This is a genomic window from Parasphingomonas caseinilytica (genome assembly GCF_036663755.1).
GTDB lineage: Bacteria > Pseudomonadota > Alphaproteobacteria > Sphingomonadales > Sphingomonadaceae > Sphingomonas.
In genome coordinates this window covers 1-230686 of record NZ_JAXOJL010000001.1, presented here as the reverse complement: position 1 = coordinate 230686, position 230686 = coordinate 1, and the positions used below count along the sequence as shown (strand labels likewise).

The window sequence follows — 230686 nt, the reverse complement described above, 5'->3', positions numbered from 1 at the left end:
GGTTGCCGCCCGTCGCCGGCACGAGATTGCCCTGCCCATCGCGCACGATGCTGACATAGCTGCCGACCTTGTCGTCGTAATTGAGGCGGACACCCGGCGAGAGCGTGATCTCGTCGGTGATCTTGTAATTGAGTTTGCCGAAGAGCGCGCCGCTGAAGTTCTTAAGACGGATGTCGTTGTTGGCCGTCAGCCCATCGAGCACGGTCGGATCGAGGTAGAGCAGCGGCGAGCCGGCCACCGTCGTGTCGCGCGCGCTCGGGCTGATCAGCCAGCGACTCGCCGCCGATCCCTGCCGCTGCACGCCGGTGGTGTGGATATCCTGATAGAAAGCGAACGCACCGACGACATAGTCGAAGCGGTTGCCCTCACCGGCATAGCGCAGTTCCTGCGTATACTGGTTCTGCTTGGTCGGGTTCTGCGACAGTGTAGTGATCGGCAGGCCGGTGAAGTCGCGGTCGTTCGCCGGCAGCCAGTCCCAGAAGCGCCACGCCGTGACGGACGTCAGCGTGCCGGAGCCGAGCTGAAGCTCGCCGCGCAGCGACGCGCCGCCGAGAATGTTGCGGGCGTTGAGATCGGCATCGAGATCGGTCAGGCGATCGAACGGGTTCGTGCTCGGCACGGCATAGTTGAATGCGGCGGTCAGCGCGGGATATTGCCGGTTGGCGGCGCGCTGCGTCGGGCCGTAGCGGACATAGATCTGCGCGCAGCATTCCGGGTCCTGCCGGTTGTAATCACCCGACAGCGTGAAATTCAGCGTATCGGTCGCCTTCCACAACACCGCACCGCGAACACCGATATTGTCCTGTTCGTTGACGTAATTGCCGGTCTTTACGTTGAAGATCGTCCCGCGCCGGCTGGTGGTGGACAGGCCGATGCGCGCCGCGACCGTATCGCTGATCGGGCCGGAAACGGACGCCTTGGCCTGTTTGAACGCAAGGTTCCCCGCGGTAACCTCGGCGCGGCCCTCGAAATCGAAGCTCGGCGGCTTGGACGTGATGCTGATCGCGCCGGCGACCGTGTTCTTGCCGTACAGCGTTCCCTGTGGCCCACGCAGCGTCTCGACCTGCTGCACGTCCAGGAAATCGAGCGTGGCGACGGCGACGCGGCTGAAATAGACCTGGTCGATATAGACGCCCACGCCCTGATCGATACCGTCGTTGGTCAGCCCGAGCGGCGCGCCGAGACCACGGATATTGACCGACGAGTTGCGCGGGTTGGACGAATAGAATTGCAGCGTCGGTTGCAATTGCTGAAGCCGCTGGACGTTGAAACTGCCGGTGCTGTCCAGTTCCTTCACGCCGACCACCGAGATCGCGATCGGTACGTTCTGCGCCGCTTCCTGGCGACGGCGGGCGGTGACGACGATGTCGGAGGCGACCGAGCTCTGCTGGACGTTGAGTTCGTCGCGGTCCTGCGTGCCGGGAACCGTGGTTACCACTGGCGGAGGCGGCGGCGGAACGACCGCCTGAGCTGCGGTCGAAGCCATCAGGACGTATGAAGCGTAACCGAGCATGTCTTCCCCCTAGATGCCGTGTCCGGCGAATATGGGAGAAGCAATACCTATCAAACAGGTGGGATATCACTCCGGGTTGTGCTTGGCCCGCACATAGCCAAACTTTATCGTCCGGCCGGGCCCGTCCGGGTCGATCCGCCGATCAGACCAGCCGGCTCTGCTTCACCGCCGCCGCGATGAAGCTCGCGAACAAGGGATGCGGATCGAACGGCTTGCTCTTCAATTCCGGGTGGAATTGCACGCCGACGAACCACGGATGGTCGGGCCGCTCGACGATCTCGGGCAGCATCCCGTCCGGCGACATGCCGCTGAACACCAGCCCGCCCTTCTCCAGCGCTTGCCGGTATCCGGTATTGACCTCGTAACGGTGGCGATGGCGTTCGGAGATGTCGGTGTCGCCATAGATCGAGGAGACGACGCTGTTGCCGTCTAGCTTCGCGGCATAGGCCCCCAGCCGCATCGTGCCGCCCAGATCGCCGCCGGCTTCGCGCTTCTCCACGCCCTCTGCGGTCATCCATTCGGTGATCATGCCGACCACCGGTTCTTCGGTCGCGCCGAATTCGGTCGAGCTGGCATGGGGAATATCGGCGAGATCGCGCGCACCTTCGATGCACGCCATCTGCATCCCGAAACAGATGCCGAAATAGGGAATCTCGCGCTCACGGGCGAAGCGCACGCTGGCGATCTTGCCCTCCGCGCCGCGCGATCCGAACGCGCCGGGCACGAGGATGGCGTGCAGCGGTTCGAGCCGGGCGGCGATATCGTTATCGGCGGATTCGAACAGTTCGGCGTCGATCCACTCGATATTCACCTTCACCTTGTTGGCGATGCCGCCATGGACCAGCGCCTCGTTGAGCGACTTGTAGGCATCCTGCAGGCCGACATATTTGCCAACCACGCCGACGGTCACTTCGCCCTCGGGGTTGGTCAGGCGGTCCATGATATCGGTCCAGCGGGACAGATCGGGTGACCGGCCGGGCAGGATGCCGAACGCGTTGAGCACCGCGTCGTCCAGCCCCTCCTCATGATATTGTACCGGCACGGCATAGATGCTCTTGGCGTCCAGCGCCGGGATCACCGCTTCCTTCGGCACGTTGCAGAACAGGGCGATCTTGGCACGGTCGCTCTCGGGCAACGGATGTTCGCAACGGCACACCAGCACGTCCGGCTGTACGCCCAAAGCCGCCAGTTCGCGCACCGAATGCTGGGTCGGCTTGGTCTTCAACTCGCCAGCCGCCGCGATGTACGGCACGAGCGTCACATGGATGCTGACCGAATTGCCGCGCCCGAGATCGTTGCGCAGTTGCCGGATCGCCTCGATGAACGGCAGCGATTCGATATCGCCGACGGTGCCGCCGATCTCGCACAACACGAAATCCACGTCGTCGCTCTGCGCCTGGGCGAATTCCTTGATGGCGTCGGTCACGTGGGGCACGACCTGCACCGTGGCCCCCAGATAATCGCCACGCCGTTCGCGCGCGATGATCTGTTGATAGATGCGGCCCGACGTCACGTTGTCCGACTGGCGCGAGGGAACGCCGGTAAAGCGTTCGTAATGGCCGAGATCGAGATCGGTCTCCGCTCCGTCGTCGGTAACGTAGACCTCGCCGTGCTGATATGGCGACATCGTGCCGGGATCGACGTTCAGATACGGATCGAACTTGCGGATGCGCACGGTGTAGCCGCGTGCCTGCAGCAACGCCGCGAGGCTCGCCGCCATGAGACCCTTGCCGAGCGAGGAGACCACGCCGCCGGTGATGAAAATAAACCGCGCCATGGGAGAAAACGCCTAACGTCTATCGGTGCCGCGCGGCAAGCGCGCGACTCCGGTTACATGAGAATAAAACGAACGAACGGTGGGCTGGCGCTTACTGCGCGAGCGGCACCGCACTGTTTCCGGCCGGAGCCGCCGCCGGTGCCATCTGGTTCGCCGCGATCGCCGCCGCGCTGCCGGCATCGACCGGAGCCGGTGCCGCGGCCGGGGCCGCCGGAGCGCCCGGCTTGGTCGCGAGCGAGGTATCGACCTTCACCGTCTGGCCGCTCGATGCGAGAACCGCGAGCAGGATCGACATGCCGACGAAAGCAGTCGCCAGCACGGCGGTCGAACGCGTCAGGAAATCCGCTGCGCCGCGTGCCGACATCAGGCCGCCGGGGCTGCCACCGGTGCCCAGACCGCCGCCTTCCGACTTCTGCATCAGGATCACGCCGACCAGAACGGCGGCGATGATGGCGTGAACGACGAGCAGGAAAGTGAACATGGTTGTGCGGGCGATCTATGGTTTGCGAAAGCGGCCACATAGGGGAGCGGACGGCTCCGATCAACCGGGCAGACGATCGGGTAAGCGGAAGCGCCTGCATCGTAACAAAATTAACATTCCGCATCCGCACTGAAACCCTATCGCCGTCGGATCGTTAGGAACCGTGATGCACCCCCCTTGCATCAAGCAACATTGGACGGAGATCGTGGCAACAATCCTCGAACAGACCCTCGGATCGACTCTTGCGACCTGGATGAAGGCGCTGGTCGATTACGTCCGCTCTGGCGAACCCGATCTGACCAACCGCCAGATGGCGCTATTGCTCGTCGTTTATCTCAAACCGGGGCCGCATACGGTACGGGGTCTGGCGCGTGCGCTGAACGTCTCGAAGCCCGTGGTCACGCGCGCCTTGAATAGGCTGGGTGCTCTCGGCTATCTGCGCCGGCAGCGCGACGATACCGACAAGCGGAATATCTTCGTCGCGCGCACGACTGAAGGGGCAGAGTTTCTTGAAGAGTTCGGGCATTTCCTCGGCGAGGCCGAGCAACCCGCCATACGTCGAAACGCCGCGTAGGAGCTTCGCGCTCTCGGGCCGCTCCGTCACGCTCGATCCACGGACGCATGCCGTGCGCGGCGATCTGGCCGACGTTCGCTTGGCCGATCGCGTATTCGCGCCGCATTACGCCGCGCCGATGGCCGTCGAACTCGGCCAGCCTGTCGCATTGCGTGAAGCCGCCGACGCAAACTCGCCTATAATTGTCGAGATTGCGGCGGGTGAGGTGTTCGAAGTGTTCGAATTGGCGGGCAGCAACGCCTGGGGTATCGCCTGCGACAGCGGGCTGGTCGGTTACATCGACGCCGCTGCGATTGGCGGACGGGCGAAATGACCATCAGCGTATTCATCGACGGCGCAGTCGGCACGACGGGGCTCGAAATCGGCGACCGGCTGGCCGGGCGCACCGACATCGCGTTGATCCAATTGCCCGAAGACAAGCGCAAGGATGCTTCGGCGCGCGCCGAGGCGTTGAACGATGCCGATTTCGTCATCCTCTGCCTGCCCGACGATGCCGCGCGCGAGGCGGTATCGCTGATCGCCAATGATCGCACCCGCGTGATCGACGCCTCGACCGCGCATCGTACCGGCGACGGCTGGACCTACGGTTTCCCCGAACTCGAACCCGGACAGCAGGCGGCGATCGCCGAGGCGAAACGGGTCAGCAATCCCGGCTGTTACCCGACCGGTTTCCTCGCGCTCGTTCGTCCGCTGGTCCGCGCCGGGCTGGTGCCGGTCGATTGGCCGCTGACCGTGAATGCCGTGTCGGGCTATTCCGGCGGCGGCAAAGCGATGATCGCGGAGTTCGAGAGCGCCGCTACGCCGCCCGCCTTCCGCGCCTATGCCCTTGGTCTCGCACATAAACATGTGCCGGAAATGCAGAAGCACGCCCGCGTCGAACATGCGCCGATCTTCACGCCGGCGGTGGTGAACACCTATCGCGGCATGGTGGTTCAGCTGCCCCTTCCCCTCCACGCCTTCCCCCGCCGCCCAACTTTGCATGTCTGCGAGGCGGTGCTGGGCGAGGCGTATCGCGATTGCCCGCTGATCACGATCGCCGAGGGCGATGCGGCGATGGTCGCGATCGAGAACGATGCCGGCACCGATCGACTGACGCTCCGCGTATGCGGCAATCCCGATACCGGCCAGGCGCTGCTGATCGCAACGCTCGACAATCTCGGCAAGGGTGCTGGCGGCGCGGCGGTGCAGAATTTGAACGTCATGGCCGGGCTGGATCCGGTGGCGGGGCTGATCCTCTAGCAAACATCCGTTCGGCCTGATCCTGTCGAAGGCCAGGGCGCGCACTTGCCCTTCGACAGGCTCAGGCCGAACGGTGGGTAACGAACCCATATTTCGACCCACCGCACACGTATTCCAATTGTCCCCGCCCCACGCCGCCGCTACGGCACCGGCGACGCAAGAATGAGGTCGACATGACGCGCAATCCGGTGGCCAAGCTGCTTCTGTTCGGTGCAACCGGCGATCTGGCGCAGCGCATGCTGTTGCCGTCGCTTTACGGCCTGCATGCCGACGGATTGCTGCCCGATGGTCTGACGATCACCGGCACCGCGCGCTCCGATCATGACGATGCGAGCTATCGCAAGTTCGCCAAGGCGGCTCTGGATGAGTTCCTGCCGGCCGATCGCAAGGACGAGAAGGCGGTCAAGTCGTTCCTTGAACGGCTCGGTTATCAGGCGCTCGATGCGACCGACATGGCGCATTACAAAGATCTGTCGGCCAAGGTCGGCGATGTCGCGGGCGGACTCGCGATCTTCCTGTCGACCGCGCCGTCGCTGTTCGAACCGGTCATCAAGGGGCTGGAATCCGCTGGGCTCGCCGGGCCGACGGTGCGCATCGGGCTGGAAAAGCCGCTGGGCTACGATCTGGCGAGCAGCCGCGAGATCAACGACACCGTCGCATCCGCCTTCCCTGAAGAGCGGACGTTCCGCATCGATCATTATCTCGGCAAGGAGACGGTGCAGAACATCCTAGCCTTGCGCTTCGGCAACAGCTTCTTCGAACCCGTGTGGAACGCGCGCGGGATCGACAACGTGCAGATTACCATTGCCGAGACGGTCGGGCTGGAGGATCGCGCGGGCTATTACGAGACTGCCGGCGCGCTGCGCGACATGGTGACGAACCATATGCTCCAGCTGCTGGCGCTGATCGCGATGGAGCCTCCTGCCCGCTTCGACGGCACCGCGGTGCGCGACGAGAAGGCCAAGGTGTTCCGTTCGCTGCGCAAGATGACGCCGGAGGAAGTTCCGCATCTGACGGTCACCGGCCAATATGGCGAGGGTGCGGTCGGCGGTGAGATCGTCAAGAGCTATCAGGACGAACTCGGCAAGCCCTCGAACACCGAGACGTTCGTGGCGATCAAGGCGCGTGTCGACAATTGGCGCTGGCAGGGCGTGCCGTTCTACATCCGCACCGGCAAGCGCCTGCCCGTACGCCGCAGCGAGATCGCGATCCAGTTCAAACCGGTGCCGCATTCGATGTTCGCCGGGCGCGGCGGACTGCTGCAGCCCAACGTGCTGATCATCCGCCTGCAGCCGGAGGAATACGTCCAGTTGCTGGTGATGGCCAAGGAGCCGGGTCTCGACCGCGACGGCATCCGCCTGCGCGAAGTGCCGTTGAATTTGAGCATGGACGCGGCCTTTGCGGGCGCGCGGCGACGGATCGCTTATGAGCGGTTGCTGCTGGATCTGATCGAGGGCGACCCCACCTTGTTCGTGCGCCGTGACGAGGTCGAGGCGCAATGGGAATGGACCGACGCGATCCGCGCCGGCTGGGACGCCAATGGCGTGAAGCCGAAAAGCTATGGCTCGGGCACCTGGGGTCCGTCGGCCGCGATCGCCTTGACCGAGCGCGACGGCGTGACCTGGCAGGATGATTGAACGCGAGAAACAATAGTCCCTCATCCGTCACCCCGGACTTGTTCCGGGGTCCACCGTGCCACACGCGCGTTGGAATGGCGGATGAGTGGACCCCGGAACAAGTCCGGGGTGACGAAATGGAGTTATCATGAGCGACGAACACGAAATCGAATGGTGGGATTACGAAGATGCCGAGGAGATGGCCGCGGCCGTCGCCGGTGACATCGCCTTCGTCATCGAAAGCGCGATCGATGCGCGCGGTGCTGCGGTCATCGCGCTGTCGGGCGGCAAGACGCCGATCCCGATCTACGCCAAGCTGGCCGAGACGAAGCTCGACTGGAAGCGCGTCACGATCATCCCGACCGACGAGCGCATCGTGCCGCTCGGCGATCCACTGTCCAACGTAACGATGATCGCCAAGACCTTCCTGCCCAAGGGCGCCCGGGTGATGCCGATCGTCAGCGACAAGGCCGCCGACTACAAGGCCGCCGGTCGTTCCGCTGACGCGCTGATGCAGGATCTGCACTGGCCGCTCGACCTGTGTCTGCTCGGCGTCGGTGCCGACGGCCATACCGCATCGATCTTCCCCGGTGCCGATTTCGAGGAAGCGATTGCCGGCCCGAACGAGCGCCGCGCACTTGGCGTCATGCCCGACCCGTTGCCGCCCGAGGCACCGGTCGCCCGCATCACGCTCAGCCGCGCCGCGATCGTCTCGGCCAAGGCGCTGATGATCGCCGTCACCGGCGACGCCAAGCGCAAGGTGATCGAAGATGCGATCAAACAGGGCCCCTCGTCGAAATACCCGATCGGGCGCGTGCTGGCCGATGCCGAACTGCCCGTGGACATCCACTGGAGCGAATGACGATGACCGCGCTGCATGCCGAAATCGGGGCCGTAACCGATCGCATCGTCACGCGATCGAAGCCGACGCGTGACGCGTATCTGGCGCTGATCCGGCATGAGCGCGATCATGGCCTCGAACGCCCGTCGCTCGGCTGCGCGAACCTGGCGCACGGCTATGCCGGGACGGACGAGGACCGCGACGTCATGAAGCCGGGCCAGGCCATGAACATCGGCATCGTCACCGCGTATAACGACATGCTCTCGGCCCATGCGGTCTATTATCGCTATCCCGAACAAATGAAGGTCTGGGCGCGCGAGGCCGGCGTCACCGCGCAGGTCGCGGGCGGCGTGCCGGCGATGTGCGACGGGGTGACGCAGGGTTATCCCGGCATGGAACTCTCGCTGTTCAGCCGCGACACGATCGCGATGAGCACCGGCATCGCCCTCAGCCACGGCCTGTTCGAGGGCGCGGCGTTGCTCGGCATCTGTGACAAGATCGTGCCGGGCCTGCTGATGGGCGCGCTGCGCTTCGGCCATCTGCCGATGCTGCTGATCCCCGGCGGCCCGATGCGCACCGGCCTCGCCAACAAGGAAAAGGCCGCGGTGCGCGAGCGATACGCGACCGGCGATGCCAGCCGCGAGGAACTGCTCGAGGCGGAGATCGCCGCCTATCACGGCAAGGGCACCTGCACGTTCTTCGGCACGGCCAATTCCAATCAGATGATGATGGAGATGATGGGGCTCCACATCCCCGGCTCGGCCTTCGCCAATCCGGGCACGAAGCTGCGGCAGGAACTTACCCGCGCCGCCGTTCACCGCATCGCCAAAATCGGCGCGGCGGGCGACGATTACCGCCCGATCGGCCAGTGCGTCGACGAACGCGCGATCGTCAATGCCGCGATCGGCCTGCTCGCCACCGGCGGATCGACCAACCACCTGATCCACCTGCCTGCCATCGCCGCCTGTGCCGGGATCGTGATCGACTGGGAGGATTTTGATCGCCTGTCGAAGATCGTGCCGCTGATCGCGCGGGTCTATCCCAACGGATCGGCCGACGTGAACCAGTTCGAGGACGCCGGCGGCATGCCGTACGTGATCCGCGAACTACTCTCCGCCGGGCTGATGCATGGCGACGTGCTGACCGCCGGCGGTGAGACGATGGCCGATTTCGGCACCAAGCCCGAGATGCAGGGCGATACGCTCGCCTGGGCCGATCCCGGCGCGAGCAAGGACGAGAGCATCGTCCGCCCCGCCACCGCGCCCTTCTCGGCCGAGGGCGGCTTCCGCATCCTCGCCGGCAATCTCGGCCGCGCCTGCATCAAGGTCAGCGCCGTGGAGCGCGATCGGTGGACGATCGAGGCCCCGGCGCGCGTATTCTCGACCCAGCAGGAAGTGCAGGATGCGTTTAAGGCCGGCGAACTCGATCGCGACGTCGTGGTCGTCGTCCGCTTCCAGGGGCCACGCGCCAACGGTATGCCGGAATTGCACAAGCTTACGCCGCCGCTGGGCGTCCTCCAGAACAAGGGCTTTCGTGTGGCACTCGTCACCGACGGCCGCATGTCGGGCGCGAGTGGCAAGGTGCCCTGCGCGATCCATTCCAGCCCCGAAGCGCTTGGCGGGGGTCCCCTGGGCAAAGTGCGTGACGGCGACATCATCCGCCTGAGCGCGGAAACCGGCGAACTGGTCGCCCTGGTCGATCCGGCGGAATGGGCGGCACGCGATTTCGCCCCGGCCCCCGCGCCCGCAATCGGCATGGGCCGCGAAATGTTCGCACTGATGCGCACCACCGCAAACGAGGCGGAACGCGGCGGATCGGCGATGCTCGCGGCGATGGGCTGGTAAGGGATGATGATGCAGGTCGTAGCAGTCGATCTCGGCGGAACGCATGCCCGCTTCGCCATCGCCGAGGTCGCGGACGGCCGCGTCGTCTCGCTCGGTGAGCCGGTGACGCTCAAGACTGCCGACTATGCCAGCCTGCAGACCGCGTGGCAGGCTTTCGGCGCGCAAGCCGGGCAGCCCCTGCCCCGCGCCGCCGCCATTGCGGTCGCCTCGCCGATCGGCGGCGAGGTAATCAAGATGACCAACAATCCCTGGATCATCCGCCCGGCGCTGATCCCCGATCGGTTGCAGGTCGATACGTTCAGCCTGATCAACGATTTCGGTGCGGTCGGCCATGCCGTAGCCCAGGCGCGCGCCGAGGATTTCCTGCATCTCGCTGGCCCAGACGAGCCCTTCCCCGACACCGGCGTGCTCACGGTGTGCGGCCCCGGCACCGGCCTCGGCGTCGCACAGGTGCTCAATACCGATCATGGCTATCACGTCCTGCCCACAGAGGGCGGGCACGTGGATTACGCCCCACTCGACGGGATCGAGGACGCCTTCGTCAAGCATCTGCGCAAGACCTACACCCGCGTATCTTCCGAGCGGATCGTCTCCGGCCCCGGCATCGTCGCGATCTATGAAACGCTCGCCGATATCGAGGGCCGCGCGGTGCAGCGGCTCGACGACAAGACGATCTGGGGGCTGGCGTTGGAGGGCAAGGACAGTCTGGCGCTCGCCGCGCTCGACCGTTTCTGCCTCAGCCTGGGCGCGGTGGCAGGCGATCTGGCGCTGGCGCACGGCGCGAACGGCGTGGTGATCGCAGGCGGGCTCGGCCTGCGCCTGAAGGATCATTTCACCCGCTCCGGCTTCGCGCAGCGCTTCGCCGCCAAGGGGCGGTTCCAGACCATGATGGCGGCGATCCCCGTCAAGCTCATCATCCATCCGCAGCCCGGCCTCTACGGTGCCGCCGCTGCCTTCGCGCAGGAGCACAGCCGATGACCGGCATCGAACAGATCATGCGGACCAGCGCCGTCATCCCCATCTTGGTGATCGACGACATCGCCACCGCCCGGCCGCTCGCCGAGGCTTTGGTGGCCGGCGGCCTGCGCGTGCTCGAGGTGACGCTGCGCACCCCCTGCGCGCTGGAGGCGATGCAGGAAATGAAGAAGGTGCCCGGCGCGATCGTCGGTGCGGGCACGGTGGTGGACACCGATCAGTTCGCGCAGGTTATGGAGGCCGGCGCCGAATTCATCGTCTCGCCCGGCCTGACCGAGCGGCTGGCGACGCCGATCATCGACAGCGGCGTGCCGTTCCTGCCCGGCATCGCCAATGCCGGCGACATCATGCGCGGGCTGGATCTCGGGCTGACGCACTTCAAATTCTTCCCGGCCGAAGCGAGCGGCGGGCTGAAAGCGCTCAAGGCGTTGGCCGCGCCCTTCTATCAGGCGAAGTTCTGCCCCACCGGCGGCATCAGCGAAGCGACCGCGCCGGACTGGCTGGCATTCGGCCCCGTCCTGTGCGTCGGCGGAAGCTGGGTGATCGGTGGAACGATGGCCGAGGTCGAGGCCAAGGCGCGCGCGGCGGCGGCACTAGGCGGAAATTAACCGAACGGCGCTAAGCGCCGACGATGTTCGAAATTCGCTTCGACGATCAGGCGGGCATCTTGCACCTGCGGCTGGAAGGCCATTGGACCGCCGCGACGTTCGCGCATTTCACCGCCACCCTGCTGTATCACGTGACGAAATTGCGGCTGGCAAGCCGTCGTTATGCGGTGCTGAGCGATGCGAGCGCTTTCGCGGTTCAGACCCCAGCGATCGCATCGGCCTTCGATCGCGTGATGAGCCACGACAAGGCAAAGCGCGCCCGCGCCGTCGCGATCGTGGTCGGATCGATGCTGAACCGGTTGCAGGTCAAACGCACGATCGACGCGCCGAACCTGCGTGTGTTCGACACGCGCGAAGAGGCGTTAGAGTGGTTGACCGGAATGATGGCGATCCCGGAAGCAGCGTAATCCTCCCCGGCAGGGGGAGGTGGCGCGCGCAGCGCGACGGAGGGGGTGGGCCGGCAACGCAACGCTTGAGGAGAGCCCCTTCCACCACCCGACTGAAGAACCCGGGAGGTCCCCCTCCCCGGCACGGGGAGGAACTAAAGATCACATCTCGCCGCGCGACCGCCTGATCGCATACCATTTCTGCACGTTCGCATTGTGATGTTCCAGCGTATCCGCGAACACATGCCCGCCCGTCCCGTCGGCCACGAAATACAGCGCGTTCGACTGCGCCGGATCGAGCACCGCATCGATGCTCGCCCGCCCTGGATTGGCGATCGGTCCAGCCGGCAGGCCGACCATCGCGTAGGTGTTGTAGCCGTTTACCGCCCTCACTTCGGAGCGCAGGATGCGACGGCCGAGCGGGCGGCCCTTGGTCAGCGGATAGATGATCGTGGGATCGGCCTGCAACATCATCCCGCGCTTCAGCCGGTTGGAATAGACCGCCGCGACGGTGCGTCGCTCCGAAGGCTTGCCGGTTTCCTTTTCGACGATCGAGGCAAGGATCAGCGCCTCGCGCGGAGTTTTCACCGCGATGCCGGGTTTGCGCTTGGCCCATGCCTCGGCGAGATAGTCGGTCATCGCGCGCTGCATGCGATCGATCATGAAAGCGCGCGCATAGCCGCGCTGGAAACTGTAGCTGTCGGGCAGGATCGTTCCCTCTACCGGCACGGCGATCTCGCCGGTCATCCCGTCCGCCTTCATCACCGCGTCGCGCACCATCACCGAAGGATAGCCCTCGGGAATGGTGACGAAGCGCTGCAATGTCTTGCCGCCTTGCAGCAGCTTCAGGATATCCGACTGGCTGAGATGCGCCGGCAAGCGATACTCGCCCGCCTTGATGCCCTGCCCGCCACCAAACACGCGGGCCAGCAGGCGGAAACGGCTGGCAGACGTGATCGCCCCGGCCTTCTCCAGTTGCTCGGCGGCGCCCGCCAGGCTGGTGCCGGGTGCGATCTGGATCGAGATGTTGCGTGTCGACGGTCCGGCATGACCCCATTGCTGCATGACCACGAACCCGCCGGCGAGCGCGGCGAGGACGATGATGAGAATGAGGCAGCCAAACTTTCTCATTATGGCGCGTCCCCGGCGAAGGCCGGGGCCCAGTCGCGAAGGTGGATGTAACGAAGCGCGGCATCAACCAACGAACTGCTCCCGACTGGGCCCCGGCTTACGCCGGGGAAGCAACACAAGAAGATCAAATCGCCTTCATCACCAGCGAAGCATTGGTCCCGCCGAAGCCGAACGAATTGTTCAGCACCGCCTTCACCTTCCGCTCCTTGGCCTTGTGCGGCACGAGATCGACACCGACGCAATTTTCGCTCGGATTGTCGAGGTTGAGCGTCGGCGGAACGATCTGATCGCGCATCGCCAGGATGCAGAAGATGCTTTCCACCGCGCCCGCGCCGCCGAGCAGATGCCCGATCGCCGATTTGGTCGAGGACATCGACAGCGTGCCGATGTTGCTGCCGAACAGGCGGCGCACCGCGTTCAGTTCCAGCTCGTCGCCAAGCGGCGTCGAAGTGCCGTGCGCGTTGATGTAATCGATATCCGACAATTGCAGCCCGGACTTGCGCATCGCCATTTCCATCGACCGGAACGCACCCGATCCTTCCGGATGCGGCGCCGTCACGTGATAGGCATCGCCCGACAGACCGTAACCGATCACCTCGGCATAGATCTTCGCGCCGCGCGCCTTGGCGTGTTCGTATTCCTCGAGGCAGACGACACCCGCGCCCTCACCCATCACGAACCCGTCGCGATCCTTGTCATAGGGGCGACTGCCGCGTTCCGGCGTGTCGTTGAAATTGGTGCTGAGCGCGCGTGCCTGCGCGAAACCGGCGATGCCCAACGGGCAGATCGCGCCTTCGGCACCGCCCGCGAGCATCACATCGGCATCGTCCATCGCGATCATCCGTGCGGCATCTCCGATCGAATGCGCACCGGTCGAACAGGCCGTGACGACCGCATGGTTCGGTCCCATCAGGCCGTATTTGATCTGCACCTGACCGGTGATCAGGTTGATCAGCCGGCCGTGCACGAAATGCGGCGAAACACGGCTCGGCCCCTTTTCGTGCAGCACGATCGATTCGCTGGCGATGCCCGGAAGTCCGCCGATGCCGGCACCGATCGAGCAGCCGGCGCGATATTTCTGCTCTTCGGTCATGTCGAGCAGGCCGGCATCTTCCAGCGCCTGGCCGGCCGCATCGATGCCGTAGATGATGAACGGATCGACCTGCCGCTGAACCTTGTGGTCCACGCGCTTGTTCGGATCGAAGCCATATGCGTGATCCGCCGGCTTCACCTCGCAGGCGATGCGGCACTTATACTCGCTCGCGTCGAAGCGCGTGATCACGTCCGCGCCGGATTTCGCGGCGATGATGTTCTTCCACGCCGTTTCGACATCTGCGCCGAGCGGGGTGACGAGGCCAAGTCCGGTTACGACAACACGGCGCATGGGTTGTTCTCCGTATCTCTTCAAATGCGAACGGCCCCCCGCCCCTGTGCGATATGCCGGGACGGGGAGCCGTTCATGTCTTCTCGGGTATCGAAGGGCGCGGGCCGCGCGATTGCGCGAAACCCATGCCCGCCGATCAGTCCTTATGCTCGTCGATGAAGGTGATCGCGTCCTTGACGGTCGTGATCTTCTCGGCGGCATCGTCGGGGATTTCGACGCCGAATTCTTCCTCGAACGCCATCACCAGCTCGACGATGTCGAGGCTGTCCGCACCGAGATCGTCGATGAAGCTCGCGTCTTCGGTGACCTTGTCTGCTTCGACGCCGAGATGCTCGACGACAATCTTCTTAACGCGGTCTGCGGTCTCGCTCATGGTATCGTCCCTCTATCGCTGGGGGTTTTTGGTAATTGCTGAACGCACGTAGAACGCGCTTGGTGCCTGCGCAAGGGGCTGGCGACCTCAGATCATCGCCATGCCGCCGTTGACGTGCAGCGTCTGCCCGGTGACGTAACCGGCTTCCCGGCTCGCCAGATAGACGACCGCGGCACCGATGTCAGCGCCCTCGCCCATCTTTCCGGCCGGAATGCGCGCGTTGAGCGCCTCCTTCTGCGCGTCTGGCAGCGCATCGGTCATCGGCGAGGTGATGAAGCCCGGCGCAACGCAATTGACGGTGATGCCGCGGCTGGCGAGTTCCTGCGCCAGCGCCTTGGACATGCCGACCAGACCGGCCTTGGAAGCGGCATAGTTCGCCTGCCCCGGATTGCCGGTCGTACCCACCACGGACGTGATCGAAACGATCCGCCCGAACCGCGCCTTCATCATCGGCCGCGCCGCCGCCCGCGCCAACCGGAACGCCGCCTCCAGATTAACGCGGATCACCATGTCCCACTCCTCGTCCTTCATCCGCATGACAAGATTATCGCGCGTAACCCCGGCATTGTTGACGACGATATCCAGCTTACCGAGGGCATCGACCGCCGAAGGCACCAGCGCATCGACGGCAGCGCCGTCGGACAAGTTGCACGGCAACGCGACATGATCCCCGCCCAGACTATCCCTGAACGCTTCCAGCTTGCCGAGATTGGACCCGGACACCACCAGCCGCGCCCCCCGCGCAGCCAACGCCTGCGCAACGGCGGACCCGATGCCGCCCGATGCGCCGGTGACGAGCGCGGTCATGCCTGTAAGGTCGAACATTAATTACTCCTGTTGATTTGGGTCACGCGAAGGCGCGAAGAAGCGATATCGACAACATCGGCAGCGATAGCTTCGATATCCTTCATCGCTTCGCCCCCCCTTTTTTCGCGCCTTCGCGTAAACGACCTGCTTCAGAGGCTCTTAACCAGCCCCTCGATATCGTCCATCGTGATCACACTCGTCGCCTCGACATCGGGCGCGATGCGTTTGACCATTGGGCTCAGCACCTTGCCGCCGAATTCCACGAACCGCTCCACGCCTGTCTCCGCCATCGCCAGCACCGATTCGCGCCAGCGGACCATGCCCGTCACCTGCTCCACCAGCAGCCGGCGGATCGTGTCGGGATCGCTGACCGCCGCCGCCGTGACGTTGGCGAACACCGGCACCAAAGGCGCGTCGATCCGCGCCTCGGCCAGCGCCTTTTCCATCGCATCGGCGGCTGGCTGCATCAGCGGGCAGTGAAATGGGGCTGAAACCGGCAGCAGCACCGCGCGCTTGGCACCCATGTCCTTCGCCATCGCGATCGCCCGCTCGATCGCGCCGCGCGCGCCGGAGATTACCACCTGCGACGGATCGTTGTCGTTCGCCACGGTGCACACCTCCCCCTCTGCAGCGGCCGCAGCGATCGCCTTGGCCTTTTCCACATCGGCACCAAGCAAAGCGGCCATCGCGCCCTCGCCCACCGGCACCGCCGCCTGCATCGCTTGCCCACGATGCTTGAGCAGGATCGCCGTCGTCGCGAGATCCAGCGCACCCGCCGCGCACAACGCCGTATATTCGCCGAGCGAATGTCCCGCGACATAATCAGCCTTGTCGGCCAGCCGCACGCCGCCTTCCTGTTCCAGCACGCGCAACGTGGCGATGGCATTCGCCATAATCGCCGGCTGCGCATTCTCGGTCAGCACCAGTTGATCCTCCGGCCCCTCGGTCATCAGGCGGAAGAGATGCTGGCCCAGCGCATCGTCGACCTCCTGGAACACCGCCTTGGCGACCGGGCTGGCGTCTGACAGTGCCTTGCCCATGCCGACGGCCTGGCTGCCTTGCCCGGGAAAGATGAATGCTCGCATGGGTTTCGCTCCGTGATCAGGCGCGCCGGACTAGCCAAGCGCGATCCCCCCGGCAAGCTTGCGACAATTTGCGACCATTTCGCCGCGAAGTTGGGACGGGGCTGCGACACCTGCCACCCATTTAGGGGAGGACGCCAAAGACGGCGCCGGGTTTTTCGGGAGTTAAAACCATGAAGAAGATGATCCTCGCAGCATTGGCCGCCACGGTCGCATTGTCGCCACTCGCCGCCACGGTCGCCGAAGCGCAGCAATATCAGCAGCGTCGCGACACCACGGTCGTGCGCCGCAACGGCGATGTCGTGCAGCGCACCGTCACCCGCCAGTCCGCCCCTCAGCATCGCAACTGGCGCAAGGGCGAGCGCTTCGACCGCCGCTATGCGCAGAACTATCGCCAGATCGACTATCGCCAGTATCGCGGCCTGCGCGCGCCCCCGCGCGGCTATCACTATGTCCGTTCGGGCAATGATGCGGTGCTCGTCGGCATCACCAGCGGCCTGATCGCCGCGGTCGTCGCCGGCGCGATCCGGTAAATCACCCGAATTGATATCTAACAGGTCACCGGCGACGCTACTCGGCGTTGCCGGTGATCGCATCGTCTTCAAAGTGCTAAAGCAACATCTTGCAAATATTCGATTATTCAATTAATTTCGTTTGAAATAAAAATATAATAATCCATCCATATTCGATGCGAATATATTAATTAAACAATTGACTCTTGTTCGCCGAATGAATTACAAAATAACATCATTCGCAATCATCAGTTAATTTATAGAACTATACGTTCTATGTGATTTAAATTGAGTGCAATTTTTCAGCAATAACAAAACAAGGTCGCCTCAAACAAGAAGAGATTTAAACATGGTTTGCTGTCACATCGTTCCGGAAGACATCCTGCGCAAACTCGCAAAGGATACCGAATTTTCCGATGCCACTCGAAAGGCGCTCGTCGATACCGCCGCCGTCGACAACAAACGCCGTCAGATACGGAGCATGCGGGCGGAAGTGTCGACCATGATCTCACTTCCCATCCCTTTCCCGATCCCGTTTCCCTTCCCGACCAAGCTGGTTCCTGTTTCGGTCTACACCTGCAACCACACCCAATCGCTGCCCGGTGCATTGATCAACAATCCGGGTACGTCGGCAGACCCGACAGCCAAGCACGTCTTCACCGAGACTCGCTCGCTGGCGAAATTCTATCAGTCGGTCTTCAAGCGCTATTCGATCGACAATGCCGGCATGGCGCTGTTGTCCTCGATTCACTACGGAAACCTCTACAACAACGCGTTCTGGAACGGCTCCCAGATGACGTACGGAGATGGCGACGGTCAGATTTTCCTCGACTTTTCGCGGGGTAACGACGTGATCGGACACGAACTGACCCACGGCGTGACCCAGCACACATTGCAGTTGGTCTATTCGAACGAACCAGGCGGCCTGAACGAAAGTCTGTCCGACTGCTTCGGATCGATGTTCCGCCAATGGGAAGCCGGCCAAACGGCAGCTCAGGCCGATTGGTTGATCGGCAAGGACATTATGGGGCCGGCGGCAGTCGCCAAGGGATTGACCTGCCTACGCGACATGGCAAATCCCGCCGCGAAGCATTGTTTGGCACCGCAACCCACGCAATATTCCCAGATCAAACCGGGTATGGATCCGCATTACAGCAGCGGGCCGCCCAATCTCGCTTTCTACACCGCCTGCATGAAGGCCGGGGGGAAAAGCTGGGAGACGATCGGACAGGTCTGGTACAAGTCGATGTCCGGCTTCGGTCCCAGTCCGAACCTCGGGATGAAGGACTTCGCCAATCGCACACGCACTGTTGCCGCGCAGCTATTTCCGGCTAAGCCTGCTGTTGCTGCTGCCGTGGATTACGGCTGGAAGCACGTCGGGCTGTAGCCCCCGGCGGCAATCTGCCGCGCACGACGGCAAGCAACACGACAGGCAAGACGTGCGCGGCCGGAATGGAGAGGCGATGGTGCTGACGATCGAACGCATCGGTGGCCTGGGGGGCTTCGGCCTGCCAGGATCGCGGATCAGAAGTCGCGGCACCATCTCGCTCGATGCGTTGTCGGTCGAAGATCGAGATCGCGTCATGGCGTTATTCGCGTCGCACGCTGCGTCTACGCCCGCCGGGCATCCCGATGGCTTCATATATCGCCTGACGCGGCGGACGGCGGCGGGCGACGAAACGGTCGAAGTGCCTGAATCCGCTGTCCCGCAAGTGTTGATCGCGGGAATCCACGACGAGATCGACTGAAGCGGTTGCGTTTTGCTCGTATGATTGTATGGACACCGTCGATCGGGGTGGAAGGCGCACGCTTTCTGCCCCGATCGTTATTTGAGTACGACAGCCGGAGGGGCGTCTCGCATGGTGCGGGCGTCAGCGATCGGCCAAGACGAAGGACAAGACATGGCTCTTTACGAGCATGTGTTCCTTGCGCGCCAGGATCTGGCACAGGCGCAAGTGGATGCACTGGCGGAAAACGCCACCAAGATCATCAACGATAACAACGGCCGGGTCGTGAAGACCGAGAGCTGGGGCCTGCGCAGCCTGGCGTACAAGATCGCCAAGAATCGCAAGGCGCATTACGTGATGCTCGAAATCGACGCCCCCGGCGACGTGGTCGCCGAGCTGGAGCGCCAGACCCAGATCAACGAAGACATCATTCGCTACATGACCGTCAAGGTCGAGGGCCATGAAGAGGGCCCGAGCGTCATGATGCGCAAGTCCGATCGTGACCGTGAGCGTCGCAGCGACCGTGAAGGCGGCCGTCCCGACCGTGGTGATCGCCCAGAGCGCTCCGAGCGCCCGCGTCGCGACTTCGACGGCGAATAAGGAGCATATAGACAATGGCACGCCCATTTTTCCGCCGCCGCAAGTCCTGCCCGTTTTCGGCCAAGGACGCCCCACGGATCGACTATAAGGATGTCCGGTTGCTGCAGGGCTTCGTGTCCGAGCGTGGCAAGATCGTCCCGAGCCGCATCACTTCGGTGAGCGGCAAGAAGCAGCGCGAACTCGCCCAGGCGATCAAGCGCGCGCGTCATCTGGGCCTGCTGCCCTACATCGTTAAGTAAGGGGGACAGACCCATGCAAGTCATCCTGCTGGAACGCGTCGAGAAGCTTGGGCAGATCGGCGACGTCGTCACCGTGAAGGACGGGTTCGCCCGCAACTTCCTGCTCCCGAACAAGAAGGCGCTACGTTCGAACGCGGCCAACCTCAAGGTGTTCGAGAAGAACCGCGAATCGATCGTGGCCGACAACGCGGCACGCCGCGGCGAGGCCGAGATCGAGGCGAAGTCGATCGACGGCATCACGCTCACGCTGATCCGTCAGTCGTCGAACACCGGCCAGCTGTACGGCTCGGTCGCGGTGCGCGATCTGCTCGAAGCGCTCGAAACCGAAGGCCATAAGGTCGCCAAGTCGGCAATCGTCCTCAACAAGCCGATCAAGGCGATCGGCGTGTACGAGGTGAAGGTCACGCTGCATCCGGAAGTCGCCGTGACCGTCAAGGTCAACGTCGCACGCTCGCCTGAAGAGGCCGAGATGCAGGCGCAGGGCGTCAACGTGATGGAGGCCATGTTCGAGAAGGACGAGGCCGGTTTCGTCGAAGCCTATGATCCCAACGCCGAGCCGGGCGCGACCGCCGAGGTCCAGTCCGACGCGCCAGCAACGGACGAAGCGACCACGACCGAAGGCTGAGGCTTTCGCTCTGTGTACTAGAAAGGCCGTCCGGAGCGATCCGGGCGGCCTTTTTGGTTTGTGGTTCGATCGATAACCGGAAAATAAAAGGGCCGCCCGGCACAAGTCCGGGCGGCCCTTTTCATACAATTTCCGCTTCCTGGAAGACAGAAAGCGGCAAGCTCAGATCACGGCACCGCCACACATGCGCCGACGACGGCGACCAGCGGGATCAGTGCGAAGATCAATGGGGCAATGCTCTTCATGTGGAATTCACTTCGTGATCTGAGGACCTGATCCCTAAATGCGCACCGGACCCAAAGGTTTCCAGTGGATGAACGGAAATATCGCTGCGACGTAGCGAACCTTTTCCAGGATGAACCGAATTGGGACAATATGTGCGGTTGAGCATGCGTCGCGCCAGCCGTCGGTTTCGTAAACATTGCCGCGCTACCATATCCGCCATGACCAGCGACGTGATTCGACAGCGGCCCCTCGATCCCGGCGAATCCGCGCCATGGTTCACGGCCCCCACGATCGGAGGACCGGATCAATGGACGTTCAGCGCGGCTGGCGGCAGGATCTGCCTAATGCTCTTTTACGGTTCCGCGGCCAACCCCGTCGCGCGTGCCGCGATCGACGCGGTGATCGCGCGGCGGGCAATGTTCGACGATATCGCCGCCAGCTTCTTCGGCGTGAGCATGGATGCGTCGGACGCGAGCCAGAACCGCGTCGGACAATCCATACCCGGCATTCGCCACTTCCTCGATATCGACGGCGCCGTGAGCGCTCTTTACGGCGCGCATACCGGCGTCGCGGACGGCACGATCCAGTATCAGCCGCATTTCGTACTCCTGGATCGGGCCATGCACACGATCGCATGTTTCAAGATCACCGAGCCCGAGGCAGCGCTCGACGCGGTCGTGCGCGCGATGGCCGACTTAGGGCAGAATTGGGCGCCGATACTGACCGTACCGCACGTCTTCGAACCCGAAATGTGCCGCCGGCTGATCGACCTCTACGATACAGCGGGCGGCGCACCATCCGGCTTCATGCGCGAGATCGAGGGCAAGACCTCCCTCATCATCGATCCCACCTTCAAGCGCCGTAACGATCACGAACTCGTCGATTCCGCCATGATCGACATCATACAGCAACGCCTTTCAACCCGCCTCGTCCCGGCGATCCGCCGCACCTTCCAGTTCGAGGCGACGCGGATCGAGCGCTATCTCGTTGCGTGCTACGACGCCGCCGATCGCGGCTGCTTCCAGCCACATCGTGACAACACCACGCGCGGCACCGCGCATCGCCGTTTCGCCGTCACGATCAACCTGAACGACGATTACGAGGGCGGCGACCTGCGCTTCCCCGAATTCGGGCCACGCACCTATCGCGCGCCGGTCGGCGGCGCGGTGGTGTTCTCCTGTTCGTTGCTGCACGAGGCGACGCCGGTCACGCGCGGGCGGCGCTACGCCTACCTGCCGTTCCTGTACGATGAAGCGGCCGCCAGGGTTCGCCAGGAGAACAGCCGCTTCCTCGCCGACAATTTGCCGGCCTACACCAACGCAAGGTGACGCAGGCCGCTCACTTCCGCCCGAACAGCTTCTCGATATCGCCATGCGCCAGCTTCACCCAGGTCGGGCGACCGTGATTGCACTGGCCGGAATGCGGGGTGACCTCCATCTCACGGAGCAGGGCATTCATCTCGACAACCGACAGCACGCGACCTGCCCGCACCGACCCATGGCATGCCATCGTGCCCGCGACCGCGTCGAGCCGCTCCCGTAGCGACAATGCCTCGTCGAACGCGGCCAGTTCGTCAGCGAGATCGGTGACGAGGCCGACAACGTCGCTCTGCCCGAGCAAAGCGGGCACGGCGCGAACGAGCATCGCGCGCGGGCCGAAGCGTTCGAGGTCGAGACCGAATTCGCTGAGTTCCGCCGCGCGCGCTTCGAGGCGATCGCAGGCCGGTTCGTCGAGTTCGATCACCTCGGCCAGCAGCAGCGCCTGGCTCGCGACGCCGCCCTCCGCCATCGCCTTGCGCATCCGTTCGAGCACGAGGCGTTCGTGCGCGGCGTGTTGATCGACCAATACGAGGCCGTCCGAGGCTTCGGCGACGATATAGGTCTTGGCGACCTGCCCTCGCGCCACACCGAGCGGGTGGGTGATCGTTTCCGGCGGCGGCGCGTATGAAGGTTCGGCGCGCGCCATCGGCGGCGCGATGAAGGTCGGGCGGCGGTCGCTTACATACATCCCCGCGAAGGCGGGAATCCCGCTGCCTTCCACGGGCGCGAAGAAGGAAGAAGCGGGATCCCCGCCTTCGCGGGGATGACCTTCGCTGGTCCAAGCCGCCATCGCATCCTCGCTCGGGCGCTGCACGCTGCGATGGCCCGCCTCGTCGAGCGCCCGGCGCAGCCCGCTGACGATCAGTCCACGCACCATCGCCGGTTCGCGGAAGCGCACTTCGGTTTTCGCCGGATGCACGTTCACGTCCACTGCGTCGTTCGGCACGTCGAGGAACAGGGCGACCATCGCGTGCCGGTCGCGCGGCATCATCTCGGCATACGCACCGCGGATCGCGCCGATCAGCAGACGATCCTTCACCGGCCGGCCGTTTACGAACAGATATTGGTGATCCGCAATGCCGCGATTAAACGTCGGCAGTCCCGCGATCCCGCCGAGCCGCAACCCCTCGCGCTCCAGATCCACAGGCACGCCGTTGTCGATCATGCCCTTGTCGGTCAGCGCCGCGACGCGCTGCGGCAGGCTATCGCCGCCCGCCACCTGCAGCGCGCGCCGCCCGTCATGCTCGACCGAGAAACCGATATCGGGCCGTGCCATCGCCAGTCGCTTCACCACATCGAGGCACGCGGCATATTCCGAGCGCGCAGACCGCAGGAACTTGCGCCGAGCCGGCACCCGCGCGAACAGTCCTTCGACCCGTACGCGCGTGCCCGGCGGCACCCCCGCCGGCCCTTCCGACACGACCATCCCGTTATCCACCACGCGCGCCCAGCCCCCGGCGGCCCCAGCATCGCCGCGCACCCGACTCTCCAGCGTCATCCGCGCGACGCTGGCGATCGAGGGTAACGCTTCGCCGCGAAAACCGAGCGTTGCGACGTTTTCGATAGCCTCATCCGGCAACTTCGATGTCGCATGGCGCTCCAGCGCCAGCGCCATGTCGGCAGGCGTCATGCCGCACCCGTCGTCGATCACTTCGATGCCGTCGATTCCCCCGCCCGACAGGCGTACATCGACTCGGGTCGCGCCCGCATCCACGGCGTTTTCGACCAGTTCCTTCAACGCGCTGGCTGGCCGTTCGACCACTTCACCGGCAGCGATACGATTGACGAGATGTTCGGGCAGGCGTCGTATTGACATGGGGGTTGCTCTAGACCAAGCGACGGCATCCCGCGACCCGGAACTGAACGGCAAACCTGAGCGTGGCACCCATGCTCAGGCCGCCGTTCCATAAGCCGTTTCGCAACCGATGATGACGCGCACCGCCGGCCCCGTGCACGGGGCGGCCAATAACGGAACGATACATGGCTTTCTTCTCGCGCCTGTTCAGACTGATGTCGCACGACATGGCGATCGATCTCGGCACCGCGAACACCGTGGTCTATCTGCGCGGGCGCGGCATCGTGCTGAACGAGCCGTCGGTCGTCGCGATCGAAACGATCAACGGCGTCAAGAAGGTCAAGGCGGTCGGCGAAGACGCCAAGCTGATGATGGGCAAGACGCCCGACAGCATCCAGGCGATCCGCCCGCTTCGCGACGGCGTGATCGCCGATATCGACGTGGCCGAACAGATGATCGGCCACTTCATCCGCAAGGTGCATGGCGGCAAGAAGCCGTTCCTGCGCTGGCCCCAGATCGTGATCTGCGTGCCTTCCGGCTCCACCTCGGTCGAGCGCCGCGCGATTCGCGATGCCGCGTCCAACGCCGGTGCGTCGCAGGTGTGGCTGATCGAGGAACCGATGGCCGCCGCGATCGGTGCCGACATGCCCGTGACCGAACCGATCGGTTCGATGGTCGTGGATATCGGCGGCGGCACGACCGAAGTCGCCGTCCTGTCGCTGCGTGGTCTTGCCTACACCACGTCGGTACGTGTCGGTGGCGACAAGATGGACGAGGCGATCGTTTCCTATGTCCGCCGCAATCACAATCTGCTGATCGGCGATTCGACTGCCGAGCGGATCAAGCAAGAAGTCGGCGTGGCGAAGCCCCCGGCGGACGGCATCGGCCTGACGATCCACGTCAAGGGTCGCGATCTGGTCAACGGCGTCCCGAAGGAAATCCAGATCAACCAAGGCCAGATCGCCGAAGCGCTGAGCGAGCCGGTCGGCGCGATCGTCGAAGGCGTGCGCATCGCGCTGGAAAACACCGCACCGGAACTGGCTGCCGATATCGTCGATCAGGGCATCGTCCTGACCGGCGGCGGCGCGCTGCTCAGCGGCATCGACGAAGTGTTGCGCGACGAAACCGGGCTGCCGGTGACGATCGCCGACGATCCGTTGATCTGCGTCGCTCTGGGCACCGGTCGCGCGCTCGAGGATCCGATGTTCCGCGGCGTGCTGCACAGCGCCTGAAGCCCCGGTTTCGGCCGCGCCGCGTCGCTGCTAGACTGACACATGGTGCCGAGGCATCGCACCCTGCACGGTCACTGGCGGCCGGGCGGCAGATGAAGGGATAGAATGGCGCCGTCTCGCAACCGGCGCCCGGGGTTTTCGCGGCGGGCGCAATACGGTCTGTTCCTGGGATATGTCATCGCGATCGCCGGGGCGATTGTCGCGGCGGTCCTGCTTGCCCTTGCGACGCTCAACCCGCCGGCCTTCGCCGCGCTGCGCGCGTCGATCGCGGAGATCACTACGCCTATCTCCTCCGGCATCGCCGGCATCGGCCGCGGCATCACCGCGATCCCCGAGGAGATTTCGGAGCATTTCTACACCGTCGACAAGAATGCCGAACTCCGTCGTGAATTGAAGGACGTGCAGGCATTGTTGCTGCGCGCCCGCACGCTATCGCGCGACAATCGCCGCCTGAACGCCCTGTTACAGATCCGCGAGCGCATCGCCGTGCCCGTCGTCGCGGCACGTCTGGTCAGTTCCTCGGCGTCCAGCACGCGGCGCACCGCCACGCTGAACGCCGGATCGTGGCAGGGCGTGAAGGAAGGCCAGCCGGTGCGCGGGCCGGATGGTTTGATCGGTCGTATTCTGGAGACCGGGCCGAATACCGCGCGCGTGCTGCTGATCACAGATGCCGACAGCCGCGTACCGGTGCGCCGTACCCGCGACGGTCTGGTCGCTTTGGCCAACGGGCGCGGCGATGGATTGCTGCAGATCAATGCTGGCACCTTGTCGAACGTCTCGCTCGCGCCTGGCGATGTGTTCGTGACATCGGGCAATGGCGGCATCTACGCCCCCGGCATCCCGGTCGCGAGGGTGATAGAACGCGGGCAGGACAGCGCCCTCGCCCGCAGCTTCGCCCGCCCCGACACACTGGATTTCGCGCTCGTGCAGGAAATTTTCCTGCCCCCACCGCCGCCGGCTCCGGTCCCTGCCCCCAGCCCGACTGCGAAGCCTAAACCCAAACCTGCGGCAGACGAATGAAGCGACCGCAACCACAGCCGCGGCGCGGCCCGTTCGATCCCGCGCCGGCCGGGAAATTGTCGCGCGCCCTGCCCGCCTTGACGGTGATGCTCGGATCGTTGGTGACGATCTGGCCGTTCATCGCCACCGTGCCCGTACTGCCGCCGCTCGGCCTGCTGATGTTGCTCGGCTGGCGTTTGATGCGCTCGGATAATTTCCATATCTGGGCGGCCCTGCCGCTCGGCCTGTTCGACGATCTGCTGAGCGGTCAACCGCTCGGCAGCGCGATGCTGCTCTGGACGCTCTGCTTCTTCGCCATCGACCTGATCGAACAACGCCTGGTGTTCCGCGACTTCTGGCAGGATTGGCTGATCGCGTCGGGCGCGATCGCCTTCTGCCTGATCGCCGGGCGGTTGTTCGCCACGCCGATTGTCGCGCATGTCGACACCGTGCTCTTGATGCAGGCGGTCATCTCGATCATGCTCTTCCCAGTCGTGGCGCGCCTGTGCGCTTGGCTTGATGGGAAGCGCGAGAGCGCATAGACCGGCCCATGCGGAGCGCCACCGAACAATCGCAATCCTACAGCTTCTCGCGCCGCGCGGTCATGCTCGGTGTCGGACAAGGCGCGGTCGGGTTGATGCTGGCCGGGCGCATGGCGTGGCTGTCGATCGCCGAGAACGAACATTATCAGGCGATGTCGGAGAGCAACCGCGTCAACATGACGCTGGTGCCGCCCCGGCGCGGCTGGATCGTTGATCGACACGGTGCGCCGATCGCCAACAACCGCACCGATTTCCGCGTCGACATCATCAAGGATCGGCTGGAGGACAAGGATCGCGTTCTCGCCCTGTTGGGGAAGATCCTCGGTCTGCCGCCGGAAGATATCGAGCGCATCGATACCGACCTGAAGCACGCCGCCGGGTTCCAACCGGTGCAGGTGATCGAAAACCTCGATTGGGAGCGCTTCGCGGCGGTCAGCGTGCGCCTGCCCGAACTGCCCGGCGTCGCGCCGACGCGCGGTTTCTCGCGCAACTATCCCGCCGGCCCGGCCGTCGCGCATCTGACTGGCTATGTCGGCGCGGCGTCCGCCGATCAGTATCGCAAGACCAAGGATCCGCTGATGGTCACGCCGGGCTTCAAGCTCGGCAAGGATGGCCTGGAAAAGACGCTGGAAGCATCGCTGCGCGGCAAGGCCGGGGCGAAGCGCGTCGAGGTCACCGCGCGCGGCAAGCTGGTGAAGGAATTGGAGACGCGCCCCGACGTGCCGGGCAAGACCGCGCGACTGACGATCGACGCGGGTTTGCAGGAATATGCCGCCCGGCGCCTCGGCACCAACAGCGGCTCGGCGGTGATGATCGATTGCGACAGCGGCGACATCCTCGCGATGGTGTCGATGCCCGCCTACGACCCCAACGTATTCTCGGACGGGATCAGCCATCTCGAATGGAAGATGCTCTCCGACAACGATCACGTGCCGTTGATGAACAAAACGCTGCAGGGCCTCTATCCCCCCGGCTCGACGGTCAAGCCGATGAACGCCCTGGCCTTGCTCCATGCCGGGGTCGATCCGCACGCGCGGGTCAATTGCAGCGGCGCGATGCGCTTGGGCACCGGCGTGTTCCATTGCCACAAGCGTGGCGGGCACGGCGCGCTCGATATGAAGAACGCGGTGATGCAGAGCTGCGACATCTATTTCTACGAAATGGCCCGGCGCGTCGGTTACGACACGATCGCGCCGATCGCGCGCACGCTCGGCCTCGGGCAGAAATACGATCTGCCGTTCGGATCTCAGCGTTACGGCACGGTGCCCGATGCCGCGTGGAAGCAGAAGAAATACAAGACGTCCTGGACCGTCGCGGATTCGCTCAACGCCTCGATCGGTCAGGGCTACGTACTCGCCAATCCGTTCCAGCTCGCGATGATGGCGGCGCGGATCGGGTCGGGCAAGAATCTGAAGCCGCGTCTGGTGATCGATGGCCCTGCCCCGGTCGCCGAGCCCCTGCCCTTTTCGGCGGAGCATCTCGCGATCGTGCGCGATGCGATGTTCGGCGTGGTCAATCAGGGTGGCACCGGCGGCCGTGCGCGCCTGCTCGTGCCCGGCGTCGCGATGGCGGCGAAGACCGGTACAGCTCAGGTCCGCCGCATCACCATGGCCGAACGCGCCGGCGGCGTGCTGAAGAACGGCCAATTGCCCTTCAAGATGCGCGATCACGCCTTGCTCGTCTGCTTCGCGCCGGCCGACAAGCCGAAATACGCATTGGGCATCGTGCTGGAGCATAACGGCCATACCGTCGCCAATCTCGATACGCCGCTCACCGGGCGGGACATCATGACCTATATGTTCGATCGCGAGATGGCGCTGAAATCGCTTGCCGAGTTCGAGCCGACCTGGGGCGGAGACATCACTACGCGTAATGCAGCCGAAGCCGCCGCCTACCGCGCCGCCGCCTCCGCGCCGCCGCCAGCGGTCGGCGCCGCGACAGAGCAGGACGCCGCCGCCGCCACCGACGCACCCGCCGTGGAAGCCGCCACCGCGGCTGCCAACGCCACCGCCGAAGCGCAGGCGCACGATACCGCGACCGGCAACGGCGTCGCGCAGACCACCGGATCGCCGGAACCACAATGAGCACCCGCAACTTCGTCCCCGCTCCGCTGGCTCAACTACCCTGGAAGATCATCCTCCTCGTGTGTGCGATCGGCGCCTTCGGCCTCGTCGTGCTGTATTCGGCGGCGGGCGGCAGTTGGCAGCCTTGGGCGCTCAATCAGGGCGTGCGGTTCGCCGTATTGCTTTCGGGCGCGATCCTGCTGTCCCGCGTGCGCGAATCCTTCTGGGGTAGCGCCGCCCTCCCGGTCTACGGCGTCCTGGTCTTTTCGCTCATCGCGGTGGAGCTGCTAGGCGCAGTCAGGGGCGGCAGCCAGCGGTGGCTCGATCTCGGCGTGATCCGCCTGCAGCCGTCCGAATTCATGAAGCCGTTCATCGTGTTGGCCTGCGCCAAATTCTACGATCTGCTGCCACCAGGTGAAACCCGCAAATTCAGCGCGATCTGGCCCGCCGCGTTGCTCATCCTGATCCCGGCAGCATTGATCATCAAGCAGCCAGATCTCGGCACCGCGCTTATGGTCATGGCCGGCGGAGTGACAGTTGTGTTCCTCGCGGGAGTACCGCTACGCCTGTTCGTCGGTGGCGCGCTGGCGCTCGGCGCGCTGGTGCCGGTCGCGTTCAACTACGTGCTGCACGATTATCAACGTCACCGCATCCTGATCTTCATGGATCCGGAAAGCGACCCGCTCGGCACAGGCTATCACATCAGCCAGTCCAAGATCGCGATCGGGTCCGGCGGCATTTTCGGCAAGGGCTTCCTCAACGGCACGCAGAGTCACCTCGATTATCTACCCGAAGGCCACACCGACTTCGCGCTCGCGACGATGATGGAGGAATGGGGCCTGCTCGGTGGCGTGCTCGTGATCGCGGCCTTCCTGACGATCATCTTCTGGGGTGCAAACGTGGCGCTGAATGCCCAGACCCGTTTTGCCCGTCTTGCCGCCGCCGGCCTGTCGGCAACGATCTTTTTCTATGTCGCGATCAACATGTCGATGGTGATGGGCCTCGCGCCGGTGGTCGGCATCCCCCTGCCCTTCATCAGCTATGGCAGCTCCGCGCAGCTCACGGTGCTGCTGTGCCTCGGCATCCTGATGTCGATCGACCGCCAAAATCGCCAGACCAACCGCTGGTAACGAAAAGCGCGGTCAAACCGGCAAAAAGAGGTTGCATTCTCCGCGAGCGATGCTAGTTCGCGCCCTCCCCGAACGCGGTGGTGCCCTCCAAAGCGCCACAAGACACCGCACCGGATACGGACGCATAGCTCAGTTGGTAGAGCAGCTGACTCTTAATCAGCGGGTCCTTGGTTCGAGCCCAAGTGCGTCCACCATCTATTTCACAACAGCTTGCTACATCTTAATCCGTCGTCGTCGGTTGCCAAGTCGATCGCATCCAGCGGCATCTGCTCTCCCCTGAATAGGACCATCCTTCTAGCGGGCGCGCGTCAACTTAGGCCAGCTTCTAAATAAAGCTCCTGCGAAGTTGGTAAATATGGTCTAGCTGCGATGATTAGGGACATACCAAGACAAGAATGGACTGCGGCACGTACGGTATGTCGTGCCATGCGAAGCGGAAGGCTACCGGGCACTCTATAGATGAAAGCGTCCTGGTCCGTCCGACACATGCTCGTTTTGGCGATCCTGGTTCTGCTCGGTCTCGGGATTGGAAGTGTGTTGCGGCGCTCGGTGCCGGTCGGCCGTGATCTGGGTGCGAACGAGACCGTGAAGAGCCTCCTGAACGATCGAGTTTCACCCTCTCGATCGTCGCCCGAACCGACGCTGACGCTTGTGGTTTTCACCGATTATCAATGCCCGGCTTGCAAGCTGGCCGATCCGGCGATGGCCGCCGCCATCGTGGAGGATGGCCATATTCGCGTGGTTTATAAGGATTGGCCTATTTTCGGCGCGCCGTCGGAGCGGGCGGCGCGTGTGGCCATCGCGGCTGACCGGCAGGGCATCTATCCCAGGCTCCATTCTTGCCTGATGTCGGAGCGCCGCCGGCTCGACGATACGATCCTGCGCGAATGCGTAAAGCGATCGGGAGGTGACTGGCTGAAAGTGCAAAGTGATTTGCAAGCACATGCCTTTGAGATCGAACGGCAGCTAAGCTCAACGCGACGTGCAGCCTTCGGTCTGGGCTTTCCCGGAACGCCTGCGTTTCTGGCCGGGACAGTCGTCGCGCTGGGCGCTTTGAATCAGAGCGAGTTCGAGAGGCTCTTCGCGCAGGGGCGCCAGGCAGCTATCCATGAATAGAAATACTGCCAAATGCTGCCAGCATGCTTCGGCGCACCGACATCTTGTTGTCCGTTCAGACAATCCGCACGATAATACTCTCCCCTGCGTCGTCCGTTGGACGACTGCGGACTGCCATGCGCTGTTGCCTGCCAAAGGCGGCTGACCATCTACGGCAAACCCACGAACTCGTTAATAAAAAGTGTAAATATATATTACACTTTTTCGTTAACGCGACTTTTTTTGAGCGTAATCTTAGGAAATCCGCCACTGGCATGCTTATTGCTGAAGTAGCGCTGGGAGCGCGCAAGGGGCGTGCGTAAAACGGGGATCCTGAAATGAAAATGATTACGAAGAGCCTTTTGGCCGCAACTGCGCTTATCACGCTTCCGTCTGTAGCTCAGGCTGCTGTGGTAGTGACGAACGTGAGCATTTCGGTGCCGAACAATATCGACGGTGTGTACATCAACGTCATCACCGGCGCGACCGGCACGTCCTCCACCACCGTTCCGGGCTATGATTTGAACCCGTACAACAACGGCGCTGGCTTGACGTTCTTCTCGGCCGCTTCCCCCGGCGGCACGGTTGCCAACGGAACGACATCGGGCACTTCGGCTGCGCTGGATCTCTCCGCCGGTTTCGTGATCGGCGCAACCAGCACCTTCGTGACTGGCCAGGCAGTCGGGACGGCCTTCCAGGTCGGCGGCAGCCACATCGTAGGTTTCAAGTTCGTCAATGAAGCTACCGGCGCAGTCAATTACGGCTATGCCCGCATCACGACGGCGACCGGCACCGGCACGGGCCTGGGCTTCCCGGCGACGATCACGCAGCTGGTCTATGAGAATACGGGCGCTTCGCTCACCGTGGCTGCCGCCGGTGGCGCGGTTCCCGAGCCGGCAACCTGGGGCATGATGATCCTCGGCTTCGGCATGATCGGTGCGGCTGCGCGCAAGCGTAGCGTCAAGACGACGGTCAAGTTCGCCTAATTTCGCTTCGTCACGCGATCGGAAAGCCGCTGGTCGAAAGGCTGGCGGCTTTTTGCTGTCTATCGTTTAAAGGCCTAGCGCATGGAAAAATCGACCGTTTCAGGCCAGGCGTTGCCACCGCTCGATACGACAGCACACTGGTATCGCCGCGCCACCAAGCTGCTGGCCAAGGGTGATCGCAAGGGCGCTGCCAAGGCGTTCCAGCGTTATTTGTCGGAACCGCTGACGGAGCCTCTGTTGCGCGCCGCGCAGGCGTCGATCGCGCGAAGGGATTTCGCCTCGGCCGAATTCATGCTCGGCCAGCACCTCGCCAGCGATCCGGACGATCCCGCGGCGCTGCACCTGCTGGGCCAGGCGGCCTTGGCGATCGGTAAGTTCGGACCGGCGGAAGTATCGTTACGGCGCCTGCTCGAGATCGTGCCGGCATTTGCGGAAGCACGCTATCGTCTCGCCTCGGCGTGCCTGTCGCAGGGGAAGTACGATCAGGCGCTGACCGAGACGGATCATTTGCTGCGCGCGGCACCGCGCCACTTGGAGTATCTCCGCATGCGCTCGGCCGCATTGGTCGGCCGGGGTGACGTCGCCGACGCCGTAGCGATTAACGCGGCGCTGGTTCGGGCACATCCGGGATGTGCCGATGTGTTGCTGACCTACGGCAATACGCTGCGCCCGCTGCGTCGCGCGGAAGATGCCGCCGCCGCCTATCGTAGAGTCATCGCGCTGACGCCGCATAAGGGCGAGGCGTGGTGGCAGCTCGCCAATCTCAAGATCGGCGCGCTGGATGACCAAGACATCGGGACGATCCGCGCGCTCCTCGCCTCGGATGCGCCTTCGGGCGAAGATCGGTGCAACCTGAATTTCGCGCTGGCGCGGGCGCTTGAGGATCGCGGGGATTATGGAACCGCCATGCAGGCCTATCGCGTCGCGAACAGCGATCGCTTGCGCGTCCAGCCCGAGGTGCCGGACATTACCGGCTCCGAACTGGTCGATCGCGCCATCGCCCTGTTCACGCCCGAGTTTCTGGCGCGGCATGGGGGCGTGGGCGATCCGTCACGCGCGCCGATCTTCATTCTCGGCATGCCGCGCAGCGGATCGACGCTCGTGGAACAGATCCTGTCGGCGCACCCGCTGATTGAGGGTACTCAGGAATTGCCCGAACTCGGCCTGATCGCGCGCAGCCTCGATCCTGTCGGTCAGCCGGGCGCCCCCGCTTATCCCCAAAGCCTTGCCGATTGCGGGCCGGATCGGCTCCGCGCGCTCGGGGCTGACTATCTGACCGGCGTTGCCGCCAAACGCCGCACGGATCGCCCGCATTTCCTCGACAAGCAATGGTCCAACTGGCTGCATATCGGATTGATCCAACTGATTCTGCCCAATGCGCGGATCATCGATACGCGCCGCGATCCGCTGGCCTGCTGCCTGTCGATGTTCCGCCAGCATTTCGCACGGGGTGCGTCGTTCACTTACGCCGTCGACAGCCTCGCCGACGTCTATCGCTCCTATGATCGCATGATCGCGCATTTCGAAGCGCTTCGTCCGGGGCGGATCAAGCGCATCCAACTCGCCGATCTGATCGACGACACTGAAGCGACGGTGCGCGACCTCCTTGATCATTTAGACCTGCCGTTCGCCCCCGAATGCCTGCGCTTTCACGAATCCGATCGGCCGGTGTTCACGCCAAGCGCGGAGCAGGTGCGCAAGCCGATCAATCGCGACGCCGAAACGCTGCTCGCGGGATTCGCCCCGTACGTAGATGATCTGCGCGCTGCGTTGGGGGATCTCGTCGCGGCGTAATTCGTGCAAGTTCTGCGCGAAACGCTGCCGGCTTTAGCCGGGGTCCGAAAGACCAATCTCTTCGGCAGCTTCCGCGATGCCTTCGTAAAGACGATCAAGATCGGCGGCGTCGATGCAATATGGCGGCATGACGTAGATCGTATTGCCGAGTGGACGCAGTAACAGGTCGCGTGCCTGGAATTGCGCCAGCAGACGTGGCCCGAGCTGCGAAAGATAGCCGCTGCCTTTCGGATCGACCAGATTGATCGCGGTGATCGTGCCGATCGCGCGGGGTTGTACGACACCGGGAAGCTTTGCGAGCATCGCCAGCTGTCGCGCCTGTCGCGCCGCCAAATAGGCGATTCGACCCAAAACCGGTTCCTCGCGCCAGATCGCGAGGTTGGCATTGGCCGCGGCGCAGGCGATCGGATTGGCGGTGTAGCTGGATGAGTGGAAGAACATCCGGGCGCGATCGTCGGAAAGATGCGCAGCGTAGATTTCCTCGCTCGCCATCGTCACTGCAAGCGGTACAGCCCCGCCGGTCAACCCTTTCGACAGGCACAGGATGTCCGGCACGATGTCCGCCTGCTCGCATGCCAGCAATGTGCCGGTCCGGCCCCAGCCGGTCATAACCTCGTCGGCGATGAACAGCACGCCGTGGCGCGCACAGATCGCACGCATCTCGGCGAGCACCCAGGCGGGGTAGATCAGCATCCCGCCGGCACCGAGGATCAGCGGCTCGACGATCAACGCCGCCGGCGCATCGCGGCATGCCGCCTCAAGCGCGTCCAGCGTCGCCTGTTCCCGGCCCATCACCGGGAACGGCAAGGTACCGACGTCGAACAGCAATGGTGCATAGCTGGCGTTGAATGCGCCACGCGCGCCGACCGACATCGCGCCGATCGTATCGCCATGATAGCTATGCTCCATCACCAGGATGCGATGGCGCGGTTCGCCGCGATTGGCCCAGAAACCGAGCGCCATCTTCAGCGCGACCTCGACGCTGGTCGATCCCGAATCCGAAAAGAATATGCGGGTGAGCGCGGGTGGCATGATCGCCGCCAGTCCGCGCGCCAGTGTCTCGGCCGGTTCGTGCGTCCATCCGGCGAAGATGATCTGGTCGAGCTTTCCGGCCTGTTCGGCGATCGCGGCCATGATACGCGGATGACAATGGCCGTGCGTCGTGACCCACCAGGACGATATGCCGTCGATGATGCGCCGCCCGTCATCGGTGTAAAGCGCAGCCCCTTCGGCATGCGTAACCAGCGGGATCGGTTCGCCCAGCCCGTGCTGCGTGAAGGGATGCCAGATCGGCGAGTGCGTCATCGGAAATCATCCAGGTCGAAACACGCAACGAACGTCGCGGCGAGCGTATTCGCATCGAGGGGATCGATAAACGGTAAGCGGCCGAGCCGCTTCACGCCCCCTAGCCGAACGATCGTCGCTTCGCTGTCCGGTTGCTTTTCGCCGACGAACGCGATGCCAAGGATCGGCACGGCGCGATGCCGCAGCGCTTCGATCGAAAGCAGACTGTGGTTGATCGTGCCGAGCGACGTGCGCGCGACGAGCACCACCGGGCACGCCCAACGCGCGAACAGATCGGCGAACAGCAGGTCCGGCGTGATCGGCACCAGCACGCCGCCTGCGCCCTCGACGATCAGCGGGCCGTAGACTAGGGGCAGCGCCAGCCGATCCGAATCGATCGTCACGCCGTCGATCTCCGCCGCGCGGTGTGGCGAACATGGCGTGGTCAGGCGATAGGCTTCGGGTAGGATGCGGTCGGCCGGCAAGTCCGAAAGCGAGGCGACGCTGTCGGAATCGCCACGCGGCTCCAACCCCGCCTGAACCGGCTTCCAATATTGTGCGCCAAGCGCTCCGGCGAGCGCGGCGGCGAACACGGTCTTGCCGACATCGGTGTCGGTGCCGGTGACCACGATCGTCGGCGCGCTCATCGCGGCAGCGCCATGATCGCATCGGCAAAGGCGGCGATGTCGGCTTCGGTGACGTTCAACGTCAGGGAGATACGCAACCTCGCGGTGCCGGGCGGCACGGTCGGCGGGCGGATACCGCGCACGTCGAACCCGGCGGCTTGCAGCGCGGCCGCCATGCGCATCGTCGCAGCGTCCTCACCGATCGGCAGCGGGAGGATCTGCGACCCGGTCGGGGCCACGCCGCATGCACCAAGCGCGCGTTCAGCAAAGTCGATCAGTGCTTTCAACCTGATGCGGCGTTCCGGCTCGTCGGCCAGGATGTTCAAGCTCGCGCGTACTGCGCTGGCGATCAGCGGGGACGGCGCGGTCGAGAAGATGAAGCCGCGCCCGCGATTAACGAGAAAGTCCCGAGCCGTGCGCGGCCCGCAGAGGAGGGCCCCTTCACAACCCAACGCCTTGCCGCAGGTACGCAACGTGATCACATCCTCGCGCCCTTCGAAATCGGCCGCAAGACCGCGCCCGCGATCGCCGAACACGCCGGTCGCATGGGCTTCGTCGATCAGCACCATTGCGTCGTGTCGCTCCGCCACCGCCATGACGTCGGCGAGCGGCGCCCGGTCGCCATCCATGCTGTACAGGCTTTCGACCGCGATCCATGACCGCCCGGTGGCTCCACCGTGCCGCCACGTCTTAATCGCATCATCGATTGCATCGGGATCGTTATGCCGCGCTGCCACGTGCGCGGCACGGCCGAGACGCATGCCTTCATGAGCGCTGGCATGGACCAGTTCATCATGGATCACGAGATCGCCACGCTGCGGCAAGGTCGAAAACAGCGCACTGTTGGCGGCATATCCGCTCGAAAAGAACAGCGCCGATTGGCTGCCGAAGAACGTAGCAGCCTCGGTTTCGAGGGCCTCATGCTCCGGATCGTTGCCGCGCAACAAGCGCGACCCGCCGGACCCGATCGGCACGCCGCGCGCCAAAGCTTCTTGGACAGCTACGCGGAGACGCGGCGCATTGGCCAAGCCGAGATAGTCGTTGGAAGCGAAATCCATCCCGCTGCGGGGTTGCAATCGGCGCAGGCGCCCGCTGCCATCCAGCGCATTCAGATCATCGGCATGGGCCTGCAACATCGTCATGGCGCGCCGTATAACGAAGCCGACCAGCAACGCTACGCGCCATAACTCCGATCACATCGCGCGAAATTCGAAATTGGCGAAGCGCGCGGTGCCGGCACCAGCGGAATACAAGCCCGGGCGAAGCATCAGGAAGCCGCCACGAACATTGTGGTGATAACCGGAAACTTCCATCCCGCGATCGAAGCGCTGCCACGTCTTGCCGCCATCGCCGCTGGTGTCGAATGTCACGATATGGCGATCGTTGGTCACGCGGATGCGCATTGCGCTGCCATGGGGATTGGCGGGCCGGCCGCGCTCCATGCCGTATTGGTGCGTGACGAAACGGGTCGCGTCGAAGCCCAGCCCGCAATAAAGTTTGTCGTCATAGAACAGGATCAGCCCGGCGGTGCCGCCGGGGTCGATCTCCACATCGCATTCGAAGCGATAGGCTGGGTCGCCGGCGATCAGCATCAGCGGCGATGAGTCGCATGGCGCGCCGCCGGATGCCTTCAGGTGCAAGCGATTGTCCTGAACGCTGGCACGCGCCGTCTCGGTCGGTCCGGGACGAAAGAAGCTCCATTTTGTGCCCAGCGCTAGCGTGTCGAACCGGTCCGACAGGGCGATGCCGGATGCCCCGCCTGCCCCACCGCGCGGCTTGGGCAGCGGGCGCGACAGGTCTCCGCCCGCCATCCTGAACCAACCGTCCGGCGTCCATTCCACCGGATCGAGCAAGGCTTGTCGCCCGAGCGTCAGGAAGCCCGCTTCGTAGCCATGATACACCGCCCACCAATCGCCCGCCGGCCCCTCGATGAGAGAAGCGTGCCCACGCGACCACCAGCGTTCGTTGGCGTCCTTGGTCCGTACTAGCGGGTTCGCCGGGCAATCCTGCCACGGGCCATGGATCGATCGCGATCGCGCGGCGATCACCATATGGCCGGTTGGCGGCCCGGCTGTCCCACCCACGGCGGTGATAAGATAGAACCAGCCGCCATGCGCGACGATCTTCGGTCCCTCAGGCGAAAAGCCCTCGACCACCCAATCGGCAGGATAGCGCCAAGGCTCGTAGACATGCTCGACCGCGCCGACCGTCGACAGGCCATCGGCGGACAGGCGGATGCGATCGCCGCCCGACAGGAACAGCCAGCGCGATCCATCTTCCCCCACCGCGTGACATGGGTCGATATGCTTGTGCAGCCCCAGATCGACGGGCTCGCTCCACGGCCCCTCGATCCGATCGGCATGAATTACCCAGATCGAATTCGGATCGCTCTTAGTGGGGATGTACAGGAAATATCGCCCGCCATGCTTCGCCAGCGACACGGCCCAGACCGACCCGATGTTCCGCGTGAGCGTCGCGCCGATCGGCCGCCAATTCACCAGATCCCGCGAATGCCAGATGACCAGCCCGGGATAGGAATCGAAGCTGGAGAAGGTCATGTAATAGTCCGCGCCGTCCTTCAGGATGGCCGGATCGGGCCGGTCGCCGGAGACGATCGGATTAAGGAAGCGGCCATCGCCGAGATCGGCGATACGCTGATTGTCCGGCCCGCGCCGCCACGGCGTCTCGACTGGCGGCTGTGGGTCGGCCGTTGCGCCGCCGGGCAACAAGAGCGCCGCACCGCTGCCCGCGACGCCAAAAATCTCGCGTCTCGTGATGCTCATCTCGATGCTTCCTTGTGCATGATGCGGCGTAGTTCGTCGTTGCGCATCCGGCCGTGCGCGAGCGCGATGCGATGCGCCTTGATGCTGTCGATCCGCGCCAGATCGGCGATCGTCAGCCATGCCAGCGCTTCGGCGACGCGCACCGCCGGCTCGGCCGCGATGCGGGCCAGATCGGTATTGAACGGCGCGAAATAAGCCGGCTCTCCCTGCCATGCGACCAGTTGCTCGCGTGCACGTTCGATCGACCAGCCCGACAGGTGGATGCGCAGATCGGCCAGCGCCCTGCCGATCCGGAACAACATCCAGTGGAGATGCCCGATCATGCCCATCGCATCGTCGACAAAGGCTCCGCGATCGGCGGCGAACTGCTCGGCATGGATTGCCCAGCCTTCCGCAAATCCAGGCGCATATTTAAGCCTCAGCGGGTGCGGCGCGGCAATCGCCTCGGTCGGCATCTGCACCATGTGCCCGGGCAGAAGTTCGTGATGCACCACCCCGGTGAGTGTCCAGGACGGGCGGCGGCGAATGTCCTTCAGATCGACCGTGTAGTTGCCCTGCACGCCAGCGGTCGGCAGATCGCGATAGCCGCCCCTTCCCGCTGCCGCATCGGCGGCGGACATCCGATGGACACCCACATTGAGACAGCGTGGGGCTAGGCCGGGGAAAGCGGCGATGGTCAGATGGCGGGCCGACACCAGCGCGCGGTTCATATCGGCGACCGCACGGTTCCGGCCTGCATCGTCGTCGGCGTACAGCCAGCGGGGATCGCGCCACAATGTCGTGAAGCGCGCGCCGACCGTGCCGCTTGCGAGCCCCAGCGTCTTCAGCCGCCGATCGGCCTCCGCCAGAAGCGCGCGACACTCATGCTCCAGCCGTTCCAGCGCCTCGGCCGGATCGGTATCGTCGCCGGTAATCCGTCGCAGCAACAGGCCATAGCGTGCCGGGCTCATGGCCCCTTTCGGGTCGGGAAAACGCCGCGCCAATTCGGCGTCGATGACCAACCCAGCGCGGACGGTGCGCAGGTCAAGCCGGGACGAAGGCGACAGCCCGGACTCGGGAAACCGCCGCACTTCTGCCAGTCGATCCGCCCCACCAGCGACGGCATCCAGCAAGGCCCGCAATGCATCATCGGCACTAGACGCGGCGCGTGCCGGCGCCGCAACGCACAACCTCGCCAGCCCACCGACGATCACCGCGCGACGCGAAAGTCGCGCCGTCATCGCCTCACAGCACCACGACATTGTTGAGCCGCGTCGTCTCCGGCGCGTCGGCTCGCAGAGCCACACGTACCGTTATCCCCTCTAGCGATGTCTTCGGCGGGAGCGTCAGCACGACTGTCGCCGTCTTGGGCAGCAGGTCCAGCGGCGCGGCGAGATCGGGAACGACGCCGCTGGCCAGTACGCGCCCGTCGCGCGCCACCAGATCGACGCGGCCGCCGATCGCCGGCACCGCGCCAAGACTATGCACCGTCACGGTCACGCGCTGCCCGGTCACCTGCACATCCTCGGCCGCTATGCCGAGATCGGGGCGTTGTTCGACCGGCGTCGTCGGCGTGACGAGCGAGAAATCGACGACGGTCGTCGTGCCAGCCGCAAAGGCGAGATCGGTCGCCGCGCTGCGTTCGAGCGTCACGTTGCGCACGGCGCCGATCGGCGCGAGCGTCTTGCCGCCGTCATTGCTCGTGGCGAGGGCCATCGACCAAGTACCGCCGGTCACGTTCCACGCGGTCATCGTCGCGCGCTGATCGGTGGCGCTGGCATTATAGGCGATCACGCGGAACCGATCGCGCGTCGCGGCAGACACGAGGATCGCGACCGCCGTCGCCGCGGCCGGATCGGCGAAGCGCCAGCTCACGGTGTTGCCCGGCCAGCCCTGATTGCGCCGGAGCGCGATCCCGCCGAGCCGTTCGCGCTGCAGGATGTCGCTCGGCTGATCCACACGATCGGACCACCAATGCCCTTCGGTGTACATATATTGGTGCTGCGCCTTGTCGGCGATCGCATCCGCATGCAGCTTTTCCAGCCAACTAAGGTCGCCGCTCGCCGACCAGGCTCCGTAAAGGGTAAATGGGTCATTGGACTTGGCCGCCTGCGCCACCAGTGACGCCTGCGCTGCCTTGCCGCCGGGGAGTAGATCGAACGCATTTTCGTTGAATTCGGACAGGGCCCCCGCCCCCGCTTTCGCCACGCGTGCCGAGATTGGGCGCAAGTAGGTCGCGTCGCCGGTGAAGCGCCACGCCGCCCAAGCGGTCTGCAGCGGCGTGGTCGCCCCGCCGCCGTCGCCCACGCGGGTCGCATCGGTGCGCCAATTGATCTCGTTGGGATAGCTCCACTGCCCATCGGCACCCTGCTTGCCATGCGCCATCCAGCCATCGACCAGCCCGATCACCAGCCCGCGCGCCGCCGGATTGCCGTTGTACAGGCCGACCAACATCGGGCCGTGTGTCACCGTCCAGCTATACGGTTTCTGCCATTCCCACGGCCCCTCGCGGTACATCTTGCGTCCGCCGTACCAATTGCTGGCGAAGTGCATGTGTCCGGCCGGATTGCGCAGGATCACGCCCTGCAACGCCCGCGTCGTCGCCATCAGCCGCTCGACCGCCTTGGGCTCGCCCCAATTGAGATACAGCCGCTCGGCATCCGAATTCAGCCCCTCCTCATACGCATGCAGCTCGTCGGTGGTGATGTAGCCGAGGCCGTTCACCCGCATGCCGTTCTTGTACGATGCGTCTGAAAGCGCACGCAGCGACGCGTTGATCTTGTCCGGCTCGACGCCCATCAGCGCGAGGCCGGGCCATTGCTGCGTCAGATCGACATCGTCGGAGATGCCCCCGCCGAAATCGCCATACGGCACCTGCCGTTCATCGATCCACCAATCGACGAAATGCTGCACCTGCTTCAGGTCCTCGAGCTGGCGGAACGCCCAGAGCGGAACCCCGGCGGGCGCCACCGGCTGCACGAATGGCGGCAGGTTTTCGGGCCGGTAGTTGATATCCGCCCAGTAAGCGCGGGCGCGGGGATTTTCGGGATCGACGCGCAACAGGTCGCCGATATCGGCGAACAGGCGCGCATAGAGCGATGCGCGTTTCGACGCGGTATGCTCCTCGACCAGGAAGCCCCAATTGTCCTTCACCTGATTGAAGCGATCCGCGATATGTTCGGGCAGCGCGGCGGCGCGATCCTTGAACACCAGACGGATCTTCGCGCCGTCCAAAGATGTCGCGCCGAAGTCTGGCGCGGCAGAGGCGACCGTCAGGAACAGGCTGTCGTTGGGCAGGATCCGGTCGCGCAGATCGAGCCACAGGGTCCGCGCCACGCCCGGCTTCACCGATACCGACACGTCGATCATGTCGCGACCGGGCCAGAGCGGGTCCTTCACGCGGATGTTGAGCGGGATCAGGCCATTCCTGTCCGGCGTCGCCTTGATCGCGGGTAGGTCGATCGCGATGCCGTCCAGCCCGTCATGCACATTCTGCCAGCCATAGTCCCAGGCACGGGCAACAGCCTGATCGGGATAAGCATCGCCGAAACTGGCGGGGATCAGGATATGGACGATCGGTGCCGCATCGCGCGGCCGATCGACCGTGCCGGTCGCCCCCGCCGCACCTGCGCCGACCGCCGCCTTGATCCCGGAGGTCGGCGTGGCGAGAACCGTACTGCGCTCGTCGGGAGCATAGCGTCCGGCAATGTAAGCGTTCAGCGGATCGAGCGCGGCCAGCTTCGGCGCGAGTTCGGCATGCACGGTATAGCTGAGCGCAAACGTGCCCGCCGGCACCGCGCCCGCCGACACGTCATACGCCCACAGCTCCTGGATCGGCTGCTCCTGCATCACATTGGTGAAGCTGATCCGGCCACCGGTGCGGGGCGTAAACTGATCGACCGACCGGACCACATTCTGCGGTCGCTTCGCCAGCGATACGGCCTTCCCGCCATCGCTCCAGTCGAGCGCGCCATAGGCCGCGCCGCGGATCTCGATGCGGTTGAAACGCTCGCCCGCCGGCACGGTCAGATCGTAGCGCTTGCCGCCTTCGACATAGGTGTTCCAGTCGGGCAGTTCGAAATAGTCATCGCGGCCGGGCAGTTTCGATCGGTTGTAGACGCCGGGCCAGGTCGTCTCGGCGATGCCGTCCACGCCCTTCCACATCCATTCCTTCAGGTCCTTCGCGTCGGCGAACTCGACCTTGCGGATGCGCGTGACGGGCGCGTCCAACACAGGCGGCGAGACGCGGTCCCAGCCGAAGCGGTGCAGCCATGCCAGCCGCTCGGCGGGCTTGTCGGCGGGCGGCGCTCCGGCGGGTTCGCGCTTCGCCGCCAGCGCTGCGATATCGGCGGCAGGCAGCAGGGATCCGTAGATGCGCAGTTCGTCCACATCGCTGCCGCGCATGAAATTGTACCGGCTCTGCACCTGATGCGGCGATAGGACGCGCCCGGCCAGACCGAACTGGTCGAGGCCGCTATCGAGATCCGCTTTCTGGTCGCGCCGCGCCGCTTCCTTGCCGTCGATGTACAGTCGCAGGCCGACCGTCTCGTCCCACGCGACGGCGATATGGTGCCAGGCATCGGGCGCGGGCAGATCGGCCATGCGATACGACACGCGGACGCGCGACAGATTGGCATCGGTGACGAAGGCGTCGAAGCCGTGGCCATTCCAGTCGATGCGCAGGAACGCCATATCCCAGCTGCTATGATCGGCGAAACCGACGCGGAAGATGTTGAACGGTGCCTCGCCCACCGGCGTCCGGGCGCGCCAGAAGAAGGACAATGTGCCCCGCGCTGCGCGAATGTTGCCGGGTGCCTTCCAAGCGACATAGCCGTCATCGGCCCAGCGCATCGCCCCGCCGATCGCGCCGTCCGGCACGATCGTCACGCCGCTGCGGAAATTTGGCACCGCATCGCCGCCCGCGACCTCGGCGGTCAGGCCGGTATCGGCGGAGGCACGAAACAGCAGGCTGGTCGCGTCCTGCGCTGCGGCGGGGATCGCCGCGCTCGCCAACAGGATCGCCAGGGTCGGGGTAAAAATACGCAAACGCCTAATCCTCAGGAAAAAATTCACCCCGTTTACAGACCGCCACCGTCAGATCGCATCGACCCGCGCCAGTCGCGGACTGAGCAGGTGGATCACCCCCACCGCGATCAGATACACGCTACCAGCCACCGCGAAGATCAACGTGTAGCTGCCCGTCGTCTGCAGGATGTACCCCGTGAACCAGGCCATTCCCATGCCGCCGACTGCGCCGACCGTGCCGCCGATGCCGACCACCGATCCCACTGCGCCGCGCGGGAACATATCCGACGGGATGGTATAGAGATTGGCCGAGAACGCCTGATGCGCGGCCGTCGCCAGCCCGACGATCGCCACCGCGAGCCACAGATTGTCGACATATTGCGCGAAGAAGATCGGCATCACCAGGAACGCGCAGGCCAGCATCGTCAGCTTGCGTGCGGCATTGGCGGAGAAACCGCGCTTCATCATCCGCGAGGACGACCAGCCGCCCGCGACGCTGCCGAGATCGGAGATGATGTAGATCACCACCAAAGGCGGCCCGAACGATTTCAGATCGAGATGATAGGTCTTGGCGAGGAAATCCGGCGTCCAGAACAGGAACAGCCACCAGATCGGATCGATCAGGAACTTGCCCAGCGCATAGGCCCAGGTCTCGCGATAGCCGAGCAGGCGGCCCCACCCGATCTTGACCGCGGGGTCGGCCGGGTCGCTTTCGATATGCGCGAGTTCGGCCGCCGACAGGCGCGGCTGTTCGCGCGGGCGGCGATAGATCGCGATCCACGCCACCAGCCAGACGAGGCTGGCGGCACCGGTGATGATGAACGCCATGCGCCAGCCGAAGGCGATCGTGATGACGGGCACGATCAGCGGCGTGATCACCGCGCCGATATTGGCACCGGCATTGAAAATGCCGGTCGCCAGCGCACGTTCCTTGGCCGGAAACCATTCCGACACCGCCTTGATCCCGGCGGGGAAATTGCCCGCCTCGCCGATGCCGAGCACGAAGCGCGCGGCGGAGAATTGCCCGGCCGTGCCGGCAAAACCGCACAAGGTGTGGCCCAGCGTCCAGATGACGAATGCGATCGAATAACCTATGCGCGCGCCGATCCGGTCGATGATCCAGCCGAAGCTGACATAGCCGATCGCATAGGCCGCCTGGAACCAGATGATGACATAGGAATAGGTGGCGTCGTTCCAGCCGAGTTCGGCCGAGATCGTCGGCTTCAGCACGCCGATCATCTGGCGATCGACGTAGTTGATCGCGGTCGCCGCGAACAACAATGCGCAGATCACCCAGCGATATCGCCCGACGCGCGCCGCCGCGGCGTTCACCTCCGGCATGTCCGCACTCGCCATCTCGTCTCTCCCTTGTCCGGCAGCCCTGTTGAGCCTTGCCGTTATTGAACGCTGATACCGCACTTCACCGACAAGCGCCCATCGAAGCGCGCCTCAATCCGGTCGCCGATCGCCACCGGATGGACGCCGGTCACCGCGCCGCTGGAAATCCATTGCCCCGGCATCAGCGCGATGCCGCGCGCCGCCAGCGCCTCGAACAGGAAGCGTGCGGCACCGAACGGTCCGTCGAGCATGTCCGCCGCCGTTGCCGCGCCGATGCGTGCGCCGTTGATCCAGGTTTCGATCGGCCAGGCATTGAGGTCGGCATCCTGCCAGCCGTGGATGCCTGCACCGACCACCAGGCCATTATTGTTGCCGAAATCGGAAATCGTCACGCCCGGTCCATGGCTGTTGATGCCCTCGAACGGCGAGCTGGCGATCTCGATGCCGACATGCACGGCGTCGATCAGCGCGCGCGCCTCGTCCATCGTATAGTGCCGCTTCGCCGGATCGGGCGCGGTGCCGATGCGGAGCAGGAATTCCGCCTCCGCCGCCGCGAACCCGCCGGCGAATACCGGCATCTCGACCGGCGTCGCGCTTTCGATCTCGATCTGATCGGCAAAGATCGGGCCGGCGAGGCGGTCAACTTCACCCAGCGGCGGGTTGATCCGCCCGACCTTCCAGCCGGCGATGCTGCGCGCGCTGAGCGCGATCGCCGCATCCTGCACGGCATAGGCGTCGCTGAGTTCCGCAGGCAGAGCGCCCGGATACGCCGTCAATGCCGCCCCGGCCCGCCGCGCATCGACGAACGCGCGTGCGATCGCAGCGGTATTGCCAGAAATTTCGTCCGAACCTTGCACCGGCATCCCCCATGAGGCGTTTTTACGCCGTTTGACGATGCGTATGGGAAACCGGTGTCATTGACAAGTCAGGCTGTGAAAACACCATCCCATTCGCCCGCTTCGGTACGCCGCGCTGCTTCGCCGATCGCCGATATCAGCGCCGTGTCGACTTGCCAGGATCGCCGCAGGCCGAGGTCCGAGGCGATCAGGCGATCGATCACCGCCGCCGCGTCGCCGTCTGCCGCGGCATCGGCCAGTGCCCTGGCTGCCGGATCGAGAATCGCCACACCGGCACTCGCCCGGCGCATCAGGAACACCACCCAGCAGGCGATCGCCGCGACGGCACATCGCGGCATCCGCCCGACGCGACGGTTGGCATCGATCGTATCCGCCAACCGGTACGGCAGCTTCTGCGATCCATCCTGCGCGATCTGTTCCAGCAGGTGGACGATCGCCGGATTGGCGAAGCGCGCCAGCACCGCCGCGCGATACTCCTGCAGGTCCAGCCCCGGCACCGGTGGCAGCACCGGAATGATGTCCTCGCGGATCATCGTATCGACGAATGCGGCGAGGGGCGCATCCTGCATCGCGCGATCGACGCTGGCATGGCCGCGCAGCAGCCCGGCATAGGCCAGAGTCGAATGCGCGCCGTTCAGGATCCGCAGCTTGGCGCGCTCGTAACCGCCGACGTCCGACGTCACGATCGCGCCCGCCGCCGCCAGATCGGGCCCTGAGCCCAAATCCAAATCCTCGATCACCCATTGCGTGAACGCCTCGCGCTGCACGGCGGCACGATCCTCGACGCCCAGCATCGCCGTGACATCGGCCTGCAATCGCGCATCGGCGGCGGGCGTGATCGAATCGACCATCGTGCCCGGCACGCGCACTTCGCCCGCGATCCACTCCGCCAGCGCAGCATCGCGTGCGCCGGCGAAGGCGACCAACGCGGCATGCAGCTTCGCACCGTTATCGGCCATGTTGTCGCACGGCATCGGCACGAACGGGGCGATACCCGCGCTGCGTCGCGCGGCCAGTCCGGCCACCAGCCAGCCGATCAGGCTGCGCGGTGTCGCGCCGGCGGCGAGATCGTGGCGGATATCGGCATGCTCCAGATCGAGCATCCCGTCGGCGGCAAGGCAATAGCCCTTTTCGGTTACGGTCGAGGTGACGAGCCGCACCGCCGGATCGCCAAGCAGCGCCAGCGTCTCGCCCGCCGCATCCGGGCCAAGGAAGCGGCTGTGCGCGCCGATCACGCGCCACGCCGGCGTCACATCGCGGATCGCCAGCGTGTACAGCCCGTCCTGCGCCTTCAGCGCATCGGTCGTGCCGGCGCTGCGCAACGATATCGCCGCGATGCCCCAGCGCGGATCGTGATCGAGCAAAGTATCCACATAGGCCGCCTGATGCGCGCGGTGGAACGCGCCCGGCCCGAAATGCACGATGCCCGTGCCGATCGGGCCGCGCCGAGGCCGGGCGACCTGCCCGGGCAGCCCGGCGAGCGTGACGTTCGACAATCGCGTCACAGCGTCACGCCCCGCTTCCAGATCGCGATCTCGCGTTCGCCATTGCGCTCGGCAGCGGTTTCGCGGCCGGATGCGACCGCGCCCAGCAAATCGGCCAGCGCCGTTTCCGCGCCGTCGAACCCTTCGCTCAGCACGCGACCGGCATCGAAATCGATCCAGCCAGACTTGCGTGCCGCCAGCGCGCTGTTCGACGCGATCTTGATCGTCGGCACCGGGAAGCCGAGCGGCGTGCCGCGCCCGGTGGTGAACAGGATCGCCGTCGCCCCCGCCGCCGCCAGCGCGGTGGACGATACCGCATCGTTGCCCGGCGCCTCCAGCAGGGTCAGCCCGGCGCTGCGCACGGTGTGCGCATAACCGATCACGTCGATCACTTCCCCGCGCCCGGCCTTCTGCACCGCGCCGAGCGATTTCTCCTCCAGCGTGGTGATGCCGCCGGCGATGTTGCCGGGCGACGGATTTTCCGACACCGGTTCGCCGTGATCGGTGAAATAGCGTTTGAAGCCATTGACCATCGCGACGATGCCCTCGAACACTTGCGCATCGGCGGCGCGGTTCATCAGCATCTGTTCCGCGCCGAAGATTTCGGGGATTTCGGTGAAGATCACCTTGCCGCCCGCCGCCGTCACGCGGTCGCTCATCCGCCCGACCAACGGATTGGCGGTCAGCCCAGAGAAACCGTCGGACCCACCGCACTTCACCCCCAGCACCAGAGCATCGAGAGAGCAACGCTCGCGCGGGGCCGCGATCAGCGCGGCGAGTTCTCCGACCAGGGCGACACCTTCTGCCACCTCGTCGTCGGCGCGCTGCGCGACCAATGTGCGGACCATGCCTCGCTTGGCCTCGGGAATTTCGGCCAGCAGCGCGTCGATCTGGTTCGATTCGCAGCCCAGCCCGACGATCAGCACGCCACCGGCATTGGGATTGTCGGCCAGCCCGGCAAGGATGCGGCGAGTCGCGGCCAGATCTGCACCGAGTTGCGAACAGCCGAAGGGGTGCGTGAAGGCATGGATGCCGTCGATCGCGCCGCCGTGCTCGCCGCTCGCCCGCGCAGCGATACGCTCCGCCGTTCGCGCAACGCAGCCGACCGTGGGCAGCACCCAGATTTCGTTGCGCGTGCCCACCCGGCCATCGGCGCGACGATAACCCATGAACTCGCCCCCGCCGGATGCGCGCGCAGCCAGCCGCTGCGGGACATATTCGTAAGCCAGTTCGCCACGCAGCGCGGTCACCAGATTGCCGTCATGCACATGATCGCCCGGCGCGATCGGCCGCGTCGCCAGGCCGATCGGGAAGCCGAACTTGATCACCGGCGCACCGGCCTCCACCGCTTGCAGCGCGATCTTGTGGCCGCTTGGAATGGCCGTGCCCGCGACGACGCGCGATCCGCCCGCCACGACCATATCGCCGGGTGCAGCATCCTCGATCAGCGTCGCGACGCTGTCGGCGGGGTCGATCATCAGGGCTTCAGCCATCAGTAATTCTCTTGGAAACCGGTGTCAGACCCAGCCTTTGCCCCAGCATGCGATGCCCGGCAAGGGCCGTCCAGCGCTTGGGCTGGCGAGCCGGGATACTCGCAGCTATGCTGACCCCTATGAAAAAAAGCGGCCAGCCGACGATCAACGATGTGGCGCGTATCGCGGGGGTTTCCAAGAAGACCGTCAGCCGCGTCATCAACCGCTCGCCGCTGCTCAACGACGAAACGCGCCGGCGCGTCGAGGATGTGATCGCGGACCTCAGCTATATTCCCAATCCCCAGGCGCGGGCGCTGGCACTCCGGCGCAATTTCCTCATCGGCCTCGTCCACGATAATCCCAATGCGCAGATGGTGATGAACGTGCAGCAGGGCATATTGGAGGCGCTGCAGGATACCGAATTCGAACTGGTCGTACGCCCGCTCGATCGCGGGTCGGCGACGATGCTCGACGATCTCCGGCATTTCCTGGAACGGCAGCGCCTGTTCGGCGTGGTGCTATTGCCCCCGATCAGCGAGAACGACACCATCGCCAGCCTCTGCGCCGAGATCGGCTGCCATTATGTCCGCATGGGATCGGCCCCGCTCGACGACGACGATCATATGGTCGCCTCCAATGATCGCGAGGCGGTGCGCGGTGCGACCGAATATCTCATCGCGCAGGGGCATCGCCGGATCGGTCTGATTGCCGGACCGCACGGCTTCCGCTCCGCCCGCGAGCGGCGTCTGGGCTTCGAGGAGGCGCTGACCGCCGCCGGCATCCCGATCACGCGCAGCATGATCGCGGACGGCAATTATACATTTGAGTCCGGGATTTCCGCGGCCGGGCGACTGCTCGATCTGATGCCCTGCCCGACCGCGATCTTCTCCTGCAACGACGAGATGGCGGCAGGCGTGATGCATGCGGCGCGCCAGCGCGGCCTTGATATTCCCACCGATCTGTCGATCATCGGCTTCGACGACACGCCCGTCGCCGCGCATGTCTGGCCCCCGCTCACCACGGTCCGCTGGCCCATCGCTTCAATGGCCCGCTCCGCAGCCCTCAAGATCACCGCCTCGCTGGAGGAGCGGACGGTAGAGGAGCCGAGCCTGTTTCTCTCGACGCTGATCCGTCGCGGTTCGGTGACGCCACCGGCCAACTGACGCGAGAGACGGTTGCGCTAAAACCTGACACCGGTTACCAAGCACTGGGCTGTCCGGCAGAGGTGGCAGGAGGGATGACGATGGCACGGCGACTGAAACTGCACCCCGACCGGCTTTTTCCGGCCGATGCGGCAACCCGCGACGTCGCCCGCAGCCTGTACGCAGAGGTCGCGCACCTGCCGATCGTCAGCCCGCACGGCCATACCGATGCCGGCTGGTTTGCCGACAACGAACCGTGGACCGACGCGACGTCTCTGCTGCTCGCGCCGGACCATTATCTCTACCGGATGCTTTACAGCCAGGGGATCGATCTCGATTCGCTCGCGATCCCGCACCGCGACGGGACCCCGGCGACCGATCCGCGCGCGGCCTGGCGGCTGTTCGCGCAGAACTATCACCTGTTCCGCGGCACGCCCTCGCGGCTGTGGCTCGACCATGTCTTCGCCGAGGTGTTCGGATTCGATATCGTTTTGGAGGCAGCGACCGCCGACCGATATTTCGATCGCATCGCGGAGGCGCTGGCGAGCGCGCCGTTCCGCCCGCGCGCTTTGTTCGATCGCTTCGGCATCGATTTCCTCGCCACCACCGAGGGCGCGCAGGACGATCTTTCCGCGCATCACCGCATCCGAGCTTCGGGCTGGTCCGGTCGTGTCGTCACCACCTATCGCCCGGACGGCGTGATCGATGTCGAGCATGAGGCGTTCGCGCCGGCGATGACGCGCTTCGCCGAACTGACCGGTGAGGATGTGTATAGTTGGACCGGCTACCTCGCCGCGCATCGCAAGCGCCGCGCCGATTTCCGCGCAGCAGGCGCAACTGCGACCGACCACGGCCACCCCACCGCTGCCACCGCCAACCTGTCCCCGGTCGAAGCGGAAGCGCTGTTTCGCAAGATCGTCGGTGGCACCTGGGCACCCGCCGATGCCGAACTGTTTCGCGCGCAGATGCTGACCGAAATGGCAGCAATGTCGGTCGAGGACGGCATGGTGATGCAGATCCATCCCGGCTCCTTCCGCAACCACAATGCCGGCCTGTTCGCCAGCCATGGGCGCGACAAGGGCGCGGACATCCCGACTCGCACCGATTACGTCCATGCGCTGAAACCGCTGCTCGACCGCTTCGGTACGAACACGGACCTGTCGATCATCCTCTTCACGCTCGACGAGAGCGCCTATGCCCGCGAACTGGCGCCACTGGCCGGGCATTATCCCTGCCTGAAGCTCGGCCCGAGCTGGTGGTTCCACGATTCGCCGGAGGGCATGCGCCGCTTCCGGGAGATGACGACCGAGACCGCCGGCTTCTACAACAGCGTCGGCTTCAACGACGACACCCGCGCCTTCCTGTCGATCCCGGCGCGACATGATGTCGCGCGACGCGTCGATTGCGGCTTTCTCGCGCGGCTCGTGGTGGAACACCGCCTCGCCGATTGCGAGGCAGCCGAATTGGCGCACGAACTCACCAGCGGCCTCGTCCGCCGCGCCTACAAGATCGATCCATCACAGCCGGCCGCGAAGGCCGCCTGAAAACCCCCAGGAGTTTTCCCATGTTCGACCGTACCTATTACGCCACCCATCCCGACATGATGGAATGCGTCTCCAACGACGAATTGCGCGACCGCTATCTGATCCAGGACCTGTTCCGCGACGGCGAATGCGTGCTGAACTACACCCATGCCGAGCGCTTCGTGATCGGCGGCGTCGCGGTGGCGAGCGGCAGCGTGACCCTGCCGCACCAGAGCGAACCGGCCTCCGCCGCCGGCCATCCCTTCCTCGAACGGCGCGAGATGGCGGTGGTCAATGTCGGCAAGGTCGACGGCACCGTGACGGTCGATGGCGAGACTTTCACGCTCGGCAACAAGGATTGCCTGTACGTCACGATGGGTGCGAAGGACGTGGTGTTCTCGGGCGACGGCGCGCGTTTCTATCTGGCGTCCTGCCCGGCGCACAAAGCATTCACCACGCGCACGGTTTCGGTCGGCGACTCCACCACGCTGGAGCGCGGCAGTCTTGAGGAATCGAACGAGCGCACGATCCACCAGATGGTCATCCCCGGCATCTGCGACAGCGCACAACTCGTCATGGGCCTGACGGTGCTGAAGCCGGGTTCGGTGTGGAACACAATGCCGCCGCACATCCACGAACGTCGCAGCGAAATCTATTTCTACTTCGAACTCGACGGCCCGAGCGACCGCGTGTTCCATTACATGGGCGAAGGCGAGGCCCTGCGCCACATCGTGATGGCAAACGAGGAAGCGGTGATCAGCCCGCCCTGGTCGGTGCATATGGGTTCGGGGACGAAAGCCTATGCCTTCATCTGGGCGATGGCCGGCGAGAATCAGGATTATACCGACATGAATGTGCTCGACATCTGTCAGCTAGCCTGATCCGCGATGACCAACCCCTTCGATCTGACCGGTAAGGTCGCCATCGTCACCGGCGCGAACACCGGCATCGGCCAGGCGATCGCGCTCGCGCTCGCCACGGCCGGCGCGGATGTCGCATGCGTCGGCCGGACGCCCGCCGAGGATACCGTGGCAAAGATACGTGCGCTCGGCCGGCGGGCGGAGATCGTCTCCGCCGACCTGTCCACGATCGAGCCCGTGCAGCGCGTGATCGACGAGACGCTGGCGAAGCTCGGACGGGTCGATATCCTGGTCAACAATGCGGGCATCATCCGCCGCGCGGACTCGGTCGATTTCACCGAAGCCGACTGGGACGCGGTAATCGACACCAATCTGAAATCGGTCTTCTTTCTCTGCCAGGCGGCGGGGCGGCACATGATCGCGAATGGTGGCGGCAAGATCATCAACATCGCCTCGATGCTGACCTTTCAGGGCGGCATCCGCGTGCCGAGCTACACCGCGTCCAAATCGGGCATCGGCGGGCTGACCAAACTGCTCGCCAACGAGTGGGCGGCCAAGGGCGTGAACGTGAACGCGATTGCGCCCGGCTATATCGCGACCAACAACACGACCGCATTGCAGGCGGACGAGGAACGCAACAAATCGATCGTGGACCGCATCCCCGCCGGGCGCTGGGGCGACGCGAGCGATCTGGGCGGCGCGGCGGTGTTCCTCGCATCGTCCGCGGCTGATTACGTGCAGGGTCATGTGCTGGCGGTCGATGGCGGCTGGCTGGCGCGCTGATGGGTAGATTCCTGGCCTTTGGCGAAATCATGCTCCGCCTGTCGCCACCGGGCCGGGAATTGCTGCTGCAGACGCCCAAATTGGTCGTCTGGGTGGCCGGTGCCGAGGCGAACGTCGTCACGCAACTGGCCAGATTGGGTCACGATGTCGGCTTTGCCAGCATGGTGCCGGACAATGATCTCGGGCGCTCGGCGACGGCCACGCTGCGCGGCCACGGTGTCGATATCTCGGCGATCCAGCTCGGCGGCGAACGGATGGGGCTGTATTTCGTCACCTCTGGTGCCGGGATGCGCGCCACCGAAGTGATCTACGATCGCGCCTGGTCGTCCTTCGCGCAGGCTCCGGTGTCGGCATGGGATTGGGATAGCCTGCTCGACGGGGTGGACCGGCTGCATCTGTCGGGCATCACCCCGGCATTAGGCCCCGTGCCGGCGCAAAGCGCGCTGGCGGCGGTGCGTGCGGCGTCGGATCGTGGCATCGCGGTGTCGTTCGACGGCAATTGGCGCGGAAAATTGTGGGAGCGTTGGGATTCGAACCCGCGCGCGATCCTCACCGATCTGGTCGCGCAGGCCGATCTGCTGTTCGGCAACCACCGCGACATCGCGCTGCTACTCGGTCGCGAATTCGCCGCCGATGCCGAAGGCCGCCGGCGCGAAGCCGCCGACGCCGCGTTCGATGCCTTCCCGAAGCTCCAGACGATCGCCTCGACCGCACGGCATGTCGAGCATGTCGATCTGCACCGCCTGTCCGCCCGGATCGACACGCGCGACGGCCATGCCCAGACCGACGAAGTGACGCTGGCCGGCATCGTCGACCGGATCGGCGGGGGCGATGCCTTTGCCAGCGGCGTGCTGCACGCGCTGAGATCGGGCGGAGATATCTCACAAGCGGCGACGACCGGGCTGGCGCTTGCTGCGCTCAAACATTCGCTGCCCGGCGACGCAGCCTTGTTTCGTCAGGCGGATATTGACGCCTATCTCGCCGGCGGCCTCGATGTCCGCCGCTGAGATCAGCCGCCGCGCGCTGATCGGCGCGAGCGGCGCGGCGTTGCTGATCCCGCATCGCGCGCGCAGCGCGACGGCCTCGCCTGTCGTCGCCGCACCGGCCGGGCGGTTCCGCGGTGTGCGCGGATCGGACGGGGTCACCGCCTTTCGCGGCATCCGCTACGGCGTGGCCGAACGCTTCCAGGCACCGCGCCCGCCCGCACGATCCGATGCAATCATCCCTTGCGATGCCTTCGGCCCGGTCGCGCCCCAAAGCGGAGATCGCTACGGCCCGCAATCCGAGGATTGCCTGTTCCTCAACGTCTGGACCACCGATGCACGGCCCACCGCGCGCAAGCCGGTGATGCTGTACATCCACGGCGGTGCCTATTCCGGCGGCAGCGTCACCGATCCGCTGAACGATGGCGTGACGCTGGCAGCACGGGGCGATGTCGTGGTGGTGACCGTGAACCACCGCCTCAATGCGTTCGGCTACCTCTATCTCGCCCGGCTCGATCCGCGTTTCCCGGACAGCGGCAATGCCGGTCAGCTCGACCTGATCCTCGCTCTGCGCTGGGTGCGCGATAATATCGCGGCGTTCGGCGGCGATCCTTCGCGCGTGATGGTGGTCGGGCAATCGGGCGGCGGCGCGAAGATCGCCACGATGATGGGCATGCCGGCCGCGAAGGGCCTGTTCCACCGCGCCGCGACGATGAGCGGACAGCAGGTCACCGCCTCCGGCCCGCTCAACGCCACCCAGCGCACACGTGCCTATCTGGCGAAACTGAGCGTCGGCGAAACCGATCTGTCGCCATTGCTGGCCATGCCGCAGCAAAAGCTCGTCGAAGCACTCGACGCGACCGATCCAATCCTAGGCGGCGGCGTCTATTTCGGCCCGGTGCTCGATATGACATGGCTCACGCGCCACCCCTTCTGGCCCGACGCCAATCCGCAATCGAACGCTATCCCGATGCTGCTCGGCAACACGCATGACGAGACGCGCGGTTTTATCGGCCTCGATTCGCCCCGACTGCGCGGGCTCGACTGGAGCAATCTTGCCGAGCGAATCGCGCCCGAATTGCGCATCGATATCCTACCCGAATGGGTCGTCGCGCAATATCGCGCGCAATTCCCCGCCTGGTCGCCGCTCGACATCTTCTACGGCGCGACAACCGCAGGGCGCAGCTGGCGCGGGCAGGTGATCGAGGCGGAGCGCCGGGTCGAAGCCGGCGCGCCGACCTGGGTCTATCAGGTCGATTTTGCCTCCCGCACCGATCCGCGTCGCGGCGCGTTCCATACGATGGACATCCCCCTGGTGTTCGGCACGCTGGGCGCGACAGGATCGCAGACCGGTACGGCAACGGACGCCCGGATCGCGAGCACGGCGCTGCAGGACAGCTTCGTCGCCTTCGCCAAAACCGGCAATCCCGATCATTCCGGCCTGCCACACTGGCCACGATACGATCTGGCGCACCGATCGACCTTGCTGGTCGATGCGCCGCCGACCATCGTGCAGGATCCCCGCAAATGGGAGCGCGAGCTGTTCGCCCGCGTGCCGTACATCCAGCCGGGGACCTGAAAAGGCACGGCGAAGATCGGCGATCCTCGCTTCTACAGATCGCTTTTCGATGCCGATTCCAAATACCGAACATCACCGTCGCAAAATCGTTGACACCGGTTACCAAAGCGGACACATATCGCTCAGGACAGGCCGTCGAAGAACGGTCGTCGCGGAGAGGATATCGATCGGGCCGGCATAGCCAGCCTCCCCTCTCCGATCTTTGGTAGCGTCTCGCAGCCTCGGCCGCGTGGATCGGCAACCGGTGTCATAAGCGTCGGGAAAGGCGCGAAGAGGGGAATGACGATGAAGGATTCTGTTCAGCGGCTACGGACGACGGCACGGGCCGGCTTCTGGGGCGCATCGATCGGCGCGCTGACCATGGGTCTGTTGCTGCCGGCCACCGCCAACGCAGCCGACCCGGTCGCCACCGCGCCCGCGGCGCTGCCGGTCCAGACGACAACGCCGGCACCCACCGATGCGCAGGATGTCGCGGCGCAACCCGGCGCGGCCGAAGACGAGATCGTCGTCACCGGCTTCCGCCGCTCGCTGCAACAGGCGCTGAACGTGAAGCGCAATTCCGTCGCCGCGGTGGACGTGGTGATCGCCGAAGATATCGCCAAATTCCCCGATCAGAATCTCGCCGAATCGCTGCAGCGTATCCCCGGCATCTCGATCCAGCGCGATGGCGGCGAAGGCCGTTCGATCACCGTGCGCGGGCTCGGCGCGCAATTCACCCGGGTCCGCGTCAATGGCCTGGAAACGGTCGCCACATCGACCGACGGCGCCAGCGCGAACCGGGATCGCGCCTTCGATTTCAACGTCTTCGCCTCGGAACTCTTCACCTCGCTGGTGGTCCACAAAACCGCCGAAGCCTCGCTCGACGAAGGTTCGCTCGGTGCGGTGGTCGATCTGAACACCGGCAATCCGCTGGCGGGCAAGATCGGCCTGTCGGGCGCATTGTCCGGCCAGGCATCGTATAACGATCTGAGCAAGAATGTCGGCCCTCGCGTCGCCGGCCTGCTGTCCTGGCGCAACGAAGCCGGCACGTTCGGTGCCTCGGCGTCGGCGGCCTATTCGAAATCCGATACGCTCGAACTCGGCAATAACAGCGTGCGCTGGGCACAGGCGCAGTTCGACTCGGTCGATGGCACGCCCTGCTATTATAACACCACCGGCACCGGCGCGGCCACCGCCTTCACCACCGCACGCCCGAACAGCGGCGGCGTCTACCGGCAGAGCGCGGCGTGCGACAAGGCGTCGCTCGCCTTCCACCCGCGCATTCCGCGCTATGGCGTGATCGAACACAAGCGCGAGCGGCTGGGTATCACCGGCAGCCTGCAATTCGCCCCCACCGAATCCACCAAGATCTCGATCGACGGCCTCTATTCGCGCTTCAAGGAAACACGCGAAGAAAAGTGGCTCGAAGTGCTACTGCGGTCGAACGAACGCGCGGTCGATCTCGTCAATCCCGTCTACGATGCCAACAACAACATCATCTCGGGCACGCTCAACGACGTCTACAATCGCAACGAACATTATGTGCGTAAATCGAGCACGAAATTCTACCAGCTCGGCGGCACGCTCGATCAGGACGTGACGGACAAGTTCCGCGTCACCGTGCTCGGCGGCTTTTCCAAATCGAACGCCAGCATCCCTGTCGAGACCACCATCCTGCTCGATAACAAGGATGCGCAGGGCTACCAGTATGATTACACCAACATGGCCAGCCCGAAGCTGACCTATGGCACCAGCGTAACCGATCCGAACGAGTTCCAGCTCGCCGAAATCCGCGATCGCCCGTCCAGCACGATTAACAAGTTCCGCACCGGCCAGATCCGCACCGAATGGGATGTGGCCGAAGGTTTCCAGATCAAGGCCGGTGCGGTCTATCGCAAGTTCAGCTTCGAAACGGTCGGCTTCACGCGCGATACCGCCGTCTGCGGCAATGGCGGCCAGGATCTTGTGCTCGGCACGCTGACCTGTTCGCTCTCGTCGGTGTTCGGCCCGACCGCGATCTACGGCTTCCCGGCTGCCGGACTGACCCAGCTGGTCGATCTGGGCAAGGCGGGCCAGCCCAGCGGCACGACGACGCAATATGTCGTGGCGGATATCGACAAGGCCGCTGCCTTCACCAAGCTCTATGGCCGTGCCCTGGTTGTCGATCAGGGCAACACGCGCAGCGTGTCCGAGGCGACCAAGGGCGGCTATCTCGAATTCGACGTGAAGGGCGAATTGCTAGGCCTGCGCTACGCCGCCAATGCCGGCATGCGCTACGTCCGCACCGATCAGACGTCGACGGGCCTCGTCAGTGGCGTATCGGCGACGGTGAAGCGCAACTATGAAGATTGGCTGCCGGCGCTGAACGTCGCTTTGTTCCCGACCGAGAATATCATCATTCGCGGCGCGATCGCAAAAGTGGTTACCCGCCCGACCTTGGGCAATCTCACCCCCGGCGGTTCGGTCGATGGCTTCAACTACCGCATCACCAACGGCAATCCGTTCCTCGATCCATTCCGCGCCACCAGCTACGATTTGGCGCTCGAATGGTATTTCGCACCGCAATCGATCGCCTCGGTCGCGTTCTTCAAGAAATCGATCAGCAGCTTTCCCGTATCGCAGACGATCACCGGCACCTTGGCCTCGGCCGGCCTGACACGCGACGTCTTGCCGCCGAGTTCGCCCGCCGCACTGCAATTCGATCCCAACCAGCTCTACACGATCGCCACGACGGTGAATGGCACGGGCGCGTCGCTGAAGGGCGTCGAACTCTCGGTGCAGGCACCGTTCAAATTCCTGCCCGGCTTCCTGTCGAACTTCGGCGCGATCGCCAACGCCACGTTCATCGGATCGGACGCATCGTACGGCGTGGTCGGCCCGTCGACACTGGTCTGCGCTACGGCGTTCACCTGCCGGCTGACCGCGCCGGCCGCCGTGCCGCGCACCAGCACGTTGTTCGGCCTCTCCAAGGTCGCCTATAACGGCACGCTCTATTACGAGGATACCAAGTTCAGCGCACGCGGATCGATCAGCTATCGTGGCCCCTATGTCGATGCCAACAGCGGCACCGGCAATGTGTTCGAGGGCTATGCCTCGACGATCAACGTCGATGCTTCGGTGCGATATCGCCTGACCAAATGGCTCGAATTCTCGATCGAAGGCGTCAACATCACCGACGAGTATCGCTATCGCTACACCGATCTCGATGCGAACCGGAATTACGAGAACAATCATTTCGGGCGTACGCTGCTGGTCGGCGCACGTTTGAAGATCTGACCTTTTTCATCGTCGGACCACCTTGTCGGACGCTCGCCCAACGGCGGGCGTCCGTCTTTCTTTGCATAGCGAAAGAGGAAAGATGATCGATCGTCGAAAGCTGATCCTGGCGACGCTGGCGGCCGGAATGGCCGGCACGGCTAAGGGGCAGACCGCGCCGCCCGCGCGAAAACCCGGCTACGGCCCGGTGCCGGGCCTGCCCGAACCGAACGAGACGATCGACCTGTGGCCGATGGGCGCACCCGGCGCGCCGGCCGTCCTGCCGGTCGAGACGGTGGACGAACGCAGCAAGGACGATCAGGTCACCGATCGCGCGGTCCACGGCATCTCCCGACCGCGCATGGTCGTCTTCCGTCCGCGCGTGCCGAACGGTTCGGCCGTGCTGGTGATGCCCGGCGGCGGATATCGCTGGGTGGTGATCGACAAGGAAGGGTATGAGATCGGGCGCTGGCTGGCGGCGCGCGGGTTCACCGTGTTCGTGCTGTTCTATCGCTTGCCCGGCGAAGGATGGCTGGCCGGTCCGGATGTCGCTCTGTCCGATGCGCAGCGCGCGATGCGTATCATCCGCGCCCGATCGCGCGATTACGGCATTGTGCCAGAACGGGTGGCCGCGATGGGTTTTTCGGCCGGCGGCCATGTCTGCGGCGATCTCGCCACGCGCTTCGCGACACGCACCTACGCCCCCATCGATGAGGCCGATCGCCTGAGCGCCCGCCCCGACATCGCAGCGCCGATCTATGCCGTGGAATCCATGTCCGCACCCGACGCCCATCCCGGGTCACGTGCGCTGCTGCTCGGTGAGCATCCCACCCCCGCGCGCGAACTCGCCCATTCCACTGCCGAGAATGTGACCTCGGCCACCCCGCCCTGCTTCCTGGTCCATGCCGAAGACGATCCGACCGTGCCGGTCGAGAACACCCTCACCTTTCGCGCCGCGCTCAAGCGACACAAGGTTCCGGTCGAGACTCATCTGTTCACCAACGGCGGCCACGGTTTTGGCCTGCGCCGCGCGATGGGCAAACCGGCCGAGGCGTGGCCCGATCTTTTCGTCGCCTGGGCTCGCGCCCAGGGCCTGTAACGGGAGGCAATGTTCGGCCCTCCGCCGGGGATAACGGAGACCCAGTTCAACTCGCGACGGTGCGGCGTCGGGTGATGGTCATGGCGTTGGTATATTCGAGCAGACCTTCGCGGCCACCTTCGACTCCGACGCCCGACTGCTTCATCCCACCAAAGGCTGCGAATGGGGTGAGATGCTGGGTCTCGTTGACCCACACCGTGCCGCTGGCGATGCGCTGGGCGATCGCATAGGCGCGGTCTTCGTCCTTGCTCCAGACGGAGGCACCAAGGCCGTAATCGGTCGCATTGGCCTTGCCGATCACGTCCTCGATATCGTCGAACCTGATCAACGGCAGGACTGGGCCGAACTGTTCCTCCTGCACGATGCGGCTGTTCTCGGGCGGATTATCGATGATCGTAACCGGGATGAAATAACCGGGCACGTCCGCCGCATCGCCGCCGATCAGGAAATCGTAGCCCTGCTCCTTCGCGTCCCGGATGAGGTCCAGCACGCGATCATATTGCGGCTTGTTGTTGATCGGGCCGATCTGCGTACCCTGCTCCGCACCGTCGCCGATCTTCACCGTCTTCGCATAGGCGACCAGTGCCGCCTTGAGCGGTTCGTAGATGTCCTTGTGGACGTACATCCGCTTCGTCGCGATGCAGATCTGGCCGTTGTTGCGGAACGCCGCCCAGAACAATTCCTCGGCCACCTTCTCGACATCGACGTCGGGCAGCACGATCGCCGGATCGTTCCCGCCGAGTTCCAGCGTGACGCGCTTCAACGTCGCCGAGGCGCTCTGCATCACCCGCCGGCCGGTCGCCGTGGAGCCGGTGAAGCTGACCTTGTCGATGCCGGGATGTTCGGTCATCCACGGCCCCAGCGCATCGCCGCCGCTGATGATGTTGAGGACGCCCGGCGGCAGGATCCCCGCGGCCAGTTCGCCGAACTTCAGCGTCGTCAGCGGCGTGAACGGCGAGGGTTTCAGCACCATAGTGTTGCCGGCGAGCAAGGCGGGACCGACCTTGAACATCGCCAGGATCATCGGGAAATTCCACGGCGCGATCGCGCCGACGACGCCGATCGGCACGTGCCGCGTTTCGCTATAGCGGTCCGCGCTGTCCTCGTTGACGGTGACGGGCAGATCGAGCGTCGCGGCACCCTTCAGCCACATCCCCGCACCGCCGATCTCCATTTCGGCATCGCCGTGCGGCTTGCCCTGTTCGGCGGTGAGCAGACGCTTGAACGGATCGATATTGGCGAGGATCGCATCGCCCAGCGCGTTCAGGGCCGCGCGGCGCTGCTCGATCGGCGTCGCGGCCCAGCCCGGAAAGGCGGCGCGCGCGGCATCGACGGCGGCGTCCAGCTGATCGCGGCCAGCATCCGGTGCCTGCGCGATCACTGCCTCGGTAGCTGGATTGACGACATTGAATGTCGTTCCGCCGCCGACCAGCGCACCATCGATCGTCATCGCATACTCGCCGTCGAAGTTCATCGCCCGCTCCTATCGTTCGTTGCCGCCCTTCTAGCAGGCCGTGCGGCCGATGCTGACGGGTGCGCAAGATTTGTCAAAAAGCATCGCACATCCATGCAAAGCCGCTTGCGGCAATGGCCGCTATCAATCCGAAATCGATAGAAGCCAGCCAGAGCTTCACGATTCATGGAGATGGATATGAAAGCCCAGACATTCGGACTTCTGCTCGCTGGCGTAACGGCGATGCTGCCGATGGCGGCGCAGGCACAATCCGCCGATCCGACCCCGGCGACCAACCCGACCCCCGATGCGACCACCGCCCCCGCCACGGCGACGGAAAGTCCCGCCGCGCAGACCGTGGCCGATGGCGACATCATCGTGACGGCGCAGCGGCGCGAACAGTCGATCCTCTCGGTGCCGATCGCGATCTCGGCGGTCAGCGGCAATGCGCTGGCGACCAAGGGCATCACCAATTCGGCCGCGCTGGCCAGCGCGGTGCCCAATCTGCAGGTCAGCAGCCCCTATGGCACGACGCAGCCGAACTTCTCGCTGCGCGGCATCAGCGTGGCGAACGAATACAATTCGAACCAGGCCTCGCCGATCGGCGTCTATATCGACGACATCTATCTCGCGAGCCGCACCGCCCACGGCATGGGCCTGTTCGATCTCGACCGGGTCGAGGTGCTGCGCGGGCCGCAGGGCACTTTGTTCGGACGCAACACGACCGGCGGCGCGATCAACTTCATCACCAAGGCACCGACGCTGAAAGGTAACGAAGGTTACGCCGAGGCGGGCTACGGCAATTTCAACACCTATACCGCGCAGGCCGCGATCGAGACGACGATGGTCGAGGATCAACTCGGCCTGCGCATCTCGGGCAATTACGCCAAGGGCGACGGGCAGATAAAGAACGTCTTCGTCGGGGGTCGGGACGGCAATTCGCAGGATACGCTGCAAGGTCGCGCGATCCTGCGCATCCGGCCGGGCGACGGGCCGCTCGATATCAAGCTGAAGGTCTATGGCGGGCGCGACAAGGGATCGCAGGCGGCGGTGCATGGCCTGCTTCCGTTCCGCACGGGACTCGGCTTCTTCCAGACGAACGAGAACCGGCTGGGGCTGAACCGCACCGAGGCGTACGGCGCATCGGCCACGATCGCCTACGAACTGTCGCCGGCACTCACCTTCACGTCCATCACCTCGCGCGACGGCGGCAAGCAGAATTTGCAACAGGCAGCGGACGGATCGCCGCTCGACGTGCTGGACATCAACTGGCGCTCCAGCTTCCAGCAGTTCAGCGAAGAGGCGCGGTTCAACTTTAGCAGCGCGGCGCTGAAACTGGTCGCGGGCGGCTTCTATGGCTGGGACAGCACCGTCACCGACAATACGTTCAATATCGGCAGCGCGCTCGGGCCGGGCGTGAATGGCGGCTTCTTCCAGCATTATCGCCAGACGCGCCGGTCCTATGCCGTCTTCGCGCAGGGCGATTACAGCCTGACCGACAAGCTCGTGCTGACACTCGGCGCGCGGTACACTTGGGATCGGGCGCTATACGACGATGGCTTCGCCTATCTCTTCGCCGGCAACATCAACGGCGCGCAGACGCCGCTGGCGACGACCGTGCCGTGTCCCGGCGTGGCGGGCACCTGCGCCTATAATCCCGCGCTGCGTTTCGCCATTCCGGGGCGCAACAATGCGCTGACCGGGCGGGCATCGCTCAGCTACACATTCGATAGCGGTACGCTGGTCTATGCCAGCTACAATCGCGGCTATCGCTCGGGTGCGTTCAACGGCGGCGGCTACACGTCGTCGTCGGGCATCAGCTATATCCAGCCGGAGCGCGTGGATGCGTATGAGGTCGGCGTGAAGGGCCGGTACTTCGACATGCTGACGCTGTCGGCGGCGGGCTTCTACTACAATTACAAGAACCAGCAGGTTCAGGATACGCGGCCCGGCCCGGTCTCGTTCCTGGTCAACGCGCCCAAGGCCGAGGTCTACGGCGCGGAGGGCGAGGCACGGTTGCGCCTGTCCCCCGCGATCACACTGACCGCGGCGGCGGGGTATCTGCATTCGACCTACAAGGAGCTGACGCTGCAATCGACGGTGCTGAACGGCAACGATCTGCCCTTCGCGCCGCGTTTCACCGCACAGGGCGGAGTGGATTTCACGCTGTTGAAGGACGGGGCGAACGGCCTGACGATCTCGCCCAGCGTCGCCTATTTCTCGCGCCAGTATTTCTCGCCCTTCAATGCGAAGAATGCGGTGGGCACGGGCCAGATGAACAGCGAATTGCAGCAGGGTGCATATGCCAAGGTCAATATTACCGCCGCGCTGACGATCGATCGCTTCACCTTCAAGGCGTTCGCGACCAATCTGTTCAACGAAAAGACCTATGCCTACGGGCTGGATCTGCGCGGCGCGGGCTTCCCGTACAACTTCCTCGTGCCGTCCACGCCGCGCACCTATGGCGGCTCGATCCGCGTGGCTTTCTGATGGTCGAGGCACCCGATCTGAAAGACCCGTCGCTCTACGAAACAGGCGTGCCGTGGGCCGCGTTCGACGATCTGCGCCGCAACGATCCGGTCCACTGGAATCCGGAAAGCGACGGTGCCGGGTTCTGGGCGGTCACGCGGCACGCCGATATCGTCGAGGTTTCGCGCCAACCGTTGCTGTTCTCCTCCGCGCACGAAAATGGCGGGCACCGCATCTTCAACGAAAACGAGGTCGGGCTGACGGGCGCGGGGGAATCCGCGATCGGCATTCCCTTCATCTCCCGCGATCCGCCGATCCACACGCGCTATCGCAAGTTCGTGATGCCGGCGCTGTCACCGGTGCGGCTGGGCGATATCGAGGCGCGGATCCGCGCGCGGGTCGAGGCGCTGGTCGCCGAGATTCCGCTGGGCGAGACGATCGACCTGGTGCCGACCCTGGCCGCTCCGCTGCCGTTGATGACGCTGGCCGAACTGCTCGGCGTGCCGGGCGACACCTGGGTGAAGTTGTATCACTGGACCAACGCGTTCGTCGGCGAGGACGATCCCGAATTCCGCCAGAGCCCGGAAGCGATGGGCGAGACGCTGGCGGAATTCTTCGCCTTCAGCCAGGACTTGTTCGAGGCGCGGCGGGCCGAACCGACCGACGATATCGCATCGTTGCTCGCCAATGCCGAGATCGACGGCGTACCGGTGCCGTTCCGCGATTTCGTCGCCAACCTGATCCTCGTGTTGGTCGGCGGCAACGAGACGACGCGCAATTCGCTCAGCCACAGCGTGATCGCGTTCGCGGAAAATCCCGACCAGTGGGATGCGTTGCGCGCCGACCGCGCGCTGCTGAAGACCGCCGCGCCGGAAATGGTGCGCCATGCCAGCCCGGTGATGCATATGCGCCGCACCGCCACCGAAGACACGGTGATTGGCGGGCAGGCGATCAAGAAGGGCGACAAGGTCGTCTTGTGGTACATTTCCGGCAATCGCGACGCCGCCGTCTACGACCGGCCCGACACGTTCGATATCGCGCGCAAGGGCGCCCAGCATGTCGGGTTCGGCGCCGGGCAGCACGTGTGCGTCGGATCGCGGCTGGCCGAGATGCAATTGCGGGTGGCGTTCGACATTCTGGCGGATCGTGTTAGTCGGTTCGAGGTGCAAGCACCGCCGCGACGGTTCCGGTCGAATTTCATCAACGGCCTGAAGAACCTCGACGTCATCCTGCGGGCTGCGTGAGGAGAGCGTGATGACCGAGCGTGCATCGACCAACGAGACGATCATTTCCGAAACGCTGGGCCGCGCGCCCGATCGTTCGGCCAATATCGGCGACTGGCAGTTCGCGCGCTGGCGGCAGTTCATCGGCAGCTACGAATTGCCCGCTTTGGTCGATCCGGTGTTCGTCGTGCATGTCGGCGGCAAGCCCGATACGCGATTGTGGCAGGCGGAGGATTGGAGCAAATCGCGCTCGATCCCGGGCTGCGCGACGATCGTACCGGCCGGGCAGGCGACCGGCTGGCGAATCGATGGCGAACTGGACGTGGTGACGGTGAGCGTGCCGATCGCGTCGCTGACGTGCGCGGATGCGGTCGACCGGTTCAAGCATATGCGCTTCGCCTTCGCCGATCCGCTCGGCATCGCGCTGACCCGGCAGATTCTGGGCGAACTCTACGCGCCGGAAGCGGCCGAGCGGACGGCCTATATCAACGTGCTGCTCGATGCGTTGAAGGCGCATACCCTGCGCGGCCCCGCGATCACCAACCATGCCCCCTTCCCCACCGCCGATTTCTCCGCCCACCGCATCCACCACATCATGAACGCGGTTTTGGCGCATCCCGAGGCTGACCACAGCCTCGAGGCGATGGCGGCCGATGCGGGGCTGACCCCGTCGCATTTCTGCCGCGTGTTCAAGAAGGCGACGGGCATTTCGCCGCACCAGTACGTGATGAAGGCGCGGCTGGAACGCGCACGCGAGATGCTGGGCGAATCCGAACTGTCGATCGCGGCGATCGCGGACAGTATCGGCTTCACCAGCCAGAGCCATTTCACCCGCGCCTTCCGCGCCTTTAGCGGCCAGACGCCGAGCGGCTGGCGCGCCGCCACCTTGCAGTGATTGGAGCTGGTTTCGATGCAGACGATAGCCGCGGTCGCACGTGAACCCCGTGGCGATTTCTCGATCGAGACGCTGGATGTGGAGGCCCCGCGCGCCGGGGAATTGCTCGTGCGCATCGCGGGTGTGGGGCTGTGCCATACCGACCTGATCTTCCGCGACCAGTTCGCACCCTACCCCCTGCCGGCGGTGCTGGGGCACGAGGGCGCGGGCACGATCGAGGCGGTGGGCGAAGGCGTCGCGGGGCTGGCGGTCGGCGACCGGGTTGTGCTGGGTTTCTCCAGTTGCGGTCACTGCGCGCGCTGCGACGAGGGCCTGCCGAGCTATTGCCGGGAGTTTCCGCCGCTCAATTATGCCGGCGTGCGGCTGGAGGACGGATCGACCGCATTGTCCACGGGCGAGGAGCCGGTATCGTCGCATTTCTTCGGGCAATCTTCATTCGCTGCGCACGCGATCGTCCGGGCGCGCAACGTGGTGAAGGTGACGGATGAGTCCGCGCCGCTCGACATCCTCGGACCGCTTGGCTGCGGGTTCCAGACCGGCGCTGGGGGCGTGATGCGATCCATGGCCTGCCCGGCCGGGTCTGCGATCGTGATCGTCGGTGGCGGGCCGGTCGGGCTGGCGGCGGTGATGGGTGCGAAGATCCGGGGCTGCGGCCCGATCGTGCTGGTCGAACCGGTGGCGTCGCGCCGGGCGCTGGGCGAGGAACTTGGCGCGACGCATGCGATCGATCCGGCGGCGGGCGACGTCACCGCGGCGATCCGCGCGATCCTGCCCGAGGGCACGGACTTCGCGTTCGACACCAGCGGACGCGTGGATGCGATCGAAGCTGCATTGGGTGCGCTCGCGCCGCGCGGGATGATCGGGCTGGTCGGCGTGCCGCCCCGCGCCGAGGATGCGCTGAGCATCAACATCGCTGGCATGATCACTTTCGGACAGCGCGTGATCGGCATCATGGAGGGCGACAGCGACCCGCAGGTGTTCATCCCCGAACTGATCGCGCATCATGCGGCGGGACGCTTTCCGTTCGACCGGCTGGTGCACAAATTTCCCCTGACCGAGATCAACCGGGCGATCGCCGCGCAGGCGCGGGGCGACTGCGTCAAGGTGGTATTGATCCCGTAACAGGCGGACGTCGGCCGGGGCGGGCGACCTATCCCTCTCTCCAGTGGCCGTACGATCACGGCGCGGATAGGGCGGCGACGCCTGCGCCTCGGCTGGACAAAATCGGGACCGCGATGTTGAGCAAGACCAGATCATCAGGAGAAACAGAATGAGCGATCAAGCCCCCGGCCCGACCGGCCCGAGCGAGCGCGCCCTGACGATCGGCGCGCGGGTGGAGGCGTTCGTGCGCGACGTGGTTGCGCCGTACGAACGCGATCCCCGCTGCGGCGCGCATGGCCCGTCGGATGCGCTGGTCGGCGAACTGCGGGGGCTGGCGCGGGCGGCGGGCGTGCTGACCCCGCACATCCTGCCCGATGGGAGTCATCTCGATCAACGCGAGACGGCGTTCGTACTCCGCCAGTCAGGCCTCTCGCCACTCGGCCCGATCGCGGTGAACACCGCCGCACCGGACGAGGGCAATATGTTCCTGCTCGGCAAGGTCGGCAGCGCCGAACAGAAGACGCGCTTCCTCGATCCGCTGGTCGCCGGCGAGGCGCGATCGGCCTTCTTCATGACCGAACCTGCCGCAGAAGGCGGCGCGGGATCCGACCCTTCGATGATGAAGACGACCGCCGTGATGGACGGCAATCACTGGGTGGTGAACGGGCGCAAGGCGTTCATCACCGGCGCGGAGGGCGCGAAGGTCGGCATCGTCATGGCCAAATCGGACGATGGCGCATGCATGTTCCTTGTCGATCTGCCCGATCCCGCGATCACGATCGAACGCGTGCTCGACACGATCGATTCGTCGATGCCCGGCGGGCACGCGGTGGTGAAGATCGACAATCTGCGCGTCCCTGCCGACCAGATGCTGGGAAACAGTGGCGAAGGCTTCAAATATGCGCAGATCCGCCTCGCCCCCGCGCGCTTGTCGCATTGCATGCGCTGGCTCGGCGCGTGCATCCGCGCGAACGAGATCGCGACCGATTATGCCTGCCGCCGCCACGCGTTCGGCAAGCCGCTGATCGATCACGAAGGCGTCGGCTTCATGCTGGCGGAAAATCTGATCGACCTGAAACAGGCCGAATTGATGATCGACTGGTGCGCCGGGGTGCTGGATAGCGGCGCCGCCGGCGGAGCGGAAAGCTCGATGGCCAAGGTCGCGGTGTCGGAAGCGCTGATGCGCGTTGCCGACAAATGCGTGCAGGTGATGGGCGGCACGGGCGTGACGGGCGATACGATCGTGGAACAGGTGTTCCGCGAAATCCGCGCGTTCCGCATCTATGACGGGCCGACCGAGGTGCACAAATGGAGCCTCGCCAAGAAGATCAAGCGTGACCGGAAGGACGGCTGACGATGGCGGGCGCTCTGGATCAGGCCGCCAATGCCGGCACCACCGCAGTGCGCGATGCGCATCGTTTCGACGAGGCGGCGCTGGCGGCGTGGATGGCGGCGAACGTCGATGGCTTTGCCGGGCCGCTGACCGTCGAGCAGTTTAAGGGCGGCCAATCGAACCCGACCTATCGGCTCGTCACGCCGACGCGCGCGTACGTGCTGCGTCGCAAGCCGCCGGGCGATCTCGTCAAGGGCGCGCACGATGTGTTGCGCGAGGCGCGCATCCTCTCCGCGCTCGCCAACACAAACGTGCCGGTCGCGCAGATCCATGGCATCTGTGCCGACGATACGGTGATCGGCACGCCGTTCTTCGTTATGGAGATGGTCGAGGGTCGCATCTTCTGGGACGCGACGTTCCCCGGCGTGCCGGATGCCGAGCGGGCATCGTATTTCGACGCGATGAACACGACGATCGCGGCGTTGCACCGCGTCGATCCGGACGTGGTCGGGCTCGGCGATTACGGGCGGCCGGGCAATTATTTCGCGCGGCAGATCGCGCGCTGGTCGAAGCAATATCTGGAGGATGCCGATGCCGGCCGCGATCCGGACATGGACGCATTGCTCGAATGGCTCCCCGCGAACATTCCGGTGGGCGATGAAAGCGCCATCGTCCACGGCGATTTCCGTTGCGACAACATGATCTTCCATCCGCACGAACCCCGCATCCTGGCGGTGCTGGATTGGGAACTCTCGACGCTTGGCCATCCGCTCGCCGATTTCGCCTACCACGCGATGATGTACCGCATGCCGCCGGATATCGTCGCCGGTCTGGCCGGGGCCGATCTTGCCGCGTTGCGGATCCCGAACGAGGCGGATTATGTCGCGGGGTATTGCCGCCGCACCGGGCGCTCTGGCATGCCGGATTACGATTATTACGTGGCGTTCAATTTCTTCCGCCTCGCCGCGATCTTCCACGGCATCAAGGGCCGGGTGATCCGCGGCACCGCCGCCTCGGCCCATGCCCGCGAACGCGCGGCGAGTTTTCCGCGACTGGCACGATTGGGCCGTGAGGCGATGGCCGCGTTACGTCGCTGACGAGGACGCCTTTCAAGACGAACCTTAGGAGCGGCACGTTCGCCGCAATAATACTTTGGCACGGCATCGCAATTGGCGGCATAATGACCGAGTAGATCGGAGACATTTGAACCATGTTCGCCATCCGTATCATCGCACTCGGTCTTGCGCTCGCCTCCAGCATGGTGGCGACGGCGCAGGTGCCCGCCACCGACATCTACGCGCCGGGACGTGAGATCGTCGCCGGCTCCAGAAGATCGTCACGCCAAACAGCGTGGACGAGACGTTCGTGGCGACGCTCGGCGGCGCGCGACAGGTCGTCAACGTGCGGGGTGCGGACCGCGCCAACCCGATCCTGGTGTTCATCCATGGTGGCCCGGCGTCACCCGAAATGCCGCTCGCCTGGAGCTTCCAGCGACCATGGGAAGATTTCTTCACCGTAGTGCAATGGGACCAGCGGGCATCGGGCCGCTCCTATCGACTGGAGGATCCGGCAACGATCGCGCCAACCCTGTCATCCGAGCGCTACAGAGACGATGCCATCGAACTGATCGAATTGCTGCGCAAACGCTACGGCCAGCGCAAAGTCTATGTACTGGGCTTGAGCTATGGCTCGGTTATCGGCCTTTCGGTGGCGATCAAGCGTCCGGATCTGCTGCGGGCCTATATCGGCGTCGGTCAGGTGATCGACGGGCGCGATAACGAGCGGGTCGGTTTCGAATGGACGCTGGCCCAGGCTAAAGCCAACAAGAACGCGGCGGCCGTCGCCGCACTGGAGGCGCTCGAACCCTATCCGGGAGATGGTCCGCTCTCGGTCGCGCGGACGATGATCGAGCGGAACTGGAATATCCATTATGGCGGTCTCGTAGCCTACCGGCCGGAGGCGGACTGGTATTTCCATCTCGGCCGACTTTCGCCGCTCTATACGACGGCGGATCGACAGGCCTGGGATGCCGGCAGCGAACTTACGATGAAGATGGTGTGGCCGGCGCTGATCGACTTCAGCTTCAAGCGGATCGATCGGCTCGATGTACCGATCTATCTGTTCCTTGGCCGGCACGATTACACCACGCCTGCCCCGATCGCGGCCGATTGGCTGGCGCATCTCCACGCCCCGCAAAAGCGCGCGATCTGGTTCGAGCATTCGGCCCATCTTTCGTTCGTGGAAGAACCGGGGCGAATGTTGCAGGCATTGCTGGACGTCCGATCCACGTACGAACCGCGTTCCAAGAACTAGCGCGCGACGACGCTTCCGGCCGTCGAACGCTATTCTTGCCTAAACGTCGACGTGTTGTCAGACTGATCTTCGGGCTTTTGGGGGAGTATCTGATGCTTAGGTTGGTAGTTGGATCATTGCTCGCGGCTTGCGCTCCGATGGCGTTGGCGGCACCCCCGGCACAGGCCCCTGCCCCCGCTTCGGCGACCAAGGAGCAGCTCCTCAAGGCTCCAGCCGGCGCGCGGCACTACACGATCAGCTCGATCGCCGGGAAGCATGGCGACATCTGGTCCTGGACGCTGCCGGACGGCCGCATCGCGTACCGCATGTCGATGTCGCTGCGCGGATGGATCACCGAAACCGACGAGATCATGACGCTCGGGCCGGACAAGCGGCCGACCGGAATCGCGATCCGCGGCTATACCGACAGCGGCGACGCGACGGAGGACTTCACGGTCGATTCCGGCGGCATCGCACGCTGGAAGACTTCGATCGATACCGGCAGCGCGCCGTTCACGGGCCGACGCTACAATACCTATGGCGGCCCCTGGCTCGCCAACGAACACGATATAGAGGCGTTGGTTGCCGCCGGTGAGAAGGGCGTGGATCTCCTGCCGACCGGTCATGCCACGCTGACGATCGGCCCGCCGCAGCGGATCGACGGCCCGGCGGGGCCGAAGACGGTCAAGCTCGCCTTCATCCGCGGCTACGGATTCTCCCCCTCCCCCGTCTGGCTGGACGAGCAGAACCGGTTTTTCGGCAATGCCGGCGGCATGTCGCTTCTGCCCGAGGGGTATGAGAAGGCCGGCCCGATCCTGAAAGACGTGCAGGACAAGGCGACCGCCGCGATGGTGCGCGATGTCGCACACCAGTTCCTGACCCCCGCCAACCGCACCGCCACGCTGATCGATCACGTGTTGATGTTTGATTCGGTCGCCGGCACCTATCTGCCCGATCGGGCGGTGCTGATCGCCGACGGCAAGGTCGTCGCCGTTGGCGCGGGCGGATCGGTCAAGGCCCCGGCGGGCGCGACGGTGATCGACGGGCGCGGCAAGACGCTGTCGCCCGGCCTGTGGGACGCGCACCAGCATGTCGGCGACGATTGGGCGCTCCTGCAGAACGTCGCCACCGGCATGACCAACTATCGCAGCCCGGGTTCCGAAATCGAGGAATCGCTCAGCATCCTCAAGCGCCGCGCTTCGGGCGATCTGCTCGCGCCCGACGGCAAGATCTCGGTGATCATCGATCGCAAGGATCCGCTCGCCGCGCAGGGTGCGCTGACGGTATCGTCGGAAGCGGAAACCATCGCCGCGGTGGACAAGATCAAGGCCGCGGGCCTGTGGGGCGTGAAATTCTACACGTCAATGACGCCGGCCTGGATCGCGCCCGGCGCCGCGGAGGCGCACAAGCTGGGACTGCACGTGCATGGCCACGTAGCCGCCGGCATGCGCCCGCTCGATGCGGTACGCGCGGGCTATGACGAGGTCACGCACATCAACTTCATCATGATGCAGGCGATGCCGCAGGCCGTGGTCGACAAGGCCAATACCGCGGCGCGGCTGGAAGGGCCAGCGAAATACGGCAAGGACGTCGATCTCGATTCGCCCGCGATGAAATCCTTCTATGCCGAACTCGCCAACCGCAAGACGGTCATCGATCCGACCCTGACGGTGTGGGAACCACTGATGACGTCGGACGGCAGCGCGATCTCGCCGGAATACGCGCCGTTCACCGAGGTCGCGCCGCCGGCCGTCGTGCGCGGCTGGAAGATCAGCGGCTATCCGTTGTTCGACGGGCTGACGCGGGACGATTTCCGCAAGAGCTTCACCAAGATGGTCGAGCTGGTCGGGCGGCTGCACAAGGCCGGCGTGCCGATTGTCGCTGGAACCGACGGTTATGGCCTCGAGCTGGTGCGCGAACTCGAACTCTATCAACAGGCCGGGCTGAGCAATGCCGCTGCGCTACAGACCGCGACGATCGTGCCGGCGCGGATGACCGGCATGGCCGACCGGACCGGATCGATCGCCGTCGGCAAGACCGCGGACATCATCCTGGTGGACGGCGACGTATCGAAGGACATCACCAACCTGCGCCATGTCGAGACCGTATTTCTCGATGGCTACCGCCTCGACGGCCAGATGCTGCGGCAGGCGAGCGGTCTTTCGGGCATGCCGAAATGACCGTCATCTAAGGCCACGAGCGGCGGCTTCCGCGTCGGTCCGGGTGGAGCGATCGCACCACCCGGGTCGACGATCACGCCTTGGCGAAGGCGAGCAGATCGGCGTTGATTTGGGCTGCATGCGTGGCGGGCATGCCGTGCGGATAGCCCGGATAGGTCTTGTATTCGGCACCGGGCACCAGCTTCGACGACAGATCGCCGGAGATCGCGATCGGCACGATCTGGTCGTCCTCGCCATGCAGCACCAGAACGGGGACGGTGATCGCCTTGAGGTCGGCCGTGAAATCCGTCTCCGAGAAAGCGGCAATCCCGGCATAATGCGCCAGCGCGCTGCCCATCATGCCCTGACGCCACCAGTTGAGCCGGATGCCTTCCTGCGGCGTCACCCCATCGCGGTTGAAACCGTAGAACGGCAACGTGAAGTCCCAGAAATATTGGGCGCGATTGGCGGCGGTCTGGGCGCGGATATCATCGAACACCGCCATCGGCACGCCGTCTGGGTTGGTCGAAGTCTGCACCATCTGCGGCGGCACCGCGCTAATCAGCACGGCCTTGGCGACCCGGCCGGGTTTCGCCCTGGCGACATAGCGCGCGACCTCACCGCCGCCGGTCGAATGACCGATATGGATCGCATCTTTCAGATCGAGCGCATCGGTCACCGCGATCACGTCGGCGACATAGGTGTCCATGTCGTTGCCCGTCGCGGTCTGCGTCGATCGGCCATGCCCGCGCCGGTCGTGCGCGATCACGCGATACCCCTGTTCGAGAAAGAACAGCATCTGACCGTCCCAATCGTCCCCGCTCAGCGGCCAGCCGTGATGGAACATGATCGGCTGCGCATCCTTCGGGCCCCAATCCTTGTAGAATATCTCGGTACCGTCGGTGGTGGTGATCATGGTCATGGTCTGTCTCCCTCGAGGTCGTCGGTAATGTTCGGACTACGCGGTACGAAAATCGGTCGGGCGGCACCGTCCCGCGCATCGTGGCGGACGCCGTTGACGTATTCATGGGAGAAGCGTGGCAATCCGCGCCAATCGCTTAATCTCCTTTTCGCCGCCTCTCAGCCTGATGCCCAGAATGCGCGCATTGATGCGGATCGGCAATACACCGCCAAGATCGCTTGGGTGACGATCGGCACGTTGGCCGCGTGAGAGGAAAGTATAAGCTGGCTGCGCCTGTTTTAAGCCGCCGCCGACATCTTTCCCGCGAGCATCTCCAGTACGGCGTTGCCTTCGATGGGGCGGCTGAACCAATAGCCCTGGATGCTCGAACAGCCCTGCCCGCGCAGCTCGTTCAGTTGTTCGCGGTCCTCGACGCCCTCGGCGGTGGTTTCCATCTTCAGCGCCCTGGCGAGATCGACGATGGCATGGACGATCGCGGCCGAGCTTTCGTCCTGCGCGACCCGATCGACGAACGATTTGTCGATCTTGATCTTGTCGAAGGGGAAGCTGCGCAGATAGCTGAGCGAGGAATAGCCGGTGCCGAAATCGTCCAGCGCGATGCGCACGCCCATGCCGCGCAATTGGTGCAGCACCTGCAACACGCCGGTTTCACCATCGAGGAAGACGGATTCGGTGATCTCGATCTCCAGCCGGTTCGCCGGCAGGCCGCTGCGGGTCAACGCCTGGAAGATGATGTTCGAGAAGCCGGAATTGCGGAATTGCAGCGGCGAGACGTTGACCGCGACCCGGACATGGGCGGGCCATTCCGCCGCCTGGCGGCAGGCCTCGTGCATCACCCATTCGCCGATCGCGACGATCAGGCCGGTTTCCTCGGCGACGGGAATGAATTCCACCGGAGATACGTCGCCGCGCGTCGGATGCTGCCAGCGGAGCAGCGATTCGAAACAGCCGATGCGATCCTTGGCGAGATCAAAGATCGGCTGATAGTTCAGGCGGAACTGCCCGGTGAGGATCGCCTCACGCAGGTCCAGCTCCAGTTGCCGGCGCTTGCGCGCGGCGGCGTCGAGCGCGGGTTCGAAGAAACGGAATACGCCGCGTCCGTCCTGCTTGGCACGGTACAAGGCGAGGTCGGCGCTTTTCAGCAACAGGTCGGCATCCGCGCCGTCACCCGGCCCGATCGCGATGCCGATGCTGACGCCGGTGGCGATCTGGTGGCCATCGACCAGAATGGGCTTGCGAAACCGGTCGATGATCTCCTGCGACAATGCGCGGGGGCGATCGTCGTCGAGGCGACCGGCAAGGATGATGGCGAATTCGTCGCCGCCCAAGCGCGATACCGTGCCGTCCTGCGCCAGATCGCCGAGCATAAGCCCGACCTGGCGCAGCAGCGCGTCGCCGATCGGGTGGCCGAGCGTATCGTTGACGCCCTTGAACCCGTCGAGATCGAGGCACAGCACCGCCGCCTTCTCGGCCATCTTCGGCGCACGGATCAGCGCGGCTTCCAGTTGCTGGCGGAAATAGGTGCGGTTGGGCAGGCCGGTGAGCGAATCGTGGAACGCAAGATGGGTGATGCGATGTTCGCGCTCCAGGATGCCGGCGGACATCGTGTTGAAGCTTTCGGCGAGGCGGGCAATTTCGTCCGAACCTTCGACCGCGAGTTCGGCGCGCGAGCCTTCCTCCAATGCCTTGGCCGCGGCGTCGAGCGCGGCGATCGGGCGGGCGATGCCGTTCGCGAGGCGGCGGCTACCGAGCAGGACGAGGATCAGGCCCATCACGCCGGCCAGCGCGATGCCGATTTGCAGCGACTGATAGGAAGCGAGCGCCTTTTCGAGCGGATAGCTGAGCAGCAACGCCGCCTCGGGCGTATTGCCGCGCCCCGCGAGCGGAATGGCGAGCGCGAAGGATTTGCCGCCCGGCAGATCGAGCGTCGCCGGGGCCGATCCCGCCGAAACGATCGCGCCGGCCACGAAGCGATCGAGCGCGGTATCGCCGGCGGCGAACCGATCGGTGGCCACCCAATGGCCGTCGGTGCGGCGATGAAGCATCGTCGCGGTGAGCGGAATGGCCGACAGGCGTTCCAGTGCACGCATCTCGTTGGCGTCGAGCGGCACGGCAAAGACGACCTGCCCGATTTCCACCGGGGCCATGATCGGCGCGACGATCAGCCGGTACGTCCCCGCGCCGCTCGCGATAACGGCATTATTGGTGCCGTTGGCGAACCTGGACGGAAGCGAGGTGAGCGCGGCGCGCAAATCGGCCGGGCCATCACCGATCACCTCGCCGCTCATCTCCACGACGAAGGCATTGGCGACGCCGGCGCGGCTGCGCAGATTGGCGACGGCCGAGGCGATCGTCGGGCGGTCTCCGCTCGCCACTGCGGTGCGGAAACCGAAATCGCGAGCGAGCACGTCGGCCGAACCCGTCAACGATTTCGCCCGCAGCGCCCAGATGCGATCATAGACCGTACCGCTGGTGGAAAGCTCCGCGCGCACCGATGCCTGGGCATGGGCACGAATCATCACCTGCGCGACGATCGCGACGACGATCAGCGCGATCGCGAACAGCCCGGCATACAGCACGGCGAGGCGCGTGCGCAGGTGGCGGAAATCGAACAATCGCGCGACGATCGGCGCGACGGCGCGGGCGCGGGTCACTTGCCTTTGATCGTATAGGTATTGGTGAATCCGCCCGCGGCGATCGTCGCCGGTTGCGCCAGGACGTTGTCGGGCGCGCGGATCGAGGGATGCCAGACGCGCACCGTCGCGCCGCCGGCTGGTACGTTGGGGATCGTGGCATGGCCATTGGCATCGGTCTGCACCGCGAACGGCGTATCGACGACGATGATGAACGCGCTCATCTGATCGTGGATGTTGCAGCCTAGCGCCACTGCGCCGGTACGATCGAACACGACGCTGCGCGTATCGTCCTTGCCGTACAGCTTCAGGTCGAACTTCTTCGCCTTGGAGAAGGAATAGACGTGGTGGCGGACCTTATCGAAATTCGGGAAGGTCACGGTCGAGCCGAGCGGCACGATCAGGACATGCGGATCGAACTGGATGTTGCGCTGGGCCATGGCCGTGCCCCAGTCGAAGCGGATCGGCGCGGCGGGCTTTTTCGGCGTGTCGATCATCACGACGGCACCCGCGAGCGGTTTTCCGTCGGCACCTCGCACGTCGATGTTGGCGGTCGCGGCATGAGCGGCGATTGGCGTAGCAGCGGTCGCCAACAGGGCGAGAAAAGCGCGGTAAGGCATGATCGGACCTAGGCATGCGATCCTTTCCGACCGGTAAACCGCACGTTTACGAGACGATAACCATCGGTGGCCATGAGCGGGGCTGATGATCCCCCGGAGCTTCCTGAAATGAGCCTCAAAATCCTGCTTCGGCTGATGACGGCATTGATCGCCTTCGCGTTAGCCGGCCCGGCGATGGCGGGAGAGATGCGCCAGGGCGGCAAGATGCTGCTGACCGGTGGCGTGAGCAGCGTCGAGGGTGCGGCAGGCGGCGGGCTGGCGAGCTGGGCATTGATCGCCGGAAACGAAACGGATGCGGGAATCGGCGGCAAGGTGCATGCGACCTATGTCGCGCTGCCGGACTTCGATCTTGCCAGCGCCGGCGTTGCGGTCGGGATCAAAGACCGGGTCGAGATTTCCTATGCGCGACAGAGCTTCGACACGCGCCAGGCCGGTGCCACCCTGGGCCTCGGCAAGGGCTTCAAGTTCGGCCAGGATATTTACGGCGTGAAAGTCAGAGTGGCCGGTAGTGCATTGTACGATCAGGATAAAATCCTGCCGCAAATCTCGATCGGCGTGCAGCACAAGCGGGCCGACAAGGCGCCGATCATCGCAGCCGTCGGTGGCAAGCAATCGAACGGCACCGATTTCTATGTCGCCGCGACCAAGGTAATCCTGTCGAAATCCTTGGTGGTGAACGCCACGGTGCGGTTCACCAAGGCCAACCAGTTCGGATTGCTGGGTTTCGGCGGGGATTTGAGCAACAAATACAAGCCACAGTTCGAAGGATCGGCCGGCATGCTGGTCAAACGCAACCTGTTGGTCGGTGCGGAGGTGCGTACCCGGCCGAGCAATCTCGACTTCGCGCGCGAACAGCGCGGGCTGGACGTGTTCGCAGCCTGGTCGGTCTCGAACAACGTCGCGTTTACCGCAGCCTATGCCGATCTCGGCGATATCGCTACGGTACGTCGACAGCGCGGCGCGTTCCTGTCGCTACAGGGCAGTTTTTAACCGGAGCCGAAAATCCAGTGATCAGCATCTTCTTTGCCGCCTTGCTCGGCGTGCAGGCCGCGCCCGTGACCCCGCCGGAAGACCCGGTCGATCCCTATACGCAGAGCAACGCCAATGCCGGGGCGACCCCGTTTGCCGGGCCGGGCATGCTCAAGGCGTTCCACGGCAAGGACGGGATCGCGCGAGTCGTCGATGGGCTGGTGACGCGCAGCATGGCCGATCCGCGCATTTCAGATATCTTCAAGGGGCAGGATATGGTCCGCCTGCGCCGCACGCTGAAGGAGCAGTTCTGCTTCATCCTGAATGGCGGGTGCGATTATACCGGGCGGGACATGAAGTCCTCGCATAAAGACCTCGGCATACAAACAGCCGATTTCAATGCCTTGGTGGAGAACCTTCAGGCTGCGATGCGACAGGAGAAGGTGCCGTTCTTCGCGCAGAACCGCCTGCTGGCGAAGCTGGCGCCGATGAAGCGGGACACCGTCGTCCGCTGACATCCCGCTCTTCACCCCTGCCCTGCCGCTGGGCCGCGTTCATCGGCAGTTCGGTCGCTATCGACCATAGGACGTGGGGCTTTGGCGAATCGAATGACTGAGTGAATTTATGTGGATGGTAATGCGCAACGCGGCGTTGCGACTGGCGATGACGGCAACGACGATCGCCTTGTTTCCGACAATCGCGGAGGCCCGGCAAAAGGCCTTGCCGCCGGTGTCTGCGCTGGTGGTGAATGCAGCGACCGGCGCGACACTCTACCGCGATGCGCCCGAGCGGGTTCGGGCACCGGCATCTTTGACCAAGATGATGACGATGTTCCTCACCTTCGAGGCTCTGGCCAAGGGTGACCTGGAGCCGGACGCGTCGATCGCGATCTCCCGTCATGCCGCCAACCAGCCGCCCTCGCGCCTGGGCATCGCCGCGGGCAAGACGCTGTCGGTGCGCAATGCACTCCGCATCATCGCTGTCGATTCGGCCAACGACGTCACCGTTGCGATGGCCGAGGCACTGGCGGGCAGCGAAAAGAATTTCGTCTCGCGCATGAACGCCGCCACCGGACGGCTGGGGCTGCGCAATACCCATTTCGCCAATGCGACCGGGCTGAAAAACCCAGGCAATCGCACAACGGCGCGTGACATGGCCACGCTGTCCCTCGCGCTGATCCACCGCTATCCCGAATATTACAGCTATTTCGCGACGCGCAACGTGCGCTGGAACACGCGGACGATGCGCAACCACAATCATCTGCTCGGCAAGGTCACCGGAGTCGATGGCATCAAGACCGGCTACACGGTCGACGCCGGTTACAATCTCGCGGCATCCGCCAAGCGGAACGGCGTCCGCATCGTCGTAATCGTCCTGGGGGCCCGGACGGCCGCCGACCGGGATCTGCGCGTCGCCAATCTGCTCGAACTTGGCTTCATACCGCCGATCGTCCGTCGGCCTCACCAGCGCGACGATGCAGCAAACCCCGACAGGAAAACCAGGACCGTGAAGTCGAAGGCGAGAGCTTAGCCCGGCCGTTACTTTCGCTCAACAACCTCGGCCGGAGCCTGCTGCTGCGGCTCGCCGCGCGAGGCCCGCGCCGTCATGCCGGACGCGGCCGCATCGTCCAGCATCTGGGCGTCGGGCTCCGGCGGCGCTTCGCTCAGTTCGTCGATCGCGTTGGACTGGATCGTGGCGTCGGGCACGGGGAGTGCGGCCCTTGTCGGGCTGGGCGTGGGGGTCGGCGTCGGCGGCAAATCTTCGATCTGCTGAACGTCGTTCTCCGGCGCACGCTCTGGCTCATCGCGCGAGCAGGCAGCCAGCGCGCCGGCCAGCAGCAAGGTCGCGAACAGCGCAGGCAAAACCTTGGGCGAACGGGTCGGTTTGATCATCGTGTCTCTCACAAAGAAGCGAGCGCCTGGCGCGCCTGTCGGGTTTCGATCTTGGTCGCGAGCGTGCCATCCCAGCGATAGGGATCGTTACGGAAGCTGACCACGCCATTCGCATTGGCGAACGCGGTCCAGTACAGCAGATACACCGCCTCGCGGTCGGCCATGCTCGCGCGCACCGTCTTGCCGCCATCCACGGTCGCATCGATCGCGTCGGGCGTCCATTCGGGCGTGTTCTTGAGCAGCAGTTTCGCGAGATCGGCGGGTTTTTCAAGCCGTACGCAGCCGTGGCTCGACAGCCGGTCGAATTTGGCGAAGCCGGATTGGGCTGGCGTATCATGTAGATACACCGCGAACCTGTTGTCAAAATCGAACTTGAACTTGCCAAGCGCGCTCCGCTCCGAGGATTGCTGCAGCCGCTTGCCGCCATCCCCGGTGTCGATGATGCGGAAGCCGTTGCGCTTCAGGTAACCGGGCTTGGCCTTTTCCTTCGGCCACAATTCGCGGTTGGCGATCGTGGACGGCACGTTCCAGGGCGGATTGAGCACCACGCTGTGAATCTGCGACACGAGCATCGGCGTTTCCGCACCCGGGCGTCCGGTCACCGCCTTCATCGACATCACCGGCGTGTCGCCCTCGAACACGGTCAGCACCGCCGCGGCGATGTTCACCTGGATGCGGTTCTTGGGCAGTTCGCCCGGTAGCCAGCGCCAGCGCTCCATATTGGCCATGATCTGCCGAATGCGCGCCTCGACCGGCACGTTCAGTGCGGCGATCGTCTGGGCACCCGCCGCCCCGGTGGGGTTGAGCCCGTAGCGCTGCTGTGCGCGGCGCACCGCTTCGGTCAGCGCCGCATCATAGCGATCGCCACTGGCATCCAGCGTCGCATCCTCGATCGCGATCCGCTTCCGCAACGCCGCGACCGCGGGGCCGCTGGCATCGGGTTTCAGGTCGGTCCCGGCGAGCGCCGTCCAACCGCCCGCGGCGGCAAGGGCGCGATAGCGCGCGAGCCCGGCAACGAGCGTATCGTAACCGGCATAAGGCGGCGGCAGCGACGCGATCCAGCTCGCCAGCCGATCGCTGGCCACGGCGGCGGCGAAAGCGGGCAGCGGATCGTAAGCCGGGGGCCTGATGCCCCATTCGAGCTGGAAATCGTCCTCGATCAAGCGCCCGGCATGGACCGCACTGGCATGATCCAGCGCAGCGCGAACCAGCGCGTCGCGGCCGAGCGGCACGGCGCGCGGCGTCGCACTCTCCTGTAACCCTTGCGCGATCGAATCGCGATCGATCAGCGTGGCGAGCAGGGCGGCCTGGGCGTCGGTCAGCGTCGGGAGCGCGACGACCGGGCTGAGCAGCGGCCGGGGCACCACCACCGCCTGCTGCGCAAAACCGGGCATCGTGGCGGCCAAAGCGGCGAACATCAGTGCGGGGGCGATCCGGCGGGTGAAAGGGCGTCGGTCGTTCATCAATCTGTCCATCTGCAAAGGTCGAAACACCGCCCGTTCATGCTGTGGCTCATAGAGCCTCAAGCTGAACGGGTCACGGCGAACTTTGCGTGATGGTCCGGAAAAGATTGCTATTTATGCGCCGTCAGAAGGCCCGTTCACCAATATAGTTTCCCGCGCTGCTATAACGGCAGACGAACACATCCTCCCGATCCCCGGTCGCCTGCGCGCACCCGACCTCGTGCGTTTCGCGCCACATAAGCTGCGTGTAATGCCCCACATCGGCCACCTTGCCGGTGACGCTGTTGTCGGGGAACGTCCCCTGCTTGAAATAGCGCTTCTCGCGGATCCACGCCTCGATCCTCGCCTCGAGCGGATAATAGCCCTTGGTCCCCGCCCACAGGTTTTCGCCCTGCGGATTGGTCGGCAGTTCGGGTGCGTGTTCGAACGCTCCGGTCGCGGCGAGGTGATCGGCCCAGCGTTGCGCGGATACCGCGAGATCGGCATTCCACCGCAGCGGCGCGATCCCCAAGGTCGCGCGTTCGCGATTATGGACCGCCAGGATCCGGGCGTCGAACAACGGTGCCAGGCTGGTTGCGCCCATCAGCGCCGGTGCCGCCAGACACAGGAACGCGAAAGTCGCCAGCCTTCGTCGCGCGTTTCCACCGTGCATCAGTCCATCTCCCGTGAAGCACGGAAGATTTGACACGGGTCCCCTCTCGGCGAGGTTTCAGGCCATGGTTAGAAGGACGTTAGGCAGGTTTTTCGCCGGCGGCCTCAGTTCGGGCGCGGCGAGCCGCTTCCGCCTCCGGTATGATGACGACTTCGTCACCGCGCTGCATTTCCGCGAAGACCAGCTTGGCGAAACCCTCCGGGATGCCGACGCACCCATGCGTGGCCGATCCCTGCCGCACATTGCTCGCGTGGATGGCGACTCCGTCGCTGGTCAGCCGAAGCATGAACGGCATATCCGCATCGTATAACGACGAGCGATGCGTTTCCGCCTTGGCCAGGATCGGGAAGACGCCGGACGGCGTTGGTTTGCCATCGGTGCCGAACAGAATGACCGCCGATCCGATTTCATGGCCAGCACGAAAGATCGACATCGTCTGCCGCGCGAGATCGACCCTGATCCAGGATGGTCCCTGCGGCACGCCGCCATCGTTCCAGACGTAATCGCCGAACCGGATCGGTTTGCGCTCGTTAAGGATGCTGCGCACCTCATGCACGCTGCCATCGGGCGACACGAGCTTGGGATAATTTCCGACAGCATAGCTTATCCGCGCCCCCGCTGGGCTGGGTTGTGGCGGGAGCGGCTGAGCCGGCTGGCGTTCGACGGCAACCGACCATGCCACGATCACGCAGACGCAAAGGCCGATGGCAGCGACGATGTAAGGCCAGATCGAGGACGATCGCCGCCGATCGCTGCCGGTCATCCCGAAACCCGCTCACGCTCCCCGAAAAAGCCCTTGGGCCGGGATCGCAGCGACCAGCCGATCGCGAAGAAACCGACGATCAGCATCAACCAGGTCGAGGTTTCCGGCACGCCCGCCACCGGCGCGCCCGGCTCGACGGGCACTACTCCGCCGCCACCGCCACCACCACCACCGGGCAGGAAACCAACGCCGCCCGGCGCGAAGCCCGGTATCGATCCGATGCCGGTGGGTGCCACCGCTGCCGGCGGAAGGATGCCGATATCGGGAACGACCGCCGCGCCATCGCTCGCCAACGGCGTCGTCAGCAGCGCGTCGGTATATTGCGAAGCGTCCGGCACAGCGACGGGCGGCCGCGTCCGGACATTGGTCAGCACGCGTTCGCTCGGGGGATTCGCTGCGACTGCGCGCGACCCATCCTTGCTATGCGCGCGCGCCTTCTTGGTCTGGTTGAGCGCCGCCGTCGTCCTGGTACCGGGCGACCGATCTGCGAATACGGATAGCGGATCGGCAAGCGCTGCCGCGATCAGCGAGCCGCTGGTCGGCGAGGACAGGCTATAGGACAGGCCGGCAGTGAGCAAAGCGGCCGGGACCAACACCAGAATCTTGCGGAGATCCAATCGTCCGAAGCGCCCCATCCTCAAGCCTGAATTTGTTTTTATCCCCATCAGCCGAAAACCACTCACCTAACAAAAAGTTTCATTGGCCGGCCTCCCACTTGCCTGCCACCCGATCGAAACGAAAGGAGTTCCGGATCGTCGGCGGCTCCGCTACCCGATCGTGATGACCAAGAACACCCCTCCGGGCGGGCGCACGCTCGCCGTCGTGTTCGGGGCCGCCGTCCGCCCCGATGGCAGCGCAAGCCCTGCCTTGGCGCGTCGCGTCGGATATGCCGCCGCCATCGCCGAAGCGGATCCGGCGGTGGATCTGTTCCTGTCGGGCGGCGTCGGAACCCATCCGCCATCGGAAGCCGCTGTAATGGCCGGAATGCTGGACGGTGCCGTTTCCGCCGACCGGCTCATTCTCGACGACGTCAGCGCCGACACGCTTCAAACGGTTCGCGCCGCTTCGGCTTATGCGCGCGCTCATGATTATGCCGCGATCCTGACCTGTACCGATGCCTATCATCAGCCGCGTGTCCGCATGCTCTTTCTTCTCATGGGTCTTGCGAGCCGACCCGTTCGGCTCGCCGCACGCGGCTCGCGACAATTGCAAATGAAGATGTGGTTGCGCGAAGGTGCTGCGATCCCATACGATCTCGTGGCCGGGATCGGTGCCGCCTGGCGCGACCGTCGCCTATAGATCTTCTACGCCGCCGCGATACCGGCGACTGCCCCGGAACTCCGCTCCGTCCTGCAACGTCACGACGAAATCGCCCGATTTGTCCGTCGCGATGCGGCGGATGGCCTCTCGCCGGACCAGTTGCGCGCGGTGGATCCGGGCGAAGGCGTCACCGAGTTCGGCCTCGGTCGCGGTGAGCGTCGCTCTGTGCAGCAACGTGCGGCCTGCCCACATCACCTCGACATAGTTTCCGGCCGCGCGGATCGCGTCGATTTCATCGATCGGGATGGCGTGGCGAATGGTCCCGTCCTGAATGGTCAGGATACGCGCCGCCGTGACCGCCGGCTGTTCGGCGGCGCGAGCGATCAGCCACTGCACCAGCGCCGCCATCGCCACGAACTGGACGTAGGTCGAAACGTCCTTGCGGAATTCGTAGAGCAGGCGGTCGCCGATCACGCCGAAGAACCGGTACGGCCCGTGGCCTGTGGCGTCGTAATAGACGTGCCGGATCGCGACCATCACCGCGATGTGCCAGCCCGACACCAGGATGCTTCCGCCGATCAGCAGCACGATCGCCAGCGGCCAGGACGATCGCGGCGGTTTGAACCGCGCCACCGCCCACCACAAAAATGGATAAAGGCTCAGCCACCCGATCATGCTGCTCCATTCCCACGACCAGACCAGATGGGCCGGAATACGCGCGCCGGAAGCAGCCAGATCGCTGATCGTCGATTCGGCGTTCGCGACGAGGATCAGCGCCACGACCGTAAGGAAGCCGGCGACGAACAAGGCCATGATCCGGCGTTGCGCGCCGTTCATCCCGCGCCAGCCGCCGCTCGTCCCCGGTTGCCCCGCCGCCATCCCTGCCGATCCGCCTGCCATCCCTCGGTGATAGTGCCCGTTCCCATCCCCCGCCACCCTTGCCTGATCACAGGATTTCGGAGGCGAATATGGAACGGCATTACGGAATGGATTGGCTGAGGATCGGGGCGTTCGGCCTGCTGATCCTCTATCATGTCGGCATGGTGTTCGTGCCGTGGGGCTTCCAGGTGAAGACCGCGCAGCCGATCATTTGGGCCGAGATCCCGATGTTCCTGACCAGCCCGTGGCGGCTCACCCTGCTTTTCGTCGTATCCGGCTATGCCAGCCGGGCGCTGGCGGCGAAGTCGCGGGGCGTCGGCGCGTTCTTCCGCAATCGCTCCGCACGCCTGCTCGTGCCGCTCGCGTTCGGCATCGCGGTGATCGTTCCGCCCCAGGCCTGGGTCGAATTGTCCACACAGCACGGCTATGCGGCCGGCTTCCTCCATTTCTGGACGCAGGATTATTTCCGCTTCGGCACGCTCGACGGCATCATGCTGCCGACCTGGAACCACCTCTGGTTCGTGCTGTACCTCTGGGTCTACACCGCGGCGCTTGCCGTGGCCGTGTGGCTGAACCGGTCCTCGCGCGGGCAGAAGATGTTCGACCGGGTCTTCGCGGGGTGGCGCGCGATCGCGGTGCCGGCGGCGTATCTGCTGCTGATCGAAACCGTATTGTTCCACCGGCCGGAGGATACGCACGATCTGATCAACGATGGCGTCGCCCATCTGCGCTATGTCCCGGCCTTCCTGTTCGGCTTCGGCCTTGCCGGATCACCCGCCGTGCTGGCGGCGTTCGCCCGGCATTGGCGGACGGCGGCAGCCATCGCGGGCCTGTGCTTCGCCACGATTGCCGCGCTGCTGCTGCGCTGGCCCGACTTCACCTTCCCGGACAGCGCGCCGGTGCTCTGGACCTATCGGATCGTCCGTCATCTGGAGACCTGGACGGCGATCGCCGCCTTGATCGGTATAGCCGAGCGCTTCTGGAACAGCGACCATCGATGGCGCGCGACGCTCGCCGAGGCGACCTTCCCCTTCTATATCATCCACCAGACGATCATCGTCGTGGTCGAAGCCTGGCTGAAGCCATTGCACGTCGGGGCGGCGGCCGAGTTCGCGATCCTCGTCCCCGCCACGGCGATCGGCTGCTGGGTGTTTTACGATGCCGGACGACGGATCGGCTGGCTGCGACCGTTCATCGGGCTGCGTCCGGTTACGGATCTCAGCGCCGCGCTCAGCCGATCATCAGACGCGCCCCGAGCGCCGCGGCCAGCGCCGGGATCATCGTCACCGTCCCGACCTTGAGGAAGCGCCAGAAGCCGACATCCTCGCCTTCGCGGCGAATGGCCTGAAGCCAGAGGATGGTGGCGAGCGACCCGGTGATCGACAAATTGGGGCCCAGATCGACGCCGATCAACAGGGCGTCTACGACCAGACGGGGCGGATGGGCCTGTGCCACGGCGGTGCTGGCGACAAGCCCGGCGGGCAGGTTGTTCATCAGGTTCGATGCGAAAGCGAGGATCGTGCCGGACACTGCGGCGGCGCGGACGGGATCGGCCGACGCTCGCTGCAGCGCCTGCGCGACGCTACCGATCACACCCGTCCGATCCAGCGCCTCGACCAGTACGAACAGCCCGGCGACCAGCGGCAACACGCTCCACGACACCGAACCCGCCACCTTGATCGGCGAACGCCCGGCCAGCATGCAGACGCCCAGCATCGTCGCGACGCCGGCGATGCACGTCGGCAGGCCCAACGGCAGATCGAAGGCCGACATGACGATCAGCAGCACTGCGGTCGCTGCGATCCCTCCGAATGCCGCCTTGCCGCCGGTCGATAGCGGATCGCGATCGACATCGCATTCGCATGCGCCGATCAGCCGCTTCCGCTCCACCCAGCGCAGCGCCAGATAGGTGACGAGGATCGCCGCCAACGATGGCAGCGCGAACGATCCGAACCATTGCCCTAGCGGCGGCATCTTTCCGCCGTAGAGGACGAGGTTCGCGGGATTAGAGATCGGCAGCACGAAGCTGGCGGCATTGGCGATCAGCGCGCAGGCGAACAGCAAAGGCAGCGGCTCGGCTTTGGCCTTTCGGGCGGCGGCATACACTGCCGGGGTCAGCACGACGGCAGTCGCGTCGTTGGAGAGGAACGTCGTCGTGATAATCCCCGTCACATAGACCAGAGTGAACAGCCGGACCGTCGATCCGCGCGCCCTGATCGCGGCGGTCGCGGCCACCCAGTCGAACAGCCCCTGTTCGCGCGCCGTTTCGCTGAGCAGCATCATGCCGATCAGGAACAGATAGACGTCCATCCCCTTGCCGACCGCACCTAGCGCGGCGGCGGGCGGCATCAGCCCGAGGATCGACAGCAAAACGGCACCGGCGACCGCCCAGATCGCCTCCGGCCAGCGGAACGGGCGCGAGATCACGCCGGCCGTCGCGGCGGCGCAAATCCCCCAGGTCACACCAGACGCCAGGATCACCAATGCCGCCCGTTCTTGTTGGGGCCGAGTTGCGTGCCCTCGATGCCGTGATCGGGCCAGGCACCGATCGCATGCACGTCGCGACCCGGTGCGATCGGAACGCTGCGGCGTGGAATATCGTCTTCCGCACGGACGAGCACCCGGATCGTGTCGCGATCCTCGCCCGAGGCGACGACGAGCGTGTGCAGGCCAGCCTCCAGCGCCACCGTGACGCTCATCAGCCCAGTATCGGTCGAGCGGATCATAGCATGCTCTTCGTCCCCGATCCGCAACGTCACGGGTTCGCCGGACCATCCGTATACCTTGGCGATCACCTCGAACTCACCCGGACGCGGTACTTGCCGGCTGTCGGCCGGACGGGTAACCATCCGGTAATCGGCCGGCGCCACGAACTGCACGAAGGGCCAAGGCGTACCCAGCCGCTTGAACCGCCAGCTCGGAACGCGATCATGGACCGTGACGATCGCATAGCCCGGCCGCCCGTCATCCTCCTCGATCTGTGCGGTCGAGCGCGTCGCGCCATAGACGACGCGGCCGTCGTTGAGCAGTTCGTTGTAATGCGTGTGGCCGGTGTCGACGAAGGCGACGCGCGCATCGGCGAAGGTTCGCGCGATCGTCTCGCCATCGGCAGCGAGATCGCCGGGATAAGCGTGCATGAAAACGATCGGCGTCTGCTGCTCGGCCTCGGCCCGCGCCAGTTCCTCCAGCAAGCGGTTGCGGTGATGCATCGTCAGTCGGAAATCCGGGCCACCGGCGCCGGCCGAGATCATGTCGAGAAAGATGCAGCGATGCCCCGCGATCACTTCGGACTCCGGCCGACATGCCTCCGGAAAGGCCGCCTCGTAACTGGCGAGATCGCCATTTTCGAAATCGTGATCGCCCGGAATAACCCGCCAGGGCAAACCGAGTGGGGCCAGTGCATCTACGATATGCCGATATTGCTCGGGGGTGGCGTGGTTCGCATTGTCGCCCGGCAGGAACACGAAATCCGCCGACGCCCCGATATGGGTTCCAATCTCGGCGACGATGGCCTGAAGACGCTGCCTGCTGATCAGCCCGTCCGCCTCGTCCATATGCAGATCGCCAATATGGACCCACGTGATCGACGCGGTCACGCGTCGTTCTCCGCCCCGTCATCACCGCTACCCGCACAGGCCGGTCGCAGCGTGCCGGCGAACCCGACCCACAGGCCGACGCTGACCAGGGCGAAACTGCCAAGGATGTAGAAGGCGACGTGATAGCCCAGTTCCTGCGCGAGCCAGCCGCCGATAGCGGGGCTTAGGCACGCGCCGAGGCCCTGAATCGTCATCACCGCGCCCTGTCCGACATTCACGCGCCCAGTGCCGTTGAGCAGGCACGCGACCAGCCCCGGCACCGCAACGCTTTGTAATCCCGCACCGATTCCGTCCAAGGCCTGTACCGGCCACACGCCCCAATGTTCGATGAACGTGCCCGCCAACATTCCCCGCAACGGCAAAGCCGCGAACGATATCAGCATGACGAGCCAATAGCCCCTGCCCGCCGCCATCCGCATCGCGATCAGGGCGGTGACGATCATCACCGCCTGCGCGACCATCACCGTCTCGGCGACGAACAAAGCGGCGTTGCCCTTGCCCGCACCGACGACGGCGAGCCCGTAGAGCGGCAGCATCGCGCCGTTACCGAGATGGAAGCAAGCAAGCGACGCGGCGAGGATCAAAATCGGCTTGTTACGCAACAGCGTCTTGAACCCCTCGGCCTGACCTCCGCCTGCTTCGTCGGTCTCGCCATCCTTGGCTTTCCCTTCCAGGCCCCGCGCCGCGCGGTGGTCGATCGCCTTTTCCGGGATCGTCAGTACTGCGGTGATCGCGAGTACGCCGAACACCGCGGCCAGATAGAAGATCGCCGGCATGCCGAACTTCCAGCCGAGATAGCCGGACAGGCCGGCCCCCACCATATTGCCGGCATGGTTCCAGGCCTGGTTACGCCCGTTCTGGGCGTTGAACCCCTTTTGCCGCACGATCCCCAGCGTCATGCCGGTTACGGCCGGCCCGATCGCGGCTCCCGCGATCGCGGTCGCGACCTGACTCACGGTGACGACCAGCCCCGATTGCGACAGCAGGATCAGGAACGACGCCATGACCGTACAGATGCCGGTGACGATGACGACGAGCCGTTTCTTCTCGGTATGGTCGATGAACGCGCCGGCCGGCACCGTCATGATCATACCGGCCACCCCACCGGCCGTCATCACGGTACCGATCGGGCCTGCGGTCCAGCCCTTTTGCTGGAGGAACACGCCGAGGAACGGGCCGATCCCGGCCTGCATATCGGCCATGAAGAAATTGAGCGCCTGAAGCGCGCCCTTTGCCCGCTTCGTTTCATCGGGGCCGGCGGGTAAGGGCATCGCGCGTGTCGCCATCGAACTCTCTCACTTACCTTCGGGTTGAAGCAAACCGGTGACCCGGCTGCCTTTGGGCCGCACTCTAGGCACGTGCCGATATCCCGGCCTGAACGGCTTCGTTCATATTCGGTTCACCCGATCGACACGGTTTCGAGAAATATTTTGTTACAATGCCGAGCAGCGAAGCACCGAGCGGCGGCTCCCGATATCTTGATGCTCCGTCCGAGGATTACATCCGCTAAAAGTGATGCTATGGCCGGGCCGTGCGCAAGCTGGTTATATTCCTCTCCCTCATCATGCTGGTCACCGCGTGGACCGGCATGGCGCAGGCTGTGGAGGTAAGCCCCTGCCCCGAAATGTCGGCGGCGGCGCATGAGCCGGTCTATTGCGACGGCGATCAGGTCCCGGCCGATTGCGACAAGGATTGTCCGCGTCACCTGAGCTGCCACGGCCATCACGTCGGCACGCCGGTATCCAGCGACATCGCCGCCGCACCCGTCGCCGTTTTGCGCGTGTTCGCAACGCAGCGCGGCGAGGCGCTGGCCGGCCGCGAGCTCGAACAGGCCCTGCGCCCACCCAAAGCCTGACACGTCACGCGGGCGCGCAATCGCGCCCGAACATGACCCTGTCAGGAGCATTCCATGTATCGCATCATCGCGGCCTTATCGGTCGCTGGCGCCTGCGCATCGTCGCTGCAGGCGCAAAATCCGGCATCGGCATCGACCGAACCGGCGCTGACGCTGGACGACGCGCTCGCCGCGGCCGGCGTTTCTTCTCCGGCGATCGAAGCCTCGCAATCCGGCGTCCAGGCGGCGCAGGCACAGCGCAGGATCGCAGGCCTGCGGCCAAATCCGTCGTTCGACGCCATGACGGAGAACGTCGCCGGCTCTGGAGCCTATCGCGGCCTGCGTTCGTCGGAGACCACGGCGGGAATGTCGCTGCCGATCGAACTCGGCGGGAAGCGTTCGGCACGGATCGCCCTTGCCGACGCACAACTCGGGCGAGCGGAGCTGGACACCGTTATCGCCAATGCCGACCTTCGGTTGCGCGTGACACAGGCTTACGGTGCCGCAATCGCCAGCCAGCGCCGCGCCGCCAATGCGCGTGATCAGGTCGACATCGCAACTGAAGTGCTGCGCGCCGCTCGAATCCGGGTAGCCGCAGGTCGCGCATCGCCGTTCGAGGAGCAGCGCGCGGATGTCGCGCGCCTGAACGCGCAAGGTGCCGCCGAGCGGGCCGAACGCTCCGCGCAGGTGGCAATCGACAATCTCGCCTTGCTGACGGGACGGATCACGACCCAATTGGACGTCGGATGGTTCGATCGCGTCGATGCGGCAGGGCCGGGACGCCCGGCGGAGATCGGCGATACGCTCGCTGCTGTCGCCGCGCGGGCGGATCTCTCCACGGCAACCGCTCAGGTCCGGCTCGCGCGCAGCCAGCGCGTGCCCAACATCACGATCGGCGCGGCGGCGCGGCGGATCCAGGCGAGCAAGGATGTGGCCGGCGTGTTCAGCGTGTCGGTGCCGCTGCCCTTCTTCAACAATGGCCAGGCCGCGATCGACATGGCGTCCGCCCAGCGCCAGCAAGCGGATGCCAACCGGCGCGTCGCTTTACTCGATGCGGCACAGGCCATCGCCAACGCCCGCACCGATGCCGCCAACGCCGCGACGACGGCCCGTAACATGACCGGACCGACGTTAGCCGCCGCGCAAGAGGCCGCCCGAATCGCGCGCATCGGCTACCGCGAAGGCAAATTCGGTCAGCTCGATCTGCTCGAGGCCGAACGCACGCTGGCCGAAACCCGCTCGGCCGCGATCGATGCGCTGGCCGCCTATCACGATGCCGAAGCGCGGCTCGAACGCCTCGTCGCCCCGGCACCCCAAATCACGAAGGACGCACGATGAACCGGACGATCAAGGCGACACTCGCCTCTACGCTGATCCCGCTGGCGCTCGGTGCCTGTGGCGGCAAGACCGACGACAAGCCCGACACGATGGCGGGAATGGAAAAAAGCGAAGCCGCCAAGGCTGACAAGGATGCCGTCACCCTCTCCGCACGTCAGATCGCTGACGCAGGAATCGAGGTGGCAATCCCGACGGTGGGCGGCGTTGCCGGTGCGCTTGAAGTGCCGGCGCTCGTCCAGGCCGATCCGCAAGGGTTGCAGATCGTCTCCGCGACGATCGGCGGTCGCCTCGTCGCGCTGAGCCGCAATCTCGGCCAGACCATTCGTCAGGGCGATACGCTCGCCGTGATCGAAAGCCGCGAGGCCGCATCGCTCAACGCCGAGGTGCAGGCGGCACGGGCGCGCCTCTCGCTCGCCCAGTCCAATCTCCGGCGCGAACAACGGCTGTTCACCGAACGGGTCTCGCCGGAACAGGATCTGGTCGCGGCCCGCACCGCGGCGACCGAGGCTGGCATCTCGCTTCGTCTGGCGCAACAGCAACTGGGTGCGACGGGCGGCAGCGGCGGAGCGCTCAATCGCATCGCGATGCGCTCGCCGATTTCGGGACAGGTGATCGCCCGCCCCGCGACGCTCGGCCAGACGGTGGATGCCAATGCCGAACTCTACCGCGTCGCCAATCTGGCGCGCGTCACGATCACAGCATCGGTGTCGCCGGCCGATGCAGGTCGGGTTCGCCCCGGTATACCCGTCGAGGTCACCGCCACGGGCCGGCGGCAGCAAGGCCGCGTTACCTTCGTCTCGCCGGTGCTCGATGATGGCACGCGCCTCGTCCAGATTATCGCCGCGTTGGACAATCTAACGGGAGAGTGGCGCGTCGGCGAACCGGTGAAGGCAGCGTTCCTGCTGCCGGCAACAGGCGACGGCAGCATCGCTGTGCCGTCCACCGCCGTGCAATCGGTCGAGAACCGCACGATCGTGTTCGCCCGCACGCCGACCGGCTTCCGCGCCTTGCCCGTCACCACCGGCCGCCGCCACGGCGATCAGGTGATCGTCACCTCGGGCCTGACCGGCCGTGAGCGGATCGCCACGACCAACTCGTTCACGCTCAAGGCCGAACTCGGCAAGAGCGGCGAAATGGAGATGTGATCCAATGATCTCCCGTCTCGTCACCTTCTCCGTCGAGCGCCGCTGGCTGGTCCTGCTGCTCTCCGTCATCGCCGCTTTGACCGGCATCTTCGCTCTGCAAGGTCTGCCGATCGATGCCGTGCCGGACATCACCAACAATCAGGTGCAGGTGAACGTCCTCGCGCCGTCGCTATCGCCCGACCAGATCGAACGGCAGGTGTCGTTTACGATCGAAACCTCGCTCGCCGGTATTCCGGGCCTGGAATTCACCCGCTCGCTCAACCGCAACGGCTTCGCCCAGATCACGGCGGTGTTCTCCGATTCCACCGATATCTATTTCGCCCGCGCTCAGGTCGCCGAGCGGATGCGCATGGCCGAACGACGACTTCCCGCTGGCGTCATGCCCGAGATGGGGCCGATCGCCACCGGTCTCGGCGATATCTTCATGTGGACGGTCGAATATCGCGAACTCGATCAGGTGAAGCATCGCGACGGCGAACCCGGCCTGCAACGCGACGGGAGCTACATCACGCCGGAGGGCGAGCATCTCGTCAGCGAAGCGGACAAGGCGACCTATCTCCACACCGTGCAGGAATGGATCGTCGCGCCGCAATTGCGCGGCACCGAGGGCGTGGCCGGCGTGGATTCGCTCGGCGGCTACGACCGCGAATATCTCGTGATCCCGGACATGCAGCGGCTCGCAGCGATGCGCCTCACCGTCAGCGACCTGGCAACGGCGCTTGAACGCAGCAACACCAGCGTCGGCGCGGGCACCGTCGATCTGAACGGTGCCGGCCTGTTCGTCCGATCGGACGCCCGCGTCCGCACCGCCGACGAACTCGCGCGCACCGTCGTCACCTCGCATGAGGGCGTTCCCGTGTTGCTCAGCCAGGTGGCGCAGGTGCGCGGCGGGCAAGGAATCCGCACCGGCTCCGCATCGGAAAACGGACGCGAAGTGGTCGTCGGCACTGCCGTGATGCGCATCCGCGAGAACAGCCGTACCGTCGCGACGGCAGTGGCGGATCGGCTTAAAGTGATCGGCCGTTCGCTGCCGACCGATATCGTCGCCAAGCCGGTGCTGGACCGAACCGAACTCGTCAACGCGACGATCTCCACCGTCGCCCGCAACCTCGCCGAGGGCGCGCTGTTGGTGATCGTCGTCCTGTTCGCCCTGCTCGGCAATTTCCGCGCCGCCCTCATCGCCGCTCTGATCATCCCGATCACGATGATGCTGACCGCGACAGGCATGCTCCGCGCCGGCGTATCGGCCAATCTGATGAGTCTGGGCGCGCTCGATTTCGGCCTCATCGTCGATGGCGCGGTGATCATCGTCGAGAACGCGCTCCGGCGTTTGGGCGAACGACAGCATGAGGCGGGCGGCGCCTTGCCGCTAAACGAACGTCTCGCCGTGGTCGCGGCATCGGCCCGCGAGATGATCCGCCCCTCGCTATACGGGCAGGCGATCATCGTTCTGGTCTACACCCCGTTGCTCACCTTTTCGGGCGTCGAGGGCAAGATGTTCGAACCGATGGCGCTAACCGTCATCATCGCCCTGCTGTTCGCCTTCGTCCTCTCGGTCACCTTCGTGCCGGCCGCGATCGCCGCGTTCCTGGGCGGCCGCGTCGATGAGAAGGAAAGCCGGATTATCGCTGCGATCAAGCGCCGCTACGAACCCGGCCTCGACGTCGCGATGCGCCGCCCGAGCCTCACGATCGGCGGCGCGCTCGCCGGAATCGTGCTCGCGGCTCTGGCCTTCTCCACGCTGGGGCAGGAATTCCTGCCGCAACTCGATGAGGGCGATATCCTCGTCCAGGCGTGGCGGCCGCCCGGCACATCGGTGCAGCAAAGCCAGCAGATGCAGTTCGCGGTCGAGAAGATCATCTCGCGCGAACCGGAGGTCAAATACGCCTTCTCGCGCACCGGCACGTCGGAAATCGCGTCCGACCCGATGCCGCCCAACGCCACCGATACGTTCGTCATGCTCAAGCCACGGGCGCAGTGGCCCGATCCTTCCCTGCCCAAAGCAAACCTAGTCGCCCGGATCGAGAAGAAGGTCTCGGCCATCCCCGGCAACGCCTATGAGATCACCCAGCCGATCCAGATGCGTTTCAACGAACTGATCGCGGGCGTGCGCGGCGATATCGCGGTGAAGGTGTTCGGCGACGACTTCGCGCAGATGAACGCCACCGCCGTCCGCATCGCGGAGGTGTTGCGCAAGGTGCGCGGCGCCGCCGACGTGCGCGTGGAACAGACCGAGGGCCTTCCGCTGCTCGACATCCGCCCGAACCGGGATGCGATGGCCCGGGTCGGCGTCACCGCCGGCGACGTGCAGGATCTCGTCTCCGCCACGATCGGCGGGCGACAGGCCGGCATGATCTTCGAAGGAGACCGGCGCTTTCCGGTGGTGATCCGGCTGGCGGAGGCCTCCCGCTCGGATCTGCCGACGCTCGGGCAATTGCCGGTGCCCACCGCGAGCGGCGGCTTCGTGCCGCTCGCCAGCGTCGCGGACATCGCGATCGGCGACGGGCCGAACCAGATCAGCCGCGAGAACGGCAAGCGCCGGGTGGTCGTGCAGGCCAACGTGCGCGGGCGCGACGTGGCCGGTGTCGTCGCCGATGCACAAGCGGCGATCGACGCACAGGTCGTCCTGTCGCCCGGCACCTATCTGCAATGGGGCGGACAGTTCGAAAATCTCGCCGCTGCCCGGGCGAGATTGTCGATCGTCGTACCGATCTGCTTCGCCGTGATCATGCTGCTCCTTTATGGTGCGCTCGGTTCGATCCGCGACGCAGCCTTGGTGTTCACCGGCGTTCCGCTCGCGCTCGTCGGCGGGATCTTCGCGCTCGTGCTGCGCGGCATGCCGTTCTCGGTCTCCGCTGCGGTCGGGTTCATCGCGCTTTCGGGCGTCGCGGTCCTCAACGGTCTGGTAATGGTCAGTTCGATCCAGGACCTGATCCGGCAGGGGATGGATCGTGCGCAGGCGGCGCGCGAAGGTGCGCTGCTCCGCCTGCGACCGGTGATGATGACTGCGCTCGTCGCGTCGCTCGGGTTCGTGCCGATGGCGCTGGGCCATGGTGCCGGTGCGGAGGTTCAGAAGCCGCTCGCCACCGTCGTCATCGGCGGTCTGATCTCGGCGACGTTGCTGACATTGTTCGTCCTGCCCACCTTGTACGCCCGGTTCGGAGGAGCCTCGGCAAGACGCGACGGAACGGAATCCGGCACGTGATTTCCGCTCGGCGCAGCGGCGCGGCGATCCGGCGCAAGCCTATTGTCCTCCACGGCGGTAGGAATAGCCTCTGGTCCGGGGGCGTCGTCGGAGTCGGCGCCCCTGTAATGGCACCGGAACCACGCGCCCGAACAGGGAGAGCCGTCATGGATTTTGCGTCCGAACTCGCGTCCGCTCATGTCCAGCCGATCCTGGTGACGGCCAAGGGCGACCCGCGCCTGCCCGTGTCGATCGCGCAGGTCGAACTGGACCTGTCCAAATTCCATAACGGCCGCTGGGCGTTGCAGCTCGATGCCGCCTTTGCCCGCCGCACCGTACCGGCGGTGATCGTGGCGCGTGGCGTCGCCTGTCTGGCGGTGGCGTGGTGGGCACAGCTCTCGCCCCGCAGCTATCTCGATGCGGTGCGCGGTGCGGTGTTCCGTTCTCCGTTGCATGTCGAACTCGGCCAGGCGCCGATCGCGGCGAACGCCAGCACCGGCCCCACGCACCGCCTGCCCTTCCCGTCGATCGTGGCGAACGACGTCACTTTGTATGTCGAGCAGGTGCTGGGACTGGCCGATCGCTGGGGCAGCCGATTCGTCGATCTGGGTGCGCCATCATCGGATCGGCCGAGCAATCGATCGAGCACCGGCACCGAGGCGGAAGATCGCCTGCTGGCCTATCTCGCCTTGCTCGATCCGCGCGCCATATCCGACGATGATCGGGCGGTTGCGAACGCGGCCCCGCTCGCTCCCATCCATTCTATCTAGAGCGGATCGCCATCCAGTTATTCTCCGTCACCCCGGACTTGTTCCGGGGTCCACCGGGCCGGAAGCTTACTGATCAAATTACACTTTCGTTGGAACGCCGCTTGGTGGACCCCAGAACAGGTCGGTGCTTATCCCATTCAGACAAGTACATTCAGCACTTCCCCGGCGAAGGCCGGGGCCCAGTCGGGACACAGAAGTGATCGGGCGCTGCGCGACGTAACTCCGACCTTCGCGACTGGACCCCGGCCTTGGCCGGGGAAGCGTGCTTGTTTGAATGGGATGATCACCGAACCAGTCCGGGGTGACGGGTGTTAGATAGCAAGTTGCCCACAAGCGAGCGTCAGTTGGCTCTTGGACTAGACAGCGCCACCGTCCTGAATCCCAGATGCGAAGCCGCCAGCGTCTCTTCCTGGGCGTGACGCGCGGCGGGGCGGTAGCGCGCGCAATAATTGTTCGCGCACAGGAACGATCCACCCTTGATCACGCGCGCCCGGACACCGGGCTGGCGCGGGTCGAAGCTCGGGTTGCCGGGCGTGCCGTCCCCGGTCGCGAATGCTCCGTGTCCGGGCAGATACCAGCTCTTGGTCCATTCCCAGACATTGCCGATCAGATCGTACGCCCCCACCCCATTGGGCTCGAAACAGCCGACCGGGGCGGGGCCGACATAGCCGTCCTCGCCGCTGTTCCTGTCCGGGAAGCTGCCCTGCCAGGTGTTGGCATGGCGCGCATCGGGCCGGGCATCGGGATCGCGCAAGCCATATCGGGCGGCGGCCTCGAACTGCTCTTCGCTCGGCAAGGCGCGCCCGGCCCAACGCGCGTAAGCGGCGGCGTCGGCATAGGTGACATCGACCACCGGCTGCTCCGCGCGCCCCTTCAGGTCGGTGTGAGGCCCATGCGGATGCCGCCAGTTCGCACCGCGCACGAAGCGCCACCAGAGCGCCGGGTCGGGCGTATCGCCCGGCCGGCGCGGCGGCACGAAGACGAATGCGCCGCCGCCCGGCTTCTCGGCTTCGGTGACATGGCCGGTCGCCGCGACGAAGGCGGCGAACTGGCGATTGGTCACCTCATGCGCGTCGATGCGAAAGGCGTCGACCTCGGTCTGCGTCGGTGGCCCCTCCTCCGGGTAGAAACGATCGCTGCCCATCGCGAACCGGCTGGCGGGAACGCGCACGCTGCCGTCGCTGCGATCCCCGCCGCAGCGTTGCGCGAAGACGGCATGGGCCGGCACAGGCGGCGCATCCGCCCCCAGCAACGCCAGCGTGGCCCCGACCAGCAGCAGCGGTCGGATCACGGGAAGGTCGCCGGCGTCGAAGGCAGGATCACGCCGACCTGCTTGCCATAAACATCCCAGGCGGCGGCGAGCGTCGCCAGTCGCTTCGGTTCGCGTTTCGCCAGATCGCGCGTCTCGCCGGGATCGTCGGCAAGGTTGAACAGCTTCCATCCGTCACCCAGATGCACCGCCTTCCAGTCGCCCTGCCGGATCGCGCGGCGACCGAACAATTCGCTGCCGACCTGCTCGTCCGGCGCGTGAACGCGGGTCGCCGCGCCGGTCAGATACGGTTTCCAGCTCGATCCGCGCACCGGCTGCACGGTGCGTCCGGCATAGCTGTTGCCGCGCCACTCGCCGCCCGCCGCCTCGACCAGTGTTGGCACCACGTCCATCACCGTGCCGTAAACGCCCGAGACGCCGCTGCGCTTGCCCCCGGGCCAGTTGATAAACGCCGCGACTCGTGTGCCGCCCTCGGTGGTGAAGCCCTTGTAGAGCCAGGACGGCGCGGTCGCCGCCTGCGCCCATCCGGGGCCATAGCCGATATAGGAGGTGGCCTTGCCCCAATTCTCCAGCCGGTTGTCGGCGGCCTTCACGCGCAGCGACAGGCCGGGAATTTCGGCATTTGCGACATCCAGCCCTTCCGCCCCGTTATCGGCGGTGAACAGGATGATCGTGTTGTCATACCGCCCGGTCGCCTTCAGATGCGCGATCACGCGGCCGACATTCTGGTCCATCCGATCGACCATCGCGGCATAGATTTCCATCGCGCGCGATTGCTCGGCCCTTTCCTTCGCGGAGAGATCCGCCCAGCGCTTGCTGCCCTTGAGGAACTCCAACGGATGCGCGGCGACGGTCTTCGGGATCAGCCCGAGCGCTTTCAGCCGCGCCAGCCTTTGCTCGCGCAGCACCTCGAACCCGGCATCGTATTTGCCCTTGTAGCGCGCGACGTCCTCGTCCGGCGCCTGAAGCGGCCAGTGCGGCGCGGTGAAGGTGAGATAGGCGAAGAACGGCTTGGCCTTGTCCGCCTTGCCTAACTGTTCGATCAACTTCGTGGCGAACGTGTCCGACGAATAGAAATCGGCCGGCAAAGCGGCGAGTTGCTGGCCATTTTCCCAATAGGTCGTCCCGAAATCGCCCGGCTTCTTGGAGATATCCAGCCCGTAATGATTGCCGCCGCCCTGCGCGAGATCGAAGCTCTGGTCGAACCCATGCCGCGCCGGACTGTCCTCGGCCCGCGTGCCGAGATGCCATTTGCCCGACATCAATGTGGCGTAGCTCAGATCGTGCAGCCGATCCGCCAGCGATACGATATCGCTAGGCAGATACCCCTCATAGCCACGCTTGCCGCGCTGGTTGGGGGCGAGCAGTTCGCTCATATTGCCGAGGCCGGCGAGATGGTTGTCGGTGCCCGACAGCAGCATCGACCGGGTCGGCGAACAGGTCGGCGCGGTATGGAAGCCGGTCAGCTTCAGCCCGCGCGCGGCGAGCGCATCGAGGTTCGGCGTGCGGATCTCGCCACCGAACGCACCGATATCGGAATAACCGAGATCGTCCGCGACGATGATGAGGATGTTCGGCCTGCGCGCCGGCTCCGCCGCCTTGGCTGGCGCGGCGGGTGCCGCCCCTTGCAGCAGAGCAAGGGGAGCCAGCACGGTGGCGGCGGAGAGTAATATGTAGCGCTTCTTCATCATCGCCCTTCGAAATTGATAGCCCCTCCCCTTCAGGGGAGGGGTTGGGGTGGGGAAGTCACGCGGATGTCAGCGTTCTGCACTGCCCCTCCCCCAACCCCTCCCCGATGGGGAGGGGAGTTTAAATGCACATCACTCCGCCGCGACGAGTTCCCGCTGCGGCTCGGGCTTCACCACCCGGCTGCCGGAACCATCCACCCCCACCGGCACCTGCCCGGCGATCGTCGCGCGACGCAGCCAGCGGCGCTGCTTCCCGAAATCGGCGATCGCACGGTGCTGGGTCGCGCGATTGTCCCAGATCGCCACGTCGCCCGGGTTCCAGCGCCAGCGCACCGTATTCTCGGGCTTGGTGATGTGATCCTGCAACAGGCTGAAGATCCTCGCCGAATCCTCGCGGTTCAGGCCGACGAACGACTTCACGAAATTGCCCAGCAACAGCACGCGCTCCTGCGTTTCGGGGTGAACATGCACCACCGGATGGTCGGTCTCGTACACCGTCGAGGCGAAGATCTCGCGGTGCCGTTTGATCTGGTCTTCGGACGCTTCGGGCCGCGATGCGGCATAATCATAGGCGTTGGTGTGGATCGCGCGCAGCCGATCGGCAAGCGCCTTCAGCGGCGCGGGCAGATCGGCATAGGCCGCCGCACCGTTCGCCCACAATGTATCGCCCCCGGCCGGCGGGATGATCAGCGAGCGCAGGATCGACGCGGATGGAAACGCCGGCAGGAAGGTGATGTCGGTATGCCAGGCCGAGGCCGCCTCGCCTTCCTTAGAATTCAGTTCGAGCAGGAAGCGCGATCCTTCTGCCACCGGCACCGTTGGATGCGCCAGCGGCTCGCCGAGCAGAGCCGCGAACGCCTCGTGGCTGTCGTCGGTCAGATGATCCTGTTCGCGAAAGAAGATCACCTTGTGGCGCAACAGCGTCGCGCGGATCGCCGCGATCGTCGTTTCATCGAGATCGCCGCTCAGCTTCACATCGCGGATTTCGGCACCGATGCGCCCGCCCACGGGCACGACGTGCAGCGGATTGTCGGCGTCTTTCACATTGTCGAAATGGTGGATCAAGGCAGTCATGGCACTTCTCCTTCTTCGAAAACTTCAGGTGGCGGCACGGGCATCCAGCGCCCGGCGGATATCGGTGTGCGCGGCTTCGTCGAGCGGGAAGCGCCAGATCAGCGATGCCGCGATGATGTGGGCGAGCGCGGGGCCGAGCGCGAAGACGTATTTCAACGCCTCCAGCGCCTCGGCCGTGCTGTGGCCCTTGGGCTGGAACCCGAACCACGCGACCAGCGGCAGCGCGAGGCCGATGCCGATCGCCGGCCCCAGCTTCATCGTCAGGCTGAATACCGAGAAGAACAGGCCGGTGCGGTTGTGCCCGGTCTCCAGTTCGTGCGCGTCGGCCACATCGGCGACCATCGCGCGCAGCATCAGATTGCCCGAGCCCTGCGTCAGCCCCTGCGCGACGGCGAGCGCGATCAGCAGCCACAGCATGCCGGGGAACACCGCGATCAGGCCGATGTTGATCGCCGCCTGCGCCAGTTCGCCGGCGATCGCCGTGCGCCGTTTGCCGTGCCGCTTTCCGATCGCGAGCCAGATCGGCCCGGCCAGGATGCCGAAGGTGAACTGCAGCAGATACAGCCCGCTCGCCCAGGCGGGCAGGCCCATATAATTCACCGCGAAGAACACGATCAACCCGGCGCGGATCGATTGGCCCGCGGTCACCACCGTGTCCGAAGCAAGCACGCGCAGCAGCAGCCGGTCGCGCAGGATCAGCGTCGTCGTCTGCCAGAAACGCGCGCGGGGCAGGCGCTCGACCGGCCGGGGCGGTTCGGGCAGCACGAACAATGTCAGCAACAGGGTCGGCACCAGCGTGATCAGGATGAACCCGCCGACGACGTGCAGCTTCAGCGCGATATCGGCCGGACGGACCTGTTCGAGGAGAGTCGGCAGGATCAGCGTCAGCACCAGCCCGATCGCCCGCATCGTCGCTTGATAGGTCACCACGCGCGTGCGTTCGTGATATTCGCCGGACAATTCCCCCGCCCAAGCCGAGAACGGAATCTCGATCATCGTCCATCCGCTGTAGAACACGAACAGGACGACCCCGAGATAGAGCGGCGAGACGATGTCCGGCGGGAAGAACAACAGCGTCGAACCGACGCCGAACAGCACGCCGCCCGCCGCGATCCACGGCCGCCGCCGCCCGAACCGGCTCCGCGTCCGATCGCTCAGCGCGCCGACGAGCGGATCGCTGACGACATCCCAGAAACGGCCGATGAAGAATACCAATCCGATCGCCGCGAGCGACAGGCCGTAATGCGTCGCGTACAATTGCGGCACAAACAATACGAGCGGCAGGCCCGCCCCCGCGATCGGGATCGCGAGCGACCCGAACCCGAGCAGCCGCAACCCGTCCGCGCGGTCGCTGCGAACCTTCTCCGGGCGGGGCGTGTCCGCAACGTGCGCGAAATAGGGAATGCTGGCCATCTGCCGCTCCTGCCTAGAACTTGACGCGCAATGTGCCGCCGAAGGTGCGCGGATCGCCCAGTGTCGCGGTGACGAGGCCGTAATTGAGCACGCTCAACGTCTGGAAATAGTCGTTGTTGAGCAGGTTTCGCGCCCACAGCGACAGATCGTATTTGCCGTCCGCTAGGCGTACCCCGACCCGCGCATTTACCACGTCGTACCCCGGCACCAGCCCGTACCGGCTGTTGCTTGCAACGGTGTAATAGGAGGATCGGTAGGACCAGTCGGCATGGCCGTAGAGGTCCACGCCCTCGCGCAACGGCACCGTGCCGTCACCGCCCAGCGCCGCAGACCATTTCGGCACGCCGGCCAGCGGCTGCCCGGTCATGCTGCGCACCTGGCCCAGGTTCAGTTGCTCGACCGGCGCGGGGCCGTTCGGATAATCGACATAGGTCGCATCGGTATAGGCGATCGATCCGGTTACGCCGAAATGGCGGTCGATCTGCCACACGGCATCGCCCTCGAACCCGCGCGATCGGACCTTGGGGATGTTCGCAATGTAATTGATATAGGTCGTCGTGCCGATGATCTGCTGCACGATCGTCGTCTGATATTGCGTCACGTCGGTCTGATACGCGGCAAGGTTGAGCGTCACCGCGCGATCGAAGAATTGCGACTTCAGGCCGATCTCGTAATTGTTGACCTTCTCCGGCTCGACCAGCGGCGAGACGCCGGCGGGCAGGTTGGTCAGGTTGAGCCCCTGCGATTTCGAGCCGCGCGAATAGGTTGCGTACAGCAGCACGTCGTCGGTCGGTTTCCAGCCCAGGGTCGCCAGTCCGGACAGACTGTCGTTCTTCGCCGAAACGCTGAAGGCGGCGATCGGGCTGAGCGTGTTGCGGATCGTCGTTACCTGAGCGATCTGTGCCGCGGTCAAGCCTGTGGTCGGCTGTTCGAACACTCGGGTGCTGCTGTACGAGCCCCATTTATCCTCGTGGGTGAAGCGCAAGCCCGCCGTCAGGCTGAGCGACGGGCTGATATGCCACACGCCTTGCCCGAACGCGGCGAAGCTGCGGGTGTGCGGGTCGGATCGCGAATTGGTCAGCAGGCCGTTCGCGGCGATCGTAGAAACAGCCGCCGGGACCGCCGGGTACAAGGCCCGCCCGGCATCCACACCGGTCTCGGTCGTGCCGCGCCCGATGACGTTTTGATAGAAATAATAGAGCCCGCCGACATAATCGATCGTGTTCGTGCCGTTGGAGGCGATGCGCACTTCCTGGCTGAACTGACGCTGGAAATTCTGCTGCTGACTCTGCAGGTTGATCGACAGAGCGGTGTAATCGCCGTCATTGCCGGGATACCAGTTCCAGCGCCGGCCGGCGGTGATCGAGGTGATCGTCGCCGGGCCGATATCGTAGTTGATCTCGCCCGACAGCCCCCAGGTGTTCATGTTCGCCTGAAAGCGGGAATTGGCATCGGTGCGTCGCGCGAACGGATCGAACGGCGGCGGCGCATAGCCCAGCCGCGTCGTGCGATCGGTGAAGTTGTTCGCGATCGCCGCGCCGTTGTCATATGTGCCGAAACTGCCGACCAGCACGTTGATGCAGCAATTCTGGTCCTGCTTGCCCCAGTCTCCGATCAGCCGCACGGTCAGGTTCGGCGCGGGGGTCAGCAACACTTGCCCGCGGATCGTCGCGTTGCGGTAATCGTGGACGTCGCGCTTCGTCGTCGTATCATAGAGGAAGCCGCCGCGATCCGTATAAGCCCCGCTCAGCCGGAACGCGGCGAGGCCGTCGATCAGCGGCCCGGTGAGCGATCCGCGCAACTGATAGAAATCGTAATTGCCGACATCCGCCTGGCCGTCGAAGCCCCAGTTGAACTTAGGCAGTTTCGAACTGATGTTGATCGCGCCCGCCGTGGTGTTCTTGCCGAACAACGTGCCCTGCGGCCCGCGCAGCACCTCGACATGATCGAGATCGACAAGATCGAACTGGCTCTGCCCGACGCGTCCGTAATAGACGTTGTCGACATAGACGCCGACGCCGTTCTCCAGCCCGTCATTGGTCAGCGCGACGTTCGATCCGAGGCCACGAATGTTGATGTTTGTATTGCGCGGATTGAAGCTGAACACCTGTAGCGACGGCACCAATTGCTGCACCTGATCGAGCCGGAAATCGCCCCGCGCCGCCAATTGCTCGCTGCCCACAACGCTGAGCGCGATCGGCACATCCTGCGCGCGCTCCTCGCGGCGGCGGGCGGTGACGATCACTTCGCTGGAAGGCTCAGCCTCCACGGCCTCCGGCCCGCTGGCGGACGCGATCGGATCAAGGCTCGCAATCTTGATCGGTGCCACGGTCTGCGCCGCCGCATGCTGCGCAGCAAAAGCCAATGGTGCCGCGCCGGCAATCAGTTTCAGTCGTCGATAGGCATGCGTCATCGCTGCCCTTCCCCTTATGTTTTTGGAAGAGTTTCTGGTGATCGTCGTGTGTCGTCGGCCATCGATCGGACGCGCCTATCCCATTCCGCAAGCCTGATCGGCGAGCGGAGCGGACACAGCTTCACCCTCGCGCCGCGAAGGCGCTCAGGCTGCTACGATGGGGAAATGGCCGTCAGGGGCTTAGGGGCGACAGCGTGTCCCGGGGGGCCGGTGGAGACAATGGCAACGCATCATCGAGAACTCCTCGCATGGTTGAACCGTACCGGCGCGGAACCAATCCCGCGCCGTAACGACTCTATTCCTATCGAACGCATAGGAATTAGCGAGCATAGTTCGACTTGCCGTTCGCAAAGCCCGGCTACCTGCCCCCGACAAGGATCAAAGCCGGATCTTGGCACCCACCTGCACCCAGCGCGGCGCACCCGGTGCGTAAAAGGTCGAACCGAGCAGCGGCCGCTCGCCACCGATCACCGGGCCGGCAAACGGACGGGCAACGAAATTGCCGCTCGCGTCGAAGCCAGTCGTACCGAGTTGCGCGGCGGTGGCGTATTGCTTGTCGAACAGATTGTTGACCTGAACATAGAGCGAAACGCGCGCGATCGGGCGCACCTCCGCGCCGAAATTGACCACCGCGTACGCACGCGTCCGGCCCTCGCCGAGATAATAGATGCCGTCCGGCCGATGCGCGCCATTTTCGTTGCCACGCGCATTCGCGCCGGACACCGCAATCATGTCGAGATCGAAGGACAAGGCCTTGATCGGATCCCAGCCGATCGCCGCCTTGAACACGTTGCGCGGGATCAGCGGGATGCGGTTGCCCTTGGCGATGGCGATCTCGCCCTCGAACCCCGGCGCGGGGCCATTGTTCGAACTGTTGCCGCCGCCGTTTACCACCTCCGGGCTGCGATAGGTCGCATCGAGCCAGGTGTAATGCCCGGACAGCCGAAACTGGCCGAGCGTGTAGCTGGCATCGACATCCACGCCCTGCCGCCGCGTCCGCCCGAAATTGCGGAAATAGCCGAAGCCCGCCGTGTCGTCCGCCACAAACAGGATATCATCGCGCGCATCGGTGCGAAAAGCACCGACCCGCCAGGTGAGTCCCTTACCACCGCCATGCACGCCGCCTTCGAACGTGGTGGCCACCACCTGCTTCAGCGGGGGATCGCCGGCCAGGGCGTTGGGCAGGCGGCACGGACTCGCCGGATCGGAACAGCCGAGTTCGATCGCCGATGGCGCACGACTGGTCTGCGCGACGGCGGCGTCCACCCCGATCGCCTTGTTCGGGTTCCAGGCGACCGAGATCGCCGGATTGAGCTTGCTGAACTTATGATCGCCATCGAGCGATCCGGTGCCGCCGCCCGGCGTGATCCGGTCGCGGTTGCGCACCGAACTGTGATCATAGCGCGCCGACAGATCGATTTGCAGGGTGCGCGTCAAATGCAGCGTGTCCAAACCGTACAACGAGAAACTCGTCGTGCGCCCGCGCAGATCGACGCGGGCATCGAACGCATTCTCCGAATTCTGCGTGCCATCGGCAAACGCCCCCGGCCCGGTGACGCCGACGATGCCGCGATCGGGCGTCAGATACCCGAATTGCGACGATTGCGTGAACTTCGCCGTGCTGCGCACGAACGATGCGCCGATCGTCAGGCGATTGTCCATGCTCCCCACCGGGGATGTCAGCGTCAGTTCGCCGGTCGCGCCGAATTCACCCTGATCGGTGGCGGAGCGATTGATCAGGCCGTTGCACTTCTCATTCGGCTCGGTGTTGAGCAAGGCATTGGCGATGCAGCGGAACCTGGGGAACGGCGTGTTGGCCTGCGTCTCGCCGCTGGTCGGGAAACCGGTGACCCCAGCGGCGGTCAGCGCCGCGCGTTCGGCCGCATTCGGCTGATAGAGATTCTCGCCCAGCGACCCTTCGTTGATGTCGCCGTTGAACGTCCGCGTTCGGATATGGCGGTAGAAGGCGTTACCCGAAAACGACAGGCTGTCGGAGAAGGTATGCTCGCCGGTCAGGTTGATCAGATAGGCGCGGTTCTTCGTGTTGTCCGGCTTGGTGTACACGCTCGACCGACTTGCCGCGAGCAGCCGCTGTTCCTGCAAGCCATTGCCGTTGAGATCGGTGTTCGCATAGCTGCCCGACAGCGCGATCCGCGTCGCCGCGTCCGACCAGCCGAGCTTGCCGAACCCCTGATACGCTTCCGACGGCGAGAAATCGCGCCAGCCGCGCTCGGCGAAATAGTCGCCACTCAGGAACCAGTCGAACCCGCTATCGGTCTTGCCGCCGGCCTGAACCTCCGCCGTACGGCGATGATACGAGCCATAGCTGCCCTCGACCTCGAAACCCGGATCGGAAAGCCCGTCCTTGGTCCGCACCGAGATCGCGCCGCCCAGCGAGTTGCGCCCGAACAGCGGGTTCGATCCCGGCACCAGACTGACCGAGCGGATCGCTGATTTCGGGATCAGGTCCCAGCTTACCACATCGCCGAACGGCTGGTTCACGCGCACGCCATCGACATAGACCGAAAGGCCCTGCGGCGTACCGAGCAAGGGCGATGCGGTGAAGCCGCGATAATTGATATCGGGTTGCAGCGGGTTGTTCTGCACATCGTTGACGAACACGCCGCCGGCCATCCGCTTGAGATAATCGGTCAGGTCGATCGCATGCGCCGCCTCGATCTGTTCGTCGCTCGCGGTCTGCGCGGGCAGCGGCAACGCGCCTTCGCCGACATCGTTCAGCGGCGTGGCGGTGACGACGATCTCCGCGCGATCGCTTTGATCCTGTGCCTGCGCTCCACCTGCGAACAGCAACGCGGCGCTGGCCACGCCGGCCTTCAGGAAATGTCTCGTCATGCATCGTCCCCCAAACTCGTCCGGTGATCCGGTCCGTTCGGAGTAATATTGCGCCGACCGAAGGAGAGCCTGAGAAAGCCCTCAGATTGCCTAGTCCTTTGGGTCGGACATCAGCTCAGGCGGTATCCGCGCCCGCGCAACGTCTCGACCTTGGGTGCTGCGGCATGGTCCGCAAAGCGGCGGCGGAGATAGCCGATATAGACGTCCAGCGTATTGTCGTTGATCGTCGTCTGGTCGCCCCACACGGTCGCGATCAGGGTCGGGCGATCGATCACCCCGCCCTCCGCCGCAACCAGAGCCGCCAGCAGATCGAACTCACGCGGCCCCAGCGTGATCGGCACCCCCGCAACCTCGACCTTGCGCGCCACCGGATCGAGCGTCAGCGCGCCATAGCGCACCGGATCGACCGCGCGCTCCTTATGCCGCCGCACCAGCACCGCCAGCCGCGCGAGCAGTTCGGCAAAGGCGAACGGCTTGGGCAGATAATCGTCCGCCCCGCTGGCGAAGCCGTCGAGCCGATCGCCAAGCTCGCCGCGCGCGGTGAGCATCAGCACCGGTGTGGTCGCACCGCCCTCCCGCAAGGACCGACACAGGTCCAGCCCATCCATGTCCGGCAATCCGAGATCGAGCAGGAGCGCAGCAAAATTCCGCCCGCGCATCGCCGCCGGCACCGTCGCCGCCTGCCGCTCCCACGCGACGCGATATCCCTCGCGTTCCAGACCGCGACACACGAAGCGCCCGATACCGGGATCGTCCTCGACCAGCAGCACATCGGTCATGACAACGGCAACCTCATCGTGATGGTACAGCCGGGCGTGACACCCGATGCCGCAGCGATCGTGCCCCCGTGCTGATCCACCACCCAGCGGGCAAGGGCAAGGCCAAGCCCGGTGCCGCCCCGCAGCCGCCCGGCATCGCTCTGGTAATAGGCATCGAACAGACGCGGCAAATCGCCCGCCATTACCCCTGGCCCGGTATCGCTCACCACGATCACCGCCTCCCCGCCGTCGCGCTCAGCCGCCAGCGTCAGCACGCCGTGCGACGGCGAGAACTTCACGCCATTGTCGAGGATCGCCACCAAAGCCTGGGTCAGCCATTTCGCATCGCCCAGCACCGGCAGTGCTTCCGATGCCGCGACCCGCACGATCACCTCCGCCGACCGGGCATGCGGCCCGATCTGCCGCGCGGCATCGCCGACGATCGTAGCAAGATCGATCGGTACCCGATCCACCGCGATCCGCCCATCCTCCGCCCGCGCCAGCCCGAGCAGATCGGCGACGCGACGCGACAACAGGTCGGCATGCACATCGATCTGCCCCAGCGCCTCGCTTAATGTCGCGACGGTCGGCGCGGGATCGGCCAGCGCCACCTCCGCCTCGCCCCGGATCACCGTCACCGGCGTCCCCAATTCATGGCTGACCTTGGCGAGGAAAACGCGACGCGATCGATCCACCTCGATCAGCCGCGCATTGCTGTCGGCCAGCGCAGCGGTCCGCGCCGCCACCTGATCTTCCAGCCGGCGATTGGCCGACCACAAGGCCCAGCCCGCCGCCACCGCCAACGCCGCGCTGCCGACAATCAGCACCCCGGCCAATATCGACATCCAGGTCCGCAGACCCTGCATCGCGGCGGCGATCTCCCGCGTCTCGCCACGCTCCCGCGTCGCGATATGCACGACCAGTGCGCGCAAACCTGCATCGTCATGAACCGCCGCAAGCCGACCCAATTCGCGCGCCTCGGCCAGTTCTCGCGCACCGGTGCCGGTCAGCGCATCCTCCCGCGCGATCGACACGCGGTAGTCGGCCAGCAATGCCTGCATCTCGCCCGTTCCACCGCCACCGAGCGCCAGCGCCTCGATCTGCGACACGCTGGCGAGCTGCGTCTGCGCCAGCGCCGCCTGATCGAAATAGCGCCCCGCGCTCGCCATCGCGAGGAAGAAGGTCACCGCGATACCGGCCAGCGCGACGAGCAGCGCGCCCATGCACCACAACAGCCGGGTGCGCGCCGCATAGTTCATCGGCGGAGAAGGATCAGCGCGCTTCGCAGCGCACCCCGACCGGCGCGATATCGGTGAATTTCGGCACGTCGCCGAACACCTCCGCCGCCTCCGCCGATCCCAGCGCCGCATCGAGCGCCGCGCCATCGGCGAATTCCAGAACGGCCACCGCCAGATACGGCGGCTCGGGTTGATCCGGCATCAATGCCGTCGCACTGGTCAGGCCGTATTGCGTCCACTTTTCGCGCACCAGCGGGATGTGCTTGGCGACGTAATAATCGGCGTCGAATTTCGCGCCGTCCTGCACCGGATAGGTTACCACGAACGTCGTCATCTTACTTCGCCTGCGCCAGAAGGGGAGTCATACGCTTGGCGGCGAATGGCGCAAGCTTCACCGCCTTGGCCGCTGCCAGGTTCGCCGACGGGCCGTTGCCGACCTGCACCAAGGCGACCATGCCCATCGAATAATGCGGCTGGCACTTGATGCCGTACACGCCCGGCGTCGTCACCTTCAGCGTGAATTCCTTGTTCATCACGCCCTTCGACGGCGTCACCCCGGCGGGCAGCATCGTCGGGATCGTCTCGGCATTGTGCGCCGGATCGGTCGGCATGAACCGGATCGTGTCGCCCGGCATCGCCTTCACGAACGCCGGCTCGAACACCATCGCCCCGCCCGCGCCCTGGTTCTTCATATGGACGATCACATCCTTCGCCAGTGCCGGCGTGGCGATGGCAGCAGACAGGATCAGGGCGACGGACACAACGCGCTTCATGCAAACTCTCCATGGACGACCAACCGGCATGATCCCGGCCATTTTCACGATCCGCACAATGACCTGCCCGGCCACGCGGGCAAGTTGGCCATTGGTGCAATAGCGTTGCCGCGTTGAGAAGCGGATTATCCTGCCAGAAATTCATGCAGGCGGCATCGGGACCGCCTGTGACCAGACAGGAGAGTTCGCATGCTGCATCAGGCACTTGAGTCGCTTAAGGGCGATGTCGCCATCCGCTCGAAATACGACAATTACATCGGCGGCCAGTGGGTCGCGCCGGTGCGCGGCCAGTATTTCGACAATCCCTCGCCCGTCACCGGGAAGACGGTATGCCAGGTCGCCCGCGGCACGGCCGAGGATATCGAACTGGCGCTGGACGCCGCGCACAAGGCGAAGGATGCCTGGGGCAAGACCTCGGTCGCCGAGCGCGCCGTGATCCTCAACAAGATCGCCGATCGCATGGAACAGAAGCTCAGCCTGCTGGCGATGGTCGAGACGATCGACAACGGCAAGCCGATCCGCGAGACGACCGCCGCCGACATCCCGCTGGCGATCGATCATTTCCGCTATTTCGCCGGCTGCATCCGTGCGCAGGAAGGCGGCATTTCCGAGATCGATCACGACACCGTCGCCTATCATTTCCATGAGCCCTTGGGCGTCGTCGGCCAGATCATTCCGTGGAACTTCCCGATCCTGATGGCGGTGTGGAAGCTCGCTCCCGCCCTCGCCGCCGGCAATTGCGTCGTGCTGAAGCCGGCCGAACAGACCCCGATGTCGATCATGGTCCTGATGGACGTGATCGGCGATCTGCTGCCCGAAGGCGTATTGAACGTCGTCAACGGCTTCGGCGTCGAGGCGGGCAAGCCGCTCGCGCAGAACAAGCGCATCGCCAAGATCGCCTTCACCGGCGAGACGACTACCGGCCGTCTGATCATGCAATATGCGACCGAGAACCTCATCCCCGTCACGCTCGAACTCGGCGGCAAATCGCCCAACATCTTCTTTGCCGACGTGATGGATCAGGACGATGCCTTCCTCGACAAGGCGCTGGAAGGCTTCGCGATGTTCGCGCTCAACCAGGGCGAGGTCTGCACCTGCCCGAGCCGCGCGCTGGTGCATGAGAGCATCTACGACCGCTTCATGGAAAAGGCCGTGGCCCGCGTCGAGAAGATCAAGATGGGCAGCCCGCTGGACGCCAATACGATGATCGGCGCACAGGCCTCGAACGACCAGCTCGAAAAGATCCTGTCCTATTTCGACATCGCGCAGGGCGAAGGTGCCAAGATCCTGACCGGCGGCAAGCGCGCGCAGCACGGTGATGAACTCGGCGGCGGCTATTATGTCGAACCGACGATCATCTCCGGCAACAACAAGATGCGCGTCTTCCAAGAGGAGATTTTCGGCCCCGTCGTGGCGGTAACCCCGTTCAAGGATGAGGCCGATGCGCTCGCGATCGCCAACGATACGCTTTACGGCCTCGGTGCCGGCGTGTGGTCGCGCAACGGCACGACCGCATACCGTATGGGCCGCGGCATTCAGGCCGGGCGCGTGTGGACGAACTGCTACCACCTCTACCCCGCGCACGCGGCGTTCGGCGGCTACAAGCAATCGGGCATCGGGCGCGAAAACCATCGCATGATGCTCGATCATTATCAGCAGACCAAGAATTTGCTCGTCAGCTACAATCCCAATGCGATGGGCTTCTTCTGATCGATTACCTCCAACGGGGCAGCTCACCCCCTTTCGTCACGCTGCCTCCTCCTCATGCGGCGGGCCTTCGGGTCCGCCGTAATTTTCGTTTCTTGAAAGGGATGCGATGACCCCGCCCCGCATCCTCTCCACCCCCGCCGCCGACGATCTCATCGCTCGCCTGACGTCGCTTCACGGTCCGCTGATGTTCCACCAGTCCGGCGGCTGCTGCGATGGCTCCGCGCCGATGTGCTATCCGGCGGGCGAGTTCCGGGTCGGCACACAGGACATCCTGCTGGGCACTATCGCTGACGGCGTACCCGTCTGGATCGGCGCCGCACAATTCGAATATTGGCGCCACACGCAGGTCACGATCGATGTCGTGCCCGGTCGCGGCGCAGGTTTCTCGTTGGAAGGACCGGAGGGCATGCGCTTCATCATCCGCAGCCGCGTCTTTACCGATGACGAGGTCGATGCGCTGGACGCCGCCGGAGAACCCGCGCGTGGCGGCTGAACGGGTGCACGGGTGATGACGTGGGGCGACGGGCGTGACATCATGGAGATGATGACGCTCAGCCACCCCGACACGCACGACGATGCGCCGATCCGCACCGCATCGACCTGCATCGACGATCCCGTCGATGCTGCGCAGCAATTGTTCCGCGCGCTCGATCCGCAATCGCTCGCCGGGGTGCTGCTGTTCTGCTCCAGCCGCTACCGGCTGGATGCGCTGGCCAACGCGATCAACGATTGCACCGAAGGGCTGACGGTCATCGGCTGCACCTCGTCGGGCGAGATCACGCCCGGCGGCATCGCCGAGGGTACGATCACCGCGATCGGCTTCCCCGCCAGTCACTTCACGCTCAACGCCACGCGTTTCGAGAATCTCGACAGCTTTGATGATGGCGATGCGCAAGGCGTGGTCCGCGCGCTCGTCGCCGCCGCCGGAGAGGCCTCGCGTGGCCTCGGCCCCCACCTCAATCGCGCGGCGATCTTTCTGGTCGACGGCCTGTCCCACCGCGAGGAGATGCTGACCGTCACCGTGCAGGACGCGCTGGGCGAAATCCCGCTGATCGGCGGCTCCTCGGGCGATGGCTTCGATTTCAAGGAAACGTTCGTCTTCCATGACGGCCAGTTCCGCCGCGATGCCGCGTTGGTCGCGATCCTGTCATCCACGCGCGCGATGAAGGTCTTTCGCTCGCAGCATTACCAGCCCGGAACGATCAAGATGGTCATCACCGGTGCCGATCCGGTCGGCCGCGTCGTCAGCGAGATCAATGCCGAACCGGCGGCGGCCGAATATGCCCGCCTCACCGGCGTGACGATCGACCAGCTCGGCCCCGCCGTATTCTCCGCCCGACCGCCGATGGTGCGCGCCGGTGGCGAATATTACGTCCGTTCGATCCAGACCGCCAACCCGGACGGCAGCCTCACCTTCTATTGCGCGATCGACGAGGGCGTCGTCCTCACGCTGGGCGAAGGTCGCGATATCGTCGCCGGCCTCGAAACCCTCTTCGCCGATCTAGATGCCGGGGTCGGCGGGATCGACCGGATCATCGGCTTCGATTGCGTGCTCAACAAGGTCGAGGTCGAGCAGCATCAGCTCACCCGCACCGTCTCGCAGATGTACATCGAACACCGCGTCACCGGCTTCAACACTTATGGCGAGCAATTCCACGCGCTGCACGTCAACCAGACCTTCAGCGGCCTGGCGATTGGCAAATGAGGGGCGCCCGGTAATGGCGGCACGCGCGCAGGATCACGAAGGCGAACGGATCGCTGCGCTGGAGGCGCAGATCGTCAAGCTGAAGCGCATCAACACCGCGCTGATGGACCGCGTCGAACGCTCCACCGATCTACAGGGCAACGCCTTCTCGCTGTTCGAAACCGCGATCAGCCTGGAAGGCAAGGTGCGCGAACGCACCACCGATCTCGAACGCGCCTTGCAGGAACTCGCGCAAAGCAACGCGGCCCTCGGCATCGCCAAGGAAAGCGCCGAAGAGGCGCAACTCCGCCTGCGCGACGCGATCGAAAGCATCAACGAAGGTTTCGCGATCTTCGACGCCGACGACCGCCTCGTCTTGTGCAACCAGACCTATCTCGGGCTGTGGCCGAAAATCGCCGACCGGATCCTACCCGGCGTCACCTTTTCCGAGATCACCGACATGATCGGCAAGGATGGCACCACCTTGGGCGCGATGATCGCGCGCGATCGCTGGGTATCGGAACGGATGGCACAGCGCATGATCGCCGATGGCGGCCATGTCCACGCGCTGGCCGACGGGCGCTGGATCCAGATCAACGAACTGCGCACCAGCGATGGCGGCATCGTCGGCGTGTATACCGACATCACCCAGGTCAAGGCCGAGGACGCTCGCAGCCGCGCGCGCGAACTGGCCGAGAAGAGCGCGATCCTGCAAGCGACGCTGGATACGATCCCGCAGGGCGTCTGCGTGTACGATGCCGACCGGCGGCTGGCGGCGTGGAACGATCCGCTGCTCGCCGTCATCGGCCTGCCGGCGGACGGCATCGCGCTCGTCACCACGCATGCCGGGCTGGTCGCATCCTGCACGATGCTCAACGGCCCGATGGAACCGGATGACCCGCTCGGCTGGCTCAACGAGGGTACAGCAGAAGCCGTCTCCCGCCGCCATCACGCCGGCGGCAAGGTGGTCGAGGTGCGCCGTGCGCCGATGCCCGGCGGCGGTATGGTGATGAGCTTCGGCGACATCACCGAAAGTCTGCGCGCCGCCGACACGCTGAAAGAGGCCAACGAAACGCTCGAACGCCGGGTCGAGGAGCGCACGGCGGACATCAACGCGGTGAACACTCAGCTTCATCAGGAAATCACCGAACGCCTGTCGGTCGAGGAGGCGTTGCGCGACGCCAAGACGGCTGCCGAACAGGCCAACATCTCCAAGACCCGCTTTCTCGCGGCGGCGAGTCACGATCTGCTCCAGCCACTCAATGCCGCCCGCCTGTTCGTCGCGGCGCTGGGCGACCGCCGCCTCGCCCTCCCCACCCGCGCACTGGTCCGCCAGACCGGGTCGGCGCTGGATTCGGTCGAGGATCTGCTTGAAGCGCTGCTGGAAATATCCCGCCTCGATGCCGGCGCGATCACCGTCGATCCGGTCGATTTCGCATTGGACGAATTGCTGCACAGCATGAAGACCGAGTTCTCGCCCATCGCGCGCGATCGTGGCCTCACCCTGCGCGTCGAAGACAGCGGACAATGGCTGCGATCCGATCCGCGCCTGCTACGCCGCATCTTGCAGAACCTGATCTCCAATGGCCTGCGCTACACCTCCGCCGGCTCCGTCGAGGTATCGACCCGCGTGATCGACGGCCAACTCGAGATTGCCGTGACCGACACCGGTCTCGGCATCGCGCCCGAACATCATGCCGAGATTTTCGAGGAATTTCGTCGCATCGGCGACACCGGCCGCGATCGCGGCATCGGCCTGGGTCTTGCCATCGTTCAGCGCGCCACGCGCATGCTGGGGCATGACATGACGCTGACGTCCACGGTCGGCCAGGGTTCCCGCTTCGCGCTCCACGTGCCGCTCGGCGAACCGCGCGCTCTGATCGATCGGCGCATCGTCCCGGTCCGGCGCGGGCAGCTCGACGACCAGACGATCCTCGTGATCGACAACGAGGCCACTATCCTGGAGGGCATGGCGGTTCTCCTCGCCGGGTGGGGCTGCACGGTCGGCGGGGCGCTCGATGCGATCACCGCCGTGGCCCATGCACGGGCCGCCTGCCCTGACATAGTGATCGCCGATTATCATTTGGACGACGGCGCAACCGGCGACGCCGCGATCGCCGCCGTCCGCATCGTGTGCGGCGCGCATATTCCCGCAATCGTTATCACCGCGGATCGCACGCCCGAACTGCGCGACCGGCTCAGCGATCTGGGGCTCCACGTGTTGCAGAAACCGGTCAAGCCGGCTCAGTTGCGCGCGCTGATCACGCGCCTGACGCAGTAAGGACTCGAGTCTCGCCACCCGTCCAACAGTAGCGTTCTTCGAAAAAGCGCGCTTCCCCGGCGGAGGCCGGGGTCCAGTCACGAAGGTCTGTATTACGAAGCGTAGCGCTCGATTACCTCTGTCCGCGCTACTGGACCCCGGCCTTCGCCGGGGAAGCGCTGGAGAGGAATAGGCGGTTCACCCGCCGGCGGCGAAATTGACCTTGTTCACCAAAATCACCGCCTGCGTCCGGCTGAACACCTTAAGTTTGCTCAGGATCGCCGAGACATGCGCCTTCACGGTCGTCATCGACACATCCAGATCATAGGCGATCTGCTTGTTCAGCTTGCCCGCGACCACCAGCCGCAACACCACTTTTTGCTGCGGTGTCAGCGTATCGATGCGGCGCAATATTTCCGTGTCTTCCGCGTTAGCGGCAAGCTCGCTTTCCTCAATCTCCGGTGCGTAGATGTTGCCGGCCAGCACCATTTTCAGCGCATCGACGATGGCGCTGCGCCGCAAGGATTTCGGCACAAACCCCGCCGCTCCGGCCGCCAGCGCAGCCCGCGCAAGCCCGCGCTCCTGCGCGGCGGAAACGATCACCACCGGCACCGACGGAAAGCGCTCCCGCAATTCGATCAGCCCCGAAAACCCGGTCGCGCCAGGCATGTTGAGATCGAGCAGAACGAGATCGAAATCGCCCTCGCGCTCGATCACCGCCGTCGCCTCGTCCAGCGAAGACGCTTCGAACAATTCGCACTGGTCGAAGGCGACCGCTATCACGGTGCGCAGGCCGTCGCGCACCATCGGATGGTCATCGGCGATCAGTACTCGTTCCACGTAATCCCGATCCCCCGATTTGGCTGCCCCTGTCGATCGTATCCCGAAGCGTCGTGCAAGGCCATCGGGGGCGGCTTGCGCCACCCCCGTAAGCTCGACGACGCCGGTGGCGTTCAAGATTTCGGCAGCTTGAACACCCAGAGCGCGCCGCCCTGGTTGATATGCTGCACGGCCTTGGCGACCTCGCCGCCCCATAGCGGCACCGCTCCGCCCCAGCCGGACATCACCGCGACATATTGCTCGCCATCCTGCGTCCACGTCACCGGCGATCCAACCACGCCCGATCCGGTGTTGAACTTCCACAATTCCTTGCCGGTCTTGGCATCGAACGCCTTCAGATATCCTTCCGGCGTTCCGGTGAAGACGAGGTTACCGGCAGTGCTCAGCACGCCACCCCAGAGTGGTGCCTTGTTCTTGTATTCCCAGGCGATCTTGCCAGTCGCCGGGTCGATCGCGCGCAACACGCCGATGTGATCGTCGTACAGCGGCTTGATCGTGAAGCCGGCCCCCAGATACGCCGCGCCCTTCTTGTACGCGATCGGCTCGTTCCAGATGTCCATGCCCCATTCGTTGGAAGGGACGTAGAACATGCCGGTCTGCTGGCTGTACGACATCGGCATCCAGTTCTTGGCGCCAAGGAAGGCGGGTGCCGCGAACACGGTCGTGCCCTTTTCCGCGGTCGGCGGACCCGGACGGTTGGCGTCCACGAAGTTTGGCCGACCAGCCTTGTCGAACCCATTTGCCCACGTCGTCTTGGACACGAACGGCGTCGCCTGCAGGAACTTTCCGTTGGTGCGATCGAGGATGAAGAAATATCCGTTACGATCGGCCTTCGCGCCCAACTTCATCATCTTGCCGCCGCGCATCGCGTCGAACGGGATCAGCTCGTTGACGCCGTCGAAATCCCAGCCGTCATGCGGGGTCGTCTGGTAATGCCATTTGATCTGGCCGGTGTCCGGATCGATGCCGAGCGTGGACGCCGTGTACAGATTGTCGCCGGGGCGAAGGTGGCTGTTCCACGGTGCCGGGTTGCCGGTGCCCATGTAGATCAGATTGGTGTCGGGATCGTAGGTGCCGCCCAGCCAGGTCGCACCGCCGCCCGTCTTCCACTGGTCGCCCTGCCAAGTGGCGTTGGTCTTGCCGGTGACGCCGTTCTCCTTGCCGTTCATCATTCCCATATTGCCCTCGATCGTAGGGCGGGACCAGATCAGCTCTCCGGTATTGACGTCGCGGGCCTGCACTTCGCCGACCACGCCGAATTCGCCGCCGGAATTGCCGACGATCACCTTGCCCTTCACGATCATCGGTGCGGCGGTGAAGCTGTAGCCGGCCTTGTAGTCGGCGATCTGCTTGTTCCAGATCACCTTGCCGGTGATGCGGTTGAGCGCGACGAGGCGCGCGTCCAGCGTGCCGAAAATGATCTTGTCGCCATAGATCGCAGCACCGCGATTGACGACGTCGCAGCACGGCACGATCGCATCGGGCAGACGCGCATCATATTGCCACTTCTCCTCACCGGTCTTCGCATCGAACGCGAACAGGCGGGAATAGGAACCGGTGACGTAGATCGTGCCGTCATAAACGATCGGCTGCGATTCCTGCCCGCGCTGCTTCTCGCCGCCGAGGGAGGCGGAGAAGGCCGGAACCATCTTGGAGACGTTGCCGCTGTTGATCTGGGTGATCGAGCTGAAACGTTGGGCGCGGGGGCCCATGCCGTAGGTGAGGACGTCGCCCGGCGTCTTCTCGTCGTTCATCAAATCGGCGTCGGTCGGGCCGGCACCGGCACCGGCCACGGGTGCGACCGGGGCGGCGGGTGCCGGGGCCTCGTTTGCCGCCAGCAGCGGCGCGGCGAACATCGCACTGCTGACCGCGATTACCGACACATTGCGCATGAACCGCTTCATCATCGTCTCCCCTATTGTCTTTTCACTTGGTCTTGCGGCAATTTATCAGGCCGGGATGGTCCGCCAATTGGACCTTGGGACCACTCTCAGAATTCAGGATGCCAAATTTCAGGACGCCAGCGGCGGCCGCATCGTGACGCCGTATTTCTTGAAGATCGCATCGATCGTGCCATCGGCCTTCAATTCGCCCATCACCGTCTCGACATGATCGCCAAGATCGCGGCTGTCGTCCTTCACGGCCAGCGCGATGTCCCAACCGGGACTGGTCAGTGCCGGCAACGGCCCCTTGCGCGCGATCAATTTGTCCTGCCCCTGCAGCAAGGCATGCTCGACCTGCGCGCGCGTCGCCATCGCGACATCACTCTGGCCGTCGCGAACCTGGGTCAACGCCGCCATACCGCTCGGCACATGCGACACGTCGCCGCGCAGCACCCCACCGAACGATCCGCTAAGGTAAAAGTCGGGGATCGAATCCAGCTCGGCGACCAGCTTCCGCCCCTTGAACTGCGGTGGCGGAACCTCGCAGTCCAGATCGCGACCACAGGCCAACGCGAAACCCTCGCGATAATAAGGCGCGACGATCACGGCACGGTCGTTCCTCAGCGCGAATTGCCGGTCGTACGGCACATGCATCATGATATCGGACAGGGTACCGCCCGTGGCCGGACCCTTCCAGACGATCGTGCGCAGATCCTCGTCGACATCCTCGCCGGCCAGATAATCGCGCACCGCGGCACGAACGCCGATCTTCCTGGCGATCGCTTCGCCCAGCTCGACATCGATGCCGAGCGGCTTGCTGCCCTCATACCAGGCCCAGGGCTCGAAATCGCGATACACACCGATGTTCAACACACCTGCCGCACGGACCTTCTCCAGCGACATCGCGCGCACCGGAATGGCCGGCAAGGCGATCGCCGCGCCGATCCCGGCCAGGATCGTCCGACGTGAAAATGCTGCGCTCATTCCTGATGCTTCGTGTCGAGCCAGGCGCGGATCGCCCAGCCGGCTTTCTGGCCCAGCACGTCGCCCATCGGAGGCATGTACACCTTGCCGTCGCGCACTGACCCGTGGTGGTAGCGTTGCGCGAACCATTCGTCGCCAGCCTCTCCCACGTCGAGATAGCGCAGATCCGGCGCGATCCCGCCGGAGATCGCTTCCAGCCCGTGGCATCGCGCGCAATTCTGCCCATAGGCGGACTCACCAATCTTGATCGCCGCCGCATTGCCGCGATACGGATTCTTGACCAGCCATTCCTCGCCGATCGCGGGCAAGGTCGAGGTATCGACCGGTTGCGGCAGGACGTTGCCATGCGCGAGGACGTTGACGGTGATCGACATGGCGGCGACCGCACCCGTCGCGGCCAGCACGAGGTGGGACAGGCGGGGCTTCTTCATGGGCAAAAACTCTCCAGCAACAGTCCGCATCGAACACCTGCGGATTCTCGTATGTCGTTCTATGGATGGGGTCATGCCGACCCTATTGCACTTAGGTATAGCATGACGCTTGCGCGCCATCGGTTAGGTTCCTGATATGCACCGTCTTCTACTCCCGCTCGCCCTGCTCCTGCCCACCGCCGTTCAGGCCGAGACGATCTACGTCTCGAACGAGAAAGGTAGCAGCATCACCGTAATCGACGGCGCGACACTCAAGCCCATCGCAACCTGGCCCGCCGGCAAGCGCGCGCGCGGCATCCAGATTTCGCGGGACGGCAAATTCCTGTATCTCTGCGCCAGCGACGACAATGCCGTGCAGGTGATCGACACCGCCACCGGCAAGGTGATCGCCGATCTGCCCTCCGGCGAGGATCCCGAGCAGATTGCCCTCTCCCCGGACGACAGGATTCTGTTCGCGACGAACGAACGCGACAATATTCTCACCGCGATCGACATCGCGTCGAAGAGCGTCCTGTTCCAGGTGCCGGTCGGCGAGGAACCCGAAGGCGTCGCGGTCAGCCCGGATGGCAAGATGGCGGTCTCCACGTCCGAGACGGACAGCGCGCTCGACTGGACCGACATCGCGCAGAAGAAAGTGATCGGCCAGACCCCGGTCGGCGATCGCCCCCGGCATGTCGAATTCACCGCCGATGGCAAATTCCTGTGGGCCAGCTCGGAGATCGGCGGGCAGGTGCAGATCATCGACACCGCGACGCGCGCAGTGGTGAAGACGATCGCGTTCGAGCCGCCCGGCGTGTTCAAGGACAAGGTGATGCCGGTCGGCATCCGCTTCACACCGAACGGCAAACTGGCGATCGTGGCGCTGGGGCGTGCCGATACGATCGCGATCATCGACGTCGCGACGTCCAAAGTGCAGACCTATGTCCCCGTAGGCCGGCGCGTCTGGCATGTCGGCATCAGCGCGGATGGCACCCGCGTCTATTCGGCCAATGGACTTTCGGACAATGTCTCGGTCGTCGATATCGTCTCCGCCAAGGTCATCGCGACCATTCCCGCAGGGCGCGCGCCTTGGGGCGTGGCGATCGCGCACTGATCACCGGGCACTTAAGTCCAATTCCCTGAGACGCCTCTCATCCCCAGCCTAAGGCCCAGATCGGTGCCGCGACCACGCGGGCCGACTTCAGGGAGGATAACATGAGGGGCACCAGGAAATTTCTGCTCGGAAGCTGCGCACTGGCGCTGCTGGCCGGCGCGACACCCGCCTTCGCACAGGACGATACGACCAACGCGCTGCTGCTGCGGCTGAAGGAAAAGGGCATCCTGACCGACGAGGAATATAACGACCTCGTCGCGCGCAAGGCGGCCCAGCCCGCCGCCGTCGCGACCAACGCGCCACAGGCCCCGCAGGCCGCCGCCGCTTCTCAGCTCGACGACAAGACGCTCGTGCGGATGACCGACAGCGGCATCGGCATGACGGTCGGCGGCGTGACGGTGAAGTTCTCCGGCTCGGTAAACGGCTTTTACACGCACGATGCGCCGGAGAAGCGGACCGTCAACACGACGGTCGTCGGCGGCTTGGCCAGCACCGGTGCCCGCAACAGTTCGTCGGTGCGCAACGGCCTGCTGCCGGGCATCTTCGGGATCGACGTCTCGACCAACCAGGGCGGCTGGGACGTGGCCGCGCATTTCGGCTTCTATCCCGGCATCAACAGCGTTTCGAACGTCGGCGGTGCGAACTCCGCCGGTACGCCGCAAGCGCTCGCCACCTCGGGCATCGATGCTCGCCAGACCTATCTGACGTTCGGCAAACCGACGCTCGGCACGATCAAGATCGGTCGTGATATCGGCCTGTTCGGTTCGGATGCGATCCTGAACGACATGACGCTGCTGTCGGTCGGCACGACCGGCGGCAATGTCGGCCCTTCGAACACATCGCTCGGGCGCATCGGCATCGGCTATATCTACACCGATTTCCAGCCGCAGATCACCTACACCACGCCGAAGTTCGGCGGTTTCCAGGCCTCGGCCGGCATCTTCCAGCCATTGCAGACGATCGGCAATTCGGAGGCCAATTCCTCGCCCGGCTTCCAGGCCAAGGTGACGTACGACTTCAAGGCCGACGCCTTCTCCGGCCATCTGTGGGCGGCGGGGATCACGCAGAAGCATGACGGCATCGGTGGATCGCCCAGCTATACCGGCAACGGCTTCGATGTCGGTGCGAAGCTGTCTTATGCCGGGGCCAGCCTGCTCGGTTATTATTATGACGGCTCCGGCATCGGCACGACCGGCCTGTTCATCCTCTCGACCAGCGCCACCGGCCGCAAGCGCGAAAGCCACGGCTTCTACGGCCAGGCCACCTATACGATCGGCAAGCTGACCGGCGGCGTCAGCTACGGCGCGAGCTATCTCGATCTGGCATCGGGCGAAATCAACCCGACCCTGCTCGACAAGAACAGCTCCTGGGTCGGGCAGCTGCGCTACGGCCTGACGCCATGGGTCACGTTGGTCGGGGAATATACCCACACCAAGGCCGAGGCGCAGGGCATCAACGAAGCGAAATCGAACACGCTCGCGGCCGGCGCGATCCTGTTTTTCTAAGACGTTTCGCGATTTGACGCTAATGGGGCGGTCCGTGGTTCGGGCCGCCCTTCTCTTCTTTCCGAAAGTCCATGTCCTCGATGCGTCGCTCCTTCGGATTGCCCCTGATCGCTCTGCTGCTGCCGCTTCCGGCATTGTCGCAGACCGCGCCGCCTGCTGCTCCAGCGTCGGGGGATGAAGGCGAGATCGTCGTCCTCGGCTCCGGCCTGCCCTTGCCGCCCGGCACGCCTGCCTACGGCTCCTCGATCATCGATCGTGCGCGGCTCAACAATGAGGCTTCCGACCGCGTCGAGAACGTCCTGAAGGACGTCGCCGGCTTCCAGCAATTCCGCCGCTCGGACAGCCGCTCGGCCAACCCCTCCGCCCAAGGCGTGACGCTGCGCGCGCTCGGCGGCAATGCGTCGAGCCGCGCGCTCGTCCTGCTCGACGGCGTGCCGCTTGCCGATCCGTTCTTCGGCTACATCCCCTTCACAGCCCTGTCGGCGGATCGCCTGTCGGGCGTGCGAATCACGCGCGGCGGCGGATCCGGGCCGTTCGGCGCCGGCGCGGTGGCAGGCACGGTCGAACTGGTCAGCGCCACACGCGCCGATCTGCCCAACTATTCCGGCAGCGCATTCTACGGCAGCAACGACGCGATGAGCATGGCCGGGTCGGTCTCGCCCGATCTCGGCGGCGGCTTCGCGACGCTGTCGGGCCGGTTCGAACGCGGTGACGGCTTCTTCACCACGCCGGACAATCAGCGCGTCGCGGCGACCGCCCGTGCACGCTATCGCGACTGGTCGGCGGGTCTACGCGCCGTCGCCCCGATCGATGCCGACACCGAGCTGCAATTCCGCGGCCTGCTGTTCGGCGACAACCGGACCTTGCGCTTCAAGGGCGCCGACAGTTCGTCCGAGGGCGAGGACGCCAGCGTGCGCCTCATCCATCGCGGCCGCTGGCAGATCGATGCGCTGGCGTACGTTCAGGCGCGCAACTTCACCAACAAGGTGATCAGCAGCACCAATTTCCGCCTCAGCCTCGATCAGCGCAACACGCCCTCCACCGGCATCGGCGGCAAGATCGAGATTCGCCCCCCGGTCGGCCCCGATCACGTGCTGCGCATCGGCGTGGACGCACGTAAAGCGGACGGGCAATTGTTCGAGGACGCCTACAGCACCGTCACCGGCCTGGTTACCGCGCGACGCAATGCCGGCGGCACCACCAGCACGACCGGGTTGTTCGTGGAGGACGACTGGACGATCGGCCGGCTCGTCTTGACGGGCGGTGTGCGCGGCGATCGCTGGACGATCAGCGACGGTTTCTTCCGCGAGAAGAACAATGCCGGCAGCGTCACTACCGACCAGCGCTACGGCAATCGCGACGGGCTCGAAGCGACCGGCCGCGCCGGTGCCCTGTTCCGCGCGACCGATGCGGTGGCGCTGCGCGTCGCTGGTTACACTGGCTTCCGCCTGCCGACGCTCAACGAACTCTACCGCCCGTTCGTCGTCTTTCCGGTGACGACGCAGGCCAATGCGGCGCTGGGACTTGAAAAGCTGCGCGGCTTCGAAGGCGGCGTGGACCTGACCCCGGCCAAGGGGATCAAGATCGGCGTTACCGCTTTCTACAACCGCCTGAACGATGCCATCGCCAACGTGACGATCGCGACGAACGTGCGCCAGCGCCGCAATGTCGATGCGGTCGTCGCCAAGGGCGTCGAGGTCACCGCCGGGATCGTGCGCGGCCCGGTGTTCTTCGATGCCTCCTACGCGTTTACCGATGCCCATGTCCGGGCGAGCGGGGCGTCGATCGGATTGAACGGCTTCGTGCCGGCGCAAAGCCCGCGCCATGCCGCCAGCGCGACCTTGGGCTGGGCACCTGCTGCCGGCTGGTCGCTCTCGGGCACGCTCCGCTACGTCGGCAAACAGTATGAAGACGACCTTCAGACCGATATACTCCCGGATGCGTTGACCGTAGATGCGGTCGTCCGGGTGCCGATCGTCAAGCATGTCTCGCTGGTCGGCCGCGCGGAAAACATCTTCGACGAGACGGTCGTCACCCGCAATCAGGCGGGATCGATCGATCTCGGCACGCCACGGACGCTGTGGATCGGCATCCGGTTGAACTGAGGGAGAGACTGAGGTGAGCGACGACATCTATCCGGTGCCGGCGGAATGGGCGAAGACCGCCCGGATCGACGCCGCGACCTATGCCGCCGATTATGCGCGCTCGCTTGCCGATCCGACCGGCTATTGGCTGGAACAGGCGCAGCGGCTCGACTGGATCAAAGCGCCAACGGTGGCGGACGAAAGTGATTTCGGCGAAGAGAATTTCGCCGTCCGCTGGTTTGCCGATGGCGTGCTCAACGTCTCCGCCAATTGCCTCGATCGCCATCTTGCCGAACGCGCCGACACGGTCGCGATCATCTGGGAACCGGACGATCCCAAGGCGACCCCGCGCCATATCACGTACGGCGAACTCCACGCTGAAGTCTGCAAGTTCGCCAACGTCCTGAAGGACAAGGGCGTGCGCAAGGGCGACCGCGTCACTTTGTACCTGCCGATGATTCCGGAGGCGGCGGTGGCGATGCTCGCCTGCACCCGCATCGGCGCGATCCATTCGATCGTCTTCGGCGGCTTTTCGCCCGATGCTCTCGCCGGGCGCATCACCGATTGCGATTCGAAGATCGTCATCACCGCCGACGAAGGCCGGCGCGGCGGCAAGACGGTCGCGCTCAAGACCAACGTGGATGCCGCGGCCAGGCTCACCGACTGCCTGCAAACCGTGATCGTCGTGAAGGCGACCGGTGGCGATGTGCCGATGATCGAAAGCCGCGACTTCTATTACGGTGATCTGATCGCGGAGGCGTCCGCCGATTGCGCGCCCGAACCGATGAACGCCGAAGATCCGCTGTTCATCCTCTACACCTCCGGCTCGACCGGCAAGCCCAAGGGCGTGCTGCACACCACCGGCGGCTATCTGCTCTGGGCCAGCCTGACCCACGAACTGGTGTTCGATTACCGCGACGGCGATGTCTACTGGTGCGCGGCGGATGTCGGCTGGGTCACCGGGCACAGCTACATCGTCTACGGCCCGCTCGCCAACGGCGCGACGACCCTGATGTACGAAGGCGTGCCCAACTGGCCCAGCCCGTCACGCATCTGGGAAGTGGTCGATCGGCATAAGGTCAATCAACTCTACACCGCACCCACCGCCCTGCGCGCGCTGATGAAGGAAGGCGACCGGTACGTCATGGCGACCGACCGGTCCTCGCTCAAGATCCTCGGCAGCGTCGGCGAACCGATCAATCCGGAGGCATGGCGCTGGTATCACGAGGTCGTCGGCGGCGGGCGCTGCCCGATCGTCGATACCTGGTGGCAGACCGAGACCGGCGGACACATGATCACCCCCCTGCCCGGCGCGACCGCGCTTAAGCCGGGCAGTGCGAGCCATCCGTTCTTCGGCGTCGAACCGAAGCTGGTCGATGCCGAGGGCAAGGTGATCGAAGGTGCCGCCGAGGGCAATCTCGTCATCGCACGCAGTTGGCCGGGGCAGATGCGCACCGTGTGGGGCGATCACGATCGTTTCTTCCAGACCTATTTCAGCACCTATCCCGGCACGTACTTCACCGGCGACGGCTGCCGCCGCGATGCGGACGGATATTACTGGATCACCGGACGCGTGGACGACGTGATCAACGTCAGCGGCCACCGCATGGGCACGGCCGAGGTCGAATCCGCTCTGGTCCTGCACAAGACGGTGGCGGAGGCGGCGGTCGTCGGCATGCCGCACGATATCAAGGGCCAGGGCATCTACGCCTATGTCACGCTCAACGCCGGCGAGACGCCGAGCGACGACCTGCGCAAGGAATTGGTGAAGTGGGTCCGCCAGGAAATCGGCCCGATCGCTACGCCCGACGCGATCCAGTTCACCCCCGGCCTGCCCAAGACGCGTTCCGGCAAGATCATGCGCCGCATCCTGCGCAAGATCGCCGAGGGCGATGTGTCGAGCCTCGGCGACACCAGCACGCTGGCGGACCCGAGCGTGGTGGACGATCTGGTCGCGAACCGCGTGGGGCAGAGCGTGCCGGCCTGAACGGCTACCGTCACCCCGGACAAGTCCGGGGTGACGGTCACTTCCCGTCGATGCGCGGCATCAATTCCGCCTCATACGCCGCATAGAAATGCGACACCGATCGCTGCAATTCGTACCGCGCCGCCTTCAGCCCGGCAAAGCGCGGCGGGATCGGCAAATTGCCCGCCTCGACAGCGCCCAAGCCATTGGCCACCGCCGCGCGCAAGGTCGGTTCCAGCCAGTCGATCCAGTCCGCCGTCTGGTCGATCGCCGCGTTCGGCGTCGGATCGACCGGCCCGTGCCCCGGCACCACGCTCTTGTGGTCCAGCGCCTTCAACGCCGCCAGACTCGCACGCCATTTCGCCAGATCGGCATGCGGGGTGGAGGGTGCGCGATCGTGGAATACCAGATCGCCCGCGATCAGCGTGCCCGTCCGCTCGTCCAGCACCGCCAGATCGGCGCGGCTGTGCCCGGACAGCGGCAACAGCCTGAAGCGCCGCCCGCCGAATTCCTCGTGATCCCCCGCGATCACCTTGCCCGGCATGTGGAATTCGGTGCCGCGCATCCAATCGCCGAGCAGCCGGTACATCCCCGGCGTGAACTCCTCGCCCTCGGCGCGCAGCACGTCCATCAGCGCCGGTGTCGCCGCGACGATCGCCGGATCGAACGCACCCGCGCCATAGATATGATCGGGATGCAGATGCGTCAGATACACCCGCACCACCGGCTTGCCCGTCAGCGTCTCGACCAAAGGCTTCAACTGCGTGCCGTAGCGATACGACGTGCCGCAATCGACCAGCACCGTACCCGCCGGCGTAGCGATGATCGTGAGGTTGGCGATCGCGCCGCCATTGGCCATCTCGATCGGCCCATCGACACCCCGCACCACCCAGATGCCGTCGCCTGCAGGCTCGGGCCGGATCGTATAGGTGAGCGCCTGCGCCCAAACGGGGGTCGCCATCAATCCGGCCAGCCCGGCCATCACACCCCGACGTCCGATCATGGTCAGCGCGCGGCGATTGCGGCGGGTGCCGCGATGACGGCCATCTTCCCGTCATAGCTGATGCCGTTGGTGTCGCTGCCCGCCAGCGTCACCGTCTCGCCGACCGCCGCATCGGGCATCACGGTGATCACCGGATCCTCCGCCACCGACGCCTCGATCTGCATCGTCCCGAAACTCTTCCCCGCGCCTTTCAATTCGACCTGATCGAGATGATAGATCGGGATGTTCCCGACGAACCCGGTATCCATCGGATGGCGGAACGCGAGCCGCACCCGCGTGCCGCCGGCATCATGCACCGCCAGCCCGCGCACCTCGCCCAGATGCTCCGCCCAATCGCCTTTCGCGCGGCTCAAAGGCGGCATCGAACACCCCCCGCCCGCCGCATCGACCCAGCCGCCGCCGACCAGCCACGACCCGTCCGCCAGTTGCACCGCGCCACGCACCGGCGTGCGCTGGTCTAGCTTGATATTGGTCGAGAGATACGCCGCCGCTGCGGTGGGCGCGTAATCCACGGCCAGTGGGATCGGGTTGAGATCGGCGAACAGGATGATGCGCTTCACCCCCTGAATGCCACGCGCGTCGATCGTCACCGGAAAGCTGCGCTGGTTCTCCGCGATCTCGGGAAAGATCACCTTCACGCGCGGATCGAACCGCACCGGATCGTCGCCGAAAAAGGTCGCACCCAGCGCCACCCAGGTCGGCGACCCCAGCGGATCGACCGGCAGCTTCGCGTGCGCAGGCACGGTGCCCAGCCCCAACAGGGCGGCGGCGAGCAACGGCAGTCTTAGGCCCATGATCTTCTCCTATCGGCCAAGATAGCATCGCTGCCCGGTCTGCTACTATGGGACCAAGGATGTAAGGAGAGGTGCGGTGATCAAGCGCTGGATTGCGGCGACCATGCTGTTCGCGACGATGCAGGTTTCGGCGCAGAGCCCGCTGTTCGATCCCGTCACCGGATACCGCATCACGCAATATCGCGGCATCGTGGACCGCGTTCCCGAAGGCGTCCGGCGCATCGATGTCCGCCAGGCCGCAGCGTGGAAAGGCCGCGCGATCTTCATCGACGTCACCCCGGCGGAAGGCGCGGTGCGCAGTGAAGACGGCGTGTGGCATCTCGCCATGCCGCATGCGACGATCCCCGGCGCGCACTGGTTTCCGGAGGCCGGACGCGGCGTGCAACCGCCCGGCATCGGGCCGTGGTTCGATCACGGGGCGGAGCGACTGACCGGCGGCAAGCGCACGCGACCGATCGTCATCTTCTGCCTGGCGGATTGCTGGATGAGCTGGAACGCCGCCCTTCGCCTGCATCGGTTCGGCTATACGCGGGTCTATTGGTTCGCGGAGGGGATCGACGGGTGGAAGGAGGCAGGCCGGCCGCTGGCTAACGTGACGCCAACGCCTTTGCCCCACTTTCGTCAGTCCCGCGCAGGCGGGAATCCATAGTGGCGAACTTCGCGCACTTATCACCATGTTCTGAGTTTATGGATTCCCGCCTGCGCGGGAATGACGAACGGGTCAAAGATCGCAGGCTCACGCCACCGCTGGCAACTGCTCCAGATGCTTCTCCAGCGTCATCGGATACTCCCGCACCCGCACGCCGGTGGCGTTGTAGATCGCATTGGCGATCGCCGCGCCTACCCCGCACAGGCCGAGTTCGCCGACGCCCTTCGCCTTCATCGGCGAGGAAATAGGATCGACCTCGTCCAGGAAGATCACCTCCTGATGCGGAATATCGGCATGCACCGGCACCTCGTACCCGGCGAGATCGTGATTGACGAAGAAGCCGAAGCGCTTGTCCACCGCCAGTTCTTCCATCAACGCGGCACCGACACCCATCGTCATCGCGCCGATCACCTGGCTACGCGCCGATTTCGGGTTGATGATCCGTCCTGCCGCACACACCGCCAGCATGCGGCGAATACGCGTCACGCCGGTATAGCTATCCACCGCGACCTCGACGAAATGCCCGGCGAAGGTCGCCTGCTGATACTTCTTGTCGAGATCGCCATATTCGATCGCGTCCTCCGCGACGATCTCGCCGCCCTTCGCCGCGTCGCCCAGCTTCGCGCTGCGATTGCCGGATTTCACCTTGCCGTCGCTGAACTGCACGTCGGCGGAATTGAAGCCGAGCTTCTGTGCCACCGCCTCGCGCAATTTCACGCAGGCGGCGTAGACGCCGGAGGTCGCGTTGTTCGCGCCCCATTGGCCGCCGGATCCGGCGGACGCGGGCTTGTCGGAATCGCCCAGCACCACCTTCACCTGATCCAGATCCACACCCATCATCTCGGCCGCCGTCTGCGCCAGGATGGTGTAGCTGCCGGTGCCTATATCCGTCATGTCGGTCTCGACCGTGACGATACCCTTGGCGTCGAGCCGCACGCGCGCGGCGGACTTCATCAACAGGCTGCCGCGATATCCGGCCGCCACGCCCATGCCGATCATCCAGCGTCCGTCGCGCACCATCGCCGGCTTGGCCGACCTCTTGTCCCAACCGAACGTCGCCGCGCCGGTACGCAGGCACTGAACCAATTGTCGCTGCGAGAAGCTACGCTCGGGCTTTTCGGGATCGACCTGAGTATCGTTGATCACGCGGAACTCGATCGGATCGATGCCGAGCTTCTCGGCCATTTCGTCCATCGCAATTTCCAGCGCCATCAGCCCCGGCGCCTCGCCCGGTGCGCGCATCGCATTGCCCTCGGGCAGGTCAAGCACGGCGAGGCGATGCTGCGTCAGCCGGTTCGCGCCGGCATACAGGATCTTGGTCTGCGCCGCCGCCGTCTCGGCAGCGCCGCCGGGCAGATCGCCCGACCAGCTCTCATGCCCGATCGCGGTCAGCTTGCCGTCCTTGCCCGCGCCCAGCCGGATGCGCTGGATCGTTGCCGGACGGTGCGTGGTGTTGTTGGCGATGAAGGGACGCGGGAGCGCTATCTTCACCGGCCGGCCGGCCGCCTTCGCGCCGAGTGCCGCCATGATCGCATCCGCGCGCACGAACAGCTTTCCGCCGAACCCGCCGCCGACATATGGCGCATCGAGCCGCACCTTGTCCTTCGGGATACCTAGCGTCTTGGCGACATCGCCCTTGCTCCAGGCGATCATCTGATTGGATGTCCACAGGGTCAGCTTGTCGCCGTCCCATGCGGCGGTGGTCGCGTGCGGCTCCATCATCGCGTGGCTATGATCGGGCGTGGTATAGGTCTGGTCCAGCTTCACCGCCGACGCCGCGAACCCGCCGGCGAAGTCGCCATAGCTGGAGTCCGCTTCCCCGCCGAAGCCCGCTTTTGGCTTCACCGCCTTATCCTTCACGGCGGCAAGATCGAAGCTGCCATCGGCGCGGGCATAATCGACGCGCACGAGTGCGGCCGCCGCCCGCGCCTGTTCGAACGTGTCCGCCACGACGACCGCGATCGCCTGATGATAATGTTCGATCTCCGGCCCGCCGAGCAATTTGGCGGTGTTGAAATTGCCCTTGGCGAGGGTTCCGGCGTTGGCGGCGGTGACGACCGCCAACACGCCCGGCGCTGCTTCGGCCTCGCGCATGTCCATCGACTTGATCCGGCCCTTGGCGATCGCCGATCCGACGATGTAGCCATAAGCCTGGTTCGCCGCGACATCGTGCCGTTCATAGGCATAGGGGGCGGTGCCGGTGGTCTTGTACTTGCCGTCGATCCGGTCGTGCGGCTTGCCGACCACCTTCAACTGATCGATCGGGTTCTGGCCTGCGGGTGTATCGAATTTCATGGGTCAGCCCTTCGCTTCGGCCAGGACCGCGGCGAGCGTGCGCTCGACCAGCGGAAGCTTGAATGCGTTTTCATGGGAGGGGTTTGCGCCGGCGAGCAGCTTGCTCGCCATCGCCTTGGCACCGCGCGGCAGATCGGCTTCGGCCGCCTCGACCCGCCATGGCCGGTGCGCAACACCGCCCACCGCGACGCGGCCCGTGCCGTCCTTCTGCACGACCGCCGCGACTGAGATCAGCGCGAAGGCATAAGACGCACGATCGCGCACCTTGTGATACAGATGCGTTCCGCCGATCGGCTTGGGCAACGTCACCGCCGTGATCAGTTCGCCCGGCATCAAGGCGGTTTCGATATGCGGTGTGTTGCCCGGCAGGCGGTGGAAGTCCGCCATCGCAATGCTGCGCGCCGCGCCGTCCGGCTTCACGGTTTCGACGGTCGCATCCAGCACGCGCATCGCCACTGCCATATCGCTCGGGTGCGTCGCGATACATGCCTCGCTGGTGCCGATCACGCCCAATTGCCGACTGAAACCGCCGATCGCGGCACAGCCCGATCCCGGCTTGCGCTTGTTGCACGCCTGGTTGGTGTCGTAGAAATACGGGCAACGCGTCCGCTGCAGCAGATTGCCCGCTGTCGTCGCCTTGTTGCGCAGCTGACCGGAAGCCCCGGCGAGCAATGCCCGGCTCAGCACGCCGTAATCGCGCCGCACCGTCTCGTCGGACGCCAAGGCGGTGTTCTTGACGAGCGCGCCGATACGCAAGCCGCCTTCCTTCGTCTTCTCGATCCGGTCTAGTTTCAGATCCTGCACGTCGATCAGATGGGCCGGCGTCTCGATCTGCAATTTCATCAGATCGAGCAGGTTGGTGCCACCGGCAATGAATTTCGCGCCCGGCGTGCGGGCGACGGCCGCCGCCGCTTCGGCGGGCGATGTGGCGCGGGTATAGGTGAACGGCTTCATGCGCGTTGCCCTCCCTGACCCTGGGCAACTTCGGTCATTGCCTCCAAAATATTCGAATAGGCACCGCAGCGGCAGATGTTGCCGCTCATCCGCTCGCGCATTTCGTCGTTCGTGACCTTGGGCTTGTCGGTCAGGTTCGCGCTGACATGGCTCGGAATGCCGGCCTTGATCTCGTCGAGCACCGCCACCGCCGAACAGATCTGGCCCGGCGTGCAATATCCGCATTGATAGCCGTCATGCTTGATGAAGGCCGCCTGCATCGCGTGCAGGTTGTTCGGCGTGCCCAGCCCTTCGATCGTCGTGACCTTGTCGCCCTGATGCATCACCGCGAGCGTCAGGCAGGAATTGATCCGCACGCCATCGACCAGAACGGTGCACGCGCCACATTGGCCGTGATCGCAGCCCTTCTTGGTGCCGGTCAGGTGCAGATTTTCGCGCAAAGCGTCGAGCAAGGTGGTGCGGGTGTCGACCTCCAGGTCCCGGCGCTTGCCGTTGACCTGCAGCGACACCTTCATCGTTTCAGGGGCTGGCTGCGCGGCAGGCGTCGCGGCCTGAACTTCGGGCACCGCGCTCAACGCCGCCACCGCGGCGCCGCCGACCAGGACCCCGCGACGCGAGACCGCCACTTCGCCGGATGTTTCCATGAAATATTGCCCCTTACTTTTCGGCCGATGACCGACGGTGCCGATGCACTGGTCTGCCGAACTGTTTCACTACGCATGGCACGTGTAACGCATCGCATGCGTGAAACGATGCGGCGGATTGATATGACTGGCGGCATGAAGTTATCTTGGAATTTCATCAATGACGAACGGACTATATCTTTCGGGATATAGTATGAGCGCGATCAGGCGAAGCGGATCGTCGCGCCGCCTTCCTGCCGGATCACCCGCGCCTCGACATCGTAGAGCGCGCTCAGCAGCACATCGGTGAACATCGCGTCCGCCGCGCCCTGCCCGACGATCCGCGCGCCCTTCACCGCCACGACATCGTCCGCGATGCGCAGCGCCAGATCGAGATCGTGCAGGGCGACGATCACCGTGCAGCCACCATCGACGAGCGCGCGCAGCCGTCGCGCCGCATCGAGCGCATGGCGCGGGTCCAATCCCGCGGTCGGCTCGTCGACGATCAGCACCTCCGGCGCGCCGACCGTCGCGCGGGCGAGCATGACGCGGGCGAGTTCACCGCCCGAAAGCTGCGTCGCCGGGCGATCGCGCAACTCCATTAGATCGTAACGCGCCAGCGCCGCATCGATCTTCGGCTGCCACGATCCGGGCAGTCCGCCGAACGCCGGCAGATGCGCGGTCAGGCCCAGGGCGACGACGCGCTCCACGCTGATCGCCCAGTCGATCCGCGGGTTCTGCGGCAGATAGGCCCGCCGCATGGCCAGCGTCTTGCGCGAGAACGACGATAGCGCCTCGCCGCCCAGCGTCACGCTCCCGGCCTCGACCGCCAGCAGCCCGGCGGCGACGTCCAGCAACGTCGATTTCCCCGCGCCGTTCGGCCCGATCACCACCGTCAGCCGCCCCGCCACGAACCGCGCATCGGCGGCATCGAGCACCACACGCCCGCCGCGCCGCACGGTGATGCCCTGCACCGCCAGATCGCTCACGGCGCGGTCCTCCGCACATGCAGCACCAGCCACAGAAAGAACGGCGCACCGATCACCGACACGAACACGCCGAGATGGATTTCCGTGCCGAAATCGAATATCCGCGTCGCCAGATCGGCGGCCAGCACGATCAGCGCGCCGACGATCGCCGCCGGCACCAAAGTCGCCCCCGGCCGATGCCCGACCAAAGGCCGCACGATATGCGGCGCGACCAGCCCGACGAACCCGATCGCCCCGGCAACCGCCGTCGCCGCGCCGACGCCCAGCGCCGTGCCGAGCAACGCGAGCAACCGCGCCCGCCCGACATGCACACCCAGACTCTCGGCCGCCGCCTCGCCCAGCGACAGCGCATCGAGCGCACGGCCCGTCAGCAACAGCAACACCACGCCCGTGAGGATGAACGGCCCCGAGAGCAGCACATGATCCCAGCTGCGATCCTTGAGCGACCCCATTAGCCACGTCATGATCTCGTACGCCGCGAACGGATTGGGCGCGAGATTGAGCGCCAGGCTCACCCCGGCGCCCGCAATGCTCGACATCGCCACGCCCGCTAGGATCAGCGACAGCGTACCCCCGCGCCGCGACAGGACGAACGCCACCCCCGCCGTCGCCAAAGCCCCGGCCATCGCGAACACCGGCGTCGCCAGTCCAAAACTCGCGGCAAACCCATAATAGATCGCGATCACCGCCCCGAGCGACGCGCCCGAAGACACGCCGAGCAACCCCGGTTCGGCCAACGGATTGCGCAACAACCCCTGCAATACCGCGCCCGAAAGCCCGAGAATCCCCCCGACCATCACCGCCAGCACGACACGCGGCAGGCGCACCTCGACCAGGATCAGCCGATCGAGACTATCGCGCGGCGCCCCGAGCGCCCGGATCACCTCCCCTGGCGTCATCCAAACCGACCCGGCGAGCAAGGACGCGAACGCCAGCCCCACCAGCGCGATCAACAGCAGGATCAGCCACCGCGCGCTCACGACGTCACCGCCGCGACCTGCCGCCGCAATGCGACCGCCGCATCGCCGATCGCCGGCGTTCCGCAGATCGTCGCCGATTGCGCCACCGTCAGCCGCTTCGCCGCCGGCCAGAAGCGCCGCACCAGGGGATGCCCGGTGACGTTGTCGCCCAGCGACCCCTCACGCGGATCGGCGACACCCCTTATGATGAAGTCCGGTTTAGCGCGCAACAAAGCCTCGATCCCGCCGCGCGCGCCGACCCTCGTCAGCCCGGCGGCATCGACGATCGCGGACAGGAACGGACTGTCCCCCATTCCGTCCCGTCCCCAGGACGCGACGGTGATCGGCTTCGCGCCGCGCACCGGTGCCAGTTGCGCATCCATCCGAGCGATCAGCGCCGCGCCGCTTTGCTCCACGCCCAGCGCCGCCGCCAACACGGCGACATTGCGCCGTATCCCCGCGACATCGCCCGAATCCGCCAGCTCAAGCACCGGATAGCCCAGCCGCCGCAACATCGCCCGCCCGCCGGGATTGGAAAACGTATCGGTCACGATCAGGTCCGGCCGCGTCCGCGCGACCTCCTCGACGCTGCCGTGATTGGCCGCCACGCGACGCGCCGCCACGAACTGCGCCGAATAGCGCGGGTCGCGCGACAACCACGTGACGGAGGCGATCCGCCCCGGCGGCAGCAGCGCAAGCACCAATTGGTCTGTGCACTGGTTCAAACTCATCACCCGCATCGGCCGCGCGACCGACACGGGCTTGGCCGGCACGCCCACACCGCAGCCACCCAAAAGTCCGGGTAGCAGCAACGTGAGCCATGCCGGCCGCACTTTCATCAGAAGCGGGCCTTCACGCCGCCATACGCGCCGCGACCCGGCGTGGCGAAGCTGAACACCTCTTCGTAGCGCTCGTTGAACAGATTCTCGACGCGGCCGAAGACCGAGAAGCGATCGCTCAATTTATATTCGGCGTTCAGGTTCACCAGCACATATTCCTGCAAGCTCACCCGCACCGGAATGAAGCTCGGATTGGTAAAGGCGACATCGTCCTGCCGTCCGTTGTAGCGCACGGTCAGCGTGGTCGAGAATCTTTTGTCCATGCTGAACACGGTCGTGTTGAAGCTGCCGATATGGTTCGGGCGGCGCACCTCGACCGTGCCGTTTTCGCGTGCGTGCAGATAGGTGTACGCGATGTCGAAGCGTAGCTGATCGATCGGCTGGGCCGAGGCGAACACCTCGACGCCCTTCTGCCGCGACAAGGTCGTGCGGTTGGCCGGCGATGCGACGAATGTCGGTGCCGGGAAGGTCGTGTAGATCTCGTCTTCCAGCTTGCTGTCGAAATAGGTCGCGCCGATCTTCGCCTTGCCGCCGGCGATCTCCTGATCGAGGCCCGCTTCCCAGCCCTTGGACTTTTCCGGCTTCAAATTCGGGTTGCCGATGTAGCGGCCGTCCGCATAGGCGAAGAGTTCGAAATAGCCCGGATTCTTGACGCCGGTGCCGTACGCGCCATGCGCGCGCAGCCCGAACGGCAGACGGTATCCGGCCTGCAGGCGATAGGTTGTCACATCGGCGAAGCGATCGTTCTGGTCGCGACGGATCGACGCGCCCAGCACCAGAGCATCGGCGATCGTGCCTTCATACTGGCCGACGAAACCCCAATTCTCGGTCGATTTGCGCCCGCTGAACGCGAACGGCGAGACGACCGTATTCTGGAATTCCTCGCGCTCGTAATCCACCGCACCCGTCAGTTTGCTGCGAAACTGGTCGCTGCCGAACTGGAAGCTCGATTCAAGCGATCCCTTGTAGCGGCGGCCCTTGTCGCCGTAATCCACGCCGAACGCGCTGTAACCCGTGCGGGTCGTGTCGGCGATCTGCCCGGTCAGCGCGGTGTTCCACTTGCCGTCGGCCAGCGACAACGCCGCGCGCAGCAGGCCGTAATAGGCCTTGTTGCGGAAATGGCTGCCGGGCGTATCGACGATGTAGCCGAACTTAGGACCCGAAAACGCCGTGTCGTTGCTCAGCGCATCGGTGTAGCTGTAGCGACCCACGCCGGTCAGCTTGAAGATGTCGGACGGCGTCCAGTTCACCTTCGCGCTCGCGCCTACCCCGGTGTAACCCACATTGCGTGTGCCATCCCGCGCGGTCGGCGTGCCATTGGTGCGATAGAGCGTGCCGGACAATGCGTAATCCAGCGTCCCCGCCACGCCGCCGAAGCGCGCCGCGCCCGCCGCCGTGCCGAACGATCCGCCTTCTACGCGGGCGCTCAGGCCCTGCGATTCGGTGCCGGTCGGCGTGATGTACTGGATCACGCCGCCGATTGCGTCCGAACCGTAGAGCGACGATTGCTGCCCGCGCAGCACTTCGATCCGCGCCTTGTCGTCAGCGATCAGCGTGCCGAAATCGTACTGGCCCTGATAAGGGTCGGACGCCTCGATTCCGTCGATCAGGACGAGCACGTGATTGGCTTCGGTGCCGCGAATGCGGATGTCGGTCAGGCCGCCGATCGAGCGGTTGACCGCGACACCCGGCACATCGCGCAGGATGTCGGACACGTTGCGCGTCTGGCGTTCCTCGAGTTGCTCGCTGCTCAACACCGTGATGGATGCCGGCAGATCCTTGACGGCGATGCCTTCGCCGGAGCGCGATGCGGTGACTGTGATGTCGTTGCCCTCTGCATCCTTGGGCGGCAGCGAGGCGTCGCTCTGCGCGAGCGCGGGCGTGGCGGCGACAAGCGCCAGCAGAGATACGAAAACGGTCTTCATAATGTTAAGTCCCCCCGCGCCATTCTGGACGAAGCGACTGGGGCCGTTTGCCGCGTAAAAACGCGAACGACGGCGACGATTCAGCCGAACGGACGCGGAGCCCGGCTGCCTCGACACCGTGTGCGGCCCCGGCCGCACGGTTCGGGAACCCGGCAAAGCATGACTTTGCCTGGGACCCGGTTCGTCGCTCGAACGGACTCGTTCCGTGCCCCGGCCATCCCCTGGATCCGAGAGCATGAGCGACAGCGCCGGCAGGTCTCCTGGCTCACGGGTCAAGGCTCGATGCACGCCTTCCCAGATCGTCAGATCCAGTGGCTGCCCCGCCGGCCCGTTCAAGGGGCCTGGGCAGGACGTGTGCATCGCGCTCTCCGCTTACAGTTGCAGGGACAGCCGCGGCTTTGGGAGGATATCCTCCCGCACCGCATTCCACATTTGAGCCCCTTGCGGGGCACCGGCGCGATCATTCGAAGCCGGATGGTTCGCACCCGGCTTCGATTGCGCCCTTAGTGGAAATGCTGCGCTGCGCAAACGAAATCGGCGCGGGCAAGCGGCGCTGGAGCACGATGGGTTCACCCTGGATAAAGATGAATTCAAACGGAGCCGTTCGTGCTGAGCCTGTCGAAGCACGTGTTCCATGATCGCCGGTCGTGCTTGGAACACGTCCTTCGACAAGCTCAGGACGAACGGAGATGGGATGATCCAACCTCACGTCATCATGCACCAGCACGGACCGACATTTAGGTTTTGGATGGCTTCGAAGGCGGTTTCTCCCCTAAAAAACCGTCACCCCGGACCTGCTCCGGGGTCCACCGTGCCGCGAACTCGGCAATCAAACGATTGTTCGTATCGAAAGCCGCTTGGTGGACTCCGGAACAAGTCCGGGGTGACGGAGAATTTGGAGGAACTTCCAAAAACAGTGAATGTCGATGGGCAGTAACGGCCCATCAAGAGATGCACCGAAGTATCGCCCCGGTCAGCCGTGGCCCGTGCGCAGGTTGAGCACCACCACCCCGAGCACGATCAGCCCGATCGCCGCCAGCGCGATCATGTCCAGTTTCTGGCCATAGACGATTCACGCCACCGCCGTGACCAGCACCACGCCCGCCCCGGACCAGATCGCATAGGCGACGCCGATCGGGATCGAGCGCAGCGCGAAGGACAGGAAATAGAAGGCGGCGGCATAACCGATCACGACGATCAGCGAGGGCCACGGCCGCGTGAACCCTTCCGCCGACTTGAGAAAGGACGTGGCGATCACTTCCGACAGAATCGCCATCGTCAGCCAGATCCAGTTCGGCACGGCTCAGTTCCCGTCGATATCCGTCGCGGCCGAGCGCAACACCGTTGCAAGCCGCGCCGACCATTCCGCGCATCCGGCCGTCGTCCCGATCAAATCCTGCCGCACCTCGATCTCGGCATAAGGTCGCTGCGCCGGATAGGCATGGCGCGGCACGGTATAGTCGATCGTGTCCATGCTGTAGGGCTGATTGTCGCCCACCGTCAGCGCCTCGTCGGTGCGCAACGCGGCGAGCAGCGCCTGCGCGAATGCCGTATCGCCGCCATCGTGCAGCACCCCGACCTCCCATGGCCGCGCAATGCCCTGCATGGCGGGCGTGAAGCTGTGGAGCGCGACGAGGATCGTCCCCTGCCCCGCCGCGTCACGCCGCGCGATCTCCGCGCCGATCGCTTCCTGATACGGCGTATGGATCGCCGCCACGCGTGCGGCGCGCTGGCTGGCATCCAGATCGCGATTGCCCGATACAACGGTCAGGTCGCTGACCTCGGGCATCGCATCGGCCCGCGCGGGATCGCGATTGCAGTCGATCACGAGGCGCGAATAGGTCTGCCGCACGAACACCGCGTCCAGCGCCTCGGCCAGCATCGGCCCCAATTCGCCGATGCCGATATCCCAGCCGATGTGCCGCACAAGTTCTTGCGGTGGCAGGCCCAAAACGGCGAGACTTTCGGGCACCACATTCCCGGCATGGTCGCCGATCAGCAGGAAGGGCGACGCTCCACCCGGATTGATCACCTGCACCGGCGATGGATCGTTCGCGCCCAGCAATGCCGCCGCCATGTCGCTGTCCTTCCTAACCGTCCGCCGCTCGTCTAAGCCTTAGCCCACATCATGAACACCGTCCTAAACATCACCCGGTCGATTCTCGGCCAGCCGTGGCGCTGGCGCGCGCTGGAAACCGATACGCGCGATCCCGGCTTCGCGCCCGACGATCTCGTCACGCAATTGCTGCTGTCGCGCGGTTGCCCGCGCGAGGATCTGGAGGCGCACAAGGCCCCCAGTATCCGCAGCTTCATGCCCGATCCGTCGATCTTTCGCGATATGGACAAGGCCGCCGAACGGCTCGCCGATGCGATCGCGCGCAAGGAATCGGTCACCGTCTTCGGCGATTACGACGTGGACGGCGCGACCTCCGCCGCGCTGATGATCCTGTTATTGCGCGATCTCGGGCTGGAGGCGAAGGCCTATATCCCCGATCGCCTGATCGAAGGGTACGGCCCCTCGGGTGCCGCCATGCTGCGCCTGAAGGCGGAGGGCGCGGACCTGATCGTCACCGTCGATTGCGGCGCGCAGGCGTTCGACGCGCTCGATGCCGCGCGCGATGCCGGGGTCGATGTGATCGTGGTCGATCACCACAAATGCACGCTCGCTTTGCCGCACGCGCATGCGCTGGTGAACCCGAACCGGCTCGATGAAGCGGAGGGCGCGGCGCATGGGCATCTCGCGGCGGTCGGTGTCGCCTTCCTGCTCGGCGCGGCGCTGATCCGCGTGATGCGCGCGCGCGGGGCCTTTGCCGACATGCCCGAACCGCGCCTGCTCGATCTGCTTGACATCGTCGCCTTGGGCACCGTGGCCGACGTGGCGCAGCTGCGCGGCCTCAACCGTGCGTTCGTCGCGCAGGGGCTGAAGGTGATGGCGCAGCGGCGTAACATCGGCCTCAACGCCCTGATCTCCGCCAGCCGCCTGACCCGCGCGCCGACCGCGCAGGATCTCGGCTTCGCGCTGGGGCCCCGCATCAACGCCGGCGGCCGGGTCGGCAAGTCCGACCTCGGCGTGCGCCTTCTCACCACGCGCGATCCGCAGGAGGCCGCCGGAATCGCCGCCGAACTCGATCGGCTGAACGAGGAACGCCGCGCGATCGAGGGGATCGTGCAGGAGGCCGCCGACGCGCTGGCGGGCGTGGCCAGCGAGCGCGCCGTGCTCGTCGTCGCCGGGCGGGGCTGGCATGCCGGCGTGATCGGCATCGTCGCCGGTCGCCTGAAGGAGAAATACGGCCGCCCGGCGATCGTCATCGCGCTGGACGAGAACGGCATCGGCAAGGGCTCGGGCCGCTCCGTGTCTGGCGTCGATCTCGGCGCGGCGGTGCTGTCGGCTAAGGATAGCGGCCTGCTTGTCGCGGGCGGCGGGCACGCGATGGCGGCCGGATTGACGATCGCGGAGGACCAATTGGCTGCGTTCGGCGACTTCCTCGAATCGCGCCTGGCGGACGCTGTGGCCCGCTCGATCGGCGACCGCGCCCTCCTGCTGGATGCCCTTTTGGCCCCCGGCGGCGTCACGCCCGCATTGGTCGAAGCTTTGGACAAAGGTGGCCCCTACGGCATGGGCTGGCCACAACCCCGCATCGTCGCCGGCCCGGTGCGGATCATCAAGGCGGACATCGTCGGCAACGGGCATGTCCGCATCATCATCGCCGGCGACGACGGCCGTTCGCTAAAGGCCGTCGCCTTCCGCCAATCCGGAACCGCGCTCGGTGCCGCCCTGCTCGGCGCACCGCCCCATCGCCGCCTATGGCTCGCCGGCCGCGTGAAGATCGACGATTGGGGCGCGAAACCCGCCGCCGAACTCCATCTCGACGACGCGGCTTGGGCGGATTGAGCAAACAGGCAAATCAGCGGGTTGACCAGCGCGGCGCATTTCCCTAACCGCCTCCAACCAACCGGCGCTGCCGGCATGGCCCCTTCGTCTAGCGGTTAGGACGCGGCCCTTTCACGGCTGAAGCACGGGTTCGATTCCCGTAGGGGTCACCAGCGTCAAGCGAAAAATGGCGGAAGCCCGCGCCTTTTCTGTAGATGCGGCGGATTGGAACCACACTTGCTCCCACAGAATGTTTGGTTTTTTACGGGCCGTTGCGGAGCGTCATGAGCTTTTTTCGGACGGCCACTCAATCAGCCGAGCATAAAATGCGTCGTGTCGGCTTCGACCCATACTAGTCGTTCCGGATCGATTTACCGCCGGCCGAAACCAGTCGCTCGTTCCTCACCTAATTCGTTATTAGCAAAACGATTCGAGGCGATGTGGCGCTCGCCAAAGCCGAAGCCACCGACCGTTGCGGCCATCTCGTCTACTACCAGACTGCTCACTTCGCCGCTATCGTTCTAGCTGCGACCGCCGTTTTCTGGCCGTGATCAACGAGTACTTATATTTACGGGAGGGGGGTTGCATCCGACGCATGCCGTTGACGCTATTTGCCTCGTCACTTCCGGATCGAAAGTAATTTTGACGAACTGCCGTAAAATTTTGTTCGGTGTGGCCGACTTTCAACGGTAAAATGTCTGAGCAGCGCCGATACGCTAAAATTTTTGTCATCGCGGACGCCCCGGTAAATACGTAGGAGACCCAGATCGATTGCAATGCCTCGTGGGCATCGCAACTTCCGATCAGCGCATTGTAGATTTTTTGGAGCCAACCGTGCCAAGCAAGACCCCTGCGACTCTCGAGGTCCGAATTGCAGTTCCGGGAGACGTACTGGGTATCTTGGCGCTGATCAGCCGCGCTTATCCTGGAATAGAAAATTACAGCGCTGGCCAGATCAGCGGTCAGATCAACAATTTTCCGCAAGGCCAGTTCGTTGCCATTTTTGAAGGCGCGATCGTCGGATATTGCGCGTCCTCGCGCATCGACGAGGCGATCGCTCTGTCTCCGCATGATTGGGCAACCATCACGGGCAACGGGTTTGGCAGCCGGCACGACGCCACCGGCGACTGGTTGTACGGGATCGAAATGGCGGTCGACGAAGGTCACCGCGGGCTACGCATCGGCAAACGCCTTTACGAGGCACGACGCGTGCTGGCTGAGCGCCTGGAACTGCGTGGAATAGTCTTCGGCGGGCGTATGCCGGGCTATGCCCGCACTAAAGCAAAGGTGACAAGTCCTGATGATTATCTTGCCCGGGTCGTAGCCGGGGAGTTTCGCGATCAGGTAATCGGATTCCAGCTTTCGAATGGCTTCACGCCGCTTCGCGTGCTGGAGCGATATCTCCCGTTTGACAAAGCGTCGGACGGGTTTGCCGCGCATATGATCTGGCGCAATCCCTACGTCGACCCAAACGAGCCAGTCGCATTTCGCGTACCGCGCGATGTTGAAAGCGTCCGGCTCGCTACCGTACAATTCCAAGCACGTGCGGTCGACGACTTTGCCGCCTTCGTCAAAAACGTCGAATATTTCGTCGATGTTGCTGCGGAATATCGTTCGGACTTCGTAGTTTTTCCCGAGCTGTTCACTATGTCCCTGCTATCGTTTGAACCAGAAGTGCTGTCACCGATCGAAGCAATCGACCGGATGACGGAGCACCGCGCGCCCATCGTCGCCGAGCTTTCGCGGATGGCGTTGCGGTACAATATAAACATCATCGGAGGGTCGCATCCGACGCGCGTCGAAGACGGGAGCGTCCAGAACATTGCCTATGTGTGCCTTCGCGACGGATCGATCCACTCCCAGGAAAAGATCCACCCAACCCCAAACGAGGCATATTGGTGGAAAATCAAGGGAGGCAACTCCGTCGACGTAATCCAGACCGACGTCGGCCCAATCGGCGTTTTGATCTGCTACGACAGCGAGTTCCCCGAACTTGCGCGCCGCCTCGTCGACGAGGGTGCTCGTATCATCTTTGTTCCGTTCTGCACCGATAATCGCCAAGGGTATATGCGGGTGCGATACTGCGCGCAGGCACGCGCGATCGAAAACCAGTGTTTTGTGGTACTGTCAGGTAACGTCGGCAATCTCCCCGGCGTCGATAACATGGATATTCAATATGCTCAGTCCTGCATTTTGACACCCTGCGATTTTCCGTTTGCTCGCGATGGCATCGCTGCTGAGGCCAGTGAAAATATCGAGACCGTAACGATAGCCGACGTGAACTTGGCCGATCTCACCTGGGCGCGCGCTGAAGGCACTGTACGCAACCTCGCCGATCGACGCTTCGACTTATATCGGATTGAATGGAAAGAAGGTGGCAAACGCGATACCATCATACCCGAAGCGCGCCCACGCGGCACCAAAGCGCCTGGTGGCGGTTAGTCGTAGGGACGAGCTTTTTAGATCGGCATGTTCGGATTCGCGATCTGGCCGAATCATTGCTGACCTCAGCAAACTCAGGCGCGCAAAGAAATATTCTCGTACGGGATCGAAATCGCGGGAAGTGCTGCAAGCATCGGCTGAGCAAAAATGAAGCCCTGAATATAGCGGACGCCCAGTTGTGTCAGCGTGCTTAACTCAGCCTCGGTTTCGATGCCCTCTGCGATCACTAGGATACCCATTGCCGCCGCTAGCTTAATGACGGCATCGACGATCATTCGCCGTGGCATGCTGACTTCGATCCCACGGACAAGTTCCATGTCCAGCTTAATAATATCCGGCTGAAATCTTGCCAATAGGTTCAGGCCGGCATGGCCTGCGCCAAAGTCATCGAGCGCCGTGCCAAAACCCATTTGCTGATAACTTTTAACAATGTGCGCGATGTGTGCGGGATCGACCATCTCTTCGTTTTCGGTGAATTCGAAAATCAGCCTCGATGTCGGTAAGCCTACAGCCTTCGCGGTTGCCAGGGTCAACTTGATGCACGCCGCGGGCGAATAGACTGCATTTGGCAAGAAGTTGATCGAAAGTTTTGCCCCGCTGTTTAGGATGCCTGCGGCCGTCGCCAACTCAATTGCGCGAACCCTGCAACGCTGATCGAAAGCGTAACGGTTGCCTGGGGTCACCTGCGCAAGAACGCTCGCTGCAGATTCGCCAGACGGACCACGCACGAGCGCCTCATATGCGAAAGGAAGCTGCGTTGTCAGATCGACGATCGGCTGAAATGCCATCGAGATTTCAAATTCCAAAGCGTCGCCGTTTTTGCAGCCGTCGCAGCTCATTTTCGGTAGACCTTATGATTACGCCTGATTTCACAAGCGCGTAGCCTGCCATAAATTAGTTAATCAAACACAGCGGCATAGGCTATTTCGCCAATTCGGGGATATTTGGTCGCTTTCGAGTTTCGCGGTGATCAGACATTGAAAATGTCGCTCCGGACTGACTGCTTGTGCATCGGTGCGTAATTTTTGAGCAGGCAATATCCGGTATTGATGCACATCATCGTGGCTGCCGGTGAACCGATAAGCCGCGGCTTCGACGGCACCTCAGCCATCGCACGCAGTCTCTGGTTAAATTCGTTTCCGACCTTTTAACCATTAGATCCTAGCGTTCTCATCTCCGCTTCTGAGGACGATCCTGTGCGTATCGATCAACTTCAACCGACGCCTACCTCGGCCCAACCGCTCGAGATACCTCCACAACTTTTAGACAGCGTGCTGCGGCATCAGTCCCATTTGTCGTCCCTTGTCGATAGCCTGCGAGCCGCCGGATTAGGCGAAGACGTGGTTGCGGCCAGCGTTCGCACGTTGGTCGACAGTTATGCCGATGACCTTACGGTCGCCATCCGCGCCATGATGAAGGAAGAGCATCATGGATGACACCCAGTTACACGACGATGATGCGAGGGTTGCCGCACTGCGCCGGCTGGACGTGCTCGACACCGCGCTCGAAGAGCCATTCGAGAAGATAGTTACCCTCGTTCGGACGGTGCTGGCTGTCCCGATGGCAACAGTGACGCTCGTGGATCGCGACCGGCAATGGTTCAAGGCCAAGCGCGGTATCGATCATACCGAAACGCCGCGCTCGATTTCGTTTTGCACCCACACAATCGCGCAGCGCGAGCCACTGATCATCGAGGATGCCCGATCCGATCCACGTTTCGCAAACAGCCCGCTAGTTGTTGGTCCCCCGTTCGTCCGCAGCTATGCCGGCATCCCGCTGCGGACCCCCGAGGGATATAACGTCGGGGCGCTGTGCGCGATGGATTCCCGTCTGCGTGGTTTCAGCCCCGCGGACGTTGCGATCCTGAGCAATTTTGCCAATATCGTATGTGACGAACTCGAGCTGCGGCTGATCGCCCAGGTCGATCATTTGACCGGGGCGCTCACCCGGCGAGGCTTTATCGAACAAGCCGAACGTGAAATGGCGCGCGCGGTTCGCTACGGCCGGAAAAGCAGTTTGGTGATACTCGACGTCGATCATTTCAAATCCGTCAACGACACCCACGGTCACACGGTAGGCGATCAGGTGCTGCGTCAGATCGCTAGCATCGCCGAAGTGACGTTACGCCCCAGCGACGTGTTTGGTCGTTTGGGCGGCGAGGAGTTTGCCATGCTGCTCCCGGAGACCAGTGACGCGGAAGCACTCCAGGTCACGGAGCGGTTACGACGGACAATTGCAGATTTCGCGATGCCTTTGCCAGGCGGCGGGACACGACACGTGACGGCAAGTTTTGGTATCGCCGAATGGTCTGCCGGTTTTGCCTCCACCACAGCTTGGATCGAACAGGCCGATACGATGCTCTACCTCGCGAAAGCAAGCGGGCGGAATTGTACGAAATTAGCGGCGTCTGTTCAGCAGCGATGAATTTCTGAGGGTAAGTTCGGACCGCTTGTAGGGTCGGATGACCCAGTTTGGACGTTCTGCTGCCCCTTTGTGATTCCCAACTTCAGACGCTCATTCACTTCGCGTTGTCCGCACGGCTTTCCCTGTGCGGACCGCCCCGACGCCAGCATACCCCCGCCGCTCGTCCATAACTAACGCCGCATGGAGATGCGCGACCACTTGCCACCTTGCGGCGGGCGCTACCATTCGTTGACAGCAGATCGTGAGAGCCGCGTTGTTTTAGCATCGTGACGGCGAACAGACGATTGAACTGCGCGTTCCCCGTTTGAGCGGCCACAGCAGCTTCCCAGCCGCAAGACCATTATGCTCAACCGTCGTGCGCGACATCGAACACGGCAGACACGAGCGCTGCCATCTCCAGGTTACCGCGAGCCGTGCAAGGCCAGGCCGGCCGCCCGCATAGAACCGAGATGATCGGGCGAAGACACTGACAAGCTATTCCAGGCGAACGCGGAACGGGATGCCGCGCCATCGGACCAGATGAACTGCGCGACGATCAACATTTCCTCAGAGGTCGGTGCCCTCCCCTCGCCGATGCAATCGATCACGGCATTCACAAACAACGGACTGGACGATCGTGACATGCTGGCACCTCAACGTGGCTGATGGCCGATGTAGGTGGCGCGGACTTCACCGACATCGCCTACCTCTCGATACGCGCCAGACCGAATACAGCACGAGCCAGATGGCACGACCGCTATATCTCCCCAAGCCGCATTTGGGTAAGTTGCGACGTCGCCACCACCCTTGCCGCGAGCACGGTGACGATAGGGAGCTGGGATCAGCTTCCGCCCGCAGTGCCGAGTGCCTGCCATGCCTAACGTTCAAGATTACGACCTTGCCTATAGCAAGAAGCGCGAACAAGCCGAGCGGCAGGCGTCGGCCATGGCGAACGACAGTTGCGCCAAAGTCGTCCATCGATCTTTGGCAGTGCTGTATGGTGATCGCGTTATCTCTGCCCGGCGCGCGATCATTGCGAGTAGTTTAAAGTCATAGCGTAAGGGTTGGGCCACACTCGTACGCTCAAAGCCGACATCGCCGAGGCTTTGGCCGACCACGAGGTCGCAGACTTCGATGTGACGAGCTTGGCGCTCTATCGCTGTGTGCCGCAGCACGGCAGCTTCGTTGTCGTCAAGGATATTGGCGACCCGCAAGCGGCCCGAGATAGCATACAGCACCGGGGGATAAGTCACGATGACCCATAACCAGACGTTCGTCGCGCCCTCGTGGCGGCCAACAACCGGACGTTCATTCAGGAGCAGACCGAGATTAAAAAGGCCGAAAGTGGGAAGGCAAACCTGTTCGGATCTGCCAACAATCGGTCCTACGCGGAGGCGCTTTTATTGCAAACGTCCTATCGGATCTGTCTTAGACGATCGTTGCGACGCTTCTTATAGATTTAAGAAGCACACGAGATAATTGTTCGACTGAATAGGGTTTGTGGAGCAGTTCGAAGCCGTGTGTCCCGGTTTGTGCTAGAACGTCGCTGTACCCGCTCGCCAGCACGACGGGCACGTCAGGGTAGAGGTGCCGGACTTCTCGGGCCAGGTCGATGCCGCTCATACCGGGCATGACGACGTCGGAAAACACAATCTGAAACCGTTCCGAACCGCGCTCGAGCTCTTCCAACGCACGGCGACCGTCGGGCGCAAGTACGCTGGCGTAGCCGAGTTCTTGCAACGCCTGCGTCGCGAAGGCACCAACATGTTCATTGTCTTCAACGACGAGGACACACGCGCCACCGCCGTGAGAGCGCGCGTCAGAGCGTTCGACAGCCTGCAATCCAGCCTCTTTCGGATAGGCGCGCGGCAGATACAACGTAAACGTAGTGCCTTCGCCTATCGCGCTTTCCACATGGATATCGCCGCCCGACTGTTTTGCGAAGCCGATGACCTGGCTTAGGCCCAGCCCCGTGCCCTCGCCAACTTTCTTGGTCGTGCAGAACGGCTCGAAGATGCGTTGCACCTTGTCGGCGTCGATGCCCGTTCCGGTGTCCGTGATCGAAACGGCGATGTAGTCGCCGTCTACCGACGGATGGCCGCGCGTCGGAGGAATGGACGACGCCGGCGTGGTCGCTACGGTCAGCGACCCCTCGCCGTTCATCGCGTCGCGCGCATTGATCGCCATGTTTATGATCGCGGTATCGAATTGGCCCTTGTCCGCAAGGATGAAGGCGAGCTCTGCGGGAGGCGCCAACGCCAAGGAGATGCGAGATCCTATCAGCGTGCGAACGATCCCAGCGACTTCGTTCAGGCTCTCGCCCGCGTCAAAAAGTTCGGGCATCAACGCCTGACGCCGCGCGAAGGCGAGCAGCTGCCCAGTCAGCTTAGCCGCTCGATCGGCTGTCTCGCCAATCGCGTCGACGTAGCGCGAGCGCTTTTCTTCCGACAGGCCGTCGCGGCGCAACAGATCGACCGAACCGCGGATCACGGTCAGAAGATTATTAAAATCGTGTGCGACGCCGCCCGTTAACTGACCAATCGCCTCCATCTTCTGTGCTTGGCGTAGCGCGTCCTGCGCGGCCTCGCGCTCGGCGGTGCGCTGCTCAACGCGCTCCTCCAGTTCGTCCGCCAAGCGTTGCAGCTTGTACTCGGCCTCGCGCTGCGAAGAGATGTCCGTGTTGGTGCCGAACCAGCTGGCGATGGCGCCAGAGCCGTCGCGTACAGGCTGAATACGCGTCAAAAACGGGCGGAAGGTGCCATCCGCCCCGCGCAATGGAAATACCATCTCGAACGGGTGTCCGCTCGCGATCGACGCGGTCCATCGTTCCATGACGGCCGGGAGCGCGTCGGGGTCGTGAACCGATTGCCAGCCCCAGCCTTCCATATCGACGGAGGTCGTCCCCGTGTACGCGTACCAACGCGCATTGTACCAGTTGATGTAGCCGTCCGGACCGGCGCTCCAGCACAAGGTGGGGATTGAGTCGGCGAGGTCGCGAAACTGCGCCTCGCTTTCCCGCAGCATTTCCAGCCTGCGACGCGCTTCATACTGCCGGCGGCGGCCGCGGAGTGCGGCCTCGGCGAGGCTGACCAGCGTCGTGGGGTGGAACGGACGTTCGACGAAGGTGACGTTGCCCAAAGTGCGCAAGTGAAGCGATGCAGACGGGTTGCGCTCGAGCCAGCCACCCCGATGCGTTAGGAGAACAAACGGGAAGTCGGACCATTCGGGCTGAGCGGCGATCCAAGCCGACACCGCGCGCATATCGCCGCTAACTAGTGCTTCCTCCGTCAATACGGCAAAACCCGCGCCAGCCTCGAGCTCGCGGCTGAGCGCGTTTATGTCGGCGCAAACGCAGGCGCCGAGCTTGGCTTCGACGAGCATCCGCGCAGCGATGTCGGCGTCACGGCCCATCGGCGCTAGGATCAGCGCCCGTTCTGACAGCTCACTTGGCAAATGTGCTGTCCGGCACGAAGCTGGTCAACAAGGGGTTCACTCCAGTCCCTATGTAAATCGGAATACCCTTTAAGACGCCTTGGAAATCTTGAAGCGGCTCGCCAAGCGCAATGCCTGAAGATCCAATCCGGTACTCGCGGATCGTGTTCTCGTGTGTTCCCATCCGTTTCTTGATCACGGAGATTGCGCGCAACACGCGGCCAAGTGCCTCGAAGTAGCGCAGCATGATGACTGTATCGGCCAGATAAGTAACGTCGACTGGGCTTTGCATGTCGCCAACTACGCCCTGCTGGGCGACGGTCAGGAAAGTCATAATGCCCTGCCGGTTCAGATACTGCAGCAACTCATGCATGTGAAGAACGAGCGCCTGCTCCTCGGGCATGGCCGCATTGTAGCCGTTGAGGCTGTCGATTGTAACAACGCGGACTGCGTGTTCCTCGACATAGGTTCGGACCATGTGGGAAAACTGCCCCGGGCTTAGTTCGGCGGCGTCAACCTGCTGTATCAGTAGCATGCCGCTGTCGACAAGCGCCTGGAGGTCGATGCCGAGCCCGCGAGCACGTTGGATCAGCATACTTCGTTCTTCGTCGAAGATGAACAGGGCCGATTTCTCGCCGCGTGTGGCAGCCGCGGCGGCGAAGGTCAGTGTCAGCAGCGACTTTCCCGTCCCGGCCGGGCCCAGGATGAGCGTGCTCGATCCCCTATCAATGCCTCCACCCAGCAGGGTGTTGAGCGCCTGCACTCCGGTCGACATCGTGTCACGCGAGAATTCGGTTTTATGTTCGTGCGAGACGAGTCGGGGAAAGGCGCGTACCCCGCCATGTTCGATGATGAAGTCGTGAAATCCGCCGCGAAATGCGCGGCCACGGAACTTGATGACGCGCAGACGGCGGCGCTCGGGGCCATAGTCGGGCGCGTACTCCTCCAGCCTGACGACGCCATGCGCTACGCTATGAACCGTCTTGTCCAGCGCGTCTGTCGTAAGATCGTCAAGCATGAGAATTGTCGCGCCCGCGCGCGAAAAATAGTGCTTCATTGCGAGGATCTGCCGGCGGTAGCGAAGCGAGCTTTGCGCGAGTAGCCGTATTTCTGACAAGCTGTCGATGACGACGCGCGACGGTTTGACGCGCTCGAAAGCTTCGAAGATGGCACGCGTCGTCTCACCTAGCTCAAGGTCAGACGAGTAAAGCAGACTTTGCTGCTGGTCGGCGTCGAGCAGCGTTTCGGGCGGCAGAAGTTCGAACACTTCGAACCGGGCGCCGATGTCGTGTCCATGACTTAGTGCGCTTTCACGGAGTTCCGCATCGGTCTCGGACAGAGTGATGTACAGGCCGCGCTCACCTGCCTCAGCGCCCGTCAACAAGAAACGGATTGCGGTCGTCGTTTTACCAGTGCCGGGGCTGCCTTCGAGCAAGAAGACGCGGCCGACCGTGAAGCCGCCACACATGATCTCGTCCAAACCAGGCACACCGGTTAAGGCGTCTGCCGACTGTTCTCTGTTGATGACTGCCACTCCCTGACGAGCCCGCAGCGCCCGACAACGCTTGGCATAAATCTGCGATCGCAACAACTTGCCCATCGCTGATAGGCGAAACACGTTTCAATGCGCGTGCTTTCTGGTGGAAAGCGTCCAGCTCCCCGACGGTCCTCAACGCACGCGCAAGGCGGGACTTGTGAGCGGGTGGCGGAGACCGTAGCGCCCAGTCTCGGACGTCTGTTCAGGTCAAACATCCCGCGCCCAGGCGCCTTCTAAAATCAACATGTGCCGCGCTACTTGCGTTATCCGGTCGCTAACAGAAGAAATAGCTGTACTCTTGCGCCAGGCCACGACGCGGCGCATCCATGTGATAACTGGTGGGGGCAAGACAATGGCGAGACTTGGCATGATCCTGGCGGGCGCAAGCGCGCTCGCGACGGCGGCTGGAGCACAAACCGGCGCACCGACCGACCCGAAAGCGATCGAGCGCGCGTTCGATGCGAGCATCAGTTCGCAGGATCAGCTCGAATGGCTGAAGACGATGTCTTCGGAACCCAACCATGTCGGGTCACCGCACGACAAGGCCAATGCCGAGTTTATGCTTGCGAAATTCAAGGAATGGGGCTGGGATGCGAAGATCGAGACCTTCTCGGTACTCTACCCCACGCCGATTTCAACGACCGTAGAACTCGTTTTGCCCGAGAAGATCGTGCTCGGCGGGCAGGAACCGCCGGTCGCGGGCGACGACACGTCTGGCAACACCGCGAATGCGCTGCCGCCCTATGTCGCGTTCCAGGGCGATGGCGATGTCACTGCCGACCTCGTTTATGTCAATTACGGTCTGCCGGACGACTACAAGGCGCTGGCGCGGCGCGGCGTTGATGTGAAAGGCAAAATAGCGATCGCGCGCTACGGCGTGGGTTGGCGCGGGTTGAAGCCGAAGCTGGCGCAGGAGCACGGCGCGGTCGGCACGATCATTTATTCCGATCCGGCCGATGACGGCTATGGCGAAGGCGACGTTTATCCCAAGGGCGGCGCTCGTAACCCAAACGGCGTGCAGCGCGGCTCGGTCGCCGACATGACGGTCTATCCGGGCGATCCGCTGACGCCCGGAATCGGCTCTGTGCCGGGGGCCAAACGCCTGCAGCGCGCCGATGCGCAGACCATCCTGAAAATCCCAGTGTTGCCGATGTCTTACGGCGATGCGCAGAAACTGTTGCAGCGGCTAGGTGGGCCGATCTCGCCTGCATCGTTTCATGGCGGACTGCCGATCACATACCATTTGGGCGGAGACGGCGCGGTCAAGGTGCATCTCGCGGTCAAGTCCGACTGGTCGCAGAAGACCGTGTACGACGTGATCGCGATGCTGAAGGGTTCGCAATATCCCGACCAATGGGTGCTGCGCGGCAACCACCACGACGGCTGGGTGTTCGGCGCGTCCGATCCGCTGTCGGGTAATGTCGCGATGATGTCGGAGGCCAAGGCGCTGGGCTCGTTATGGGCACAAGGCTGGCGACCGGCCCGAACAATCATATACACCGGGTGGGACGCCGAGGAACCGATGTTGCTCGGCTCGACCGAGTGGGCCGAACAGCATGCCGCCGAGTTGAAGGCTAAGGGCGTCATCTACATCAACACCGACGGCAACGGCCGCGGCTTTTTGCAAGCGGAGGGCAGCCACGATTTCCAGCGTCTGGTGAACAGCGTCGCCGCCGATGTTAGCGACCCCGAAACAGGCGCGACCGTTGCCGCACGACGTGCCGCGGCGATCCGGGTCGGCGCGTATGACAAGACCGGACGGCTGGACGAAGCCGCGCTCGCCGCTGTCGAAAAAGGCGGCGATTTTCCGCTCGGACCGCTCGGGTCCGGCTCAGACTATTCCGCCTTTCTGCAGCATCTTGGCCTGCCTGCGCTCAACATCGGCTTCGGGGGCGAGGATGAGAGCGGCGGGGTCTATCATTCGATCTATGACAGCTATCACCACATGACGACGTTCGACGATCCGGGCCTGAAGTACGGCGCGGCGCTGTCGAAGACGGTCGGCCGGATAGTGCTGCGCGTTGCCGATGCCAATACTCCGCCGCAGCGCTTCGGCGACTTCGCGACGACAGTTGCGACCTATTTGACAGAGATCAAAAAGCTCGCCGAGGACCGCCGCACGCAGGATCGAAAGCGCGAGAAACTTCTAGAGGACGGTGCTTTCGGTCTGGCATCCGATCCGCTCAAGCCGACGGCGGCTCCGCCGTCCGAGACGCGGACACCATTCATTGAATTTGCTGCGCTGGACAATGCGGCGGACAAACTGCAAGCCGCAGCCTCACGCTACGATGCCGCTTACGCCGAAAAGGGCGGAAAGCTAGATCCCACACGCCGGGCGAAGCTTAACGCGCAAGTCCGCGATATCGACCAGCTGCTGCTCGACGAGCGCGGGCTTCCCGGTCGGCCCTGGTACAAGAACCTCGTCTACGCACCGGGCCGCTTCACCGGCTATGGCGCGAAGACGCTACCGGGCGTGCGCGAGGCGATAGAAGAGCGGCGCTTCGATGACGCCGACGTTTATGCCGCACGCACCGCAAAGGTGCTGGCTGACTACGCTGCAAGGTTGGATGCCGCGCGGGGGACGATCGAAGGAAACTAATTGCGTTCGTTACCAACTCCTTGCGAGTTTAACCCAGAGTTGGACTCTCGGGCGGGCTTTCCCAAGTTCCCACTTCGGGCGTGCGTTTATATTGATCGGCGATTGTCCGCACCGGCCTGCCGCAATGACATCGGCGGCTATTGCGATTTGGTCTTGGCGGCGGCGCTGAAATCTCGCTAGGCTACGGGCGGACGGAAATGCTCGTCACGACGACACCTTGGAGAACCGCGCGCCTGTCGCGGCCGCCTCATTCAAACTTGCTCCAGTGGTGCAGAGCCATGGCGTTATAGCAGACCATCGCGTTCACGAGTGTGCCGCGCAGGTCTGTATCGACGAGTTCGTCGGGCAGCAGCGGGTCCGAGTTGATCGCGCGGATGACCGATTGGCCGAGCAGGAAGGTTTCGCGTGCCGCCTTGGCGGTCGGCATTCCCGCAGTCCTGGCCTGACTGGTCTCCAACTCACCGATCCAAAATCGATAGCCGCCCTCGATCAGGTCGGGTGACCACAAGGTCCGGAACCGCGCATCGTCGGCAGGCTGTGCCACGCATCCAGCGAATATGGTTGCCTGCGCGTCAAGCCCCAACCCTGCAAGTTCGTTGGCCAACGATACCGTATCGCGGCGCAGATTGTCCGGCCGCGCCCATGTGCCTGTATCCGCTTCGGCAAAGCCGGTGAGCCGCAACGCTCGCTCGCCGCCTGCAGTCGCGGTCGGTTGATGCGGCCCAAATGGTGCGTCAGCACGACGATCCAAGCCCCGTTCCAAGGCCGCACACCATAATCCACCTGCGGCCACTGGCGCGCCTTGATGTGTAACGCCGCAGCTTTAGGCCCGAGCGAATAAACTCCTCGTTCAATCTGATCAGCGAGGCCTTCCCGCACCAGCCGCCCCAGCGCGACACGCATCGCCGCGGGTTCGATGTCCAAAATGCGGGCACGGTCGATCAGCGTGCCGGCGCGCAGCGGCGCGGGCGCCGCGGTCGACAGGAACCACAGGGCCAGCGATTTTGGCGTCACCGGTGCGCGCCAGTCATATAACATATTTTGACTCATGCTGCATTATTATGTTACCGGATCTGTGGAAGGATCGCCAGCATGAAGGTAACCGATTTTCTCGCAAGGGACGAACTCGCCGCATTGACGCGCCGATCGGATCTGCGGGGGTGGTGGGCGTTTGCGGTGAACTGGGGGTTGATCGCCGGCGCCTTCACGGTCGCGATCATCTGGCCCAACCCGCTGACGATCCTCGCGGCGATCCCGATAATCGCCGCGCGCCAGCTTGGGCTCGGCATCTTAGTGCATGATTGCGCACACCATGCGCTATTCACCGACCGGCGCACCAACGAGGTCGTCGGGCAATGGCTCGCGGGAACGCCGATCAACCTCTCGCTGCCCGACTATCGGACCTACCATCTGGCGCATCATCGCCATGCGGGAACCGCCGATGATCCCGATCTCGGCTTCGTCGCCAGTTACCCGATCACCGCCCAGGCGCTGCGCCGCAAGCTGGTGCGCGACGTAACTGGCCGCACCGGGTGGCGCGATCTCGTCCAGTCGCTCGCGCGTTTCAAGATCGCCAGGCAATGGCCGTGGGTCGCGTTTCACATCGGTCTGTTCGCCGTACTCGCGCTGGCGGGCGGCTGGTGGGCGTACGGGCTGTGGTGGGTCGCGCAGATCTTCGCCTATCCCGCGATCGCGCGCCTCCGCCAGATCGGCGAACACGGCGTCGTGCCTGATCGCGGCGATGCGGATCCGCGCAGGAACACCGCGACCACGATAACATCCTGGTGGGAGCGGCTGCTGATCGCCCCGAACCACGTCAATTATCATGTCGAGCATCACGTGGCGGCGGGTGTCCCGCCCTACCGGCTCGCGCGGATGCACGGCCTGCTGAAATCCCGCGGCTTCTATGATGGGTTTGATGCGCTGTCGCACGGCTATGCCGACGTGGTGCGCCGCGCGACCCGCCGGGCGGCCTGAAGACATGACCGATCAGGGAGATTTCGGACCGAGCGTGCGGGTCGAGCGAATCGTGGCCGGCATTGCCGGCAGTTGCACAGTGAACCTAAGTTTAGGCAAACGGAGTGGGCGATCGGCCCTAGTAGGCGTCCACCGGCCCTGCGGGCCATGAAGGAAGCGGCGTCATGATTCGGATCGGTTGGCTCTTACTAGTCTCACTAGCTGGCTGTACCTCGGCACCACCGTTGCGGACGCTTGCATCATCGTCGCCGTCATTCGATGCGCTCGCCTTCTTCTCCGGGCGTACCGAAGGCGAAGCGCGGCTGAAGATCGTCGCCTCGCGGACGAAGCAGGTACGCGTCCACGGTACCGGCACGATCGATCCCGACGGCACGCTCCACCTCGTCCAGCGCGTAGACCAGGAGGGAAAACCCGAAACGACCCGCATTTGGACGATTCACGCAACCAGGCAAGGCGGCTACAGCGGAACGCTGAGCGATGCAGGCGGCCCGATCCTTGGCGACGTCACCGGCAACCGCCTCCACCTCCGGTTTCGCCTGAAATCCGGTTTGCGTGCCGACCAGTGGTTGTATCTTCAGCCAGGTGGCGCGGTAGCACGCAATCGTATGACGGTACGCAAGCTCGGAATCGTCGTCGCTAGGCTCGACGAGACGATCAAGCGCCTACCGTAACCGGCACGATCAACAGGACGCCCAGCTCATGACCACCTCGATCATCGCCGACACCGCGCCGCACCAGCACGAACGCCACTACGTCACGCGGATCGGCTGGCTGCGCGCCGCCGTTCTTGGCGCGAACGACGGCCTGCTCTCCACCGCCAGCCTAATGGTCGGCGTCGCAGCCGCATCGGCGGGGTCGGCGCAACTAATCTTGACTGGGGTGGCCGGGATCGCCGCGGGAGCGATGTCGATGGCCGCGGGCGAGTATGTCTCGGTCAGCTCGCAGGCAGATTCCGAACGCGCCGATATCGAGCGCGAACGCCGCGAACTCGAGGCCGATCCGGCGCACGAACGCCGCGAGCTCGCCGCGATTTATGTCCAGCGCGGCCTTTCCGATATGCTGGCGCTTGAAGTCGTCGATGCGCTGTCGGCCCAAGATGCACTCGAGGCGCACACCCGCGACGAACTCGGCATCACCGATACCTCGATCGCCAACCCGGTTCAGGCGGCGATGGCGTCCGCGGCGTCGTTCATCGCGGGTGGGATGGCGCCGCTGGCGGCGGCGTTGTTGCTGCCCGCGGCAAGCGTTTTGCCCGGAATCGTTGCCGTCGCAATCCTGACACTAGCGATCCTCGGCGCCGCCGGCGCGCGCGCGGGCGGGGCGCCGCTGCTGCCAGGCATGGCCCGGGTCGTTGTCTGGGGTTCGGCAGCGATGGCGGTCACGGCCGGCGTGGGCCATGTTTTCCACAGAGCAGTTGGCTGACCCTTCAAAATAGGTTGAGGTGACTTCAGAAGACTATCGATAAGGGCCCAAACGAGAAGTCTGTCTCAATCATCTGCTTGCCAAATAACGGAAAAGACGTTGGAGGCCGAGAAGGGTTGGATTGACAGGTGTGGTAGGTCGTCGCTCAGTCGATGTCGCCAAAGCCATGCCCAACAGTGAGCTTCACGCCGGTGTCCGTTCCGGCACCCGTGCCTTCCCACCAATAGGGCAGCCGCCTGCGCGTACCGGTCGCAACTTCGTTCAGCGTTGCCGCATCGTATAGCCGCCCGCCAAGCATCACCCGCGACACCTTGTCGCTGTTGCGGATATCGACGCTGGGATCGGCATCGAGAACGACCAGATCGGCGAGCTTGCCTACCTCAAGGGAGCCGACATCCTTGTCGTATCCCAGCGAGCGCGCCGATTCGATCGTGCCGGCACGAAGCGCCTCGACCGGCGTGAAACCGCCACGCACGAAGCTCCATAGCTCCCAATGGGCGCCAAGCCCCGGCTGCTGCCCGTGTGCGCCGATCGCCACCGGCACGCCCTTGTCGGCGAGCTTCTTTGCCTCACGGGCCGTCGCACCGTCGACATAGTCCTCTTCAGGCGCAATCTCGCGCCTCGCGTTCTGCGCGGCAAGCAAAGCGGGCGGCGCGTGGCGGCTGAGCAAGGGATGCCGCCAGACGTCGCTATGCGCGCGCCAGTAGGGATCGCCGGCCGGCCCGCCATAGGCAACGACCAAGGTGGGCGTATAGCCGACGGTCGACTGCGACCATAAACTCACCACATCGGCGTAGAAATGCTCGAGTGGCACGTTGTGCTCGACGGTGGAATTGCCGTCCTGCACTAGGCTCATGTCCATCGTGAACAGCGATCCGCCCTCGGGTACGACTTCCATATTCTCGGCTTGCGCGGCGGCGACGACCATCTGGCGCTGTTCGCGACGCGGCTGATTGTAGTTCTTCACGCTGTGCGCGCCTTGCGCTTTAAGGCGGCGAACGACGGCGAGCGCATCCTCGTACGTGTCGATCTGCGCGTACACGTCGGGCGCTTTGGCACCATAGATGATTTCGCCAGTCGAGAAGGTACGGGGCGCGAGCAGCATGCCGGCCTGTTGCATTTCCGCCGCCGGGAAGATTTCGGCCGAGCGGGATGAGGGATCGTGGATCGTCGTCGTGCCGAGTGCGAGGTTGGCCATTGCCGACCAGTTCTGCTGCGGCACCAGTTCGTCTTCGCCCTGCGGTCCGTGCGCGTGGGCATCTACAAGCCCCGGGATGATAGTCTTGCCGGCGAGTTCGACAGTCTTGGCGCCTGCGGGCACCGCGACCGAGCCGCGCGGGCCGATCGCGGCTATGCGGTCGCCCCGAATCAGGATCGTCGCATCGTCGATGATCCCGCCGTCCTTAGCGGCCATCGTAATGACGCGGGCACCGGTAAGGGCGACCGTGCCTATGGCCTTGGCAGCAGTCACTGGCATCGACAGCGACACTCCGGTGCGGGGTGCGGCGAACTTCGGCGCATCCTCGCCCGCCGGCGCATCGCGGAACAGCGCACTGGTCTGCGCGGTGTATAGCGTCGGGCCGGCGCTCCAGTGGATTGCCTTGCCGTCGTTCGACCAATTGATGAAGTCCGCGCCGTCGCCGCTGACGCGGGTGATTGGCAATGGCGCAGACTTAGCCGAGCCGTCGGCTACCACTGCCTGCTTGCCCGGCATCAGCGGCATCACGAACGCCTCGTAATTCTGCCGGAAGGCTATGTAGTCGCCTGCGGGCGATACCTGGTAGTCGTTCACCAGCTCGCCTTCGGCATGGACGCGGCGATCCTGCCCGTCGAGCCCGGTGCTGATCAGTTGGCGCTTGTCCTTTTCGTTGACGATCAGGAATACGCGGTCGCCGCTCGCGCCGAATTGCGGCGATGCGGCGTCCTTGGCGATGCGCACTGGCGCGCCGCCGGTCGTCGCGACGCGGTACGCCCCGACACCAGGATTACCGCGCGCGGACGTCAACCGGCCGCCATCGCCCTGTTCGAACACGATCGTTCGGCCGTCGGGCGAAAAACGCGGGATGCGGTAATGCCCGGCGACCGTCGTAACAGTGCGTGACGCGCCGCCGCCAGCTGCGACGGTGCGGATTTGGCCGAGACCCGCATCGCTCCAGCCCACGAACACGATCTGCCGCCCATCGTGCGACCAGCTCGGGAACAGCTCCATCTCCTCTTGCCCGCGCGTCAGGCGCGTCGGCGTGCCGCCCGCCATCGGACGGGTCCACAATTTACCGAGCGTTTCAAACACCACCGTGCGGCCATCAGGTGAGACGCTAGCCCAACGCGGCATCTTGGTGATGAAGCGATCCGGCGCAACCTCGATCTGCGGGTGCACCGCGTCGACGATCACGCGCGTATCGTCGATGCGAAACGGTATTACGGTGCCACCGCTGCCATCCAAGCTCACGCGGCGCAACTTACCGCCGGCCCAGAACACGATCTCTTTGTCGCCCGGCGTCCAAGCCATCTCGGGATATACGCCGGTCACCGCCCAGGTTTCCTGTACGTCGCGATCTAGCGGTCCGTACACGACACGCTCGACGCCGCTGGCCAGATCTTTGACCCACAATTTGGTGATGTTGTTCTCGCGCCTTACGAATGCGATGCGCTTGCCGTCGCGGCTCGGCGTCGGCCGCACCGACCCGCCGACGCCGGAAACGACGCTGGTCACCTCGCCCGAATCCAAGTCGTAGCGCTCGATATCGAACAGATCGGTGCGCGAATTCTGCGCATATTCGAAGATCGGGCCGGGCGACACGTTGCGCGTGTAATAGATGCTCTTGCCGTCGCGGGCGTAGATTGGCTCGCCCAGCTCCTTTTGCAGTACTTCGCTGGCGCGCTTTACAAGCTGCACGCCGCCGCCGCCCGACACGTGGTACAACCAGATCTCGCCGGTGCCCAATGAGCGGCCGGTAGTGAAATGCTTCTTGGCGGCAATGAAGCGTCCGTCTGCACTCCAGCTCGGCTGATTGAGCAGGCGGAAATCTTCCTTGGTCACCTGGCGCTTGTCACTGCCATCGGTGTTCATCACCCAGATATTGTCGCCACCGCCCCGATCCGAGGTGAAGGCGATCCGCCGCCCGTCCGGCGAGAAGCGCGGCTGATGCTCGAACGCCAGCCCGTCGGCAATACGCGTCGGCGTGCCGCCCGCGATGGGCATCGTATAGATGTCGCCGAGCAGATCGAAGGCGAGCGTGCGGCCGTCGGGCGAGACGTCGACGTTCATCCAGCTGCCTTCGTCGACCCGGATCGGAACTTCGCGTGTCTTCAGGCCACGCGGATTGCTAACGTTCCAGACAGGGGGCTTCTTTGGCGTGGCGGCGGCGACGGGCGGCGTCGCCGGCGGGGGCAACGGGCTGGCCTGTTCCGGCACCGGCGCGGGCACCTTGTCCTCCGGCCCCTGCGTCTGCTCGACCGGCTTGTTCACTGGTGGCGGCGCGCTCTGGGCCGAAAGCTGCGTGGCCATCAGGCATAAGGCAATGGCGGTATATGTGTGCTTCACGGTGCGCGGATCTCCTGTTACCCACCAGCTTAGCCGATCCGCCGCCGCGGTCACCCGCAAAGATCGAGGCGGACGCGGCGGTCGCGAATGGCGGTGCGCATCACGCTATCTATGATGCGCCATTTCGGTCGTTAGGCTGCTTCAGTTAGGCGGCCGGGGGACAGCCCCGCTATTTGAACGAATGAGCGTAAACTCATTCAACCGCTCCAAAGCGGCCGTGCCGCTTCCCACCAGTCTTACGCAAATGCGGACTGTCTGCTTTCTCTCAGAGGCTATCTGCCGAGCCCCCGCCCGCGCCCAAAATCGATCCCGTGCTCCATCGCCAGCTGCGCACCAATGCTGCGGCCCATCTCCATCGTGATGCCTAGTTCCTGCTTGCGGATCGCCAGCACTGATTCCAGCTGCGGATCGCGGTGAAGCCCCTCCGCCATCTCGCCCATCGACCGGCGGATGTTGCGATAATCGCCTATCCGCCCGTCCTGATATGCCAGAAGAGTTTGCCGATCGAGCTTGTGCCAGCGCTCGATGAACCGATCGGCGCGGCGATTCGGATCGGTACGGATCTCGGTTTCGAGCTGCATCGCCCGGACGGCACGGGCGATGTCGCCGCGGGCTGCCTCCTTCGGCAGTGATGGGTCGGCTTTGTACGCCGTTTCGATATCGCGCGCGCCATCGTCTCGCCGTCCGTTCAATTCCCGACGAGCAAATTTCAGCTCCTCGGTCATTGCGGGATCGACCGGACGGCCCTGATCCTGGGCGGTAAAGATCGCATTTACGGCGCGCGCGTGTCGCTCGACCGCGGCTCGGTTGGCGCGTTGGTTCTGCTCGGCAGGAGATAGCTGCTCAGGGTCGGGTTTGGGCATCGGCAGCCGGAGCCCTTCGAACATGTTCCGGACTTTTTCCGGCACGACCTTTTCGACCACCTGCACGATGCGTTCGCGCACCGTGATGCCGCGCCGTTCGGCGAACGTGCGTTCACCGGTCTCACGATCGGCATAGTCGCTCGCCATATCCTTGCCGCGCTCGCGCGATAGCGCGCGCACCAGCTTGCCCTGGTCGGCGAAATCGTCGCGGCCATAATGCAGATCGACACTATCCCGGTGCCGCGACAGCGCAACGTACGCGGCGTGGGCGTCCAGCCCCGGTGTCGCCAGCACATGCACCCGGTCAACCGTCACGCCTTGCGATTTGTGCACGGTCGCGGCGTAGCCGTGATCGATCTGGTTATAGTCCTTTACGTCGAACGCCACAGACCGGCCATCGTCGAGCATCACCGCCATACGATTTTGCGTAACCGACTGAAGCTCACCAAGCGTACCGTTCTTCACGCCAAGCTCACGCTCGTTCTTCAGGAACATGACGCGGTCGCCGCTTGAGAACTGCCGGTCGCCGCGGTCTGTGTGGATGGCGACATCGTCGCTAAGCTGACCGCTGGCGCGGAGCCGTTCGCGCGCAGCGAGATTGAGTTCGCGAACCTCGTCATTGGTGTGGGTGAGGATGATGCGCGTTGCGTCCGGCGCGCCGGCCCGGTCGCGGTCCCAGCGCTCGATCAGCTCGTCGCGCGCCTGCTCGCGCGTAGCGGCGGCATGCACGCTGCCGGCCTCGTCGTAGGCTATAATCGCTTCCGCGGTTCGCCCTGTCGCAAGCCGCCGCGTCGCAACGCGCTGCCAGTCCTCGCGCTGGCGGCGGATGTCGGTGATCTCGACGCTGCCGTGGCGTTCCGCCGTCGCGCGGAACGCAGCCCCCGCCTCAATCGCCTGCAGCTGTTGTGGATCGCCAACCAACACGACCTTCGCCCCGCGCTTCTCTGCCTCTGCCACGAGACGTTCCATCTGCCGCGTCCCAATCATCCCGGCTTCGTCGATCACCAGGATCGAGTGCTGGTCGAGCAACTCCCTGCCCTGCCCCCATTGATGCTCCGTGCTGGCGATCGTGCGCGACGCGATGCCCGAGCCGCTCTCGAGATTCTCGGCGGCAATGCCCGACAGGGCGACGCCGTGGACTGAGTACCCCGCCCCTTCCCACGCTTCGCGCGCAACACCAAGCATCGCCGACTTGCCCGTGCCGGCATAGCCGATCACGACGCTCAGCCCTTCCCGGCCCGTCACATGCTCGAGCGCACTGCGCTGCTCCGCCGACAGGATCATCCCACGTGCCGCGGCACGCGCCAGCGCGATGTCGCGGTCGCGGTCGGGGACAGCGTGCCGGTCGCGGTTTGCCATGGCGTCGGTCGCGCGTTCGAGCCGCTGTTCCGTCTCGATCATCGCGCGGCTGGTGAACCGGTACTCGCCGCGCCCGTCCTTGCCGAGCGCGACTAGGTCGGGCGACGCGTTGACCGCCGCCTTTACAGCCTCGAACTGCTCCAGACTGTCGCTGTGCCGGTGCGCGAAGATCGCGAAATCGCGGCGGGTAAAGGTCGCTTGGCTATGCGTGATCGCCTCTAGCGCCAGGTTCGGGTTGGCGATGATCTTGTCGCCATTGGCTCGGGCGATCTCGCGGTGCTCTTCGGCACGCTCGGACTCGAGCCCCTTCCCCCCCATGCGCGACGCTGCCGGGCCGATCTTGTGCTGCGGTTCCAGGTCGATGCCTTGCGCTTCCAACGAACGGTGATCGACCCGTGCGTCGATGTCCAACTCCGCCAGCCGCATGTTGACGTGCCCGGCCCAGTGCTCGCGCAACGTCTCCAGCAGATCGGTGCGGTTCCAGTCGCGGTTCTTCGGACCGAACCCTTCCTCGTCGACCTCACGCGTGGTCAGCATCACATGCGCATGCGGCTTGGCGAGACCGTCCACGCCCACGTCCCAATGCACGTTGAAATCGGCGATCATCCCGCGCGACACAAACTCGTCGCGGACGAAGTCGCGCGCCAGCGCGATACCGTCGGCCTGCGACAGCTCGCGGGGAATCGCGAACTCGATCTCCCGCGCGAGTTGCGCGTCGATCCGCTTCTCGATTGCTTCGACTTCATTCCAGAGGGTTTCCCGGTCGGCAAGGTGCTCGGGTGCGCCGTCGGGCAGCATTACCTCGGAGTGGACGACGCCTGCTTTGTTCGAGAAGTTGTGGTGCCGGTCGAGCCGCTGGTCATGCAGCCGCGAGGCCGAGCGATACGCCGCCGACGCCAGCGCCGAAGAGCCAGCGGTGCGCGAGATCATCTTTGCCGAGAAGTGGTAGAGCGCCATGACGGCACACCAGCTACACTCTAAAGCGCACGTCGGCACGACGTATAAGCGCGCCCTCGAAAATATTCATTTATCTCAGGAACCGCGCGTCCCACTAAATGTCACGCTGTTTACGCTGATCGACCGCTTCGATAACTGGTGCGTCCTCAAGACGCAATTGAGGAGGATCCGATGCGCAAACCCCGTGACTTCGATTCGGAACTGAAGGCACTTGGCGACAAGGCAAAACTGCTCAGGGAGCGCCGGCTGCATCAGCTGGGCGAGCTGGTCATCGCGACCGGGGCCGATGCTCTTTCCGTGGAACAACTGGCCGGGCTGCTGCTCGCCGGAATCGAGAGCAAGGACACGAGCGCGAAGGAGAGCTGGCGCAAGCGTGGCGCGGCCTTCTTTCAGCGCACGGCGCGGGCTGCTGGACCTGCTCGCGACCACGCGGGCGGCGGCGCGCCGGGCGGTGGCAGCACGTCATCGTCTGGAGGCTAGACGTGCACGAATAGACATGCGGACCTGGGTCGTGACGCGCCGCGAACGCACGCGCCAGTTGATCGAGCTCGGCGGGCTGGTGGCAAAGTCCGGTATCGTCGATCTGGTCGATGACGACCGCGCCGTTATCCTTGGCGCGTTGCTAGATCTCGCGGTGCTGTTGCAGGCTGACGATCGCGATGAGATGATTACACTGTGGCGACGGCGCGGAAAACGGGCTTTCGATACTCTCACCGCCTCACCAGTCGCTTTATTGCGCGATCCCCATTAAAAGATTTGAGTGCAGGGCATGGTGGGAACTGACACGGTTCAAATCGACAACCTCTGCCACAATAAAGATAAGGGTACGCCAGAATGACCGAAGACTTTTCTCTTAACGCTGTCGAGCTTGCCGCCGAACTGACGATCGCCTGGCTTGGCAACGCGACCAATCGCGTCTCTGCAGACGACGTGCCGGCGTTCCTGCGCGCAATGCATGCCACGATGAGCGAACTGACCGGTGCACAGGGTGCTGCTGCCGGAGCGACAGATGAGCCCGCCCTGGCCGAAACATTTACGCCTGCAGTGACGGTGCGCAAATCCCTGGCGTCCAGGGATCACATCATCTCGATGATCGACGGCAAGCCGTACCGCACCCTGCGACGTCATCTCACCACCAATGGCATTACGCCCGAACAGTATCGCGAGCGCTACAATCTGAAGGCCGACTATCCGATGGTCGCGGAGAGCTATTCGGAAGCGCGCCGCGCGATGGCGATGAAGATCGGCCTCGGGCAAAAAGGCCGCGCGGCAAAAGCGGCAGCCGCAAAGCCCGCTGCAAAGCCAAAGCGCGCACCACTTGCGGTCAAGTTTGACTGAACGCGCAAGTGCCGGGGGATTAGAGATCGCCCGGCGCGAGCCGTGCCTCGCAGACCTGTTTTACCAGTGCCTGCAGCACGGCGACACGCTCGCCGAGCCAGCGCAGCTCGTCATCACCGATCTCGTAGTGCGGCGAGTAGCGCGCGTTGACATATGCCTGGCGCAGCAGCTCGAAACTTCGACGGCTGAACCTGTCGTTGCGGGGCCAGGCCGCGATCAATTCCGGCGCGACCTGCTCGGCCTGCGAGCGCAGGAAATTGAGCCGGTGCGACTTTGGTGAGTACAAAGTCAGCACTAGAAGAACGCAGTGATAAAGGCGCTCCGAAGCTTGATGCAGCGTGAAGGCCGCGTCCGCTTTCCAAGTCTTATTTTGCCCCTCCAGCCTTTGAAGTTCGGCCGTACGAATGGATTGTGATGCGAGCGCAAACCAATGGTCGAAATGACTGGTTGCCTCTGTTCGTGCCTCATCGGGCGGCAGTTGCCGCGGCGCTGCAAAGCAGAAACCCTCAGCGTCGTAGAGAGCCACGCCCTGCTTCACGATATCGACGAAGAACGGTCGCCCGCGCTCGAGCTGGGCATTCACTTCGTTCAGGCTGTGCACGATTAGGCTGACCGGCGCGGTCAGCGCATCTGTTATCGTCGTATCCCGCATCAGCCGATCCTCTGTCGGTGACCAGAACTCGAACTCGGTCAGGCGCTCGTCGCTGACGACCACAAGGATGTCGTAATCGGATTTGTAGCCGCCAACCGGATCATCGACCCAGTCGCCGCGGGCGTATGAGCCGTACAGCACCAGCTTCAGGACGCGCCCTTGTTTGGCCCATTTCTGGTTGCCGCGGGCGTGCACGGCTTCGAACTCCTCGAACAGCACGCGAACGACGTGCGCCAGTTCGCGCTGTTTGGACTTGGGAAGATGGTCGAGGGTATCGCGCATGACGTGATCCTAGCGAGCCATGACAGGAAAGCACAGGCTCGCCCGGCTGCCACCGGACGCGCCCCGCGCGGGCGTCAGATGGCAACCGGGCTGCCTTGCGCCTGGATTGACCGGCGTGCAGTTCGGGCGGTCAATTCCAAAGTCGCGCAAGGAAGGAATGCCAGCGACGTTGCCACGGCGTGCGCTCGTCGCCACCCAGGTAACGCGAGAGTTGATGGAAAGCTCTCGCGATGTGCCGCTCGACCTGTCGCGGCGTGATGACGACGATCCGTCCGATCTCATCGTAATTGAGGCCGTCCAGCCGATGCGCGAGAAAAATCTCGCGGGTGAGGCGCGGCAACGTGCGCATCGCACGCTCCATCATCGCAAGTTGTGCCGGGTCGGCCGGGATGTCGTCCCTGACGGAGCTGGAAGCGGCGGACTGCCCGGACGTATGCCGTGCGCGCGTCAGCTCGTTTCGTGGGTCGATCATGCGCCCGCCTCCCGATCGATCGCATCGCCGGCATCAGGGCAGAACCCAAGGAGGAGATCCGCCGCCTTGCTGGCAGCGCTTGCGGCGCGGAAGATTGCCTTGTCATCCTCGCGCAGCACGGCAAGCCAGCTGCCGATATAGTCGGCGTGCCTTACAGTCGGCTGGACCGAAAGCGACGCGCAGGCAAAAGCGCTCACCAGCTCCGCGACCAGTTCCTCCCGCGCATAGTCCGGCGTGCCGAACCCGCCGCGTTGATCCCGGTCCAGCCGGCTGTGATGCCCGGTCCAGTGACCGAGCTCGTGGAGCGCCGTGCGATACCAGTTGATCGGCTCGCCGAACGCTGCCTGGGGCGGTAACGCGACAAAATCGCGACCGGGCGAATAATACGCCTCGCCACCCCCGATCCGCACGTCCGCGTTGCTGGCGTCGATCAGCGCCTTCACTCGTGGCAGGATTTCCGTTGCGGGCAATGCGCCTGGAACGCTGACCAAGGCATCGGACAGCCCCTCGCATTGATCCAAATTGAACACGGTGAAGCGCTTCAGGAACGCCACCTGCCGCACGTCGCGATCTTCGTTCTGCGCCCGTGCGGCTTCGTCTTTCGGCACGAAGCGATCGGCGTAGCAGACCATGGTCCCCTTCTCGCCCCGTCGCACGGTCCCGCCCGCTGCCTGGGCCTGCCGGTAGGTCAGCCAGCGTTGCGAGCTGAACCGCCCACTGGTCACCGCCGCCCACAGGATCAGCACGTTAATCCCCGAAGGGCCGCAACGCAGTGGAGGAGCCGGGCACAGCCCGGTTTGCGACCCGCCGCGACGGGCCTACCGGAGAGCGACGCCCATCCCCGCCAGGTCGCGTGCCGGAGGCACACGCCGATCGCGCAAGCGATCGACCGCATGGCCGGGCGAAACGCACGGCCATTATGTCAGTGATCGCGATCCGAATGGACCGGGACGCATGGCGGCCCGGCGCCGCGCCAGCGGCGTAGAGCGCGATGTCGCCAAAGCGGCAGACGCTCATCCGAGTTCGCCGGGCGACGCCTACGCCAAGGCTGGTTTTACATCGCCACCACTCGCCGGCGTCGAGCTACCTCTTGCTCTTATCGGAAGAGACGCATGTTCTGTTCAACACCACTCATCGCAGCACCCCCGGGATACCATGGCCAACGAACACGAACGCATCCTGCGCCTCAATGCCGTCCTTGATCGGACCGGGCTAAGCCGGTCCTCGCTCTACCGTAAGGTCCAGAGCGGCACGTTCCCAAAAAGCGTCCAACTCAGCGCGCGATGCGTCGGCTGGCACGCCTCCGCCGTCGATGACTGGGTGCGCAATCCCGTCTTTTACGATGTTGTAGACAACCGCCGCGCCTGATCAGTTGAAGCGAACTTCGCCAGCAGAAAGGCTAGAGATGGCGTTGCAAGACATCGATTTCACGCCGCCTTTGGAAATGCCCGGTCAAGCAATAGAAGAAATTGTGCCAGTGGGACTGGCTTAGAAATGAGGTAGCCCTGTATCAGATCGCAACCGCAGACGCGGAGGTAAGCCAGACATTCCGCATCCTCAACGCCTTCAGCGACGACCTTCAGGCCAAGGTTGTGCGCCAGTTCGATGGTCGATCGCACCAGCAATGCATCGTTGGGATTACGGTGAACGTGCTGCACGAAGCTGCGATCGATCTTCAACTCGTTGAGCGGAAGCTGCCGGAGATAGGTCAGGGTCGATTGGCCGGTTCCGTAATCGTCCATCGAAACGGCAATGCCAAGGTCGCGGTACCGCCTCAGCGCGGCAATCGCCCTGATCGGGTCCGACATCGTCGCGGACTCGGTGACTTCGAACACCAGAGACGATTTCGGCAATCCGGAAGCCTCGATAATATCTTCGACCTTGGTGTTGAACGAAGCGTCGGACAGCAGGTTTGCCGAGATGTTGACCGCCGCCGTGACGTCGGCATGCGTTGTTCGCCATTTTGTCAAATCGCGGACGACCCTGCGGAGGACGTAGAGCGTCATCGGCTCGATGCGATTGGTCTTTTCCGCCAGCGGAATGAACAGATCGGGTCCAATGAAACCGCGTTGCGGATGTTTCCAGCGGACGAGCGCCTCGACGCCGGTGATGCGATCTTCGCGGAGATTGTATTTGGGCTGATAGAAGACCTCGATCTGGTCTGCTGCCAAGGCTTCGTCCAGCTCGCCCATCAGCGAAATCGCGACTTCGCGATCGTGCGTGTCGTGCGCGCTGCTGCGCCAGAAGACCCCTGCCCTCAGCGCATCGTCAGCCGCAATCACCGCCTCGACCAGCAAGTGTTCGGTGCCACCCACCCCTGACGACGCACCTGCCGAAGCAGACACATCGACCCGGCGTCCGGCCACCTCGACCGGCTGGCGCAGCACCAGGCGAAGGCCGTCCAGCGTATCGTCGATTGGCTGGTCGGCCGGCAAGGTGAACGCCAATTGCCGCTCGCTGGTCCGAAATACGCGCCGGTCATCGGCGATCAGCGCAAGCCGTTCGGACACGCGGACGACGACGTCGCTAACCAAGCGGATGCCCAGAACGGCCAGCAGGCTATCGTAATTCTCGATCTGGACGGCGACCAGCGTCGTAGCGTTGCCCGTGCCTACGCACGCATCCATTGCACGGGCATTTGGCAATCCGGTCGCCTCATCGATCGTACGTTGCACCCTGAAGCGGTCGCACGCCTCGCGTAACGCGCAAGCGGTACCGGCCAGCAGGATCACGCCAAGCGCGGCGGCCAGCGGGTATGTGAGCAACAGCCAGTGCTGCGCCAGCAGGACGAGCGCCACGATCACAACGAGCGACAGCCCGCTGGTGAATATCAGGCGTCGGGTCGATGCAGCCGCTATCATCGCTGCGGCCGCAAGCAGCGCGATGAGATATGGTACGAGCGCCGCTCCCTCGCCCGGCACCCCGCGCAATAGCGTTTCCGCCGCCATCGCCTGCACCACGACGCCGGGGATGACACCCCATTGCGGCGTTCCGTATCGATCGCCCATCTCAATCGCGGTCGCCCCGATCAGGACGCTATGGCCTCGCACCGTCGCGCGATCAAAGCGTCCCCGCACGACATCGATGAAACTGAGGCGCGGGATCGTCGTGGGGTCAATCGACATGTCGATCGGGAAGTCGGTGTTGGCGGCACCGGACCGCTGCGCGATGTAGGCCGACAGTGACGGTCGCGGAATGCCTGCGGTCATCGTGCCGAACGGCATCGTGCGGACCTGTCCATCTGGATCGGGGGCAATATTCACCGACGCCAGAGCGACGTTGGAGCGCAATTCGGGAATAGGCAGTGCGTCGATCGTGCGCTGATCGGTCAAATTGGCGCTCTGCCCGAAGGTCGGCAGGGCCACTTTGCCCTCCGCCCGAGCAAGCGCGGCCGCAAATGCGTGATCCCCGGCCGCGTCAGACGAAGAGGAAAATTCAACGTCAAATACGATCGGCGCGGCGCCCGCTTCATTCAGCCGGTCCACGGCCATGGCATAATACGAACGGGACCACGGCCAGCGCCTGATTGCCGCCGTGCTCCGAGCATCCATTTCGACGATGACCACCTTGCCGCTGGCGGCGCGATGCACGACCCCGAAACGCACTGGCGAAAGCGCCCTGTCCATCGCCGCGCCAGTGACGCTCAGCGACAAATACAGTCCGAACAGGGCCGCAGCCGCAAGGATCATCCAAGACGACGAGCGAACCCGCATCAGTCTGGCATAAAGGTGAGCCATCCGAGTCAGAACACGCGCGATAGTCGGAAGGATATGCGCGGCTGGCGGTTCTTCGTATCGAACCGGTCCTGATTCAACGGGAGCGCCACCTCCAGCATCCCGTCGAGGCGTCCGCGACCCAGACGCAGCCCGGCCGCAGTCGAGAGTAGCGTGCCGCCGCCCGACCCGTTTCGCAAATTGCCGACATAGCCGCCATCGACGGCACCATAGATTTGCGCGCGATCAATCACCTTACGAACGACGCGGCCCAGATTCATCCGCAATTCCGCGCCGCCGAGGATCCCGTCGTCCCCCGTCCGCTCAGCATAATCATATCCGCGCCCGAACGATGGTCCGCCGACGCCGATCTCCATCGTCGCCAGCAGCGGGCGCGACGCGATCTGCGCCTGCGACGACAAGGCGAGGCTGAAGCGGGAGGCGATCGGTGCGACCCATTCCAGATCGTAAGTGACCGTCAGGAACCGCGCATCGCCGTCGCTGCGTGAGGTGCGCAGGTCGCCTTCATGCGTCACGCCGGGAACAGGCAGGCCGGCGACCAGCGCGACCGAGCCACGCAGGACGCCCGGCCCGACGCGGCTATTGCCGTTCAGCGCGCCAGTCAGCGTCGCCAGCCGATCGTCCCGCAGATCGCTGCCGAGCAACGTCTGGTGGCTGCGCAGAGCGCGCACTTCAAGAGTCGCCCACACACTCTTTCTCTGTGCACGGATCAGCGGCATCGACAGGCCGAGGCTGCCATCGACGCTTTCGCCGATGACCCGCAGGGGCAGCAGCGATGCCCCGGGATGCGCGCGGCCATAAGATCCGGAAACGGACAGCGTCGTGCCAGCCGCGCTCAGCGGGCTTGTGTACCGCCCGCGCACGAAGAAGAATTCCGAAGGCTGGAAAGGCGTCTGCGCGCTGATCAGGCCCAATTCGTCGCCCGGCTGCACGATGCCGCGCAAGCTGCCCAGGACGGTGGAACGGATCGGCCCCACCTCCGTGCTGCCGCGATTGTCGATCTGAGCGTAAGCCCCGAACCAGTCTCGCTTGATCGTGACCAGCAGGATACCGAACCCGTCTTGGTGAATGTATCGGCTCTCCACCACCGAGACGCCAGGAATGTCGCCGACCAGAAGTATCGCCCGTTCGAGCGTATCGCGACGAACTGGGCGACCCGTCACCAGCGCCCTCGTCAGGATCCGGTCGGCCAAAGCGTTGTTCGCGCCGATTACGCGAACCGCGGAAAGCATGCCGGCATCGAGTCTTACGCGCAGGATGCCATCTCCGATAATTTGTCGTTCGACCCACGCATTGGCAAGCGGATAGCCTTCGGATCGCGCTTTCGCCGCGATTTCTGTAGCAAGCTTTGTCAGATCGCTGTTGGTCAAATCGCGACCGATGTAGGGGACAATGGCGTCGGCAAATGCGCTGCGCGGGATTTCTGCAGCACCGACTATCAAAATTGAGGACGCGACCCGGGGTAACTCCTCCTTCGAAACTTGCGACGAAATTGTCGGTCCGACGAGAAGTGTTGTGTCAGGCTCGCCAACGGGTTGAGGAGGCTTGGGCAGCGAGCGGACGACAATCGACGGGTCTGCCTGATTTAAGCCGACCTGAGCGAAAGCTGCCGGGGGCGCGATCGTTGCCGACCATAAGATCGCGCTTGCTGCCCAAAAAAAAATACCAACGCCGCGTTGCATCCACCATCCCCAATCCACGTAAGCGTCAAGGTAGTGGTCAAGCGTTTCCAAAAGGTTAGACGATGGGGGTTAGTGAATGCGCTATTTACCCTCTCACTGAACACCATCTAAAATTCTGCGGCCTTATCGCCAATCCGAGATGTACGGGATGGAGATTCGTTTTGCGCAAACACTTGATCGCTGTTTTGGCCGCAAGCTGTTCATCCGTGGCAATCGCCAATGATCTCGGCTGGAAGGTCAGCGAAACGAGCGGCAACGTGCAGATCGCACATAGCGGCGTAACGAAAATAGCCGCGCGGGGGTTGCAAGTTGCGGACGGGGATACGGTGACCACCGGTCCCAGCAGTCGGGCCGTCCTCGTACGCGGAACCGAATATATGATGGTGGCCGCCTCGTCGCGCCTACGTCTGCCGGCCGAAGTTCAGGCGACCGGTTTCACACAGGTCTTCGCCGAGGTCGGCAACATCGTCTTCATGATCAAGAAGAAGATGACGCCGCATTTCGAAGTCAAAACACCATATCTCGCCGCCGTCGTGAAGGGCACGACTTTCTCGGTCGGCGTGACGTCTAAAGGGGCCTCGGTGCAGGTGCTCGAAGGCGCCGTCGATGTCGCCACGCCGGATGGCGGTGCCCACGATCTTTTGCGGCCGGGATCGGTCGCGATTGTCGGCGTACAAGATTTGTATCGCATGCGGATCGAGACAAACGGCGTAACGAGGGTATTGGTATCACCCGCTGCGCCCTCGGTTCCTGAACTGCCGCAAGCCACCTCAACTTCCGTTATGCCACTCGCTGAACCACCCGCGATTAATTCCGACACTTACGCATCCCCTGTATCGCTGGCGACGGTCACCGGCGGTCTCGTGACTGGCACCACGGGGGGGAACGCCGATATCGCCGATATCGCCAGCGCGACCAAGGCGGCAACTGAAGCGTCGTCTTCGGCAACGAAATCCGTTGAAATAGCAACCAAATCCATCGCCGCCGCAGACGCGCAGGATCGAGCGACCGCCGCCGCCGATACACAAAAACAAGCAGCTGCTGCGGCATCGAAGGCAAAGGCCGACGCGGACCAAGTGGCGCTTCTAGCCGACGCTGCAGCCCAGCAATCCGCCAATGCCGCCGCACTGGCAAATGCCGACAAACTCAAGAGCGACGCCAGCTCGGCGGCTGCTTATGCGGCGGCACAAGAGGCCGCCCAGGCGGCAGCTTCGGCCTCTGATGCCGCCGCAAAGGCAGAAGCAGACCGCGTCGCTACCGCAGTCGCTCGCACCCAAGCAGATGCCGCATCCGCGGCCGCAGCGAAGGCCGCGGCTGATGCTGCCACTGCGGCCCAATCGGGGGACTCCGCGGCACAAGCTGCGGCCGAGAAGGCCGTTAGGGACGCTGCAGACGCCGCTCAAAAGGCTTCCACTGCGGCGGCCGACGCAGCAAAAGCAGACGCTGAAAAAGCTGCAAAGGATGTAGCAAAGGCTGACTCAGACAAAGCAGCTGAAAAGGCCGCTAAGAATGCAGCCAAGGCGGCTGATGACGCGGCGAAGGCTGCGGCTGAGCAGGCAAGCAAGACGGCTGATGAAGCTGCAAAGGCTGCCGATAAAGCCGCTGCAAAGGTCGCCGCAGATTTGGCCAAGCAGCAAGAAAAGCAAGCCCAGGAGGCAAAAAAGGCGGCGGACGACGCCGCGAAGGCTGCAGAGGCCGCGGCCAAAGCTGCAAGCAAAGCTTCCGATGACGCCGCAAAGGCGGCGGAGAAGGCACTGAAAGACAACGGAAACAATAGTAACAACGGAAACGGCAACGGCAACGGTGGCGGCAACAAAGGTGGCTGAACCGAGCTCGCGGCCATCCGTTGAATCTCAACACATAACGCTGGCGCCGGGTACTTTCGAGCGGATCGTATGGCGGCAGAAAAGTTTTCAGCCCGGCTTCTGGATCGAGCGAGGCGAACGCATAGCATTGCATCTCCTCGATATTTCCGAAAATGGTGTTCGCGCTCATTCAGCTCGCCCACCTGCTATGGGTGAGAGCGTACTCGTACATTGCGACCTGCCGTTGGGTCGGGCGATTGTGCGATGGGTCTCGGCCAAAACGTTTGGGCTGGAGTTCGTAGTTCCACTAACGTCTAACACGGTCTCCGCTATTCTCCAGCTTCCGCCGAGATAACCGCTAGGTGTGTTCTTACAGTTTAATTCTATTAGCTTCACTCTGCCCAGAAACGTATAATTTTTTCAATCCTTGCAGAACGGTCGCTGGCGAAAAGCCGTGTTCGTAAAAGAGGAATGTCCATATAACTGTTTGCAACTCTCGCTGCTTCACTTTGCGCGATGATCGCCCTGCCTGCTAGCGCAGCGACATTCTTGGGTGCGACGACTCCTGGGTCAGGACCCGTTAATGTGAGCGTCGCGATCTGTTTCAGCCTCTGCTAGGAGCCGGGGGTGAGCGACCTGCAGTGGCTGACGGGCTTGCAAATGGCGCGGCTGGAGCCGTATTTCCTCAAGAGTCACAGCAAGCTCCGGGTTGATGACCGGCGGGTGTTGAGCGGGACAGCAGGCTGCCGGTGTCACGTTGCGTAGCGACGGACACGAAAATGCTGTTGAGATCGGTCAGCTTGGTCATGACAATGGTCCTTGTTCGAGGCGGGCGGCACGCTTGCCGCCCGCACCATCCACAGCCCCGCCGATCTTATGTTGGCTGGGCAGGCGGCCGAAGTTCGGGCCGGAATTCAGTGCGCCGACAATTGCTCTGCTTGCAGCACAAGCCGAATGGGTTGCGAAGAGAATTTTCCGACGACCTGCACACCGTCACAAATCAGACGATCGAGGCTGCTTCCGATGCGAAAGCAGCCTCGTCAACCAGTGTTATTTCGGGTCGGTTGTGGTGTGAGTTTCTGTCGTTGTTTTTTTCACCGTATTCACAGGTGTCTGATGGCGATGGCGGACAGTCCGGTGTCGAACGACCCTATGAGTGGTGGGGGCAGTCGTTGTCTTTTTGGTCGTAACCTTGGTCGCAACGGTCGTTGTGTGATGCTCGGACTGCATCGTTGATGCACCCGCCTCCACCTTGGTCTGGGCAATCGCCGGTGCGGCGGCGACAATCGACATTGCGGCAATGCAAATGGCAAGTTTTGAAAGATTGGTCATCACTACTCCTATCTACCACCTCTTATGGGCGGCGGCGCTTAATGAACTCCGGCGGCACCGTTGTCTTGTGAATAAATCACAACGTTTCGCACCGCGATCGCTGGGCGCCCTGCCCGCGCGGGCCAGTCATGTATTGAGCATCGTCATTCTCGCAACCGGACGCCGAGTAGATGACTATGGCCGTTTGGATCGCCAGCGGTAGGCTGTCGTCGTAAAGAATCAAATTCGGGGCTGATGGCCCGTCCCGTGGTCATCAGTAATTCTGAACTAATGATAACGGCCTTGTTCAGAATGTTGTCATTTGGTCTTCACTAATCATCATGTGTCGCAGAGTTTTTCGAGGAGACGCACGGTGCTTAAGAAGATAACCATGGCTATTTCGCTTGCTGGTGTGGCTCTGAGCGGTGTTTCAGCGGCTCCTGCTGTGGCCCAGGGTTACAGCGGCGATCGATATTATCAAGGTCGCAACACCGACGATGACTACGATCAATCGGACCGCGAAGACCGCCGCTACGAGCAGCGTGCCCGAGCTGAACGCGAAGCCCAATACGCCGAGTATCGACAGCGTGAAGCACAGCGGCGCTATGTCGAGCAGCGTCGCGCGCAATATGCCCGGAATGCACGCTCGGACGAATACTATGACCGCGACGGTAACAGCTATCAGCAGCGCGGCAATTATCAGGATCAGCGTTCCTCCTACCAGGGTCAGCGGTGCAGTTCCGGTACGACCGGTGCCATCCTCGGGGCCGTGGTTGGAGGGTTGCTCGGACGCGAAGTTGGACGCGGCGGTTATTACAACCGGCCGAGCACGACAGGGTTGATCCTCGGCGCCGGCGGTGGGGCGCTGGCTGGGCGCGCCATCGAGCGCAGCAATAGCCGCTGCAGGTAGACACCATTTATCTCGGAGAAGTTGTTATGTTACGTGCACTAGCAATCGTTGCGGCTTTAGCCACTGCAGCTGTGTCGCCTTTGGCCTCTGCCCAGACGTCCGGCGGGATCACGCTAACGTTTGGAACCGGAGGATATAGTAGCTACGGTGATGGTGACGACGATGATGATTACGGTTATGGTTATGGCAGTCGCGGCGGATATTCGACCTACAACCCGCAGGTCGACCAGCGGTATGACTATCAAAACCGCTACGTTTCGCAGGCCTATCAGCGCGACTTGCAGCTTTACCAGTGGCGACTGCAACAATGGCAGCAAGATCAGCAGCGCCGGCTCTATTGGGAACAGCAGCGGCGCATTGGACATGACTGGCGCTACGACTACGATGACGATGACGATTGAAGTTCTGCTATTGATGGAAATCACGGGTGTTGGGAGGCAAGCGTGTCAGCCGATCAACCCCGATGATGCCAAATTTTCATGATCCGTAAATCGAGGACCCCGCAGTCTAGTCCGTTTTGTTGCTTCCATTTATCACCCGAGGTGGTCCGGCTGGTCATAATAATTTAAGTCCACTTTCGCTATCGGTGCTGAATGTCGAAGAACTTCTGTTGAGCGCAGTATCGACATTTGCCACAAGCCGGTGCTAATGTTGTATAACAGATTCCGCCCGATGCTCGCCGTTGGCGTTTATTAGCAGCCGGTCTCGCACATGCGCCGCTTCCTAGCTTGGCAGTGGCATCTCAATAAAATGTAGGCTGAGCTCAACTGCGAGATAGTCTATCTGTTGTGAGCGATCAATCACGAGGGCGAAATCCTCGAAAGCTACATCATTCGGAGCTAGGACAAGGACGCCGCTTTCCGCTTTGTGAAGAAGGCGCTCGAGCGTCATGGCTCTCGGCCGAAATAATCACGGAAAACTGGCGGAATTACGGCGGGGCAACAAACTCGCTCGGCAACGCCGATCCACACCTGCCGCGAGTATGGGCGTTCCTGGTCATTTAGCGTTCGCGCGTTTCGACGATCGTTATTTCGCAGCGAAAAGCCCGAGTCTAAGTTATTTGTGGCCTGAAAACGCGGGTAAACGATAAGAGGTTGCTACGGTCTTTTGTAGCCGTTTGCTTTCCGTGGTCAGAAGCAATTCAAATCAACCTCTGATGAGTGCCGACGCTTCATTTTTAGATTTTGATGGTACCACTGCGGTATGACGTGGATTTGTAAAATGCGAGGGCACCTCCCGGCGACCGTAATTTGGAACGAGGGCCTCGAGTTTTCGAGATGCTCCCGATGTTCCGCTGATCTCATCCGTCAGCCAGGATGTGAATGGGAGGCTGTTCCGGCCGGGCTGCGCGTGGTGTGGCATGCGCCGGGTCACCAAGGGCTTCATTGGAGCAAGGCGTTAGGACGTGCGTTCAGATAACGAGATTTTCACGCGTCTGAGGCCATCCTTTTAACAATAAAGCGTGGTGTGGTCAGTCCGATCAACTGCATTCTGGTGCGTGTGGCCTCCTGCGTGCGTGCGAGTTCTGCCGCTATTTCTCGTACGGTCTGGCCTGCTTTAACGCGCCGGCGGAGATCCGCATAATCCTCGTCGGTCCATTTTCTGTTGGCCACTTGAACCCCCCGTCAAACTGATTGCAAAATTCGCTAATCGAAAGAGCCTGAGAATCCGCTAACGGCCGGTGTCCCATGCGTAATCAAGATCAAGATACCACGCCAATACGCTTGTGCTGAGCCCAATGAGAACCACTGTTGGGTACGTCTGGTCAAGCGCCGGACAGCGTGGCGGGTAACATTGTTAAAACACAATGTAAGAGCAGCGGAACGAAAACAGGGCCAGTAGAGTTTAGAAATTAGCCGTAGGTCTACAATCAAAAATGCATTACTTTTCAATGACCTGTCGCTGGTGCTTACACCTCGCGACGTGACGGCTACCGAAATGAGTTAGATCCGGGATTGGCATGAAACATGCCTCTACTCGACCGCGTCTGGAAATTCTTTTCCAGCTCGTTTTACGTCGAAACGATCCGACGTTGGATCAGCATAATCTAAATCAAGGATGAGGTTTTTTATGAAAAAGTTTTTGTTGGCAGCAGTGGCATCAACGGTCGCGTTCGCGGCCGCTCCGTCTGCCCAGGCGGCCCAGTTCCTGACGATCACCGGTCCCAGCGGCACCTATGGCGACGACGCCGTGACCTGCGCGAACAACGGCGTGTTCTGCTCATTCACGCGCACGTTCACTTTCACGACGCCAGTGGGTTACAATCTTGCCAGCTCCGACATCTCGTCGCTGTTGACCGGTAATAACATGGCCACCAATATCGACTTTACGACGGTTACGCTGAACGGCGTCAACTTCAACAACCTGTCGAGCGGTGTCCAAGAGTTCCGCAATCTGCTAAACCAAACGCTCGTCGCCGGCGGTGTCAACACGCTGTTCGTTTCGGGCAATGTCGGCGCAGCCGGATCTACAGAACCTGCCGACGCGTCGTTCTCAGGCAACCTGTCGTTCGCCACCGTAACTGCAGCTGTTCCTGAGCCTGCAACCTGGGGTCTGATGGTCGTCGGGTTCGGCATGATCGGCAGCGCAGCGCGCGGCCGCAAGGCAAAGACGACCGTCCGCTTCGCATAAGCGTTCGTATCGTCGACCAGACGGAAAGCCGCCGGTCGAAAGGCTGGCGGCTTTTCAGTGGAGGCCTTATCCGCAGGATATTACGATGTTGGCAATCGTGTACGTGGTTTTGACGAGTGCAGGATTCTTCGCGGTTGGAGCCATCCGACAGATCGTCTCGCGCCCGCCTGCATCCTCGGCCGCCGTGAATAACTGGCCTATCGCAACCGGGCGGACGTCTCGCTGACAATGGATCTGTCGGACATCTGCTACGATGGAACCGGAAATGAGATGTTAAGACGTTTAAATGAATTCGGCAGCCGAATGGCTGGACGAACCGCAGATTTGGCAGGATCACCGCTATCGATAGTGCTGGTGGCGATCTTTTGTGCGGGCTGGTTCTTTCGGGCGGGGCCGGCTGGCGAAAATACGCTGACGCTGATCCTATCGGTTGCGTCCATCACCTTGACCCAGATGGTGCTGAACGGGCAACGCCGAAGCGAGAAAGCATTGCACCTTAAGATGGATGAGATCGTAATTGCTCTCGACGGAGCGCGAAACGAAGTTGCGGGCATCGAGTCCAAATCGATCGATCACATTGAGGCGTTGCGTCAGACAAGCGATATTGCAGGCGGGCCCGATCCTACCTCGTCGTAGGGGCGGCAGTGAAAATTATCCATTTGTCCTCGGCTGTCGTACTGACGCCGCGCAGATTGTCACCACTTACTGTCGGCACACCCGCGTTCAGCGATGTGATCGGGATGAAAGAAGTTTACCGTAGTGCCTCGATCGCCCAAGTCGCGGGCTAGGCCCCTTGTGCGTCCGCTCGGGGCAAACTGGCTGGCAGCGTAGAGAGTCCCGACAGCTCTAGGGAACGAGTACGGTTCAGCGAACGGTCTCCGGGCCTTCAGGATGATTCCGGTGGGGGCCAAGGAGATCCCGCTGCATGCTGCTGATTTTTCGGCAATCGCCGGAGACTATCTGGTTTGCCTCCGAACGTGTGTCTCCAACTCCAACGACCTTGACAGCAAACTCGACATCGCAGGCGCAAAGCACCTGCGTTTCAGCTCCATCGTCTGGACACTTTCTAATCCCCGGATCACAGACGCCCTTAGATCGCCACTTTATTTAATACGATCGTCGGTTGCGTGCGAGACCCGGCAAAATAGCTCCGTCACTTTTGCCCGCACAGTTTCCAAACTGGATTTCAGTTCGCCACGCCCAGGCAGGCAAGCCTTCAAGGCGTCGCTAGACTCCTAAACGGCGCCGGCCTCATAGTCGCTTGAAGCAACAATGGACAGCAGTGTTCGCAACTTCTGCGGCGCGCACAGTGCAGTCGCCAATTTCATCAGCGCGCGATAGTCGTGCCCTAACGTCTGACCGGCGGGATCGAAGCCAGTGATGACATACCAAGGGGCGAGCACTTCGCAAAAAGCGGCTCAAATACCCGTCCGAAACTGGCGCGGTCATCTCGCCACGCTATGTCGGCCAAACCTCTCCTCGTGGCCCTCACATCTTCAGGAAATCCGCCCATTCGCTCATCAATACTCGCCGGCGATCAAAAAAGTCAGTTCGACGATATGCTGCCTCGACGGCGTTGGCGATCTGGTGCGCCAACGCCTTGTCGGCGACCTCCTTCGGAACATTGGTACATTCGGCAACCCAGTCGGTGAAGGTACTGCGAAAGCCATGAACGGTTGCGTTATCAACCTTCATGTCGCGCAAGACCTTGAGCATCGTCATATCGCTGATTGGCTTGCCCTGTGTCAGGCTGAACAGCAGTTGATCCCCAGTCGCCTTGCCGTACAGCCCGATATGCCGTTGCCGGAGGCCACGCAGGATCCTCACTGCCGCGGCCGACAACGGCACCACGTGAGGCTCCTTCATTTTCATGCGCGCTGCCGGGATCGACCAGACCGCTTTGTCCAGGTCAAACTCGGTCCAGGTTGCTTTGCGCGTCTCGTTTGACCGTACAGCTGTAAGGATCGTCAACTTAAGGGCGTCCCGGCCCAAGGTCTCTGGCAGCCCCATCAGAGATTTCATAAACGCTGGCGCGTCTTCGTGCGGCATGGCCGCCCGGTGCGTAATCTGTCGAGTCTGCCTTGGCAGGCCGCGGGTCACGGACCGGAGGGAAATCTCCGCAGGCACCAAACCCTTAATATGGGCATAGTCGAGTACCGTACCGATGCGCTGCAAGACCCGCTTGGCCGTATCGGGGACGGTCAGCCAGATCGGTTCCAGAACCGATAAGACAGCGCTGCTGTCGATTGCCGACACGGCCCTGTTGCCGATTATCGGAAACACGTGACGCTCGAAGCTTGAAATCCAGGACACGTGACGCTGATCCTTCCACCCGCCTTTCATCGTCGCATAGCAGTCGCGGACGACTTTCTCGAAGTTCGGCACAACCTTTCTCTCGGCGCGCTTTCCGGCGGTCGGATCGACGCCCGCCCGGACGGCCTTTCTTAATTCTGCCGCCCGCATTCGCGCATCGGCGAGCGAAACATCGTGAGCCGCTCCCAGCCCAAAGTCGCGGCGCCTTCCCAGATGCTGAATGCGCAACACCCACGACCGCGTTCCGGTGGCTCGTACTATGAGATAAAGGCCATGCATGTCTGCGTGTTTACCCGGACGGGCATGCTTCACTTTCAAAGCCGTAAGCGCCACTGTGACCTCCTTGAAATCCCACGTCCTGCCCCACATTTTCATTCAGATTTCTCAGGAAACTGTGGGACGGACTGGTCCGGCACTTTGCGACTATCCATCTGCGGATCAACAGGTTGAGACGTTCTGATGGTTACTGGAATTTCAGAATGGTATCCGTAGGGGTCACCATCGTCAAACAACGAATGGTGGCTAACCATTATTTCATTTTAACTTTAGCGATCACCCTCCACAATTCGTCTCGCATATTTTGATGGCTTCCATGGCTTTGCGCAGGACGCCCCGACTTTGCGCTCATGATATCCCAATAGGATTAGACGCAATTGACAGCGGTCTCCATATTTATCATGTGACGTTATATCATAATGGAGGAATTCGTGGGGCGTTTTGTAAGTTTGTGTCTGTTGGCGATCGGTACGGCGCCCGCATCCGCTGCAGCGCAGGATGCAGCGGACGGGAATGCGACCGCGGCGACAAGGCCGGAGGATATTACCGTCACCGCCCAGCGCCAGCCGTACCTTGGCGCTACCCCGCTTCGCCTGTTTCCGCAGGCGGTGCAAACGATGGATGCGGAGACGCTGGACGATGCGGGGATCACGCGCCTGCAGTCGGCGCTGGATTTCTTTGCTGGCATCGCCCGTCAGAATAATCTCGGTGGTTTGTTCGACGGTTATGCGATCCGTGGTTTCGCCGGCGACGAGAACCTTGCCGGGAATTATTTGCTCAACGGTTTCAATGCCTCACGTGGCTATGGCGGGCCGCGCGATGCGTCGAACATCGACCGGATCGAGGTGATCAAAGGGCCGACCTCCGCGCTGTTCGGGCGCGGCGATCCGGGCGGAATCGTCAATATCGTGACGAAGAAACCGTTTTTCGGACGAGGCGGCTATGTCGAACTGGGCGGCGGCAGTTTCAGTCAGCGCCGGATCGAGGCCGATCTCGACACCAATCTTGGCCAGCGCCTCGCGGTCCGCGTCACCGGCGCGTATGACGAGGGCGACAGTTTTCGCGATACGCTGCACCACCGGACGTTCACGATCACGCCGAGCATCCTGTGGCGACCCGACGGCAGGACCAGCATCACGTACGAGCTGGAATACATGAACCAGTCGATCCCGTTCGATCGCGGAATCGTATCCGTCGGCGGGCGACTGGGCGTCGTCCCGCGTTCGCGTTTTCTGGGAGAACCCGGCGACGGCCCGATCGAGACCCGATCGCTGGGGCATCAATTGCAGCTTCAGCACGATTTCAGCGACGAATGGTCGCTGCTGCTCGGCGCCTCCTATCGCGATACCAGCTTCGTGGGCTTCGCGACGGAGGCCGAAAATGCCGATGCCCGTCAGAAACTGTTCGTCGATTGGCGAACGCTTTCCCGCCAGCGCCGCCATCGCGACTATCGCACCGGCGATACGACGATACGCGGCGAACTGAGCGGACGCTTCGCAACCTGGGGCATCGAGCACCGGGTGCAGATCGGTGCCGACTGGGACTGGTTCACGCTGGGTCAGCAGGTGACGCGCTATCGCCCGCCAGCCGTCGCGCGGCAGACCTCGCTGCCGGCCGGAAACGCCGTGGATATCTTCGCCCCCGCTTACGGCAATCTGGCCGTTGGCGCGCCATTCATCGACAGCCGCGAACGGGACGAGGCCATGGGCGTCTACGTCCAGGACATGATCGATCTTGCGCGATGGCTGAAGCTGCGCGCGGGCGGGCGGTACGACCGGTTCGAACAGGGCTTCACCGACCGCCTTGCAGGGTTCACGCGCCGCCAGACGAAGACCGCCTTCAGTCCGCAACTCGGCATCAGCATCGTGCCGACGCCTGCGGTGACCGCCTATGCGAGCTATGGTGAGGGGTTCAGGCCCAATACCGGTGTGGATTCGTCCGGCGTGGCGTTCGAGCCGGAGCGGACCAGGGCATGGGAGGCGGGTGCCAAACTGGCCATGTTCGACGGTCGCCTCGCGGCCAATGTCGCTCTGTTCACGATGAAGCGGACCAACGTCCTGACCGCCGATCCCATCAATACCGGCCTCTCGCTCGCGATCGGTGAGGCACGTAGCCGGGGAGTCGAGGCCTCTCTGACCGGCACGTTGCCCGGACGAATTTCGGTGATCCTGAATTATGCCTATATCGATGCGACCATCACGCGAGATGCGATCGATCCCAATTTCGGGTTCGCGCTGCGCCGGGGCGATCCCCTGATCAACGTGCCTCGCAACAGTGCGAGCGTCCTGCTGGCGAAGGCGCTGGACCTTGCCGGGCATCGCGCGCGTTTTGGCATCACCGCCAATTATGTCGGTCGCAGAACAGGACAGACCGGATATCGATACCCGGACGGCAGCCAATTCCAATTGCCGGGCTATGTTCTCGCTGGGTTCAACGCGTCGATCGATCTGACCCCGAAGTTGCGCTTGGCGACGGACGTCACCAATCTGTTCGACGCGACATATTATCCCAGTTCCTACTCGCGGGTCTGGATCACGCCCGGGACACCGCGACAGATTACGGCACGGCTTCGTTATGCGCTCTGAGCAAGCACTGCCCACGGCCGTTTCGCGGTCGCGCATCGCCGCGATCGACCGTCTGCGCGGGCTGGTGATGCTGCTCATGCTGGTCGATCACACGCGCGAATTCTTCTTCATCGGCCATCAAGTGTCCGACCCGATGGATCTGACGACAACGTCGCCGGCATTGGCGGCGACGCGCCTCGCCGCGCATCTGTGCGCCCCGATATTCGTCGCGCTGACCGGGCTGGCCGCGTGGCTTTACGGGGCGGGAAAGCCCACGAGCGCAGTTTCCGCCTTCCTGCTCAAACGCGGAGCCTTCCTGATCCTGCTCGAAGTGACATTGGTCAATTTCGCCTGGACCTTCGCTTTGCCTCCGACATTGCTCTATCTGCAGGTGATCTGGGCGATCGGCATCGCGATGCTGGTGCTGGCGGGCTTGGTCCATCTGCCGCGTGGGTGGATCGCGACGATCGGCGTCGTCATCGTCGCCGGACATAATTTGCTCGATCCGATCGCCATTCCACCTGGCATGCCCGGTCATGCCGCATGGGCCGTGCTGCACGATCGCGGTTTCATCGATCTGGGTGGGGCGCTGAGGGCGCGGACGTCCTACCCGGTATTGCCGTGGATCGGTGCGATCGCGCTCGGCTATGCCGCCGGGCCATGGTTCGCGGCCGCGATGAAGCCGGAACGACGACAGCGATTGTTGACGATAACAGGTGCCGCGATGCTAAGCGGACTTTTGATCCTGCGGCTCGTCAACGGCTATGGCGATCCGGCCGGGTGGTCGGTGCAACCGACGCTCCTAGGCTCGGCGATCTCCTTCCTCAACCTGACGAAATATCCGCCATCGCTGGATTTCCTGTTACTGACGCTCGGGATCGGAACGGTGTTGCTGGCAATCTGGGATCGGCGTGGCGGCGGGTGGCTGGCGGTGCTGGGCGGGGCGCCGTTGTTCTTCTACTTGCTCCATCTGTACGTCCTTCACCTCGCGCATCTTTCGGCGGCCTGGATTTCGGGTGATCCGAAATTCGAGGTGCCATCGGTCGGCTGGCTGTGGGCGATCGCCGCCGGTCTGACGCCCCCTTTATGGTGGGCGACACGCTGGTTCGCCGGGCTGAAGCGGCGATCTACCGTCTGGTGGATCAGGTATCTTTAACCATCACGAAAAAGGGGCGAGGCACACAATATGGCGTCTTCGCGATACACCGCCCCGGAGCATGTGCGGTTCGATCGATCGCCGGAAATTCTACGATCGATCGTAGAACCGGAGGTGACGCTATCGGTCTGGGATCGCCCGACACCGATGGTGATTGGCCCGTTCGATGATTTCACGACGGTCCGGTTCGTCGCTGCGATCGAGGACGTGGCGGCGAAACTGGAACAGATGGTAGCCGACACCTGCACGCAGCACTGGCGCGTGCCGTTGGCAGCCGACATCGCGCTCCTTGCACGCCTATATGCGCGGATCATGCAGATCGATGCGGTCGAGATCCGGCTGGAACGGGTGACGGATAATGCCTGCTGGAAGTTCCATTGCGACTATGTCTCCGTGCGCCTGATCACCACCTATCGCGGGCAAGCGACGCAATGGCTGGATCAGGCGGGTGCCGCCGCGTCGAAGGCGGGACGGACGGTTGCGCCTCATCAGCTCGAAACCGGTGCCGTGGGATTGTTCAAGGGTCGGACGCTGGCGGGCGATGCTGCGATCGTTCACCGCTCGCCACCAATCGACGGATTGGGGGAGGATCGGCTGCTGCTCGTGATCGATCCCGCGCCTCCGGCGGCGCGGGAGTGACCAATTTCGCAAGGACTGTTCAGCCGACCCGTGGGTGAAAGACGATCTCGACCCGACGATTGGCGGCGCGACCGGCGATCGTGGCATTGCTGGCGACGGGTTCGGATTCGCCCATCGCCTCGACCACCAGGCGCGAGGGATCGGCGGCGCGACCGACCAGGTAATCGGCCACGCTACGCCCGCGCCGTTCGGATAGCGCGAGATTGTACTGGTCAGATCCCACCGAATCGGTGTGGCCAACGATCTCGATATCGGTCGCACGATAATCCGACAGCGACCGCGCCACCGCCGATAGCGTGCCGAGGAAGCGCGGCTGGATGTCTGCCTTGTCGAACGCGAAGGTCACGTCGGCGGGCAGGGCCAGCACGATATCGTCGCCGCGCCGCGTGACCGTTGCCCCGGTGCCGCGCATGTCGCGGTCCAGATCGTAATATTGACGATCGACATAGCCGCCGACCTCGCCCGACGACAGGAACACCGTATCGCCACCGCCGTAATAATAGTTGCGATCATAGACCGGGTAGGTCGCGACGACCGGGCGGGCCAGCACTGCGACGGGTGCCGCGGTGCGCGCGCTGACGAACACCGGGACGCCGCTCGCGGTGCGGGTGACGCGCCGCATGCCGCGATCGGTCGCCGCCACGATACCGCGCGTCCGCACACCCGGCGTGTCGAGATCGACCCGGCCGCCTGCCGCAGCATTCGCATTGCCGCCCGTCGCGAGCGGACGTCCGGCCAGCGATCCGCCCGACGCAAAGCCGGCCGAGCTGGAAATGTCGGCCCCGGCATCGAGCTTGCGCTGGCGGGCCGCTTCGCGCCGTGCCACGCGCTCGGCGCGGCGCGCTTCCTGTCGCGCTTGCGTCGCGGCGTCGGTCACACCGCGCGTGCTGCCCAGCGTGCCGTTGACGCCGCCGCCGAGCGTTCCGCCCATGCCGCCGATCTGTCCACCCAGGCCGCCGCCCACATTACCGCCGAGCAGCTGCGCCGCAGCCGGAGTACCGGCGATCAGGGCAATGGCGGCGGCACCGATCAGGAAGGTCTTCATCGTCATTCTCCGTGTTGATGTCTGGAGAACGGGAGGGGATTGCGCTTTAATCCCGCGCGATCGAAATTATTTTACCGGCGTCGCGCATTGGCCGCAGACGATGCCTCGGCCGTAGCGGCGGTCGCGCCGCTCTGCCCCGGCATCGACGCGGGCCAAGGCCGCCGCACGGCGTGCTGCATCCGGTTCCGGATAGACGAGCGCGATCGAGGCGGCGACCAACGGCGCGGCGAACGAGGTGCCGCGCACCGGCACGCCGGTGCCTTTGACGGATGCGGCGATCATGTCCGCGCCGGGTGCGGCATAATCGAGATGAGCGGCACGGCCGGCCTCGATCAGGATACGCTTGCGTCCGTCGATCGCCGTCACCGCGATCACGCCGGGATAGGAGGCGGGATAGCTGGGTGGCGAGGCCGGGCCGTCATTGCCGACCGCCGCGACGATGATCGTGCCACGCGCCTGCGCCGCCGCGACGATCCGCGCGAGCAACGGATTGGGCGGCCCGATCAGGCTGATCGTTACCACCGGCACGCGTCCTTCCACCAGCCACGCGATCGCCTTGCCGATCGCACTGGCGTTGCCGCCGGCCGGATCGTTGCCATAGACGTCGGCGGCCAGGATCTGCGCGCCCGGTGCCGCGCCCTTGATGCGCCCGCTGCCGGCGATCAGCGAGGCGATCGCCGTGCCATGTTCGCTCGCGCGCGGCGCGCCGGCGGCGAAACCGCGCTGCGTCGTCCCGGTGCCGGCCACACCTCCATCAATCATCCCGATCCGCACGCCGCGTCCGGCCTCGGGCGGCGCGGCGGCGGCCACCGTTCCGCTTTGCGCATAGATCTGGTCGGCGGAAACGGTCCCCGCCCCCGATCTGCGAAGGATCGCGATCCCGGCCTTGAGCGACATGCCCGCCGGCAAAGCGAAGCGCATATAGGCGATGCCCAGCGTATCGCCCTGCTCGATCATGCGCATCCCGTTCGCGCGCACCACGGCGATCAGACCCGCGCCCGGATCGGTCACGATCACTTCGCCGGCGCGCGCCGCGAACCCGTCCGGATCGCGCACGATGCGATCCGGATTGGCCCGCACCAGATCCGCGATCCGATCGAGGCGCGCCTGCGCCAGCGTGGCGACCGATCGATCCGCGATATCGGCGACGGATTTCGCGACATCGGCCAGCGGCCGCAATCCCTCGTCGACACGCGGCAGCGCCGGCACGAATTGCGCCGCCGCCGCGCTGCCCAGCATCGCGGCCAGGCTTGCGAACATCATGGTCATGGCTTTCATGAGGGAAAATATGCCAGCATTGGGATGAAACGGCCAACCGCATCCGTTTCATCCCGATGAAGACCGATTGAGACACAGGTGGCGAGTTTCGAGGACGATCTGCTGGCGTTGCTGCCGCGCTTGCGCCGCTTTGCGCATGCGCTGTCGCGCGATCATGCCGATGCCGACGATCTGTGCCAGGTCGCGCTCGAAAAAGCGCTTAACGGTCGCGCCTCCTGGGTGCCGGGAACGAGGATGGATAGCTGGATGTACCGCATCATGCGCAATGCCTGGATCGACACCGCCCGCGCGCGGCGGCGTGCCGCCGAGACTTTCGTGGCGGAGGACGCGGGCATCGGCGTGGCGGGCGATGCCGCCGCCAGCGTCGAGGCCGGGGTGTTGCGCGGCGACATCGCCCGCGCGATGCGCACCCTGCCCGACGAACAGCGCGAGGCGGTGGCGCTCGTGCTGGTCGAGGGATTCGCGTACAAGGATGCAGCGGACGTGCTCGACATCCCGATGGGTACGCTCACGTCACGCCTCGTGCGCGGCCGTCAGGCGCTGATGCTCGCTCTTGGAGAGGCCGCATGACCTACGACGATGCGACGCTGATGGCCTATGCCGATGGCGAACTGCCACTGGTCGAGCGCAAGCGGATCGAACAGGCGATGGCGACCGACCCCGCTTTGGCCGGGCGTGTGGCGGTACATACGGCCTTGTCCGATCGCCTGCGTGACGCCTTTGCGCCGATCGCTCAGGCACCCGTGCCGGATCGCCTGACGTCGATGCTGACCGGCAAAGTCGTGCGGCTCGATCGAACCCCGAAACCGCGACGCTGGCTGACCGGCCTGGCGCTGGCGGCATCTTTGGTGCTGGGCGTCGGGCTCGGGACATGGTGGAACGGCGGTGCCCGGCTGCCGGTCGGGGTGCGCGGCGGCACGCTCGTCGCCGCGGGGCCGCTCGCCCATGCCCTCGACACGCAATTGGCATCGACGTCCGGCGACATGAGGATACTCGTCAGCTTTCGCGGCGCGGACGGCTATTGCCGCGTCTTCGCCTCCCCCGCCACCGATGGCATTGCGTGCCGCTCAGGCGACGCCTGGCAATTGCGCCAGACGCGATCGGGCCGCACCGCAATGGCCAACGACTATCGGCAGGCATCGTCCGCCGACCCAGCGCTGATGGCTGCGGCGCAGGACATGATGAACGGCGCACCGCTCGACCAGACAGCGGAACGCCGCGCGCGTGCAGCGGGCTGGCGATAAGATCGGCGGCGGGTGGGCCAAGTGCCACCCTGATGACAGCGATTTCATCTTCTCGTCATGAACGGAAGGATCATATCGCTTATCCCCCGTCATCGAAGGTGCGCCATCGAAGGCGCATCGAGTTGGAGCGTTCCCTCGCCGTGATTGATCCGCGCTCCACGACGTCATCTCGTTTCATCTCCGCAATCGAGAGATGTTGTAACGTTTCTATCAATCGTCTGCTGGTGCTTTCGCCGACATGACGGATCGCCCGATCCGACGATGTGATCTCGAATCCCTGCTCCGGTTCGCGCTGGTCGGGCTGGTCGCGCTGGCGCTGGCATTTCAGGGCTATCTGGCCGGCGCGCACGACCATGCTCCCGTTACAAGGAGCCACGTTTCGGCCGCCCATGCGTCCAACGGATTCGAAGCGCATCACAACGACGGGCCTTCGGACCAGACGCCCGAGTCCTGCCCGATCTGCCAGAGCATCGCGCTGGCCTGGGCGCTGTTGCCGGTGGCGGACGTCAGACTGATCGAACCGCTGCGCTTCGCGGCGTGGTACGACCTCCCCGGGCATTGGCTCGCACTGCCCCGTCAATGGTCACATGCGTGGCACAGTCGCGGACCGCCCGCCGGGTAATTGATCCAATCTCGTCGAGAGGTGGCAGGCCACATGCCGCCCCTCCGGCCGCATCAATTTCCCGGAGTCCATGCAATGCGAAACGTCCTTCTGACGGGCGCGGCCTTTGCCGCCCTGCTTCCTGCCTGCGCGCAAGCCCAGACCGTCCCCCCATCCGCCACCGATACGCCCGGCACTGCGCAAGCGCCGGATTCCGCAGGCGATATCGTCGTGACCGCCCAGCGGCTCGATCAGGCGCGCAACGCGATCCTGCCGTCGCTGGGTGCAAGCGAATACATCCTCTCCCGGGAGGCCCTGGACAACCAGCCGGGCGGTGCCGATCGCAACCTGACGCAGGTGCTGGCGCAAGCGCCGGGCGTCACGCTCGACAGCTATGGCGCGATCCACGTCCGCAACGAACATGCGAACCTGCAATATCGGCTGAACGGGGTGATCGTGCCGGAAAGCATTTCCGGGTTCGGCCAGACCTTCGATCCCCGCATCGCCGATTCCGTATCCCTGCTCACCGGCACGCTTCCGGCGCAATATGGCTATCGCACATCCGGCGTCGTCAATCTGACCACGCGAAGCGGAGCGTTCGACAATGGCGGCGATGTGGGTTTCTACGGCGGCAGCCGCACGACGATCCAGCCGAGCGCAACGCTTCACGGCAACACCGGCAATCTGAACTATTTCGCGTCGGGCAGCTATCTGCAGAACGATCTCGGCGTCGAGAATCCGACGGCATCGCTAAATGCGATCCATGATCGGACGCGGCAATACCGGCTGTTCGGCTATGTCTCGGACATCTTGTCCGATACCAGCCGCATCACGGTGTTCGGCGGCACGGCGATCGGGAAATTCCAGATTCCGAATAATCCGGGCCAGACCGAGGCGTTCACGCTCAATGGCCGATCGACCTTCGATTCCGCGCAACTCGACCAGAACCAGACCGAGAACACGCATTACGGTGTCGCCGCCTATCAATATGCCGGCGGCGACCTCAACCTCCAGATCGCGCCCTTCTTCCGCTATTCCGAAACGCGCTATCGGCCCGATCCGCAGGGTGGCGACATCATCTTCAACGGCTTCAATGATCGCTCGCGACTATCGAGCCTAGTGTTCGGCGTCCAATCGGATGGCAGCTACAAGGCCACCGAAGCCCATACCATCCGCTTCGGGATATTCTTCCAGAACGAGCGAACGAAATCCTCGGTAACGTCGCTGTTCTTCCCCACCACCACCGACGGGGACGGCAACACCATCCAGGCCACCGACCAGACGAGCAGCCTGACCGACGCGAGCCGCAAGGTCGGGCAATTGTACGGCGTCTATCTGCAGGACGAATGGGCGTTGACGCCGGCACTGACGTTCAATTTCGGCGCGCGGTTCGATGCGGTGCGCGCCTACACCAACGAGCAGCAGATCAGCCCGCGCGCCAATCTGGTGTGGAAGCCGATGTCCGGCACGACCTTCCATATCGGATATGCCCGCAACTTCACGCCGCCGCCGCAGGAACTGGTCGCAACGGCGACGGTAATGCGCTTCAACGGCACGACGAAGGAATCGGCGATCAAGTTCGGCGATCCGGTTCGTGCCGAACGCGAGCATTATTTCGACGGCGGCGTGCAGCAGGAACTGGCGCATGGCCTCACCATCGGCGTCGATGCTTATTACAAGATCAAGAAGAACCTGCTCGACGAGGGACAGTTCGGGTCATCGCTCGTCCTGTCGCCGTTCAATTACGCCAAGGGCTATGCCTGGGGCGTCGAGCTTCGCGCGAATTACGCCAACGGGCCGGTCGCGCTTTACGGCAACGTCGCGCGTGGCCAAGAAAAGGGGCGCGACATCGTCTCCGCGCAATATTTCTTCGCCCAGGACGAACTGGATTATATCGGCAACCACTACATCTACACCGACCATTCCCAATTCTGGACCGGCTCGGCAGGCGGCAGCGTCACGATCCACGACGGCCTGGGTACGCTCGTTCCGACGGCCGACCTACTGTACGGCAACGGTCTGCGGGCCGACGATCCCGCCGGCATCGTGCCGAACGGCGGCAAGCTACCGTCCTATGTCACGGCGAACTTCGGCATCGCGCAAAATTTTGACGGGCCCGGCTTCCAGAAGGGCCTGTCGATCCGCTTCGACATCGTGAACGTGGGCGACCGGATCTACGAAATCCGCGACGGATCGGGCGTCGGCGTCGGCGCACCGCAATACGGCGCACGCCGCGGCTTCTTTGCCGGTATCAGAAAGACCTTCTGAGCGGCGGGCAAGTCCGGGGGTGGAAACACCCCCTTCCGCTGATGATCCGTTGCAGACATTCGCGGCACCCTCGGCACTTGTTGAAACCGGCTGCTCGTTCAGATCGAAAAGTCGCCTCGAATAAAATCATCTGTCGGCTGACAGGTCGCGGGAACGCCAACAGGACAGGAATGTTTTACCGGTCGACTTCGACAGCCGGTCGTCCCGCGACAGTCGATTGCCTCGAGCCACAAATAGCAATCGATCGGCAAAGCGCTCTGACAAAAGGTGGCGAGCGGTTGCCGGGATTAACCTCATCATGCAGGTCATAAGCATTGTTTTATCTAACCATGCTTATTATATGCCGCCCATGACGGATTCTCTCGGCTTTTTGATCGGCGACGTTTCGCGCCTCATGCGGCGGCGCTTCGATGAGCGTGCCCGCGCCATCGGCGTGACGCGCCAGCAATGGCACACGTTGACCAAGCTCTCGCGCGTCGAGGGGATAAATCAGGGCGGCCTGGCCGATCTGCTCGAAGTCGAGCCGATCAGCCTGTGCCGCATGATCGATCGGCTGGAGGAAGCCGGGCTGGTCGAGCGTCGTCGCGATCCGAACGATCGCCGGGCGTGGCGCATCTTCATCACCGATAAGGCGCGTCCGATGATCGCCCAGCTTCATGTCGTGGCCGGAGGGCTGTTCGAGGATGCTTTGGTCGGCATCGGCGAAGGCGAGCAATCGGCCCTGATCGAATCGCTGACGCGTATCCAGACCAATCTCAACGATATTCCGGAAGGCAAGGAGATCCGGCATGGCTGATGCAGATCCCAGGATCGACCGCGCGACCAGCACCGCGATGGCCGAGCAACCGCAACCCGCCAAGGCTCCCGGCACCTGGCGCAAGACGGCGCTGCTCGTCAGCGTGCCCCTGCTCATCGTCGCCGTCGCCGCCTATTTCTGGCTGACCGCTGGTCGTTTCGTCTCGACCGACAATGCTTATGTCCAGCAGGATCGCGTTTCGGTGTCGTCCGACGTGGGCGGGCGCATCGTGGCCGTGACGGTGCGTGAGAACCAGCCGGTCAAGGCCGGCGATTTGCTGTTCCGCATCGATCCCGCTCCGTACCGGATCGCATTGGAACAGGCCAATGCCGCGATCGCCACCGCGCGCGTCCAAGTCGATACGCTGGCGACCGACAGCGGCGGTGCCGCGGCCGACATCGCCAGCGCCAAGGCCGATATCGCGCTCGCCCAGGCGACCTATGATCGACAGGCAACGCTGATGAAGCAGGGCTTCACCACCCGCGCTAGCTTCGATGCCGCGGCGCAGCAGGTCGCCGCCGGCAAGGCGCGGCTGGCGACCGCCAATGCCAGCGCAGCGAAGGCGCGCGTACAGGTCGGCAGTGGCACCAGCGATTCGGGTATCCCCGCCGCCGTGCAGGCCGCGATGGCGCAGCGCGACAAGGCCTTGCTCGATCTCCAGCGGACGTCGGCTTATGCGCCGGTCGCCGGTACGGTGACGCAATCGACTCGGTTGCAGGTCGGCCAGATGATGGTGTCGGGTCTGCCGGCGGTCAGCATCGTCGCCAGCAACCTGACCTGGGTCGAGGCGAATTTCAAGGAAACCGATCTCGACAAGATGCGCGTCGGCCAGCCCGCCGAAGTCTCGTTCGATGCGTATGGCGGGCTCAAGCTTAAAGGCCATGTTCAGTCGATCGGTGCCGGCACCGGATCGGAATTCTCGGTGCTGCCGGCGCAGAACGCGACCGGCAATTGGGTGAAGGTCACGCAGCGCGTTCCCGTGCGGATCGCGATCGACGAGGCCAGCCCCCGCGCTCTGATCGCCGGGTTGAGCGCGAAGATCGAGGTCGATGTGCGCGACCATGGCAAACGCTAGCGCAACGGGCGACGGGACCGATCCGCTCGCCGACGCCCCGTCGACCGAAGCCGCCGAGCCGATGGAGGAACGCGCGGCGCTGCATACGAGCAACCGCCCGCTGCTGACGATCGGCGTCATGGCGGCAACGATCATGCAGATACTCGATTCGACGATCGCCAACGTGGCGTTGCCCCATATGGCGGCGTCGCTCGGCGCGACATCGGACACGATCACCTGGGTTCTCACCAGTTACATCGTCGCTTCGGCCGTCGCGATCCCGCTGACCGGCTGGCTTGCGGACCGGATCGGATCGCGCAACCTCTTCCTTTATGCGATCGTCGGGTTCGTTCTCGCATCGATGTTATGTGGTCTGGCAACGAACTTGCCGGAAATGGTCTTCTTTCGCGTGCTTCAGGGCATTGCCGCTGCGTTCATGAACCCGCTCAGCCAGACGGTGATGATGGACATCAACCCCAAGTCCAAACAGGCCTCGGCAATGTCGATCTGGGGCATGGGCGTGATGGTCGGGCCGATCATGGGGCCGGTGATCGGCGGCTGGTTGACCGAAAATTACGACTGGCGCTGGTGTTTCTACGTCAATGTCCCGGTCGGCATCGCGTGCTTCGCGGTTCTCTGGGCGTTGCTGCCCTCGCGCGACACGCGCCGCCGCAAGTTCGATCTGTTTGGATTTTCGATGCTCGCCATCGCGATCAGTTCGCTTCAACTCATGCTCGATCGCGGCCAGACCAACGACTGGTTCAATTCGTGGGAAGTATGGATCGAGGGCATGGTCGCGTTGGCAACCGCGTGGATGTTCTTCGTTCACATGTTCACCGCCAAAAATCCGATGTTCGAACGCAATTTGTTCGCCAATCGCAACCTGCTCACCGGCATCGGCTTCATGCTGGTGATCGGCCTGTTGATGACTGCGACGATGGCGCTGCTGCCGCCGATGTTGCAGAATTTGTTCAACTATCCGGTTCTGGACACGGGACTTTTGCTGGTGCCGCGCGGTATCGGGATCATGGCCAGCATGTGGGTCGCCGGACGGCTCACCCAGCGCGGCATCGATCCACGGATACTGGTCGGCGTCGGCCTGTCGATCGCGACCTATTCGCTGTGGGAGATGACCGGCTGGACGATCGAGATGAGCGCCAGCCCCTTCATCATTACGGGTCTCGTCCAGGGGGTCGGCCTCGGGCTGGTGTTCATTCCGCTCAACATCATGGCCTTCGGCACCCTGCCCTCGCATCAGCGCACCGAAGGCGCGAGCCTCACCAACCTGTCGCGCAACATGGGCGGATCGGTCGGCATATCGGTGGTGACGGCATTGCTCGGCTCGAATATCCAGACCCAGCATGAAGTACTCGGCGCGCACATTCCCGATCCCGGGCTGACGGCGACCGATCCGGTCGTGAGCTCCATTTTCGGCGGTAGCACCGACGGCGTGCTGGCGGTGGCCGACGGCATCGTCAATCAACAGGCGGCGATGGTTGCCTATCTCGACGATTTCAAACTGATGATGATCATGACCGCCTGCACGATCCCGCTCGTATTCCTGCTCAAGCGGCCCCAGGGTCCGGCCGGCCCGGTGGATCCCGGCGCGGCCGGCCATTGATCGCACCCGAATGCCCAGCCTCCCACTCGAGCTGCCTTCGAGGAATGAATTTCAGCGGGTAATCGACAGGCGGTAAATCATGGTGTGGCGATAGGTCTGGCCGGGGTCGACGCGCGCCGATCCGAACGCCGGCTGGTTGGGCGTATCAGGAAATTTCTGGGGCTCCAGCGCGATGCCATCGCCCATGCGATACAGTTTGCCCTGCTTGCCGCGCACGCTGCCATCGAAAGCATTCGCGGTGTAGAGTTGCAGGCCCGGTTCGGTCGTCAGCACGTCCAGCCGCCGGCCGGACGCGGGATCTTCCAGCCGCGCCGCTAGCTGCGGCTCCACCGTCGTCCCCTTGTCGAGCGCGAAATTGTGATCGTAGCCGCGACCGATCGCGATCTGAGCATCCCGCCCATCGCGAAGGCCATCCGCGACCATCCGGCCCTTGCGGAAATCGAATGCGGTCCCCTCCACGGAGCGCAGTTCGCCGGTCGGGATCAGATGCTGATCGACTGGTGTATAGGCCGCCGCCGGAATGGTCAGGCGGTGCAGCATCGCCCCCTGCGGAGCGCCCTCCCCGGCCAGGTTGAACACCGCGTGGTTGGTCAGGTTGAGGATCGTCGATCGGGTCGTGCTCGCCTCGAACGCGATCGTCAGGTCGCCATTGTCGTCCAGCGCATATGTCACTGTCGCGGTGACCTCGCCCGGAAAGCCGCCCTCGCCATCCACGCTGACATGCCGCAATGCGACTGATGCCATTATCCCGGAGGTTGTGGCTTCGATCGCCCAGACGCTCCGGTCGAACCCGCCATCACCGCCGTGCAAGCTGTTCGGGCCGTCGTTGGGAGGGAGTTGGTACGGCACGTCGTCCAGAGTGAAGCACGCGCCCGCGATGCGATTGGCGTAGCGCCCCACGGTCACGCCGAGGAAACCGCGCGTCGCTTCGTACTCCGCGACATCGTCATGGCCCAGCACCACGTCCGCCAGCGTACCGTCGGCGGCGGGAACCACGAGCACTTGCAATGTCGCCCCATAGGTCAGAATGCGCGCCGAGATGCCGCGCGCATTGGACAGCGTCACCGCCTCGATCGGCGTACCGTCACCGAGTACACCCGCATCGCTTCGGACAGCCATCGGCATTGCCAATCAGCCTTGCATCGCTTCGAGTTCGACGCCCTTGGTTTCGCGCACATAGGCCCGCACGAAGAAGAACGAGAGCACAGCAAAGGCGGTGTAGGCACCATACGTCACCGGCAGGCCGACATTCTTGGAGAGCCACGGGAAGCTGGAGCTGACCGCGAAATTGGCGAGCCATTGCGCCGCGCCCGCCACCGCCAGCGCCGAACCGCGCATCTGGTTCGGGAACATCTCGCCCAGCATCACCCACATCACCGGGCCCCAGCTAAGGTTGAAGAATATGACATAGGCATTGGCCGCCAGCAGCGCGATCGTACCTACGCCGGCCGGCAGGGACAGATGCCCGTCGATGAAGCTGCCTTGCGCAAAGCACCAGGACAGCGCGCCGAGCGTCACCGCCATGCCGAGCGAGCCGATCAGCAACAGCGGGCGACGACCGATGCGATCGATCAGCAGGATCGAGACGATACAGGCCAGAATCGACACCGCACCCGACAGGATGTTGATCTTGAGTGCGTCGGCCTCGCTGAAGCCGACCGCCTGCCACAACACCGCGCCGTAATAGAAGACGATGTTGATGCCGACGAGTTGCTGGAAGACGGCAAGGCCGATGCCCACCCATACGATCGGCCGCCAGCTCCACGCCGAGGAGGCACCATCCTTGCGGATATCGGCAAGGCTCGGGGCGTGGTCGCTCGCGAGCGACGCGATGATTTCGCCCAGCTTGTCGCGTGCGAAAGCGGCTCCGAACAGGCGGGTCAAAACCTGTTCGGCTTCGACGTGGCGGCCCTTGGCGACCAAGAAGCGCGGGCTTTCGGGGATCGCGAGCAGGGTCAGCAGGAACAGCAATGCCGGTGCGGCCTGCACCCAGAACATCCAGCGCCACGCCGCATGACCGCCCCAGAACATGCCGAGCGAAGAGCCCGCGGCCTGAGCGAGATAATAATTGGCGAGAAACGCTCCCGTCAGACCGGAGATGATCATCACCTGTTGCGCGCTGGAAAGCCGACCGCGAATATGGGCCGGGGTGACCTCGCTGATGTAGGCCGGCGACAGGACGCTGGCGGCCCCCACCGCCGCACCGGCGAAGAATCGAGCGATGGCAAGAACGAGCGCGGAATGCGCGGCACCCGATGCGAGCGCGCTGACGATGAACACGAACGCCGCCAGCATCATCACCTTGCGACGACCGAATATGTCGGCGAACCGACCTGCCAGGAATGCGCCGAGCGCGCAGCCGGGGAGCAACGCACTGACCGTCAAACCGAGTTCGCCCTCCGTGAGACCGAACGTCTGGCGCAAGCCTTCCTGCGTGCCGTTGATCGCGCCGGAATCGTAACCGAACATGAAGCCGCCGATCGTCGCGACCGCCACGATCAGACAGATGAAAGTCAGGCTTCCGCGTTCACCGGTGTTTTCCGCCATGTCATCCCCGCCCATGCTCTTCTGTTGTGAGCGCTAACATGACGGGCGAGCGATCGAAGTCAAGAGGCGCGAGGTGGCCCGTCCGACGCACGATGGATGACCTTGAATTCCAATTGCACGTGGTGGGCGGTCTGATCGCTCACTGCGGTTCGACCGCGTACCGCTTCGGCCAGCAGGGCCGTCGCTTGCCGTGCCATATCGGCGACCGGCTGATGTATGGTGGTGATCTCGGGCCAGATCGTGGTGGACATCGCCGTGTCGTCGAAGCCGCAGACCGACAGGTCGGCAGGAACGTCGAGATGGTGGCGATGCGCGACCGCTACGGCGGCCGCCGCCATGTCGTCGTTACTGGCGAAAATCGCGGTCGGTCGAGGCAGAAGTCCCAGTAAGACCTCGGCCGCGCTTAGTCCCGAACGGTAGGTGAAGTCGCCCTGCACCACCAAGTCGAGCGCCGCGGGAAGCTTGGCCTCTGCCAACGCGCGGTCGTAACCCGCCCGGCGCGCCGCGCTGGCGGTCTGGTCCACGGCCCCGGCGATGAAGCCGATGCGGCGATGCCCGAGCGCGATCAAATGCGTGGTCATCGCGTGCGCCGCCAGTTCGTCGTCGATCGTCAACGCATGCGCGAACGCCACCGGACGCCCGGTGGCAATCTGCGCCATCGGCAACCCGGCCGCGTGCAGCGCCGCCAGCAGAGCGCCATCGTCACACAAAGGTGGCGGCAACAATACGCCATCGACCCGGTGCGCGGACAGTCGTTGAACGAGCGCGTGCGGCGGCTCCCACACGTCGCAATGCTCGACGATCAACTGGACGTCGATCAGGCTGGCCTGCGCAAGGCTGCCCATCAGGAACTCGCTGAGATAGGCCGCGCTGGGATTGGCGTGGAGCAGCGCGATCCGGCATTGTTGCCCCCCGGCCAGGCTGCGGGCAGCGGGGTTCGGCACATAGCTGAGCTCCGCAATCGCCGTGCGAACCTTGTCGCGCGTCAGCGGCAAGACATTGGGTTCGGAATTGATCACCCGCGACACGGTCATCGGCGAAACGCCGGCCAGTCGCGCGACATCCGCCACGGTCGGCCCCCGCGTGCCGGCGCGCGGCCTGCGCCCCGCTATTTCGATATCGGTCTTCGCCATCCCCTTCGCCTAATCCGCCCCATCGCCTCCCACAAGTACTGCCGCTTTAGTCGGACAAAGCGCTTGCTAGAATATACATGGTAGCGCTACCGTTGAAGATAACAACCGAAGAAGGGGGAGAGCGCGGTGTTTCTGGGGATCGACGTCGGCACGTCTGGTGTGAAGGCCGTGATCGTGAACGCGTCGGGCATAGTCCTCGATCAGGCGAGCGCGCCGCTGCACGTCTCGCGACCCGCTCCTCTTTGGTCGGAGCAGGACGCCGGCGCCTGGTGGCAGGCGGCCGAAACCGCCATCCTGTCCCTCGATCACGCCCAACGCGCCGGAATTCTGGCGATCGGGATTGCCGGTCAGATGCACGGGGCGACGCTTCTCGGTGCGGACGATCGGCCGTTGCGCCCCGCGATCCTCTGGAACGATGGCCGCAGCTTCGCCGAGTGCGAGGAGATCGAAGCCGTCGAACCCCGCTCACGGACGATCACCGGCAACATCGCGATGCCCGGCTTCACCGCACCCAAATTGCTGTGGGTCCGCAAACACGAGCCCGAGATCTTCGCGCAAGTGCGCAGCGTCTTGTTGCCCAAGGATTATGTCCGGCTGTGCATGACCGGCGACAAGGCGTCGGACCTGTCCGACAGTGCCGGCACGTTATGGCTGGATGTCGCGGCGCGGGGCTGGAGCAGCGAGATGCTCGCCGCCTGCGGCCTGACCGAGGAACAGATGCCCAGCCTTTACGAAGGCATCCAGATCACCGGGACATTACGCGCCGAGCTGGCCGCCCGCTGGGGCATGCGCGCGGTGCCCGTGGTGGCCGGCGGTGGAGACAATGCGGCAGGCGCGGCCGGGGTCGGGGTGATCGACGATGGCGATGCCTTGCTGTCGCTCGGCACGTCCGGCGTGATCTTCGTTGCCACGCGGGAGTATCGTCCCAACCCGGCGCGCGCCGTCCATGCCTTCTGTCATTGCCTGCCGGATATGTGGCACCAGATGAGCGTCCACCTGTCCGCCGCGTCCTGCATCGATTGGGCGGCACGACTGACCGGCGTCGATGGCCCCGCGGCCCTGTTCGCGCTGGCGGAGCAGGCCGGGCCGGCCGCCGGGCCCGAGCTGTTCCTGCCCTATCTGTCGGGCGAGCGAACGCCGCACAACGATGCCCATGTGCGCGGTGCCTTTCTCGGGCTGGGCAACGACAGCGATCCAGGCCGGATCGCCGCCGCCGTGCTGGAAGGCGTCGCCTTCGCACATGCCGACGGGCTCGATGCCCTGCGCGAGGCCGGAAGCACGATCGGGTTGCTCTCGGTCATCGGCGGTGGCGCGCGCTCATCTCATTGGGGCAAGATCATCGCGGCTTCGCTGGGCGTCCCGCTCGTCTATCTCGAGGGCGGCGAAGTCGGGCCAGCCTTGGGTGCCGCGCGGCTCGCACAGATCGCAGTGACGGGATCGAGCCCAGGCGAGGTTTGCGTCCGCCCTGCGGTGCGCCACATCATCGAACCGGACCCCGCGATTGCCGATGCCCTCGCCCCCAAGCTCGCGCGGTTCCGCGCCGCCTATCCGCTCATCCGCCAGATCCAGGAGTAAGCCCATGTCCGCAGACTATTTCGCACCGTTCGACACCGTCCGCTACGAAGGCCCCGACAGCAATAACGACCTCGCCTACCGCTGGTACGACAAGGACCGCGTCGTGCTCGGCAAGCGGATGGAAGAGTATCTGCGCGTCGCGGTCTGTTTCTGGCATACCTTCTGCTGGCCGGGCAGCGACGTGTTCGGCGCCGGCACCTTCAGCCGCCCGTGGCAGGCCGGGGCCAACGATGCGCCGGCCGCGCGGGCCAAGCGTGAGGCCGCACTGGCATTCGTCGAGAAGCTCGACGTGCCCTATTACTGCTTCCACGACGTCGATGTCATGGCCGATGCCGATGACGTCACGTCGTTCCGCCGCAGCTTCGCCGAGGCGGTCGATCATCTCGAAGCGCTGCAGTCGCAACATGGCCGCAAGCTGCTATGGGGCACGGCAAACCTCTTCAGCCACCCGCGCTACATGGCCGGTGCCGCGACCAATCCCGATCCCGAGGTGTTCGCCTGGGGCGCATTGCAGGTGCGCGATGCGCTCGAGGCGACGCACCGCCTTGGCGGCGAGAATTACGTGTTGTGGGGCGGTCGCGAGGGGTACGATACGATCCTCAACACCGACGTCGGCATCGAACAGGAGAATTTCGGCCGCTTCCTGAGCCTGGTGGTCGAGCACAAGCACAAGATCGGTTTCACCGGCGCGATCCTGATCGAGCCGAAACCGCACGAACCGACCAAGCATCAATATGATTTCGATACGCAGACGGTCTACGGCTTCCTCAAGCGCTTCGGGCTGGAAAAGGAGGTGAAGGTCAATATCGAGGCCAACCACGCCACGCTGTCTGGCCACACCTTCGAGCACGAGATCGCGATGGCGCGCGCGCTCGGCATCTTCGGGTCGATCGACGCCAATCGCGGCGATCACCAGAATGGCTGGGATACCGACCAGTTTCCCAACTCGGTCGAGGAACTGACGCTGGCGATGCTGGAGATCGTTCGCGCCGGCGGCTTCACCACGGGCGGCTTCAACTTCGATGCCAAGGTCCGCCGCCAGAGCATCGACGCGACCGACCTGTTTCACGGCCATATCGGCGGCATCGACACGATCGCGCATGCCCTGGTCAAGGCGGAAGCGATCATCGCCGACGGCAAGCTCGATGGCTTCCGCACGGAACGCTATGCCGGATGGAATAGCGATCTGGGCAAGGCGATCCACGCAACCGATGCCTCGCTCACGTCGATTGCCGATCTGGCGGTCAGCGGGGAATTGGCACCGCAACCACGATCGGGCCGGCAGGAATGGCTGGAGAATTTGGTCAACCGCTTCTGACGCGATAATGAGCGAGCAAAGGCCGTAGCAGGCGGCGCGCGCGGCATCGGTCATGCCTGCAAGGCACTGGCCGGTGTCGCCGTATCGTCGGGGCACCAAGCGAGCCGGAGGATAGCAGCACATCCCCGCCCCCAAGAATGGATTGATTGCCGGAACATCCCGTCCGAGGCATGGCCTCCGCGGAGATATGACACGATGACGCGAACACTCACCCATCTGGAACGGCTCGAAGCGGAGGCGATCCACATCATGCGCGAGGTCGTCGCCGAGGCGGACAAGCCGGTGATGCTCTATTCGGTCGGCAAGGATTCGGCGGTCATGCTGCATCTCGCGCGCAAGGCCTTCTATCCCTCTCCCCCGCCCTTCCCGCTGCTGCACGTGGACACGACTTGGAAGTTCCGGGAGATGTACAAGCTGCGCGACCGCATGGCGGCCGAGAGCGGCATGGAATTGCTCGTCTACAAGAATCCGGAGGCGATCGAGCGCGGCATCAACCCGTTCGATCACGGCGCGCTGCACACCGACATGTGGAAGACCGAAGGGCTGAAGCAGGCGCTCGATAAATACGGCTTCGACGCGGCCTTCGGCGGCGCGCGGCGCGATGAGGAGAAGTCCCGCGCCAAGGAACGCATCTTCTCGTTCCGCACCGCCAGCCACGGCTGGGATCCGAAACGCCAGCGTCCCGAATTGTGGAATCTCTACAATGCCCGCAAATCGCCAAGGAAGAATGGGGGGGGCGAGAGCATCCGCGTATTTCCGATCAGCAACTGGACCGAACTCGACGTGTGGCAATATATCCAGCTGAACCATGTGCCGATCGTCCCGCTCTATTTCGCCGGCAAGCGCCCGACGGTCGAGCGTGACGGCATGCTGCTGATGGTGGACGACGAACGCTTTCCGCTCGCCCCCGGCGAGGTGCCCGTGGAACGCTCGATCCGCTTCCGCACGCTTGGCTGCTACCCGCTGACCGGCGCGGTGGAAAGCACGGCCTCCACCCTGTCCGAGATCATCCAGGAAACCTTGCTGACCACCACCAGCGAACGTCAGGGCCGCGCGATCGACAAGGATGCCGGTGGTGCCGGCATGGAGAAGAAGAAGCAGGAGGGGTATTTTTGACGCGCCACGTCACGCCTTTGCGTGACGAAGCGTCAACCCCGGCGCAGGCCGGGGTCGCTCGACGTGATGAGAGCGCCCTCCACACAGCGATCCCGGCCTCCGCCGGGATGACGGAATAGAGACATGAACGACACCATCACCCCAGACTCCGTCTACCAGACCGAAGCGCTGATCGCAGAGGATATCGATGCCTATCTCGACCGGCATCGGCATAAGACGATGTTGCGCTTCATCACCTGCGGTTCGGTCGATGACGGCAAATCCACGCTGATCGGACGCCTGCTCTACGATTCAAAGATGATCTTCGAGGATCAGCTCGCCGCGCTCGAGGCTGACAGCAAACGCGTCGGCACTCAGGGTGGCGAGATCGACTTCGCGCTACTGGTCGACGGCCTCGCCGCCGAGCGCGAACAGGGCATCACGATCGACGTGGCCTACCGCTTCTTCTCGACCGAGAAGCGCAAGTTCATCGTCGCCGATACGCCAGGCCACGAACAATATACCCGCAACATGGTGACGGGCGCCTCGACCGCTGATCTTGCCGTAATCCTGATCGACGCGCGCAAGGGCGTCCTGACGCAGACCCGGCGGCATTCCTATCTCGCGCATCTGATCGGCATCAAGAATCTGGTGCTGGCGATCAACAAGATGGACCTGATCGGATACGACCAGACGAAGTACGACGCGATCCTCGCCGATTACACCGCGTTCGCGCGCGAGATCGGCATTACCGCATTCACGGCGATGCCGATCTCTGGCTTCAAGGGCGATAACATCTCGCTGAAGTCCGAGCATATGCCGTGGTATTCCGGCCCCACGCTGATGGAGCATCTCGAAAACGTCGAGGTCGGCGTGGACGAGGATCAGGCGCGGCCGTTCCGCATGGCGGTGCAATGGGTCAATCGCCCGAACCTCGATTTCCGCGGCTTCTCGGGCCAGATCGCCACCGGCACGGTCAAGCCCGGCGATTCGATCCGCGTACTGCCCGGCGGCAAGACCAGCACGATCAGTCGCGTGGTCACGCTCGGCGGCGATCTGGCGGAAGCCGTTGCCGGCCAGTCGGTCACCCTGTGCCTGGCCGATGAGATCGATTGCTCGCGCGGGTCGGTCATCGCGACCGCCGATGCCCCGCCGGAGACCGCCGACCAGTTCGAGACGACGATCGTCTGGATGGACGACGAACCTTTGGTCGTCGGCCGGGCCTATTGGCTGAAACTCGGCACGCAGATCGTCTCCGCGACGGTTCAGGAGCCGAAATACCAGATCAACGTCAACACGATGGAGCATCTGGCGGCCAAGACGCTGGAGTTGAACGCGATCGGCGTGGCGGAGATCACCACCGACCGCGCGATCGTGTTCGAACCCTATGCGCAGAACCGCACGCTCGGCGGCTTCATCCTGATCGACAAAATCACCAATGCGACGGTCGCGGCGGGTATGCTGCACTTCTCGCTGCGCCGTGCCCAGAACGTCCATTGGCAAGCCACCGATATCGGCCGCGATGCGCATGCCGATCTGAAGAACCAGCGTCCCCGCGTCCTGTGGTTCACTGGCCTGTCGGGCTCCGGCAAATCGACCATCGCCAACGAGGTCGAGAAATCGCTCAACCTGATGAACCGCCATACCTTCCTGCTCGACGGCGACAATGTGCGCCACGGGCTGAACAAGGATCTCGGCTTCACGGAGGCCGACCGGATCGAGAATATCCGCCGCGTCGGCGAGGTCGCGAAGCTAATGGCGGATGCCGGACTGATCGTCCTCACCGCCTTCATCTCGCCGTTCCGCGCCGAACGCGACATGATCCGCGCGATGCTGCCCGAGGGTGAATTCATCGAGATCTTCGTCGATACCCCGCTGGACGTGGCGGAAGGACGAGACGTGAAGGGCCTCTACAAGAAGGCGCGCGCTGGCGATCTGAAGAACTTCACCGGCATTGACAGCCCGTACGAAGCCCCGCTGAACGCCGAAATCCGCGTCAATACCGTCGAGATGACGCCGGCCGAAGCCGCCGAGTTCATCGTCCGCCAGATCATGCCGCTAAAGTGACCCCACAATGACCATCATCGAAAGCGACGTGAGGCTCGCCGAACGTCTCGCCACCGAAGCGGGTGAAATCCTGCTCGCTTTGCAGACACATAGCGGCCTGACCGGCAAGGAATTGGGCAAGGCCGGCGACGAACAGGCGAATGCCTTCCTGATGCGCACACTGCGCGCCGCGCGCCCGGACGATGCGGTCCTGTCCGAAGAGGAAAAGGACGACATCAACCGCTGCTCGGTTCGCCGCGCCTGGATCGTCGATCCACTCGACGGCACGCGCGAATATGGCGAGGGGCGCACCGATTGGGCGGTGCATGTCGCATTGTCGATCGACGGCGTCGCCACGGTCGGCGCGGTCGCGCTGCCGGGGCTCGGCCTCACCTTGACGTCCGGTGCGCCTCAACCGCTCAAAGCGGCGGGCAATCCCTTGCGCATGCTCGTCAGCCGCACCCGCCCCGCACGCGAGGCGCTTGCCGTGGCCGAAGCGTTCGGCGCCGATCTCGTGCCGATGGGCTCGGCCGGTGCCAAGGCGATGGCCGTGGTGCGCGGTGAGGCGGACATCTATCTCCACACCGGCGGACAATATGAATGGGACAATTGCGCCCCGATCGCGGTTGCGCAGGCCGCTGGGCTGCATGTCAGCCGCGTGGATGGATCGCCCCTGGTCTACAATTGCGCCGATCCGTATCTGCCCGATCTGCTGATCTGCCGCACCGAGCTTGCCGAGCGCGTGTTGGCGTTGGTCAAGGCCTTGCCCGCTGCCTGATCGCACACGGCCCCAGCCTAAAACGTGGCCAACTTCGCCGCCGCCCGTTAGGATCGCCTCGGAGGATTTCGGTTATGGCGACGGCACAACGATCGGTCGGACTTTCGGCGAATGCATGAAGCGATGCGAGCAAGGTTTCGTGCAGCTGTCCTTTCGGTAATTTTGGCAACCAGCCTGTGCCCTAGCGCCGATGCGTCCGCTCAGAAATATTCCGCGCGGGATGTCGGCGGCTGGACGGTGGCGGCCAGCAAGGACAACATGGGCTGCTTCCTGACCAGGGAGTATGACCGGCCCGGGGCGACCACACTGCTTCTGGGGCTCGATATCGACGGCTCCAACCATCTGTCGGTGCTGAACCGCAATTGGTCGATCAGGCCGAAGGATCGATTGGAGCTAGATTTTCGCCTGTCGAAAGGCGCCTATTCCAAACACTCCGCCGTGGGCATGGCTTCGGATGGCAAGAAGGGGTTCGTTACCAATTTCGAAACGAAATTCCCATCTTTCTTTGCCAAATCCGAGTTTCTCGACATCTATCGCGACGACGTGCCGGTAGAGAAGCTGAACCTGAATGGCAGCGGCGCGGCGGTGACGGAGTTGCGCCGTTGCGTCGAAATTCAGCGCACGAACCCCGGCACCGAAGCCGGCCCGGTGGAGCGTGCCGACGATATACCGATCGATCCGTTTGCCCCCGCACCGAAGCCGCGATCGAAAGACTGAATTCGCTCGCCAAGCGGTCATTTCTCTCGTGAGCGAGATGCGCTCACAATGACAATATCGGCTCAAATTCGTGCGATTTCGCGAATTCCGGCGTCATCCGCTGACCCGGTAAGATGCACGGCTGAACAGAATCGGATTGTCGGAACACCGGCGCTCGGCTTGGAATGATCCGGTTGGTTAACGATTGGAAGAAAAATGATGTCGCAATCTATGACGAAACTTGCCCCAGCATTTGTGATTTTGGCCGGTGCTGTCGGCCTGGGCGGCTGCGCCACTAAATCCTATGTGCGAGAGCAGATTGCTCCCGTCAGCCAGCGGGTCGACTCGCTTGAGACCCGATTGCAGCAGACCGACGGCACGGCCAAATCCGCACTGGCCGAGGCACAGGCGGCATCCGGGCAGGCTCAGAACAACGGTCAGCGGCTCGATCAGCTCACCGGCCGGGTGGACGGCATCGATCAGCGCTTGCAGGTGCAGGAAAAGCAGCGGAAGCGCCCACGCAATTGATTTCGGGCAGCCCCCGCTGATCGCATTGTAAATCCCCGTATCGGTCGTTCCCCCGTGGAACGACCGATTATTTTCGAGCGCTGGAATCGATGATCAATGTCCTTCTGGCGCTAGCCGGGCTCGCTTCAATTGTTCCGGTCACCGCCGGCGCTCAACCGTCGGTCGTGGCGCAATCGCGGTCGCAGTCCGTAAGCGAGCAGGCCGAAGCGGCGATGATCCCTTCGCCCGCAACCATGCGTGTCGCCGATTGGATCGCGGCCTCGGGCGACAACAGAGCATTGCCCTACATCATCGTCGATAAGGCGAACGCGGCCCTTTTCCTGTTCAGTGCGAAGGGAACTTCCCTCGGCGCGGTCCCGGTATTGATCGGTGTGGCCGTCGGCGACGACGCCACCCCGGGCATCGGCAGCAAGAACCTCGCCGAGATCGGCCCCGCGGAAAAGACCACGCCGGCCGGGCGTTTCCTCGCGAAATTCGGATTGGCCGCTGGACGGGAACGGATACTCTGGGTCGATTACGCCACCTCCGTCGCGCTTCACCCGATCCCGAAAGGCGCGAGCAAAAAGGAACATCGCCGCGAACGGATGCTCTCGCCGACCCCGGACGACAACCGCATAACCTTCGGGTGCATCAACGTGCCCATCGCCTTCTATGGCAAGGTCCTCCGCCCGCTCGTTCAGAAGAAGGGCGCTTACGTGTACATACTGCCGGATACCAAGCCGCTCGAAATCGTCTTTCCCCGCTTGCTGGTTCAGGCTCTTGGTGACCAAGCGATACGCTGACGGACAATTGCGATCTGCGATGATCCGCGCGAAACCCATGTGATGGCTATGCCGAACACCTTTATCCGCCGAGCGCGGGTTTCGTCCTGCCATCAGATCGGATAGATCGTATCCCGACCTGAAGCATCGACGAGTTGGACTACATCGCATGGATAGCGGCAGTAACGATCACTTGGCTGCCCGCATCAAAGCGTTATGTGTGGACCTCGACGCGGTGGCGAGCGATCTCGGCAAAACCGGACCTATCGAAGATCTATCGGACGAAATCGCGTTGCTTGCGCTGGCGCGCAGGATCGCGGCCGGACATGCCGCGATGGCGGACTTTTTCGATCCTTCACTGTTCGTGGATCCCGCCACGAATATCGTGCTGCGCCTCTTCATCGATCAGCAAGATGACCGCACCACGACGTCGGGCGAGTGCTGTGCGGCGGCCGGCGTTCCACGCACGACGGCACTCAGATGGATCAATCTGTTGAGCGGGCGCGGCCTGATCGAGATGTATGAGAAGCCGAATGATCGCCGCTCGACCATGCTCCGCCTGACCCCATCGGGCCTCGAGATCGTCAATAGCTGGCTGCTCCGGATGAGGGAAATATTCCGCCCCAGCGGGAAAATAACCGGCTGAATTTTTGTTTTTGCAAATCAAAGTGATTTTCTGATATAAAACCGCCTGTCAATTGGACCAATGGGGGCGGTCATATCAACACCATGATCATCAGCGGTCTAAATCCAAATGGCGGACACCTTGTCGCGACTGGGCTTTTTTCAGCGTGATCGGATCGTCTCCCACTAAAGACCGGTGCGGGGACGAAATTGCCTACGGCCCAAGGCTTGAGCTTTTTGCGCTCAATGCCATTTCCGTTGGCGCGCACATCGTCCGCCGGAAAGTCGGCTGCGCGATCGATCAGCTTCGCCAACCCGCTGAGTCCGATCCAGTGACCTTCACTGCGATCATGTCTGCGGTCGGTCTGGACCGGCTTTTCACCCGTAACGTGAAGAGCAAATTCAATGTCGCGGTGGCAATCCTGTTGCTCGGCGTCCTCGTCCAGATGGGCGTCACGATAGCCGTTTCAAATCAGTATTGGTCGGTCCCGATCGGCCTGGCCCTGCTGTCGCTGTCCTGCGCGGTGATCGTCTACAGATCGACGCCAGTTCGCAATGCCGAGAGCTGGCGCTGGAAGCTGATCGCGATCGGGCTGGTATTCTGGAGCCTGATGTTCATGGCGAGCGCATACCAGGACACTTTTCTGGGAGGCGTGGAGACCTACAGCAGTATCTTGGGCGGGATCAAGCAACTCTGCTTCGTGGCCGTCCTGACGCCATCCAGTTCCAGAGAGAATGATCGCGCATTTCGGATCCTGGACATCTTCCAGGGCATCTTGTTTGTCGGTGCCATCATGATCCTGATCTGGGGATCGGTCATCAACATAACGATCAAGGTCAGTCACAACTACGTAAACACCACCTTCATCTTCATGTCGGCATTGAGCTTGGCCAGCTATTTTAGTCAAAAAGATGTGCTCAGCCGAAAATTCATATTCAATATCGTTCTGTTGCAGATCGGATATGGTGCCTTGATCATCCTTGCCGGGCCGATCGCAGCCGAATACAATCTGCCACATGGCTCTGCGATATGGGCCATAGGCGGTGTCGTAATCGTCATCTTCGGCATCAGGTCGTCCAAACTGGCCGAGTTCAAATTCGATCGCTTCGAAAACGAACCGGATGGTTCGGGCCCGCTATATCAAAGACATATCCCACCGCTTTTTCTCACCGGACTGCTGACTTTCCTGGCGTTCGAGATCGTCCTGCAGAATGTGATATTGGGCATAGCGCTGGGAACCTTGGGATTTCTCAACTACTCGACGCGAACTGCCTTATTGCTTGATCGCTATCTGACTGCCCGCGACCGGCTGATCGCGGCGGAACAACAGCATTCGCGACTGCTGATCGACATGATCCACGAAGTCCGGGCACCGCTCGGCAGCATGGTGCTCAACGCGTCGATGCTTCAGCGTAGTGCGGAATTGCCGGATCGGCAGGCGCGTTGGGCCGAACAGATCGGCATCGGCGGTGCGCGCGTGACGACGATGCTGAACGACGTGCTGGACATCGAGCGGATCGATGCCGGGCTGATCGGCCCCGATCTCACCGATTGCGATATCGCCCCGATCGTCGATGCGGCCATTGCCGTGGCAACACCGCAAGCCGCCGCGGCGGAGATCACCATCGAAATGGACGGAAGCGCCGACCGGCGCATCCGGGGCGATCGCACGTTGCTCGAACGCGTTCTCGTCAATCTCTTGACCAACGCCGTGCGCTTCACGGCGCAGGGCGGCACGATCAGGGTCGCGATCGCCGAGGACGGCGACGACATGATTGCGATCCGGGTGATCGACAACGGCTTAGGCATCGCGCCGGATATCCTGCCGAAGTTGTTCGACCGGTTTTCGCATACCGGCGTGCCGCTCCGCGGCTGTCCGGGGTCGGGCCTCGGCCTGTCGATCTGTCGCGGCCTGATGACGCTCATGCGCGGCAACATCGCGATCGACAGCCGCCTTGGGCACGGCACGACCGCGACCCTCTTTCTGCCACGCACGCCTGCTTTGGCCGGTTAGTCTGACCAATATAATCGCATCGGCGTATCCACGAGCATCTTGCGCTGCAGTTCGGCGGTCGGTGCGATGCGCGGGATGATATCGACCAGCGCGCCGTCATCGGGAATCGCGTCCTGCATGTTCGGGTGCGGCCAATCCGTCCCCCAGATCACGCGATCGGGATAATCGGCGACCAGCGGCGCGACGGCGGCGACGAATGCGTCCCATGGCGGCCCCGCCGGATCGAGCCGGTCGGGGCAGCTCGCCTTGAAATACACCTCGTCGCGCGAATCGAGCAGCGCCCGGAACGCGCGCATATCGGCACCATCCGGCCCCTGCGACACATCCGGGCGCCCCATGTGATCGACCACGATCGGCACCGGAATGGCATCGAGGAACGGGCGCAGCTTTTCCAGAATGTCCGCTTCGAAATACACCACGACATGCCAGCCGGCGGGCAGGCGCGCCGCGACGTCCAGAAACCGATCCTTCGGTGCATCGTCCACCAGCCGCTTCAGGAAGTTGAAGCGGATGCCGCGCACACCGCCGTCGTGCAGCGCCTGCAATGCCGCCGCATCGATTCCCGGATCGACCACCGCAACGCCCCGCGCCCGCCCGTCCGATCGCGCGATAGCGTCCAGTACGGCGGCATTGTCGGTGCCGTGGCAACTTGCCTGCACGATTACGTTGCGCGCAAAACCGAGCCGGTCGCGCAATGCGAACAGCGTGTCGCCCCCGGCATCCTGCGGCAGATATTTGGCTTTGGCGCTGAACGGGAAACGGTCCGCCGGGCCGAAGACATGGCAGTGCGCATCGACCGCACCGGGGGGCGGCACGAAGCGCGGGGTGGACGGCGTCTCGGTCCAGCTCCGGATCCGTCCCTGTGCGTCTACGCTCATGCGAACACCTTTCCGTCCATCAATTTGCGCGCGGTCCGCAACAAGGCGGCGGTCGCGACCTGCCCGTCCTCGCCCATCGTGAGCACGCACGTCATCTCGCCGGTCGGATGCTCGACCGACAATGTCTTCACCTCGTCGTCTGGCACGTGCGCGACGGCGGCGGCAGGCGATCCTTCGATCAGGCAGGCGGTGGCCACGCTGACTGCACCGAGCACGCCGATCGAGGCATGCGCGCGCTTGGGAATGAAACTCCGCACCGTCACCGCCCCGCCATCGCGCGGTGGCGCTACAAGCATCATCTTGGGCACCGAGGCATCGGCAACATCGCCGAGGTTCATCAGCGGCCCGGCCTGCAAGCGGATCGCCTCGATCCTCGCCTTCACCGCCTCCGCTGCATCGAGCGTCTCGCGATCCTCATAGCCGGTCGCGCCGACATCCTGGGCGCGCAGCACGACGCACGGCATGCCGTTATCGATCAACGTGCAGACGACGCCGTCGATCGTATCGACCGCATTGCCGGTCGGCAGCAGCGCGCCACATGACGACCCGGCGGTGTCGCGGAATTCCAGCGGCACCGGCGCCGCGCTGCCCGGCACGCCATCGATTCGCGCTTCGCCGGCATAGGTGACGATGCCACCCGGCGTCGCCACGGTGGCGACGGCGATCTGCCCGGTATTCTCCATGAAGATCGCGACCCGGGTCTCCCCGTCCTGCGCCGCGACCAGCCCGCGCTCGATCGCGAACGGGCCGATGCCGGCCAGGATGTTGCCGCAATTCTGTCGATCGCTGACGATCGCCTGATCGACGAACACTTGCAGGAAGAGATAATCGACATCGACGCCGTCGCGCGTGGATTTCGCCACGATCGCGACCTTCGATGTCAGCGGATCGGCCCCGCCCATCCCGTCGATCTGGCGCGCATCCGGCGACCCCATCACGCGCAGCAGAACCGCATCGCGTTCGGCCACGTCGGCGGGCAGATCGTTGCGCAGGAAATATCCGCCCTTCGACGTGCCCCCGCGCATCCACATGCACGCGATGCCGTCACTCATAGGTCAGGCCCAGCCCCGCCAGCTTGCCGCGCATATCGTAGATATCGAGGCCGAGTTCGCCCGCCGCGAGCCGCTGGCGTTTCGATTCCTCATTCGCCTCGCGCGCCTGCGCCGCCGCCAGCACGGTCGCCGCATCGGCGCGCTTCACGACGCACACACCGTCGTCGTCGGCCACGATCACGTCGCCCGCCGAAATCGCCGCCCCGGTGCAGACGATATCGACATTCACCGATCCCAAGGTCGCCTTGATCGTCCCTTGCGCGAACACCGCTTTCGACCAGACCGGAAAGCCCATCTGCGTCAGATCGCGAACGTCGCGCACACCGGCGTCGATCACCAGCCCGCGACACCCCCGCGCTTGTGCCGAGGTGGCAAGCAGATCCCCGAAATAGCCATCCTCGCACGGGCTGGTCGGCGCGAGAACGAGGATGTCGCCATCCTGAAGCTGTTCGATCGCGACATGCAGCATCCAGTTATCGCCCGGTGGAGCCGAAATCGTCACCGCCGATCCGGCAATCCGCGCGCCGGAATAGATCGGCCGCAGGCGCGAACCGAGAAGCCCGATCCGCCCTTGTGCCTCATGCACGGTGGCGACACCGGCGGCGGCAAGGCCGGCGATGACAGCGGCATCCGCGCGCGCGATATTGGTGACGACCCGACCAGCCATGATATCTCTCCTCGATCCGGCCATGGCGGCCCGATGCGCCGGGCGGCCAATCGATATCCTGGCACAGCGATAAGTTTTTGCTAAAGCTGGCGGATGATCTCGGTGTTCGACCTCAACCTGCGCCACCTGCGCGCACTCTCCGTAATCGCTGCGCATGGCACGATGAGCGCCGCGGCGTCCGCGGTCAGCCTGTCGCAGCCGGCGCTGACTCAGGGGCTGGCGAAGCTCGAGCGACGCATCGGCGCGACGCTGTTCGACCGGCGTAGCGACGGCGTGACGCCGACACCCGCCGGCCGGATCCTGGCAGCGCGCGTCGATGCCGCATTCGCGCAATTATCGGCCGCGACCCGCGCCGCAATCCGGGGATCGTCACGCGGCTTCGCGCGGCCGGAGGCGTTGATGACGACGACGCAGATGCACGCTTTCCTGCAACTCGCCGATGCCGGCAGTTTCGTCGATGCGGCGCGTGCGACCGGCCTGTCGCAACCGGCGCTGCACCGGGCGGTGCGCGATCTGGAACAGATTTGCGGCGTGCCGCTGGTCGAGCGGCGTGGACGCGGGGTGGCGCTCAGCATCGTCGGCAGGCGCTTCGCCCGTGGCCTCCGGCTCGCCGCCAGCGAGATCGCGGCCGGCCTAAGTGAGATTGCGGGCGATGCGGGCCAGCCCGCCCGCCTTGCGATCGGCGCGATGCCGCTGTCGCGCGCATTGGTATTGCCGCACGCGCTGGGCGCTTTCCTGCGCACCGATCCTAACGTCGCGATCGAGGTGTTCGAGGGGGCATGGCGCGATCTGGTCGAGCCGTTGCGTGACGGCGTCATCGATCTGATGCTGGGCGCACTCCGCGACGAGCCTCCGGCGGGCATCGTGCAGCGCCCCCTGTTCGAAGACCGCCTGACGGTGGTCGCCCGCGCCGATCATCCGCTCGCCGGAAAGACCGCACCGACGCTCGACGATCTGGCGGGTTACGGCTGGATCGTCGGCCAGACAGGCACGCCGCTGCGCGCGCAATGGGAGGCGCTGTTCGAGGGGCGAGACTTTCCACCCGCGCCGATCGAATGCGGATCGGTCATGGTCGTGCGCGGGCTGCTCGCCGACAGCGACCTGCTCACGCTCCTGTCGCCCGACCAGATCGCGATGGAGGTAACGGCGGGCATGCTGACGCGCATTCCGCTGCCAGGCGATCGGGGCATACGCACGATCGGCATCTCGACGCGCGTGGATTGGCACCCCACCGCGGCACAACGCGCCTTTCTGGTATGCCTGATTCATGCGGCCGCAACGACAAGAATTCAACAAAACCAATAACGCCGCCGAGCATTCGATTGGCCGCTTTCGCGTCATTGCGCCACGCCGCGGGCATGACGATGATCATCGATTGCCACGGCCATTACACCACAGCCCCGCCGCAGCACGATGCGTGGCGCGATGCGCAGAAGGCAGCGTTCAAATCCGGCGAGACGCCCCCGCCCTACCCCGCGATCCACGACGACGAGATTCGCGAGACAATCGAGGCGAACCAGTTGAAGCTCCTGAAGGAGCGCGGCGCGGACATGACGATCTTCTCGCCCCGCGCCTCCACCATGGGCCATCATATCGGCGACGAGGCCGTCAGCGTCGCATGGAGCCGTGCCTCCAATGACCTGATCGCGCGCGTCTGCGATCTGTATCCCGAAACCTTTGCCGGCGTCTGCATGCTGCCGCAAAGCCCCAAGGCCGACCTCGCCGGATCGATCGCCGAACTGGAACGCTGCGTGCGCGACCTCGGCTTTATCGGCTGCAACCTCAATCCGGATCCCGGCGGCGGGCATTTCGCATTTCCAGCACTGACCGACCGTTATTGGTATCCGTTCTACGAAAAGATGGTCGAGCTGGACGTTCCGGCGATGATCCACGTCTCGGGCAGCTGCAATCCTGCCCTCCACGCGACCGGCGCGTTCTACATCGCCGCAGATACGATCGCCTTCATGCAATTGATCCAGGGCGATCTGTTCAAGGATTTCCCCTCGCTGCGCTTCATCATCCCGCATGGCGGCGGTGCGGTGCCCTATCATTGGGGCCGCTATCGCGGGCTGGCCGATATGCTCAAGCAGCCGAGCCTGAACACGCATGTGATGAACAACGTCTATTTCGACACCTGCGTCTATCATCAGCCGGGCATCGATCTGCTGGCCGAGGTGATCGACACCAAGAACATCCTGTTCGGCAGCGAGATGGTCGGCGCGGTGCGCGGCATCGATCCGCAGACCGGACAATATTTCGATGATACCAAACGCTATGTCGATGCGCTGCCGGTCAGCGCCGAACAGAAGCATGCCATCTTCGAGGGCAATGCCCGCCGCGTTTTCCCGCGGCTCGACGCCAAGCTGAAGGCACGCGGCCTGTGAGCGACACCCCTGAATCGCGCGTCGGCGACATTCACGCCTATCTCGCCGAGTTCGAGGATATTCCCGGCACGCGCGTCTACACCGCCGCCCGCGCGCGACAGGGCTATCAGCTCAACCAGTTCGCGATGAGCCTGATGAAGCCCGAGAATCGCGAGCGCTGGAAAGCGGATGAGGCGGCGTATCTCGACGACTGGAAGATCACGCCCGACCAGAAACAGGCCGTGCTGGATCGCGATTACAACCGCCTGCTCGATCTCGGCGGCAACATCTATTTCCTTGCTAAGGTATTCTCGACCGACGGCCTCAGCTTCCTCCAGGCGGTCAGCACGATGAGCGGCATGAGCGTCGAGGATTATTCGGCGATGATGATCGCCGGTGGTCGCTCGCCGGAGGGCGTGCGCTCGATCAAGGCGAATGCCGAGGCGGAGGCGGAGGCCGCGATCTCGGCCACCGACGTCACCGGCATGGAGGATAAATAATGGCGCGCATCACCGCCGGCGTAGCGACCAGCCACATCCCCGCGCTCGGCGTCGCGGTCGATCTCGACAAGACGGCCGAGGCCTATTGGGCACCCGCCTTCGCCGGATACGACTGGACCAAGCGCTGGGAAGCGGAACAGAGGCCAGACGTCGTCATCCTGGTCTATAACGACCATGCCTCCGCCTTCGACATGAAGATCATCCCGACCTTCGCGATCGGCTGCGGCGAAGAATATGCGCCCGCCGACGAGGGCTGGGGTCCGCGCAAGGTGCCGACGGTGATCGGCCATCCCGATCTCGCCTGGCACATCGCGCAGAGCCTGATTCTCGACGAATTCGACATGACGATCATCAACGAGATGACCGTCGATCACGGCCTGACCGTGCCATTGTCGATGATGTTCGGCCAGCCCGAGGCATGGCCGTGCAAGGTGATCCCGATCGCGGTCAACGTCGTCACCTACCCCCCGCCCTCCGGCAACCGCTGCTGGGCGCTGGGCGAGGCGATCGCGCGCGCGGTCGCCAGTTTCCCGGAGGATCTGAATGTCCAGGTCTGGGGCACCGGCGGTATGAGCCACCAGCTTCAAGGGCCACGTGCTGGCCTGATCAACGCCGAATGGGACAACCGCTTCCTCGATCGGCTGGAGAGCGACACGCAGGAACTGCGGCACATCCCCCACATCGAATATCTGCGTGAAACGGGGTCCGAGGGGATCGAGATGGTCATGTGGCTGATCATGCGCGGTGCGCTCGGCACCACGACGAAGACGCTGCACCGGCATTATCACGTCCCCGCGAGCAACACGGCGGTAGGGCATATCGTGCTGGCGCCCATCGACTGAAGTCATCCCGCCCCCACTCGTCACCCCAGCGCAGGCTAGGGTCTCGCGGGAATGGCGCGGCTACACCATAAGACCCCAGCCTGCGCTGGGGTGACGCTTTTTAATTTGGAGGCATCGCATGAAAATCGCCCTCGCCGGAGCCGGCGCATTCGGGGAAAAGCATCTCGACGGCCTGAAACTCATCGACGGCGTCGAAGTCACCAGCCTCGTCGGCCGCCGCCTCGAACCGACGCAGGAGATCGCCGCGAAATACGGCATCGGCCACGCAACGACCGATCTCGCCGAGACGCTCGCGCGCGACGATGTCGATGCCGTGATCCTCTGCACCCCGACGCAGATGCACGCGGCGCAGGCGATCCAGTGCATGGATGCCGGCAAGCACGTACAGGTCGAAATCCCGCTCGCCGACAGTCTGGCCGATGCCGAGGCGGTGCTGGCCAAGAGCCGCGAAACGGGCCTCACCTGCATGGTCGGCCACACGCGGCGCTTCAATCCGAGCCACCAATTCGTCCACGACAGGATCGTCGCGGGCGAGATCGCGATCCAGCAGATGGACGTGCAGACCTATTTCTTCCGCCGCAAGAACATGAACGCGAAGGGCGAGGCGCGGTCCTGGACCGATCACCTGCTCTGGCATCACGCCGCGCATACGGTCGATCTGTTCGCCTATCAGGCCGGGCCGATCGTCAAGGCCAACGCGATCGAAGGACCGATCCATCCCGAGCTCGGCATCGCGATGGACATGTCGATCCAGTTGAAGGCGGAAAGCGGCGCGATCTGCACGCTCTCGCTCAGCTTCAACAATGACGGGCCGCTCGGCACCTTCTTCCGCTACATCTGCGACAACGGCACGTATCTGGCGCGCTACGACGATCTGTTCACCGGCAAAGAGGAGCAGATCGACGTCTCCAAGGTCTCGGTGTCGATGAACGGCATCGAGTTGCAGGACCGCGAATTCATCGCCGCGATCCGCGAAGGGCGCGAGCCGAACTCGTCGGTCGCGCAGGTCCTGCCGTGCTACCGCGTGCTGGACGCGCTCGAGAAACAGCTGGCGTGACCACGCCACGAAAGACCGGGGTCGCGATCGTCGGTGCCGGCCCGGCCGGACTGTTGCTCGGCCATCTGCTGCGCGCCGCCGGTATCGCCTGCGTGATCGTGGAGCGACAGGACCGGGCCTATGTCGAGAGCCGCATCCGCGCCGGCGTATTGGAACGGACGACGACCGATCTGCTCCATCGGCTCGGGATCGACGCGCGGCTGAACGCCGAGGGACTGACCGAGCACGGCTTCAATCTGGCACATAACGACGCGTTGATCCGGATCCATGTCAGCGCGCTGACCGGCCAGCCCGTCACCGTCTACGGCCAGACCGAAGTCACGCGCGACCTGATCGCCGCCGCGCCCGACCGCGATCTCGAAATCGTATTCGAGGCGAAAGACGTCGTGCTGCACGACGTGACCGGCAATTCGCCCTTCCTGACCTACACCAAAGACGGCGCGACGCAGCGGATCGAGGCCGATTTCATCGCCGGCTGCGACGGTTTCCACGGGCCGTCGCGCAAGACGATCCCGGCGGTCGCCTGCGAGTACGAACGCGAATATCCCTTCGGCTGGCTCGGCATTCTCGCCGACGTGCCGCCGTGCCATGACGAGCTGATCTACGCGAACACCGACGCCGGATTCGCCCTCGCCTCGATGCGGTCTCCGACCCGCAGCCGCTATTATATCCAGGTGCCGCTGACCGAGCGGGTCGAGGATTGGCCCGCCGACCGGCTGTGGGACGAACTCGAACGCCGCTTCGCTCCGCTCGCCAGCCGCCCGGTGGTTCGCGGCCCCGCGCTGGAAATCTCGATCGCGCCGTTACGCTCGTACGTGTTCGAAACGATGCGCCACGGCCGGCTCTTCCTCGCCGGCGATTCGGCGCACATCGTGCCGCCGACCGGCGCCAAGGGCCTGAACCTCGCGGCATCCGACATCGCCTATCTCTCCGACGCCTTCATCGCGCACTATCGCGGCGATGAGAGCGGCCTGATCGGCTATCAGGCGAAAGCGCTCGCCCGTATCTGGAAGGCCGAACGGTTCAGCTGGTATCTGACCAAGCTGATGCACCGCTTCCCGGAGGACAGCGCATTCGAGCGGCGAATGCAGATCGCCGAACTCGATTACGTCGCGCAATCGCAAGCGATGCAGACCGCGATCGCCGAGAATTATGTGGGCCTGCCGCTTTAAATCGACGGCAGATCCAGTCCCTGCTTCCCGGCGCAGGCAATCGCATCCTCATATCCCGCATCGGCGTGACGCATCACGCCGGTGGCGGGATCGTTCCACAGCACCCGCGCCAGCCGCTTCGCCGCCGCTTCGGTGCCATCGGCGACGATCACCATGCCGGAATGTTGCGAGAACCCCATGCCCACGCCGCCGCCATGATGCAGCGACACCCAGGTCGCTCCGCTCGCGGTGTTGAGCAACGCGTTGAGCAACGGCCAGTCGGACACCGCATCGGACCCGTCACGCATCGCCTCGGTCTCGCGATTGGGGCTGGCGACCGATCCGCTATCGAGATGATCGCGCCCGATCACCACCGGAGCCTTCAGTTCGCCGCTCGCGACCATCTCGTTGAACGCCAGACCGAGCCGATGCCGGTCGCCCAGGCCCACCCAGCAGATCCGCGCCGGCAGGCCCTGAAACCGGATCCGCTCGCGCGCCATGTCGAGCCAGCGATGCAGATGCGCATCGTCCGGCAGCAATTCCTTCACCTTGGCGTCGGTCTTGTAGATGTCCTCGGGGTCGCCGGACAGAGCGACCCAGCGGAACGGCCCGACCCCGCGACAGAATAACGGACGGATATAGGCCGGCACGAAGCCGGGAAAATCGAACGCGTCGGTCACGCCAGCATCGAGCGCCACCTGGCGGATATTATTGCCGTAATCGACCGTCGGCACGCCCGCGGCCTGGAAATCTAGCATCGCGCGAACGTGCGTCGCCATCGACTCCTTCGCCGCCGCTGCCACCACCGCCGGATCGCGTTCGCGCTCGGCGAACCACCGATCGAGCGTCCAGCCGGCGGGCAGATAGCCATTCACCGGATCATGCGCCGACGTTTGGTCGGTCAACAGATCAGGTCGCACGCCGCGCCGGAACAGATCGGGCAAAATCTCCGCCGCATTGCCGAGCAGGCCCACCGAAATCGGCGATGTCGCGTTGGTGACAAGATCGAGCGCCTCCTCAATCGTCCCCGCCACACGATCCAGATAGCCTGTGCGCAACCGCATCTCGATCCGGCTGGGCTGGCATTCGATCGCCAGGCACGACGCGCCGGCCATCACCGCCGCCAGCGGTTGTGCGCCGCCCATCCCGCCAAGGCCCGCCGTCAGCAGCCACTTGCCCGCCAGGCTGCCGCCATAATGCTGGCGGCCCATCTCCACGAACGTCTCGTATGTGCCCTGCACGATCCCCTGCGTGCCGATATAGATCCACGACCCAGCCGTCATCTGGCCGTACATCGCCAGCCCCTTGCGATCGAGTTCGTTGAAATGCTCCCACGTCGCCCAGTGTGGCACGAGGTTGGAATTGGCGATCAGCACGCGCGGCGCATCGGCATGCGTCCGGAACACGCCGACCGGCTTGCCCGACTGCACCAGCAACGTCTCGTCATCCTCCAGCCGGCGCAGCGTATCGACGATGCGGTCGAAACTCTCCCAATCGCGCGCCGCCCGGCCGATCCCGCCATAGACGACGAGTTCCTGCGGGTTCTCCGCTACGTCGGGGTGGAGGTTGTTCATCAGCATCCGCAACGGTGCCTCGGTCAGCCAGCTTTTCGCGCTGAGGTCGGTGCCCGTGGCGGCGCGGATGATGCGATTATTGTCCAGGCGGGTCATGACGATCCTCTCGCGAAATCGATGCAGGCGGTGAGCATGTTGCGCAATATGATGCGCAACGGCGCGGCAGTTTCCGGGTCAAAGGGCGAGGGCCAATTGCGCTCGTCGATCGCGCCCGCCGGATCGGCCATGTAGCCGCGACAGGCGAGTTCCATCTGGATCGCATGCCCCCCTGCCCCCGGCTGGCCGTAATGGCGCGTCGTCCACCCGCCCTTGAAGCGGCCATTGACGACGTGGCTGTAGCTGGAAGTTGCCAAAGGTGCCGCGACTGCCCGTGTCAGTTCGGGCGCGCAGGCCGCGCCGTCGAACGTGCCGAGGTTGAATTGCGGTAGCTCGCCATCGAACAGGCGCGGGACGATCGAGCGGATCGCGTGCGCATCGTACAGCACGACCCGGTCATGCCCATCCCGCAGTCGCTCCAATTCCGTAGCGATCGCAGTATGATAGGGATCGAACCACGTCGCCCGCCGCCCGGCGATCTCCGCAGCATCGGGTTCCAAGCCATCCCGATACAACGGCTCGCCATCGAAGCTTTCGGTCGGGCACAGCCCGGTCGTCGCCTGCCCCGGATAAAGCGAGACGCCGGATGGATCGCGGTTCACGTCGATCACAGAGCGCGAGATCGTCGTGCGGATCGTCGTCGCGCCGAGTTCCCCGGCGAAATCGTAGAGTCGGTCGATCCACCAATCGGCATCCTTGCGCGCCAACCAAGGCGAGCGGAACCGGCCTGCAATGCTTTCGGGAATATCGGTGCCGGTGTGCGGAAACGCCACGACCAAAGGCGCATCGCCTCGCTTAACCTGCAGCCAATCTGTCATGCCAGACCCGGCAGATCGACCCCGACCGCGTCGATCAGCGCGCCCGACCGGACGAGTGCGTTCGCGGCCTCCATATCGGGATGGAAATGCCGGTCGTCGTCCAGATGCGGTACCCGCGCCCGCACCACCGCCCGTGCCGCCTCCAGCGCGTCGCTCGACCGCAAAGGCGCATGGAAATCGCAGCCCTGCGCCGCCGCCAGCGCCTCGATCCCGATTACCGCGCTCGCATTCTCCGCCATCGCCAGCAATCGCCGGCTGCCATGTGCGGCCATCGACACATGATCCTCCTGATTTGCCGAGGTCGGGATCGAATCCACGCTGGCCGGATAGGCGCGCTGCTTGTTCTCCGACACCAGAGCCGCCGCCGTCACCTGCGGGATCATGAAGCCCGAATTCAGCCCCGGCTTCGGCGTCAGGAACGCCGGCAGGCCGGACAGCACCGGATCGACCAGCATTGCGATGCGACGTTCGGCGATCGACCCGATCTCGCAGATCGCCAGAGCGATGATGTCGGCGGCGAACGCCACCGGCTCGGCATGGAAATTGCCACCCGACAGCGCTTCATCCGTATCGGCGAAGATCAACGGATTGTCTGTTACCCCGTTGGCCTCGATCGTTAGCGTGGTAGCCGCCTGGCGCAATATGTCGAGCGCCGCGCCCATCACCTGCGGCTGGCAGCGCAGGCAATACGGATCCTGCACGCGCGTATCGCCGACCAGATGCGAGGCACGGATCGCCGATCCCTGCATCAGTCCGCGCAACGCATCGCCGACTGCGATCTGCCCGGCATGGCCGCGTAAGCGATGGATACGCGGATCGAACGGCGCGTCCGATCCCCGTGCCGCCTCAGTCGACAGCGCGCCGGTGACGAGCGCCGATCGGAACAATGTTTCCGTCTCGAACAGCCCGGCCAGCGCATTGGCGCAGGAGAATTGCGTCCCGTTGAGCAGCGCCAGCCCCTCTTTCGGCCCGAGCGTGAGCGGCGCGAGGCCCGCCGCCGCCAGCGCCGCCGCCGCCGGCACCCGCCGCCCGTCCACGAACATCTCGCCGACCCCGATCATCGCCGCCGCCATATGCGCGAGCGGCGCGAGATCGCCCGAGGCACCGACCGATCCCTGGCACGGCACCACCGACGTCAGGCCACGCGCGAGCATCGCCTCCATCAGCGCGATCGTCGCCGGCGCAACGCCCGACGCGCCCTGTGACAGGCTGCCGAGCTTCAGCGCCATCATCAGACGGATCACCGCGACCGGGCTGGGCTCGCCGGTGCCCGCCGCATGGCTCAGCACGATATTGCGCTGGAGCGTCGCCAGATCCTCTGCCGCGATGCGCACGCTGGCGAGCTTCCCGAAACCGGTATTGATCCCGTAGACCGGCTCGCCGCGGGCTAGAATGCGCTCCACCGCGGCGGCGCTCGCCGCGATCACCGGCCCGCATGCCGGATCCAGCGTCACGTCCGCGCCGCGATACACCGCGCGCCATTCGGCCAGCGATACGTCGCCACTTTTCAGGATCACGCGATTCATTTCCCTCTCCAGATACGGGCGTGCAGCGGGTTGAACCCGATGCGATAAACGAGCTCGGCCGGGCGCTCGACATCCCAGATCGCGAGATCGCAGGAATTGCCGGCCTCCAGCGTGCCGATCTCGTCCGCCATCCCCAGCGCCCGCGCGGCATTGCGCGTTACGCCGGCCAGACACTCGTCCACCGTCAGCCGGAACAGGGTCGCCGCCATGTTCATCGCCAGCAGAAGCGAGGTGAGCGGCGAGGTGCCGGGGTTGCAATCGGTCGCCAGCGCAATCGGCACGCCGCGGTCGCGCAATGCGGCGATCGGCGGCAGATGCGTCTCGCGCATGAAATAATAGGCGCCCGGCAAAAGCACCGCGACGGTGCCCGCCTGCGCCATTGCAGTGACTCCGGCGGTCGAGAGATGTTCGAGATGATCCGCCGACAATGCCCCATGTTGCGCAGCAAGCGCCGCACCTTCGAGGTTGGAGAGTTGCTCGGCATGAAGCTTCACGGGCAATCCATGGCGGGCGGCGGCCTCGAACACGCGGGCGATCTGCTCGGGGCTGAAGCCGATGCCTTCGCAGAACCCATCGACCGCATCGACGAGCCCCTCTCCCGCCAGCGCCGGAAGCATCTCGTCGCAGATGGAGGCGATATAGCCATCCGCATCACCGGCATATTCCGGCGGCAGGGCATGCGCGCCGAGGAACGTAGCGCGTATCGCGACGTCGCGCCGATCGGCCAGCGCCCGGATCGCCCGCAGCATCTTGCGTTCGCTGTTCAGCGACAGGCCGTAGCCCGATTTGACCTCGACCGTCGTCACACCCTCGGCGATCAACGCGTCGAGCCGGGGCAGCGCGCTGGCGACCAAATCGTCCTCGCTCGCCGCGCGGGTGGCGCGCATGGTCGACAGGATGCCGCCGCCAGCCCGCGCGATCTCCTCATACGAAGCACCGGCCAGTTTCTGCTCGAATTCCACCGCGCGATTGCCGCCATGGACGAGGTGCGTGTGGCAATCGATCAACCCCGGCGTGATCAGCCGGCCGCCGCAATCCACCGTTTCCGCCGCCGTGAAGCCCGGCGCATCGGACGCCGCGCCGGCATAGACGATGCGCCCATCCTTCGCTGCGATCACCGCATCGTCGATCACACCGGATCCCGGCAGATCGGCGCGCACGGTCGCGATCCGGGCGCGGGTCCAAAGGCGATCGCACAACATCGGCAACTCCGTGACGGGGTAGCGCCCGAATCGAATATGTATATACATAACCACGCCCATCCCGTGCTGTCCATCCGATGGAGATTCGCATGACGTCTTGGTTCGAATCCGCTTTGCTGCCCGAAGGCTGGCGGCGGGACGTGCGGATCGAAATGGCCGACGGCCTGATCGCGGCGGTGACGCCCGGCGTGCCGCCAGCGCCCGGCGAAGATCGCTACGGCCCGGCCATTCCCGGCCTGCCCAACCTTCACAGTCATGCCTTCCAGCGTGGCATGTCCGGCTTTGCCGAGGTCTCCGGCCGAAGCGACGACAGTTTCTGGACGTGGCGCGAGACGATGTACCGCTTCGTCGCTGCGCTCGACCCAGACATGCTGCGGGCGATCGCCGCTTTAGCCTATATCGAGATGCTCGAAAGCGGCTTCACGCGCGTCGGCGAATTTCATTATTTGCACCATGCGCCGGATGGCCGAGCCTATGACGATCGTGCCGCAATGGCCGCCGCCATCGCCGCCGCCGCGCAGGACAGCGGCATCGCGCTGACCCTCCTGCCGGTATTCTACGCCCATGCCGATTTCGGCGGCGCCGCGCCCCTTGCCGCGCAGGGCCGGTTCGTCAACGATCTCGACGGGTTCGCCAGGCTGATCGACGACAGCCGCCACGCGCTCGCCGGGCTGGATCAGGCGGTGATCGGCATCGCCCCGCACAGCCTGCGCGCGGTGACGGCGGATGAACTGACCCATCTGACGGCCCTGCTACCCGACGCGCCGATCCACATCCATATCGCAGAACAGACCCGCGAGGTGGACGCCTGCATGGCGTGGAGTGGTCAGCGCCCGGTTGACTGGCTGTTCGATCATGCCGAGGTCGATCGCCGCTGGTGCCTCGTCCACGCCACGCATGTCGACGAGGCCGAGATGCGGCGGCTGGCGGGGAGCGAAGCGGTTGTTGGCCTGTGCCCGATCACCGAGGCCAATCTGGGCGACGGCCTGTTCCCGGCCCGCGCATTCCAGGCGCAGGGCGGTCGCTTCGGGGTCGGATCGGATTCCAACGTGCGGATCGACGCCGCCGAGGAGCTGCGCCTGCTCGAATACGGCCAGCGCCTGACGCACGAGATGCGCAACGCACTGTCCGGCGGCCCCGGACGCTCGACCGGCGCGGCCATGTGGACCGCGGCGTTCCAGGGCGGCGCACAAGCGCTCGGCGCATCCGGCGCGGGCCTCGCCGTGGGGGCACCGGCGGACATCGTCTCGTTCCTGCCCGATCATCCCGCGTCGGTCGGGCGGCAGGGCGACTTACTGATCGACAGCTGGATATTCGGCGGCGCACGCGACCATATCGATGGCGTGTGGCGGGCCGGACGCAAAATGGTCAGCGCCGGCCGCCACCACGATCGGGATCGCATCGCGGCGCGCTATGTCGACGTCATGAAAGCGCTGCTGGCATGAAGCCGCTCGCGCTCCACGATCGGATCCGGCGCGAGATCGAGGCGCGGATCATGTCGGGCGAATGGCGGCCCGGCCACCGCATCCCCTACGAACACGAATTGATGGCCGATTATGGCTGCTCGCGCATGACGGTGAACCGTGCGCTCGGCGCGCTCGCCCAAGCCGGATTGCTGGATCGCCGCCGCCGCGCCGGATCGTTCGTCGCCACACCGCGCTTCCACCGCGCTGCACTCGAAATCCCCGATATCCGCGGCGAAGTCGCAGCTCAGGGCAAAGTCTATGGCCTCGAATTGAACACCCGCGAGGCCCGCCGCGCGACCGCCGACGACCGCGTGTTGCTGGCCTCCGGGGCGGGCAGCATCCTTGCGTTGGACTGCCGCCATATCGCCGACGGCGTGCCCTATGCGCTCGAATATCGCCTGATCAATCTGGACGTGGTGCCGTCCGCCGCCGAGGCCGATTTCGCGATCGACCCGCCCGGCTCGTGGTTGCTCGATCACGTCGCGTGGACCGAGGCGGAGCACCGCATCACCGCGATCAATGCCGACGCTGCGCTGGCCGCCGCGCTCGATGTCGTGCCGGGGCAGGCCTGCATGCAGCTCGAACGCTGGACGTGGCGGGGGACGGAGCGGATCACCTATGCCCGGCAGGTCTATCCCGGCGACCGCTACGGGTTCGTCGCGCATTTCCTCGCGTAATCGGAGTTGATCCCCATGCCCCGTTGGAAGAGCGCGATGACGACAACCTGCCCCTCTCCGCGATAGCGTCCCCGCTGCGAATGATGCACAGAGCGAAATGTGGCGGGCGCGGCGACATTCGGGTCAGGAATCTCTAGCGCCGCCGCGCCATGGTCGCCCGCGTGCGGGTGCCGGCGCTGATGGGCGAAGACGCGAACCGCCCCGACCCGGACCTGATCGCCGCTGCGATCGGTGGGGATCGCGAGGCGTTCGGCGTGCTGCTGCGGCGGCATTACGATCGCATCCACGGCCTCGCCTGGCAACTCACCGGATCGCGCGCCGATGCCGACGATATCGCGCAGGACGTTTGCTGCACCCTGGTCGAAAAGATCCACGGCTTTCGCGGGGACGCCAAGTTCACCACTTGGCTGTGCAGCATCGTATTCAACGCCGCGCGCGATTTCCGGCGGCGGCGGCGCTCGTTCGCGGGCTTCACCGATCGGCTGGCGGTCCTCGCCGGTCTCACACAGGCGCCCGATGGCCGCGATGCCTATGACGCGATCTGGCTGAAAAGCGCGATCGCCCGGCTGAAACCGGCCTATCGCGATGCGGCGGTGCTGGTCGCCGGGCAACAATTGACGCACGCCGAAGCGGCCGAAATCCTCGGCGTGGCGGAAGCGACGGTGTCCTGGCGCATGCACGAGGTGCGGCGGATGATCGGGAGCTGACTTGCTCTTTCCAGCCAAACGACTCCCCGTTCGTCCTGAGCTTGTCGAAGGGCGTGTTCGGGGCAGGTGCTTCGACAGGCTCAGCACGAACGGAAATGGGGTGGCTAGGCGGCGGGCCCTCTCTCCCTAAAATGCCCTCCCAAAAATAATTCGAAAAAACTTCCCAAGGATATCCGCCGCCCGCGCGTCCCAGTGAACATGCGGACGATCCTGCGCCGCTGTCCTCTGGGAGAAGCTCCATGCCCCGTTTCCACCGCGCGGTCGCCACCGGTCTTGCCGCAATACTCGTCGTGTCCTGCAGCAAGACCGGCGTCGACGCGCCCGCTGCCGCCCCGTCCGATGCGGCAGCGGAGACGTCGAACGACATCATCGTCACCGGTATGAAAGCTTCGCGCGGCACCGCGCAAGACGTCGCGAGTTCGGAATTCACCTTTCCACCGCCGCCGCCCCCACCGCCGCCGCCGCCTCCGGTTCTGAACGCCCCGGCACCGCTGATCGTCAGCGGATCGCGGATCGTAGCGATGGAACGCAGCTACATGATGCCGCCGCCCTATCACGATGTCGGCCGCGACAAATTCACCTCGGTCGCGCAAAACGCGTTCAAGGCGGTGCGCGAGGAACCGGTTTCCACCTTCTCGATCGACGTCGACACCGCCTCCTACGCCTTCGCGCGCGCCGCGCTGAACCGCAACGTCCTGCCGCAACCGGCGGCGGTGCGGACCGAGGAGATGATCAACTATTTCCCCTACGATTACGCCAGCCCCCGCACCGCCGACCAGCCCTTCACCAGCAATATCGCGGTCTTTCCCAGCCCGTGGATGGCGGGGCGCAAGCTCGTGCGCATCGGCATCAAGGGTTATGAGATCCGGCACGCCACCCGCCCGCGCGCGAACCTCGTCTTCCTGATCGACACGTCGGGATCGATGAACGAACCCAACAAGCTGCCGCTGGTGAAACAGTCGCTGACCATGCTGCTCGATCAGCTCGACGGAAACGACAGCGTCGCGATCGTCACCTATGCCGGCTATGCCAGCACCGCGCTCGCCCCGACGCCCGCCAGCCAGAAGGGCAGGATCAAGGCGGTGATCGACGGCCTGGGCGCAGGCGGCGGCACCGCCGGCGGCGAGGGTATCCGCCAGGCCTATGCATTGGCCAAGGCGAATCTCGATCCCAAGGGCGTCAACCGCGTCATCCTGGCGACGGACGGCGATTTCAACATCGGCATCAGCAATCAGGACGAGCTGAAGGGCTATATCGAGCGCGAGCGCGGCAAGGGCGTGTTCCTGTCGGTGCTGGGCTTCGGCATGGGCAATTACAACGATGCGCTGATGCAGGCGCTGGCGCAGAACGGCAACGGTGCGGCCGCCTATATCGACACGATCGGCGAGGCGCGGAAGACGTTGGTGGACGAGGCGAGCTCGACCTTGTTCCCGATCGCCAAGGACGTGAAAATCCAAGTCGAATTCAACCCCGCCACCGTCGCCGAATATCGCCTGATCGGATATGAGACTCGCATGCTCAACCGGGAGGATTTCGATAACGACAAGGTCGATGCCGGCGATGTCGGATCAGGCCAGACGGTGACGGCCCTGTACGAGATCGTGCCGGTCGGCGGCCTGCGCGCGATCGGGGATCTGCGCTACGCCAGGCCCGTGGCAGTCGCGGCGAAACCGGGGGCGAGCGAGTACGGCTTCGTCAAGATCCGCTACAAACTGCCGAAATCGAACACCAGCCGCCTGATCTCGACGCCGATCGACCGCAGTTCGGAAGTCGCCCGCTTCGGCGACGCCCCACAGGACGCGCGCTTCGCCACCGGCGTCGCCGCGTTCGCCGAACTGCTGCGCGGCGGGCGCTACAACGGGTCGATGGGCTATGACGACGTTCTGAAGATCGCGCTGGGGGCGCGGGGCGAGGACGGTTTCGGCTATCGCTCCGAGTTCGTGCAGCTCGTCCGCGCCGCCAAATCGGCGGGGGCGATGGCGCAACCCGGGCAATAAGACCGGCCGTGGGTGCGATGGTTCGCCGTCGTACCCTCCTGGCCATTCGACCCGCCAGCAATTGAAGCTATAAGGCCCGGCAGATGCCGCTCCGTCCCGCCCACCGCGCCCGACCGCTCACGACCATGCAGGCGATGTGATGGCGACCGACGACGATCTCGCGGCGGCTTTGCCCGATCCGCCCCCGCCCCGCCCTGCCCGGCGCGAGGCGGCGATCGGCGAGGCGATGCGGCGCTTCGATGCCCCGGGCGATGCTCCGGTGGCAGGCTTGCCGCGTACGGTTGCGCCGAAGCGCACGCGCGGCTGGATCGGCCGGCCGCAGATCGCCGCTCTGGCCGGGATCGCGCTGGTCGTCACGATCGGCGTTCCGATATGGAGGTCCGGCGATCTCGGCCTGTCTCCGCCGGCACGGGAAGCGGCGGCACCGAAGCGCGATGTTGCTCCGACGGCGGAAACTTCGGCCGATTCCGCCACGACATCCACCGCGCCGGAGGCCATCGTCCCTCCTCCGCCACCGACTACACGAGCGTCTTCAAAGGCGGAGTCGTCCTCGATCGGCACCGACGCCGCGCTTTCCCCGCCGACCGTATCGGCTCCAATGCCACGCGCGCCCTCGCCGCAAGCGGAGAAGGCGCGCAACGAAGCACTGGCCGATGCTGCGCCTCCACCGCCACCGCCACCGCCACCGCCACCGCCGCCTGCCCCGGCCGAGGCAGTAACGGCGGCCCCAGCACCAGCAGTCGCCTCGGCGCGCTTCACCACGAACGACAACGACAACGGCCACGAAATCGTCGTAACCGGATCACGCGTCCGCTCATCGAAGCCACTCCGGCGCGGCGACTGGAACGCCTGTACGATCGACGACCCGAAACGAAACCTCGCCGCCTGCAGCAAGCAGGTCGATCCCGCCGCGCCCGGCGCGGAAGGACGCGCGGCGGCGCAATTCGCCGACGGCCTGTCGCTGGCCTGGCAGGGCGAATTGACCGCTTCGATCACCGCGTTCGATCGCGCGATCACCCTCGCGCCGCGCAACCCGGCGGCCTTTCTCAACCGCGGCTTGGCGTTGGGTAACAGCGGCGATCTCGATCGCGCCGTCGCCGATCTCGATCAGGCCGTGCGCCTCGCCCCGAACAGCGCGCGTTACCGGTATTACCGTAGTGTCCTGCTCCGCCAAAAAGGCGAGACGCGCAAAGCCGAGGCCGATGAACAGCGCGCGATCGAACTCGATTCCCGCTACGAAGAGGTCATCCGCTAAGCTGTTCGTCGCCACGGAACTGGCAACCTCCGACATGTCCGGCCGGCCTCATCTCCGCATTCGAGCAATGCTGCCTGCCCTCATCGGCGCTTCGAACGGAATGTTTTTGGCTTCACCTTGGCCTGACCTTTCGCGCTTTGGCGCTCAGGGCAATCGACAGGCGTTTTGGTGTGGTCTAGACCGGGCCGATGTCTGACGTCAGCCCCACGCCGCTTCTCGATACCGTATCGATGCCCGCCGATCTTCGCCGCCTCGAAATTGGCCAGTTACGCCAGTTGGCGGACGAGTTGCGGGTCGAGACGAT

The 230686-nt window shown here is 64.3% G+C and carries 192 protein-coding genes, 2 tRNA genes, 2 pseudogenes and 1 riboswitch (1 of these 197 cut by a window edge); of the genes and pseudogenes, 112 read left to right on the top strand and 84 right to left on the bottom strand.

Annotated features, from left to right (window positions below; all coding sequences use genetic code 11):
• The 3 genes from U1738_RS00975 to secG form a co-directional block, all read right to left on the bottom strand.
• Positions 1-1486 carry the 5' portion of a TonB-dependent receptor gene (locus tag U1738_RS00975; protein WP_332787169.1) on the bottom strand. 959 nt of this gene lie to the left of the window's left edge, so only the first 1486 of its 2445 coding nucleotides appear in the window; the start codon lies at positions 1484-1486; the stop codon falls past the left edge of the window.
• A gap of 169 nt (positions 1487-1655) precedes the next feature.
• Positions 1656-3290 carry a CTP synthase gene (gene pyrG / locus U1738_RS00970; protein ID WP_332787168.1) on the bottom strand — a complete coding sequence of 545 codons (1635 nt, stop codon included), beginning with the start codon at positions 3288-3290 and terminating at the stop codon, positions 1656-1658.
• Positions 3291-3381: 91 nt separating this feature from the next.
• Positions 3382-3771: a preprotein translocase subunit SecG gene (gene secG / locus U1738_RS00965; RefSeq protein WP_332787167.1), complete on the bottom strand. Its 390-nt coding sequence runs from the start codon at positions 3769-3771 to the stop codon at positions 3382-3384.
• 253 nt (positions 3772-4024) lie between these two features.
• Between secG and U1738_RS00960 the strand changes: the two genes are divergently transcribed.
• The 9 genes from U1738_RS00960 (at position 4025) to U1738_RS00920 (ending at position 11875) form a co-directional block, all read left to right on the top strand.
• Positions 4025-4345 (top strand): MarR family transcriptional regulator, encoded by a 321-nt coding sequence (locus U1738_RS00960; protein WP_332787166.1) that lies wholly within the window; start codon positions 4025-4027, stop codon positions 4343-4345.
• Positions 4346-4397: 52 nt separating this feature from the next.
• Positions 4398-4658, top strand: a complete 261-nt coding sequence (locus U1738_RS00955) for an SH3 domain-containing protein (protein WP_332787165.1) — start codon at positions 4398-4400, stop codon at positions 4656-4658.
• Complete coding sequence (gene argC / locus U1738_RS00950; RefSeq protein ID WP_332787164.1) at positions 4655-5584, top strand: N-acetyl-gamma-glutamyl-phosphate reductase; 930 nt, start codon at positions 4655-4657, stop codon at positions 5582-5584. Before U1738_RS00955 ends, argC begins: the two co-directional genes overlap by 4 nt.
• 173 nt (positions 5585-5757) lie before the next feature.
• Entirely contained in the window at positions 5758-7221 is a 1464-nt protein-coding gene (gene zwf / locus U1738_RS00945) for a glucose-6-phosphate dehydrogenase (protein ID WP_332787163.1), read from the top strand.
• 127 nt (positions 7222-7348) lie between these two features.
• Complete coding sequence (gene pgl, locus U1738_RS00940; protein WP_332787162.1) at positions 7349-8062, top strand: 6-phosphogluconolactonase; 714 nt, start codon at positions 7349-7351, stop codon at positions 8060-8062.
• Positions 8059-9885: a phosphogluconate dehydratase gene (edd, locus tag U1738_RS00935; protein ID WP_443026961.1), complete on the top strand. Its 1827-nt coding sequence runs from the start codon at positions 8059-8061 to the stop codon at positions 9883-9885. The genes pgl and edd overlap by 4 nt, the downstream gene beginning before the upstream one ends.
• 9 nt (positions 9886-9894) lie before the next feature.
• The gene (glk, locus tag U1738_RS00930) at positions 9895-10863 is read left to right on the top strand and encodes a glucokinase (RefSeq protein WP_332787160.1); all 969 of its coding nucleotides are present in this window, start codon (positions 9895-9897) and stop codon (positions 10861-10863) included.
• Positions 10860-11468, top strand: coding sequence for a bifunctional 4-hydroxy-2-oxoglutarate aldolase/2-dehydro-3-deoxy-phosphogluconate aldolase (gene eda / locus U1738_RS00925; protein ID WP_332787159.1), 609 nt, complete (start codon positions 10860-10862; stop codon positions 11466-11468). Before glk ends, eda begins: the two co-directional genes overlap by 4 nt.
• A gap of 23 nt (positions 11469-11491) precedes the next feature.
• A complete protein-coding gene (locus U1738_RS00920; protein ID WP_332787158.1) occupies positions 11492-11875 on the top strand; it encodes an STAS/SEC14 domain-containing protein in 384 nt (127 codons plus the stop codon).
• A 141-nt stretch (positions 11876-12016) separates the two neighbouring features.
• Here the strand turns inward: U1738_RS00920 and mltG are convergent, their stop codons facing one another.
• The 5 genes from mltG to fabD form a co-directional block, all read right to left on the bottom strand.
• Complete coding sequence (gene mltG, locus U1738_RS00915; RefSeq protein ID WP_332787157.1) at positions 12017-12985, bottom strand: endolytic transglycosylase MltG; 969 nt, start codon at positions 12983-12985, stop codon at positions 12017-12019.
• A gap of 124 nt (positions 12986-13109) precedes the next feature.
• Positions 13110-14369, bottom strand: coding sequence for a beta-ketoacyl-ACP synthase II (gene fabF, locus U1738_RS00910; RefSeq protein ID WP_332787156.1), 1260 nt, complete (start codon positions 14367-14369; stop codon positions 13110-13112).
• Between the two features lie 136 nt (positions 14370-14505).
• Positions 14506-14742: an acyl carrier protein gene (locus U1738_RS00905; RefSeq protein ID WP_034158361.1), complete on the bottom strand. Its 237-nt coding sequence runs from the start codon at positions 14740-14742 to the stop codon at positions 14506-14508.
• Positions 14743-14829: 87 nt separating this feature from the next.
• The gene (gene fabG / locus U1738_RS00900) at positions 14830-15567 is read right to left on the bottom strand and encodes a 3-oxoacyl-[acyl-carrier-protein] reductase (protein WP_332787155.1); all 738 of its coding nucleotides are present in this window, start codon (positions 15565-15567) and stop codon (positions 14830-14832) included.
• Between the two features lie 131 nt (positions 15568-15698).
• On the bottom strand, positions 15699-16634 hold the full coding sequence (gene fabD / locus U1738_RS00895) for an ACP S-malonyltransferase (protein ID WP_332787154.1): 936 nt from the start codon (positions 16632-16634) through the stop codon (positions 15699-15701).
• Positions 16635-16804: 170 nt separating this feature from the next.
• Between fabD and U1738_RS00890 the strand changes: the two genes are divergently transcribed.
• From U1738_RS00890 to U1738_RS00860, 7 genes are all read left to right on the top strand, one after another.
• Positions 16805-17164 (top strand): RcnB family protein, encoded by a 360-nt coding sequence (locus U1738_RS00890; protein ID WP_332787153.1) that lies wholly within the window; start codon positions 16805-16807, stop codon positions 17162-17164.
• A 271-nt stretch (positions 17165-17435) separates the two neighbouring features.
• Entirely contained in the window at positions 17436-18530 is a 1095-nt protein-coding gene (locus tag U1738_RS00885) for a M4 family metallopeptidase (RefSeq protein WP_332787152.1), read from the top strand.
• A complete protein-coding gene (locus U1738_RS00880) occupies positions 18454-18891 on the top strand; it encodes a protealysin inhibitor emfourin (protein WP_332787151.1) in 438 nt (145 codons plus the stop codon). The genes U1738_RS00885 and U1738_RS00880 overlap by 77 nt, the downstream gene beginning before the upstream one ends.
• A 153-nt stretch (positions 18892-19044) precedes the next feature.
• Complete coding sequence (gene rpsF, locus U1738_RS00875; RefSeq protein ID WP_332787150.1) at positions 19045-19470, top strand: 30S ribosomal protein S6; 426 nt, start codon at positions 19045-19047, stop codon at positions 19468-19470.
• Positions 19471-19484: 14 nt separating this feature from the next.
• Positions 19485-19709: a 30S ribosomal protein S18 gene (rpsR, locus tag U1738_RS00870; RefSeq protein ID WP_034158365.1), complete on the top strand. Its 225-nt coding sequence runs from the start codon at positions 19485-19487 to the stop codon at positions 19707-19709.
• 13 nt (positions 19710-19722) lie between these two features.
• A complete protein-coding gene (gene rplI / locus U1738_RS00865; protein ID WP_332787149.1) occupies positions 19723-20334 on the top strand; it encodes a 50S ribosomal protein L9 in 612 nt (203 codons plus the stop codon).
• Between the two features lie 443 nt (positions 20335-20777).
• The gene (locus U1738_RS00860; RefSeq protein ID WP_332787148.1) at positions 20778-21887 is read left to right on the top strand and encodes a 2OG-Fe(II) oxygenase; all 1110 of its coding nucleotides are present in this window, start codon (positions 20778-20780) and stop codon (positions 21885-21887) included.
• A gap of 10 nt (positions 21888-21897) precedes the next feature.
• Here U1738_RS00860 and mutL read toward each other — a convergent pair whose 3' ends face one another.
• Entirely contained in the window at positions 21898-23694 is a 1797-nt protein-coding gene (gene mutL / locus U1738_RS00855; RefSeq protein WP_332787147.1) for a DNA mismatch repair endonuclease MutL, read from the bottom strand.
• Between the two features lie 164 nt (positions 23695-23858).
• On the opposite strand from mutL, the gene U1738_RS00850 reads away from it, so the two are divergent.
• The 9 genes from U1738_RS00850 to U1738_RS00810 all read left to right on the top strand — a co-directional run bounded on the left by U1738_RS00850 (position 23859) and on the right by U1738_RS00810 (position 33514).
• Positions 23859-24905 (top strand): rod shape-determining protein, encoded by a 1047-nt coding sequence (locus U1738_RS00850; RefSeq protein ID WP_055779595.1) that lies wholly within the window; start codon positions 23859-23861, stop codon positions 24903-24905.
• 105 nt (positions 24906-25010) lie between these two features.
• Positions 25011-25925 (top strand): rod shape-determining protein MreC, encoded by a 915-nt coding sequence (gene mreC / locus U1738_RS00845; protein WP_332787146.1) that lies wholly within the window; start codon positions 25011-25013, stop codon positions 25923-25925.
• Complete coding sequence (gene mreD / locus U1738_RS00840) at positions 25922-26446, top strand: rod shape-determining protein MreD (RefSeq protein ID WP_332787145.1); 525 nt, start codon at positions 25922-25924, stop codon at positions 26444-26446. Before mreC ends, mreD begins: the two co-directional genes overlap by 4 nt.
• 8 nt (positions 26447-26454) lie before the next feature.
• Complete coding sequence (gene mrdA, locus U1738_RS00835) at positions 26455-28530, top strand: penicillin-binding protein 2 (RefSeq protein WP_332787144.1); 2076 nt, start codon at positions 26455-26457, stop codon at positions 28528-28530.
• On the top strand, positions 28527-29639 hold the full coding sequence (rodA, locus tag U1738_RS00830; RefSeq protein ID WP_332787143.1) for a rod shape-determining protein RodA: 1113 nt from the start codon (positions 28527-28529) through the stop codon (positions 29637-29639). The genes mrdA and rodA overlap by 4 nt, the downstream gene beginning before the upstream one ends.
• 118 nt (positions 29640-29757) lie before the next feature.
• Positions 29758-29833: transfer RNA gene (locus tag U1738_RS00825), tRNA-Lys, on the top strand.
• 301 nt (positions 29834-30134) lie between these two features.
• Complete coding sequence (locus U1738_RS00820; protein WP_332787142.1) at positions 30135-30755, top strand: DsbA family protein; 621 nt, start codon at positions 30135-30137, stop codon at positions 30753-30755.
• 395 nt (positions 30756-31150) lie between these two features.
• Complete coding sequence (locus tag U1738_RS00815) at positions 31151-31720, top strand: PEPxxWA-CTERM sorting domain-containing protein (protein WP_332787141.1); 570 nt, start codon at positions 31151-31153, stop codon at positions 31718-31720.
• Between the two features lie 81 nt (positions 31721-31801).
• Complete coding sequence (locus tag U1738_RS00810) at positions 31802-33514, top strand: tetratricopeptide repeat-containing sulfotransferase family protein (protein WP_332787140.1); 1713 nt, start codon at positions 31802-31804, stop codon at positions 33512-33514.
• Positions 33515-33547: 33 nt separating this feature from the next.
• On the opposite strand, the gene U1738_RS00805 is transcribed toward U1738_RS00810, so the two are convergent.
• The 10 genes from U1738_RS00805 to U1738_RS00760 all read right to left on the bottom strand — a co-directional run bounded on the left by U1738_RS00805 (position 33548) and on the right by U1738_RS00760 (position 48383).
• Positions 33548-34819: an adenosylmethionine--8-amino-7-oxononanoate transaminase gene (locus U1738_RS00805; protein ID WP_332787139.1), complete on the bottom strand. Its 1272-nt coding sequence runs from the start codon at positions 34817-34819 to the stop codon at positions 33548-33550.
• The gene (bioD, locus tag U1738_RS00800; RefSeq protein ID WP_332787138.1) at positions 34816-35445 is read right to left on the bottom strand and encodes a dethiobiotin synthase; all 630 of its coding nucleotides are present in this window, start codon (positions 35443-35445) and stop codon (positions 34816-34818) included. The genes U1738_RS00805 and bioD overlap by 4 nt, the downstream gene beginning before the upstream one ends.
• The gene (locus U1738_RS00795) at positions 35442-36566 is read right to left on the bottom strand and encodes an 8-amino-7-oxononanoate synthase (protein ID WP_332787137.1); all 1125 of its coding nucleotides are present in this window, start codon (positions 36564-36566) and stop codon (positions 35442-35444) included. The genes bioD and U1738_RS00795 overlap by 4 nt, the downstream gene beginning before the upstream one ends.
• Positions 36567-36617: 51 nt before the next feature.
• The gene (locus U1738_RS00790) at positions 36618-38207 is read right to left on the bottom strand and encodes a family 43 glycosylhydrolase (RefSeq protein ID WP_332787136.1); all 1590 of its coding nucleotides are present in this window, start codon (positions 38205-38207) and stop codon (positions 36618-36620) included.
• Entirely contained in the window at positions 38204-39427 is a 1224-nt protein-coding gene (locus tag U1738_RS00785) for a DUF885 family protein (RefSeq protein ID WP_332787135.1), read from the bottom strand. Before U1738_RS00785 ends, U1738_RS00790 begins: the two co-directional genes overlap by 4 nt.
• A 4-nt stretch (positions 39428-39431) precedes the next feature.
• Entirely contained in the window at positions 39432-43241 is a 3810-nt protein-coding gene (locus U1738_RS00780; protein WP_443026975.1) for a LamG-like jellyroll fold domain-containing protein, read from the bottom strand.
• Between the two features lie 39 nt (positions 43242-43280).
• A complete protein-coding gene (locus U1738_RS00775; protein ID WP_332787133.1) occupies positions 43281-44567 on the bottom strand; it encodes an MFS transporter in 1287 nt (428 codons plus the stop codon).
• A 41-nt stretch (positions 44568-44608) separates the two neighbouring features.
• The gene (locus tag U1738_RS00770) at positions 44609-45406 is read right to left on the bottom strand and encodes a 2-keto-4-pentenoate hydratase (protein WP_332787132.1); all 798 of its coding nucleotides are present in this window, start codon (positions 45404-45406) and stop codon (positions 44609-44611) included.
• 68 nt (positions 45407-45474) lie between these two features.
• A complete protein-coding gene (locus U1738_RS00765) occupies positions 45475-46911 on the bottom strand; it encodes a mannitol dehydrogenase family protein (protein ID WP_332787131.1) in 1437 nt (478 codons plus the stop codon).
• Entirely contained in the window at positions 46908-48383 is a 1476-nt protein-coding gene (locus U1738_RS00760) for a UxaA family hydrolase (protein ID WP_332787130.1), read from the bottom strand. Before U1738_RS00760 ends, U1738_RS00765 begins: the two co-directional genes overlap by 4 nt.
• A 119-nt stretch (positions 48384-48502) precedes the next feature.
• Between U1738_RS00760 and U1738_RS00755 the strand changes: the two genes are divergently transcribed.
• The 8 genes from U1738_RS00755 (at position 48503) to U1738_RS00720 (ending at position 59565) form a co-directional block, all read left to right on the top strand.
• On the top strand, positions 48503-49525 hold the full coding sequence (locus U1738_RS00755) for a LacI family DNA-binding transcriptional regulator (RefSeq protein WP_332787129.1): 1023 nt from the start codon (positions 48503-48505) through the stop codon (positions 49523-49525).
• An 80-nt stretch (positions 49526-49605) separates the two neighbouring features.
• Complete coding sequence (uxaC, locus tag U1738_RS00750) at positions 49606-51048, top strand: glucuronate isomerase (protein ID WP_332787128.1); 1443 nt, start codon at positions 49606-49608, stop codon at positions 51046-51048.
• A 20-nt stretch (positions 51049-51068) separates the two neighbouring features.
• On the top strand, positions 51069-51908 hold the full coding sequence (kduI, locus tag U1738_RS00745; RefSeq protein ID WP_332787127.1) for a 5-dehydro-4-deoxy-D-glucuronate isomerase: 840 nt from the start codon (positions 51069-51071) through the stop codon (positions 51906-51908).
• 6 nt (positions 51909-51914) lie between these two features.
• A complete protein-coding gene (gene kduD / locus U1738_RS00740; protein ID WP_332787126.1) occupies positions 51915-52670 on the top strand; it encodes a 2-dehydro-3-deoxy-D-gluconate 5-dehydrogenase KduD in 756 nt (251 codons plus the stop codon).
• On the top strand, positions 52670-53677 hold the full coding sequence (locus U1738_RS00735; RefSeq protein WP_332787125.1) for a sugar kinase: 1008 nt from the start codon (positions 52670-52672) through the stop codon (positions 53675-53677). The genes kduD and U1738_RS00735 overlap by 1 nt, the downstream gene beginning before the upstream one ends.
• Positions 53664-55232 carry a carboxylesterase/lipase family protein gene (locus U1738_RS00730; RefSeq protein ID WP_332787124.1) on the top strand — a complete coding sequence of 523 codons (1569 nt, stop codon included), beginning with the start codon at positions 53664-53666 and terminating at the stop codon, positions 55230-55232. Before U1738_RS00735 ends, U1738_RS00730 begins: the two co-directional genes overlap by 14 nt.
• Before the next feature lie 285 nt (positions 55233-55517).
• Entirely contained in the window at positions 55518-58487 is a 2970-nt protein-coding gene (locus U1738_RS00725; RefSeq protein ID WP_332787123.1) for a TonB-dependent receptor, read from the top strand.
• Between the two features lie 82 nt (positions 58488-58569).
• Positions 58570-59565 (top strand): alpha/beta hydrolase, encoded by a 996-nt coding sequence (locus U1738_RS00720; protein WP_332787122.1) that lies wholly within the window; start codon positions 58570-58572, stop codon positions 59563-59565.
• A 46-nt stretch (positions 59566-59611) separates the two neighbouring features.
• Here the strand turns inward: U1738_RS00720 and U1738_RS00715 are convergent, their stop codons facing one another.
• On the bottom strand, positions 59612-61039 hold the full coding sequence (locus tag U1738_RS00715) for an aldehyde dehydrogenase family protein (RefSeq protein WP_332787121.1): 1428 nt from the start codon (positions 61037-61039) through the stop codon (positions 59612-59614).
• A 177-nt stretch (positions 61040-61216) separates the two neighbouring features.
• Here U1738_RS00715 and U1738_RS00710 point away from each other — a divergent pair, with 177 nt between their 5' ends.
• From U1738_RS00710 to U1738_RS00675, 8 genes are all read left to right on the top strand, one after another.
• The gene (locus tag U1738_RS00710) at positions 61217-63508 is read left to right on the top strand and encodes a TonB-dependent receptor (protein ID WP_332787120.1); all 2292 of its coding nucleotides are present in this window, start codon (positions 61217-61219) and stop codon (positions 63506-63508) included.
• Complete coding sequence (locus U1738_RS00705; RefSeq protein ID WP_332787119.1) at positions 63508-64731, top strand: cytochrome P450; 1224 nt, start codon at positions 63508-63510, stop codon at positions 64729-64731. Before U1738_RS00710 ends, U1738_RS00705 begins: the two co-directional genes overlap by 1 nt.
• A gap of 10 nt (positions 64732-64741) precedes the next feature.
• The gene (locus U1738_RS00700; RefSeq protein WP_332787118.1) at positions 64742-65605 is read left to right on the top strand and encodes a helix-turn-helix domain-containing protein; all 864 of its coding nucleotides are present in this window, start codon (positions 64742-64744) and stop codon (positions 65603-65605) included.
• 15 nt (positions 65606-65620) lie between these two features.
• Entirely contained in the window at positions 65621-66727 is a 1107-nt protein-coding gene (locus U1738_RS00695; protein ID WP_332787117.1) for an NAD(P)-dependent alcohol dehydrogenase, read from the top strand.
• Between the two features lie 148 nt (positions 66728-66875).
• Positions 66876-68060, top strand: a complete 1185-nt coding sequence (locus U1738_RS00690; protein ID WP_332787116.1) for an acyl-CoA dehydrogenase family protein — start codon at positions 66876-66878, stop codon at positions 68058-68060.
• Between the two features lie 2 nt (positions 68061-68062).
• Complete coding sequence (locus U1738_RS00685; protein ID WP_332787115.1) at positions 68063-69136, top strand: phosphotransferase family protein; 1074 nt, start codon at positions 68063-68065, stop codon at positions 69134-69136.
• A 253-nt stretch (positions 69137-69389) separates the two neighbouring features.
• Entirely contained in the window at positions 69390-70352 is a 963-nt protein-coding gene (locus U1738_RS00680; protein WP_332787114.1) for an alpha/beta fold hydrolase, read from the top strand.
• Positions 70353-70489: 137 nt separating this feature from the next.
• Complete coding sequence (locus U1738_RS00675; RefSeq protein ID WP_332787113.1) at positions 70490-72511, top strand: amidohydrolase family protein; 2022 nt, start codon at positions 70490-70492, stop codon at positions 72509-72511.
• 73 nt (positions 72512-72584) lie between these two features.
• Here U1738_RS00675 and U1738_RS00670 read toward each other — a convergent pair whose 3' ends face one another.
• The 3 genes from U1738_RS00670 to U1738_RS00660 form a co-directional block, all read right to left on the bottom strand.
• Positions 72585-73412 carry an alpha/beta fold hydrolase gene (locus U1738_RS00670; RefSeq protein ID WP_332787112.1) on the bottom strand — a complete coding sequence of 276 codons (828 nt, stop codon included), beginning with the start codon at positions 73410-73412 and terminating at the stop codon, positions 72585-72587.
• A 278-nt stretch (positions 73413-73690) separates the two neighbouring features.
• On the bottom strand, positions 73691-76066 hold the full coding sequence (locus tag U1738_RS00665; protein ID WP_332787111.1) for a putative bifunctional diguanylate cyclase/phosphodiesterase: 2376 nt from the start codon (positions 76064-76066) through the stop codon (positions 73691-73693).
• Positions 76063-76665 carry a methylamine utilization protein gene (locus U1738_RS00660; protein WP_332787110.1) on the bottom strand — a complete coding sequence of 201 codons (603 nt, stop codon included), beginning with the start codon at positions 76663-76665 and terminating at the stop codon, positions 76063-76065. The genes U1738_RS00665 and U1738_RS00660 overlap by 4 nt, the downstream gene beginning before the upstream one ends.
• Before the next feature lie 108 nt (positions 76666-76773).
• On the opposite strand from U1738_RS00660, the gene U1738_RS00655 reads away from it, so the two are divergent.
• The 3 genes from U1738_RS00655 to U1738_RS00645 all read left to right on the top strand — a co-directional run bounded on the left by U1738_RS00655 (position 76774) and on the right by U1738_RS00645 (position 79164).
• Entirely contained in the window at positions 76774-77655 is an 882-nt protein-coding gene (locus U1738_RS00655) for a DUF3034 family protein (protein ID WP_332787109.1), read from the top strand.
• Between the two features lie 17 nt (positions 77656-77672).
• On the top strand, positions 77673-78149 hold the full coding sequence (locus U1738_RS00650; RefSeq protein ID WP_332787108.1) for a group I truncated hemoglobin: 477 nt from the start codon (positions 77673-77675) through the stop codon (positions 78147-78149).
• A gap of 115 nt (positions 78150-78264) precedes the next feature.
• Positions 78265-79164 (top strand): D-alanyl-D-alanine carboxypeptidase family protein, encoded by a 900-nt coding sequence (locus U1738_RS00645; protein ID WP_332787107.1) that lies wholly within the window; start codon positions 78265-78267, stop codon positions 79162-79164.
• An 8-nt stretch (positions 79165-79172) separates the two neighbouring features.
• On the opposite strand, the gene U1738_RS00640 is transcribed toward U1738_RS00645, so the two are convergent.
• From U1738_RS00640 to U1738_RS00620, 5 genes are all read right to left on the bottom strand, one after another.
• Positions 79173-79526: a hypothetical protein gene (locus tag U1738_RS00640; protein ID WP_332787106.1), complete on the bottom strand. Its 354-nt coding sequence runs from the start codon at positions 79524-79526 to the stop codon at positions 79173-79175.
• A gap of 8 nt (positions 79527-79534) precedes the next feature.
• Positions 79535-80989 (bottom strand): L,D-transpeptidase family protein, encoded by a 1455-nt coding sequence (locus U1738_RS00635; protein WP_332787105.1) that lies wholly within the window; start codon positions 80987-80989, stop codon positions 79535-79537.
• Between the two features lie 124 nt (positions 80990-81113).
• Complete coding sequence (locus U1738_RS00630) at positions 81114-81641, bottom strand: CAP domain-containing protein (RefSeq protein ID WP_332787104.1); 528 nt, start codon at positions 81639-81641, stop codon at positions 81114-81116.
• 79 nt (positions 81642-81720) lie between these two features.
• The gene (locus tag U1738_RS00625) at positions 81721-82404 is read right to left on the bottom strand and encodes a L,D-transpeptidase family protein (RefSeq protein ID WP_332787103.1); all 684 of its coding nucleotides are present in this window, start codon (positions 82402-82404) and stop codon (positions 81721-81723) included.
• Positions 82401-83021, bottom strand: coding sequence for a hypothetical protein (locus U1738_RS00620; protein ID WP_332787102.1), 621 nt, complete (start codon positions 83019-83021; stop codon positions 82401-82403). Before U1738_RS00620 ends, U1738_RS00625 begins: the two co-directional genes overlap by 4 nt.
• Before the next feature lie 163 nt (positions 83022-83184).
• Between U1738_RS00620 and U1738_RS00615 the strand changes: the two genes are divergently transcribed.
• On the top strand, positions 83185-83703 hold the full coding sequence (locus U1738_RS00615) for a YdcF family protein (protein ID WP_332787101.1): 519 nt from the start codon (positions 83185-83187) through the stop codon (positions 83701-83703).
• On the opposite strand, the gene U1738_RS00610 is transcribed toward U1738_RS00615, so the two are convergent.
• On the bottom strand, positions 83698-84564 hold the full coding sequence (locus U1738_RS00610; RefSeq protein ID WP_332787100.1) for a LytTR family DNA-binding domain-containing protein: 867 nt from the start codon (positions 84562-84564) through the stop codon (positions 83698-83700). The genes U1738_RS00615 and U1738_RS00610 overlap by 6 nt on opposite strands.
• 68 nt (positions 84565-84632) lie before the next feature.
• On the opposite strand from U1738_RS00610, the gene U1738_RS00605 reads away from it, so the two are divergent.
• Entirely contained in the window at positions 84633-85844 is a 1212-nt protein-coding gene (locus tag U1738_RS00605; RefSeq protein WP_332787099.1) for an acyltransferase family protein, read from the top strand.
• On the opposite strand, the gene U1738_RS00600 is transcribed toward U1738_RS00605, so the two are convergent.
• From U1738_RS00600 to U1738_RS00590, 3 genes are read right to left on the bottom strand one after another with little or no spacing between them, the layout of a single operon-like run.
• Positions 85774-87024, bottom strand: a complete 1251-nt coding sequence (locus tag U1738_RS00600) for an arsenic transporter (protein ID WP_332787098.1) — start codon at positions 87022-87024, stop codon at positions 85774-85776. The two genes, U1738_RS00605 and U1738_RS00600, sit on opposite strands and share 71 nt — an antisense overlap.
• Positions 87021-88139 carry a metallophosphoesterase family protein gene (locus U1738_RS00595; RefSeq protein ID WP_332787097.1) on the bottom strand — a complete coding sequence of 373 codons (1119 nt, stop codon included), beginning with the start codon at positions 88137-88139 and terminating at the stop codon, positions 87021-87023. Before U1738_RS00595 ends, U1738_RS00600 begins: the two co-directional genes overlap by 4 nt.
• Complete coding sequence (locus U1738_RS00590; protein WP_332787096.1) at positions 88136-89425, bottom strand: MFS transporter; 1290 nt, start codon at positions 89423-89425, stop codon at positions 88136-88138. Before U1738_RS00590 ends, U1738_RS00595 begins: the two co-directional genes overlap by 4 nt.
• A 245-nt stretch (positions 89426-89670) precedes the next feature.
• Here U1738_RS00590 and U1738_RS00585 point away from each other — a divergent pair, with 245 nt between their 5' ends.
• From U1738_RS00585 to U1738_RS00565, 5 genes are all read left to right on the top strand, one after another.
• On the top strand, positions 89671-89994 hold the full coding sequence (locus tag U1738_RS00585) for a hypothetical protein (protein ID WP_332787095.1): 324 nt from the start codon (positions 89671-89673) through the stop codon (positions 89992-89994).
• Between the two features lie 54 nt (positions 89995-90048).
• Positions 90049-91311 (top strand): TolC family protein, encoded by a 1263-nt coding sequence (locus U1738_RS00580; protein ID WP_332787094.1) that lies wholly within the window; start codon positions 90049-90051, stop codon positions 91309-91311.
• Positions 91308-92456 carry an efflux RND transporter periplasmic adaptor subunit gene (locus tag U1738_RS00575; RefSeq protein WP_332787093.1) on the top strand — a complete coding sequence of 383 codons (1149 nt, stop codon included), beginning with the start codon at positions 91308-91310 and terminating at the stop codon, positions 92454-92456. The genes U1738_RS00580 and U1738_RS00575 overlap by 4 nt, the downstream gene beginning before the upstream one ends.
• 4 nt (positions 92457-92460) lie before the next feature.
• Positions 92461-95661: an efflux RND transporter permease subunit gene (locus tag U1738_RS00570; protein WP_332787092.1), complete on the top strand. Its 3201-nt coding sequence runs from the start codon at positions 92461-92463 to the stop codon at positions 95659-95661.
• A 146-nt stretch (positions 95662-95807) separates the two neighbouring features.
• Positions 95808-96410: an alpha/beta hydrolase gene (locus U1738_RS00565; RefSeq protein WP_332787091.1), complete on the top strand. Its 603-nt coding sequence runs from the start codon at positions 95808-95810 to the stop codon at positions 96408-96410.
• Positions 96411-96750: 340 nt separating this feature from the next.
• On the opposite strand, the gene U1738_RS00560 is transcribed toward U1738_RS00565, so the two are convergent.
• The 10 genes from U1738_RS00560 to U1738_RS00515 all read right to left on the bottom strand — a co-directional run bounded on the left by U1738_RS00560 (position 96751) and on the right by U1738_RS00515 (position 109890).
• Entirely contained in the window at positions 96751-97701 is a 951-nt protein-coding gene (locus U1738_RS00560; RefSeq protein WP_332787090.1) for a formylglycine-generating enzyme family protein, read from the bottom strand.
• The gene (locus U1738_RS00555; protein ID WP_332787089.1) at positions 97698-99368 is read right to left on the bottom strand and encodes an arylsulfatase; all 1671 of its coding nucleotides are present in this window, start codon (positions 99366-99368) and stop codon (positions 97698-97700) included. Before U1738_RS00555 ends, U1738_RS00560 begins: the two co-directional genes overlap by 4 nt.
• A gap of 132 nt (positions 99369-99500) precedes the next feature.
• A complete protein-coding gene (locus U1738_RS00550) occupies positions 99501-100442 on the bottom strand; it encodes a TauD/TfdA dioxygenase family protein (RefSeq protein ID WP_332787088.1) in 942 nt (313 codons plus the stop codon).
• Between the two features lie 24 nt (positions 100443-100466).
• Positions 100467-101855: an MFS transporter gene (locus U1738_RS00545; RefSeq protein WP_332787087.1), complete on the bottom strand. Its 1389-nt coding sequence runs from the start codon at positions 101853-101855 to the stop codon at positions 100467-100469.
• Positions 101856-101868: 13 nt separating this feature from the next.
• On the bottom strand, positions 101869-104268 hold the full coding sequence (locus U1738_RS00540; RefSeq protein WP_332787086.1) for a TonB-dependent receptor: 2400 nt from the start codon (positions 104266-104268) through the stop codon (positions 101869-101871).
• 378 nt (positions 104269-104646) lie between these two features.
• Positions 104647-107121, bottom strand: a complete 2475-nt coding sequence (locus U1738_RS00535) for a TonB-dependent receptor (protein ID WP_332787085.1) — start codon at positions 107119-107121, stop codon at positions 104647-104649.
• Between the two features lie 110 nt (positions 107122-107231).
• On the bottom strand, positions 107232-107900 hold the full coding sequence (locus tag U1738_RS00530; protein WP_332787084.1) for a response regulator transcription factor: 669 nt from the start codon (positions 107898-107900) through the stop codon (positions 107232-107234).
• Positions 107897-109138 (bottom strand): sensor histidine kinase, encoded by a 1242-nt coding sequence (locus U1738_RS00525; RefSeq protein WP_332787083.1) that lies wholly within the window; start codon positions 109136-109138, stop codon positions 107897-107899. The genes U1738_RS00530 and U1738_RS00525 overlap by 4 nt, the downstream gene beginning before the upstream one ends.
• A gap of 13 nt (positions 109139-109151) precedes the next feature.
• Positions 109152-109451 carry an EthD family reductase gene (locus tag U1738_RS00520; protein ID WP_332787082.1) on the bottom strand — a complete coding sequence of 100 codons (300 nt, stop codon included), beginning with the start codon at positions 109449-109451 and terminating at the stop codon, positions 109152-109154.
• Position 109452: 1 nt separating this feature from the next.
• On the bottom strand, positions 109453-109890 hold the full coding sequence (locus U1738_RS00515; RefSeq protein ID WP_332787081.1) for a pseudoazurin: 438 nt from the start codon (positions 109888-109890) through the stop codon (positions 109453-109455).
• Between the two features lie 189 nt (positions 109891-110079).
• Here U1738_RS00515 and adh point away from each other — a divergent pair, with 189 nt between their 5' ends.
• The 4 genes from adh (at position 110080) to U1738_RS00495 (ending at position 115565) form a co-directional block, all read left to right on the top strand.
• Positions 110080-111600 (top strand): aldehyde dehydrogenase, encoded by a 1521-nt coding sequence (gene adh / locus U1738_RS00510; RefSeq protein WP_332787080.1) that lies wholly within the window; start codon positions 110080-110082, stop codon positions 111598-111600.
• A 106-nt stretch (positions 111601-111706) separates the two neighbouring features.
• Entirely contained in the window at positions 111707-112093 is a 387-nt protein-coding gene (locus tag U1738_RS00505) for a DUF779 domain-containing protein (protein ID WP_332787079.1), read from the top strand.
• Between the two features lie 51 nt (positions 112094-112144).
• Positions 112145-113305, top strand: coding sequence for an FIST N-terminal domain-containing protein (locus U1738_RS00500; RefSeq protein ID WP_443026974.1), 1161 nt, complete (start codon positions 112145-112147; stop codon positions 113303-113305).
• A 13-nt stretch (positions 113306-113318) separates the two neighbouring features.
• Positions 113319-115565 (top strand): hybrid sensor histidine kinase/response regulator, encoded by a 2247-nt coding sequence (locus tag U1738_RS00495; RefSeq protein ID WP_332787078.1) that lies wholly within the window; start codon positions 113319-113321, stop codon positions 115563-115565.
• A gap of 177 nt (positions 115566-115742) precedes the next feature.
• On the opposite strand, the gene U1738_RS00490 is transcribed toward U1738_RS00495, so the two are convergent.
• From U1738_RS00490 to pedF, 4 genes are all read right to left on the bottom strand, one after another.
• Positions 115743-116384, bottom strand: a complete 642-nt coding sequence (locus U1738_RS00490; protein WP_443026960.1) for a response regulator — start codon at positions 116382-116384, stop codon at positions 115743-115745.
• Positions 116385-116497: 113 nt separating this feature from the next.
• Complete coding sequence (locus U1738_RS00485) at positions 116498-118291, bottom strand: methanol/ethanol family PQQ-dependent dehydrogenase (protein ID WP_332787077.1); 1794 nt, start codon at positions 118289-118291, stop codon at positions 116498-116500.
• A gap of 105 nt (positions 118292-118396) precedes the next feature.
• The gene (locus U1738_RS00480; protein WP_332787076.1) at positions 118397-119251 is read right to left on the bottom strand and encodes a substrate-binding periplasmic protein; all 855 of its coding nucleotides are present in this window, start codon (positions 119249-119251) and stop codon (positions 118397-118399) included.
• Complete coding sequence (pedF, locus tag U1738_RS00475) at positions 119248-119682, bottom strand: cytochrome c-550 PedF (RefSeq protein ID WP_332787075.1); 435 nt, start codon at positions 119680-119682, stop codon at positions 119248-119250. Before pedF ends, U1738_RS00480 begins: the two co-directional genes overlap by 4 nt.
• A gap of 136 nt (positions 119683-119818) precedes the next feature.
• On the opposite strand from pedF, the gene U1738_RS00470 reads away from it, so the two are divergent.
• From U1738_RS00470 to acs, 4 genes are all read left to right on the top strand, one after another.
• Positions 119819-120775, top strand: a complete 957-nt coding sequence (locus U1738_RS00470) for a PQQ-dependent catabolism-associated beta-propeller protein (RefSeq protein WP_332787074.1) — start codon at positions 119819-119821, stop codon at positions 120773-120775.
• Between the two features lie 101 nt (positions 120776-120876).
• Positions 120877-122280, top strand: coding sequence for a porin family protein (locus U1738_RS00465; protein WP_332787073.1), 1404 nt, complete (start codon positions 120877-120879; stop codon positions 122278-122280).
• Between the two features lie 80 nt (positions 122281-122360).
• Positions 122361-124385 carry a TonB-dependent receptor plug domain-containing protein gene (locus U1738_RS00460; protein WP_332787072.1) on the top strand — a complete coding sequence of 675 codons (2025 nt, stop codon included), beginning with the start codon at positions 122361-122363 and terminating at the stop codon, positions 124383-124385.
• Between the two features lie 13 nt (positions 124386-124398).
• Entirely contained in the window at positions 124399-126351 is a 1953-nt protein-coding gene (gene acs / locus U1738_RS00455; protein WP_332787071.1) for an acetate--CoA ligase, read from the top strand.
• 37 nt (positions 126352-126388) lie between these two features.
• Here acs and U1738_RS00450 read toward each other — a convergent pair whose 3' ends face one another.
• Both U1738_RS00450 and U1738_RS00445 read right to left on the bottom strand, forming a co-directional pair.
• On the bottom strand, positions 126389-127333 hold the full coding sequence (locus U1738_RS00450) for a quinoprotein relay system zinc metallohydrolase 1 (protein ID WP_332787070.1): 945 nt from the start codon (positions 127331-127333) through the stop codon (positions 126389-126391).
• Positions 127334-127335: 2 nt separating this feature from the next.
• Complete coding sequence (locus U1738_RS00445) at positions 127336-128127, bottom strand: quinoprotein dehydrogenase-associated SoxYZ-like carrier (RefSeq protein WP_332787069.1); 792 nt, start codon at positions 128125-128127, stop codon at positions 127336-127338.
• 76 nt (positions 128128-128203) lie between these two features.
• On the opposite strand from U1738_RS00445, the gene U1738_RS00440 reads away from it, so the two are divergent.
• Positions 128204-128776 (top strand): rhodanese-like domain-containing protein, encoded by a 573-nt coding sequence (locus U1738_RS00440; protein ID WP_332787068.1) that lies wholly within the window; start codon positions 128204-128206, stop codon positions 128774-128776.
• A gap of 87 nt (positions 128777-128863) precedes the next feature.
• Here U1738_RS00440 and paoC read toward each other — a convergent pair whose 3' ends face one another.
• From paoC to paoA, 3 genes are read right to left on the bottom strand one after another with little or no spacing between them, the layout of a single operon-like run.
• Positions 128864-131071 carry an aldehyde oxidoreductase molybdenum-binding subunit PaoC gene (gene paoC / locus U1738_RS00435; protein ID WP_332787067.1) on the bottom strand — a complete coding sequence of 736 codons (2208 nt, stop codon included), beginning with the start codon at positions 131069-131071 and terminating at the stop codon, positions 128864-128866.
• 3 nt (positions 131072-131074) lie between these two features.
• Complete coding sequence (locus U1738_RS00430; protein ID WP_332787066.1) at positions 131075-132025, bottom strand: FAD binding domain-containing protein; 951 nt, start codon at positions 132023-132025, stop codon at positions 131075-131077.
• Positions 132022-132669, bottom strand: a complete 648-nt coding sequence (gene paoA, locus U1738_RS00425) for an aldehyde dehydrogenase iron-sulfur subunit PaoA (RefSeq protein WP_332787065.1) — start codon at positions 132667-132669, stop codon at positions 132022-132024. Before paoA ends, U1738_RS00430 begins: the two co-directional genes overlap by 4 nt.
• Before the next feature lie 27 nt (positions 132670-132696).
• On the opposite strand from paoA, the gene U1738_RS00420 reads away from it, so the two are divergent.
• On the top strand, positions 132697-132861 hold the full coding sequence (locus U1738_RS00420; RefSeq protein WP_332787064.1) for a hypothetical protein: 165 nt from the start codon (positions 132697-132699) through the stop codon (positions 132859-132861).
• 11 nt (positions 132862-132872) lie between these two features.
• On the opposite strand, the gene U1738_RS00415 is transcribed toward U1738_RS00420, so the two are convergent.
• From U1738_RS00415 to U1738_RS00390, 6 genes and pseudogenes are all read right to left on the bottom strand, one after another.
• Positions 132873-133637 (bottom strand): ABC transporter ATP-binding protein, encoded by a 765-nt coding sequence (locus U1738_RS00415; RefSeq protein ID WP_332787063.1) that lies wholly within the window; start codon positions 133635-133637, stop codon positions 132873-132875.
• Positions 133634-134617 carry a FecCD family ABC transporter permease gene (locus U1738_RS00410; protein WP_332787062.1) on the bottom strand — a complete coding sequence of 328 codons (984 nt, stop codon included), beginning with the start codon at positions 134615-134617 and terminating at the stop codon, positions 133634-133636. The genes U1738_RS00415 and U1738_RS00410 overlap by 4 nt, the downstream gene beginning before the upstream one ends.
• Positions 134614-135435, bottom strand: a complete 822-nt coding sequence (locus tag U1738_RS00405) for an ABC transporter substrate-binding protein (RefSeq protein WP_332787061.1) — start codon at positions 135433-135435, stop codon at positions 134614-134616. Before U1738_RS00405 ends, U1738_RS00410 begins: the two co-directional genes overlap by 4 nt.
• Complete coding sequence (locus U1738_RS00400) at positions 135435-137360, bottom strand: TonB-dependent receptor plug domain-containing protein (protein ID WP_332787060.1); 1926 nt, start codon at positions 137358-137360, stop codon at positions 135435-135437. The genes U1738_RS00405 and U1738_RS00400 overlap by 1 nt, the downstream gene beginning before the upstream one ends.
• A gap of 233 nt (positions 137361-137593) precedes the next feature.
• A riboswitch (cobalamin riboswitch) is annotated at positions 137594-137831 on the bottom strand.
• A gap of 502 nt (positions 137832-138333) precedes the next feature.
• Positions 138334-138660: pseudogene (locus tag U1738_RS00395) on the bottom strand (DMT family transporter).
• 3 nt (positions 138661-138663) lie between these two features.
• Positions 138664-139437 carry an N-formylglutamate amidohydrolase gene (locus U1738_RS00390; protein WP_332787059.1) on the bottom strand — a complete coding sequence of 258 codons (774 nt, stop codon included), beginning with the start codon at positions 139435-139437 and terminating at the stop codon, positions 138664-138666.
• A 51-nt stretch (positions 139438-139488) separates the two neighbouring features.
• On the opposite strand from U1738_RS00390, the gene recJ reads away from it, so the two are divergent.
• From recJ to U1738_RS00375, 3 genes are all read left to right on the top strand, one after another.
• Positions 139489-141252 (top strand): single-stranded-DNA-specific exonuclease RecJ, encoded by a 1764-nt coding sequence (recJ, locus tag U1738_RS00385; RefSeq protein ID WP_332787058.1) that lies wholly within the window; start codon positions 139489-139491, stop codon positions 141250-141252.
• Between the two features lie 77 nt (positions 141253-141329).
• A tRNA-Glu gene (locus tag U1738_RS00380) sits at positions 141330-141404 on the top strand.
• 661 nt (positions 141405-142065) lie between these two features.
• Positions 142066-143673, top strand: coding sequence for a GNAT family N-acetyltransferase (locus U1738_RS00375; protein ID WP_332788185.1), 1608 nt, complete (start codon positions 142066-142068; stop codon positions 143671-143673).
• A gap of 74 nt (positions 143674-143747) precedes the next feature.
• Here U1738_RS00375 and U1738_RS00370 read toward each other — a convergent pair whose 3' ends face one another.
• Positions 143748-144512 (bottom strand): EAL domain-containing protein, encoded by a 765-nt coding sequence (locus tag U1738_RS00370; protein WP_332787057.1) that lies wholly within the window; start codon positions 144510-144512, stop codon positions 143748-143750.
• A gap of 357 nt (positions 144513-144869) precedes the next feature.
• Here U1738_RS00370 and U1738_RS00365 point away from each other — a divergent pair, with 357 nt between their 5' ends.
• Positions 144870-145109 (top strand): hypothetical protein, encoded by a 240-nt coding sequence (locus U1738_RS00365; RefSeq protein WP_332787056.1) that lies wholly within the window; start codon positions 144870-144872, stop codon positions 145107-145109.
• Complete coding sequence (locus tag U1738_RS00360) at positions 145102-146097, top strand: GGDEF domain-containing protein (RefSeq protein WP_332787055.1); 996 nt, start codon at positions 145102-145104, stop codon at positions 146095-146097. Before U1738_RS00365 ends, U1738_RS00360 begins: the two co-directional genes overlap by 8 nt.
• Before the next feature lie 881 nt (positions 146098-146978).
• Here the strand turns inward: U1738_RS00360 and U1738_RS00355 are convergent.
• The 3 genes from U1738_RS00355 to U1738_RS00345 form a co-directional block, all read right to left on the bottom strand.
• A complete protein-coding gene (locus U1738_RS00355; RefSeq protein ID WP_332787054.1) occupies positions 146979-147329 on the bottom strand; it encodes a hypothetical protein in 351 nt (116 codons plus the stop codon).
• 175 nt (positions 147330-147504) lie between these two features.
• Positions 147505-149487 carry a hybrid sensor histidine kinase/response regulator gene (locus tag U1738_RS00350; protein WP_332787053.1) on the bottom strand — a complete coding sequence of 661 codons (1983 nt, stop codon included), beginning with the start codon at positions 149485-149487 and terminating at the stop codon, positions 147505-147507.
• Between the two features lie 31 nt (positions 149488-149518).
• Positions 149519-150997 (bottom strand): ATPase domain-containing protein, encoded by a 1479-nt coding sequence (locus U1738_RS00345; protein ID WP_332788184.1) that lies wholly within the window; start codon positions 150995-150997, stop codon positions 149519-149521.
• A 400-nt stretch (positions 150998-151397) separates the two neighbouring features.
• Between U1738_RS00345 and U1738_RS00340 the strand changes: the two genes are divergently transcribed.
• The gene (locus U1738_RS00340) at positions 151398-153644 is read left to right on the top strand and encodes a transferrin receptor-like dimerization domain-containing protein (RefSeq protein WP_332787052.1); all 2247 of its coding nucleotides are present in this window, start codon (positions 151398-151400) and stop codon (positions 153642-153644) included.
• Positions 153645-153891: 247 nt separating this feature from the next.
• Here U1738_RS00340 and U1738_RS00335 read toward each other — a convergent pair whose 3' ends face one another.
• Positions 153892-154326, bottom strand: a complete 435-nt coding sequence (locus tag U1738_RS00335; protein ID WP_332787051.1) for a hypothetical protein — start codon at positions 154324-154326, stop codon at positions 153892-153894.
• Between the two features lie 410 nt (positions 154327-154736).
• Here U1738_RS00335 and U1738_RS00330 point away from each other — a divergent pair, with 410 nt between their 5' ends.
• The 3 genes from U1738_RS00330 to U1738_RS00320 all read left to right on the top strand — a co-directional run bounded on the left by U1738_RS00330 (position 154737) and on the right by U1738_RS00320 (position 157043).
• Positions 154737-155621, top strand: a complete 885-nt coding sequence (locus U1738_RS00330; protein ID WP_332787050.1) for a fatty acid desaturase family protein — start codon at positions 154737-154739, stop codon at positions 155619-155621.
• Positions 155622-155785: 164 nt separating this feature from the next.
• The gene (locus tag U1738_RS00325; RefSeq protein WP_332787049.1) at positions 155786-156292 is read left to right on the top strand and encodes a DUF3833 family protein; all 507 of its coding nucleotides are present in this window, start codon (positions 155786-155788) and stop codon (positions 156290-156292) included.
• A gap of 28 nt (positions 156293-156320) precedes the next feature.
• Complete coding sequence (locus U1738_RS00320; protein ID WP_332787048.1) at positions 156321-157043, top strand: VIT1/CCC1 transporter family protein; 723 nt, start codon at positions 156321-156323, stop codon at positions 157041-157043.
• Positions 157044-157188: 145 nt separating this feature from the next.
• On the opposite strand, the gene U1738_RS00315 is transcribed toward U1738_RS00320, so the two are convergent.
• Together U1738_RS00315 and traA are read right to left on the bottom strand one after the other, a co-directional pair.
• Positions 157189-160551, bottom strand: coding sequence for an amidohydrolase family protein (locus tag U1738_RS00315; protein WP_443026973.1), 3363 nt, complete (start codon positions 160549-160551; stop codon positions 157189-157191).
• Between the two features lie 308 nt (positions 160552-160859).
• Positions 160860-163766, bottom strand: a complete 2907-nt coding sequence (traA, locus tag U1738_RS00310; RefSeq protein WP_332787046.1) for a Ti-type conjugative transfer relaxase TraA — start codon at positions 163764-163766, stop codon at positions 160860-160862.
• A 171-nt stretch (positions 163767-163937) separates the two neighbouring features.
• Here traA and U1738_RS00305 point away from each other — a divergent pair, with 171 nt between their 5' ends.
• The 3 genes from U1738_RS00305 to U1738_RS00295 all read left to right on the top strand — a co-directional run bounded on the left by U1738_RS00305 (position 163938) and on the right by U1738_RS00295 (position 165104).
• A complete protein-coding gene (locus U1738_RS00305; RefSeq protein WP_332787045.1) occupies positions 163938-164246 on the top strand; it encodes a conjugal transfer protein TraD in 309 nt (102 codons plus the stop codon).
• Positions 164247-164277: 31 nt separating this feature from the next.
• Positions 164278-164517 carry a conjugal transfer protein TraD gene (locus tag U1738_RS00300; RefSeq protein WP_332787044.1) on the top strand — a complete coding sequence of 80 codons (240 nt, stop codon included), beginning with the start codon at positions 164278-164280 and terminating at the stop codon, positions 164515-164517.
• A gap of 83 nt (positions 164518-164600) precedes the next feature.
• Positions 164601-165104, top strand: a complete 504-nt coding sequence (locus U1738_RS00295) for a Ros/MucR family transcriptional regulator (protein WP_332787043.1) — start codon at positions 164601-164603, stop codon at positions 165102-165104.
• Between the two features lie 19 nt (positions 165105-165123).
• On the opposite strand, the gene U1738_RS00290 is transcribed toward U1738_RS00295, so the two are convergent.
• The 3 genes from U1738_RS00290 to U1738_RS00280 all read right to left on the bottom strand — a co-directional run bounded on the left by U1738_RS00290 (position 165124) and on the right by U1738_RS00280 (position 167256).
• A complete protein-coding gene (locus U1738_RS00290; protein ID WP_332787042.1) occupies positions 165124-166038 on the bottom strand; it encodes a HEPN domain-containing protein in 915 nt (304 codons plus the stop codon).
• Positions 166039-166168: 130 nt separating this feature from the next.
• The gene (locus U1738_RS00285) at positions 166169-166510 is read right to left on the bottom strand and encodes an RNA polymerase sigma factor (protein ID WP_332787041.1); all 342 of its coding nucleotides are present in this window, start codon (positions 166508-166510) and stop codon (positions 166169-166171) included.
• Complete coding sequence (locus tag U1738_RS00280) at positions 166507-167256, bottom strand: ArdC family protein (RefSeq protein WP_332787040.1); 750 nt, start codon at positions 167254-167256, stop codon at positions 166507-166509. Before U1738_RS00280 ends, U1738_RS00285 begins: the two co-directional genes overlap by 4 nt.
• 409 nt (positions 167257-167665) lie before the next feature.
• Here U1738_RS00280 and U1738_RS00275 point away from each other — a divergent pair, with 409 nt between their 5' ends.
• Entirely contained in the window at positions 167666-167878 is a 213-nt protein-coding gene (locus tag U1738_RS00275) for a helix-turn-helix transcriptional regulator (protein ID WP_332787039.1), read from the top strand.
• A 59-nt stretch (positions 167879-167937) separates the two neighbouring features.
• Here U1738_RS00275 and U1738_RS00270 read toward each other — a convergent pair whose 3' ends face one another.
• Positions 167938-170199, bottom strand: coding sequence for a putative bifunctional diguanylate cyclase/phosphodiesterase (locus U1738_RS00270; RefSeq protein ID WP_332787038.1), 2262 nt, complete (start codon positions 170197-170199; stop codon positions 167938-167940).
• Positions 170200-170252: 53 nt separating this feature from the next.
• A complete protein-coding gene (locus tag U1738_RS00265) occupies positions 170253-171926 on the bottom strand; it encodes a ShlB/FhaC/HecB family hemolysin secretion/activation protein (RefSeq protein WP_443026959.1) in 1674 nt (557 codons plus the stop codon).
• A gap of 206 nt (positions 171927-172132) precedes the next feature.
• Here U1738_RS00265 and U1738_RS00260 point away from each other — a divergent pair, with 206 nt between their 5' ends.
• The 3 genes and pseudogenes from U1738_RS00260 to U1738_RS00255 all read left to right on the top strand — a co-directional run.
• Positions 172133-173752 carry a FecR domain-containing protein gene (locus tag U1738_RS00260; RefSeq protein ID WP_332787037.1) on the top strand — a complete coding sequence of 540 codons (1620 nt, stop codon included), beginning with the start codon at positions 172133-172135 and terminating at the stop codon, positions 173750-173752.
• Complete coding sequence (locus tag U1738_RS20245; protein WP_443026958.1) at positions 173730-174086, top strand: PilZ domain-containing protein; 357 nt, start codon at positions 173730-173732, stop codon at positions 174084-174086. The genes U1738_RS00260 and U1738_RS20245 overlap by 23 nt, the downstream gene beginning before the upstream one ends.
• Before the next feature lie 272 nt (positions 174087-174358).
• A pseudogene (locus U1738_RS00255) lies at positions 174359-174466 on the top strand (IS5/IS1182 family transposase); the annotation flags it as partial.
• Here U1738_RS00255 and U1738_RS00250 read toward each other — a convergent pair.
• On the bottom strand, positions 174417-174539 hold the full coding sequence (locus U1738_RS00250) for a hypothetical protein (RefSeq protein ID WP_332788235.1): 123 nt from the start codon (positions 174537-174539) through the stop codon (positions 174417-174419). The pseudogene U1738_RS00255 and the gene U1738_RS00250 sit on opposite strands and share 50 nt — an antisense overlap.
• Positions 174540-174781: 242 nt before the next feature.
• Positions 174782-175063, bottom strand: a complete 282-nt coding sequence (locus U1738_RS00245) for a hypothetical protein (RefSeq protein WP_332787036.1) — start codon at positions 175061-175063, stop codon at positions 174782-174784.
• 352 nt (positions 175064-175415) lie between these two features.
• Between U1738_RS00245 and U1738_RS00240 the strand changes: the two genes are divergently transcribed.
• The 4 genes from U1738_RS00240 to U1738_RS00225 all read left to right on the top strand — a co-directional run bounded on the left by U1738_RS00240 (position 175416) and on the right by U1738_RS00225 (position 179219).
• Positions 175416-175952 carry a hypothetical protein gene (locus tag U1738_RS00240; protein ID WP_332787035.1) on the top strand — a complete coding sequence of 179 codons (537 nt, stop codon included), beginning with the start codon at positions 175416-175418 and terminating at the stop codon, positions 175950-175952.
• Between the two features lie 26 nt (positions 175953-175978).
• Entirely contained in the window at positions 175979-176353 is a 375-nt protein-coding gene (locus U1738_RS00235; RefSeq protein WP_332787034.1) for a hypothetical protein, read from the top strand.
• A gap of 1669 nt (positions 176354-178022) precedes the next feature.
• Entirely contained in the window at positions 178023-178583 is a 561-nt protein-coding gene (locus U1738_RS00230) for an FxDxF family PEP-CTERM protein (RefSeq protein WP_332787033.1), read from the top strand.
• Between the two features lie 228 nt (positions 178584-178811).
• Positions 178812-179219, top strand: a complete 408-nt coding sequence (locus U1738_RS00225; RefSeq protein ID WP_332787032.1) for a low affinity iron permease family protein — start codon at positions 178812-178814, stop codon at positions 179217-179219.
• A gap of 852 nt (positions 179220-180071) precedes the next feature.
• On the opposite strand, the gene U1738_RS00220 is transcribed toward U1738_RS00225, so the two are convergent.
• Positions 180072-181229 (bottom strand): tyrosine-type recombinase/integrase, encoded by a 1158-nt coding sequence (locus tag U1738_RS00220; protein ID WP_332787031.1) that lies wholly within the window; start codon positions 181227-181229, stop codon positions 180072-180074.
• Positions 181230-181630: 401 nt separating this feature from the next.
• On the opposite strand from U1738_RS00220, the gene U1738_RS00215 reads away from it, so the two are divergent.
• From U1738_RS00215 to U1738_RS00205, 3 genes are read left to right on the top strand one after another with little or no spacing between them, the layout of a single operon-like run.
• A complete protein-coding gene (locus tag U1738_RS00215; RefSeq protein ID WP_332787030.1) occupies positions 181631-183757 on the top strand; it encodes a TonB-dependent siderophore receptor in 2127 nt (708 codons plus the stop codon).
• Positions 183747-184892, top strand: coding sequence for an acetyltransferase domain-containing protein (locus U1738_RS00210; RefSeq protein WP_332787029.1), 1146 nt, complete (start codon positions 183747-183749; stop codon positions 184890-184892). Before U1738_RS00215 ends, U1738_RS00210 begins: the two co-directional genes overlap by 11 nt.
• A gap of 30 nt (positions 184893-184922) precedes the next feature.
• Positions 184923-185531: a DUF1826 domain-containing protein gene (locus U1738_RS00205; RefSeq protein ID WP_332787028.1), complete on the top strand. Its 609-nt coding sequence runs from the start codon at positions 184923-184925 to the stop codon at positions 185529-185531.
• A 19-nt stretch (positions 185532-185550) separates the two neighbouring features.
• Here U1738_RS00205 and U1738_RS00200 read toward each other — a convergent pair whose 3' ends face one another.
• Both U1738_RS00200 and U1738_RS00195 read right to left on the bottom strand, forming a co-directional pair.
• On the bottom strand, positions 185551-186576 hold the full coding sequence (locus U1738_RS00200; RefSeq protein ID WP_332787027.1) for an OmpA family protein: 1026 nt from the start codon (positions 186574-186576) through the stop codon (positions 185551-185553).
• Between the two features lie 66 nt (positions 186577-186642).
• Positions 186643-187854 (bottom strand): S8 family serine peptidase, encoded by a 1212-nt coding sequence (locus tag U1738_RS00195; protein ID WP_332787026.1) that lies wholly within the window; start codon positions 187852-187854, stop codon positions 186643-186645.
• A gap of 78 nt (positions 187855-187932) precedes the next feature.
• Here U1738_RS00195 and U1738_RS00190 point away from each other — a divergent pair, with 78 nt between their 5' ends.
• The 7 genes from U1738_RS00190 to U1738_RS00160 all read left to right on the top strand — a co-directional run bounded on the left by U1738_RS00190 (position 187933) and on the right by U1738_RS00160 (position 195438).
• Positions 187933-188424 (top strand): sigma-70 family RNA polymerase sigma factor, encoded by a 492-nt coding sequence (locus U1738_RS00190; protein WP_332787025.1) that lies wholly within the window; start codon positions 187933-187935, stop codon positions 188422-188424.
• Positions 188421-189098, top strand: coding sequence for an anti-sigma factor family protein (locus U1738_RS00185; protein ID WP_332787024.1), 678 nt, complete (start codon positions 188421-188423; stop codon positions 189096-189098). The genes U1738_RS00190 and U1738_RS00185 overlap by 4 nt, the downstream gene beginning before the upstream one ends.
• Before the next feature lie 238 nt (positions 189099-189336).
• Complete coding sequence (locus U1738_RS00180; protein ID WP_332787023.1) at positions 189337-189720, top strand: DUF2946 family protein; 384 nt, start codon at positions 189337-189339, stop codon at positions 189718-189720.
• A 75-nt stretch (positions 189721-189795) separates the two neighbouring features.
• Positions 189796-191967 carry a TonB-dependent receptor gene (locus U1738_RS00175; protein ID WP_332787022.1) on the top strand — a complete coding sequence of 724 codons (2172 nt, stop codon included), beginning with the start codon at positions 189796-189798 and terminating at the stop codon, positions 191965-191967.
• A 349-nt stretch (positions 191968-192316) separates the two neighbouring features.
• Positions 192317-192763, top strand: a complete 447-nt coding sequence (locus U1738_RS00170) for a MarR family winged helix-turn-helix transcriptional regulator (RefSeq protein WP_332787021.1) — start codon at positions 192317-192319, stop codon at positions 192761-192763.
• The gene (locus U1738_RS00165) at positions 192756-193838 is read left to right on the top strand and encodes an HlyD family secretion protein (protein ID WP_332787020.1); all 1083 of its coding nucleotides are present in this window, start codon (positions 192756-192758) and stop codon (positions 193836-193838) included. The genes U1738_RS00170 and U1738_RS00165 overlap by 8 nt, the downstream gene beginning before the upstream one ends.
• Positions 193825-195438, top strand: a complete 1614-nt coding sequence (locus U1738_RS00160) for a DHA2 family efflux MFS transporter permease subunit (protein ID WP_332787019.1) — start codon at positions 193825-193827, stop codon at positions 195436-195438. The genes U1738_RS00165 and U1738_RS00160 overlap by 14 nt, the downstream gene beginning before the upstream one ends.
• Before the next feature lie 51 nt (positions 195439-195489).
• Here U1738_RS00160 and U1738_RS00155 read toward each other — a convergent pair whose 3' ends face one another.
• From U1738_RS00155 to U1738_RS00145, 3 genes are read right to left on the bottom strand one after another with little or no spacing between them, the layout of a single operon-like run.
• Positions 195490-196557, bottom strand: a complete 1068-nt coding sequence (locus U1738_RS00155; protein WP_332787018.1) for an aldose epimerase family protein — start codon at positions 196555-196557, stop codon at positions 195490-195492.
• A gap of 12 nt (positions 196558-196569) precedes the next feature.
• The gene (locus U1738_RS00150) at positions 196570-197985 is read right to left on the bottom strand and encodes a sugar porter family MFS transporter (RefSeq protein WP_332788182.1); all 1416 of its coding nucleotides are present in this window, start codon (positions 197983-197985) and stop codon (positions 196570-196572) included.
• A gap of 59 nt (positions 197986-198044) precedes the next feature.
• Positions 198045-199118: a LacI family DNA-binding transcriptional regulator gene (locus U1738_RS00145; RefSeq protein ID WP_332787017.1), complete on the bottom strand. Its 1074-nt coding sequence runs from the start codon at positions 199116-199118 to the stop codon at positions 198045-198047.
• A gap of 126 nt (positions 199119-199244) precedes the next feature.
• Between U1738_RS00145 and xylB the strand changes: the two genes are divergently transcribed.
• The 10 genes from xylB to U1738_RS00095 all read left to right on the top strand — a co-directional run bounded on the left by xylB (position 199245) and on the right by U1738_RS00095 (position 210554).
• Complete coding sequence (xylB, locus tag U1738_RS00140; protein ID WP_332787016.1) at positions 199245-200693, top strand: xylulokinase; 1449 nt, start codon at positions 199245-199247, stop codon at positions 200691-200693.
• A gap of 4 nt (positions 200694-200697) precedes the next feature.
• The gene (gene xylA / locus U1738_RS00135; protein ID WP_332787015.1) at positions 200698-202011 is read left to right on the top strand and encodes a xylose isomerase; all 1314 of its coding nucleotides are present in this window, start codon (positions 200698-200700) and stop codon (positions 202009-202011) included.
• Positions 202012-202206: 195 nt separating this feature from the next.
• A complete protein-coding gene (cysD, locus tag U1738_RS00130; protein ID WP_332787014.1) occupies positions 202207-203127 on the top strand; it encodes a sulfate adenylyltransferase subunit CysD in 921 nt (306 codons plus the stop codon).
• 123 nt (positions 203128-203250) lie between these two features.
• On the top strand, positions 203251-205173 hold the full coding sequence (cysN, locus tag U1738_RS00125) for a sulfate adenylyltransferase subunit CysN (protein WP_332787013.1): 1923 nt from the start codon (positions 203251-203253) through the stop codon (positions 205171-205173).
• Between the two features lie 7 nt (positions 205174-205180).
• Positions 205181-205930, top strand: coding sequence for a 3'(2'),5'-bisphosphate nucleotidase CysQ (locus U1738_RS00120; RefSeq protein ID WP_332787012.1), 750 nt, complete (start codon positions 205181-205183; stop codon positions 205928-205930).
• Positions 205931-206041: 111 nt separating this feature from the next.
• The gene (locus tag U1738_RS00115; protein ID WP_332787011.1) at positions 206042-206647 is read left to right on the top strand and encodes a hypothetical protein; all 606 of its coding nucleotides are present in this window, start codon (positions 206042-206044) and stop codon (positions 206645-206647) included.
• 198 nt (positions 206648-206845) lie between these two features.
• On the top strand, positions 206846-207154 hold the full coding sequence (locus U1738_RS00110) for a hypothetical protein (protein ID WP_332788181.1): 309 nt from the start codon (positions 206846-206848) through the stop codon (positions 207152-207154).
• An 89-nt stretch (positions 207155-207243) separates the two neighbouring features.
• Complete coding sequence (locus U1738_RS00105) at positions 207244-207936, top strand: hypothetical protein (protein ID WP_332787010.1); 693 nt, start codon at positions 207244-207246, stop codon at positions 207934-207936.
• A gap of 148 nt (positions 207937-208084) precedes the next feature.
• On the top strand, positions 208085-208561 hold the full coding sequence (locus U1738_RS00100) for a winged helix DNA-binding protein (protein ID WP_332787009.1): 477 nt from the start codon (positions 208085-208087) through the stop codon (positions 208559-208561).
• A gap of 52 nt (positions 208562-208613) precedes the next feature.
• Positions 208614-210554, top strand: coding sequence for a sensor histidine kinase (locus tag U1738_RS00095; protein ID WP_332787008.1), 1941 nt, complete (start codon positions 208614-208616; stop codon positions 210552-210554).
• Here the strand turns inward: U1738_RS00095 and U1738_RS00090 are convergent.
• Genes U1738_RS00090 through U1738_RS00080 form a run of 3 tightly spaced genes read right to left on the bottom strand, consistent with a single transcriptional unit; the run spans position 210551 to position 213151 of the window.
• On the bottom strand, positions 210551-211432 hold the full coding sequence (locus U1738_RS00090; protein WP_332787007.1) for an amidohydrolase family protein: 882 nt from the start codon (positions 211430-211432) through the stop codon (positions 210551-210553). The genes U1738_RS00095 and U1738_RS00090 overlap by 4 nt on opposite strands.
• On the bottom strand, positions 211429-212484 hold the full coding sequence (locus tag U1738_RS00085; RefSeq protein WP_332787006.1) for a 4-oxalomesaconate tautomerase: 1056 nt from the start codon (positions 212482-212484) through the stop codon (positions 211429-211431). Before U1738_RS00085 ends, U1738_RS00090 begins: the two co-directional genes overlap by 4 nt.
• Complete coding sequence (locus tag U1738_RS00080) at positions 212477-213151, bottom strand: 4-carboxy-4-hydroxy-2-oxoadipate aldolase/oxaloacetate decarboxylase (RefSeq protein ID WP_332787005.1); 675 nt, start codon at positions 213149-213151, stop codon at positions 212477-212479. Before U1738_RS00080 ends, U1738_RS00085 begins: the two co-directional genes overlap by 8 nt.
• Before the next feature lie 93 nt (positions 213152-213244).
• Here U1738_RS00080 and U1738_RS00075 point away from each other — a divergent pair, with 93 nt between their 5' ends.
• The 6 genes from U1738_RS00075 to pobA all read left to right on the top strand — a co-directional run bounded on the left by U1738_RS00075 (position 213245) and on the right by pobA (position 219085).
• Entirely contained in the window at positions 213245-214456 is a 1212-nt protein-coding gene (locus tag U1738_RS00075; RefSeq protein WP_332787004.1) for a LysR family transcriptional regulator, read from the top strand.
• Between the two features lie 53 nt (positions 214457-214509).
• Positions 214510-215535 carry an amidohydrolase family protein gene (locus U1738_RS00070; RefSeq protein WP_332787003.1) on the top strand — a complete coding sequence of 342 codons (1026 nt, stop codon included), beginning with the start codon at positions 214510-214512 and terminating at the stop codon, positions 215533-215535.
• Entirely contained in the window at positions 215532-216014 is a 483-nt protein-coding gene (ligA, locus tag U1738_RS00065; protein ID WP_332787002.1) for a protocatechuate 4,5-dioxygenase subunit alpha, read from the top strand. Before U1738_RS00070 ends, ligA begins: the two co-directional genes overlap by 4 nt.
• A complete protein-coding gene (locus U1738_RS00060; protein WP_332787001.1) occupies positions 216014-216856 on the top strand; it encodes a class III extradiol dioxygenase subunit beta in 843 nt (280 codons plus the stop codon). Before ligA ends, U1738_RS00060 begins: the two co-directional genes overlap by 1 nt.
• A gap of 118 nt (positions 216857-216974) precedes the next feature.
• Positions 216975-217913 carry a Gfo/Idh/MocA family oxidoreductase gene (locus U1738_RS00055; protein ID WP_332787000.1) on the top strand — a complete coding sequence of 313 codons (939 nt, stop codon included), beginning with the start codon at positions 216975-216977 and terminating at the stop codon, positions 217911-217913.
• Positions 217910-219085 (top strand): 4-hydroxybenzoate 3-monooxygenase, encoded by a 1176-nt coding sequence (gene pobA / locus U1738_RS00050; protein WP_332786999.1) that lies wholly within the window; start codon positions 217910-217912, stop codon positions 219083-219085. The genes U1738_RS00055 and pobA overlap by 4 nt, the downstream gene beginning before the upstream one ends.
• Here the strand turns inward: pobA and hutU are convergent.
• From hutU to hutI, 4 genes are read right to left on the bottom strand one after another with little or no spacing between them, the layout of a single operon-like run.
• Positions 219082-220734: a urocanate hydratase gene (gene hutU, locus U1738_RS00045; RefSeq protein WP_332786998.1), complete on the bottom strand. Its 1653-nt coding sequence runs from the start codon at positions 220732-220734 to the stop codon at positions 219082-219084. The two genes, pobA and hutU, sit on opposite strands and share 4 nt — an antisense overlap.
• Entirely contained in the window at positions 220731-221552 is an 822-nt protein-coding gene (hutG, locus tag U1738_RS00040) for an N-formylglutamate deformylase (protein ID WP_332786997.1), read from the bottom strand. Before hutG ends, hutU begins: the two co-directional genes overlap by 4 nt.
• Positions 221549-223078 carry a histidine ammonia-lyase gene (hutH, locus tag U1738_RS00035; protein ID WP_332786996.1) on the bottom strand — a complete coding sequence of 510 codons (1530 nt, stop codon included), beginning with the start codon at positions 223076-223078 and terminating at the stop codon, positions 221549-221551. Before hutH ends, hutG begins: the two co-directional genes overlap by 4 nt.
• Positions 223075-224280 carry an imidazolonepropionase gene (gene hutI, locus U1738_RS00030; RefSeq protein WP_332786995.1) on the bottom strand — a complete coding sequence of 402 codons (1206 nt, stop codon included), beginning with the start codon at positions 224278-224280 and terminating at the stop codon, positions 223075-223077. The genes hutH and hutI overlap by 4 nt, the downstream gene beginning before the upstream one ends.
• Positions 224281-224369: 89 nt before the next feature.
• On the opposite strand from hutI, the gene U1738_RS00025 reads away from it, so the two are divergent.
• The 5 genes from U1738_RS00025 (at position 224370) to U1738_RS00005 (ending at position 230382) form a co-directional block, all read left to right on the top strand.
• Positions 224370-225725: a formimidoylglutamate deiminase gene (locus U1738_RS00025; protein ID WP_332786994.1), complete on the top strand. Its 1356-nt coding sequence runs from the start codon at positions 224370-224372 to the stop codon at positions 225723-225725.
• Positions 225722-226423 carry a histidine utilization transcriptional repressor HutC gene (gene hutC, locus U1738_RS00020; protein ID WP_332786993.1) on the top strand — a complete coding sequence of 234 codons (702 nt, stop codon included), beginning with the start codon at positions 225722-225724 and terminating at the stop codon, positions 226421-226423. The genes U1738_RS00025 and hutC overlap by 4 nt, the downstream gene beginning before the upstream one ends.
• Positions 226424-226572: 149 nt before the next feature.
• The gene (locus tag U1738_RS00015) at positions 226573-227130 is read left to right on the top strand and encodes an RNA polymerase sigma factor (protein WP_332786992.1); all 558 of its coding nucleotides are present in this window, start codon (positions 226573-226575) and stop codon (positions 227128-227130) included.
• A gap of 239 nt (positions 227131-227369) precedes the next feature.
• The gene (locus tag U1738_RS00010; RefSeq protein WP_332786991.1) at positions 227370-229127 is read left to right on the top strand and encodes a vWA domain-containing protein; all 1758 of its coding nucleotides are present in this window, start codon (positions 227370-227372) and stop codon (positions 229125-229127) included.
• A 139-nt stretch (positions 229128-229266) separates the two neighbouring features.
• Positions 229267-230382, top strand: coding sequence for a tetratricopeptide repeat protein (locus tag U1738_RS00005; RefSeq protein WP_332786990.1), 1116 nt, complete (start codon positions 229267-229269; stop codon positions 230380-230382).
• The last annotated feature ends 304 nt before the right edge of the window (positions 230383-230686 follow it).

Excerpts from the sequence above, each read along its gene's own strand:
- pyrG (WP_332787168.1), bottom strand. The coding sequence starts at position 3,290 with ATGGCGCGGTTTATTTTCATCACCGGCGGCGTGGTCTCCTCGCTCGGC.
- secG (WP_332787167.1), bottom strand. The coding sequence starts at position 3,771 with ATGTTCACTTTCCTGCTCGTCGTTCACGCCATCATCGCCGCCGTTCTG.
- U1738_RS00960 (WP_332787166.1), top strand. The coding sequence starts at position 4,025 with ATGAAGGCGCTGGTCGATTACGTCCGCTCTGGCGAACCCGATCTGACC.
- argC (WP_332787164.1), top strand. The coding sequence starts at position 4,655 with ATGACCATCAGCGTATTCATCGACGGCGCAGTCGGCACGACGGGGCTC.
- zwf (WP_332787163.1), top strand. The coding sequence starts at position 5,758 with ATGACGCGCAATCCGGTGGCCAAGCTGCTTCTGTTCGGTGCAACCGGC.
- pgl (WP_332787162.1), top strand. The coding sequence starts at position 7,349 with ATGAGCGACGAACACGAAATCGAATGGTGGGATTACGAAGATGCCGAG.
- edd (WP_443026961.1), top strand. The coding sequence starts at position 8,059 with ATGACGATGACCGCGCTGCATGCCGAAATCGGGGCCGTAACCGATCGC.
- glk (WP_332787160.1), top strand. The coding sequence starts at position 9,895 with ATGCAGGTCGTAGCAGTCGATCTCGGCGGAACGCATGCCCGCTTCGCC.
- eda (WP_332787159.1), top strand. The coding sequence starts at position 10,860 with ATGACCGGCATCGAACAGATCATGCGGACCAGCGCCGTCATCCCCATC.
- U1738_RS00920 (WP_332787158.1), top strand. The coding sequence starts at position 11,492 with ATGTTCGAAATTCGCTTCGACGATCAGGCGGGCATCTTGCACCTGCGG.
- mltG (WP_332787157.1), bottom strand. The coding sequence starts at position 12,985 with ATGAGAAAGTTTGGCTGCCTCATTCTCATCATCGTCCTCGCCGCGCTC.
- fabF (WP_332787156.1), bottom strand. The coding sequence starts at position 14,369 with ATGCGCCGTGTTGTCGTAACCGGACTTGGCCTCGTCACCCCGCTCGGC.
- U1738_RS00905 (WP_034158361.1), bottom strand. The coding sequence starts at position 14,742 with ATGAGCGAGACCGCAGACCGCGTTAAGAAGATTGTCGTCGAGCATCTC.
- fabG (WP_332787155.1), bottom strand. The coding sequence starts at position 15,567 with ATGTTCGACCTTACAGGCATGACCGCGCTCGTCACCGGCGCATCGGGC.
- fabD (WP_332787154.1), bottom strand. The coding sequence starts at position 16,634 with ATGCGAGCATTCATCTTTCCCGGGCAAGGCAGCCAGGCCGTCGGCATG.
- U1738_RS00890 (WP_332787153.1), top strand. The coding sequence starts at position 16,805 with ATGAAGAAGATGATCCTCGCAGCATTGGCCGCCACGGTCGCATTGTCG.
- rpsF (WP_332787150.1), top strand. The coding sequence starts at position 19,045 with ATGGCTCTTTACGAGCATGTGTTCCTTGCGCGCCAGGATCTGGCACAG.
- rpsR (WP_034158365.1), top strand. The coding sequence starts at position 19,485 with ATGGCACGCCCATTTTTCCGCCGCCGCAAGTCCTGCCCGTTTTCGGCC.
- rplI (WP_332787149.1), top strand. The coding sequence starts at position 19,723 with ATGCAAGTCATCCTGCTGGAACGCGTCGAGAAGCTTGGGCAGATCGGC.
- U1738_RS00860 (WP_332787148.1), top strand. The coding sequence starts at position 20,778 with ATGACCAGCGACGTGATTCGACAGCGGCCCCTCGATCCCGGCGAATCC.
- mutL (WP_332787147.1), bottom strand. The coding sequence starts at position 23,694 with ATGTCAATACGACGCCTGCCCGAACATCTCGTCAATCGTATCGCTGCC.
- U1738_RS00850 (WP_055779595.1), top strand. The coding sequence starts at position 23,859 with ATGGCTTTCTTCTCGCGCCTGTTCAGACTGATGTCGCACGACATGGCG.
- mreC (WP_332787146.1), top strand. The coding sequence starts at position 25,011 with ATGGCGCCGTCTCGCAACCGGCGCCCGGGGTTTTCGCGGCGGGCGCAA.
- mreD (WP_332787145.1), top strand. The coding sequence starts at position 25,922 with ATGAAGCGACCGCAACCACAGCCGCGGCGCGGCCCGTTCGATCCCGCG.
- mrdA (WP_332787144.1), top strand. The coding sequence starts at position 26,455 with ATGCGGAGCGCCACCGAACAATCGCAATCCTACAGCTTCTCGCGCCGC.
- rodA (WP_332787143.1), top strand. The coding sequence starts at position 28,527 with ATGAGCACCCGCAACTTCGTCCCCGCTCCGCTGGCTCAACTACCCTGG.
- U1738_RS00810 (WP_332787140.1), top strand. The coding sequence starts at position 31,802 with ATGGAAAAATCGACCGTTTCAGGCCAGGCGTTGCCACCGCTCGATACG.
- U1738_RS00805 (WP_332787139.1), bottom strand. The coding sequence starts at position 34,819 with ATGACGCACTCGCCGATCTGGCATCCCTTCACGCAGCACGGGCTGGGC.
- bioD (WP_332787138.1), bottom strand. The coding sequence starts at position 35,445 with ATGAGCGCGCCGACGATCGTGGTCACCGGCACCGACACCGATGTCGGC.
- U1738_RS00795 (WP_332787137.1), bottom strand. The coding sequence starts at position 36,566 with ATGACGATGTTGCAGGCCCATGCCGATGATCTGAATGCGCTGGATGGC.
- U1738_RS00790 (WP_332787136.1), bottom strand. The coding sequence starts at position 38,207 with ATGAGCATCACGAGACGCGAGATTTTTGGCGTCGCGGGCAGCGGTGCG.
- U1738_RS00785 (WP_332787135.1), bottom strand. The coding sequence starts at position 39,427 with ATGACGGCGCGACTTTCGCGTCGCGCGGTGATCGTCGGTGGGCTGGCG.
- U1738_RS00775 (WP_332787133.1), bottom strand. The coding sequence starts at position 44,567 with ATGGCGAGTGCGGACATGCCGGAGGTGAACGCCGCGGCGGCGCGCGTC.
- U1738_RS00760 (WP_332787130.1), bottom strand. The coding sequence starts at position 48,383 with ATGGCTGAAGCCCTGATGATCGACCCCGCCGACAGCGTCGCGACGCTG.
- U1738_RS00755 (WP_332787129.1), top strand. The coding sequence starts at position 48,503 with ATGAAAAAAAGCGGCCAGCCGACGATCAACGATGTGGCGCGTATCGCG.
- uxaC (WP_332787128.1), top strand. The coding sequence starts at position 49,606 with ATGGCACGGCGACTGAAACTGCACCCCGACCGGCTTTTTCCGGCCGAT.
- kduI (WP_332787127.1), top strand. The coding sequence starts at position 51,069 with ATGTTCGACCGTACCTATTACGCCACCCATCCCGACATGATGGAATGC.
- kduD (WP_332787126.1), top strand. The coding sequence starts at position 51,915 with ATGACCAACCCCTTCGATCTGACCGGTAAGGTCGCCATCGTCACCGGC.
- U1738_RS00735 (WP_332787125.1), top strand. The coding sequence starts at position 52,670 with ATGGGTAGATTCCTGGCCTTTGGCGAAATCATGCTCCGCCTGTCGCCA.
- U1738_RS00730 (WP_332787124.1), top strand. The coding sequence starts at position 53,664 with ATGTCCGCCGCTGAGATCAGCCGCCGCGCGCTGATCGGCGCGAGCGGC.
- U1738_RS00725 (WP_332787123.1), top strand. The coding sequence starts at position 55,518 with ATGAAGGATTCTGTTCAGCGGCTACGGACGACGGCACGGGCCGGCTTC.
- U1738_RS00720 (WP_332787122.1), top strand. The coding sequence starts at position 58,570 with ATGATCGATCGTCGAAAGCTGATCCTGGCGACGCTGGCGGCCGGAATG.
- U1738_RS00715 (WP_332787121.1), bottom strand. The coding sequence starts at position 61,039 with ATGAACTTCGACGGCGAGTATGCGATGACGATCGATGGTGCGCTGGTC.
- U1738_RS00710 (WP_332787120.1), top strand. The coding sequence starts at position 61,217 with ATGAAAGCCCAGACATTCGGACTTCTGCTCGCTGGCGTAACGGCGATG.
- U1738_RS00705 (WP_332787119.1), top strand. The coding sequence starts at position 63,508 with ATGGTCGAGGCACCCGATCTGAAAGACCCGTCGCTCTACGAAACAGGC.
- U1738_RS00700 (WP_332787118.1), top strand. The coding sequence starts at position 64,742 with ATGACCGAGCGTGCATCGACCAACGAGACGATCATTTCCGAAACGCTG.
- U1738_RS00695 (WP_332787117.1), top strand. The coding sequence starts at position 65,621 with ATGCAGACGATAGCCGCGGTCGCACGTGAACCCCGTGGCGATTTCTCG.
- U1738_RS00690 (WP_332787116.1), top strand. The coding sequence starts at position 66,876 with ATGAGCGATCAAGCCCCCGGCCCGACCGGCCCGAGCGAGCGCGCCCTG.
- U1738_RS00685 (WP_332787115.1), top strand. The coding sequence starts at position 68,063 with ATGGCGGGCGCTCTGGATCAGGCCGCCAATGCCGGCACCACCGCAGTG.
- U1738_RS00675 (WP_332787113.1), top strand. The coding sequence starts at position 70,490 with ATGGCGTTGGCGGCACCCCCGGCACAGGCCCCTGCCCCCGCTTCGGCG.
- U1738_RS00670 (WP_332787112.1), bottom strand. The coding sequence starts at position 73,412 with ATGACCATGATCACCACCACCGACGGTACCGAGATATTCTACAAGGAT.
- U1738_RS00660 (WP_332787110.1), bottom strand. The coding sequence starts at position 76,665 with ATGCCTTACCGCGCTTTTCTCGCCCTGTTGGCGACCGCTGCTACGCCA.
- U1738_RS00655 (WP_332787109.1), top strand. The coding sequence starts at position 76,774 with ATGAGCCTCAAAATCCTGCTTCGGCTGATGACGGCATTGATCGCCTTC.
- U1738_RS00645 (WP_332787107.1), top strand. The coding sequence starts at position 78,265 with ATGGTAATGCGCAACGCGGCGTTGCGACTGGCGATGACGGCAACGACG.
- U1738_RS00640 (WP_332787106.1), bottom strand. The coding sequence starts at position 79,526 with ATGATCAAACCGACCCGTTCGCCCAAGGTTTTGCCTGCGCTGTTCGCG.
- U1738_RS00635 (WP_332787105.1), bottom strand. The coding sequence starts at position 80,989 with ATGAACGACCGACGCCCTTTCACCCGCCGGATCGCCCCCGCACTGATG.
- U1738_RS00630 (WP_332787104.1), bottom strand. The coding sequence starts at position 81,641 with ATGCACGGTGGAAACGCGCGACGAAGGCTGGCGACTTTCGCGTTCCTG.
- U1738_RS00625 (WP_332787103.1), bottom strand. The coding sequence starts at position 82,404 with ATGACCGGCAGCGATCGGCGGCGATCGTCCTCGATCTGGCCTTACATC.
- U1738_RS00615 (WP_332787101.1), top strand. The coding sequence starts at position 83,185 with ATGACCAAGAACACCCCTCCGGGCGGGCGCACGCTCGCCGTCGTGTTC.
- U1738_RS00610 (WP_332787100.1), bottom strand. The coding sequence starts at position 84,564 with ATGGCAGGCGGATCGGCAGGGATGGCGGCGGGGCAACCGGGGACGAGC.
- U1738_RS00605 (WP_332787099.1), top strand. The coding sequence starts at position 84,633 with ATGGAACGGCATTACGGAATGGATTGGCTGAGGATCGGGGCGTTCGGC.
- U1738_RS00590 (WP_332787096.1), bottom strand. The coding sequence starts at position 89,425 with ATGGCGACACGCGCGATGCCCTTACCCGCCGGCCCCGATGAAACGAAG.
- U1738_RS00580 (WP_332787094.1), top strand. The coding sequence starts at position 90,049 with ATGTATCGCATCATCGCGGCCTTATCGGTCGCTGGCGCCTGCGCATCG.
- U1738_RS00575 (WP_332787093.1), top strand. The coding sequence starts at position 91,308 with ATGAACCGGACGATCAAGGCGACACTCGCCTCTACGCTGATCCCGCTG.
- U1738_RS00570 (WP_332787092.1), top strand. The coding sequence starts at position 92,461 with ATGATCTCCCGTCTCGTCACCTTCTCCGTCGAGCGCCGCTGGCTGGTC.
- U1738_RS00565 (WP_332787091.1), top strand. The coding sequence starts at position 95,808 with ATGGATTTTGCGTCCGAACTCGCGTCCGCTCATGTCCAGCCGATCCTG.
- U1738_RS00555 (WP_332787089.1), bottom strand. The coding sequence starts at position 99,368 with ATGAAGAAGCGCTACATATTACTCTCCGCCGCCACCGTGCTGGCTCCC.
- U1738_RS00550 (WP_332787088.1), bottom strand. The coding sequence starts at position 100,442 with ATGACTGCCTTGATCCACCATTTCGACAATGTGAAAGACGCCGACAAT.
- U1738_RS00545 (WP_332787087.1), bottom strand. The coding sequence starts at position 101,855 with ATGGCCAGCATTCCCTATTTCGCGCACGTTGCGGACACGCCCCGCCCG.
- U1738_RS00540 (WP_332787086.1), bottom strand. The coding sequence starts at position 104,268 with ATGACGCATGCCTATCGACGACTGAAACTGATTGCCGGCGCGGCACCA.
- U1738_RS00535 (WP_332787085.1), bottom strand. The coding sequence starts at position 107,121 with ATGACGAGACATTTCCTGAAGGCCGGCGTGGCCAGCGCCGCGTTGCTG.
- U1738_RS00530 (WP_332787084.1), bottom strand. The coding sequence starts at position 107,900 with ATGACCGATGTGCTGCTGGTCGAGGACGATCCCGGTATCGGGCGCTTC.
- U1738_RS00525 (WP_332787083.1), bottom strand. The coding sequence starts at position 109,138 with ATGAACTATGCGGCGCGCACCCGGCTGTTGTGGTGCATGGGCGCGCTG.
- U1738_RS00520 (WP_332787082.1), bottom strand. The coding sequence starts at position 109,451 with ATGACGACGTTCGTGGTAACCTATCCGGTGCAGGACGGCGCGAAATTC.
- U1738_RS00515 (WP_332787081.1), bottom strand. The coding sequence starts at position 109,890 with ATGAAGCGCGTTGTGTCCGTCGCCCTGATCCTGTCTGCTGCCATCGCC.
- adh (WP_332787080.1), top strand. The coding sequence starts at position 110,080 with ATGCTGCATCAGGCACTTGAGTCGCTTAAGGGCGATGTCGCCATCCGC.
- U1738_RS00505 (WP_332787079.1), top strand. The coding sequence starts at position 111,707 with ATGACCCCGCCCCGCATCCTCTCCACCCCCGCCGCCGACGATCTCATC.
- U1738_RS00500 (WP_443026974.1), top strand. The coding sequence starts at position 112,145 with ATGACGCTCAGCCACCCCGACACGCACGACGATGCGCCGATCCGCACC.
- U1738_RS00495 (WP_332787078.1), top strand. The coding sequence starts at position 113,319 with ATGGCGGCACGCGCGCAGGATCACGAAGGCGAACGGATCGCTGCGCTG.
- U1738_RS00485 (WP_332787077.1), bottom strand. The coding sequence starts at position 118,291 with ATGATGAAGCGGTTCATGCGCAATGTGTCGGTAATCGCGGTCAGCAGT.
- U1738_RS00480 (WP_332787076.1), bottom strand. The coding sequence starts at position 119,251 with ATGAGCGCAGCATTTTCACGTCGGACGATCCTGGCCGGGATCGGCGCG.
- pedF (WP_332787075.1), bottom strand. The coding sequence starts at position 119,682 with ATGAAGAAGCCCCGCCTGTCCCACCTCGTGCTGGCCGCGACGGGTGCG.
- U1738_RS00470 (WP_332787074.1), top strand. The coding sequence starts at position 119,819 with ATGCACCGTCTTCTACTCCCGCTCGCCCTGCTCCTGCCCACCGCCGTT.
- U1738_RS00465 (WP_332787073.1), top strand. The coding sequence starts at position 120,877 with ATGAGGGGCACCAGGAAATTTCTGCTCGGAAGCTGCGCACTGGCGCTG.
- U1738_RS00460 (WP_332787072.1), top strand. The coding sequence starts at position 122,361 with ATGCGTCGCTCCTTCGGATTGCCCCTGATCGCTCTGCTGCTGCCGCTT.
- U1738_RS00450 (WP_332787070.1), bottom strand. The coding sequence starts at position 127,333 with ATGATCGGACGTCGGGGTGTGATGGCCGGGCTGGCCGGATTGATGGCG.
- U1738_RS00445 (WP_332787069.1), bottom strand. The coding sequence starts at position 128,127 with ATGGGCCTAAGACTGCCGTTGCTCGCCGCCGCCCTGTTGGGGCTGGGC.
- paoC (WP_332787067.1), bottom strand. The coding sequence starts at position 131,071 with ATGAAATTCGATACACCCGCAGGCCAGAACCCGATCGATCAGTTGAAG.
- U1738_RS00430 (WP_332787066.1), bottom strand. The coding sequence starts at position 132,025 with ATGAAGCCGTTCACCTATACCCGCGCCACATCGCCCGCCGAAGCGGCG.
- paoA (WP_332787065.1), bottom strand. The coding sequence starts at position 132,669 with ATGGAAACATCCGGCGAAGTGGCGGTCTCGCGTCGCGGGGTCCTGGTC.
- U1738_RS00420 (WP_332787064.1), top strand. The coding sequence starts at position 132,697 with ATGACCGACGGTGCCGATGCACTGGTCTGCCGAACTGTTTCACTACGC.
- U1738_RS00405 (WP_332787061.1), bottom strand. The coding sequence starts at position 135,435 with ATGAAAGTGCGGCCGGCATGGCTCACGTTGCTGCTACCCGGACTTTTG.
- U1738_RS00400 (WP_332787060.1), bottom strand. The coding sequence starts at position 137,360 with ATGAAGACCGTTTTCGTATCTCTGCTGGCGCTTGTCGCCGCCACGCCC.
- U1738_RS00390 (WP_332787059.1), bottom strand. The coding sequence starts at position 139,437 with ATGGCGGCGGCATTGCTGGGCGCGAACGATCCATCGCCGGTGCAGGTG.
- recJ (WP_332787058.1), top strand. The coding sequence starts at position 139,489 with ATGAACACCGTCCTAAACATCACCCGGTCGATTCTCGGCCAGCCGTGG.
- U1738_RS00370 (WP_332787057.1), bottom strand. The coding sequence starts at position 144,512 with ATGAGCTGCGACGGCTGCAAAAACGGCGACGCTTTGGAATTTGAAATC.
- U1738_RS00360 (WP_332787055.1), top strand. The coding sequence starts at position 145,102 with ATGGATGACACCCAGTTACACGACGATGATGCGAGGGTTGCCGCACTG.
- U1738_RS00350 (WP_332787053.1), bottom strand. The coding sequence starts at position 149,487 with ATGGGCCGTGACGCCGACATCGCTGCGCGGATGCTCGTCGAAGCCAAG.
- U1738_RS00340 (WP_332787052.1), top strand. The coding sequence starts at position 151,398 with ATGGCGAGACTTGGCATGATCCTGGCGGGCGCAAGCGCGCTCGCGACG.
- U1738_RS00330 (WP_332787050.1), top strand. The coding sequence starts at position 154,737 with ATGAAGGTAACCGATTTTCTCGCAAGGGACGAACTCGCCGCATTGACG.
- U1738_RS00325 (WP_332787049.1), top strand. The coding sequence starts at position 155,786 with ATGATTCGGATCGGTTGGCTCTTACTAGTCTCACTAGCTGGCTGTACC.
- U1738_RS00320 (WP_332787048.1), top strand. The coding sequence starts at position 156,321 with ATGACCACCTCGATCATCGCCGACACCGCGCCGCACCAGCACGAACGC.
- U1738_RS00315 (WP_443026973.1), bottom strand. The coding sequence starts at position 160,551 with ATGGCCACGCAGCTTTCGGCCCAGAGCGCGCCGCCACCAGTGAACAAG.
- traA (WP_332787046.1), bottom strand. The coding sequence starts at position 163,766 with ATGGCGCTCTACCACTTCTCGGCAAAGATGATCTCGCGCACCGCTGGC.
- U1738_RS00305 (WP_332787045.1), top strand. The coding sequence starts at position 163,938 with ATGCGCAAACCCCGTGACTTCGATTCGGAACTGAAGGCACTTGGCGAC.
- U1738_RS00295 (WP_332787043.1), top strand. The coding sequence starts at position 164,601 with ATGACCGAAGACTTTTCTCTTAACGCTGTCGAGCTTGCCGCCGAACTG.
- U1738_RS00290 (WP_332787042.1), bottom strand. The coding sequence starts at position 166,038 with ATGCGCGATACCCTCGACCATCTTCCCAAGTCCAAACAGCGCGAACTG.
- U1738_RS00285 (WP_332787041.1), bottom strand. The coding sequence starts at position 166,510 with ATGATCGACCCACGAAACGAGCTGACGCGCGCACGGCATACGTCCGGG.
- U1738_RS00275 (WP_332787039.1), top strand. The coding sequence starts at position 167,666 with ATGGCCAACGAACACGAACGCATCCTGCGCCTCAATGCCGTCCTTGAT.
- U1738_RS00270 (WP_332787038.1), bottom strand. The coding sequence starts at position 170,199 with ATGATCCTTGCGGCTGCGGCCCTGTTCGGACTGTATTTGTCGCTGAGC.
- U1738_RS00265 (WP_443026959.1), bottom strand. The coding sequence starts at position 171,926 with ATGCAACGCGGCGTTGGTATTTTTTTTTGGGCAGCAAGCGCGATCTTA.
- U1738_RS00250 (WP_332788235.1), bottom strand. The coding sequence starts at position 174,539 with ATGACCAAGCTGACCGATCTCAACAGCATTTTCGTGTCCGTCGCTACG.
- U1738_RS00245 (WP_332787036.1), bottom strand. The coding sequence starts at position 175,063 with ATGACCAATCTTTCAAAACTTGCCATTTGCATTGCCGCAATGTCGATT.
- U1738_RS00235 (WP_332787034.1), top strand. The coding sequence starts at position 175,979 with ATGTTACGTGCACTAGCAATCGTTGCGGCTTTAGCCACTGCAGCTGTG.
- U1738_RS00230 (WP_332787033.1), top strand. The coding sequence starts at position 178,023 with ATGAAAAAGTTTTTGTTGGCAGCAGTGGCATCAACGGTCGCGTTCGCG.
- U1738_RS00225 (WP_332787032.1), top strand. The coding sequence starts at position 178,812 with ATGGATCTGTCGGACATCTGCTACGATGGAACCGGAAATGAGATGTTA.
- U1738_RS00210 (WP_332787029.1), top strand. The coding sequence starts at position 183,747 with ATGCGCTCTGAGCAAGCACTGCCCACGGCCGTTTCGCGGTCGCGCATC.
- U1738_RS00205 (WP_332787028.1), top strand. The coding sequence starts at position 184,923 with ATGGCGTCTTCGCGATACACCGCCCCGGAGCATGTGCGGTTCGATCGA.
- U1738_RS00200 (WP_332787027.1), bottom strand. The coding sequence starts at position 186,576 with ATGAAGACCTTCCTGATCGGTGCCGCCGCCATTGCCCTGATCGCCGGT.
- U1738_RS00195 (WP_332787026.1), bottom strand. The coding sequence starts at position 187,854 with ATGAAAGCCATGACCATGATGTTCGCAAGCCTGGCCGCGATGCTGGGC.
- U1738_RS00185 (WP_332787024.1), top strand. The coding sequence starts at position 188,421 with ATGACCTACGACGATGCGACGCTGATGGCCTATGCCGATGGCGAACTG.
- U1738_RS00180 (WP_332787023.1), top strand. The coding sequence starts at position 189,337 with ATGACGGATCGCCCGATCCGACGATGTGATCTCGAATCCCTGCTCCGG.
- U1738_RS00175 (WP_332787022.1), top strand. The coding sequence starts at position 189,796 with ATGCGAAACGTCCTTCTGACGGGCGCGGCCTTTGCCGCCCTGCTTCCT.
- U1738_RS00170 (WP_332787021.1), top strand. The coding sequence starts at position 192,317 with ATGACGGATTCTCTCGGCTTTTTGATCGGCGACGTTTCGCGCCTCATG.
- U1738_RS00165 (WP_332787020.1), top strand. The coding sequence starts at position 192,756 with ATGGCTGATGCAGATCCCAGGATCGACCGCGCGACCAGCACCGCGATG.
- U1738_RS00160 (WP_332787019.1), top strand. The coding sequence starts at position 193,825 with ATGGCAAACGCTAGCGCAACGGGCGACGGGACCGATCCGCTCGCCGAC.
- U1738_RS00155 (WP_332787018.1), bottom strand. The coding sequence starts at position 196,557 with ATGGCTGTCCGAAGCGATGCGGGTGTACTCGGTGACGGTACGCCGATC.
- U1738_RS00150 (WP_332788182.1), bottom strand. The coding sequence starts at position 197,985 with ATGGCGGAAAACACCGGTGAACGCGGAAGCCTGACTTTCATCTGTCTG.
- U1738_RS00145 (WP_332787017.1), bottom strand. The coding sequence starts at position 199,118 with ATGGCGAAGACCGATATCGAAATAGCGGGGCGCAGGCCGCGCGCCGGC.
- xylA (WP_332787015.1), top strand. The coding sequence starts at position 200,698 with ATGTCCGCAGACTATTTCGCACCGTTCGACACCGTCCGCTACGAAGGC.
- cysD (WP_332787014.1), top strand. The coding sequence starts at position 202,207 with ATGACGCGAACACTCACCCATCTGGAACGGCTCGAAGCGGAGGCGATC.
- cysN (WP_332787013.1), top strand. The coding sequence starts at position 203,251 with ATGAACGACACCATCACCCCAGACTCCGTCTACCAGACCGAAGCGCTG.
- U1738_RS00120 (WP_332787012.1), top strand. The coding sequence starts at position 205,181 with ATGACCATCATCGAAAGCGACGTGAGGCTCGCCGAACGTCTCGCCACC.
- U1738_RS00115 (WP_332787011.1), top strand. The coding sequence starts at position 206,042 with ATGCATGAAGCGATGCGAGCAAGGTTTCGTGCAGCTGTCCTTTCGGTA.
- U1738_RS00110 (WP_332788181.1), top strand. The coding sequence starts at position 206,846 with ATGTCGCAATCTATGACGAAACTTGCCCCAGCATTTGTGATTTTGGCC.
- U1738_RS00105 (WP_332787010.1), top strand. The coding sequence starts at position 207,244 with ATGATCAATGTCCTTCTGGCGCTAGCCGGGCTCGCTTCAATTGTTCCG.
- U1738_RS00100 (WP_332787009.1), top strand. The coding sequence starts at position 208,085 with ATGGATAGCGGCAGTAACGATCACTTGGCTGCCCGCATCAAAGCGTTA.
- U1738_RS00090 (WP_332787007.1), bottom strand. The coding sequence starts at position 211,432 with ATGAGCGTAGACGCACAGGGACGGATCCGGAGCTGGACCGAGACGCCG.
- U1738_RS00085 (WP_332787006.1), bottom strand. The coding sequence starts at position 212,484 with ATGAGTGACGGCATCGCGTGCATGTGGATGCGCGGGGGCACGTCGAAG.
- U1738_RS00080 (WP_332787005.1), bottom strand. The coding sequence starts at position 213,151 with ATGGCTGGTCGGGTCGTCACCAATATCGCGCGCGCGGATGCCGCTGTC.
- U1738_RS00075 (WP_332787004.1), top strand. The coding sequence starts at position 213,245 with ATGATCTCGGTGTTCGACCTCAACCTGCGCCACCTGCGCGCACTCTCC.
- U1738_RS00070 (WP_332787003.1), top strand. The coding sequence starts at position 214,510 with ATGACGATGATCATCGATTGCCACGGCCATTACACCACAGCCCCGCCG.
- U1738_RS00060 (WP_332787001.1), top strand. The coding sequence starts at position 216,014 with ATGGCGCGCATCACCGCCGGCGTAGCGACCAGCCACATCCCCGCGCTC.
- U1738_RS00055 (WP_332787000.1), top strand. The coding sequence starts at position 216,975 with ATGAAAATCGCCCTCGCCGGAGCCGGCGCATTCGGGGAAAAGCATCTC.
- hutU (WP_332786998.1), bottom strand. The coding sequence starts at position 220,734 with ATGACCCGCCTGGACAATAATCGCATCATCCGCGCCGCCACGGGCACC.
- hutG (WP_332786997.1), bottom strand. The coding sequence starts at position 221,552 with ATGACAGATTGGCTGCAGGTTAAGCGAGGCGATGCGCCTTTGGTCGTG.
- hutH (WP_332786996.1), bottom strand. The coding sequence starts at position 223,078 with ATGAATCGCGTGATCCTGAAAAGTGGCGACGTATCGCTGGCCGAATGG.
- hutI (WP_332786995.1), bottom strand. The coding sequence starts at position 224,280 with ATGTTGTGCGATCGCCTTTGGACCCGCGCCCGGATCGCGACCGTGCGC.
- U1738_RS00025 (WP_332786994.1), top strand. The coding sequence starts at position 224,370 with ATGACGTCTTGGTTCGAATCCGCTTTGCTGCCCGAAGGCTGGCGGCGG.
- hutC (WP_332786993.1), top strand. The coding sequence starts at position 225,722 with ATGAAGCCGCTCGCGCTCCACGATCGGATCCGGCGCGAGATCGAGGCG.
- U1738_RS00015 (WP_332786992.1), top strand. The coding sequence starts at position 226,573 with ATGGTCGCCCGCGTGCGGGTGCCGGCGCTGATGGGCGAAGACGCGAAC.
- U1738_RS00010 (WP_332786991.1), top strand. The coding sequence starts at position 227,370 with ATGCCCCGTTTCCACCGCGCGGTCGCCACCGGTCTTGCCGCAATACTC.
- U1738_RS00005 (WP_332786990.1), top strand. The coding sequence starts at position 229,267 with ATGGCGACCGACGACGATCTCGCGGCGGCTTTGCCCGATCCGCCCCCG.